Source organism: Acinetobacter vivianii, from assembly GCF_014635885.1.
Taxonomy (GTDB): domain Bacteria; phylum Pseudomonadota; class Gammaproteobacteria; order Pseudomonadales; family Moraxellaceae; genus Acinetobacter; species Acinetobacter vivianii.
This window is the reverse complement of the sequence record NZ_BMDR01000003.1, coordinates 230,259-460,944: the sequence shown is the minus strand read 5'-3', so window position 1 is coordinate 460,944 and position 230,686 is coordinate 230,259. Positions and strand designations below refer to the sequence as shown.

The 230,686-nt window shown below is 42.0% G+C and carries 205 protein-coding genes, 8 tRNA genes, 5 pseudogenes and 1 riboswitch (2 of these 219 only partly in view); of the genes and pseudogenes, 136 read left to right on the top strand and 82 right to left on the bottom strand.

The window, feature by feature from the left end; translation table 11 throughout:
- The 4 genes from pncA to IEV36_RS08720 form a co-directional block, all read left to right on the top strand.
- Positions 1-213: the 3' end of a bifunctional nicotinamidase/pyrazinamidase gene (gene pncA / locus IEV36_RS08735; RefSeq protein WP_032864000.1), read on the top strand. It extends 420 nt beyond the left edge of the window; the window shows 213 of its 633 coding nt (coding positions 421-633); its start codon lies beyond the left edge, outside the window; the stop codon is at positions 211-213.
- 91 nt (positions 214-304) lie between these two features.
- Complete coding sequence (locus IEV36_RS08730; protein WP_005260269.1) at positions 305-769, top strand: Lrp/AsnC family transcriptional regulator; 465 nt, start codon at positions 305-307, stop codon at positions 767-769.
- A 213-nt stretch (positions 770-982) separates the two neighbouring features.
- Entirely contained in the window at positions 983-1,621 is a 639-nt protein-coding gene (locus IEV36_RS08725) for a YitT family protein (protein ID WP_004776366.1), read from the top strand.
- A 475-nt stretch (positions 1,622-2,096) separates the two neighbouring features.
- Positions 2,097-3,032: a helix-turn-helix domain-containing protein gene (locus tag IEV36_RS08720; protein ID WP_005260268.1), complete on the top strand. Its 936-nt coding sequence runs from the start codon at positions 2,097-2,099 to the stop codon at positions 3,030-3,032.
- A gap of 77 nt (positions 3,033-3,109) precedes the next feature.
- Here IEV36_RS08720 and IEV36_RS08715 read toward each other — a convergent pair whose 3' ends face one another.
- From IEV36_RS08715 to IEV36_RS08675, 9 genes and pseudogenes are all read right to left on the bottom strand, one after another.
- Positions 3,110-4,450 carry an aspartate aminotransferase family protein gene (locus IEV36_RS08715; RefSeq protein ID WP_005260267.1) on the bottom strand — a complete coding sequence of 447 codons (1,341 nt, stop codon included), beginning with the start codon at positions 4,448-4,450 and terminating at the stop codon, positions 3,110-3,112.
- A gap of 822 nt (positions 4,451-5,272) precedes the next feature.
- Complete coding sequence (gene glmS / locus IEV36_RS08710; protein WP_005260266.1) at positions 5,273-7,111, bottom strand: glutamine--fructose-6-phosphate transaminase (isomerizing); 1,839 nt, start codon at positions 7,109-7,111, stop codon at positions 5,273-5,275.
- 12 nt (positions 7,112-7,123) lie between these two features.
- Positions 7,124-8,488, bottom strand: coding sequence for a bifunctional UDP-N-acetylglucosamine diphosphorylase/glucosamine-1-phosphate N-acetyltransferase GlmU (gene glmU / locus IEV36_RS08705; protein WP_005260264.1), 1,365 nt, complete (start codon positions 8,486-8,488; stop codon positions 7,124-7,126).
- Between the two features lie 20 nt (positions 8,489-8,508).
- A complete protein-coding gene (locus IEV36_RS08700; protein WP_005260262.1) occupies positions 8,509-9,030 on the bottom strand; it encodes a phosphatidylglycerophosphatase A family protein in 522 nt (173 codons plus the stop codon).
- Positions 9,008-9,925: a thiamine-phosphate kinase gene (gene thiL / locus IEV36_RS08695; RefSeq protein ID WP_005260260.1), complete on the bottom strand. Its 918-nt coding sequence runs from the start codon at positions 9,923-9,925 to the stop codon at positions 9,008-9,010. The genes IEV36_RS08700 and thiL overlap by 23 nt, the downstream gene beginning before the upstream one ends.
- 15 nt (positions 9,926-9,940) lie before the next feature.
- Positions 9,941-10,390 carry a transcription antitermination factor NusB gene (gene nusB / locus IEV36_RS08690; protein ID WP_004657014.1) on the bottom strand — a complete coding sequence of 150 codons (450 nt, stop codon included), beginning with the start codon at positions 10,388-10,390 and terminating at the stop codon, positions 9,941-9,943.
- Positions 10,391-10,393: 3 nt separating this feature from the next.
- Positions 10,394-10,864: a 6,7-dimethyl-8-ribityllumazine synthase gene (ribH, locus tag IEV36_RS08685; protein ID WP_004659764.1), complete on the bottom strand. Its 471-nt coding sequence runs from the start codon at positions 10,862-10,864 to the stop codon at positions 10,394-10,396.
- An 11-nt stretch (positions 10,865-10,875) separates the two neighbouring features.
- Entirely contained in the window at positions 10,876-11,997 is a 1,122-nt protein-coding gene (gene ribBA, locus IEV36_RS08680; protein WP_004776357.1) for a bifunctional 3,4-dihydroxy-2-butanone-4-phosphate synthase/GTP cyclohydrolase II, read from the bottom strand.
- Positions 11,998-12,228: 231 nt separating this feature from the next.
- Positions 12,229-13,540, bottom strand: a pseudogene (locus IEV36_RS08675) (hypothetical protein).
- 68 nt (positions 13,541-13,608) lie between these two features.
- Between IEV36_RS08675 and serB the strand changes: the two are divergent.
- The 3 genes from serB to IEV36_RS08660 all read left to right on the top strand — a co-directional run bounded on the left by serB (position 13,609) and on the right by IEV36_RS08660 (position 16,199).
- Positions 13,609-14,829 carry a phosphoserine phosphatase SerB gene (serB, locus tag IEV36_RS08670; RefSeq protein WP_004776353.1) on the top strand — a complete coding sequence of 407 codons (1,221 nt, stop codon included), beginning with the start codon at positions 13,609-13,611 and terminating at the stop codon, positions 14,827-14,829.
- Between the two features lie 406 nt (positions 14,830-15,235).
- Complete coding sequence (gene aciT / locus IEV36_RS08665; protein WP_004776351.1) at positions 15,236-15,571, top strand: ciprofloxacin tolerance protein AciT; 336 nt, start codon at positions 15,236-15,238, stop codon at positions 15,569-15,571.
- A 148-nt stretch (positions 15,572-15,719) separates the two neighbouring features.
- A complete protein-coding gene (locus IEV36_RS08660) occupies positions 15,720-16,199 on the top strand; it encodes a hypothetical protein (RefSeq protein WP_004776350.1) in 480 nt (159 codons plus the stop codon).
- Between the two features lie 49 nt (positions 16,200-16,248).
- Here the strand turns inward: IEV36_RS08660 and dtd are convergent, their stop codons facing one another.
- Positions 16,249-16,689 (bottom strand): D-aminoacyl-tRNA deacylase, encoded by a 441-nt coding sequence (gene dtd / locus IEV36_RS08655; protein WP_005260256.1) that lies wholly within the window; start codon positions 16,687-16,689, stop codon positions 16,249-16,251.
- Positions 16,690-16,886: 197 nt separating this feature from the next.
- Between dtd and IEV36_RS08650 the strand changes: the two genes are divergently transcribed.
- The 6 genes from IEV36_RS08650 to IEV36_RS08625 all read left to right on the top strand — a co-directional run bounded on the left by IEV36_RS08650 (position 16,887) and on the right by IEV36_RS08625 (position 23,680).
- Positions 16,887-18,410, top strand: coding sequence for a catalase (locus IEV36_RS08650; RefSeq protein ID WP_005260254.1), 1,524 nt, complete (start codon positions 16,887-16,889; stop codon positions 18,408-18,410).
- A gap of 127 nt (positions 18,411-18,537) precedes the next feature.
- Positions 18,538-19,023: an ankyrin repeat domain-containing protein gene (locus tag IEV36_RS08645; protein ID WP_005260253.1), complete on the top strand. Its 486-nt coding sequence runs from the start codon at positions 18,538-18,540 to the stop codon at positions 19,021-19,023.
- Positions 19,024-19,163: 140 nt separating this feature from the next.
- On the top strand, positions 19,164-20,372 hold the full coding sequence (pncB, locus tag IEV36_RS08640) for a nicotinate phosphoribosyltransferase (RefSeq protein WP_005260250.1): 1,209 nt from the start codon (positions 19,164-19,166) through the stop codon (positions 20,370-20,372).
- A 351-nt stretch (positions 20,373-20,723) separates the two neighbouring features.
- A complete protein-coding gene (locus tag IEV36_RS08635; protein WP_005260245.1) occupies positions 20,724-21,572 on the top strand; it encodes a sulfurtransferase in 849 nt (282 codons plus the stop codon).
- Positions 21,569-22,420, top strand: coding sequence for an archaetidylserine decarboxylase (asd, locus tag IEV36_RS08630; RefSeq protein ID WP_005260244.1), 852 nt, complete (start codon positions 21,569-21,571; stop codon positions 22,418-22,420). Before IEV36_RS08635 ends, asd begins: the two co-directional genes overlap by 4 nt.
- Positions 22,421-22,780: 360 nt before the next feature.
- Entirely contained in the window at positions 22,781-23,680 is a 900-nt protein-coding gene (locus tag IEV36_RS08625; RefSeq protein WP_005260242.1) for a LysR family transcriptional regulator, read from the top strand.
- Here the strand turns inward: IEV36_RS08625 and IEV36_RS08620 are convergent.
- Positions 23,654-24,262 carry a LysE family translocator gene (locus IEV36_RS08620; RefSeq protein WP_005260241.1) on the bottom strand — a complete coding sequence of 203 codons (609 nt, stop codon included), beginning with the start codon at positions 24,260-24,262 and terminating at the stop codon, positions 23,654-23,656. The two genes, IEV36_RS08625 and IEV36_RS08620, sit on opposite strands and share 27 nt — an antisense overlap.
- A 203-nt stretch (positions 24,263-24,465) precedes the next feature.
- On the opposite strand from IEV36_RS08620, the gene IEV36_RS08615 reads away from it, so the two are divergent.
- Entirely contained in the window at positions 24,466-25,275 is an 810-nt protein-coding gene (locus IEV36_RS08615) for a PhzF family phenazine biosynthesis protein (RefSeq protein WP_005260235.1), read from the top strand.
- Positions 25,276-25,496: 221 nt separating this feature from the next.
- On the opposite strand, the gene IEV36_RS08610 is transcribed toward IEV36_RS08615, so the two are convergent.
- Positions 25,497-26,393: a LysR family transcriptional regulator gene (locus tag IEV36_RS08610; protein WP_005260234.1), complete on the bottom strand. Its 897-nt coding sequence runs from the start codon at positions 26,391-26,393 to the stop codon at positions 25,497-25,499.
- A gap of 96 nt (positions 26,394-26,489) precedes the next feature.
- Between IEV36_RS08610 and IEV36_RS18895 the strand changes: the two genes are divergently transcribed.
- Positions 26,490-26,615, top strand: a complete 126-nt coding sequence (locus tag IEV36_RS18895) for a hypothetical protein (RefSeq protein WP_005260226.1) — start codon at positions 26,490-26,492, stop codon at positions 26,613-26,615.
- Positions 26,616-26,879: 264 nt separating this feature from the next.
- On the opposite strand, the gene IEV36_RS08605 is transcribed toward IEV36_RS18895, so the two are convergent.
- On the bottom strand, positions 26,880-27,773 hold the full coding sequence (locus IEV36_RS08605; protein ID WP_005260225.1) for a LysR family transcriptional regulator: 894 nt from the start codon (positions 27,771-27,773) through the stop codon (positions 26,880-26,882).
- Between the two features lie 94 nt (positions 27,774-27,867).
- On the opposite strand from IEV36_RS08605, the gene IEV36_RS08600 reads away from it, so the two are divergent.
- Positions 27,868-28,320: a PACE efflux transporter gene (locus IEV36_RS08600; RefSeq protein ID WP_004776331.1), complete on the top strand. Its 453-nt coding sequence runs from the start codon at positions 27,868-27,870 to the stop codon at positions 28,318-28,320.
- A gap of 65 nt (positions 28,321-28,385) precedes the next feature.
- Here the strand turns inward: IEV36_RS08600 and phoR are convergent, their stop codons facing one another.
- From phoR to IEV36_RS08585, 3 genes are all read right to left on the bottom strand, one after another.
- Positions 28,386-29,744 carry a phosphate regulon sensor histidine kinase PhoR gene (phoR, locus tag IEV36_RS08595; protein ID WP_004776329.1) on the bottom strand — a complete coding sequence of 453 codons (1,359 nt, stop codon included), beginning with the start codon at positions 29,742-29,744 and terminating at the stop codon, positions 28,386-28,388.
- Between the two features lie 9 nt (positions 29,745-29,753).
- A complete protein-coding gene (gene phoB, locus IEV36_RS08590; RefSeq protein WP_004776327.1) occupies positions 29,754-30,464 on the bottom strand; it encodes a phosphate regulon transcriptional regulator PhoB in 711 nt (236 codons plus the stop codon).
- A gap of 251 nt (positions 30,465-30,715) precedes the next feature.
- Positions 30,716-31,393 (bottom strand): TetR/AcrR family transcriptional regulator, encoded by a 678-nt coding sequence (locus tag IEV36_RS08585; protein ID WP_004776325.1) that lies wholly within the window; start codon positions 31,391-31,393, stop codon positions 30,716-30,718.
- A 313-nt stretch (positions 31,394-31,706) separates the two neighbouring features.
- Here IEV36_RS08585 and IEV36_RS08580 point away from each other — a divergent pair, with 313 nt between their 5' ends.
- Positions 31,707-32,534 carry an SDR family NAD(P)-dependent oxidoreductase gene (locus IEV36_RS08580; protein WP_004776323.1) on the top strand — a complete coding sequence of 276 codons (828 nt, stop codon included), beginning with the start codon at positions 31,707-31,709 and terminating at the stop codon, positions 32,532-32,534.
- Positions 32,535-32,868: 334 nt separating this feature from the next.
- Here IEV36_RS08580 and IEV36_RS08575 read toward each other — a convergent pair whose 3' ends face one another.
- The 5 genes from IEV36_RS08575 to IEV36_RS08555 form a co-directional block, all read right to left on the bottom strand.
- Positions 32,869-34,236, bottom strand: coding sequence for an MATE family efflux transporter (locus tag IEV36_RS08575; protein ID WP_004776321.1), 1,368 nt, complete (start codon positions 34,234-34,236; stop codon positions 32,869-32,871).
- A 100-nt stretch (positions 34,237-34,336) separates the two neighbouring features.
- Positions 34,337-35,491: a pyridoxal phosphate-dependent aminotransferase gene (locus tag IEV36_RS08570; RefSeq protein ID WP_005260224.1), complete on the bottom strand. Its 1,155-nt coding sequence runs from the start codon at positions 35,489-35,491 to the stop codon at positions 34,337-34,339.
- 245 nt (positions 35,492-35,736) lie between these two features.
- Positions 35,737-37,044, bottom strand: coding sequence for a DUF445 domain-containing protein (locus IEV36_RS08565; protein WP_005260223.1), 1,308 nt, complete (start codon positions 37,042-37,044; stop codon positions 35,737-35,739).
- Between the two features lie 17 nt (positions 37,045-37,061).
- On the bottom strand, positions 37,062-37,619 hold the full coding sequence (locus IEV36_RS08560) for a CC0125/CC1285 family lipoprotein (RefSeq protein WP_004776316.1): 558 nt from the start codon (positions 37,617-37,619) through the stop codon (positions 37,062-37,064).
- 36 nt (positions 37,620-37,655) lie between these two features.
- Positions 37,656-38,195, bottom strand: coding sequence for a DUF924 family protein (locus tag IEV36_RS08555; protein ID WP_005260222.1), 540 nt, complete (start codon positions 38,193-38,195; stop codon positions 37,656-37,658).
- Positions 38,196-38,464: 269 nt separating this feature from the next.
- Here IEV36_RS08555 and gshA point away from each other — a divergent pair, with 269 nt between their 5' ends.
- The 3 genes and pseudogenes from gshA (at position 38,465) to IEV36_RS18790 (ending at position 41,378) form a co-directional block, all read left to right on the top strand.
- Positions 38,465-40,042: a glutamate--cysteine ligase gene (gene gshA / locus IEV36_RS08550; protein WP_005260221.1), complete on the top strand. Its 1,578-nt coding sequence runs from the start codon at positions 38,465-38,467 to the stop codon at positions 40,040-40,042.
- A gap of 54 nt (positions 40,043-40,096) precedes the next feature.
- Positions 40,097-40,603, top strand: coding sequence for a disulfide bond formation protein B (locus IEV36_RS08545; RefSeq protein ID WP_005260220.1), 507 nt, complete (start codon positions 40,097-40,099; stop codon positions 40,601-40,603).
- Between the two features lie 235 nt (positions 40,604-40,838).
- A pseudogene (locus tag IEV36_RS18790) lies at positions 40,839-41,378 on the top strand (hypothetical protein).
- Between the two features lie 49 nt (positions 41,379-41,427).
- Here the strand turns inward: IEV36_RS18790 and IEV36_RS08540 are convergent.
- Positions 41,428-42,774 carry a PGAP1-like alpha/beta domain-containing protein gene (locus IEV36_RS08540; protein WP_004776311.1) on the bottom strand — a complete coding sequence of 449 codons (1,347 nt, stop codon included), beginning with the start codon at positions 42,772-42,774 and terminating at the stop codon, positions 41,428-41,430.
- Positions 42,775-43,035: 261 nt separating this feature from the next.
- On the opposite strand from IEV36_RS08540, the gene IEV36_RS08535 reads away from it, so the two are divergent.
- The 7 genes from IEV36_RS08535 (at position 43,036) to urtE (ending at position 51,385) form a co-directional block, all read left to right on the top strand.
- Complete coding sequence (locus IEV36_RS08535) at positions 43,036-43,626, top strand: YqiA/YcfP family alpha/beta fold hydrolase (protein WP_005260215.1); 591 nt, start codon at positions 43,036-43,038, stop codon at positions 43,624-43,626.
- A gap of 14 nt (positions 43,627-43,640) precedes the next feature.
- Positions 43,641-45,524, top strand: a complete 1,884-nt coding sequence (parE, locus tag IEV36_RS08530; RefSeq protein WP_004776308.1) for a DNA topoisomerase IV subunit B — start codon at positions 43,641-43,643, stop codon at positions 45,522-45,524.
- 259 nt (positions 45,525-45,783) lie between these two features.
- Positions 45,784-47,064 carry an urea ABC transporter substrate-binding protein gene (gene urtA, locus IEV36_RS08525; protein WP_005260214.1) on the top strand — a complete coding sequence of 427 codons (1,281 nt, stop codon included), beginning with the start codon at positions 45,784-45,786 and terminating at the stop codon, positions 47,062-47,064.
- Positions 47,065-47,151: 87 nt separating this feature from the next.
- A complete protein-coding gene (gene urtB / locus IEV36_RS08520; protein WP_005260213.1) occupies positions 47,152-48,774 on the top strand; it encodes an urea ABC transporter permease subunit UrtB in 1,623 nt (540 codons plus the stop codon).
- 4 nt (positions 48,775-48,778) lie between these two features.
- A complete protein-coding gene (gene urtC, locus IEV36_RS08515; protein ID WP_005260212.1) occupies positions 48,779-49,849 on the top strand; it encodes an urea ABC transporter permease subunit UrtC in 1,071 nt (356 codons plus the stop codon).
- A complete protein-coding gene (gene urtD, locus IEV36_RS08510) occupies positions 49,850-50,677 on the top strand; it encodes an urea ABC transporter ATP-binding protein UrtD (protein ID WP_005260211.1) in 828 nt (275 codons plus the stop codon).
- Positions 50,678-50,686: 9 nt separating this feature from the next.
- Complete coding sequence (urtE, locus tag IEV36_RS08505) at positions 50,687-51,385, top strand: urea ABC transporter ATP-binding subunit UrtE (protein WP_004657106.1); 699 nt, start codon at positions 50,687-50,689, stop codon at positions 51,383-51,385.
- 298 nt (positions 51,386-51,683) lie between these two features.
- On the opposite strand, the gene IEV36_RS08500 is transcribed toward urtE, so the two are convergent.
- From IEV36_RS08500 to IEV36_RS08490, 3 genes are all read right to left on the bottom strand, one after another.
- Positions 51,684-52,424, bottom strand: a complete 741-nt coding sequence (locus IEV36_RS08500) for a hypothetical protein (RefSeq protein WP_005260206.1) — start codon at positions 52,422-52,424, stop codon at positions 51,684-51,686.
- An 83-nt stretch (positions 52,425-52,507) separates the two neighbouring features.
- Positions 52,508-53,056 carry a GNAT family N-acetyltransferase gene (locus IEV36_RS08495; RefSeq protein WP_005260205.1) on the bottom strand — a complete coding sequence of 183 codons (549 nt, stop codon included), beginning with the start codon at positions 53,054-53,056 and terminating at the stop codon, positions 52,508-52,510.
- Positions 53,057-53,192: 136 nt separating this feature from the next.
- A complete protein-coding gene (locus tag IEV36_RS08490; RefSeq protein WP_005260203.1) occupies positions 53,193-53,918 on the bottom strand; it encodes an outer membrane protein OmpK in 726 nt (241 codons plus the stop codon).
- Between the two features lie 369 nt (positions 53,919-54,287).
- Between IEV36_RS08490 and IEV36_RS08485 the strand changes: the two genes are divergently transcribed.
- The 5 genes from IEV36_RS08485 (at position 54,288) to IEV36_RS08465 (ending at position 58,793) form a co-directional block, all read left to right on the top strand.
- The gene (locus tag IEV36_RS08485) at positions 54,288-54,662 is read left to right on the top strand and encodes an HPF/RaiA family ribosome-associated protein (RefSeq protein WP_004776293.1); all 375 of its coding nucleotides are present in this window, start codon (positions 54,288-54,290) and stop codon (positions 54,660-54,662) included.
- Positions 54,663-54,805: 143 nt separating this feature from the next.
- Positions 54,806-55,351, top strand: a complete 546-nt coding sequence (locus tag IEV36_RS08480) for an ankyrin repeat domain-containing protein (protein WP_004776291.1) — start codon at positions 54,806-54,808, stop codon at positions 55,349-55,351.
- Between the two features lie 31 nt (positions 55,352-55,382).
- Positions 55,383-56,150 carry a transporter gene (locus IEV36_RS08475; RefSeq protein WP_005260201.1) on the top strand — a complete coding sequence of 256 codons (768 nt, stop codon included), beginning with the start codon at positions 55,383-55,385 and terminating at the stop codon, positions 56,148-56,150.
- A 79-nt stretch (positions 56,151-56,229) separates the two neighbouring features.
- Positions 56,230-58,077: a protein-disulfide reductase DsbD gene (gene dsbD, locus IEV36_RS08470; protein ID WP_032863996.1), complete on the top strand. Its 1,848-nt coding sequence runs from the start codon at positions 56,230-56,232 to the stop codon at positions 58,075-58,077.
- A gap of 5 nt (positions 58,078-58,082) precedes the next feature.
- Positions 58,083-58,793, top strand: a complete 711-nt coding sequence (locus IEV36_RS08465; protein ID WP_005260196.1) for a glutathione S-transferase family protein — start codon at positions 58,083-58,085, stop codon at positions 58,791-58,793.
- Positions 58,794-58,832: 39 nt separating this feature from the next.
- Here IEV36_RS08465 and IEV36_RS08460 read toward each other — a convergent pair whose 3' ends face one another.
- On the bottom strand, positions 58,833-60,020 hold the full coding sequence (locus tag IEV36_RS08460; protein WP_005260194.1) for a GGDEF domain-containing protein: 1,188 nt from the start codon (positions 60,018-60,020) through the stop codon (positions 58,833-58,835).
- Positions 60,021-60,294: 274 nt separating this feature from the next.
- Positions 60,295-61,206, bottom strand: coding sequence for an alpha/beta hydrolase (locus tag IEV36_RS08455; protein ID WP_005260193.1), 912 nt, complete (start codon positions 61,204-61,206; stop codon positions 60,295-60,297).
- A gap of 204 nt (positions 61,207-61,410) precedes the next feature.
- Here IEV36_RS08455 and IEV36_RS08450 point away from each other — a divergent pair, with 204 nt between their 5' ends.
- A complete protein-coding gene (locus IEV36_RS08450) occupies positions 61,411-61,848 on the top strand; it encodes a DUF2147 domain-containing protein (protein WP_004657126.1) in 438 nt (145 codons plus the stop codon).
- Positions 61,849-61,916: 68 nt separating this feature from the next.
- Here the strand turns inward: IEV36_RS08450 and IEV36_RS08445 are convergent, their stop codons facing one another.
- Both IEV36_RS08445 and IEV36_RS08440 read right to left on the bottom strand, forming a co-directional pair.
- Positions 61,917-62,267 carry an arsenate reductase gene (locus tag IEV36_RS08445; protein ID WP_005260192.1) on the bottom strand — a complete coding sequence of 117 codons (351 nt, stop codon included), beginning with the start codon at positions 62,265-62,267 and terminating at the stop codon, positions 61,917-61,919.
- 439 nt (positions 62,268-62,706) lie between these two features.
- Entirely contained in the window at positions 62,707-63,531 is an 825-nt protein-coding gene (locus IEV36_RS08440) for an exodeoxyribonuclease III (protein WP_004776279.1), read from the bottom strand.
- Between the two features lie 41 nt (positions 63,532-63,572).
- Between IEV36_RS08440 and pyrE the strand changes: the two genes are divergently transcribed.
- The 3 genes from pyrE to IEV36_RS08425 all read left to right on the top strand — a co-directional run bounded on the left by pyrE (position 63,573) and on the right by IEV36_RS08425 (position 66,464).
- Entirely contained in the window at positions 63,573-64,223 is a 651-nt protein-coding gene (gene pyrE / locus IEV36_RS08435; RefSeq protein WP_005209496.1) for an orotate phosphoribosyltransferase, read from the top strand.
- 499 nt (positions 64,224-64,722) lie between these two features.
- On the top strand, positions 64,723-65,154 hold the full coding sequence (locus IEV36_RS08430; RefSeq protein WP_005260191.1) for a DUF2231 domain-containing protein: 432 nt from the start codon (positions 64,723-64,725) through the stop codon (positions 65,152-65,154).
- 2 nt (positions 65,155-65,156) lie between these two features.
- Complete coding sequence (locus IEV36_RS08425) at positions 65,157-66,464, top strand: PQQ-dependent sugar dehydrogenase (RefSeq protein ID WP_005260189.1); 1,308 nt, start codon at positions 65,157-65,159, stop codon at positions 66,462-66,464.
- A gap of 47 nt (positions 66,465-66,511) precedes the next feature.
- Here IEV36_RS08425 and IEV36_RS08420 read toward each other — a convergent pair whose 3' ends face one another.
- The 4 genes from IEV36_RS08420 to IEV36_RS08405 all read right to left on the bottom strand — a co-directional run bounded on the left by IEV36_RS08420 (position 66,512) and on the right by IEV36_RS08405 (position 70,561).
- A complete protein-coding gene (locus tag IEV36_RS08420) occupies positions 66,512-67,231 on the bottom strand; it encodes an SDR family oxidoreductase (RefSeq protein WP_005260187.1) in 720 nt (239 codons plus the stop codon).
- A 181-nt stretch (positions 67,232-67,412) separates the two neighbouring features.
- Positions 67,413-69,122, bottom strand: coding sequence for a tetratricopeptide repeat protein (locus IEV36_RS08415; protein ID WP_005260185.1), 1,710 nt, complete (start codon positions 69,120-69,122; stop codon positions 67,413-67,415).
- A gap of 127 nt (positions 69,123-69,249) precedes the next feature.
- Complete coding sequence (locus IEV36_RS08410) at positions 69,250-69,663, bottom strand: divergent PAP2 family protein (RefSeq protein WP_005260183.1); 414 nt, start codon at positions 69,661-69,663, stop codon at positions 69,250-69,252.
- A gap of 19 nt (positions 69,664-69,682) precedes the next feature.
- Complete coding sequence (locus IEV36_RS08405) at positions 69,683-70,561, bottom strand: decaprenyl-phosphate phosphoribosyltransferase (protein WP_005260181.1); 879 nt, start codon at positions 70,559-70,561, stop codon at positions 69,683-69,685.
- A gap of 28 nt (positions 70,562-70,589) precedes the next feature.
- On the opposite strand from IEV36_RS08405, the gene IEV36_RS08400 reads away from it, so the two are divergent.
- The 3 genes from IEV36_RS08400 to IEV36_RS08390 are packed head-to-tail and all read left to right on the top strand — an operon-like array spanning position 70,590 to position 73,061.
- On the top strand, positions 70,590-71,003 hold the full coding sequence (locus tag IEV36_RS08400; protein WP_032863994.1) for a GtrA family protein: 414 nt from the start codon (positions 70,590-70,592) through the stop codon (positions 71,001-71,003).
- Entirely contained in the window at positions 71,004-72,305 is a 1,302-nt protein-coding gene (locus IEV36_RS08395) for an FAD-binding oxidoreductase (protein WP_005260177.1), read from the top strand.
- Positions 72,306-73,061 (top strand): SDR family NAD(P)-dependent oxidoreductase, encoded by a 756-nt coding sequence (locus IEV36_RS08390; RefSeq protein WP_005260175.1) that lies wholly within the window; start codon positions 72,306-72,308, stop codon positions 73,059-73,061.
- A 57-nt stretch (positions 73,062-73,118) separates the two neighbouring features.
- Here the strand turns inward: IEV36_RS08390 and IEV36_RS08385 are convergent, their stop codons facing one another.
- Positions 73,119-73,322: a DUF3565 domain-containing protein gene (locus tag IEV36_RS08385; protein WP_005260173.1), complete on the bottom strand. Its 204-nt coding sequence runs from the start codon at positions 73,320-73,322 to the stop codon at positions 73,119-73,121.
- Positions 73,323-73,775, bottom strand: a complete 453-nt coding sequence (locus tag IEV36_RS08380; RefSeq protein ID WP_005260170.1) for a MarR family winged helix-turn-helix transcriptional regulator — start codon at positions 73,773-73,775, stop codon at positions 73,323-73,325. It abuts the gene before it with no gap.
- Positions 73,776-73,953: 178 nt separating this feature from the next.
- Here IEV36_RS08380 and IEV36_RS08375 point away from each other — a divergent pair, with 178 nt between their 5' ends.
- From IEV36_RS08375 to lpxC, 9 genes are all read left to right on the top strand, one after another.
- Complete coding sequence (locus IEV36_RS08375) at positions 73,954-74,436, top strand: glutathione peroxidase (RefSeq protein ID WP_005260168.1); 483 nt, start codon at positions 73,954-73,956, stop codon at positions 74,434-74,436.
- 215 nt (positions 74,437-74,651) lie between these two features.
- Complete coding sequence (gshB, locus tag IEV36_RS08370) at positions 74,652-75,596, top strand: glutathione synthase (RefSeq protein WP_004776256.1); 945 nt, start codon at positions 74,652-74,654, stop codon at positions 75,594-75,596.
- Between the two features lie 226 nt (positions 75,597-75,822).
- Entirely contained in the window at positions 75,823-76,920 is a 1,098-nt protein-coding gene (gene murG / locus IEV36_RS08365; protein ID WP_081401154.1) for an undecaprenyldiphospho-muramoylpentapeptide beta-N-acetylglucosaminyltransferase, read from the top strand.
- A 13-nt stretch (positions 76,921-76,933) separates the two neighbouring features.
- Positions 76,934-78,379, top strand: coding sequence for a UDP-N-acetylmuramate--L-alanine ligase (gene murC / locus IEV36_RS08360; RefSeq protein ID WP_004776254.1), 1,446 nt, complete (start codon positions 76,934-76,936; stop codon positions 78,377-78,379).
- A 47-nt stretch (positions 78,380-78,426) separates the two neighbouring features.
- Positions 78,427-79,353: a D-alanine--D-alanine ligase gene (locus IEV36_RS08355; protein WP_005260164.1), complete on the top strand. Its 927-nt coding sequence runs from the start codon at positions 78,427-78,429 to the stop codon at positions 79,351-79,353.
- 6 nt (positions 79,354-79,359) lie between these two features.
- The gene (locus IEV36_RS08350; RefSeq protein WP_005260162.1) at positions 79,360-80,217 is read left to right on the top strand and encodes a cell division protein FtsQ/DivIB; all 858 of its coding nucleotides are present in this window, start codon (positions 79,360-79,362) and stop codon (positions 80,215-80,217) included.
- Between the two features lie 61 nt (positions 80,218-80,278).
- Complete coding sequence (ftsA, locus tag IEV36_RS08345) at positions 80,279-81,541, top strand: cell division protein FtsA (protein WP_004776251.1); 1,263 nt, start codon at positions 80,279-80,281, stop codon at positions 81,539-81,541.
- Between the two features lie 164 nt (positions 81,542-81,705).
- On the top strand, positions 81,706-82,887 hold the full coding sequence (ftsZ, locus tag IEV36_RS08340) for a cell division protein FtsZ (RefSeq protein WP_005260160.1): 1,182 nt from the start codon (positions 81,706-81,708) through the stop codon (positions 82,885-82,887).
- Positions 82,888-82,998: 111 nt separating this feature from the next.
- Complete coding sequence (gene lpxC / locus IEV36_RS08335) at positions 82,999-83,901, top strand: UDP-3-O-acyl-N-acetylglucosamine deacetylase (protein WP_005260158.1); 903 nt, start codon at positions 82,999-83,001, stop codon at positions 83,899-83,901.
- A 98-nt stretch (positions 83,902-83,999) separates the two neighbouring features.
- On the opposite strand, the gene IEV36_RS08330 is transcribed toward lpxC, so the two are convergent.
- Entirely contained in the window at positions 84,000-84,440 is a 441-nt protein-coding gene (locus IEV36_RS08330; protein ID WP_004776248.1) for a DciA family protein, read from the bottom strand.
- A gap of 105 nt (positions 84,441-84,545) precedes the next feature.
- On the opposite strand from IEV36_RS08330, the gene IEV36_RS08325 reads away from it, so the two are divergent.
- The 11 genes from IEV36_RS08325 (at position 84,546) to recJ (ending at position 98,298) form a co-directional block, all read left to right on the top strand.
- A complete protein-coding gene (locus IEV36_RS08325) occupies positions 84,546-85,247 on the top strand; it encodes a M23 family metallopeptidase (protein WP_005260156.1) in 702 nt (233 codons plus the stop codon).
- A gap of 204 nt (positions 85,248-85,451) precedes the next feature.
- The gene (gene aceE, locus IEV36_RS08320) at positions 85,452-88,169 is read left to right on the top strand and encodes a pyruvate dehydrogenase (acetyl-transferring), homodimeric type (RefSeq protein ID WP_005260155.1); all 2,718 of its coding nucleotides are present in this window, start codon (positions 85,452-85,454) and stop codon (positions 88,167-88,169) included.
- 2 nt (positions 88,170-88,171) lie between these two features.
- Entirely contained in the window at positions 88,172-90,136 is a 1,965-nt protein-coding gene (locus IEV36_RS08315; protein ID WP_005260153.1) for a 2-oxo acid dehydrogenase subunit E2, read from the top strand.
- Positions 90,137-90,274: 138 nt separating this feature from the next.
- Complete coding sequence (locus IEV36_RS08310; RefSeq protein ID WP_005260152.1) at positions 90,275-90,562, top strand: hypothetical protein; 288 nt, start codon at positions 90,275-90,277, stop codon at positions 90,560-90,562.
- A gap of 34 nt (positions 90,563-90,596) precedes the next feature.
- Positions 90,597-90,738: riboswitch (yybP-ykoY riboswitch) on the top strand.
- Between the two features lie 83 nt (positions 90,739-90,821).
- Positions 90,822-91,397 carry a TMEM165/GDT1 family protein gene (locus IEV36_RS08305; protein ID WP_004776242.1) on the top strand — a complete coding sequence of 192 codons (576 nt, stop codon included), beginning with the start codon at positions 90,822-90,824 and terminating at the stop codon, positions 91,395-91,397.
- Positions 91,398-91,560: 163 nt separating this feature from the next.
- Positions 91,561-92,367 (top strand): oxygen-binding di-iron domain-containing protein, encoded by an 807-nt coding sequence (locus tag IEV36_RS08300; RefSeq protein WP_005260150.1) that lies wholly within the window; start codon positions 91,561-91,563, stop codon positions 92,365-92,367.
- Between the two features lie 127 nt (positions 92,368-92,494).
- Positions 92,495-92,860, top strand: coding sequence for a YkgJ family cysteine cluster protein (locus IEV36_RS08295; RefSeq protein WP_005260149.1), 366 nt, complete (start codon positions 92,495-92,497; stop codon positions 92,858-92,860).
- 141 nt (positions 92,861-93,001) lie between these two features.
- Positions 93,002-94,468: an IMP dehydrogenase gene (gene guaB / locus IEV36_RS08290; protein ID WP_005260148.1), complete on the top strand. Its 1,467-nt coding sequence runs from the start codon at positions 93,002-93,004 to the stop codon at positions 94,466-94,468.
- 128 nt (positions 94,469-94,596) lie between these two features.
- Positions 94,597-95,934: a phosphoglucosamine mutase gene (glmM, locus tag IEV36_RS08285; RefSeq protein ID WP_004776236.1), complete on the top strand. Its 1,338-nt coding sequence runs from the start codon at positions 94,597-94,599 to the stop codon at positions 95,932-95,934.
- Between the two features lie 12 nt (positions 95,935-95,946).
- Positions 95,947-96,597: a pyridoxamine 5'-phosphate oxidase gene (pdxH, locus tag IEV36_RS08280; protein ID WP_005260147.1), complete on the top strand. Its 651-nt coding sequence runs from the start codon at positions 95,947-95,949 to the stop codon at positions 96,595-96,597.
- Positions 96,598-98,298, top strand: a complete 1,701-nt coding sequence (gene recJ, locus IEV36_RS08275) for a single-stranded-DNA-specific exonuclease RecJ (protein ID WP_005260146.1) — start codon at positions 96,598-96,600, stop codon at positions 98,296-98,298.
- A gap of 45 nt (positions 98,299-98,343) precedes the next feature.
- On the opposite strand, the gene IEV36_RS08270 is transcribed toward recJ, so the two are convergent.
- Positions 98,344-99,201, bottom strand: a complete 858-nt coding sequence (locus tag IEV36_RS08270; RefSeq protein ID WP_004776231.1) for a putative porin — start codon at positions 99,199-99,201, stop codon at positions 98,344-98,346.
- A gap of 199 nt (positions 99,202-99,400) precedes the next feature.
- Complete coding sequence (locus IEV36_RS08265) at positions 99,401-100,213, bottom strand: putative porin (RefSeq protein ID WP_004776230.1); 813 nt, start codon at positions 100,211-100,213, stop codon at positions 99,401-99,403.
- A gap of 418 nt (positions 100,214-100,631) precedes the next feature.
- Between IEV36_RS08265 and prfB the strand changes: the two genes are divergently transcribed.
- The 5 genes from prfB (at position 100,632) to IEV36_RS08240 (ending at position 105,420) form a co-directional block, all read left to right on the top strand.
- Positions 100,632-101,727 (top strand): peptide chain release factor 2 gene (gene prfB, locus IEV36_RS08260; protein ID WP_123775406.1). Its coding sequence is split into 2 segments (ribosomal slippage): positions 100,632-100,703 and positions 100,705-101,727, totalling 1,095 coding nucleotides; the frame shifts between segments, so codons are not numbered across the junction.
- A gap of 162 nt (positions 101,728-101,889) precedes the next feature.
- Complete coding sequence (locus IEV36_RS08255; RefSeq protein ID WP_017196833.1) at positions 101,890-102,192, top strand: ArsR/SmtB family transcription factor; 303 nt, start codon at positions 101,890-101,892, stop codon at positions 102,190-102,192.
- A 26-nt stretch (positions 102,193-102,218) separates the two neighbouring features.
- Positions 102,219-103,283: an alkene reductase gene (locus IEV36_RS08250; RefSeq protein WP_005260145.1), complete on the top strand. Its 1,065-nt coding sequence runs from the start codon at positions 102,219-102,221 to the stop codon at positions 103,281-103,283.
- A 110-nt stretch (positions 103,284-103,393) separates the two neighbouring features.
- Positions 103,394-104,713 carry a 3-deoxy-D-manno-octulosonic acid transferase gene (locus tag IEV36_RS08245; RefSeq protein WP_005260144.1) on the top strand — a complete coding sequence of 440 codons (1,320 nt, stop codon included), beginning with the start codon at positions 103,394-103,396 and terminating at the stop codon, positions 104,711-104,713.
- Entirely contained in the window at positions 104,710-105,420 is a 711-nt protein-coding gene (locus tag IEV36_RS08240; RefSeq protein WP_005260143.1) for a 16S rRNA (uracil(1498)-N(3))-methyltransferase, read from the top strand. The genes IEV36_RS08245 and IEV36_RS08240 overlap by 4 nt, the downstream gene beginning before the upstream one ends.
- Here the strand turns inward: IEV36_RS08240 and IEV36_RS08235 are convergent.
- Complete coding sequence (locus tag IEV36_RS08235) at positions 105,400-106,380, bottom strand: mechanosensitive ion channel family protein (protein WP_004776220.1); 981 nt, start codon at positions 106,378-106,380, stop codon at positions 105,400-105,402. The two genes, IEV36_RS08240 and IEV36_RS08235, sit on opposite strands and share 21 nt — an antisense overlap.
- Positions 106,381-106,506: 126 nt before the next feature.
- Entirely contained in the window at positions 106,507-107,076 is a 570-nt protein-coding gene (locus IEV36_RS08230; protein ID WP_005260142.1) for a DUF805 domain-containing protein, read from the bottom strand.
- A gap of 329 nt (positions 107,077-107,405) precedes the next feature.
- Between IEV36_RS08230 and acs the strand changes: the two genes are divergently transcribed.
- Positions 107,406-109,349 carry an acetate--CoA ligase gene (gene acs / locus IEV36_RS08225; protein ID WP_005260141.1) on the top strand — a complete coding sequence of 648 codons (1,944 nt, stop codon included), beginning with the start codon at positions 107,406-107,408 and terminating at the stop codon, positions 109,347-109,349.
- 58 nt (positions 109,350-109,407) lie between these two features.
- Here acs and IEV36_RS08220 read toward each other — a convergent pair whose 3' ends face one another.
- A complete protein-coding gene (locus tag IEV36_RS08220; protein WP_005260140.1) occupies positions 109,408-109,950 on the bottom strand; it encodes a cysteine hydrolase family protein in 543 nt (180 codons plus the stop codon).
- Positions 109,951-110,054: 104 nt separating this feature from the next.
- Between IEV36_RS08220 and IEV36_RS08215 the strand changes: the two genes are divergently transcribed.
- The gene (locus IEV36_RS08215) at positions 110,055-110,468 is read left to right on the top strand and encodes an Lrp/AsnC family transcriptional regulator (protein ID WP_005260139.1); all 414 of its coding nucleotides are present in this window, start codon (positions 110,055-110,057) and stop codon (positions 110,466-110,468) included.
- Between the two features lie 79 nt (positions 110,469-110,547).
- Here the strand turns inward: IEV36_RS08215 and sfnG are convergent, their stop codons facing one another.
- Positions 110,548-111,654, bottom strand: coding sequence for a dimethylsulfone monooxygenase SfnG (gene sfnG, locus IEV36_RS08210; protein WP_005260137.1), 1,107 nt, complete (start codon positions 111,652-111,654; stop codon positions 110,548-110,550).
- Between the two features lie 26 nt (positions 111,655-111,680).
- Positions 111,681-112,421: an FMN reductase gene (gene msuE / locus IEV36_RS08205; protein ID WP_005260136.1), complete on the bottom strand. Its 741-nt coding sequence runs from the start codon at positions 112,419-112,421 to the stop codon at positions 111,681-111,683.
- Positions 112,422-112,773: 352 nt separating this feature from the next.
- Here msuE and IEV36_RS08200 point away from each other — a divergent pair, with 352 nt between their 5' ends.
- Positions 112,774-113,424, top strand: coding sequence for a response regulator (locus tag IEV36_RS08200; RefSeq protein WP_004776208.1), 651 nt, complete (start codon positions 112,774-112,776; stop codon positions 113,422-113,424).
- Positions 113,425-113,545: 121 nt separating this feature from the next.
- Here the strand turns inward: IEV36_RS08200 and omp33-36 are convergent, their stop codons facing one another.
- Complete coding sequence (omp33-36, locus tag IEV36_RS08195) at positions 113,546-114,466, bottom strand: porin Omp33-36 (protein ID WP_005260135.1); 921 nt, start codon at positions 114,464-114,466, stop codon at positions 113,546-113,548.
- Between the two features lie 732 nt (positions 114,467-115,198).
- Between omp33-36 and IEV36_RS08190 the strand changes: the two genes are divergently transcribed.
- A complete protein-coding gene (locus tag IEV36_RS08190) occupies positions 115,199-116,035 on the top strand; it encodes an OXA-294 family class D beta-lactamase OXA-295 (RefSeq protein ID WP_005260134.1) in 837 nt (278 codons plus the stop codon).
- Between the two features lie 531 nt (positions 116,036-116,566).
- Entirely contained in the window at positions 116,567-118,288 is a 1,722-nt protein-coding gene (locus IEV36_RS08185) for a GGDEF domain-containing protein (RefSeq protein WP_005260133.1), read from the top strand.
- A 70-nt stretch (positions 118,289-118,358) separates the two neighbouring features.
- Here IEV36_RS08185 and IEV36_RS08180 read toward each other — a convergent pair whose 3' ends face one another.
- Together IEV36_RS08180 and uvrA are read right to left on the bottom strand one after the other, a co-directional pair.
- Positions 118,359-119,618 (bottom strand): hypothetical protein, encoded by a 1,260-nt coding sequence (locus IEV36_RS08180; RefSeq protein ID WP_005260132.1) that lies wholly within the window; start codon positions 119,616-119,618, stop codon positions 118,359-118,361.
- A 60-nt stretch (positions 119,619-119,678) separates the two neighbouring features.
- The gene (gene uvrA, locus IEV36_RS08175; protein WP_005260131.1) at positions 119,679-122,510 is read right to left on the bottom strand and encodes an excinuclease ABC subunit UvrA; all 2,832 of its coding nucleotides are present in this window, start codon (positions 122,508-122,510) and stop codon (positions 119,679-119,681) included.
- Positions 122,511-122,754: 244 nt separating this feature from the next.
- Between uvrA and IEV36_RS08170 the strand changes: the two genes are divergently transcribed.
- From IEV36_RS08170 to IEV36_RS08160, 3 genes are all read left to right on the top strand, one after another.
- Positions 122,755-123,357: a TetR/AcrR family transcriptional regulator gene (locus tag IEV36_RS08170; protein ID WP_005260122.1), complete on the top strand. Its 603-nt coding sequence runs from the start codon at positions 122,755-122,757 to the stop codon at positions 123,355-123,357.
- Positions 123,358-123,360: 3 nt separating this feature from the next.
- The gene (locus tag IEV36_RS08165) at positions 123,361-124,338 is read left to right on the top strand and encodes a zinc-binding dehydrogenase (RefSeq protein WP_005260121.1); all 978 of its coding nucleotides are present in this window, start codon (positions 123,361-123,363) and stop codon (positions 124,336-124,338) included.
- Between the two features lie 69 nt (positions 124,339-124,407).
- Positions 124,408-124,761 carry a DUF1304 domain-containing protein gene (locus IEV36_RS08160; RefSeq protein WP_005260113.1) on the top strand — a complete coding sequence of 118 codons (354 nt, stop codon included), beginning with the start codon at positions 124,408-124,410 and terminating at the stop codon, positions 124,759-124,761.
- Positions 124,762-124,913: 152 nt separating this feature from the next.
- Here the strand turns inward: IEV36_RS08160 and tenA are convergent, their stop codons facing one another.
- Positions 124,914-125,588 carry a thiaminase II gene (gene tenA / locus IEV36_RS08155; RefSeq protein WP_005260111.1) on the bottom strand — a complete coding sequence of 225 codons (675 nt, stop codon included), beginning with the start codon at positions 125,586-125,588 and terminating at the stop codon, positions 124,914-124,916.
- A 172-nt stretch (positions 125,589-125,760) separates the two neighbouring features.
- Here tenA and IEV36_RS08150 point away from each other — a divergent pair, with 172 nt between their 5' ends.
- From IEV36_RS08150 to IEV36_RS08135, 4 genes are all read left to right on the top strand, one after another.
- Positions 125,761-126,843 (top strand): DUF475 domain-containing protein, encoded by a 1,083-nt coding sequence (locus IEV36_RS08150; protein WP_004776195.1) that lies wholly within the window; start codon positions 125,761-125,763, stop codon positions 126,841-126,843.
- 158 nt (positions 126,844-127,001) lie between these two features.
- Positions 127,002-128,363, top strand: coding sequence for an MFS transporter (locus IEV36_RS08145; RefSeq protein WP_005260109.1), 1,362 nt, complete (start codon positions 127,002-127,004; stop codon positions 128,361-128,363).
- Positions 128,364-128,414: 51 nt separating this feature from the next.
- Positions 128,415-128,990 carry a single-stranded DNA-binding protein gene (gene ssb / locus IEV36_RS08140; RefSeq protein ID WP_004776192.1) on the top strand — a complete coding sequence of 192 codons (576 nt, stop codon included), beginning with the start codon at positions 128,415-128,417 and terminating at the stop codon, positions 128,988-128,990.
- A gap of 424 nt (positions 128,991-129,414) precedes the next feature.
- Positions 129,415-130,851 carry an amino acid permease gene (locus tag IEV36_RS08135; RefSeq protein ID WP_005260108.1) on the top strand — a complete coding sequence of 479 codons (1,437 nt, stop codon included), beginning with the start codon at positions 129,415-129,417 and terminating at the stop codon, positions 130,849-130,851.
- Between the two features lie 64 nt (positions 130,852-130,915).
- Here the strand turns inward: IEV36_RS08135 and pdxR are convergent, their stop codons facing one another.
- Positions 130,916-132,415, bottom strand: coding sequence for a MocR-like pyridoxine biosynthesis transcription factor PdxR (pdxR, locus tag IEV36_RS08130; protein ID WP_005260107.1), 1,500 nt, complete (start codon positions 132,413-132,415; stop codon positions 130,916-130,918).
- Positions 132,416-132,569: 154 nt separating this feature from the next.
- Between pdxR and gabT the strand changes: the two genes are divergently transcribed.
- Both gabT and IEV36_RS08120 read left to right on the top strand, forming a co-directional pair.
- Positions 132,570-133,862 (top strand): 4-aminobutyrate--2-oxoglutarate transaminase, encoded by a 1,293-nt coding sequence (gene gabT, locus IEV36_RS08125; protein WP_005260106.1) that lies wholly within the window; start codon positions 132,570-132,572, stop codon positions 133,860-133,862.
- Complete coding sequence (locus tag IEV36_RS08120) at positions 133,859-135,307, top strand: NAD-dependent succinate-semialdehyde dehydrogenase (protein WP_005260105.1); 1,449 nt, start codon at positions 133,859-133,861, stop codon at positions 135,305-135,307. Before gabT ends, IEV36_RS08120 begins: the two co-directional genes overlap by 4 nt.
- 155 nt (positions 135,308-135,462) lie before the next feature.
- On the opposite strand, the gene IEV36_RS08115 is transcribed toward IEV36_RS08120, so the two are convergent.
- Together IEV36_RS08115 and ycaC are read right to left on the bottom strand one after the other, a co-directional pair.
- Positions 135,463-136,389: a LysR substrate-binding domain-containing protein gene (locus IEV36_RS08115; RefSeq protein WP_005260104.1), complete on the bottom strand. Its 927-nt coding sequence runs from the start codon at positions 136,387-136,389 to the stop codon at positions 135,463-135,465.
- A gap of 71 nt (positions 136,390-136,460) precedes the next feature.
- A complete protein-coding gene (gene ycaC, locus IEV36_RS08110; protein WP_004776184.1) occupies positions 136,461-137,087 on the bottom strand; it encodes an isochorismate family cysteine hydrolase YcaC in 627 nt (208 codons plus the stop codon).
- Positions 137,088-137,372: 285 nt separating this feature from the next.
- Between ycaC and IEV36_RS08105 the strand changes: the two genes are divergently transcribed.
- From IEV36_RS08105 to IEV36_RS08080, 6 genes are all read left to right on the top strand, one after another.
- Complete coding sequence (locus tag IEV36_RS08105) at positions 137,373-138,239, top strand: pirin family protein (RefSeq protein WP_005260103.1); 867 nt, start codon at positions 137,373-137,375, stop codon at positions 138,237-138,239.
- A 433-nt stretch (positions 138,240-138,672) separates the two neighbouring features.
- The gene (locus tag IEV36_RS08100; RefSeq protein ID WP_004776180.1) at positions 138,673-139,971 is read left to right on the top strand and encodes an FAD-dependent oxidoreductase; all 1,299 of its coding nucleotides are present in this window, start codon (positions 138,673-138,675) and stop codon (positions 139,969-139,971) included.
- A 1-nt stretch (position 139,972) separates the two neighbouring features.
- Positions 139,973-140,800, top strand: a complete 828-nt coding sequence (locus tag IEV36_RS08095; protein WP_005260095.1) for an SAM-dependent methyltransferase — start codon at positions 139,973-139,975, stop codon at positions 140,798-140,800.
- Between the two features lie 7 nt (positions 140,801-140,807).
- Positions 140,808-141,230: a GFA family protein gene (locus tag IEV36_RS08090; RefSeq protein WP_005260089.1), complete on the top strand. Its 423-nt coding sequence runs from the start codon at positions 140,808-140,810 to the stop codon at positions 141,228-141,230.
- Positions 141,231-142,524: 1,294 nt separating this feature from the next.
- Positions 142,525-143,613, top strand: a complete 1,089-nt coding sequence (locus IEV36_RS08085) for a hypothetical protein (protein ID WP_005260088.1) — start codon at positions 142,525-142,527, stop codon at positions 143,611-143,613.
- Between the two features lie 153 nt (positions 143,614-143,766).
- Positions 143,767-144,168, top strand: a complete 402-nt coding sequence (locus IEV36_RS08080; RefSeq protein WP_005260087.1) for a hypothetical protein — start codon at positions 143,767-143,769, stop codon at positions 144,166-144,168.
- Between the two features lie 89 nt (positions 144,169-144,257).
- Here IEV36_RS08080 and IEV36_RS08075 read toward each other — a convergent pair whose 3' ends face one another.
- The 4 genes from IEV36_RS08075 to IEV36_RS08060 all read right to left on the bottom strand — a co-directional run bounded on the left by IEV36_RS08075 (position 144,258) and on the right by IEV36_RS08060 (position 146,327).
- A complete protein-coding gene (locus IEV36_RS08075) occupies positions 144,258-144,980 on the bottom strand; it encodes an LEM-3-like GIY-YIG domain-containing protein (protein ID WP_228128995.1) in 723 nt (240 codons plus the stop codon).
- A 654-nt stretch (positions 144,981-145,634) separates the two neighbouring features.
- A tRNA-Thr gene (locus IEV36_RS08070) sits at positions 145,635-145,710 on the bottom strand.
- Positions 145,711-145,810: 100 nt separating this feature from the next.
- Positions 145,811-146,137 (bottom strand): gamma-glutamylcyclotransferase family protein, encoded by a 327-nt coding sequence (locus tag IEV36_RS08065; RefSeq protein ID WP_004776174.1) that lies wholly within the window; start codon positions 146,135-146,137, stop codon positions 145,811-145,813.
- A gap of 100 nt (positions 146,138-146,237) precedes the next feature.
- Positions 146,238-146,327, bottom strand: a tRNA-Ser gene (locus IEV36_RS08060).
- A 125-nt stretch (positions 146,328-146,452) separates the two neighbouring features.
- Here IEV36_RS08060 and IEV36_RS08055 point away from each other — a divergent pair.
- From IEV36_RS08055 to IEV36_RS08045, 3 genes are all read left to right on the top strand, one after another.
- On the top strand, positions 146,453-148,333 hold the full coding sequence (locus IEV36_RS08055; RefSeq protein WP_005260085.1) for a potassium transporter Kup: 1,881 nt from the start codon (positions 146,453-146,455) through the stop codon (positions 148,331-148,333).
- Between the two features lie 159 nt (positions 148,334-148,492).
- On the top strand, positions 148,493-149,566 hold the full coding sequence (locus IEV36_RS08050; RefSeq protein WP_032863992.1) for a DNA/RNA non-specific endonuclease: 1,074 nt from the start codon (positions 148,493-148,495) through the stop codon (positions 149,564-149,566).
- A gap of 68 nt (positions 149,567-149,634) precedes the next feature.
- Complete coding sequence (locus IEV36_RS08045) at positions 149,635-149,877, top strand: hypothetical protein (RefSeq protein WP_005260083.1); 243 nt, start codon at positions 149,635-149,637, stop codon at positions 149,875-149,877.
- 47 nt (positions 149,878-149,924) lie between these two features.
- Here the strand turns inward: IEV36_RS08045 and aqpZ are convergent, their stop codons facing one another.
- Entirely contained in the window at positions 149,925-150,614 is a 690-nt protein-coding gene (aqpZ, locus tag IEV36_RS08040; RefSeq protein ID WP_004776159.1) for an aquaporin Z, read from the bottom strand.
- 176 nt (positions 150,615-150,790) lie between these two features.
- Entirely contained in the window at positions 150,791-151,798 is a 1,008-nt protein-coding gene (locus IEV36_RS08035) for an AraC family transcriptional regulator (protein WP_005260082.1), read from the bottom strand.
- A 115-nt stretch (positions 151,799-151,913) separates the two neighbouring features.
- Here IEV36_RS08035 and IEV36_RS08030 point away from each other — a divergent pair, with 115 nt between their 5' ends.
- Complete coding sequence (locus tag IEV36_RS08030) at positions 151,914-152,558, top strand: sterol desaturase family protein (RefSeq protein WP_005260081.1); 645 nt, start codon at positions 151,914-151,916, stop codon at positions 152,556-152,558.
- A gap of 304 nt (positions 152,559-152,862) precedes the next feature.
- Here the strand turns inward: IEV36_RS08030 and hisF are convergent, their stop codons facing one another.
- The gene (hisF, locus tag IEV36_RS08025) at positions 152,863-153,621 is read right to left on the bottom strand and encodes an imidazole glycerol phosphate synthase subunit HisF (RefSeq protein WP_004776152.1); all 759 of its coding nucleotides are present in this window, start codon (positions 153,619-153,621) and stop codon (positions 152,863-152,865) included.
- A 101-nt stretch (positions 153,622-153,722) separates the two neighbouring features.
- Between hisF and IEV36_RS08020 the strand changes: the two genes are divergently transcribed.
- The 5 genes from IEV36_RS08020 to IEV36_RS08000 all read left to right on the top strand — a co-directional run bounded on the left by IEV36_RS08020 (position 153,723) and on the right by IEV36_RS08000 (position 156,582).
- Positions 153,723-154,673 (top strand): homoserine kinase, encoded by a 951-nt coding sequence (locus IEV36_RS08020; RefSeq protein ID WP_005260076.1) that lies wholly within the window; start codon positions 153,723-153,725, stop codon positions 154,671-154,673.
- 9 nt (positions 154,674-154,682) lie between these two features.
- Positions 154,683-155,300, top strand: coding sequence for a DUF1294 domain-containing protein (locus IEV36_RS08015; RefSeq protein ID WP_005260075.1), 618 nt, complete (start codon positions 154,683-154,685; stop codon positions 155,298-155,300).
- A gap of 33 nt (positions 155,301-155,333) precedes the next feature.
- Positions 155,334-155,726, top strand: coding sequence for a DUF4870 family protein (locus IEV36_RS08010; protein ID WP_004776149.1), 393 nt, complete (start codon positions 155,334-155,336; stop codon positions 155,724-155,726).
- 133 nt (positions 155,727-155,859) lie between these two features.
- Entirely contained in the window at positions 155,860-156,255 is a 396-nt protein-coding gene (locus tag IEV36_RS08005) for a DUF4870 family protein (protein WP_005260074.1), read from the top strand.
- Between the two features lie 9 nt (positions 156,256-156,264).
- Positions 156,265-156,582 carry an antibiotic biosynthesis monooxygenase family protein gene (locus IEV36_RS08000; protein ID WP_004776144.1) on the top strand — a complete coding sequence of 106 codons (318 nt, stop codon included), beginning with the start codon at positions 156,265-156,267 and terminating at the stop codon, positions 156,580-156,582.
- Between the two features lie 15 nt (positions 156,583-156,597).
- Here IEV36_RS08000 and IEV36_RS07995 read toward each other — a convergent pair whose 3' ends face one another.
- Entirely contained in the window at positions 156,598-157,431 is an 834-nt protein-coding gene (locus tag IEV36_RS07995) for a DMT family transporter (protein WP_373869381.1), read from the bottom strand.
- 158 nt (positions 157,432-157,589) lie between these two features.
- Here IEV36_RS07995 and IEV36_RS07990 point away from each other — a divergent pair, with 158 nt between their 5' ends.
- Positions 157,590-158,141, top strand: coding sequence for a helix-turn-helix domain-containing protein (locus tag IEV36_RS07990; RefSeq protein ID WP_005260072.1), 552 nt, complete (start codon positions 157,590-157,592; stop codon positions 158,139-158,141).
- A gap of 45 nt (positions 158,142-158,186) precedes the next feature.
- Here IEV36_RS07990 and hisA read toward each other — a convergent pair whose 3' ends face one another.
- The 5 genes from hisA to hisB form a co-directional block, all read right to left on the bottom strand.
- Positions 158,187-158,921: a 1-(5-phosphoribosyl)-5-[(5-phosphoribosylamino)methylideneamino]imidazole-4-carboxamide isomerase gene (hisA, locus tag IEV36_RS07985; RefSeq protein WP_004776138.1), complete on the bottom strand. Its 735-nt coding sequence runs from the start codon at positions 158,919-158,921 to the stop codon at positions 158,187-158,189.
- Positions 158,922-159,072: 151 nt separating this feature from the next.
- On the bottom strand, positions 159,073-159,744 hold the full coding sequence (locus IEV36_RS07980; RefSeq protein ID WP_005260071.1) for a 3'-5' exonuclease: 672 nt from the start codon (positions 159,742-159,744) through the stop codon (positions 159,073-159,075).
- Positions 159,745-159,831: 87 nt separating this feature from the next.
- The gene (locus IEV36_RS07975) at positions 159,832-160,377 is read right to left on the bottom strand and encodes a DUF805 domain-containing protein (RefSeq protein WP_005260070.1); all 546 of its coding nucleotides are present in this window, start codon (positions 160,375-160,377) and stop codon (positions 159,832-159,834) included.
- Between the two features lie 154 nt (positions 160,378-160,531).
- Positions 160,532-161,149, bottom strand: coding sequence for an imidazole glycerol phosphate synthase subunit HisH (hisH, locus tag IEV36_RS07970; protein ID WP_005260069.1), 618 nt, complete (start codon positions 161,147-161,149; stop codon positions 160,532-160,534).
- On the bottom strand, positions 161,149-161,742 hold the full coding sequence (hisB, locus tag IEV36_RS07965) for an imidazoleglycerol-phosphate dehydratase HisB (protein WP_005260067.1): 594 nt from the start codon (positions 161,740-161,742) through the stop codon (positions 161,149-161,151). Before hisB ends, hisH begins: the two co-directional genes overlap by 1 nt.
- 104 nt (positions 161,743-161,846) lie before the next feature.
- Here hisB and IEV36_RS07960 point away from each other — a divergent pair, with 104 nt between their 5' ends.
- The 4 genes from IEV36_RS07960 to IEV36_RS07945 all read left to right on the top strand — a co-directional run bounded on the left by IEV36_RS07960 (position 161,847) and on the right by IEV36_RS07945 (position 163,452).
- Positions 161,847-162,224 (top strand): GNAT family N-acetyltransferase, encoded by a 378-nt coding sequence (locus tag IEV36_RS07960; protein WP_004776129.1) that lies wholly within the window; start codon positions 161,847-161,849, stop codon positions 162,222-162,224.
- Positions 162,225-162,330: 106 nt separating this feature from the next.
- Positions 162,331-162,406: transfer RNA gene (locus IEV36_RS07955), tRNA-Phe, on the top strand.
- Between the two features lie 141 nt (positions 162,407-162,547).
- Positions 162,548-162,623: transfer RNA gene (locus IEV36_RS07950), tRNA-Phe, on the top strand.
- A gap of 97 nt (positions 162,624-162,720) precedes the next feature.
- Positions 162,721-163,452, top strand: a complete 732-nt coding sequence (locus tag IEV36_RS07945) for a class I SAM-dependent methyltransferase (protein ID WP_005260066.1) — start codon at positions 162,721-162,723, stop codon at positions 163,450-163,452.
- 59 nt (positions 163,453-163,511) lie between these two features.
- On the opposite strand, the gene scpC is transcribed toward IEV36_RS07945, so the two are convergent.
- Together scpC and IEV36_RS07935 are read right to left on the bottom strand one after the other, a co-directional pair.
- Positions 163,512-165,026, bottom strand: a complete 1,515-nt coding sequence (gene scpC / locus IEV36_RS07940) for a succinyl-CoA:acetate CoA-transferase ScpC (protein ID WP_005260065.1) — start codon at positions 165,024-165,026, stop codon at positions 163,512-163,514.
- A 300-nt stretch (positions 165,027-165,326) separates the two neighbouring features.
- Positions 165,327-165,511 (bottom strand): annotated as a pseudogene (locus tag IEV36_RS07935) (ATP-binding protein); the annotation flags it as partial.
- Positions 165,512-165,891: 380 nt separating this feature from the next.
- Between IEV36_RS07935 and IEV36_RS07930 the strand changes: the two are divergent.
- Positions 165,892-167,991 carry an NHL repeat-containing protein gene (locus IEV36_RS07930; protein WP_005260064.1) on the top strand — a complete coding sequence of 700 codons (2,100 nt, stop codon included), beginning with the start codon at positions 165,892-165,894 and terminating at the stop codon, positions 167,989-167,991.
- A gap of 238 nt (positions 167,992-168,229) precedes the next feature.
- Here the strand turns inward: IEV36_RS07930 and IEV36_RS07925 are convergent, their stop codons facing one another.
- A complete protein-coding gene (locus IEV36_RS07925) occupies positions 168,230-169,687 on the bottom strand; it encodes an ATP-binding protein (protein ID WP_005260063.1) in 1,458 nt (485 codons plus the stop codon).
- 17 nt (positions 169,688-169,704) lie between these two features.
- Positions 169,705-170,469 (bottom strand): osmolarity response regulator transcription factor OmpR, encoded by a 765-nt coding sequence (gene ompR / locus IEV36_RS07920; protein ID WP_004657337.1) that lies wholly within the window; start codon positions 170,467-170,469, stop codon positions 169,705-169,707.
- A 416-nt stretch (positions 170,470-170,885) separates the two neighbouring features.
- On the opposite strand from ompR, the gene IEV36_RS07915 reads away from it, so the two are divergent.
- The 5 genes from IEV36_RS07915 to IEV36_RS07895 all read left to right on the top strand — a co-directional run bounded on the left by IEV36_RS07915 (position 170,886) and on the right by IEV36_RS07895 (position 177,860).
- Positions 170,886-173,231: a Tex family protein gene (locus IEV36_RS07915; RefSeq protein WP_005260062.1), complete on the top strand. Its 2,346-nt coding sequence runs from the start codon at positions 170,886-170,888 to the stop codon at positions 173,229-173,231.
- A gap of 274 nt (positions 173,232-173,505) precedes the next feature.
- Positions 173,506-175,695 (top strand): SulP family inorganic anion transporter, encoded by a 2,190-nt coding sequence (locus tag IEV36_RS07910; protein ID WP_005260053.1) that lies wholly within the window; start codon positions 173,506-173,508, stop codon positions 175,693-175,695.
- A 229-nt stretch (positions 175,696-175,924) separates the two neighbouring features.
- On the top strand, positions 175,925-176,755 hold the full coding sequence (locus tag IEV36_RS07905) for an AraC family transcriptional regulator (protein ID WP_004776118.1): 831 nt from the start codon (positions 175,925-175,927) through the stop codon (positions 176,753-176,755).
- 77 nt (positions 176,756-176,832) lie between these two features.
- Complete coding sequence (locus IEV36_RS07900; RefSeq protein ID WP_005260051.1) at positions 176,833-177,546, top strand: AzlC family ABC transporter permease; 714 nt, start codon at positions 176,833-176,835, stop codon at positions 177,544-177,546.
- On the top strand, positions 177,543-177,860 hold the full coding sequence (locus tag IEV36_RS07895; RefSeq protein WP_005260047.1) for an AzlD domain-containing protein: 318 nt from the start codon (positions 177,543-177,545) through the stop codon (positions 177,858-177,860). The genes IEV36_RS07900 and IEV36_RS07895 overlap by 4 nt, the downstream gene beginning before the upstream one ends.
- Before the next feature lie 46 nt (positions 177,861-177,906).
- Here IEV36_RS07895 and IEV36_RS07890 read toward each other — a convergent pair whose 3' ends face one another.
- Positions 177,907-178,662: an SDR family oxidoreductase gene (locus IEV36_RS07890; RefSeq protein WP_004776112.1), complete on the bottom strand. Its 756-nt coding sequence runs from the start codon at positions 178,660-178,662 to the stop codon at positions 177,907-177,909.
- Between the two features lie 106 nt (positions 178,663-178,768).
- Between IEV36_RS07890 and IEV36_RS07885 the strand changes: the two genes are divergently transcribed.
- Complete coding sequence (locus IEV36_RS07885; protein ID WP_005260045.1) at positions 178,769-179,653, top strand: LysR family transcriptional regulator; 885 nt, start codon at positions 178,769-178,771, stop codon at positions 179,651-179,653.
- Positions 179,654-179,742: 89 nt separating this feature from the next.
- Here the strand turns inward: IEV36_RS07885 and IEV36_RS07880 are convergent, their stop codons facing one another.
- The gene (locus tag IEV36_RS07880) at positions 179,743-181,050 is read right to left on the bottom strand and encodes a CitMHS family transporter (protein WP_005260043.1); all 1,308 of its coding nucleotides are present in this window, start codon (positions 181,048-181,050) and stop codon (positions 179,743-179,745) included.
- Positions 181,051-181,454: 404 nt separating this feature from the next.
- On the opposite strand from IEV36_RS07880, the pseudogene IEV36_RS07875 reads away from it, so the two are divergent.
- Positions 181,455-182,215 (top strand): annotated as a pseudogene (locus tag IEV36_RS07875) (HD domain-containing protein).
- 70 nt (positions 182,216-182,285) lie between these two features.
- On the opposite strand, the gene IEV36_RS07870 reads toward IEV36_RS07875, so the two are convergent.
- Positions 182,286-183,578, bottom strand: a complete 1,293-nt coding sequence (locus tag IEV36_RS07870) for an MFS transporter (protein WP_005260039.1) — start codon at positions 183,576-183,578, stop codon at positions 182,286-182,288.
- A gap of 555 nt (positions 183,579-184,133) precedes the next feature.
- Here IEV36_RS07870 and IEV36_RS07865 point away from each other — a divergent pair.
- Both IEV36_RS07865 and IEV36_RS07860 read left to right on the top strand, forming a co-directional pair.
- A complete protein-coding gene (locus IEV36_RS07865; protein ID WP_032863991.1) occupies positions 184,134-185,681 on the top strand; it encodes an esterase-like activity of phytase family protein in 1,548 nt (515 codons plus the stop codon).
- A 63-nt stretch (positions 185,682-185,744) separates the two neighbouring features.
- On the top strand, positions 185,745-186,626 hold the full coding sequence (locus IEV36_RS07860; RefSeq protein ID WP_005260034.1) for a hypothetical protein: 882 nt from the start codon (positions 185,745-185,747) through the stop codon (positions 186,624-186,626).
- A 46-nt stretch (positions 186,627-186,672) separates the two neighbouring features.
- Here IEV36_RS07860 and IEV36_RS07855 read toward each other — a convergent pair whose 3' ends face one another.
- Positions 186,673-187,560, bottom strand: coding sequence for an SDR family NAD(P)-dependent oxidoreductase (locus tag IEV36_RS07855; protein ID WP_004776098.1), 888 nt, complete (start codon positions 187,558-187,560; stop codon positions 186,673-186,675).
- Positions 187,561-187,815: 255 nt separating this feature from the next.
- Complete coding sequence (locus IEV36_RS07850) at positions 187,816-189,093, bottom strand: O-acetylhomoserine aminocarboxypropyltransferase/cysteine synthase family protein (protein WP_005260031.1); 1,278 nt, start codon at positions 189,091-189,093, stop codon at positions 187,816-187,818.
- 299 nt (positions 189,094-189,392) lie between these two features.
- On the opposite strand from IEV36_RS07850, the gene ettA reads away from it, so the two are divergent.
- Together ettA and IEV36_RS07840 are read left to right on the top strand one after the other, a co-directional pair.
- Complete coding sequence (ettA, locus tag IEV36_RS07845) at positions 189,393-191,054, top strand: energy-dependent translational throttle protein EttA (protein ID WP_004776096.1); 1,662 nt, start codon at positions 189,393-189,395, stop codon at positions 191,052-191,054.
- 183 nt (positions 191,055-191,237) lie between these two features.
- On the top strand, positions 191,238-191,831 hold the full coding sequence (locus IEV36_RS07840) for a hypothetical protein (protein ID WP_005260030.1): 594 nt from the start codon (positions 191,238-191,240) through the stop codon (positions 191,829-191,831).
- A gap of 145 nt (positions 191,832-191,976) precedes the next feature.
- Here IEV36_RS07840 and IEV36_RS07835 read toward each other — a convergent pair whose 3' ends face one another.
- Positions 191,977-192,669 carry a YidX family protein gene (locus IEV36_RS07835; protein WP_005260029.1) on the bottom strand — a complete coding sequence of 231 codons (693 nt, stop codon included), beginning with the start codon at positions 192,667-192,669 and terminating at the stop codon, positions 191,977-191,979.
- A gap of 147 nt (positions 192,670-192,816) precedes the next feature.
- Between IEV36_RS07835 and IEV36_RS07830 the strand changes: the two genes are divergently transcribed.
- The 7 genes from IEV36_RS07830 to IEV36_RS07800 all read left to right on the top strand — a co-directional run bounded on the left by IEV36_RS07830 (position 192,817) and on the right by IEV36_RS07800 (position 201,260).
- Positions 192,817-193,215, top strand: coding sequence for a cation efflux protein, CzcI-like (locus IEV36_RS07830; protein ID WP_032863990.1), 399 nt, complete (start codon positions 192,817-192,819; stop codon positions 193,213-193,215).
- Positions 193,216-193,449: 234 nt separating this feature from the next.
- Complete coding sequence (locus IEV36_RS07825) at positions 193,450-193,626, top strand: hypothetical protein (RefSeq protein WP_005260025.1); 177 nt, start codon at positions 193,450-193,452, stop codon at positions 193,624-193,626.
- A gap of 181 nt (positions 193,627-193,807) precedes the next feature.
- Positions 193,808-194,206, top strand: a complete 399-nt coding sequence (locus IEV36_RS07820) for a cation efflux protein, CzcI-like (RefSeq protein ID WP_212749909.1) — start codon at positions 193,808-193,810, stop codon at positions 194,204-194,206.
- A 53-nt stretch (positions 194,207-194,259) separates the two neighbouring features.
- Positions 194,260-195,681, top strand: coding sequence for a TolC family protein (locus IEV36_RS07815; RefSeq protein ID WP_005260021.1), 1,422 nt, complete (start codon positions 194,260-194,262; stop codon positions 195,679-195,681).
- Positions 195,681-196,919 (top strand): efflux RND transporter periplasmic adaptor subunit, encoded by a 1,239-nt coding sequence (locus IEV36_RS07810; protein WP_005260019.1) that lies wholly within the window; start codon positions 195,681-195,683, stop codon positions 196,917-196,919. Before IEV36_RS07815 ends, IEV36_RS07810 begins: the two co-directional genes overlap by 1 nt.
- A complete protein-coding gene (locus tag IEV36_RS07805; RefSeq protein WP_005260017.1) occupies positions 196,909-200,076 on the top strand; it encodes an efflux RND transporter permease subunit in 3,168 nt (1,055 codons plus the stop codon). The genes IEV36_RS07810 and IEV36_RS07805 overlap by 11 nt, the downstream gene beginning before the upstream one ends.
- 245 nt (positions 200,077-200,321) lie before the next feature.
- Positions 200,322-201,260 (top strand): cation diffusion facilitator family transporter, encoded by a 939-nt coding sequence (locus IEV36_RS07800; protein WP_005260015.1) that lies wholly within the window; start codon positions 200,322-200,324, stop codon positions 201,258-201,260.
- A gap of 32 nt (positions 201,261-201,292) precedes the next feature.
- On the opposite strand, the gene IEV36_RS07795 is transcribed toward IEV36_RS07800, so the two are convergent.
- On the bottom strand, positions 201,293-201,631 hold the full coding sequence (locus IEV36_RS07795; RefSeq protein ID WP_005260013.1) for a zinc-ribbon domain-containing protein: 339 nt from the start codon (positions 201,629-201,631) through the stop codon (positions 201,293-201,295).
- Between the two features lie 218 nt (positions 201,632-201,849).
- Between IEV36_RS07795 and IEV36_RS07790 the strand changes: the two genes are divergently transcribed.
- Both IEV36_RS07790 and IEV36_RS07785 read left to right on the top strand, forming a co-directional pair.
- On the top strand, positions 201,850-203,469 hold the full coding sequence (locus tag IEV36_RS07790; protein WP_005260011.1) for a hypothetical protein: 1,620 nt from the start codon (positions 201,850-201,852) through the stop codon (positions 203,467-203,469).
- 173 nt (positions 203,470-203,642) lie between these two features.
- Entirely contained in the window at positions 203,643-204,578 is a 936-nt protein-coding gene (locus IEV36_RS07785) for a hypothetical protein (protein ID WP_005260009.1), read from the top strand.
- Positions 204,579-204,634: 56 nt separating this feature from the next.
- On the opposite strand, the gene IEV36_RS07780 is transcribed toward IEV36_RS07785, so the two are convergent.
- The 7 genes from IEV36_RS07780 to IEV36_RS07750 all read right to left on the bottom strand — a co-directional run bounded on the left by IEV36_RS07780 (position 204,635) and on the right by IEV36_RS07750 (position 208,804).
- Positions 204,635-204,710 (bottom strand) — tRNA-Glu (locus IEV36_RS07780).
- A gap of 96 nt (positions 204,711-204,806) precedes the next feature.
- Positions 204,807-204,882 (bottom strand) — tRNA-Glu (locus tag IEV36_RS07775).
- Positions 204,883-205,094: 212 nt separating this feature from the next.
- Complete coding sequence (locus IEV36_RS07770; RefSeq protein WP_005260007.1) at positions 205,095-206,501, bottom strand: amino acid permease; 1,407 nt, start codon at positions 206,499-206,501, stop codon at positions 205,095-205,097.
- A gap of 111 nt (positions 206,502-206,612) precedes the next feature.
- Positions 206,613-206,688, bottom strand: a tRNA-Glu gene (locus IEV36_RS07765).
- Between the two features lie 63 nt (positions 206,689-206,751).
- Positions 206,752-206,827 (bottom strand) — tRNA-Ala (locus tag IEV36_RS07760).
- A 58-nt stretch (positions 206,828-206,885) separates the two neighbouring features.
- Complete coding sequence (gltX, locus tag IEV36_RS07755) at positions 206,886-208,394, bottom strand: glutamate--tRNA ligase (RefSeq protein WP_005260005.1); 1,509 nt, start codon at positions 208,392-208,394, stop codon at positions 206,886-206,888.
- 104 nt (positions 208,395-208,498) lie between these two features.
- Positions 208,499-208,804, bottom strand: coding sequence for a hypothetical protein (locus IEV36_RS07750; protein WP_004776077.1), 306 nt, complete (start codon positions 208,802-208,804; stop codon positions 208,499-208,501).
- 405 nt (positions 208,805-209,209) lie between these two features.
- On the opposite strand from IEV36_RS07750, the gene IEV36_RS07745 reads away from it, so the two are divergent.
- From IEV36_RS07745 to IEV36_RS07710, 8 genes and pseudogenes are all read left to right on the top strand, one after another.
- Entirely contained in the window at positions 209,210-210,205 is a 996-nt protein-coding gene (locus IEV36_RS07745) for a sulfate ABC transporter substrate-binding protein (protein ID WP_005260003.1), read from the top strand.
- A 197-nt stretch (positions 210,206-210,402) separates the two neighbouring features.
- The gene (rsmH, locus tag IEV36_RS07740; RefSeq protein WP_005260001.1) at positions 210,403-211,323 is read left to right on the top strand and encodes a 16S rRNA (cytosine(1402)-N(4))-methyltransferase RsmH; all 921 of its coding nucleotides are present in this window, start codon (positions 210,403-210,405) and stop codon (positions 211,321-211,323) included.
- A gap of 2 nt (positions 211,324-211,325) precedes the next feature.
- On the top strand, positions 211,326-211,664 hold the full coding sequence (gene ftsL / locus IEV36_RS07735) for a cell division protein FtsL (RefSeq protein ID WP_004776072.1): 339 nt from the start codon (positions 211,326-211,328) through the stop codon (positions 211,662-211,664).
- Positions 211,665-211,674: 10 nt separating this feature from the next.
- Positions 211,675-213,508: pseudogene (ftsI, locus tag IEV36_RS07730) on the top strand (penicillin-binding protein PBP3).
- A 3-nt stretch (positions 213,509-213,511) separates the two neighbouring features.
- Complete coding sequence (locus tag IEV36_RS07725; RefSeq protein WP_005260000.1) at positions 213,512-215,011, top strand: UDP-N-acetylmuramoyl-L-alanyl-D-glutamate--2,6-diaminopimelate ligase; 1,500 nt, start codon at positions 213,512-213,514, stop codon at positions 215,009-215,011.
- 24 nt (positions 215,012-215,035) lie between these two features.
- Complete coding sequence (locus IEV36_RS07720) at positions 215,036-216,433, top strand: UDP-N-acetylmuramoyl-tripeptide--D-alanyl-D-alanine ligase (RefSeq protein WP_005259998.1); 1,398 nt, start codon at positions 215,036-215,038, stop codon at positions 216,431-216,433.
- A complete protein-coding gene (mraY, locus tag IEV36_RS07715) occupies positions 216,434-217,552 on the top strand; it encodes a phospho-N-acetylmuramoyl-pentapeptide-transferase (RefSeq protein WP_004776067.1) in 1,119 nt (372 codons plus the stop codon).
- Positions 217,553-217,612: 60 nt separating this feature from the next.
- Entirely contained in the window at positions 217,613-218,431 is an 819-nt protein-coding gene (locus IEV36_RS07710; RefSeq protein ID WP_005259995.1) for a methyltransferase, read from the top strand.
- 15 nt (positions 218,432-218,446) lie between these two features.
- Here IEV36_RS07710 and ponA read toward each other — a convergent pair whose 3' ends face one another.
- On the bottom strand, positions 218,447-221,038 hold the full coding sequence (gene ponA / locus IEV36_RS07705; RefSeq protein ID WP_081402420.1) for a penicillin-binding protein PBP1a: 2,592 nt from the start codon (positions 221,036-221,038) through the stop codon (positions 218,447-218,449).
- A gap of 163 nt (positions 221,039-221,201) precedes the next feature.
- On the opposite strand from ponA, the gene IEV36_RS07700 reads away from it, so the two are divergent.
- From IEV36_RS07700 to gltB, 9 genes are all read left to right on the top strand, one after another.
- On the top strand, positions 221,202-222,260 hold the full coding sequence (locus IEV36_RS07700; protein WP_004776062.1) for a pilus assembly protein PilM: 1,059 nt from the start codon (positions 221,202-221,204) through the stop codon (positions 222,258-222,260).
- Positions 222,260-222,916 (top strand): PilN domain-containing protein, encoded by a 657-nt coding sequence (locus tag IEV36_RS07695; protein WP_004776060.1) that lies wholly within the window; start codon positions 222,260-222,262, stop codon positions 222,914-222,916. The genes IEV36_RS07700 and IEV36_RS07695 overlap by 1 nt, the downstream gene beginning before the upstream one ends.
- A complete protein-coding gene (locus IEV36_RS07690) occupies positions 222,913-223,632 on the top strand; it encodes a type IV pilus inner membrane component PilO (protein ID WP_004776059.1) in 720 nt (239 codons plus the stop codon). Before IEV36_RS07695 ends, IEV36_RS07690 begins: the two co-directional genes overlap by 4 nt.
- Before the next feature lie 3 nt (positions 223,633-223,635).
- A complete protein-coding gene (locus IEV36_RS07685; RefSeq protein WP_004776058.1) occupies positions 223,636-224,163 on the top strand; it encodes a pilus assembly protein PilP in 528 nt (175 codons plus the stop codon).
- A 61-nt stretch (positions 224,164-224,224) separates the two neighbouring features.
- Positions 224,225-226,360 carry a type IV pilus secretin PilQ gene (locus IEV36_RS07680; RefSeq protein ID WP_171068057.1) on the top strand — a complete coding sequence of 712 codons (2,136 nt, stop codon included), beginning with the start codon at positions 224,225-224,227 and terminating at the stop codon, positions 226,358-226,360.
- A 10-nt stretch (positions 226,361-226,370) separates the two neighbouring features.
- On the top strand, positions 226,371-226,940 hold the full coding sequence (gene aroK / locus IEV36_RS07675) for a shikimate kinase AroK (protein ID WP_104021896.1): 570 nt from the start codon (positions 226,371-226,373) through the stop codon (positions 226,938-226,940).
- Between the two features lie 19 nt (positions 226,941-226,959).
- Complete coding sequence (gene aroB, locus IEV36_RS07670; protein WP_005259989.1) at positions 226,960-228,042, top strand: 3-dehydroquinate synthase; 1,083 nt, start codon at positions 226,960-226,962, stop codon at positions 228,040-228,042.
- 19 nt (positions 228,043-228,061) lie between these two features.
- Entirely contained in the window at positions 228,062-228,919 is an 858-nt protein-coding gene (locus IEV36_RS07665) for a hypothetical protein (RefSeq protein ID WP_005259986.1), read from the top strand.
- Between the two features lie 461 nt (positions 228,920-229,380).
- Positions 229,381-230,686 carry the 5' portion of a glutamate synthase large subunit gene (gene gltB, locus IEV36_RS07660; protein ID WP_171067998.1) on the top strand. 3,173 nt of this gene lie beyond the right edge of the window, so only the first 1,306 of its 4,479 coding nucleotides appear in the window; its start codon is at positions 229,381-229,383; its stop codon lies beyond the right edge, outside the window.

Below are 230,686 nucleotides of genomic sequence, written 5' to 3'. Positions count from 1 at the left end.
GAACATCAAATTGATACGGTTTATATCGTGGGGATAGCCACAGATTTTTGTGTGGCATGGACTGCCTTAGATGCGGCACAAATGGGATTTCAAACCTATGTCATCGAAGATGCGTGCAAGGCAATTGATTTAAATGGGTCATTGCAAAGTGCATGGCAAAGTATGCAGGCAGAGGGTATTCAATGCATTCAGTCGAGTGCAATTTTGCCATAAGCTTGAGCTGCCTGAGCGAAAGGCGTTAAACTTTGAAAACTGATGAATCCACATCAGTCAAACCGTGACTTAAGGCAAAATTGAGCGTTTTATGACAGTCGAACTTGATGATTTTGATCAGAAAATTATCCATCATTTACAAATGAATGGACGTTTGGCCAATCAGGAACTCGCTGAATTGGTGGGTTTGTCGACTTCCCAATGTTCACGCCGTCGAGTGAATCTCGAACAGAAAAAGATTATCACCGGCTATTATGCACAAATTGCGTTGAGGGCTGATCCTGCGCCGATCATGGGCATTATTGAAGTGAAATTACAGAATTATCATGATGCCACGCATGATCGTTTTGTTGAGTTCCTTCTCAATGAACCAGCGGTTAAGGATATTCACAAACTGACGGGGAGCTATGATTTTGCCTTGAAAGTTGCGGTTAAAAATCTTGATGAAATGGTCAAGTTGATTGGTATCCTTTCTTCCCAGACTTTTGGAGTTAGCAACCTGAATACCTCGATTGTTTTGGAAAAACTCAAAGAAAATGGAATCGCGATTAAATAAAAATAGCTGATTTTTAATGAAAGATGGATCAGAAAGCTATGACTGACTGAAAATGAGCTGTTTATATTAAATGGCTTATTTTGAATATAAATTGCATTTATGGCAAAAATATAAGAATAAATTGCGTATTTACAATAAAAATGATCAAATATGCCGCCTTTTATTTGGAAGGCATCTCTCCCTTCTGCTGTTCTGTGATTGAGTTTTACCCTTATGAATACCGAGCAAAATGTATCTCTGGTCAGTCCAGTCGTGCCTATAATTGACCAACATTCCAAAGTTGAAGATGCATTGGCGCTGTTGACGGGTACATTTATCCTTTCTTTTGCCATGACCTTATTGCAGCAAGCTGGCATTATGACTGGAGGAACAGCAGGTCTGTCTTTACTCCTCCACTATATTACCGACATTAAATTTGGTGTTTTATTCTTCTTCATCAATATTCCATTCTATTATTTTGCCTATAAAAAAATGGGCATGGCCTTGGTGGTTAAAACCTTTATTGCGGTTGCTTTACTGGCAGGTTTTTCTGCAATCATTCCCCAGTTTTTTCATCTTTCTGACGTCAATCCGATTTATGCAGCCATTTTTGCCAATGTCTTGATGGGTGTCAGTTTCCTGATTTTATTTAGACACCGTTCAAGTCTAGGCGGGATCAATTTGCTTGCATTGTATTTACAGGAACGCTTCGATATCCCGGCAGGTAAAGTGCAGTTGGGCATTGATATGGCAATCTTGCTCACGTCATTGCTGTTTGTAGACTGGAAGTTGATTCTGGTTTCAATTATGGGTGTCATTATTTTAAATTCGATTATTCTGCTGAATCATAAAACCACACGCTATATTGCGTAAATCTGTTCTGTTTTATTCTTAACATTTGAAAAATAAAAATAATTAAGGGCGTGCTGTAGTTATTTATTTGAAAATCGTGTTGCTGTAAATTATAAGAAATTTATAGCAATACAATTTATTTCTTATATAGAAAGTATTTTAAATACAAAGCTTTAGAACAATTATTTTTTATTAATTAGACAAAAGAAACTTAAATTATACAATAATGATGAAATATAGATTTTGAACGAATTTTGTGCATGTGTTAAATTTTAGCCAAGAGATGAAAGCTTTAATTATATAAAATTAATATTAGATAAAAACATCTCTATTTCTTGTGCAAATATATGATTTTTATAATTTCCTCTCTTTTTTATATAAATTTAAAAAATTTCTTTTGGATGAAAGGAACAGGGCAAGGTAGAGAATAAGAGTTTATTTCATTGGGGCGGTATTTTTTTGCTATCAAGGACTATTTGCAAAAAAGGAAATTGCAATGAAAGAAAATTTGGAATTTGGATATGTATCTCATAATGGTCATATAGATCCTTATTATCATACAAAATTGATAGAAGATTGGGAGTTTTCTTATCACCAAGTATCTTCTGGAAAGTTCATTGGTAATCTAAGTAAGATCTGGCTTGGTGATATAGAAATTTATGAGGAAAAGCTATCAACTGCAGTATTTCAAGAAGGATGCTGTCAGCAAGGGGTTTTATGTATAGGTATATTTCGAAATTTTCAATCTCCAGCGATTTGTCTAGGACATACAGTAGAAAATTCAGATATTATTAGTATTAGACCCAATCAAGAGATTTTGATAAAAACACCTGAAGAATCAAAGTTCTATGCGTTGCAAATGCCACTGCAATCATTGGTCGGGGATGATATTGAACAATTAGAAGACATGATGAGTTTAAGCAGAAATGCTGAACTAAATAATAAAATTTATAATAAAATTAGGTTCTTATTTAACGCATTTGAAAATATTTTTTTAAATGAGGTAGCTAAAAAAGATATTATTTCAGATTTTACTGATATTGGTTGTGAATATATAAATTCCATTAGGAATGACAAGCTCGAACATAAGAAAGCTAAGAATAAAGCAGAACGGGTCATTAAAGAAATTCTATATTATTTACAAAGTAATAGCGATCTGCCAATTACAGTTGAAGACTTTTGTAAGGTTACCAATACATCTAGAAGAACCTTGCAAAATTATTTTGAAATTATTATAGGGTGTAGCCCATCTTTATTTCTAAAATACTGGAAGCTAAATTGTGCAAGAAAAATGCTATTAGCCAATGAAGAAAAAACGACGGTTAGTCAGGTTGCCTCATATTGGGGATTTTGGCATTTTTCTCAATTTGCACAAGATTATAAGGGATTATTTGGAGAATTACCCTCAACAACATTAGAGCTTTCGAGGTGACTTGGGCTATAAATAACAACATCCATTATTTTATTAAATAAGATAATAATGGATGTCTATTATTTTATAACTTGGCTTCATTCATGCATTTTTTGGATAATTGCTTTAGTGGTTTCGATATATCCACTGATATCTTCATCGGTCATGGGTAATGTAAGACCAATTTGTCCACGATGCACAGGAAAGTAGCCTTGCGTTGCCATTTCCAATGCATAAGTATTCATAGAATCTTCATCAATTTTATGCCAATAGTCACGATGAGTTTTGATTTCTTGGCCAATTTCTTTGGTAAATGCATACCCTAGCATTGAAAATGCACCATAAACAATAAAAGGATAATTAGATGCTTTCGCCCAGTGATTGAGTTCATCCTTGATTCTTTTTGCCATACGATTCAAATGCTCGTAAGCTTCATCATTCATGACTCGTAAACAAGCGCTACCGGCTGCACATGAAAGTGGATGTCCATGATGTGTGCCTGAAATAAGCACTTGATTTTCTTCTAGAACACGGAAGATTTCGCGACGACCACCTACAGCACCAATAGGAAGCCCACCTCCAATCATTTTACCCATTACAGTAAGATCTGGATGGACCTGATAGATACTCTGTAGTCCTCCTTTAGCTGCACGTAAGGTCATGGTTTCATCAATGATTAAAAGGATACCAAGCTCCTGAGTAAGCTTTCGAATACGAGCAACAAATTCCTTATCAAGCTCAACGACTCCTCCTGCGCCTGACTGCAATTCCATAATGACACAAGCTACATCATCTGCATGATTACGAAGAATACTTTCGCATGCTTGATAATCATTTTGTACTAATACAATGACATTATCGCTTTTGTAGGTTGGGATCCCTGCTGAATCTGGTAATGGCTTTGGATGGAAGTCTGGACCTGGAAAACTAGCAGGTGTTGGATGTGCAGAAATTGCTAAATCGTCACAGAATCCATGATAACCCCCTTCGAATTTGGCTATTTTATTTTTTCCTGTGTATCCTCGGGCGATACGGATCGCACTCAAACATGCCTCGCTAGCGGAACAGAAGAATTTAACCTTCTCAATAGAATCAATTCGTTGGCATAGGAGTTGGGCAAGCTCTAACTCGTAATTTACAGGATTACCAAATGAGAATCCCTTTTTCAGGACTTCCTGAATAGCTTTGAGAATTTCAGGGTGATTGTGACCAGTGACATTGGTCGAAAAGTTATTATTCAGATCGAGTAGTTTTTTACCTTCAATTGTATAAACATATTGGCCTTCACCTCGCTCAGCGAAAATTGCATGCGGGCCATAGGCAAACGTTCTACGACTAAAACCACCTGGGATTTGATCATTCCCTTTAGATGTTTCTTCCTTGGAAAGATTGAAAGTTTCAGAGAATTTTCTTAAAGATTCAGCGTAATCAAGTTTCATATTTTAATCCTGATATTAAAAAGAAAATCGTTATTTTTTAAATAACTATAGATTTAGATTCGCTAAAATAGATAGTACAGAGGTTGGGTTGTTCACGATGAGTGAAGAGCTGTTCAGAAAATTAGGCACGACTGGGCTAAAAAGCCGGTTACTTTTGTGGCTTAATTTTTTGTATAAAGACCATCCCTATCTATAGTGCATCTAAGAGGAAATAAAATTTATTTCCCTATCGATTTGTGTTTAAAAAAGCCATAAGGTTCTCCATTTCCTATTCGTAGGCTTTGTCAGTGTTAGATTTTCATAAGTACGGGTTGAGCTAAATATGCTTTCTGCGTTTTCTAATTAACTGATTTATATATAATTAAATCAGTTTAAAGCTTGAGCTTATCTATTAAAGTATTTATAACGAAGTGCAAAAATTCTGACTATCAATATCTGGAAAATTTGAAGTTTTAATGTTGACGAATGTAATAAAAAATATCTAAGGCAAAGATGATTTATGAGAGGGGTAGATTTTATTCTTCCCTATATTGTTCTCACTAGAGATACTGAGAGCACACATAGATTGGATTTTAGCCCTATTCATCTTTTGGCAAAGATTGTTTTAGCGTGTTATAGATCGCTGAATTAATTGGTATATTCTACGTTTTATGAAATTCAAAATTTGAATCTTATTAATGATTTACTTTGGATTATTTGATGATCTTTATCTTAACTTGATTACGCTATTCTGTGATTCAGTTATAAAAAAGCCCAGCATACTTTTTATTTAATATGTCTGGGCTATTTTTGATTATTAACTGTGTAGAGTTAATAATTTTATTATTCTACCGTTACACTCTTAGCGAGGTTACGTGGCTGATCGACATCAGTTCCACGTAATACAGCGACATGGTAAGACAATAATTGTACTGGTACGCTGTAAACGATTGGCGCTAGCCATTCATTGACTGCTGGAATATGTACGACGTGTTGACGGTCTTTACCGTGAATACCACTGTTCTCATCCGCGAAAACAAATAATTCACCACCCCGTGCTTGTACTTCTTCCATGTTCGATTTCAGTTTATCGAGCATTTCATCATGCGGTGCCAAGATAACTACAGGCATTTCGTTGTCAACTAAAGCAAGGGGACCATGCTTTAATTCACCCGCGGCATAACCTTCAGCATGAATATATGAAATTTCTTTCAGTTTCAATGCGCCTTCAAGTGCGATTGGGAAATGTGTTCCACGACCCAAGAACAGACAGTGATTCTTTTCCACGAACAGCGCAGACAAGCGAAGAATTTCAGTATCACCTTGCAAGGTATCTAAAATGACTTTCGGGCAGTGCCATAAAGCAGTAGCAATTTCATTCAGCTGGGCATCAGAAAGGCGTTGTTTCACCTGACCAATTTTCAGGATTAACAACATCAATGCCGCAAGCTGAGTGGTAAAGGCTTTGGTTGATGCCACACCAATTTCAGGGCCAGCCAGCGTCAGTAAATGGTGATCTGTTTCACGCACCATTGATGAGGTTGCGACATTACAAATCGTCATTGTCGTGATGTCAATGTTGTTGGCTTTGGCACGTTTTTGAGTTTCACGTAACGCAGCTAAGGTATCCGCAGTTTCACCTGATTGAGAAATACAGATATACAGCGTATTGGCAACGATAACAGGTGTGCGATAGCGGAATTCACTTGCGATTTCAACCTGACAAGGCACGCCAATCAATTGCTCGAACCAGTATTTGGCAATCATACCCGCATGGTAGCTGGTACCACAGGCAATGATTTGAATTTGCTGGATTTTACTGAAATCGGCATCGGCATGATTTAAGAAATCTTCGCGTAAGCTATTGCCATTCAATGCTTGAGAAATAGTTTGCTGAATCGCTTCAGGTTGCTCATAAATTTCTTTGAGCATGAAGTGCTTATATTCGCCTTTAGAAGCATTACTAACCGTTGCATCTAATTCTTTGACTGGGCGTTCAACCGCTTCACCATTTGCAAAAACTTCAATGCTATTACGGGTTAAGCGTGCAATATCGCCTTCTTCTAAATAAACAAAGCGATTGGTCACAGGCAACAAAGCCAACTGGTCTGAACTGATAAAGTTCTCACCAATACCCACACCAATGACCAGTGGAGAGCCTTCACGCACGGTAATCAGCTCATCTGGATGTGCTGTATGTACAATACCGAGTGCATAAGCCCCTTTTAGGCGAGGTGTAATCTTTTGTACCGCTTCCAGCAGACTATCAGTTTGTTTTAGTGCTTCATTAACGAGATGCGCAACAACTTCTGTATCTGTTTGAGAGGTGAAGACATAACCTAAAGCTTGTAATTCATCTTTAAGTTCTTGGTAGTTCTCAATAATACCGTTATGTACAACTGCTACATTGCCAGAAACGTGTGGATGCGCATTGTTTTCAGTCGGTTTACCGTGTGTTGCCCAACGGGTATGTGCAATACCCACATTACCTGTTAAATGCTGTTCTGCTACGGCTTCAGCTAGATTAGCCACTTTACCTACGCGACGTTCACGCAGGATTTGCTGTTTATTGAGCAAGGCTAAACCTGCAGAGTCATAGCCACGATATTCCAGACGTTTTAGACCTTCGATCAGAATCTCGGTTACACAACGTTCAGCAACGCCACCAACAATACCACACATAATTTTATCCTCTTATTTTTTCAGTTTTTGGGGACGTTGATAATCCGCTTTTTCAAACTGCTTTGCTCGTTCCACAGCCAAACTACGCTCAGCCACATCTCGTGTTAAGGTAGATCCCGCACCTGTGGTCGCACCCTGACCGATTTTGATTGGTGCAACCAATGAGTTATTGGTTCCAATAAATACATTGTCTTCAATAATGGTACGGTGTTTGTTGGCACCATCATAGTTACAGGTAATGGTGCCTGCACCAATGTTACAGCCTGCACCGATATCCGCATCACCTAGATAAGTGAAGTGGTTGGCTTTAGAACCAAGACCAATATTTGAATTCTTTACTTCAACAAAGTTGCCGATATGCACGTCATTGGCAAGATTAGCGCCTGGGCGTAAACGCGCGAATGGCCCAATCTGGGTATTTTCTCCAACTACCGCGTTTTCAAAAATACTATAGGCCTTAACCTTGGTACCTGCCGCAATACGGGTATTCTTTAAGATACAGCCAGCGCCGAGGTGGACGTTATCGCCAAGTTCGCAGTCACCTTCAATGATGACATTGACATCGATTTGTACATCTTGACCGCACTTGAGACTGCCGCGCAAATCAAAACGATTTGGGTCAATCAGATGAACACCTTGTTGCATTAACTCTTTGGCTTGCTGTTGCTGGAATTGGCGCTCTAAGGTCGCTAGTTGCAGACGGTCGTTGACACCTTCAACTTCGAATTCTAGCTCAGGCTGAATAGACGCAATTTCTAAGCCATCTTCAACTGCCATTGCCACAATATCAGTCAGGTAATATTCACCCTGAACGTTATTATTAGAGAGCTTTGGTAACCATTGATGCAATTTAGCATTGCTGACGCAATAAATACCTGTATTAATTTCCTGAATCTGGCGCTGTTCTTCATTGGCATCTTTATGTTCAACAATGGCCTGAATTTTGCCAGCTTGACGAACGATACGACCATAACCTGTTGGATTTTCAACATTCAGGGTGATCATACCGATACCAGATTGACTCGAAGCTTCTAATAATTGTTCAAGCGTACTTTGACGAACGAGTGGCACATCACCATAGAGAATTAAGGAAATACCATCTTGCGGTAGTACTGGTAAAGTCATTTGAACCGCATGACCTGTGCCTAACTGTTCAGCCTGCTCGACCCATTCAATTTGCTCGGCAGCAAAGCTTTGTTTAACCAACTCACCGCCATGCCCATAAATGGTAATAATATTTTGCGCATTCAGTTTTTTTGCCGTCTGGATCACATGGCCCAGCAGTGGACGACCTGCCAATGGTTGTAATACTTTTGGTAGTTGTGAACGCATTCGCGTTCCTTTCCCTGCTGCAAGAATAATAACAGTTGTTGACATAACTAACTCTAATTTATGGCTTAAGTCAAAATATAAAAATGAATAATAAGAATACAGAGTGCTGCCCAAAGTCCCGCAATGATATCGTCGAGCATGATTCCAAAGCCGCCAGAAACTTTCTGATCTGCCCAGCTGATCGGGAATGGTTTCCAGACATCAAATATACGGAATAATACGAATCCAACAATGACCCATAACCAGTTCACTTGTTGCAAATAAAGCAAAGGGAGCAGGCTAATGGATTGTCCTGCAAACTCGTCCCACACAATACGTCCATCGTCGTGGACATTGATTACTTTTGCTGTATGGCCACAGATATAAATGCCAATCAATGACATTAAAATGACCACAACGATGCTAGCAGACAGACCGAGATATACCCATAGTGGCATAAACAGGAGTGCAAAGGCCGAACCAAATGTACCCGGTGCTTTAGGTGCTAAACCAGAACCGAAACCGACACCGCAAAAAACGATGAAACGGTCAAACCAAGACATTTGGTTAAAGTGAATGGGAGGTTTATGCAAAGTGTTGGTATCCATGAACATGTAACGGGCATGTTTCGCCCATATACTCAAATAACAATCCAGTTTGTTGGGTAATTTCGCCAATTATTGTAATCGGAACATCTAATTGTTGTCGCGACAGTTCCTTAAAGTTTTGCGGTGATATTGTAAAGCATAATTCGTAATCATCACCGCCTGCAAGTGCATAATGCCAAGCCTGTTGCAGATCGAGTTGTTTTAGTGATGGATCTAACGGAAGTTGATCAAGCTGTAATTTTGCACCGACATTGGATGCTTTCAGAATATGACCCAAATCCTGAGCCAAGCCATCTGACACATCAATCATGCTGGATGCCAACCCTTTCAGCTGTTGGCCGAGTTGACAGCGTGGCGTTGGGTAGTCCAGACGTTGTTGCAGGGCATGACCAAGATGCTGCAATCCAAAGGCTGCATCTCCAACTTGCCCACTGACACAAATATAATCACCAACCTGAGCGCCTGCACGAGTAATGGCCTGACCTTGTTCAATCCAGCCCAACGCAGTCACACTGATGGTGAGTTGACTACTTTGAGTTGTATCGCCACCGATCAGGCTCACACCAAATTGATCGCAGCAATCGAAAAGCCCCTGACTAAATCCAGCCAGCCAGTCGTGATCAACGGTCGGTAAGCTCAGTGCCAGTAAAATACTGTGGGGTTTTGCACCCATTGCAGCCAGATCAGATAAATTGACAGCGACACTTTTCCAGCCAATAGCATGGGGAGCCGTATCTAGGGGGAAATGTCGACCAGCAACCAGTGTATCTGCACAGATCACCAATTGTTGTGAAGGAGGGGGGGTGACAATGGCTGAGTCATCACCGATGCCTAAACTTACATCTGCATTGGATGTACGCTTAAAGTAGCGCTCAATAATGGAAAACTCAGCCATACAACATCAAGCCTATTATTTTGCTTGTTGTTTTTCAGCTTCACGAAGTTTTGATGAAAGACGGTCTAATACACCATTGATGTATTTATGGCTGTCTGCACCACCAAAGTGTTTCGCTAACTCAATTGCTTCATCAAGTACAACACGATACGGAACTTCGAGGTGATCTCGTAGTTCATAAGCGCCTAAACGCAAAGTTGCAAGCTCTACACCATCAAGGGCATTTAGCTCACGGTCAAGTACCGGGATGAGTAACTCATCTAAGGCTTCATGTTGAGCAACCACTTGAGTGAGCAATTCATGGTAATAGTTAAGGTCAACTTTGTGCATCGCATTTTCAACACGCGTACGTGCTTCAATTTCATGTACAGGGTTATGACTCATTTGCCATTCATAAATCCCTTGTACAGCAAAACGACGTGCTTTGCGTTTCGCTGCATAAGCGGCCTGAAGTGTTTGCGACATGCTTTAAATTGCCTTTAATAAGTTAACCATTTCGATTGCAGTCAATGCAGCTTCGCTACCTTTATTTCCTGCTTTCGTACCAGAACGTTCAATTGCTTGTTCAATGCTGTCTGTCGTCAAGACACCATTGATCACTGGCATTGTGCTTTCAAGTGCAACCACACCTAAACCTTTCGCACATTCGCCTGCAACAAAATCAAAATGTGGTGTGCTACCACGAATCACTGCACCTAATGCAATGATGGCATCAAATTTATTTGAAGCCGCTAATTTTTTCGCAACGATTGGCAGTTCCCATGCACCTGGCGCATGAATAACCGTAATCGCATCTTCTGAAACGCCATGACGTTTTAAAGTGTCGATTGCGCCTTCAAGTAAATGTTCAACCACGAAGCTGTTGAAACGACCCACTAAGATCGCATAACGACCTTCGCTTGCGAGATGTAATAAACCTTCAATACGGCGAATTGCCATAGCAACCTCGATTATTTTGCTGTGATTTGATCGGCAGTGATGTATTCCACTACCTCTAAATTAAATCCTGAAAGGGCATTGAAACGAAGTGGAGAACTCAACAACTTCATTTTCTCAACACCCAAGTCACGTAAAATCTGTGCACCGACACCAATGGTCTGATATTGGTGAGAAAGCGCGGCATTTGATTTCAGCGGTTTTGGCTGATTCAAACTATTTAAAGCTGGGCCTAAATCTTCTAAATGATTTTGACCAATCCAGACCAGTACACCACGATCACTTGCAGCAATAGTCTTCATTGCAAGATCAAGATTCCATGCTGGTGAACCGTCTGCTTTATTCAGCTTTAACAAGTCACGAATTGGACTAAAACCATGTACACGAACTGTCGTAACACCCTGTTTCGGTTCACCTTTGACCAAGGCAACATGAATATCAGGATTACCAATTTCACGGTATTTATACAGCTCAAAAGTACCATATTCAGTTTCAATGGTCTCTTGAGACAAACGTTCAACGGTTTGCTCGTTGGTCATGCGGTAATGGATCAGATCCGCAATGGTCCCAATTTTTAAGCCATGCTTTTCTGCAAAGACTTCCAGATCAGGGCGACGTGCCATAGTACCGTCATCATTGATGATTTCACAAATCACTGATGCAGGTTCAAGGCCAGCCAAACGGGTTAAATCACAACCTGCTTCAGTATGACCCGCGCGGTGTAATACACCACCCGGTTGTGCCATCAATGGGAAAATATGCCCTGGCTGTACAATATCGCTTGGCTTGGCATGTGCAGCAACCGCAGTACGAATGGTATGTGCACGTTCAGCTGCTGAAATACCTGTGCTAATGCCTTCTGCTGCTTCAATTGAAAGCGTGAAGTTGGTCGCGTGCTGTGCGCCGTTCTGATCAACCATTAATGGCAGGTTGAGTTGCTTACAACGTTCACGGCTTAAAGTCAGGCAGACCAAACCACGTGCATGGGTAATCATGAAGTTAATATCTTCAGGGCGAACATGCGTTGCAGCGATGACTAAGTCACCTTCATTCTCACGATCTTCATCATCCATCAGGATGACCATTTTGCCTGCACGAATATCTGCGACAAGCTCTTCAACACGACTCAGCGGCATTCGCTTTCACCTTTGATGTTGCCTTTTAAGGCTCTAGTATTCGATAAATCTGGCATAGTTTACCGCATTTTAAAAAATTTCGCCTGTGCTTCTTGATCAATTCAAATATGTCATCTGCAAAAGCAGATAATGGCTTGATCTGGGGCTGCTGTTGTGAACTTTCTAGGCTCATTTTGTGAGGCGTTTGAGCAGGGAAAAAAATAAGGCTTTGTTATGAAACAAAGCCTTATTTTAAGATGCGGCGCTTGAATCAGGACTCAGTGGCTGCTTTCGCTTTTTTGCCCATCAAGATTTCAGTACGCAGTGTTTGTGCTACAGTTGCACAGGCTTCATTCATGCCATTAATCATGAACGCATGGCGAGTCATGATATTGCTTGGATTCGGCATCGCCACCAATTCATAATTATTTTGAATGGTCTTAAGCTGATCATGATTGAGGTGTAAAGCCGCTTCTTTGGCATGTAGATGCTGAGTCAAGCGTTTCGCTGCTTCAACTGCATCCAGTTGCATGGCATCGACCGCGCCAGCAACCGCACCACGAGTTTGCAAGGCAAAGCGTTTATCTTCACGGTAACGTTTATACAATACATCAGACAATAACTGGAACACGGCACCGACCATCATCAGGCATTCTAGCGCTTGTGGCTGTTCCGTGTTGGTGGTCAAAGTTGCACCTTCGCTATCAAATTCTTGGGTGACATGAATCTTAGCGGCATCAATTTCATAATGCTTGGCACAGAGGTCGATACTTTTATCCAAGAATAACTGGCAAAGTTTAAAATATGGCACCGAAACAGACTGATTGACACTATTCAGAAGTTGCTTCGGATCATAGAACTGAATGTTCAAAGCCAATGCCTGATCATCCAGTTGAACCGCTTCTGCTGGACGCTTCTCGATACGCGCCTTGCTCTGCGCTTTGGCCTGTTGTTGAGCCTGAGCAACCAGTGTCACCGTATTTTGTTTTTCGAGTGCCAATGCCTGAGTTAAACGTTGAATTTCATGCTTAAGGTGATTCTCTTGGTTAATACGAGCCAGATATTCACTGCGTGTTGGACGGGCAATGGCACGATACGCCAGCCAGATCAAGGCATGAATAAATAACGAGACTAAAATCGCTAACCATTGGGTACGTAAGATTTCACCGATACTTGGCTGGATGAGAGTAATTTCAACCGTTCCAACTTTCTTCTCATTTTGCAATGCATCACGAACAAACACTTCACCTTGGCGAGTTTTCGACATACCACTGGTGGCAAGGACTTGCTTATTGGCATCCAGGATACGAATCGAAGCAACACTTGGATTGGTGGCATAACGATTCGCCACCAGAGCCAATGAAACGGTGTTGGCAGGTTCCAGCTCGGAAAGCGTATCTGCCACTAACTGACTTGTCATCAGTTGACCTTGGCTGGCGCGGTTTTCATTGAGTTGATGTGTCGTTGCAATCACCAATAAAAAGGTATGCAATGCAAAACTTACGATCAGTAGGCTAGCAAATAGCCCTTGGCGAGGCGCATTCAAGTTAAACTTCCAAGGCAAATAGATTTAGGTTCGGTTATGTTATGATTCTTACATACAATAGTTGTCGCTCAACCACGAGTCAATTCATGCGAGAAATCATTCTTATATCCTTTCTAGGACCAGATCAACCGAATCAGTTTACTCGATTAATGCAGGTACTATCCGTACATTCTTTGCAAATACTTGATGTAGGTCAGGCCGTTATCCACAATCAACTCACCCTCGGGATCGTTGTTGCATCGGATAATGAGACTGCTACTGCATTGGCAATGAAAGAGATTCTGATTTTAGCACATGATATTGGCCTAACAGTGCGATTTAAACCAATCTCCAACGCAGAATATGATCAATGGGTGAGTGAAGGTGGCCGAACACGCTATATCGTGACGGCACTTGCTCCAGAACTCACGGCTGCGCATTTGCAAGCGGTCACAAAAATTGTGTCGAGTCAGGGTTTTAATATCGAAACCGTCACGCGCTTATCTGGCCGTTTAGAGCTGGATACAGAGAGTCCTTTCCCGCGTCGGGCTTGCGTCCAATTTGGATTGAGTGGGCAGATGCTAGATGCGCAAGCTATGCGTGCAGCTTGCCTGAGCTTGTCAGGTGAGTTGAATATTGATGTTGCTGTACAAGAAGACAATGCGTATCGCCGCAATCGCCGTCTGGTGTGCTTCGATATGGATTCAACCCTCATCGAGCAAGAAGTAATTGATGAGCTGGCTTTAGAAGCTGGTGTTGGTGCGCAAGTCGCTGAAATTACAGAGCGTGCCATGCTCGGGGAGTTGGATTTTCAGCAAAGTTTCCGTGCCCGTGTCGCTTTATTAAAAGGTCTGGACGCATCAGTTTTACCTAAAATTGCAGAACGTCTGACGGTAACTGAAGGGGCAGAGCGTCTGATTTCGACACTGAAAGCACTAGGTTATAAGACCGCAATTCTATCAGGTGGTTTCCAGTACTTTGCTGAGTACTTGCAAGCAAAACTGGGGATTGATGAGGTGCATGCCAATATTCTCGATGTTGAAAATGGCATCGTGACAGGTGAAGTGAAAGGTGCGATTGTCGATGGCGCGCGCAAGGCCGAATTACTTCGTCAACTGGCAGAGAAAATGGGGATTTCCTTAGAACAGGCGATGGCAGTTGGAGATGGTGCTAACGATTTACCAATGCTCTCGATTGCGGGGCTCGGTGTCGCATTCCGTGCCAAGCCTTTGGTTCGCCAAAATGCCAATCAAGCAATTTCCAGTGTGGGTTTAGATGGTGTTTTGTACTTGTTAGGTATGCATGATAAAGACTTGAATCGCGCTTAACACAGCGATTTTCGGGTTCAAATAAGGCCGCTTTTGAAGCGGCTTTATTCATTTTTAAGTCGTCACGATTCCGTCATATTTATGTCTAAATGTATAGAAAAACAACGATAAAAAATTTCTGAAAAAAGTTTTTTTAAGGTCTAAAACATCGATAGTTTTTTGTAATGACACGCCGCAATTGATGCTATATGGAGATTCGGGACTTTTGTAATTTTAAAAAATGTAATTACAAAAGCATATTGCGACAGCTTATGTCGTAAGGTTAATTTCAGGCTCTTTTTTTCTAAAAAAAACACTCCATAATGCATAAAGACGTTAATGCAACACCAAGTACTGTTTGAGATTACAGAACAATATAGAGGTCTGGACACAATTGCAGACCATCCTTTTTAAGACGGAGGTTTCTATGGAAGCAGCGAATTTCACCATGTTGGTTGGATTTGGCTTAATCGCTGTCGCAATTATTGCTGTTTTCTTTTCTCCTTATCGTCGTTGGTTAGGTTTTATGTTGGCAGGTATGCTCTGCTGGGGACTGTTAGAAGTGGTACGCTTTGGTGCGCAAACCATATTCGAGATGTCAGTCGCCTATAGCTATCTCACCGCATTGAGCTTCGCGATGATTACGGTTACATTTATTTTGTTACGTGAAGATAAACAAGCACAAAAACAACTGGCAAATCGTCAGTATATTGAACATACACCTGTTTATAAGGATGATCAGCAACAATGTTCTAGCAGATAAATTATAATAATTTTAACAACATCAAAGGCATGCTCAGCATGCCTTTTTTGCACTAACTTTCTGCAACAAAGCTTTTTCCGACTTTTCTACAATTGTGCTAGGATACAGTTGTCTTAATTTTCATCATAATACTGTAGGCATAAATGTCATGAAGCTTTCTTCTTTACCTGTGGTTAAGTTACCTATCGTTGATGTAAGCACTGATCCACTTGATCTATTAGTGGCAGGTTTGGCGTTACGTATGAAGCAATTGGCACGCACTAGCCCGAAGTTTATTGAATTGGTTCATGACCGTGAGTTCCGTATTCAGATTGGTACGGATTTAGGTTTTGCGCGTCAAATTATTGTGAACCGCGGCAAAATTGATACAGTGGCAGGTAACCCGGAACAAGCTGATTTTATTTTGCAATTTGCTTCAAGTGAGCAAGGCGTAAAAACCTTACTGAAAGGCGATCCAACTGCATTTATGACAGGGATGCAGGACGGCAGCATTAAAATGGAAGGGGACTTTAGCTTATTGGTGTGGTTTAACCAAGCTGCAAAACTGATTCCACCTAAAGTACCAAAACCAGTAAAAGAAAAAATCCGTCAGGCACGTGCATTTATTAAAGAAAAAACAGGCAAATAAAAATGTCATAAAAAAACTCCCAAATCGGGAGTTTTTTTATGTGCTCGAATTATTCAACGTCCAGATTAAAGGTCACTGGCCCATCATTAATTAAATGAACTTTCATATCTGCTGCAAAAATTCCTGTTTGCACATTATTGAATTGTTGGCGGGCATATTCCACTAGCTGTTCATAAAGTGCTTTGGCTTCGATTGGCGGCATCGCTGGACCAAAGTCTGGGCGTAAGCCTTTTTGCGTTTGGGCCATTAAGGTAAATTGAGAGACCAATAAAATCCCGCCATTTGCTTGGCTGACATTCCAGCCCATTTTGCCTTGCTCATCATCAAAAATTCGGTATTTCAGAATTTTATCAATCAGCTTCTGGCCTTTCTCTAAAGTATCTTCTTTACCCAGACCTAAAAATACCAGTAAGCCGTGTTGAATCTCACCTGTAGTCTCGCCCTCAACCACCACTTTCGCTTCGAGGACGCGTTGAATTAGTGCGCGCATAAGAATTAAAGATTAAATGTTTATTCAGTTGCGCAGTCTAGCAGATTTAGTGACCCTACAGCGGGGTGCAAAATAGAGCCTCCTAATGCTTGATCTTATTTTTCGATTTGTTTTATTAAAATTATCTTTTTTATCTATTGTTAAAATCTTTGTATAGTCCCCGTGCAGGAAAGGTATTTGATTTTGGATTTAACAGTATGTTTAAACGAACGTTTTTATTCACAATAATGGCAGCAACGTTAGGCACCGCGTATGCAGCACCTTTAACAAAAGACAATGGTGCGCCTGTCGGTGACAACCAGAACTCAACCACAGCTGGCGCAAATGGTGCAACCTTGTTGCAAGATGTGCAGCTGATTCAAAAATTACAGCGTTTTGGCCGTGAGCGTATTCCTGAGCGTGTGGTCCATGCACGGGGTACAGGCGTATACGGTGATTTCGTCGCAACAAAAGATTTGTCTGATTTAACCGTCGCTTCTATGTTTAAAGCAGGTACGACCACACCTGTGTTTGTTCGTTTTTCTACGGTGATTCATCCGAAAGGTTCACCAGAAACTGCGCGTGATCCACATGGCTTTGCCGTGAAGTTTTATACCCAGCAAGGGAACTGGGATCTGGTCGGTAATAACTTGCCGGTATTTTTTATCCGAGACGCGATCAAGTTTCCTGACTTTGTACATGCGATGAAGCCTGATCCTGTGACCAATGTTCAGGATCCTAACCGCATTTTTGATTTCTTAAAAAGCCAGCCGTGGTCGATCAATATGTTGACCTATGTCTATTCAAACTTGGGCACACCTGAAAGCTACCGTACGCTGGATGGCTTTGGCGTGCATGCATTCAAGTTATACAACGACAAGGGTGAGTATAAGTACGTCAAATTTAACTGGCGTTCTAAGCAAGGGGTAAAAGGGCTGAATCTGGATCAGGTACGAGAAGTACAGGGCCGTGACTGGAACCACTTGACCAATGATATGTATAAAAATGTCTATGCAGGAAACTATCCGAAATGGGACTTATACATTCAGGTGCTTGATCCAAAAGACCTAGATAAATTTGATTTCAATCCATTAGATGCAACCAAAATCTGGCCGAATGAGCTGGTACCTGAAATGAAAGTCGGGACTTTGACGCTAAATCGTATGCCGAAGAATTTCTTCCAGGAAACAGAACAGTCGGCATTTGCGCCTGGCAATTTAATTCCGGGTATTGAGCCATCGGAAGACCGTTTATTACAAGGCCGTATTTTCTCTTATTCAGATACACAGTTGTATCGTTTGGGCGCCAATCACCAGCAAATTCCAGTGAACCGTCCGCGTGTCGCAGTGAACAACAATAATCAGGAAGGCTTCATGAATATGGGACAAACGGAGTCTCATGTGAATTATGAACCAAGTACGATTGAGCCGAAGCCATCAACTGAGATTGCGCGTGCAGTAGCAACGCCGTTGCAAGGTAGCGTCATGCAACAGGCGATTCAGAAACAGCAGCCATTTAAACAGGCTGGTGATGTATATCGCAGTTATTCAGCATTGGAAAAGAATGACCTGATTCGTAACCTTGCGGCTGATTTAGGCCAAGTTAAAGATGTAGAAACCAAAAGCATTATGGTGTCTTACTTCTATAAGGCCGATGCCGATTATGGAACGCGTTTGGCCAAAGCTGTGGGCGTAAATCTTAAAAATGTACAGAGTAAAGCAGCTCAGTTGAAAGACGAATAAACGCTTTGTTGATGTGGTAACAGGTGCCTGAATGTTACCCCCAGAAAGTCCTGTAACCTCAATAGCCTTTCCTGCACCTAGGGCGAGTGTTACAGGCACTCCTTGTTCAGATTTTTGAGGAATGCTCATGATCCATTTACGTTCGCTCTTGTTTGCTGCGTGTTTACTTTGCAGCAATGTGGGGACTTCTGTCTATGCCGCAGTGCCATCTTCACAGGACAATGGTTCAGCAGAAGTCATTGAGCTGTTTTTCTCTGCGGCTAAAGTGGGAAATATTGAAGTCCTGCAAGAGTATTTAAAGCATGGTTTTCCGATTGATATTCAGGATCAATCTGGCTATAGCGCTTTAATGATGGCAAGTTATTACGGTCAGAAAGATGCCGTCAAACTGTTGCTGCAACAAGGTGCCAATCGTTGTCTCCGAGACAAACGAGGGCATACCGCACTGATGGGTGCAATCGTGAAAGCCGAGTGGAGTATTGCCAAGCAGTTGCGTCAGGTGGATTGTGATGTCAATGCTGCCAAAACAGGTCAACTCACGGCAGAACAATTTGCGTTACAATTTGGTCAGCAACAACGTTTAAAAGAAATCCAGCCGTTACAAGAAAAATAGTATCTGGTTTAGCTAACACATTGAATTTAAAAAGCTGCCAATGGTTTATTTTCGTGAAAAATCATCCATTGCAATCGACAGACTCATTTCTGTGCAAAAGTGTGCTTTAATGCTTGAACGAGAATAGATCCTAGTCAGTCATGTCTACACCAATTATTCAATCTTTACTTGATACCGACTTATATAAATTCACCATGTTGCAGGTGGTGTTACATCAGTTTCCACAAACGCATAGTGTGTATCTATTCCGTTGTCGAAATCTCGAAGATACGGTTTATCCGCTCGTTGAAATTCTGGATGACTTGAATCAGCAGCTCGACTGGCTATGTGAATTGCGCTTTGCTGAAGATGAGCTTCAATATCTGCGCTCGTTACGCTTTATTAAAAGTGATTTTGTTGATTATCTGGAACTCTTTCAGTTAAAACGTCGTTTTATTCAAGCCAGTATTGATGAAGCGGGGCGTCTCGATATTCGTATTGAAGGGCCAATGGTTCAGGCCATGATGTTTGAGATCTTTGTCCTTGCGATTGTCAATGAACTATATTTCCGCCGTATCCGTAGTGATGAGGTTCTGGCAGAAGGTGAACGTCGTTTACAGCAAAAACTGGTGCAACTGCAACATTACGCACAAGAACAACAAGATCATGAACCTCCATTTTTAGTGTCTGACTTTGGGACACGCCGTCGCTATAGCTTTGAATGGCAAAAACATGTAGTGCAAGCATTTCATACTGCGGCACCAAAGGTATTTCGTGGTACCAGTAATGTGCTGTTGGCGAAACAATTAGGGATTAGCCCGATTGGAACCATGGCACATGAGTTCTTACAGGCTTTTCAGGCGCTTGATGTACGTTTGCGTAATTTCCAGAAAGCGGCTTTAGAAGCTTGGGTACAAGAATATCGGGGTGACCTTGGGATTGCCTTGACTGATGTAGTCGGCATGGATGCATTCTTACGCGATTTTGATTTGTATTTTGCCAAGCTGTTTGATGGTTTACGTCATGACAGTGGTGATCCGTATGAGTGGGGCGATAAGGCGGCTGAGCATTATCGTAAGCTCAAGATTGATACCAAAACCAAGATGTTGACCTTTAGTGATGGGCTGAATCTGGAAAAAGCATGGTTATTGCATCAATATTTTAAAGACCGTTTTCAGGTGAGCTTTGGTATTGGCACCAATTTGACCAATGATATGGGGCAGAAGCCTTTGAATATTGTGTTGAAGCTGGTGGAGTGTAATCGTCAGTCGGTGGCGAAGATTTCGGATAGCCCAGGAAAAACGATGACTGATAATGATACGTTCTTGGCGTATTTGCGTCAGGTGTTTGAGATTGAGGACGTTGAGTAGAGGCATTGAGGTGTCTTACCTAATTATCATCAATTTTCAGGATAGACCTTCGGTGAGTTACTTTGGTTTTGCCCAAAGTAACCAAAGGCATTTGTTGAACTGACGGCACATCCTTGATGCCGCAGTTCAACGGGCGGCATCCATGCCGCCTTAGCACCATTAAATTTTTTCACAGTAAAGTAATATAGCCTAACTTCCGCGATGATCAGCAAATTCTTAATTTTTGACTCATCCTAGTTTAGCTTTATGCTATATCTCCTTTTCTGCTAAATGAATGCAAAAAATCAGACAAAGATAAAAAGTCGGCTATGCTAAAATTACGCATAAGGCGGATGACAAAACAGCATAACAATGACTGATGTAGATTTTAAACTTGATTTACTGATTGAACCTGAACAACTCGTGCCCTATTTAGGACACGAACGAATTCGTATTGTCGATTTAAGCCGGACATCGGTTTATGAACAACTGCATATTCCCCATGCGATTCATTTACAACCGAAATATCTGGTTGCACAACAAGAACAAGCCAATGGCGTGTTACCTGATTTAGAAGGTTTACAAGCTTTAATTGAGAAGCTAAATATTTCACCGCAACATCATGTGGTGGTGTATGACGATGAAGGTGGTGCTTGGGCTGGGCGATTAATCTGGAATTTACATTGTCTGGGTTTTCATCATACCAGTCTGATTAATGGCGGGATTCATGGCTGGTTGGGCGCTGCATTGCCGACGACGGCTGAAGTCGATCCAGTGAAACCTGTTGTGGATCTGTTGCAGATTGATTTAGACACCGTTCAGCAATATCGGGTTGAATATCAGGAATTGTTAAAGCAAGTCGAAGAACAGAATATTCAACTGTGGGACTGTCGCAGTAATGATGAATATACAGGCCTACGTTTAGCTGCGCGACGCGGCGGTCACATCCCAAATGCGTTACATTTTGAGTGGAGTACTGCCCTTAATCGTGAAAATCATCTAAAATTACACCCGCTTGAACGCACACAACAACGTTTAGAACAATTAGGCTTTAATTTACAACAACCTGTGGTGGTGTACTGTCAGTCTCACCATCGTTCGGGCTTGGCGTATATTCTGGCAAGATTGCTGAACTGGCAAGTTAAAGCCTATGATGGTGCGTGGAGCGAATGGGGCAATCGCCTCGATAGTCCTATTATTTCAGGAGAGTCACCGTTGTGAGTTTTGCAGCAGATTTAAAAAAACAATTATTTATCAAAGCACAAAATCTTGTGCCGCAACATCAACTCAGCCGTGTGATTGGCAAGGTTGCCGCAAGTGAAAATCTCTTGGTAAAAACTGCTGTTATTCAGGCGTTTAAAGCAAAATACGGGATTGACATGAGTATTGCTGAACAAAGCAATGCGCAACATTATAAATCTTTTAATGAATTTTTTACCCGTGCACTCAAAGAAGGTATACGCGGTATTGATGAACAAGCGGATAGTATTGTTTGTCCTGCCGATGGTGCAATTTCACAGCTTGGTAAAATTGAAGCGGGTGATATTTTTCAGGCCAAAGGCCAAAGTTTTTCAGTGGAAAAATTGATTGGTGATCCGCAGTTGGCGAAGCCTTTCCACGAAGGACAATTTGCTACGGTTTATTTGTCACCTAAAGACTATCACCGTGTGCATATGCCTTTGGCGGGTACATTGACCGAAACTTTATATATTCCAGGTGAATTATTCTCGGTCAACCAAGTGACTGCTGAGAATGTACCGGGCTTGTTTGCGCGTAATGAGCGTATGGTGTGTTTATTTGATACTGAACTCGGTCGTATGGCGGTGGTTCTAGTTGGTGCAATGATTGTGGCTGGTATTGAAACTGTTGCTACAGGCAAAGTAAAACCTTCTGGCAAAGTTGAATTGCAGCATCATCAAATGAAATTGGATAAAGGCGCGGAATTAGGTCGCTTCTATCTTGGCTCAACCGCTGTGGTTTTATTTGAAAAAGATAAAATGGTATGGGAAGAGCAATTTAAAGCCAATTCGACAGTGGTGATGGGTGAGCGTTTAGGTCATTCGGTTTAATTTAGATGTGATTTTTAAAAAAAGCTCCAAAATTGGGGCTTTTTATTTATAGACGAAATCTTATATATTTGTTTAGCTCAAAATATTTTTAGATAATTTAAGATAAAGGTAGATAATAATGAAATTTTTAATACCACAATTTTCTTTTTTTGAATTTATCGGGATTTTAACTTTTGGAACAATAGTCAGTAATTACTTTTTAGATCGACCACTGATCAATATAACTATTTTTATGATTTATTGTGTTTTTGCTGGGGCATTATCAAGTTTAAATTTTTATCTACGTTATAAAAGCAATGTGGTAATTTCCGATTAACTTCGATCCTTGTTTATGAATTTCTCTTTTATAGATCAAAAAATATGATTGAAGATATAAGATATTTAATTATTTTTGCGAAAATTGCTGAGTTTGGATCAATTTCTAAAGGCGCCAAAGCCTTAGGATTATCTGTTGCGACTGTGAGTTTACATCTAACAAAACTAGAAAAAAATTTAGAGTGTGCTTTATTTTATAGAAATACAAGGAAAATGACCTTAACACATGATGGTCAGAAGCTTCTAGATACGGCTCAGGCCATGTTAGTAACATATGAATCAGGAATTTTAGATTTTAAGCAACGTTCTATTATTAAAAAAACACAGCTTCATATCTCGATTCCTGCAGTCTTTATTCATGGAGAGTTTATGCAATGTATCACGGCATTCTGTGATCAATATAAAGATCTTACTTTACATATCACCTGCAATGATAGCCGGACAGATCTTATTGCTGATAATGTTGATATTGCTTTTCGAATTGGTGAATTACCGGATAGCTCATTTAAAGCGAAATATCTATTTCCTTTAGCTCGCAGTATTGTTGCAAGCCCTGATTTTTTAAAACGATATCCAAGTATTAATCATCCTAAAGATTTGATGAATATGAAGTGGATAGGGTTGAGCATGAGAAAAAATAATAGAATTTTAAGGAATGTAGATACTCAAGAAGAAATAGCAATTTCATATCAGCCCAATATTTACGTAAATAATGTTGAGGCTTCCTATCAATTGGTAAAATTGAATGCAGGATTGGCTGCACCACCTGATTACTTGACTCAGTCAGACATTGACCAACAGAAAGTTGTACAAGTTTTACCAGCGTGGAAGCTTGAACCTTTAAGTGTCTATGCGGTTTGGCCCGCCAATATTCCGATGAATGGAATTGCCCATGCTTTAATTGAAAAAATATATGAATCATTTAATCCAAAATATCTTAAGTAACATATGAATTGCAAAAAGGATGAGAGATCCACCCATTAAAAAATTTAAAGTTTTGATATTGGAGGTGTTAGTGAATATTTTTGATAATTTGTGGCCAGAAATTCCCCACAAAATTAAAGAAATATAGCAAATAACGAAATAAATAAGAATAAATAGAATGAGGGGGAAATAACTGATTGGTGAGGAAAATAAAGATATACCAGAAAGGCACGCAATCCAGGCTTTAGGATTGAGCCACTGTAATAGAAATCCATCTGTAAAACTGGCAACAGAGATATTTTTTACAACTTCAATCTCTGGTTTAGAAAACATAATTTTCTGACCAATATAAAAAATAAATAAAGCACCTGTACATTCTAGTATTTTGAAAAAAATAGGATGATGACTAATCGTTTGACTAAAACCAAAGCCTAAAATTATCAATAGTAAGGTAAAGCCGAGCGTTGCGCCTGAGATAAAGGGGAGCGTTTTCTTAAAACCGTGAATTAAGCTGGTTGAAAGAATTGTAATATTAATTGGCCCAGGTGAAATGGACATACTTAACGAAAAGATAAACATACTGACAAGAATCGAAAATTGCATTTTAGCTTTCTTTTTAATCAAATCTTGAACGGAGATGATACAGCGATGAGAAAATAAGATTAGCCAGTTTTTATCTAAAGCAGATTTTGATTTTTTATAGCTTTAAATCCAAAAATCTTAAATGAGCAATTTTTGCATATCAAAAAATACGTTATTACTCGTAATAAAGAGTATCTTATTGGAAAAATTTATAGTTGTTTAGAATGAAAATTTATCAAGTTGATGCATTTAGTGATCAGTTGTTTAAAGGAAATCCTGCTGCGGTTGTTCTTTTGGAAGAGTGGCTGGATGAATGTTTAATGCAGAATATAGCATTAGAAAATAATTTATCTGAGACCAGTTTTGCTAGGAAAATTGATGATCAAAACTATGAAATTAAATGGTTTTCACCGATACAAGAAGTGCAGTTTTGTGGTTATGGCACTTTAGCAACCAGTTTTATTATTTTTAAAAATCAACCTGAAATTGAATCGTTGGTATTTCATGTGGCGAACTTGGGTGAGTTTTTCATCACTCGTGGTGCAAATGGCAGGATCAAAATGAACTTTCCTGTACAGATCCCAAGTCGAATGGAACAGATTCCTCAAGCATTAAAAGAGAGCTTGTCCCAAGACATTGCCGAGGTATATATCAATCCACAGGCTTATATCGTGATCTATCAAAATACAGAGGCTGTTTTAAATGAATACCCTAATTTTGATTTAATCAAAACTCTGGGTGGGCGACGTGTTGCAATTACTGCTTTAAATGATGCCACAGAGGGAAAAATGAGTGGGTTTGATATCGTTTCCCGTTATTTCACGCCTTCTATGGGAATAGATGAGGATCCTGTAACAGGTTCGTTGCATACCTCGTTAATACCACTTTGGCAGTCGCGACTTAAAAAGGAAGATATTATTGCCTATCAAGCATCAAAACGAGGTGGAGTACTGTATTGCAAGTTACTTGAGAATGACCGCATAGAGATCGCGGGAGAGTGTCACTTATATCTAGAAGGTGAAATTTTCATTTAATGAATAACATAAAAACCATGTAAGCTTTTGCTTACATCCACTAACGGCAATGTCCCATTTTCAACCTAAACCAAATTACCTAATATGAACTCATCAGGAACAGGAAGTTCCAAAACATAAAACAAGAATGATAAGTTTGAGCATCAGGACGTGAGGTACGACAGGAGTTGCACCTAGTAACGAAATACGAAAAAGCCCGACAGGATGTCGGGCTTTTTTATTTATTGTGAACTGTAATAAGCATGGACCGCATCAGCACAGCTATTCACGATCAGATCATTGTCCTTTCTCCAAATCAGTTTTACCTCACTCAACGTATTTTCATCTTGAATTGGGATAAGCCTGACATTACTTGGCAGGATCACTTTAAATTCTTCAGGCACGATACAAATTCCAAAGCCATTAGCAACCAGCTCAAGTTGAGATCTTTTTCTTGAATAGATTCTGCTTCGTTTTGGCGTAAATCCATTGACCAGACATAAATTGGCAGCCAGATAACTTAAGCCCCCACGCGCTTTATGGGGCACAGAAACAAAATCTAATGACGCTAATTCCCGTATCGAAATCCGTTCTTTTTCACCTAAAAATGGATCTGCAATATGGGCAGCGACATACAATGGTGCGGTATATAAACTGATGGCATTCACGTCATTCAGGTTGTGGTAAATCGGTGGGCGGATAAAACCCAGATCAATTGTGCCATTCAATAAATATTCGAGTTGTAACTCGGATGATAAGGTATTCATCTCAATATCAATGTTATGGGTATCACAGAGCTGCTTGAAGATTTCGAGTTTGTTTTGATCAAGTACAATACTGCTGGAATGGGCAATCTTAATAATCCGACCTTCACCCCGACTAATACTTTGGGCGCTAACAATTGAACTTTTTAAATGATCAATATTAGTTTTTAAACTTTTATACAGTGCTTCTCCCGCAGTGGTCAGTTTAATTTTTTTCTCGGACCGATCAAAAATTTCAAAGCCTAGTTCTTCTTCTAAATTTTTAATTTGCCTGCTTAGGGCGGATTGGGCAATAAACAGCTTTTCTGAGGCGGCAATAAAACCGCCCGTTTCTACAATCGTGATTAGGTAATTAAATTGTTTTAATGTCCACATATCTCAAAATTAGATCAGTGCTGGTTTTTTCTATATTAGATGAGATGGGAAAAATCTTATACCTTTTTCATAGATGCTTGAATGAGGTAGCAAATAATGGGAATGAAAAAGCAGATTTTGACCTTAGTTGCCTTTGTGATGATTTGTCTATTGGCGCAGAGTTATGACAGCTATATGGGGGTGCAGGTGATATCGCAGCAGGCTGATTTGGCAGGAGATTAGAGAAGTGCTCGCATTATCTTTTATATTATGTCTAATTGGAAAAATGAGATGAGAGCATGCTGATGTACGTTTTTGCTTACACTGATTAGAGGAAATGTCCCATTTTCAACCTAGGTTGAATTGCCTAATATGAACACATCAGGAACAGGAAGTTCCAGAACATAAAACAAAAATGATAAGTTCAGGCATCAGGATGTGAGGTATGACAGGAGTTGTATCTAATGAAAGGAATACGAAAAAGCCCGACAGGATGTCGGGCTTTTTTTATTCAATATTGATTTCTTTTGTCCAGAGTTCGATGAGCATCTGAGTTGTTTGACTTAAAGGTTTGTGGCTCGGCCAGATTGCATGAATCGGCATATCCAGTCGATTTGTGGTGTCACGAAATTCGAGTCGAATCAAACTGCCTTTCGCAAAATGCTCTTGCACGATCGAGAGCGGAAAATTTCCCCATCCGAAGCCTTGTTCCACCATATTAATCGCCATAAATAAACTATCGGTATACCAGCAGGAATCAGAAACCAGAACGCGACTATCTGGAAGGGGATAGTGTTTGCTTGCCACAATAATCTGTCTGAGTTCAGAGAGCATGGTGAGTTCATTTTTATTATTGTCCTTGAGCTGTTGTGCCTCTTTCGGGGAAACCGCCGCGACAAATTTTTCAGTTCCGAGCAGTCGGAATCGTTCATTCAGGTCGAGTTCAGATGAGCTATAGGCAATATAAAGATCAATTTCATTTTGATGTAAACGTGCTTTTAATTCTTGTTGTGGCGCACTGACCATTTCAATATCCAGAAGTGGATAACGCTGCATCAGACGCTCAATACCAGCCAAGAGCAGCTTCTGGTTGATGTCCGCAGCGATCCCAATCGCAATACGGGTTTCCAGTCCTGTTGAAAGTTCAGTTAAATGCATTTCCAGCTGGCGCAATTTAGTCACAATCAATCGGGCATGGGGTTCGATGGACAGAGCAATTTCAGTGGGAGCAAGATGGTTTTTACTGCGTTCAAATAATTTTAAATTTAATTCTGCCTCTAAATTGGCAATCGCCATACTGACTGCGGAAGGAACCCGATTGAGCGCTCGGGCAGCCGCCGAAAAATTACCACGATCAATAATTTCAAGAATCAGTTCAAGTTGTTCACTGGTCAATTTCATTTTAATTCACTTGTCAGCTGTACTGATAACGATTGACTTTTTTTATCAAAATTAAAGCGTAAAATCCACTCATTATTTATTTCAAGGTGTTGTAATGCAAGGAACCAAGAGAAGAGTCACATACGTCTTTTTCTATGAAGTTTTTAGCTTTTTTATCTGTGCAATGGTGCTGGCAGTACTTTCAGGTACGACCATTAGCCATACAGGGCCTTTGTCGATTTTAATTGCAGTCATTGCTGTAACCGTGAACTTTTTTTATAACTACGTGTTTGAGATGTGGGAAAAAACTCAAACATCGAAAAAGCGTACTGTGTTGAGACGTGTTGCGCATGCGATTGGATTCCAGATTGTGCTGGTTATGATTTTGATTCCATTGATCGCATGGTGGATGCAAATCAGTTTAGTCAAAGCATTCTTGCTGGACTTCAGTTTGATGGTGCTGATCCCATGTTATACCTTTGTTTATAATTACTTTTTTGACCATATCTTCGGCTTGCCAAGTCATTTGGTCGAGTCGACAGAGCTTAATGCGAAAGCAAGTAGTTGATTGGAATGATCCAGAATTTAAAAAGCCGATCGAGAAGGATCGGCTTTTTTATTGAAGTTAAACTTTTACAGCATTCGATAAAGACGTTCTTTGGGGAAGATCGCAGTAAAGGTTGAGCCTTCATTTTCTTTAGAGGTGATTTCTAGATGTGCGCCATGTTGCATGAGTACATGTTTTACAATGGCAAGTCCTAAACCTGTACCACCAGTTTGACGGCTACGCGCGCTATCGACACGATAGAAGCGTTCAGTCAAGCGTGGTAAATGTTTTGGATCAATCCCGATGCCGTTGTCCTGTACCGTAAAGGAGGCATGGTCACCTGCTTCATGCCAACCAATGGTAATGATGCCACCAGGCGGCGTATATTTAATTGCATTGGTAATTAAATTACTGAAAGCACTGGCAATTTCAATATCCGAGCCAATCAGGTCACAATGGCTATCAATATCCAGATTTAAAGTATGACCATAATCAAGATTGTAAGCACGCGCATCATCAAAAATCTGGTTCATCAGATTTGCCATATCAATAATCTGATTTTTTGCGACTTTCTTATTATTTTCTAAATTCGATAACAACAATAAATCATTGACCAAGGCATTCATACGTTTGGTTTGGGACTGCATTTGCGTAAAAGCACGTTTCCAGCGTGGCGTAATGTCATCTTGATCGGTAAAGGTTTCGATATAACCACTGAGTACAGTCAGCGGCGTACGCAATTCATGTGAAATATTATCGACAAAGTCTTTACGCATTTGTTCCAGATTATGGACGCGCGTGGTGTCATGTGCGACCAATAAACGACTTTCTCCCCCAAAACGGGTGAGTTTGACGTGCACATAACGCTCTTCTTCCATCTGCGCTTGCAGACGAATCCCATCAGGGGATTGATCCGGGTTGTTAAAATATTCAATGAAACTTGGCTGACGTAAAATCGACAATAAGTTACGTCCGCGGTCGAGAGGACTAATACCCAATAACTTTTCGGCTGCGGGGTTCCACCATTCGATTTGATGTTGGTCATCAATCAGAACCACGGCTTCTGCCAGAGCAACCAGAGAAGACTGGGCACGGTCAATGAGACCGACCATTTCCGCTTGAACGATGCGTTCCTGACGTTGTGCACGATAAACATTGAACAGTAATGCACCCCAGATCCCGTTTAAGTTGGGCGGGACATCATAGGGGCGGTTTGAAATCCATTCATTGACCAGATAAAGCGAGCGGAGCTGCAGGGCGAAAAACACCACAAAAGCAATAAAAATACAGCTCCAAAAGTATCCAACCCCAAATCCAATTAAGCTTGCAATCAATAAGAAAAAAAGTAACAGTCTTAAATCTTGTTTTGCAAACGTCCATAAACTGCTGTAGCGAAAACGCTGGTGTTCACGTGCCAGTTCAGGGACGGGATAAGGTTCATACATAAAAGATTTTTAACCTACTGCTAAATCAGCTCGTGTCGAGAAGCGATAACCTGTGCCACGAACCGTTTGGACAAAGCGGTCGACACCAAAAGGCTCTAACACTTTGCGTAAACGACGGATGTGCACGTCAATGGTACGGTCTTCGATATAGACATTGCCACCCCACACCTGATCAAGTAACTGGGCGCGCGTATAAGCACGTTCAGGGTGAGTCATAAAGAAGGCCAATAAACGATATTCTGTTGGACCCATATCTAAAATACTATTGCCAAAGCTAACACGCTGACTGACAGGATCCAGCAATAAGCCATTGGCATCAATCACTTTTTCACCGCTCAGTGCGTTGGCACGACGTAATACCGCCTTGATACGGGAAACCAGTTCACGTGTCGAGAAGGGTTTGGTCATGTAATCATCTGCACCTGCGTCAAGACCTTGAACTTTATGGTCTTCTTCACCGCGTGCAGTGAGCATGATTACAGGAATTTCAGACAGGTTCTCGTCGCGTTTAAGGCGACGGCATAAGTCTACACCACTCACACCACCTGGTAACATCCAGTCCAGCAAGATAAGTGCAGGACGCTGATCAACAATAATCTGATGCGCTTGTTTGGCGTCCTCTGCTTGTAAACATTGGAAGCCTGCCATATCCAAAGAGGTATGGATCATTTCGCGGATCGGTAACTCATCATCGACAATTAAAATATAGTCATCTTTCACAGCGCAATACCCTTAAATTCCGTAACGGTTTAACCGTTTTGTTGTTATGACAGGCTTATTACAAAGATTAATTATGACAATATCATTGCAAAAGAGGGAATAAAGTCGAATTTAGCAATAAATTGTGACAATTGTGGGGCAGCGCAATGACCAAATGATGACAGCTTACCTAGCCATAAAGCAAATAAATTCATTGAGTTAATCAATTTGTCATGGAACTACTTTTCATGTCACAAAACTGTAAAACGATTTTAATTTTTTTGAGATGTTGTTTCGATAAAGGACAAAAAGACAGCACAACAAGCTGAAAGCACATCTGCAAGCGGCTGTTTAAAGCCTTCTGAGACCCATCGAATAATAATATGGGTCACATAACCATTTAAGCCTGTTGCCATTAAAGACACTTCTTCAGTGCTTTGTGGCGCATTGGGCATGGTAATCATCACAAAGCCTTGAATAATACGATCAAACTGGGTCAAGGTTTCCTGAATCGTGGCTTGATTATGCAGGTCCTGAACCAGCATGGCATCGATATAAATAATCCGTGCCATACGCGGATCATCTTTAATCGCATTCAGGAGTGCTGATAAACCTGCATTTACCATGTTTTTAGGTTCAGGCGCTGCCATGAGTACAGCCTGAGTCAGACAGGTTTGCATTTTTTCGATCATTTTCAGAAACACAGTCTGGAACAGATCTTCACTTTTCTTAAATGATTCATAAAAGTAGCGTTCAGTCAGCTTGGCTTCATTGCAGACATCTTTAACGGTCACCGAGAAAAAGCCATGTGTACCGTAAGTCGCAATACCCGCTTCAATCAGTTTTTCACGACGTGCTTCTTTGCGTTCAGTTAAAGAGAGACCCTTGAATTGTCGCTCTTTCACTGCTGTCTTTTTTTTCTTGTCTGTCGCTTGCTCTTGAGTTGCCATTGAAAAACCGTTCCCTAAAATTCTCTAAATCGTCTATCTCGTGCTTTTTTACATAGCTACTATGTGCTGTTGATCTAGCATAACTAAATTTTGAAAATATGCATTGTCTCTTTTAAACATCTTCGATCAAGAATGTAAATAGGCCTATTATGACATGTTAGGTGTCGGTTATTGCCATTTGTCTTAAAGCTTGAGTGTACTATATTGACAACCTGTATTGTCAAAATTATATTGGTTACAGGTTAAACAGCACATGACAACGCATGATTGGGGCGAATATTGTGCATATCATTCGCAACACAAAGGATAGGCAATGAAAAATTTTAAAAATAAAGTCGCAGCGATCACGGGTGCTGGTTCTGGGATTGGACAACAACTGGCGATCTTGTTAGCGAAACAAGGCTGTCATTTATCGTTAAGTGATATCAATGAAAAAGGTTTGGCACAAACCGTTGAATTATTGAAGCAATACCCTGTAACAGTGACGACGAAAGTACTTGATGTGTCAAACCGTGATGCGGTGAAACAGTGGGCGCAAGAGACGGTACAGGATCATGGTTCGGTTAATATGATCTTCAATAACGCAGGTGTAGCACTTGGCTCAACCGTGGAAGGTGCAAGCTATGAAGATTTGGAGTGGATCGTAGGCATCAACTTCTGGGGCGTGGTGTATGGCACCAAAGAATTCCTGCCATTTATCAAACAAACTAAAGATGGTCATATCATCAATATTTCAAGTATCTTTGGTTTAACCTCGCAGCCAACTCAATCTGCATATAACGCAACCAAATTTGCAGTACGTGGTTTCACTGAATCATTACGTCAGGAGTTGGATATTGAGAAGGGCGGTGTCAGCTCTCTCTGTGTACACCCAGGCGGGATTCGTACCAATATTGCCAAAGCAGCGAAAATGAATGACAGCTTGAAGAGTTTGGGGATGGATCCGAGCAAATCAATCAAGCAATTTGATAAGTTCCTGCGTACGCCACCAGAAGAAGCTGCACGTCAAATTCTAAATGCAGTGCAGAAGGATAAACGCCGTCTGCTAATTGGTACAGATGCGCGTATTGTGGATTCTTTCCAGCGTTTATTCCCAACGGGTTATCAACGTATTGCCGCCTTTGCAACCAAGATGATGTAAGTCATTACAGCATAAAAAAGCCATTCTCTGTGAATGGCTTTTTTATTTGTGTCAGAACAAGCAGATATTAAACAATCTGAGTTCGGTTTGACTACCCTCTAAGCTATTGAAAATAATTAGCTTGGTGGAATCTTACCATGTTCTCACCCAATTTTAGGATCAGCCTGCGGCTCGCCCTACTTTTGTTTTGGCAAAAGTAGGCAAAACCATGGCCATCTACAAAACCTGTTCTATTCGTGGATTTATTAAAATATATCGCAAAAACATTACCTTGTTTACACCAAGCAGGTTGTAGATGACGTTTCCAAGTACCATATTCAGCCTCGAACTCAGGTTAAATAAGGACTTTGATTTTTGATTTCTTCCAGAAGAATTGATAATAAAAACCTTGGAAGATGCACAGACTCACGAAGGACAGCGCATAGGCAATCCAGATACCCGTTAAGCCCCACAATGAACTAAACCAATAGGCACACGGTACTTCGATCAGGATAATGGTAAAAATATTGATCAGCATCGGGATATTGACTGTACCGCTGGCACGCATGATCGAGGCAAAAATTGCACTGGCACCAAAAAATAAAATTGACCACAACACAATAAAGAGCAGTTGTTGTCCCAATACAATTACGCTGTGATCGGTAATAAACAGCGCCATTAAATATTTTGAGAATAAATAGGCCAGAACAATCAATGTTCCCGTAAACAAGAAATTCATACCCAAAGCGGTACGGGTCACTTTGGCCAATAAATCAGGTTTACCTGCACCAATCGCTTGAGCCGCAAAAATCGAGGCAGCAATTGAAATCGACAAGGCTGGAAATTGAATATAGTTCAGCACCTGATTCACGGCACCATAGGCAGCGGTGGCGTGCGCGCCGTAATGGTTAATGAGACCAATAATCACCAGTCCCGCCAGTGACGTCGTGACCATCTGAATGCCTGTTGGAATGCCAAGTTTTAGAATTAATTTACTGAGCTCGGCATCGTGGCGGATATGTTGCAACAATTGGCGATCTATCTTTAATGGATGATTTTTATGGTTCAGATAAACGGCTAAAAAAATCAGCACAAAGGCATAGCCCATAATGGTCGCAATCGCAGGCGCGACAATTCCCAATGCAGGGAAACCAAAATAACCTTTCAGTAAAACTGGCGTTACGGCTAGACCAATTAGGCTGGTCAGACTTAAGGCAATCAGAGGCGTGACGCTATCACCGACACCGCGAAGAATCGAGGTATAAATAATATAAACAAACAACAGCGGACTACCGACCAGCATCCATTGCACATAAGGCAAGGAGAGGTGCATTACCTTTGGATCTGTACCCAATAATTCCAGAATATGCTTGGCAAATACTAGACCGAGCACCGCGATAATGCATCCGCCAATCATGGTCATAAATAAGGTCGAACCTATTACACAGCGGACTTTTTCAAGGTTTTGTGCGCCCCAGGCTTGTCCCACCAGTACGGTTGTCCCAGCAGAAATACCAATCACGAAGGCAAGCAAAAAGAACAGGATCGGAAAGAACACGGAAACAGCCGCAATCGCATCTACGCCCATCATCTGACCGACAAAGATGGTATTAATCGTTCCCGACAGGTTTTGTAAAATATTGGTGGCAATCAAAGGCACCAGAAACACAAAAAATGTTTTCCAGAGATTCGGTTGCATCACCAGAGGTTGACGTGGAGTCATTCAGTTTCCTTCACCCTTCATCCTGAAGCGTATCTATTTTTTTCAACATACCATCATAAGCGATGCTGGGAACTTTATCGTTCGGTTTATTTTTTGTTGATCAACACTGTAGGAGGATTTCACCTGCACGTTGTAGTGTCTGATCAGTCTTGGCGAAACAGAATCGTATCAAGCGCAGTGATTCTGGTGCTTGTCGGTAAAATACTGAAATGGGAATCGCCACGATTTTGTGTTGCTCCGCAAGGAACTGGCACATCTCAACATCATTTAGATCTGGACGAATGTTGCTGTAATCCAGATTCTGGAAATAGGTGCCTTGGGAAGGCAGGAATTGAAAGCGTGAGTCTTGAATGTGTGTATTAAACAGATCGCGTTTTGCCTGATAAAAATGAGGTAGCGCTTGAATATGTTCAGGGTGCTGTTGCATGTAATGGGCAAGGGCTAACTGGCAAGGGGTATTGCCACAGAAATTGGCAAACTGATAGATCTGGCGGAACAGACGCATCAGCTGCGGAGAGGCAACACAATAACCGGTTTTCCAGCCTGTGACATGGTAGGTTTTACCGAAAGAACCAATCACAAAACTGCGTTCGCGTAATTCAGGAAATTGCAGTGCGCTAAAGTGCTTTTGTCCATCAAATACCAGATGTTCATAGACTTCATCTGATAGCACCACAATATTTTTATCTTGAATTAGTTCAATCAGTTGTCGCCAGTCTTGTTCTGACCAGATTGCACCCGTTGGGTTATGCGGCGTATTCACAATAATCATGCGGGTTTTCGCATTGATACTGTCTTTGACTTTTTGCCAATCCACCTGAAAAGATGGTGCTTCCAAGTTGATATGAATGGATTTTCCACCAGCCAGTTGAACTGCTGGGGCGTAGCTGTCATAGCTGGGATCAAAAATGATCACTTCATCTTCTGCATGAATGCAGGCTTGAATGGTGCAAAAGATCGCGATGGTTGCGCCTGACGTGATGGTGATTTCAGTGGCAGGATTAAGTTGTATTTGATCGCGTTGTAAAAATTGTGTGGCGAGTTGTTCTCGTAAAGCCAGCACACCATCACCTGGTGGATATTGGTTATGGCCTGAGAGCGTCGCTTGGCTAAGCGCTTCAAGTAATGCCGGTGGAGCTGGGAAATCGGGAAAGCCTTGTGACAGGTTGAGGGCATTGAGGCGATGTGCGAGTTCAGTCATTACGCTAAAGATGGTAACGCCTTGGCTTGGGAGTTTTGACTGAAGTTGCAACATCGGATGTCCTTTTTAATATCTAATTTCTTTTTTACGATGACTCTGCACAGCCTCATATGCTGTGAGAAATTATATGTAATTTGCATAGGCATGTTTTACTTTTCAAGGATGAAAAGTAACAAAAATCCTTTGTAGTGCTGACGGCCCATCCTTGAGGCCGCAACACTACGGGCGGCATCCATGCCGCCGTCACGATAGTTGATCCCAACTTAAATTGAGCTAGAGAACTTTACGATTTGATTTATTTACAAAACATTTTCCACAATAGCACGTATAATACCGAGTGCTAAACCGATAAAAGCCCCGACAATCACGCCGTTAACACGGATCATATGCAAATCACCGCCAACCTCGCTTTCGATTTTGGCAATCATTTCACGTGAATCCCACTCATGGATGCGTTCACTGATATAGCGAATGATCTTGTCGCTGTATTGCTCACTGAAATTGGTCGCCAAGCCAACCATTTTTTCATTTAACACATGACGTACTTTTTCATTTTGAATCAGGCTTTCACCTAGTTGCTGTATCGCCGCCTGTAAGTTAGTCGCAATCCCTGAATCTTCCTGCATTAAATCGGTCTTGATCGCATCACATAGAATCGCGACCGCACCACTAATAAAGTTCAATACTTGCGGGCTATCCAGCAATGCATCTTTGCCACGGTTTAAACGTTGGCTGGCTTCGCTTTCGGTATCTGCCAGTTCCAGCATCAGATTATGTGTGGTTGTTTCAATATCCTGACGCCACGGATGATCAGGATTGGCCAGCATCGACTCAACTTTTTCAATCAGCGAGTCAATGGTACGTTGCTGGACATCAATCCCGATCCAGCTAGCGCCTTTGGCTAGTTTCCAGACACCAAGCTCTTGAAACAGTTTACGTGATAAATCGCGTGCTTCTTCAGGATGAGATACCATCCACTCATGTGCCAGATCCAGTCCGCGTTGTAATACATCCTGATGGAAATCATTTTCCAGCACTGCACGAAGCATTTCACTGGCCAGCTTATTGACCTTGGTGCTTCTGACCCATTGCACACTGTTATTCTGGACAAAGTGTGCAATTTGATCTTGGCTAACAAATTCAAAAATTCTTGGCACAGTATGCTGAATCATCTGCACTACATGCTGATTATTCTTTGGATTGGCTAACCATTGTCCAACGGCCAAACTGATATCGGCATTTTGTAAACTGCGTTCGACAATTTGCGGCGACAGGAAGTTTTCCTGCACAAAACGTCCCATCGACTCGGCAATACGGGCTTTGTTACGCGGGATAATTTCAGTGTGGTCACGCAATAGTTTGGGTAGAGGCATTCTGCCAAAGGGATTACGGAACAAGACCGTGACCGCATACCAATCGGCTAAGCCACCTACCACGCCTGCTTCTGCGCCTAGCATAAAGATATGGATGAGCCATTTATATTCAGGGAGAAAATGCGCCGCAACCATTAAAGCAATCCATGACACCACGGCAATAATCAGGGCCATGGTGGCGAAGTATTTACTTCTTTGTAGGCTAGGTACGTGGATTTCTTCGACTGAACTCATTGAGCCATCCTTTTAACTTACTTTTTATTTTGAGGTGGTGCAGGCGGCTGCAACACTTCTCCAGTTGGACTCAAACCGTATTTTGGCCCCAAAGATTGCAAAATCAGTTGCGCATCAAAGGCATCTGGCGATTGCTGCTGAGTCTTGAAACACTCGATAGTATACGACACTTGAATTGGATCAATATTGACCACTTGTGGGGTATCGTAGAATGGATCAGGCCAAAAGGCTGGGTGACGACGATAGTAACCATAAGGATAATACGATGGTGTCGGATAAATCACAGCCTGACGTGGTGCTTTATGACGGGCATTACTTGGGTCATCCACCACACTAAAATAACGGAAACCATTTTTAACGGTGGTTTGCGCTGCCTTGAGCAAGGTGATTTCCTCTGCTGTACCATAACTCAAATTGTTATCCGCCTGAAAACCGACACGGTAAGTTTTGTTATTTAACGGATAAGCGGTGAATTGACCGAGCTGGTCAAATGTTCTGGGTTTGGAAGGAACCGTTGCACATCCTGCAAATGTCAGTGCGACAAGGAGCGGTGTGCATATTAATAAAGATTTCATATGCTTTTCCTATGTTCAGTGTCGAGGGAGATCGACTTAAAAGCTACTATTCGGTTGTGTTAAAAATTCCAGTTCTTCTGGTGTCGAGTCGCGCCCTAAAATTTTATTTCGATGCGGATAACGTCCAAAGCGATCAATAATCACTTTATGCTTTTTCTCGAAATTTAAATTAATTTCATTGCCTAAGCGCTGGAATAATTTTAATGCAAATTCGTGGATGTGTTTGGATTCGCTATGCATAAAGGGCATATATAAAAATGAGCGCTGATCAGGACTGAGTTGAGCATCTAATTGTAGGCTAATCGCTTCTTGTGACAGTGCCAAGGCCAGACTGTCGTAAGCAAAGGCCTGTGCCTGATCTCGATATAAGTTTCGGGAGAACTGGTCAAGTACAATAATTTCAGCTAAACGGCCTTCAGGGGTTTTGCGCCATGACCAAAGTTCCGCCTGAGCTGCCTGACGATGAATCTCTTGAAATGACTCGCGAATTTTTGCATCAAAATCATCGCTTTTGGCGAACCACAGTGAACGATGATCAGGGTCAAACCAAAAATTCAGAATGTCTTGCGCTTGCATGGGCGAGTCTCCTCTAGAAGATTTATTTTTTAATAAAATCACAATTTCAGCGTGTCTTATGTAACAAGATTGTGATAAAAATTGCCAAACTAAACAGGGATTTCTGTCAAAAGCATTTATGAAATGTTAACAGAGCCTAGATGACTAGATCATAATTGTCGTTATAATTGGCTGAGTCGAAGGGATTGGCATTGTCATGATGTCTGTATGGTCGACGAAGTCGCTACCTTTTATGTGGTCGGCTGATCTTGAATAAGCGAGCCTATAATATGAATCAACCCAGCACACTTACTTCCTCTGTGATACCAACTTGGGTAGATGCATCGCTATTAAAAGGGATGTTACGCGGGATTGAGCGTGAAAGTTTACGTATGCAAAGTAATGGATTTTTATCACAAAAAAATCATCCAGAAGCTTTGGGTTCGGCACTGACACATCCACATATCACCACCGATTATTCAGAAGCCTTGATGGAGTTTATTACCACTCCTCAAACGACGATTGCTGCAGCTTTAAATGAGTTAAGTGATATTCATAGTGTCGTGCATCAGCAACTGGAAGAAGGCGAACGACTGTGGCCTTTATCCATGCCTTGTATGCTGGACGATAACGAAGAAAATATTAAACTGGCTCAATATGGTTCTTCCAATATCGGTCGTTTTAAAACGCTTTACCGCCGTGGTTTGGGGGTACGTTATGGTCGCCGTATGCAGACCATTTCAGGGGTTCACTATAATTTATCTTTTCCAGACCAGTTATTTATTGCCTTACAGCAGCATGAGCAAGATGAACAATTAAAACAGCTCAGTCTGCAAGATTATCGTAGTCATCGCTATTTTGGCTTGATCCGGAATTTTATCCGCTTAATTCCTCTGGTCATGTATATGTTAGGCGCGAGTCCATCGGTATGTCGCTGTTTCCTGACAGGTCGTGAACATCATTTGCAGCCTTTGGTAAAAGGAACTTTATATTTACCAGAAGCGACCGCCTTGCGGATGGGACGCTTGGGTTATCAGAACTCGGCACAGAAAGAACTGGGTATTCACTACAATGACCTGCATGATTATCTGGATGGATTACAAAAAGCCGTGCATACCCCTTATCCTGCATTTACCGATTTAGGTTTAAATGATGAGCAGGGTGAGCCAATTCAGATCAATGATCATGTGCTCCAGATTGAAAATGAATACTATAGTCTGGTTCGTCCAAAACAGGTGCCTCAAGCAGGTGAAACACCATCTCAGGCATTGAAAAACCGTGGTGTTGGATATGTAGAATTGCGTGCAGTCGATGTGAACCCATATAGCGCGATTGGTATTGACGAGATTTCGGCTGGTTTTCTGGAAAGTCTCGCGCTCTATTGTTTATTGAATGACAGTCCAGATCTATTTGCGGAAGAGCAGGAACAGATTGATCGTAATCAACTTGAAGTGGTCAATCGTGGTCGTGCAGGAGATGCACAGATTGAAGAAGGCTCAAACTCGATTGCGTTAAAAGACTGGGCACAACGTCATTTAAATGCAATTCAAGGTTGCGCGATTTTATTAGATCAAATGGAAGATACGCATCTTTATCAGGATGCGATCCAGATTATGCAGCAGCGTTTGGACCATGTTGAAGAAACACTTTCAGCCCATGTGATTGCAGATACCTTACAACATGGTGGAACCTGGAACTTTGGTAGTGTGATGGCGCAGCAACACGTCGATCACTATGACCAGCATCCACTGAGTGAAGAAACCAAACAATACTTTGCGCAATTAGCGCAAACTTCATTGCAAAAACAGGCGCAACTTGAACAAGATAACGACATGAGTTTTGAACAATATCTTGCACAATATCGCTAGGGCCTGTTGAACGAGCAACAGGTCAACAGACCCTAATATTTTAGAGGATTTCCCATGCGTTGGAATTACCGCTTAGTGAGTGCGTTGTTGGTACTGACGAGCATCATTGGTATCTCATTTGCGTTGTATTTAGAACATGTGCAAGGTTTGGATCCTTGCCCGCTTTGCATTTTCCAGCGCCTTGGCTTGATTGGAATGGGATTAATTGCACTGGTTGCATTTATTCATAACCCTGTTTCAAGTGGATTCAAACGTTTTTATGCGTTCTTGGCGACCTTATCGATTGGCTGGTCGGTTGGCGTGGCGGCACGTCATGTCTGGTTGCAAAGTTTACCGCCAGATAAAGTGCCAAGCTGTGGTCCGGGTCTGGATTATCTAGTTGATGCCTTACCAATGAAAACTGTACTGCAAGAAGTACTTTCGGGTTCGGGCGAATGTGCGGTGGTGGACTGGACTTTCTTGGGACAATCACTACCAGTGTGGTCTTTATTATATTTCAGCTTGATTTTATTGATCTGCTTATGGCAGCTATTTAGAAATTATAGTGTGGTTAAAAAATAACAGACAACTATTTAGTTTCCCTAAAACCCGAAATATAGGATTTATATTTCGGGTTTTTTTAAAATTTAATTAAACTAGTATTATTGTAGAGAGAGCTATAGAATTTAGGGGGTTTATCTAAATGAGTTTTATTTTGGCAATAATTCTTGGATGAAATTTTTGACGTGATTATAAGGTATAATAATCTTTATATAATTTGAAAGCAGGATTTATGGATTTTAAGGAAATATGAGTCATGAAAATTAAAAAGATAATTATGGGATTAAGTTTATTATTAACCACAGGTTATGTATATGCAGAAAGAATGGCATAGTGCAAGAAATATTGGAATGAAGTTGCTGTACAAGTAAAAGTTTTAGAAGATACGGAATGTCCTGATATCTAGGAAGATAGTTTTAATAAAGATAATAAAAAATTAGTAAAAGAACTTGGTTTTAACTTAAAAGATAAAAACTGGATGTCTACAGGAACATGTAATCATATTTTATATAAAAATAAGAATTATTATATTTACTGGTCTTGTCTGAAGCATAATCGGACAGATCTTATTATGATTTATAATGATAGTAATTCATTCGTATACTCCAGAGAAATAGATCGTACAAAGCTTAAAAAAGAAGGCTTTAGAATAGAAGATTCAGTGGATGTGAATTTATCTTGTGCAAAGTCAGGAAGTGATCGCAATATTGTATCTGTGCTTAATGGATATTTATTTCAAGAAACATCAATTCGGAATATTTTTAAATATAGAGTTTACGATCAATTCAAAGAGTAAAATATTTCATTAATAGATAAGCCCAGCTAGAAAGCTGAGCTTTTATCTTTTAGGTCTCAACAATCCCTTCTAAGTCATCAAAGGTATAATTGTTTGGTACATTGATCATATGTGTCTGTACTCCAGCTTCCACTTTTTCTCTCGCATCAGGATATAACCAACGCGTAATCTGCTCGGCTACACTGGAGTGATACTGAATTTCAAAATGGTTCAGTCCGTAGAAAACAGCTTTATGCGTATCGGGTAGCTTGAGTTGAAAACGAGGATTTGGATGCTCGCCCAAAGCACTTTTGACACTGACCAGATAATCACCAATCACAGAGAGTGCTTTATTACGAAGCTTCTCAAACTCTAAAGTTCCTGCAATCAGGAAAGTATTGATATGCGAAGGTAATGGTGCGGGCTTACGATTGTCATCTGCAAAACCAATACGTGCATCATTATGTTCCCAATCATCATCACGAACGCTACCGTGGCGCAGATCTAGAATCCCGTTACTGCGTACATTGACCAACTGACCAATCAGGCTGATAAATGGAAATGCACCAAGTTTATCCTGCAATACAAAGCCAAAACGTTCCAGTACTGCACCATGATGTGGCGAGCCGATACAGACGAGGTTCTCGACCATATGTACCCATTGATATAGATTCTGCTTGCCATAAAACAGGGCACTGCGAGAAACCAGTCCACCCATACTATGTCCAATCAGGTCGATACTGGTAATACGTGGATTACGCTGGACCAGATCTTCGAGCGTGTTGGCAAAACTACGGCCATTGGCAGAAATTCGGCGCCCTGTGTTGTAGTTCAGATACAACATGGTGTTGTTGTCACGTTGAGCCAGCAGACGTTCCCCAATCCCGCCATAACGATGGTTAGACCAAGTTAGATGGTTCATACATAAACCATGTGTCAGGATCACGACACGGCCCGTCAGTTCTCCTTGCTGCAAAGACCCATAGTGGTCGTAAAGCACCATCGGCAATGCCATTGGATTATGTTGCTTTAAAAAGAAATCACCAAAAATGCCGTTCAATGCACCTACTGCAAAATGTAATGTCGGTGTCAGCGGTTTGTCATGCAGAATAGGGAATTTGGCGATAATGCGGCGTAAATTAGGGGCAAGAAAATGGCTGCCGTATTTTTGTAGGGCCACATAGGAAAACTGGTAGAACTTTTGCAGTTGCGGGTGTTTTTGTAAATTCTTGGCTTTTTGTGCACTTAAACCGAGCGTTGTCCGTAATACCTCAGTTTGTACCAGTTGCACCAATTCGTGCACCCCGCTTAAGCTGGTACTGACGAGCTGGGCCAAACCCTCCAGAACATCTGCCTGACTCGGGGGCGTACGATCCCACTTGCAGTAGGTTTCATGCAGAGGTGTTAAACTTGGCATATTGATTTCCCCATCCTTGATATATACCGAAGGTTTGAAGTGATTCACGTTATACTATTTAGATAAACTACAACAAACGCTTACATCTTAAATCTTTCATAAGTAGTTTTTTTAGAATACTGATGAACGGAGTGCAGTATCGTTTTTTATGTCCGACAATATTGAGCTTATCTGTATTTAATATTGTTATTTGCATAACGATTAAGCAAAATAATGTGATTTATTTCACTGTAAGTCAAGCCGCTGTCTCTTTTGGTGCATATGCAAATTATTTATTTACATGGTTTTCGAAGTAGCCCGATGTCGATAAAAGGGCAATTATTGCAACAATATTGTGCAGGACTCGATCATGTTCAGGTGCATTTACCTGATTTAAATCGGACACCTGATCAGGTACTTGCACAGCTTTCTCAGCTTATCGAAAGTTTACCACGTGATAAAGTGGTTTTGGTGGGAAGCAGTCTTGGTGGCTTTTATACGACATACCTTGTCGCAAAGTATGGCTGTCCTGCTGTACTGATTAATCCTGCTATGCAACCATGGCAATTATTTCAAGATTTATTCGGCATTGAACAAATCCCGCTCAAAGTCACTGAATCTTGGACACTTGATACAGATCAATTGCAGCAATTACAATCGATTGCTGACACGAAGTTAAAGCATGCTGATAAAATTCTCGTGCTTTTGCAACAAGGCGATGAAGTCTTGGATTATCGTCAGGCTCAACGCTATTATAGTGCAGTTCATCCATCCTCATTGATTTTAACTGACGCTGGTGGTAATCATGCAATGGATGATTTTGAAGAAAAATTACCTTTAGTACTCGAATTTTTATCGGCAGCCCTCCAATAAGGAAGTCAGACCAAGTGACACAATACACGGCACAATCCCTTGAAGTTCTTTCTGGTTTAGATCCTGTTCGTCGTCGACCAGGCATGTATACCGATACCTCGCGTCCAAACCATTTGGCGCAAGAGGTGATTGATAATGCAGTCGATGAAGCACTTGCAGGCCATGCCAACCAGATTTGTGTGACCGTATATGAAGATGGTTCGTTGTCAGTTGAAGATAATGGACGCGGAATGCCAGTCGATATCCATCCTGAATATGGGCAAAGCGGTATCGAAATTATTCTGACCAAGTTACATGCTGGTGGTAAATTCAGTACCGACAACTATCAGTTCTCAGGTGGTTTGCATGGGGTCGGGATTTCGGTGGTCAATGCCTTATCGACCCGTGTTGAAGTTGCTGTCCAACGCCAAGGCAATCTCTATCAAATGGCCTTTGAACAAGGTGAGCCAGTTGCGCCATTAGCCGTTTTGGAAGGCAAGGTGGCAAAGCGTGCGACAGGGACAACCGTTCGTTTCTGGCCTGAAACAAAATATTTTGATAGTCCTAAATTTGCGCTGAAAGCCCTCAAACATAATTTAAAAGCCAAAGCTGTATTAGCGGCAGGTTTAAAAATTATTTATGACGATAAAATTAATAAAGAAAAAATTGAATGGCAGTTTGAAAATGGTCTGGTCGACTATTTAATGGATGAACTGCAAGATCGCGAAATTTTACCTGATCCTGCTTTTGTGAGTAGTGGGCAAGCGGATCGTGCAGCCTGTGAATTTGCGATTTGCTGGAACGTGGAAGGTGGTGAACAGATTCAGGAAAGTTATGTGAACCTGATTCCAACCGCACAAGGCGGAACGCATGTGAATGGCTTGCGTTCAGGTGTAACTGAAGCACTGCGTGAATTCTGTGAATTACGCAATTTATTGCCGCGTAATATGAAACTGTCTGCGGAAGATGTCTGGGATGGCGTAAATTTCATTTTATCGTTGAAATTTCAGGAACCGCAATTCTCAGGACAAACCAAGGAACGTCTATCCAGCCGTGAAGCATCAAATATTGTGCTGAATATTGCCAAAGATGCATTTGCTTTATGGTTAAACCAGCATGCTGAGATTGCGACGCAACTGGCTGAAATGGCGATTGCCAAAGCGGGACGTCGTCTCAAAGCGGCGAAAAAAGTAGAACGTAAGAAGATTGTCGCAGGCCCAGCCCTACCTGGGAAATTAGCCGATTGTGTCGGTTTAACCCGTGAAGACAGTGAACTGTTTATTGTGGAAGGAGACTCTGCGGGTGGCAGTGCCAAGCAGGCACGCGACAAGAATTTCCAAGCGATTATGCCGATTCGCGGAAAAATCCTGAATACGTGGGAAGTATCTTCGGACGAAGTCTTGGCTTCGCAAGAGGTACATGACATTGCCATTGCGATTGGTGTTGATCCGGGCAGTGATGATTTGTCTGAATTGCGCTATGGCAAAATTTGTATCCTTGCCGATGCGGACTCGGATGGTTTGCATATTGCGACTTTATTGTGCGCATTGTTCGTAAAACATTTCCCGACACTGGTTGAGGAAGGTCATCTATTTGTCGCGATGCCACCGCTGTATCGTATTGATATTGGCAAAGATGTGTATTACGCCTTGGACGATGACGAACTCGACTCGATTTTGAAAAAGGTGAAGGGCAATAAAAACCCACAAATTACCCGATTCAAAGGTTTGGGTGAGATGAATGCCAGTCAGTTACGTGAAACGACCATGGACCCGAATACCCGTCGTTTGGTGCAACTGGATCTGGATGATGCGCATTTAACGGCTGGATTGCTGGATAAATTACTTGCGAAAAAGCGTTCAGCTGACCGTAAACACTGGTTAGAACAAAAAGGTAATTTAGCGGATATTAGCGTCTAAATTCCCGAAAAAATCTATAGATTAAAGCCAAGCCAATGCTTGGCTTTTTCTTTGCTTAAAGTATGTGGATTTGGCTTGAACAAATTTGCATCATTTTAGGTCAGGAGGTATTTTTTGTATGCAATGTTGTATACAAGATCAAAAAAATCATCAGTGAAATTTATTAAAACAGAATAAAAACATATGCTTGCCGTGTTGGCATAAAAATTGAATAACCCCACCCAGTAGAAATCACAATATTTAGGTGTGGAGAATAAAGATGCAGAATAAATTAATGTCGATGTCTGTACTGATGGCAGCCATGATGGGGATTGGTCTGGTTGGATGTTCAAAACCGGCCGAAAAAACAGAACAAACCAAAACGGAAGCTAAAACAGCGCCCGCAACAAGTGGTGACACCATTAAAGTCGGCATTCTGCATTCGCTTTCAGGCACGATGGCGATTTCTGAAACTTCGCTAAAAGACACGGCCTTGATGACCATCAATGAAATTAATGCCAATGGTGGAGTGCTAGGTAAAAAATTAGAACCTGTGATTGTCGATCCAGCCTCAGATTGGCCACTGTTTGCTGAAAAAGCCCGTCAGCTGATTACTCAAGATAAAGTCGCGGTTATTTTTGGCTGCTGGACATCAGTTTCGCGTAAATCTGTGCTCCCTGTGGTCGAAGAACTGAATGGCTTATTGTTCTATCCGGTGCAATATGAAGGCCAAGAGCAATCAAAAAACATTTTCTATACGGGGGCTGCTCCAAACCAACAAGCGATTCCTGCGGTTGAATATTTGATGGGAGAAGAAGGTGGTAAAGCTGAGCGCTTCGTATTGCTTGGCACCGATTATGTGTATCCACGCACTACCAATAAAATTCTGCGTGCCTTCTTAAAATCTAAAGGCGTCGCTGATGCTGACATCATGGAAGAATATACGCCATTTGGTCACAGTAATTATCAAACCATTGTTTCCAATATTAAAAAATTCTCTGCTGGTAAAAAGACTGCGGTGATCTCGACCATCAATGGTGATTCTAACGTGCCGTTCTATCGTGAATTGGGTAACCAAGGCATTAAGGCATCCGATATTCCAGTGATGGCTTTCTCGGTAGGAGAGGAAGAATTACGTGGCATCGACACCAAACCATTGGTGGGTCATTTAGCCGCATGGAACTATTTCATGTCGGTCAAGAATCCTAAAAATACCGAGTTTGTGAATAAATTCAAACAATATGCGGTCGAATACAAACTGCCAAATGCTGACAAAGTGGTGACCAATGATCCAATGGAAGCGACTTATGTGGGCATCAATATGTGGAAGCAGGCGGTTGAAAAAGCAGGGTCTACTGAGGTGGATAAAGTTCGTGATGCCATGGCAGGTCAAACCTTTGCTGCACCATCAGGCTATACCCTCAAAATGGATGAAAGCAATCACCATTTGCATAAGCCTGTGATGATTGGACAAATCCGTGGTGATGGTCAGTTCGATGTAGTCTACAAAACACCGCAAACCATCAAGGCGGAGCCTTGGAGTCCGTATATCCCTAAATAATTTTTCAAGCCTGTTGTCTTGGCAGCAGGCCTTTTTATTCTGTTTTTTTGCTTGATCTATTTAAACCGTAACAATAAGGGGAGTTCTATGGCGAAGCATTATGTTTTGGCACTGCTCTGCATCATGGCACAACTGATATTTAGTCCAGCATGGGCAGAGGCCACATCCACAGCAACCGTGACGTCTACAGCTTCTCAAGATGCCATTCAAACTTTCGTAAAAGCTGATTTTGCCACACGTCGTGCCATGCTCAATCAATGGCCTGCCAGTATTGAACAATTGGATCAATTGGTGGCGTATATCGATGACAATGAGCTGTATACCGATAGTGCGGGCAATACCTATTTGCTGAAAAATGATGACAAATTATTCAGCTACCCTGCACAGCAAGCACTGGAGCAATGGCCTGCGGATTTATCCCAAGTGACTTTGGTCAATACTTTACGTAAGGCACTGAATTTTGGGCAAGCCAAAGCTAAACTCAGCTCCAATGATGCATCACAGCGATTAGCCGCGGTTGATATTTTAGAAAATAATTTGGCCGAGTTAGATTTGGCGACCGTGAAACAACTCTACGTCAATGAAAAAAATGATCAGGTCAAAGCCCGTTTAGCGCAACTTAAGGCGCGTCTGGATTTTAATAGTCCTGATGAGTTTACCAAGCTTGAAGCCGTGAAGATCTTGGCTGATTCAAATCGTCCAGATGTATTCGCGCTTATCACCCAGACTTTAGAGCAACCGCAACAGAATCCAGCTTTAAAGGCAGCTTTGCTGGATGCACAAAATAAAATTAAAACCCGTTTGCAAATCAGTGAGTGGTCGGGGCATGTATTTTCAGGTTTAAGTACCGCCAGCATTTTATTGCTTGCTGCGCTGGGACTCGCGATTACTTATGGCCTACTTGGTGTGATTAATATGGCGCATGGCGAACTCATCATGATTGGCGCCTATACCACTTATGTGATCCAGAGCTTTTTTAAAACCCATTTTGCTGGACTGGTGGATTGGTATCTCATCGCTGCGATTCCTGCGGCTTTTCTAGTGAGTGCCTTGATTGGGATGTTGATTGAGCGCACCGTTATTCGTCCGTTGTATGGTCGTCAATTGGAAACCTTACTTGCCACTTTTGGGGTGAGTCTAATTCTGATGCAATTGGTACGCATGGTCTTTGGTGCACAGAATGTCGAAGTCTCTAATGTGAGCTGGTTGAGTGGCGGGATTGCGGTTACGCCAAGCCTGATGCTGCCATATAACCGTATTGCCATTATTGCGTTTACCGTTGCTGTGCTATTACTGCTGGTGTTCTTACTGAATAAAACCCGCTTTGGTTTATTTGTTCGTGCGGTCACACAAAACCGTCAAATGGCGCGTGCTGTTGGCATTCGATCTGCACGGATTGACATGATGGCTTTTGGCCTCGGTTCTGGCTTGGCAGGGTTAGCCGGTTGTGCCTTGGCACAGGTCGGTAATGTTGGGCCTGATCTCGGTCAAAACTACATTATTGATGCCTTCCTTGTTGTTGTGGTCGGTGGTGTCGGGCAAGTGTGGGGTGCAGTACTTGCAGCACTCGGACTGGGTATTAGTGGAACAGTGCTAGAAATTGGTTTAGGTGCGGTTTTAGCAAAAATTATTCTCTTGGTTCTTGTGATTTTGTTTATCCAAAAGCGTCCACAAGGTTTGTTTGCCATCAAAGGCCGTTTTGTGGAGTAAGCCAATGAAAATCACTTCTATGTTCGCAGATAAGCCGTATAGCGCCGTGGCGATTGCAATCTGTTTCGGCGTACTGTTGCTGTTGCCGTGGTTGCATTTGCTGTCTCCTGACTCTGCATTTTACTTGTCCGCTTATTGGATTACCTTAATAGGCAAAATCATGTGTCTGGCTTTGGTCGCCTTGGCGCTGGATCTGGTGTGGGGCTATGCAGGGATTCTGAGTTTAGGTCATGGTTTGTATTTTGCCTTGGGTGGTTATGCCTTTGGTATGTATCTGATGCGCCAATCCGCAGGCGAAGGGCTGCCTGACTTCATGCGCTTCCTGAGCTGGACGGAATTGCCGTGGTATTGGGTTGGGACGGAGCATTTTGCTTGGGCTTTGGCCTTGGTAGTGCTAATCCCAGGTTTGATCGCATTTATTTTTGGATTTTTTGCCTTTCGCTCCAAAATCAAAGGCGTGTATTTTTCCATCATTACCCAAGCCATGACTTTTGCCGCAGCGTTATTGTTCTTCCGTAATGAAACAGGCTTTGGGGGGAATAATGGCTTTACTGGTTTCAAGACCATTCTCGGTTTTGACATCACCTCTGCATCAATGCGTGCCACGCTGTGTTTTGTTACTGCACTGGTATTAATGCTGTGTTTTATCGGTCTACGTCAACTGATGAATCGTCCTTATGGTCGAGTATTGGGAGCCATTCGCGACAGTGAAAATCGTTTGCAATATCTGGGTTACCGCACGCTGTGGTACAAGCTGTCGGCATGGGTCTTGTCTGCGGTGATTGCGGGTATTGCTGGCGCGCTGTATGTGCCGCAGGCAGGCATCATTAATCCGAGTGAAATGAATCCCGTCAACTCGATTGAAATGGCGGTATGGGTGGCTGCGGGTGGACGTGGCACTTTGATCGGGCCAATTCTTGGAGCAGGTCTAATTAATGCCGTGAAAACTTATTTCACTGTGGCTGCACCAGAAGCATGGTTATTGATCTTGGGAGCACTCTTCATTGTGGTGACTTTATTCCTGCCGAAAGGTGTGATTGGCCTATTTGACCGTTTTAAAAAGGAGCGCGACTAAATGAGTGATGTATTAATTGACGCTGCTCAACATGGCGGTCAACTCGGTGAAGGGTATGGACGTACCAAACCACAAGGGGCTGACTTTAGTCATGGCATTGCCTTATATCTGGAAAAAGTCAGCGTTTGGTTCGACTCATTTCGGGCCTTGAATGATCTGTCGCTTTATATTGCCGAGGGTGAGTTACGCTGCATTATCGGGCCGAATGGCGCAGGAAAAACCACTTTGATGGACGTGATTACCGGTAAAACTCCCCCAAGCACAGGTACGGCATTTTTTGGGCAAAACTATGATCTAGCCAAAATGAGTACCGAGCAAATTGCCGAAGCAGGTATCGGTCGCAAATTCCAAAAACCAACGGTATTTGAAAATTTTAGCGTGATGGAGAATCTGCTACTGGCCGCACCAAGAGATAAACGAGTGAAAAAAAGCTTATTTTCTCGTTTAGATTCAGAAGCGCAGTTGGCTTTGGATGAAACATTGGAACAAATTCGTTTAAAGGAATATGTACAGAAGCCAGCAGGTTTGCTGTCGCATGGACAAAAGCAGTGGTTGGAAATTGGCATGTTGTTAATGCAACGACCAAAGCTGATTTTGCTGGATGAGCCTGTTGCTGGCATGACCGATGCTGAAACCGAGCGCACTGCTGAACTCTGCCTTGAACTGAAAAAAAATCATACCCTTGTGGTGGTTGAGCATGACATGAGTTTTATTGACACCATCAGTGAAAAAGTCACGGTATTGGCCCAAGGTGCGATCTTGGCAGAAGGCACATTGGCGGAAGTTCAGGCCAATGAAGATGTGATTGAAAAATATTTAGGGCGTTAGGAGAGACACATGCTGGAAGTGAAACAAATTAATCAGTTTTATGGTGGCAGTCATATTCTACGAGATGTGTCTTTTAACGCGCCTGTCGGTGAATGTAGTGTGGTATTGGGCCGTAATGGGGTGGGCAAAACCACTTTACTCAAATGTCTGATGGGCATTCTGCCGATTAAATCAGGGCAAATTTTGTTAGATGGCAAAGATATTGCCAAAATGTCTCCTGAGCAACGTGTGCGTGCTGGTTTGGCCTACGTACCGCAAGGTCGCGATATCTTTTCGACCTTGACCGTAGAGGAAAATATTTTAATCGGGATGGCGAAATTTTCGGGTGCCAAGACCCGTAAAGTGCCAAGCCATTTATATGAAATTTTTCCTGTATTAGATGAAATGAAGCATCGCCGTGGCGGTGATTTATCTGGTGGTCAACAACAGCAGCTTGCCATTGCCCGAGCCTTGGCATCAGAACCGAGTGTATTGATTTTGGATGAACCCACCGAAGGCATTCAGCCTTCGATTATTAAAGATATTGGTCGGGTGATTCGTAAACTGGCTGATCAGGGCGAGATGGCAATTATTTTGGTGGAGCAGTTTTATGACTTTGCTGAAGAGTTGGCAGATGCGTATACGGTGATGGCGCGTGGGCAGGTGATTGCACAAGGGCGGGGTGAGGATATGCCTGAGAAGGGGATTCGGGAGTTGGTGGCGATTTAATATCCATCTCTACATATCTCATTTTACTATTTAGAAAAGTAGATATTAAAAAATGAATATTTTTATGGAGTCATACCAAGAAGTCTTCTAATGTCTAAATAAGCCTTCGGCTGGAGTTACTTTGGTTTCGCCCAAAGTAACCAAAGGCATTGTCATTCACAAAACCTGTTCAATTCTTGGATTTTTTCTATTGTTTCGCAGAAACAATATCTTTCAAAGATCATGCAGGTTGTGAATGACGTTTCCGAGTCTCATACTTTTTCTTAAATTTTTTGTTGAGTTTTGGTGTAAAGATCACTCATTTGTTTTCCACTTTATAGAACGTTCCGCCTGCATAGACATTGTGTCCAAAGCCACATGAGGACTCACCATTGTTTTGTTCAACTTCAATTTTTTGTCCAAGTTTTGCATCATTGGCAAATTGAAGCTTAATTAGACAGTCTTCATTGCGATAGCTGGCCTGCGTTGACTTGATTGGCATGCTGGTTTCAAATTGTCCCATATTGGGGCCATAGATCAGGCCGCGCAGTCCAAAGTAATAACCATCAAAAGCAATCGCATATTTATTTTGTTTTTTGCTGACCTTGATGTAGTCCCATTGCCCAAAGCCATTGGCGCGAACATAAGTGCCTTGTAAATCAGAAGTTACTTTGGGCTTCGGGAGTTGTTTTAAGTTGTATTGGCTGGTTTTCGAGTCTTTATCACGTAAAAACCAGACTCTGGCCCATTGCGGCTTACCGAGTTTGGCATAACTTAACCCCACATTATTATTGGCGATTTCAATGTCTCGATCACTGACCTGAATCCCGCTTTCATCGGCATTGGCCTGACAGAAATGTGCCCATGCGGCTTGGTCTTCAAATTGTTTGGCTGCTTTGAGATATTGTTTTTGATCGTAAAACTTTTTACCTGCTTGCGCATATTGTTTTATTTTGGCGCAGCCCTGTTGCAATTCTTGCTCGAAGGAAAGTTCTGCAAAGCTGGCACTTGAAACAAGTACGATTGTGAGGCATAGGCCGAGTTGGGATGTTTTAATCATTGTGGCTATTTTTGAAATAAAGTATATCTTTCATTTTAAATTAAAAATTGCTGTTAGAAACGTATTACAAAAGTGATGTTTTATTAGGCTTCTGTGAGTTGCAGTTGCATCCAGACAAGATTACGCCATTGCCCAAACTTTTGTCCCACGTGTGGCATATAGCCTGTTTGAATGAAGCCCAGTTGTTCATGCAATACGATAGAGCCTTTGTTTTCACTATCAATGGCAGCGACCATAATATGCATGTTTTGCTGTTTGGCGAGATGAATGAGTTGTTGCATAAGGGCTTTGCCAAGACCTTGGCGTGCATAGTTTGGATCAATAAAAACAGAATGCTCGATACTTTGACGGTAACCACTGATAGTACGAAACGCTGCGTAATAGGCATAACCAGCAACTTGATGGGTATTCAGGTCTTCCACCACGATCATTGGAAAGTGTTGCTGTTGCATGCCTTGAAAGCGTTGCTGATATTCCGCCAAAGAAACGGCCTGATCATTCCAGTTGGCTGTTCCATTGAGAATTTCAGCATTGTAAATCGCAAGAATCGCGCCTAGATCATCGACTGTCGCAAAGCGAATCTGGAAATGGGGGGCGAGCGTATAAGGTGCAAGTGGAAGATTTACGGGCATGGGCACAGGTCATCAAATCAGGCAAAAACAAAAGATGAGGCGTTGATAAAACGGCAGATCATTTCAGCTTTATATTCGATGATACCAACAAAAACAGCAAGGAATTCCTTGCTGTTTTTTTCACATCTTTAAAAGCTTAGAAGTGATATTTGATCAAAGCGCTGACGTTGTTTTCGTCACGGTTTTTCATACCGAACTTGTTATTCCAAACTGAATGCTCAACACCTAAATAAAGGCGTGTATCTGGTGAAATGTGTTTACCGACATTCCATTTGTACTGTGTCGTCCAGTTCAGTTCACTTGCGTGATCTTTTTCACCTGTCGACCAGTCAAGGAAACCATCTACGAGGAAATCTTCATTTGATACTTTAAATGGCAATGCATAGGCAATTGTCATTTGATAGTCATCAGATGTATTTTCATTGTTGGCACGGTAGAAGTTCACATTTGCATATTGGAAATATGGAACTGCGAGATCAAAACCTACGCCGTATAAGAAGTTGTCAAAACTAGAAAAGTCATCATTGTTGCTTTCCCATGTTGTTGAGATCAACACATCTTTAATTGGACCAAAAGCAAGTTTTTGACCAGAAATCTCGCCTAAGCTAAAACGAGGAGAGAGTTCGAAATAGGTAACTTTATGATCTTCGTTGCCACGCATACGATCCATAAAGAAAAACACATCGGCATATTTAACTTTTGCCGCATATTCAACTGTTAAAGTTGTTTGTTTTTCATCAACAACTTCGTAGTTTTCCCCATACAAACCAGTCAGGCTAAAGTCCTGCCAGATTGGCTTTGCCTGAGCGAAAGCTGCTGTAGATACCAATAAACATGCTGCTGTAACTTGCTTCAATTGCATTTAAAAATCTCCCCCCAAAAAGGCGTGTAAAGCATACAAGGTATTAAGCAAAAATAAAGCCAAATTTGACCAAAGGTACAAAATAATTGTAGAGGTCGGGCCAAAAATAAAGTCGTGTAAAGTTAAAGTAGTTTTTGTTTAAGTTTTAATAAAAATGTCAAAAATCAGCTTGCATATTTCTAACGAAAGACAGATATTGGAACTATAGAAGATCTTCTTACATACTGAAAATCAACAGATGCTAAGCGAGGAGACCACAAGCATTTACATAATCAAAATATACAACTGCACTGAATGATCGCATGCTCAAAGTGTGCTGAATAAGAAAGTTTTGTAGCACCGTCTCACAGAAAAGAGAGGAAGATATTTATGAATATTGAAATCCGTACAGATAAAAACATTCAAGGTAGTGAACGTTTAATTAGTTATGTTCGTGCAGAACTTACACAGGAATTCCAACGTTATAGCGAGCGTATTACGCACTTTTCGGTTCATATTAGTGATGAAAATGGGGATAAAACGGGCGATCACGACAAACGTTGTATGATTGAGGCTCGTCCAGCAGGAATGAAACCTGTTGCAGTGACACATAAAGCGACAAATATTGATAACTCGATTCATGGTGCGATTGATAAGTTAAAACGCAGTCTGGAGCATCTCTATGAGAAAAAAGATCATCACCGTGGTGGTTTACCAGAATATGTCGATGCAGATGAAGATGTCAAAGTAGATGACGAAGCGTAAAGATAAACGCATAAAAAAAGCCTCATTTGGGGCTTTTTTTATGCCTGTATCAAATTTATACATGATTTTTTAGATGGTTTTATAAAATCCTGTCAGGATATTCGGCATAATACATTCATTAAAAAATATTGTGAGAATTGGTCATGTTAAATAAGCAACAGCAGGCCTTGGTGCAAGCCATACAACAACTCGATTTAGACCAAGTGCAATCTTTACTTGCTGAAGGACTCGACCCGAATTTTATTGATCCTGAACAAGGGCCGCCTGTGTCAGTGATTTGTGATGGTTTATTCACATGGTGGGAAGCAATTTGTGAAGCGTATGAAGCAGGCCAACCATTAAGCGAAGAAGAAAAGCAACAATCGCTTCAAGTTTATTTAGATATTTTAGATGCCCTGATTCAGGCCAAAGCCAATTTGCACTTATGGGATGCTGAAGAATTTTATGGCCCGCTTTGGGATGCAGCAAGTTCGGCTTGTGTACCTGTGGTACAACGTTTACTCGAAGAAAAAGTAGATCCCAATACCCGTGATGAAGAAGGTTTAACCGTTTTATCTTCAATTAGCCAATTATTCTTTGATTGTGAATTTGATGAAATTGACTGGTCAGAATCATTGCCAGAAGAACGTGCAACACTGGAATTATTACGTCAGCATGGCGCAAAGATGTCAAAAGAGCTAGGCGCATAAGCCCAGCCGATACAAGAGAAAGAGGAATATGATGAAAACTTTTCAAACTTTAAGCGTGATTGCCGTATCGATTATGGCAAGCAGCGCTTTTGCGGCTGATTTTTCTTTTGACCGTCCTGGAGCGGGCATGGGCACAGGTATTACACCTGTTGGAAAATTGGCATGGGAACAAAGCTTACCGAGCGTCAGTTACCAAGAAGGTAATGTCGATGGAGTAAAAGATAAAACCCTGACCTTAAATGGCGATATGTTATTGCGTACAGGTCTGGCAGATGGCCTTGAATTGCAATTGGGTTGGCAAGGTCCAGTCTGGCAGCAATACAAGCGTGCTGGCATGAAAAAAGAAACCAATGGTTTAGGTGATGTCAGCATTGGTCTGAAAAAAGCGATTGATTTAAAAGATGACCGCTTATCAATGGCTTTGTTAGCAGAAGCAATCATTGCGACAGGTAACGATGAGTTCACCAACCATGATGATATCTATAGCTTAACCTCGGCAGTTGCTTATGAATTTAGCGACCTGATTGGTACCTCAATTACCATGCGTTATGAAGCGCAAAACAGCGATTGGGCAGTTACAGCTGTACCAACCATTGATTATAAGATCGCGGGTAAATTATCTGGCTTCTCTGAATTTATTTACCGTAAAGCAGAAAGTCAGGATTATGAATATGGCCTCGGCACAGGTCTGGTTTATGCCTTGAATAATCGCACACAGCTGGACGCTAGCATTGGGGTGGATCTCAATGGCAATCAGAAAAGCTATAACGGTGGCTTCGGCGTATCGGTTTTATTCTAATAATAATGCTCCTGAATTCTCTTAAATTCACTTCTACATAAGTGGGAGAGAGATTCGGGAGAAAAATAGTGAGATGAGAATGAAAATGTCTGTTCGAGATGGAGAAGGTTTTGCATTGATGCGTTATTTTCTTGGGACGTTATTGTTGTTATGTGGGTCATTGACCTATGCCCAAGAGAATTCATCGGCACCTTTACTCAGTCCTGAACAGGCATTTGCATTTACGGTTGAATCGACGCAAGCGAATCAGGCACGTTTGCATTGGTCGATTCAGCCCAATTACTATTTATATCAACATAAATTTGAAGTACAGCAGGGCAATCAGCCTGTTACGTTAAATTTGCCCAAAGCAGTTGAGCAATATGATGAAAACTATGGCCATAGTCAGGTTTATTATCAACAAGCTGAATTCAGTATTCCTACTCAAGCATCACAACATTATCGTGTGACGTGGCAGGGTTGTGCCAAAGACCGAATTTGCTATCCACCCCAAAATATTGAATTTCAGACTGACGCCGATGGTTTGGTGAGTGCTCAAAATGTCAGTTCTAATACCCAAAAAAGCTTTCTGGACGTGGCACGTTCATCTAGCGCATTCAATACTCAACAACCCGCAAGTGATGAAGTACAGGCTGAAGTAGCCGCAGCATCTCCCTCACAAGACAATTCAGGTGTAATGGCTCAAGACCAGAAATGGTCAAGTGCACTGGAGCAACATTCGCTGGCTTATAGCATCCTGTTATTCTTAGGTTTAGGGATTTTATTGGCTTTTACGCCGTGTTCATTACCGATGTTACCGATCCTGACCTCGTTGATCGTACGTGACAACAAAGGTGTTAAAGCATGGTCAATTGCGCTGACCTTTGTGGTCAGTATGGCACTGGTCTATGCGGTACTGGGTTTGATTGCTTCCGCAGCAGGTTTGAATTTTCAGCGCTGGTTACAGCAACCCGCCACATTGATTGCATTTAGCTTATTGTTTGTGGTGTTTGCCCTCAATCTGTTTGGCCTATTCGAACTGAAATTGCCGCAGCGTTGGGTCAATCGACTGGATCAGATGCAATCCAATCAAAAAGGCGGCACGCTGGTGGGCGCCAGTGTAATGGGCATGATTTCAGCGCTGTTGGTAGGGCCATGCATGACTGCACCTCTGGCTGGGGTTTTGCTATTTATTTCGCAAACACAGAGTCAATGGCAAGGTGCATTATTACTCTTTACGCTTGGCTTTGGTATGGGTATACCTTTGCTTTTGGCAAGTGTATTGGGCGCTAAAGCCTTACCGAAAGCTGGCGACTGGATGAATCAGATCAAGGTGATTTTTGCCTTCTTAATGCTGGCCTTGAGTCTTTATTTTATTCGTTCTTTATTGCCAGAATTAGTGATTCAAATCCTGAGTTTAATTCTCGGTCTGGCATTTATTATCTATGCGGTTTATCGTCTGTTTGGGCAGAAATCCAAGTTGCGATGGCTGTATGCGATATTGCTGATTTTGGTCATTCCCGCATTGGCTTTTAATCAATACCAGCATATTCAAAGTCTCAGCTCGGTTCAGGCAGATAAACTTGCTGAATGGCATGTGGCACAAACTGCGGATGAGTTTCAGCATATTCTCGCTAATGCACCCAAAGATCGCGGTATCGTGATTGACGTCTATGCGGATTGGTGTGTCGCTTGTCAGCCAATTGAGCATCGTATTTTAAAAGATGCCGAAGTCCAGCAGGCATTATCGGGTTATTACCTGATTAAACTGGACTTAAGCCACTATGATGCATCGCATCAGGCACTTTTAGCGCAGTGGGATATCTTGGGACCACCGACCTATTTATTCCTCGATCAGCAACAACAAGAAATTCGCTCGCTACGCTTAACTGGTGCGTTCCAGAAAGCTGAGCTATTACAACAACTCGCCTTATTTAAAGGAAAATAATAAATATGTATCAGCTCTTGATTGGCAATAAAAATTATTCGACCTGGTCAATGCGTCCATGGATCTTATTGAAACAGGCTGGTATTCCATTTCAGGAACAGTTGATTCAGTTTGATAGCTTTGAAGCAGATAGCCAGTTTAAAACAGAAATTCTAAAGCTTAATCCAACCGGGAAAGTGCCTGCACTGGTGGATGGTGATCTGGTGGATGGTGATCTGGTGGTTTGGGATACGCTGGCTATTTGTGAATATCTGGCAGAACAACACCCTGAACATGCCTTATGGCCGCAAGATAAAACCTTACGTGCCAGAGCGCGTTGTATCAGTGCCGAGATGCACAGTAGCTTTCAGGGATTACGCAATCTTTGTCCGATGAATGTCGAAGCTGAGCTAACGCATATTGGCAAGCAGTTATGGGCAGAGCATGCTCAATTACGTGCTGATGTTGCCCGAATTGATCAGATCTGGTCAGAACGTCCAGATGATGACAGTTTTTTGTGTGGCGAATTCAGTATTGCTGATGCATTTTACGCACCTGTGGTGATGCGTTTTGACTGTTATAAATTACCCATCTCGGCTTCTAGCCAAAGCTATATGCAGAAAATATTGGCTTTGCCTTCAGTACAACAGTGGATTGCTGAAGCCAGGCAAGAACAGAAGTTTGTGCTTTTTGATGAGCCTTATCGCCAACATCGGGAAGAATTTTTAAAAGGCTGATTGAGACTCAAGTGAAGGCAAATCACTGCCTTCACTTTGCTAATGGGTGATCAGATCGGTAAAGATTTTGACCTGATTGCGTCCCGCTGCTTTTACAGCATACAGGGCCTGATCCGCCTGACTGATAATCAGATGTGGCTCATCGGCACTGAGTGAGCTGCTAATTCCAAAGCTGGCACTGATACTGAATTCTTGCTTATGTTCGGTGATAAAACGCAATTGTGATACGGCTTGCCGGCAGCGCTCGGCAACCTTTTGTGCTTGAGCTGTATTGGTATTGGGCAGCAATAAAATAAACTCCTCCCCACCAAAGCGCCCAATAATATCCTGCTCTCTGAGATGGGTTGCCAGACATTGGGCGACTTGAATCAGTACCTGATCTCCCATGCTATGTCCGAAGTGATCATTAATATTTTTAAAATGATCTAAGTCGAGCAGCACAATTGAATATTGCTGATCAGGCTGCTGATGTAATCTTTCTAAGTAACTCCCAATACTGCGCCGGTTCAAGACATTGGTCAGAGGATCGAGACGACTTAAAATCTGGATGGTCATTTCACGAGTACGCCATTGGGTCAGTAAGATTTCAAATAGAAATAAACAGGCCAGCAAGATGGGAACCAGAAAAAACATCATGCTGCCTACCCAAAATGGATGCATGGCGACTTGATTCAGATGTTGCATGTTAAATAATGGCGCGTAGGTGAGTATCCCGACCATGCTCAGGTAATTACAAAAGAACAAGGCCAGCGTGGCAGGAATGAGAGCGCAATACACCATACGGCGGTCGAAAAGCACCAGACCGACACCAACGACACTGACATAGCCCACCATGGTAGCGGGACTAAAGCTGCCGACCAGATAGCTGTTATGGCACAGCATCGCGGTAAAGACCTGCACACTGAGGATCGGGAGAACTTCCTGTGCCCAGTGTTGTTCCCTGAACAGATGGCAGGGAATAATCAACAGGATCAAAACCACCAGCATAATCAGGCTGGTCCATAATTGTGAACGGACCAGCTTGAGATGTACCCATTCTGAATAAACAGGATTCATGAGTACGAAAATGTCCCAACTGATCCAGAACAGGTTCATTAATGCAGCAAGTATCAGTAATAAAATGCTTTTTTTAAGCATGGTCCAATTGACGACAATATGATGTTCCCAAGAAAGCCGAAAGCCCCATCTTTTCGCGTCAGTTGACCTATTAAAATGAATCTTCACCATTGGCATGCATCCTTTTATGCAATGAGATTCCTAGGAACTGTATATCCGTCATCAAAATACGGAGGAACGATTATTCAAATAACAATAGCATCTTTAGAATGAGAAAAAAGTCTGCATCTGGAGGATTTAGTGCAAATCAGGACGGGAAAAATATTTTGAAAAATAAGCTGTTATCAGAATATTCAATGATTTTTATTTGATGATGACCAAACTGAATGAAGAGTGACAATGGCCAGCCTAAGCTGACCATTTTTTACACATATTTTGATGATGCTTAGTCGCGATCTAAGGCATGTGCGAATTCAGCAATATCTGCTAAGGCTTGTTTAGCCTCAGGGAACCAGGCATTAAACATCTGGAAGTTATGCCACATGCCTGTATAGAGTTTAAAGTTCACCTCTACATCGGCTTTTTCAGCTTTTTCTCTAAAGCGCTTTGAATCATCCAGCAAAATCTCTTTAGAACCGACTTGTACCAAAGTCGGTGGTAAGCCTGTCAGATCATCAAATAACGGTGAAACGCGAGGATCATCTGTCTGAATACCATCTGTTAAATAATGGTTGATACCAGCCTGCAACGCTTCAATGGACAGCAATGCATCATGTTTCTGGTTGAAGCGTAACGATTCACTGGTTAAGGTTAAATCCAGATAAGGAGACATCAAAATCAGGCCGCTTGGCATCAGTTCAGGTTGTTGTTTCAGGCGTAAGCACAATGCTAAGGCAAGGTTCGCGCCACAAGAGTCACCTGAGATAATGATATCTTTGGGTTTAATACCTTGAACTAGCAATGCTTGATAGACATCAAAAATCGCATCAATGGCTTCAGGAAAAGGATGTTCGGGTGCGAGTGGGTAATCAACATGAATCACCTGCATTTGCGTACGTGCCGCAATATCGGTCATCAATGCACGATGGGTATTGAGACTACCCAAGAAAAAAGCACCGCCGTGGATATGTAAAATCAATTGTGTTGCCGAAGCTTGAGCTTTAATTTCCTCACCACGGATACCCGCTAAGCGTAATGGTCGAATTTGTACTGTTGGATTTTGTGGAAATATGCGACAGAGTTGATCCAGTAACGGCCGTAAAGCATTGGGCGCCAAATTAAATTGGCTCGGTGTCCGAATCGTCGCTTTAAGTAAAGATTCAGTAAAATAATATTTCCAAACAGTAGCAAATTTCATAATTTTTCCATATTGTTAGATGGGTATACCGATAAGAAAATTCTTGAATATAAGTGGCGCCTAGACATCATGATAAAAACTGAAAAATTGTGCGCTATGTCACTCTTACGCAGGTTATACCAAATAGTCATAATCAAGAATTGCAATATTGATTGAACTTCTCAATACTTTCAGTTTGAAAGACCCCTTAAGGATATTACAAAAATGAAGAAAATTGCTCTAGCATTTGGATTGCTCGGTTTAACAACTTTTGCCAATGCAGCGGATGCGCTGAATGGCAGTGTTTGGCAAACCATCGATGATGAAACAAAACAGCCGAAGGCGATTGTGAAGTTTACTGAGCAAAAGGATGGAACCCTCACCGCGTCTATTCAAAAATATTTAGTAGCAGGTCAGGAAAATGCATGCTCTAAATGTGAAGGAACTTATCACAACAAACCACTTAAAGGCGTGACCATTGTACATGGCCTTAAAAATGTAGGTGGTGTGAATTACGATGGCGGTTCAATTATCGATCCTAAGAACGGTAAAACCTACAAATTAAAAGCTGAAATTATCGAAGGTGGTAAAAAGCTGAAATTACGTGGTTATATTGGCGTTGCAGCTTTAGGTCGTAACCAGACCTGGATTCGTACCAACTAAGCTCAAGATAAACATAAAAAAACCGAGCCTGATGACTCGGTTTTTTTGTATCTGCTATTTATTTAGATTTAAGCAGATAGATCTTGATAAGTTGCTTCATTAAAGCCAATCACAAATCCTTTTGGCGTTTGCAATACAGGACGTTTAATCAGACTTGGCTGAGCAATCAGTGTTTCAATCAGGTTTTGCTCATTGCTGGTTGCATGCGCTTGCTCATCAGCAGTCAATTTACGCCATGTTGTGCCTTTTTTATTCAGGACTTTATCTGCACCCATCTCTTTTAGCCAGATTGCTAGCGTTGCAGCATCAATACCTTGTTTCTTGTAATCATGGAACTCATAATCAATTCCTTTTGCCTGTAATGCATCAAAGGCTTTTTTCATCGAATTACAATTTTTAATACCATAAATTTTAAACATGTGAAAAAACCATAGAAAGAATGAAAAATATGGATCAAAGCCTAACGTAAAAAGCAGGTGATGTGCCAGTTGAAATTTTTTATTAAGTTAATCGGTAGAGGGTTTTAAGAGGTAATGAAATGATCAAAACGATCAAGCTTTTTGAGCAAAAGTGCTAACGACAAGATGAAGAGAAAATATCTAATATCTAGAAAAGAGAAAACCCGCATTTAATCTTCCTGATTATGCGGGTCTCATTTCAACGTCCAATGTCTCATCCATGCAAATAAACTTGAATCAAGTTTATTTTATCTTCCTACGGCGTCCTATCCCTTTTTGGTCATCCTGACCGCTTCCCTGTGCCGTGAAGCTATAATGCCGTTCTAGCTGGTAAATAAAAATACACAAAAGCGACAAGTTCTGTAAGCTAAAGAAGCGGGCAAAGTGAACAAGTGTTCACTTATTCGTGTATTTTGTAGTCAATAATGACGGGTGCATGGTCGCTAAACCATTGTTCTTTATAGACCCATGCATTCGCAGTACGCGCTTTCCAGTCTGGAGAGCATGAATGATAGTCGATACGCCACCCGACATTTTTCGCACGCGCCTGACCACGATTTGACCACCATGAGTACAACTCTGCTTCAGGTCGCACCTCACGGAAGGTGTCTACATAGCCCAACTCATCATACATATGATCGAGCCAAGCACGTTCATGTGGCAATACGCCAGATGACTTCTGGTTACCTGACCAGTTTTTAATATCGATGCGTTTGTGCACGATATTATAATCCCCACACACGATGATTGATTTATTCTCGTCACGCCATTGTTTTAGTATTTGTGCGTACTCTTGTAAGAACACATCTTTGCGTGCTTGTGCTTCATCACCGCTTGATCCTGATGGCAAGTATAACGAGGCAATATGAACGGTTTGTGACAGGCCTAAATCAAATTCAGCCGAAATAAAACGGCCTTGAGTATCTGCCAGTTCAAAGCCTAAGCCGTTGGTGACGGAGACGAAAGGAAGGCGGCTATAAATTGCTGTGCCCGCATAACCTGCACGCTCCGCAGGGAATAAGTGGGTGTACCATCCTTCAGGCTTAAATTTATCCGTCCATTGCTCATGCGTAATGCGACTTTCCTGCATACACACCACATCTGCACCTGACTGTTCTAACCATTCGAGTAGGCCTTTGGTGACAGAAGCACGCAGGCCATTTACGTTAATTGAAACGACTCGAAGAATTTTTACATCACTTGGATAGCTATCCTTTGGTATCATACGTCTGTTTAACCTCAATTAAAGAATTTGGAGCACCTTATATGACAACGCCTGTGTCATTTCATCCGCAAGCTTTTATCGAACTCGCATTATCACGTGGTGTGCTTAAATTTGGTGAGTTTACCTTAAAATCAGGCCGTGTCAGTCCTTATTTCTTTAACGCGGGTTTACTCAACGATGGTGAAGCACTGTCTTTGCTGGCACAAGGCTATGCCGATAAACTGGTACAGTGTGACAATGTTGGTGTGATTTTTGGTCCAGCATACAAAGGAATCCCTTTTGTGGCTGCTACAGCAGTGGCTTTGTCTCAAGTGCATGGCAAAAGTGTACCGTGGGGCTTTAACCGTAAAGAAGCCAAAGATCATGGTGAAGGCGGTGTGTTGGTTGGTGCATCAGTTGCAGGTCAGAAAGTCTGGATCATTGATGATGTGATCACGGCAGGAACTGCAATTCGCGAAGTGGTGACCATTTTGAAAAATGCAGGTGCTGAAATTGCAGGTGTCTTGGTGGCTCTAGATCGCCAAGAACGTGGTCAAGGTGAACTTTCTGCGATTCAGGAAGTGCAAAAAGAACTCGAAATCCCAGTGCATGCCTTAATTACCATGAAAGATTTGATGGATTATCTGGATGCCAAAGGTGAGAAAGACGCTTTAGCCAATATGCAGGCTTATCGCGAAAAATATGGCATCTAAGTTTTAGATGTAAAAAAGGAAGCTGAGGCTTCCTTTTTTATTATGAAATATTTCACATATGCGTGGTCAATCAGAAAAAATGAAAGTTTTGACCGAAGGCGACTATTTAATCTTACAAAATAGTCTCTTTTATTTAACATAATGAGAGAGTTTACAATTTATTACTCGGTAATCGTATAAGAACAAAACACCTTCAGCTGTAACGCTAAATAAAAACAAAATTACGAAAGCATAAAAAACTCAGAATTTATTTTTATTTTGAAACCTATTGTTAAGTAAGAAACTCAAAAATGTCTATTTTCGCCATAGAGATGGAAGCAGTTTTATTTATTTCCCAAAAGTTTTTTGAGAATCAATATTTGATGAATTTTGACAGCTATTTCATAGAATACTTATAGTGGATGAAAATTATACAGACTGGTGTTTCAGTAAATTATAAGCGCATTTTACTTAAATCATTATTGAGCACCTATAAATAATCTAAAAGGAAGAAGTTTGAATGAAAAAAAACAATCCAAGATCTGGTGTCCTATATTCTATTTATATGTTATTGAATCCATTACCTTTTGGTTTCTTTGTTGCAGGTTGGATTTTTGATATTTTTTATAATAAAACTGCTGAGGTCTTATGGGCAAAGGCAGCCGCATGGTGTATTACGTTTGGATTGCTATTTTGTATTATTCCACGTTTTATCAATTTATTTTATGTTTGGTTTCGGCCAGTGATAGAGCAAAGGAGGCTAGATGTCGTTGGGTTCTGGCTCTATGGTTTTGCCATCATTGCAGCGACATTTAATGCCTTTATACATAGCCGTGATGCTTTTGCCATCGTTCCAGCAAATATTATTCTATCAACGCTGACGGTCCTTCTTATTGCTCTGCATTATCTATATCAATCCACTCATACACAAAATAAGCTGATTGGAGAATAAATATGAAAATATCAAATACATTTTTCTTTTCAGCTTTAGTTAGCGTTGGATTATTCGGCTGTTCTGGTGGGAAACCGCTTGATCCTCAAACACAATATGGCCCAGACCCACAATTACCTGAAGCCCAGAATTTCCTTGTTCCCCCGATGAAAGTACCGAATGGAGTAGGTTGGAAAGCTCAGCAAACACCTACGGTTGCTGCGGATTTAAAAATTGAAAAGATCGCAGATCAGCTCGAGCACCCGCGTCAACTATACACCTTGCCAAATGGGGATATTCTCGTTGTGGAATCTAATAGTCCTGGAGAGGCGCCACTGACCTCACCGAAACAGGCGATTGCTGGTATTGTTAAAAAATCATCAGGAAAAGGCGGTAAAGGGGGAAATCGCATCACTTTACTTAGGCTGGAAGCAGATGGTCATTGGAAGAAGTATAAATTCTTGGAAAACTTACATTCTCCTTTTGGTGTGCAATTAATTGGTAATCACCTATATGTGGCAAATACCAATAATATTATGAAATACAACTACGAGGAGAATGCGACCAAGATTACCGACCAAGGTGTTGAATTGTCTGATTTGCCAGATACGGTGAATCATCATTGGACGAAAGCTTTATTGGCGAGTAAAGATGGGCAAAAATTATATGTGGGTGTGGGTTCAAACAGTAATATTACCGAAAATGGATTGGCGATCGAATATCGCCGTGCAACTGTTCTAGAGGTTGATGTTGCCACCGGGGCGAGTCGTATTTTTGCCAGCGGAATTCGAAATCCAACAGGATTGCAATGGGAGCCAGAAACTGGAAAGTTATGGACCATTGTCAATGAGCGTGATGAAATTGGTGCTAGCTTGGTGCCTGATTATTTAACCTCGGTGCAGGAAAAAGGGTTTTATGGCTGGCCGTATAGCTATTTCGGTCAGCATGTCGATGAACGTGTTCAGCCTCAACGACCAGATCTGGTTGCCAAAGCGATTAAACCTGATTATGCATTAAGTTCTCATGTTGCACCTTTAGGCTTATGGTTTGCTTCAAATACCACTCAGCTGTCTGATCGGTTTAAAAATGGTGCATTTGTGAGTAATCATGGCAGTTGGAATAGAGACCCTCTCAATGGCTATAACGTCATCTTTATTCCATTTAAAGATGGTAAACCAAATGGCATGCCTGTCACTGTAGTCAATGGTTTCTATTCCAAAGATGAAAAATCTTTATATGGTGCACCAGTCGGCCTCACTGAAGATAAAACCGGTGCTTTGTTGATTGCAGATGATGTCGGAAATACGATATGGCGCGTTTATTCGCCTTGATGAAACAGTTGTAGTTTCTATTCCGAGACTCAAGTTGTTCTAAGAGTTTAGATATTTTTATCCAGCATGGCAGGCATGAGTATCTCTTTGATGCAAGCTGCTTTGCTGGTTGAAATAATAAAATGAATCGCCTGAATTACATCTGATAATGGAATCAGAGAATATTTAGTTTCTTCTAAAATGGCTTGAGTCGATTTGTCGATCTCGTATTCACTGGCAAGGTAGCCTAAGTTCAGTACGCTGACGCCAATTAAGTGTTCACGTAAGATTTCTCGAAGGGATTGTGCAATGCCTCTTAGGGCAAATTTGGTAGCGGAGAAAACAAGTTCTTTACCATTATGATTATCAACACCCCAAGTCGAACCAATCAGAATAATTTTAGCGTTGTCAGAGTGTTTAAGATTTTCAATGAGAGACTGAATCGATTGGATACAGGTAGTAATATTAATGTTAATGATTTGGTGGATTTCAGCAGCAGAAACATTTTCAAAATTATAGTCTTTGCTAAAAGCTTGTTGCTCCCAAATGCCTACGTTGTAAATCAGCACATCAATTTTTTGTTGTCCAATTACTGTCTTTACATCAATTACAGCTTGTTTAGGATTGGATAGGTCAGTACAAATCCAGCTTAAATTTGGAGTTTCTTGTGGTTGGGTACGAGATACACCATATATAGTATCTGTGGGCTTTGGTACAGCTTGAACAATGGCTTTGCCTAGACCTTTACTGACGCCGTATATGAGAAACGTTTTATTTGAGTTATCCATCCATCTACTCGTATTCTTTAGATCAAAATGCAACTATAAAAGCTCAAGTTGGCTTGAGGTCAAGCTTCAAATATGTGAAAGGTTTTTTGTTTTAAGATGACAAGCTTGAGAGTGAAATAAAAAAGCCGTTCCTGTACACTGGGCTTGGGAACGGCTTACTATTAGGTTTAAGGGCTTAATGTTATTTCAGCTTAAGTGCTTCCAATGAAATTTCTGCTGGTAAATTTCCTTTATCTTTTTGTTCGGTTAATATTCTTAAAGCGATTTTTTTATTTCTAACAAAGCCATTGTTTCCATGCAAGTAATTGATAGCCAACATGAATTTGGCTAAATCATTTCCATGGTTAGAAGCTTGTATTAATAAATTATTTGCCTTCTTAATATTTTTCTCGATACACATCCCGTTTCTATACATAATAGATAAGTTATATAATGCATGCTTATTTTGATTTTGGGCAGACATCTCAAACATCTTTAATGCAGAACAATAGTTTCTAGATGTATGTATTCCATGAAAATAGAAATAGCCAAGAGTATTTTGCGCTTCTGTACTTCCTTTTTTTGAAGCTTCGATATAGTAATTAATAACCAATATGTTGAGTTTATCTTGTTTGATTTCTTCTTGACTTAAAAAGAAAAGTTGTGTGATTGAATTGACATCTCCAATACTTAATCTAATATTGGATAAAGGTAACGGATCATTTAACTTAATAAGTAAATCCTGATCCCATTTCTCTCTTTTTTCCCAAGGATGGTTTATTTCGTAAAAGTTTGTAAAAGTACTTCCTATTCCTAGAGGTCCTAATAATAATGAAACTAAGGAATAGGAATATATAAGTTTTTTGAAATTTATAAAATTTGATGCAATTAAATTCCTGTCAATATTATTCATTATTGCTAATGACATAAATATTACGGAAAGGTTGAAGAAGAATAATGCAATCCATCTAATATAATCAAATGCTATTAAAGTTAGAGCTAAGGGAGATGCTGAAAAGAACAACATTAAAAGGAAAGTTGTTTTGTCTGTGCTTTTTTTAATAAATAAAAGAATAGGAGAGCAAAATAGAAATGTAAAAAATATTTTTAAATATGCTTTGGTTTCAAAGAAAGTCTGATAGTTTGTTACAAAATTTTCTTTTAATGTTAGTAGCGATGTACTTACCGCATAAGGTTGAAAGTGGTCATAATACATGAAACTTTCAATAATTGAGTTAACCTGGAAAGTAGACATTTTCCCAAAAATAACTACTGCAACCAATAATATAAAAGACTCTGCACCAATTAGTAAAATATGACTTATTTTTCTATATTTTTGATAATATATAAATGCCAAAGTGGGAACGAAAAATATTAGCATTGCTTCATGTGTTAATGCCATTATTGGGAGTGTTAATAATATAAATGTTAGAACAATAGATTTTCTTACATTTTTTAATATAAGTAGAACTGAAATTAATAAAATAATTTGACCAATGTGATCAAAGCGAGATAGTTCTCTTACCCATTGGGAGGTTAAGAAAGATAAACTAAAAACACATAATGAAAAAATTATAATATATTCATTTTTAAGATCTAATTTCTTGAAGAAACTATATGTAATTCGGGTAAAAAGATAGAATAAGACCAATAATAAGAGAATTGATGCTATACGAACATGTTTATAAGTTGGATCTATTCCTAAAATACTTAGTAATTCACCGGGTAAGGCTCTTCTTACAAAACCATAGTCATAGCTAAATACCCACTGGGAGTATAAATAGTCATGTAGTCTTATTGTGAAATCAAAAGAATAGATATTGCTATGGATAAATAAGATTATAATGAGAGTGAATAGGGAATATAAAATAAACTTAATATATCCCTCATTACCTTTAATGAACATGTTCATAGATATACTACTAGAAATTAATTTTGAAATAACTATTAATTAACCGATATTAGGTTAATAAAACAAAAAAATAAATTGGTGACTAAATTAACATTTAGAGTTATGTAGTCACGAATTAATATTTTATTTATAACGTACTCGCTAAATAAGCAACCAGACAACCTACCAGTACACCAGCTAAGATCTCAATCTTTGTGTGTCCCATACGTTCTCTTAGCTGTTTATATTCAGGTGTATCTTTAGCCAGATGGTTAATCACTACCGCATGTTTACCAATAGCTTGTCTTAAACTATTTGCATCTAATAACACAATAAATGATAGGGTAAGTGCAACACCAAAAGCAGGGGTATCAATACCTTCTTTTATAGCAATAAGCGCGGTCATACTACTGACAATGGCACTATGATTACTTGGTAATCCACCATAGCCAATTAAGCCAAAAGCCAGTTTCCTGGCTTTAATTGAATTAATAAGAAACTTTAGACAGCCCGCAACTAGCCAAGCTAGAAATGGGGTAATAAGGTAAATATAAGACTTCACGTAATAATCCAAAATAAAACTAAGCTGGCAATAATGTCCAGATACAACATGCGACCCATAAGACAACGGTTAATAATATTTGCCAGTCCTGAGCAATCACATCAGTTGGAGATTCTCCACCTTTTAGTGTTTCAACAATAAACCAGTAACGGAACAATCCAAACATCACAAATGGGATGGTGATAATGAGCTGTGGCTGCACTTCCATCGTATACAGGCTATAAAAAATAATTGCTGTAACGGCAGACATACCTGCAAAGCGGTCAATCAGACTAACTGAATAGTGTTCAAGTACCCCACGTCCTTGAGAGCCACTTTGTATCAGTTCCTGACGACGTTTAATTGACGCGAGATAAAGTGAAATACTTAATGTTGTAATAAACATCCAGTGAGAGACTGGCACTGCAAGAGCTACAGCACCTGCATATACACGTAACACAAAACCAAAGGCCACGATGAAAATTTCAATCACAGGCTCATGTTTCAGTTTAAAGGTATAGGCCCAGTTCAGCAGTAAATATACTGCGATCACGTAGATGACTTTAGGTGCGATTAACCAGGAAAATCCTAAAGCGATATAAATCAGAGTTAATAGTATAATTGCACTCTGAGGACTCACTTGACCTGAAGCTAAGGGGCGTTTTAGAGACTTTTCAGGATGTGCTCGATCTTTTTCTATGTCCTTTAAATCATTCACGATATAGACTGCGGAAGCAGCCAGACAAAATAAAAAAGCGGCAAATAATACAGAATAAATAGATCCTAAGTTTAGGAATTCACCTGCAAAGATTAAAGGTGCAAAAACAAAGGTATTTTTGAGCCACTGTTTTGGCCTAATTAGTTTAATCAGTCCTGGGATTTCTGCTAGAAATGACCGATTTTCTGCTATATCATACATTTTTTTTTCAGCGCTATATTAAATATAAATGATGGACTCGATTAAGCTCGCGCTGCTTTATACAGCGTTTGCTATAGTTGCTACGTTTTGCAATATTATAGCACAAGATATTTCTAGTTATATTTATGTTGGAAATTTTTATATTTTTATATCAATCGTTATTGGCACGGGTGTTGGCCTAGTTGTTAAATACATTTTGGATAAGAAATATATTTTTAAATATAAAACACAGAATACCAAACATGATGGAAAAGTCTTTATTCTTTATACCATCATGGGCCTTTTTACGACAATTATTTTCTGGGGTTTCGAGTTTGGATTTCATATCGTTTTTGAAACCAAAGAAATGCGTTACCTAGGTGGAATAATCGGTCTAATGATTGGCTATATTTGCAAATATTACTTAGATAAACGTTTTGTGTTTCGTAAGGTTGAGGCATAAATGAAAAACGTACAGGCCTGGGGTAGGCTTTCTAATACTGAACATCACGCTATTCCTTTAATAACGCCTTCACAAGCCTCTAGACAAATACAGCATGGCAGCTTTCCAGGCATTGCCCATGGCATGGGGCGTAGCTATGGTGATGTCGCATTAAATGGCAATGGTACTCTATGGTTGACCACAGCCATGAATCATCTGATGTCTTTTGATTTAAATACCGGGATTTTACACTGTGAAGCAGGTGCGACCTTACAAGATATTCACCGGACATTGATCCCGCAAGGCTGGATGTTGCCTGTAACGCCAGGCACGCAAATGATTACCGTCGGTGGTGCGATTGCAAATGATGTGCATGGTAAAAACCATCATGCTTTTGGCTCTTTTGGTGACCATGTTCTGCAAATAAAACTTGTACGAACTGATGGTGAAATTATTGAGTGTTCAAAGACTGAAAGAGCAGATTGGTTTTATGCAACTTTAGGTGGAATTGGCCTAACAGGTATAATTTTAGAGGCGAAAATACAATTACGTCCGGTTCAAAGTTCGTGGATTGATGCAGAAACTATTCCTTATCACAATTTAGATGAATTTTTTTCACTCTCTGATTCATCTGAACCAGACTGGGAATACACGGTATCCTGGATTGATTGTATGAATGGTGCGAATGCCAAAGGACTTTTTTCGCGGGGAAATCTGGCGAGTATGTCTACGCAAGCAGAACCTGAAATTAACGATAAAACATTTCCAATTACGCCTCCTATTTCATTGGTGAACAAACTCAGTTTACCTCTCTTTAACTTTGCTTATTTTCATGGCAACTCGTTAAAAAGCCAGTCACAAAAAGTACATTACGAGCCATTCTTTTATCCATTAGATGCCATGCACGAATGGAATAAAATGTATGGGCCAAAAGGTTTTTACCAATATCAAAGTGTTGTTCCGAAAGAGATCGGTAAAGAAGTTACCCAAGAGATGTTGAATGCGATTAAAAAGTCGGGCGAGGGCTCGTTTTTAGCCGTATTAAAAACATTTGGTGATCGTGAGTCTGGCGGATTGCTGAGCTTTCCAAAATCTGGTGTTACTTTGGCGTTGGATTTCCCTAATCGTGGTGAAAAAACGTTAAAACTGTTAAATGAATTGGATCATATTGTCGAGCAAGCACAAGGCCGTCTTTATTTAGCCAAAGATGCTCGTATGCCAAGATCACTATTTGAAGCGGGCTATCCGCGCTTAAATGAATTTTTAAAATATCGGGATCCCGGCATCAGCTCGGAAATGTCTCGTCGTCTATTAGGGGCTTAAATGTCAAATCAACCAAAAATCTTAATTGTAGGTGGGACGTCTGCTATTGCTGAGCACTGCGCCAGACTTTGGCTTAAACAGCAGCCTTGTGAAATTATTTTATTGGGTCGTGATCAAGAAAAATTACAGCGTGTTGTGAATGATCTTAAGGTGCGTACGCCGCAGGCCAATATCCAATTCCAGACTGTTGATTTTGTAAATGCTACAGCGATTCAGGATTGTATTAATACCATTAATCAACAGGGGAAAATCGATATTGCGCTGATTGCTCACGGTAATTTACCTGATCAAGAGCAATGTCAAAATGATTTACTCAAATGCCAACAGGCAATCGAAGTTAATGCACTTTCACCTGTGTTATTTACAGAAAGTATTGCGAAACATATGATTGAGCATAATCATGGTAAATTGGCTGTGATTGGCTCAGTAGCGGGTGACCGTGGACGTAAATCAAATTATGTATATGGTGCATCCAAAGCATTGATTGATAAATACCTGCAAGGATTACAACACCGCTTAGCTTTAATCGGTTCTTCTGTTACAGCAACTTTAATTAAGCCGGGTCCGACAGCAACACCGATGACGGCTGGAATGTCTGGCAAAGGAAAGCTTGCCTCACCTGAGCAAGTTGCTAGTGATATTGTGCAAGGAATTGATAAAGCTAAATTGACAGTGTATACACCAGGTAAATGGGCAATCATTATGATGATTATCCGTAATTTACCTTTCTTCTTATTTAGAAAAATGGATATCTAAACTAGAAAGATAATTAAAAAGCTCAATCATATATTGGGCTTTTTTAATTATCTTGGTTTAAAAGCACTCACCATTTATCTCCTCACACTTCTTACATTCCAACATTACACCTAATTTCTCATGGCGTCCTTGTTCAGTTAACACCCAAGGACGATTTTGCCACGGTGAATCATGACGGACATGCTGACCATGCCCACAGGCGAGATCAGCAACATAATGTCCTTCTTCATCGAGATGAAAATCCACAATCGCTTGCTGCATTTAACTTTCCATAGACTCGAGTTTCGATTGTTCCAAACCCTTTAAAAAACGATGGCATAAGTTATGAATCGCCAGCAGATCATTCTGCTCCATGCCTAAAGCGCAGGCGAGTTTAAACGGAATTGCGATAATCTCATCTTTTGATGCCAGCGCTTTTTCTTGTAAAACCACTTTTTTCATTCGCTCGTCTTCTTTGACTGCGACACGTTTTAAAAACTGTTTTTCTTCTAGTTTTTTAATAATGGGTGTCAGCGTTCCTGAGTCAAAAAAAGTCTTTTGTCCAATTTCTGACAACATCACATTGTCCCGCTCATATAACGCCAGCAACACAATAAATTGCGGATAGGTCAGATCGTATTCCTGAAGCAACGGACGATACTGGCGAATCATGGCATTGGTCGCGGAATACATGGCAAAACACACTTGGTTATCCAAAAATGAAACTTCAGCCATGATGTTTTTTGCTCGACTTGATTGTTGAACATTCAGTATAAATTGGATTGTTTGGAAAGTACATTGCGCATAATTAACTTGTACACAATATAATTGTGTGCAATATTAAATAAGCAAGCTGAATGATTAAGCAATATATTTCGAGTAATTCCACCATTGGATAGATGAGAGAACACCTATGAGCAAAATTTATGATTTTCAGGCTGAACTGTTAGAAGGCGAACAAAAGAACCTTGCGGACTACCAAGGTAAAGTATTATTAGTCGTGAATACGGCGAGCCAATGTGGTCTCACGCCACAATTTGAAGGTTTGGAAAAGTTATATCAGGACTATCAACAACAAGGACTGGTGATTTTGGGTTTCCCGTGTAACCAGTTTGCCAATCAAGATCCATCCAGTAACGAAGAAATCGGCAGCTTCTGTCAGCGTAATTATGGCGTGTCATTTCCAATGTTTGCCAAGATTGATGTGAATGGCCCAACAGCACATCCCTTGTATCAATATTTAACTTCTGAAGCCAAGGGGATTCTGGGGAGTGAAAGTATTAAATGGAATTTCACCAAATTCCTGATTAATCAAAATGGTGAGGTAGTAAAACGCTACTCGCCGATCACCAAACCTGAAAAAATTGCCAAAGATATTCAAAAACTTTTGGCTTAAGTTGAATTTAAAATTTGATGTTTTACAAATTACTGGCGATCGATTCATTTGCCAGTAATTTTTATCCATAAGAAAATCGTCTATTTAAATAAATTGAATCTAGTGATTTGAATAAATTAGAATTTTTTAGATTTAATAATTACATAACTTGTTTAAACATCATCAGTAAACTTCGTTATACTTTTTGCCAAGATTAAAAATACGAGCGTCAGATTATGCGTGTACTTGTAGTGATGGACCCGATTGAAACTGTGAATCTTAAAAAGGATTCAACCATGGCAATGTTATGGGCGGCCAGCCGTCGCGGACATGAATTGGGTTATGCATTACAGCACGATTTATATATCGACCAAGGTAAGGCTTTTGGTCTGATCTCTCCTTTAAAAGTATTCGAAGATTACAATCATTATTACGAGTTAGGTGAGAAGCGCAAAGAGTCGTTAGCGGATTACGATGTGGTATTAATGCGTAAAGATCCGCCGTTTGACATGAACTTTGTCTATACCACCTATATTCTGGAACAGGCTGAGCGTGAAGGGGCGTGGATTATCAATAAGCCGCAATCGCTACGTGACTGCAATGAAAAGCTATTTGCTACCCAGTTCCCAGAGCTACAAGTCCCAACTTTAGTGACCTCACAACAAAGCCTGATTCGTGAATTTATCAAAGAACATGGCGATGTGATTGTGAAACCACTTGATGGAATGGGCGGCATGGGCATTTTCCGTTTGTATCAAGATGGGGTAAACATCGGTTCGACTCTGGAAATGCTCACAGAAATGGGTACACGTCCGATCATGGCACAACGTTATATTCCTGAAATTGTAGAAGGCGATAAGCGTATCTTGATGGTCAATGGTGAACCGATTCCATATTGTCTGGCACGTATTCCACAAAATGGTGAAGTGCGCGGTAATCTGGCGGCAGGTGGTTTAGGGCAGGCTCGTCCACTGACTGAAAATGATAAACTGATTGCAGCAAAAGTTGGCCCATTCTTACGTGAAAAAGGTTTGGTTTTCGTTGGTCTGGATGTGATCGGGAATTATGTGACTGAAATTAATGTGACCAGCCCAACCTGTATCCGCGAGATTGATGCACAATTCGGTACCTCGATTGCAGATGATTTATTTGCAGTGCTGGAAGCTGGGCTTAAAAATTAAATAATTCTTATTTTTTGACCAAATTGCCCGTTTGTATTTACTCGAATTTTGGATGCAAATGGGCTTTTAGATATCGGCAGTCTCTAGTTTTTAACAAAGAATCGAAAAAAGCTCAGCTTTCTGTTGTAAACAAGTGAAATTCGCTTTTCGTGAATGAAGCTTTAGGATTAAAATAACGCTCGAAAACAATAGACGATAACCTTTTTTTGAGTTGAAGAATTAAACCGTGACCAATTCACCACAGAACAAACCCAAACATGTCATGATGATGGCCGCTGGTACAGGTGGACATGTTTTTCCTGCGCTTGCTGTTGCCAAACAACTGCAACAAGAGGGCTGTCAGGTCTCTTGGTTGGCGACCCCGACGGGAATGGAAAACCGGTTACTCAAAGATCAAAATATTCCAATTTATCAGATTGATATTCAAGGTGTACGTGGCAATGGTCTGCTACGTAAGCTCAGTGCACCATTTAAAATTTTAAAAGCAACCTTAAGCGCAATGCGCTATATGAAACAGCTAAAAATTGATGCTGTCGCTGGTTTCGGCGGTTATGTTGCAGGGCCAGGTGGTTTGGCTGCACGTTTGCTGGGTATTCCTGTGTTGATCCATGAACAGAATGCGATTGCAGGTTTTACCAATACCCAACTGGCACGTATCGCGAAAACCGTATGTCAGGCTTTTCCAGATACTTTCCCAAGTAGTGATAAAGTGGTGACCACAGGAAATCCTGTGCGTGCTGAAATCACTGCGATTTTGAATCCATCATGGCGTTACCAAACCCGTGAACAGGAACAATTGCCACTGAATATTTTAATTGTGGGCGGTTCATTAGGGGCGCAAGCGTTAAATGAGCGTTTGCCAGAAGCATTAAAGAAAGTCAGTGTACCGCTGAATGTATTTCATCAATGTGGTCAAAATAAGCAAGATGCGACGCGTGCACTTTATCAAGGTGCATCTGAGCAATTAAATATTCAGGTTGAGCCATTTATTCATGATATGGCCAAAGCGTATAGTGAAGCTGATTTAATTATTTGCCGTGCTGGCGCGTTGACTGTGACTGAAGTTGCAACAGCGGGTCTGGCCGCGGTTTTTGTTCCTTTACCTATTGCGGTGGATGACCACCAGACTGCAAATGCTAAGTTTTTGGCAAATGCAGGTGCTGCAAAAATTTGCCAACAAGCAGAAATGACACCTGCTGTTTTAGATGAGTTATTTGCCAGTTTGCTCAATCGCCAGCTACTCTCTGAAATGGCAATTAAAGCACGTCAACAAGCACAACCGAATGCGACGCAGCATGTGGTTGATCTAATTAAAAAATTGTAATTCGAGTTTATCTATGTCTCCTACAAATCCAAACCAAGCCAAAAAGCTGATTAAAGTGCCAGAAATGCGCCGTATTAAAAATATCCACTTTGTTGGTATTGGCGGTGCGGGGATGTGTGGTATTGCTGAAGTATTGAGTAACCAAGGTTATAAGATTTCAGGTTCAGATATTAAAGCGTCGAAAACGACAGCTCAACTCGAAGCCAATGGCATTAAGGTGTTTATCGGCCACTCGGCAGACAATATTAAAAATGCCAATGTATTGGTGGTATCGACGGCGATTGATCCTGAAAATCCAGAGATTAAAGCTGCAATTGAACAACGTACGCCGATTGTGCGTCGCGCGGAAATGTTAGGTGAGTTGATGCGTTACCGTCATGGTATCGCGGTTGCGGGAACACATGGTAAAACGACAACCACAAGTTTATTAACCACCATGTTGGCAGAAGAAAACCTTGATCCAACTTATGTGATCGGTGGTTTGCTGAATAGCACTGGGGTCAATGCTGCGTTGGGTGAAAGCCGTTTTATCGTGGCAGAAGCGGATGAGTCGGATGCTTCATTCCTGTATTTACAGCCGATGGCCGCCATTGTGACCAATATCGATGCAGATCACATGGATACTTATGAAGGCAGCTTCGATAAGTTAAAAGATACGTTTATCCAGTTCTTGCATAACCTGCCATTCTACGGCTTAGCAGTTGTCTGTGGTGATGACGCCAATATTCGTGAGATTTTACCGCGTGTAGGCCGTCCAGTATTAACTTACGGTTTCGATGAAGGCAATGATATCCGTGCAGTTGATGTGGCTCAGGAAGGCATGCGTTCGCACTTTACGGTATTGCGTAAAGATCGTGAGCCATTACGTGTCACTATTAACCAGCCTGGCTTGCATAATGTCCTAAATGCGCTTGCTGCGATTGGTGTTGCAACTGATGAAGGTGTGTCTGATGGTGCGATTTGTCGTGCCTTAGAAGGCTTTAGCGGTGTTGGTCGTCGCTTCCAGGTTCAAGGTGAATATGAAGTTGGCGAGGGCATGGTGAAATTGGTAGACGACTATGGTCATCATCCAAAAGAAGTTGAAGCGACCATTAAGGCAGCACGTGCCAGCCATCCAGATCGTCGTTTGGTGATGTTGTTCCAGCCGCACCGTTTTAGCCGTACCCGTGACTGTTTTGATGACTTTGTGGATGTGTTATCACAAGTCGATCAATTGTTATTGTTAGAGGTTTATCCAGCAGGCGAAAAACCAATTGTGGGCGCTGACAGCCGTGCCTTGGCGCGTAGTATTCGTCTGCGTGGTCAAGTGGAACCGATTCTGGTTGATCCAGTGGAAGGGAATTTACCAAGCGTTTTACAAAAAGTGTTACAAGCTAATGACCTGTTATTAACACAAGGCGCGGGTAACGTGGGTGCAATTTCGGTAGAATTGGCTCAGCATCGTTTGTATGCCCAATAATTTTGTTTTTTGAATATTAAAAGTTTTACAGTTTTAAGGATATAAACGTGTCAAATGCTGCGAAATTCGGCAAAGTTGCTGTGTTATTTGGTGGGAAATCGGCTGAGCGTGCGGTGTCATTGGACAGCGGTCAGGCCGTTTTAGATGCATTGTTGCGTTCGGGTGTGCAGGCAGAAGCATTTGATCCGCAAGATCGTAGTGTGACTGAGCTGGTGGGTTACGATCGTGCTTTTATCGTATTGCATGGTCGTGGCGGTGAAGATGGCCAAATTCAGGGTGTACTGGAATGGTTGAATATTCCATATACCGGTACTGGCGTGCAAGGTTCTGCAATTGGTATGGACAAAGTCAAAACCAAGCAAATCTGGCAAGGCAGTGATTTGCCGACTGCGCCTTACCGCATTATCACCAAAGACACCGATCTTGATCCGGTGATTGCTGAATTGGGTCTACCTGTCATTATCAAACCTGTACATGAAGGCTCAAGTGTTGGCATGAGTAAGGTTGAGAAAGCAGAAGACTTTGCTGCGGCTATTGAAAAAGCGACCCAACATGATGCTGTGGTTATGGCTGAAAAATGGATTACAGGTCGTGAATTCACGATTTCATTCCTGAATGGTCAGCCTTTGCCCGTGATTCGTTTACAACCACCAGCAGATGTTGCTTTTTATGACTATGAAGCAAAATACCAACGTAATGATGTCGAATATGGTATCCCTTGTGGTCTAACTGAAGCGGAAGAGAAGAGCTTACAAGCATTGTGCTTACGTGCTTTTCAGGCCGTGGGTGCAGAAGGTTGGGGCCGTATTGATGCGATGCAGGACGAACAGGGTAATTTCTGGTTATTGGAAGTTAATACCGTTCCAGGCATGACCAGCCACTCTCTCGTACCAAAAGCAGCGCAAGCCGTTGGTTATAATTTTGATCAGCTCTGTGTTGCGATTTTAGAGCAAACTTTAGCAAAGTCGGCTTAATTATTTATGGCTCAACTTCCTGCATCTATGCGTCGCAAAACGCGACCAGCCATTAGCTCGATTCACGAGAAACCGCCTACGCCTAAACAAAAGATGGTGAATGCGGGGGGCTGGGCATTACTTGTTATTGCATTCGCTGTACTGGCATTAGGTCTGTTTGGCTTATATAAAGTCATGACGGATGCCAAAGTTGCAGAGTTGCAGGTGGTGGGAACCAATTCTGAAGTTGAAAATCAGCAATTAGTTAAATACCTAAATCCTGTCATTAAAGATAATTATTTCACTTCGGATTTAGAGCAGATTCGGGATCAGGCGTTAAAAGTATCTTGGGTTGATCGTGTAGTGGTATCACGGGCTTGGCCAAATGCAATTCGGGTGCGGGTGATGCCGCGTCATGCGATTGCACGTTGGGGAACAGGGCGTTTGCTTAGTGATAATGGTGAAGTGTTTAGTGAGGCTCTTCCTCAAGCACATCCAAATTTGCCACTGTTACATGGGCCAGCCAGCCAATCCAAAATGATGATGCGTCGCTATAATGAAATTAACCAATTATTTCATCCAGCGAATTTAAGATTAAAAGAACTGTATTTAACTGAGCGTATGACCTGGTTTATGCAGTTTGATTCAGGTTTGCGAATTATCGTGGATCAGGATCAAACCATGAACAAGCTCCAGCGCTTAAGCCATTTGGCACAAACAGATCTAAAACCTGTATGGTCGAAAATCACGGCAATTGACCTGCGTTACCGGAATGGTTTGGCCATTCAATGGAAAAATGCAGCTCCGCCAAAGATTGTCAACGGTCAGTTAGTTGTAACGATTGATGACACAAGCCTTGCAGGGGCAATTCAGGCAAAGCCATAATACGTGGCTTAAAATAAAGGGCAGTGGTCCTAAACAACACTAAAGATATGGTATTGAAGTAATGAGTGAAGCTGTTCCCTCAGTTGTTGCGATTGATATTGGGACTCATAAAGTCTCAGTTTTGATTGGTAAGGTCCATGCACCGGATAAGATACAGGTCATTGGCATGGCAACTGCTCGCAACCGAGGCATGGTTAAAGGCAAGATTGTCAGCTTGGACAAGGTCATTGCTGCGATTAAAAATGCAGTATCCGAAGCAGAGGATATGGCAGAGTGCCGTATTCATAGCGCATGGGTGTCTATCCCGAGTACTGAATTACAAAGTTTTTATGCATCAGGTCGTACCCCTGTAGCCAACCACGATCATATTATTACGACAAATGAAGTGGTGCGCGCATTAGAGTTGGCCAAAGCCAGCCATTTATCACCTGATTATTATCTTGCCAGTGCTGTTCCATTGGGCTTTGAGCTGGGTGATTCGGCTGAATGGGTGCAAAATCCTGTGAATATGTCTGCACATAGCATGACAGGTCATTATCAGTTGATGATGATGCCAATTAGCACCATGCAAAACCTTGATCGTGCCATGAAAGGGGCGAATATCGGGGTGGAGAAAATGGTGGTGTCTTGCTTGGCAACGGCTGAAGCAAGTTTGCTAAAAGACGAAAAAGAATATGGTGTATGTCTGGTTGATATCGGTGCAGGCATTACCAATATTGCAGTGTATCTGGATGGTCGATTGGCTTTAGCACGTACCTTGCCACGTGGTGGTGAGAATGTCACTCGTGATATTGCAGCTGTTTTACAAACCACGACTGAAGAAGCTGAACGCATCAAGATTTTACATGGCTGCGTCGATCTTAGTGTAGTAAAACCAGATCATATGATTCAGGTGCAAGGCATTGATGGCACACAAACCATCAGTCGTATTGAACTTGCAGAAATCATCATTGCGCGTTATGAAGAAATCTTTAGCTTAATTCGTGAAGAACTGGAGCATAGTGGCGCGATTCATGGTTTATATCATGGTGTGGTACTGACTGGCGATGCGTGTCAAATTGAAGGTATGGTGAATTTGGCGCGTCGTACTTTAGGCGTATCTGCGCATCTGGGCAATCCTCCATTGCAAGTGTATGCGGATGATCAGCACTTACCAGCATTGCGTCGTTCAATGTACGCTACTGCGGCAGGTCTGTTGATGTTTAGCCAGAGTGATTTGCAAGATACGGTTGAAGAACCAGAAGAGGCCAGCGATCGTAGTTTTGTTGATCGGGTTGCCAATGGTTGGAATGCATTAAATAGCAAATTAAAGGCCATCTTTTAAGTTGTAGTTATTTTTGGGAAAATTTGTTAGGAAGTTGTTCTAAATCACCCACTGTACTTGACAATCTGGTGATTATTGAACAGCATCCTAAACATCAGTTGTTTAAAAATCAGGGCAGTAACGGGCTGAAGTAACTGCCATTAATATTAGGAAATCTAAAGGTCATGGCCTCATTTGAATTTATAGAAGATGAACTAGACAATGGCAACGGTCAAGCCCGTTTCACAGTATTTGGTGTGGGTGGTGGTGGCGGTAATGCCGTTCAACACATGGCACAGTCAGATATTCAAGGTGTAAAGTTCGTTTGTGCAAATACAGATAAACAAGCACTGGACAGCATGAACGCGCCATTCAAAATTCAATTGGGTGAACAAAGTACGCGTGGTTTAGGCGCTGGTGCGAATCCAGAAGTGGGTCAAATCGCAGCCGAAGAAAGCCGTGATGTGATCCGTCAGCACCTTGAAGGGACTGATATGGTCTTCGTAACCGCTGGTATGGGTGGTGGTACGGGTACAGGTGCTGCACCAGTTGTTGCTGAAGTTGCAAAAGAAATGGGTATCCTGACTGTTGGTGTGGTGACAACCCCATTCAACTTTGAAGGCCGTCGCCGTCAAAAGTCTGCTGAAAAAGGTATTGATGCCTTAGAAGCACATGTTGATTCATTGATTATTATTCCGAACCAGCGCTTACTCAGCGTATATGGCGATATCTCAATGAAAGATGCCTATAAAAAGGCAGATGATGTATTGTTGAACGCAGTTCGCAGTATTTTTGACCTTGTGGTCAATCGTGGTCACATTAACCTCGACTTCGCTGACTTGAAAACAGCGATGAGTACACGTGGTTATGCAATGATGGGTGCTGGTTTAGGCCGTGGTGAAGATCGTGCCCGTCAGGCAGCTGAGCAGGCGATCCGTAGCCCATTGCTTGATAATGTGAATATTATCAATGCGAAAGGTGTGTTGATTAACATCACTGGTGGCGATGATATTACCTTACGTGAAACCGAGATCATTACAGATGTGGTGAACCAGATTGTTGACCTTGATGAAGGTGAAATTTTCTACGGTACGGTATTCGATCCAGATGCGCGTGATGAACTTCGTGTTACGGTTATAGCGACTGGTTTAACGCGTAATGCAAGTGAAGTTGATCAGAAACGACGTACTGCAGCTTCGCATGTCAGCGCTTCTCAAGCGGCACAACAACCTGTTGATGAAGATGACGTTCCAGCGATTAGTAAACGTGCAAATGTAGACGCTCCAGCGAGTGCTACAGCAAGTTCTACGCCACGTTCATCGCCAATGAGCATCCAAGACTATCTGAAAAATCAGCAACGTAAATAATAAAATCAGTTATTTAGAGAAAGGAGGCAATTAATTGCCCCCTTTTTTATTTTTTTAAAATGGCAAAATATGCTAAGTTATATCGGTTTTTGCAAATGAAGTTGGTATGGCATGTTGAAACAACGTACTCTCAAGCGTGTGGTGAAAGCGAGCGGGATTGGTTTGCACAGTGGTCAAAAGGTGCTGATCAATTTTGTTCCACACCATATTGATGGAGGTATTGTCTTTCGCCGTATCGACTTAAATCCCCCAGTGGATATCCCAGCCAATGCCTTGCTGATCCAAGAAGCATTTATGTGTTCGAATCTGGTGCGTGACGACATTAAAGTGGGCACCATTGAACATGTCATGAGTGCGATTGCCGGATTGGGAATCGACAATCTGATTGTCGAAGTGTCTGCTTCAGAAGTTCCGATTATGGATGGTAGTGCAGGCCCGTTTATCTATCTTCTCATGCAAGGTGAGCTGGCAGAGCAGGATGCACCAAAGAAGTTCATCCGCATTTTAAAGCCAGTTGAAGCTTTGATTGATGATAAAAAAGCGATTTTCACGCCACATTCAGGTTTTCAGCTCAACTTCACCATCGATTTTGATCATCCAGCCTTTGCCAAAGAATACCAGTCAGCAACCATTGATTTTTCGACAGAAGTCTTTGTGTATGAAGTAAGTGAAGCGCGAACGTTTGGTTTCATGAAAGATCTGGATTATCTCAAAGCCAATAATCTGGCCTTGGGTGCAAGTCTGGATAATGCCATTGGTGTAGATGATACGGGTGTGGTCAATGAGGAAGGATTGCGTTTCGCCGACGAGTTTGTCCGACACAAGATTTTAGATGCCGTAGGTGATTTATATTTACTTGGACATCAGATTATTGCCAAGTTTGATGGCTATAAATCGGGGCATGCTTTGAATAATCAGTTATTACGCAATGTTCAAAATGATCCAAGCAGCTATGAAATTGTAACATTTAATAACGAGAATGATTGTCCGATTCCTTATGTTAGTGTGACATAAGTCCTTGTCTTTTATTGGCTATGTTATATTATAACAAATGAAAATGAGAATTTTGTCACAAAATATAATTATGTATTTCGATACTTAATGTATGAAGTTTACTTTTTATTGCTTGCCAAACGTAGTAGAGCTTGGCTAAGCTTAGGGTCGCTCACATATTCAGCGGCGCTACGCAATTGCTCTTGGGTCTCTGATGTAAGTGCTTTTGTTGGGGGAGAGGGTTCACGAGAGACAGCCTTTTTGTTTCTTAAGCGAACTTGGATTTTTCGTAATTCCTTGAGTCCTTCGAGCTGAGCTAACTGCGCAACATAGTTGCTTTGTAAATAGCTGAGTTGACTAATCATGGCCTGATTTTCACCAGTTATGATCAAAACGCCATGTTGATAACAAACAACTTGCCATTGCTCTGGTTGGGGCAATAACGGTTGAATAATTTTCGTAAGTTGTTTCCATTGCGTAACTTGCGTTGTCAGAAACGTTAAGTTTCCAGTTTTTATGTGTTGTCCTTTCTGTTGGAAAACGTTGTTAGGCTCAGACATAGAACTTCCTCGGAGGTAATGTGTCCATCTTAAGCGTTTGGTTCAGCTGTTATCAAGGAAGAGATGATAAAGGAACGTTTGAAGGACGGTTTCAAGAGGTTTTTTATGCATCATACGCGTCGTATTTTACTCGCATTTTCATTGGCTGCTTCAGCTGCTTCGGTTGCTTTTGCAGACTACCAGAACATTGGTCAGTCAACAGGTGATGACCGTTTAGAGCAATTATCAAAAACCTTGGCTCAAGGTTCTTATACTCATTCTGCTGATATGGATTTGCCAGCCGTTTCGAATGTATCGGTTAAATTACGTGAAAAAACCATTGAATTGAATAATGCGACGATCGAGAAAAAATACGGTCGTTCAGCGATTTCATCTCAGGATAATGCGCCTTCATTTTCTGCCAACACGGGTTATTCTTGGTTGGTAAGCCATCCTTTACAAGAAGGACGTGTGAGTTCTTCTTGGGGCAACCGTACTCTGCTCGGTTCAACACGCCATCACTCTGGTCTTGATCTTGCTGCACCATCAGGTACACCGATTTATTCAACAGGCCCTGGCGTCGTGACTAAATCAGGCTGGGGTACAGGTTATGGTCAATATGTTGAAATTGATCATGGCAATGGTTATATCACTCGCTATGCACATGCCTCACGCTTAATCGTGAATGCTGGTGACCGTGTAAGCGCAGGCGAGCATATTGCCAATGTTGGTTGTACAGGTCGTTGTACTGGCCCACATTTACATTTTGAAGTTGTGAAAGATGGTCAACGTAAAAACCCATCAACTTACCTCGCAATGTTGCCTTAATGTAATTTGTTAACAGTTGTATATAAATATTCAGAAAAATCGCCTTTATTGGCGATTTTTTATGTGTTTTGTTTCAATTCGGTCAATGACTATTTTGTCAGAAAATAATAAGGCGTTTTCCATTCAGCCAAGGCCATACCCCTTATAAAGCAAAACATGATAAAAATAGGGTCGACAAATAACTTAAGGGAAAAGGTGAATTGTATGGCGTTTTATGGCGACTCTGACGCGCAAGAAACCCAAGAATGGCAAGAAGCATTTGATTCTGTATTACAACACATGGGCACGGAACGAGCTGCTTTCTTACTAGAAAAACTCTATCAACGGGCTATTGCGAAACATGTGCCAATCCAGCGCTTAAATACACCTTACCTCAACACCATTTCAGTTGAAGAGCAACCAGCGATGCCTGGCGATCAGGATATGGAACGCCGTATCCGCGCATTGATTCGCTGGAATGCTTTGGCAATGGTATTACGTGCGAATAAAACGGGCGATGACCTCGGTGGTCACCTTGCAAGTTTCGCATCATCTGCAACATTGTATGACGTTGGTTTTAACCATTTCTTCCGCGCAAACAGCGATAACTTTGGCGGCGACATGATTTATTACCAAGGTCACTGTGCGCCTGGTATTTATGCACGCTCTTTCCTTGAAGGTCGTTTAAACGAAGAACAGTTAAGTAATTTCCGTCGTGAAGTTGGCGGTAACGGTTTACCAAGCTATCCACATCCATATTTAATGCCAGACTATTGGCAGTTCCCTACCGTATCGATGGGTCTAGGTCCAATCATGTCGATTTATCAGGCACACATTCAAAAATATTTGATGAATCGTGGCTTGATCAAAGAAGAAGATCGTAAAGTCTGGGCTTATCTGGGCGATGGTGAGATGGATGAGCCAGAAAGTACAGGTGCAATTTCACTTGCTGGTCGTGAAAAGCTTGATAACCTGATTTGGGTCGTGAACTGTAACTTACAGCGCCTAGATGGTCCTGTACGTGGTAACGGTAAAATTATTCAAGAATTAGAATCTTTATTCCGTGGTGCGGGCTGGCGTGTCATTAAAGTCGTGTGGGGCCGTCATTGGGATCCACTTCTTGCAAAAGACAGCTCAGGCGCTTTAAAAGCGGTTATGGATGAAACAGTTGATGGTGAGTACCAACGCTATCAAGTGAAAGGCGGTGCATATACACGTGAGAAATTCTTTGGCAAGTACCCAGAAGCTGCGGAACTTGTAAAAGATTTAAGCGATGAAGATATCGACAATCTTAACCGTGGTGGTCATGACCCGTACAAAGTTTTTGCTGCCTATGCAGAAGCAATGAAAGCCAAAGGTCAACCAACCGTTATTCTTGCGAAAACGGTTAAAGGTTATGGTTTATCTGAAGAAATTGAAGCGGTGAACAAAACTCACCAAATCAAAAAAATGCAGATCGACTCTTTGAAATATGTACGTGACCGTTTCAACTTGCCATTTACAGACGATAAGTTAGAAGAGCTTCCATTCTATCGCCCAAGTGAAAACTCTCCAGAAATGAAGTACATGAAGGCGCGTCGTGAGGCATTAGGTGGTTACCTACCTGCACGTCGTAAAGAGAGTGAAACTTTAGCAATTCCTGAATTATCAGTATTTGATGCTGTATTAAATGGTTCTGGTGGTAAAGAGCAATCGACGACGATGCTGATGGTACGTTTAATTGCTGCTTTACTGAAAGAAAAAGCAATTAAAGACCGCGTAGTTCCAATCGTTCCAGATGAAGCACGTACATTTGGTCTGGAGGGGATGTTCCGTCAGCTGGGTATTTATGCTGCTCACGGTCAAAAATATACCCCAGAAGACCAAGAACAGTTAATGCATTACCGTGAAGCAAGTGATGGTCACATGTTGCAAGAAGGGATTAACGAAGCGGGTGCGATGAGCGCTTGGGCTGCGTTGGCAACCAGTTATTCAACCAATAACTTGCCAATGATTCCAATGTACATGTACTACTCAATGTTCGGTTTCCAACGTATTGGCGACATTGCATGGGCTGCGGGCGATGCACAAGCACAAGGTTTCTTGTTGGGTGCAACAGCTGGCCGTACCACATTGAACGGTGAAGGTTTACAGCACCAAGATGGTCATTCACATATCTTGGCGAACACGATTCCAAACTGCGTATCTTATGATCCATGTTTTGGTTATGAATTGGCTGTGATCGTACATGACGGTTTACAACGTATGTATGTGAACCAAGAGCGTGTGTTCTACTACTTAACCGTAATGAACGAAAACTACGAGCATCCTGCAATGCCAGAAGGCGCTGAGGAAGGCATTAAACGTGGTATGTACTTGTTTGAAAAAGATGAAAAAGCAACGGTTCAATTACTTGGCTCAGGCGTCATTCTGCGTGAAGTGATCAAAGCTGCGAAAATCTTACGTGATGAATACCAGATCCACTCAAACGTTTGGAGCGTAACAAGCTTCAATGAGTTGTCACGTGACGGTATGGCATGTGAAGAATACAACCGTTTACACCCACTGACTGAAGAAGTGAAAGAGTCTTGGGTATCTAAACAGTTACGTGGTACAGAAGGTATCGTTGTTTCAGCAACAGACCATATGCGTGCGTATAGCGAACAAATCCGTGCATATCTTCCAGATGGTCGTCCATTTGTTGCATTAGGTACAGATGGTTACGGTCGTTCAGATACACGTGCAAACTTACGTAGTTTCTTTGGTGTTGATGCTGCGCATATCGTTGTTGCGACTTTGAAAAAACTCGCTGACGAAGGTGAAGTAGATGCACGTTTAGTCAAAGATGCGATTTCTAACTTTGAGTTAGATACGGATCGTCCAGTTGCATGGGCGCCACAAGCGCATCCAGAAGTTCAGGCCGTTGCTGAATACAATGAAACACAAACAGGTGAGGGGAAATAATCATGCAAATCCAAGCACCTGATATTGGCGTAGATAAAGCGCTCGTTGCAGAAATCTTGGTCAAAGTAGGCGACCATGTTGCAGTTGACGATAGCCTTCTGGTTTTAGAGTCAGATAAGGCAACGGTAGAAGTACCAAGCACTGCGGCAGGTATCGTAAAAAGTATTCTGGTTAAACAGGGTGATGAAGTCACTGAAGGCGTTGCATTGATCGAACTAGAGTCGGAGTCTGCTGCTGAAGCCCCTGCGAACGAAGCACCGAAAGCGGAAGCACCAAAAGCAGAAGCGAAACCTGTCGAAGCTGAAACAAAAGTACAACCAGCTGCCGCTCCAACAGCGACAGCAAGCCAAGTTGTGGATGTAAAAGTTCCAGATATTGGTGTAGAAAAAGCGTTGGTTGCAGAAGTATTGGTCAAAGTTGGTGATCAGATTGAACCTGAACAAAGTATTGTTGTGGTTGAATCGGACAAGGCGACTGTAGAAGTACCAAGCTCGGTTGCGGGGATTGTGGAAGCGATCCAGATTAAAGAAGGCGATAGCATCAAAGAAGGCGTGGTATTGATTCAGGTCAAGACTACGAGCGCTGCAACGTCATCTGAACCGCAAGCAGCCCCTGCTCAAACAGAAGCGCCAGTCGCAACGACTGAAGCACCAGCTGCAAGCAATACCTCAACAGGTAATGTTGAAATTGAAGTACCAGATCTAGGTGTAGAAAAAGCACTTGTTTCAGAAATTTTGGTCAATGTCGGTGATCGCGTTGAAGCTCAACAAAGCCTATGCGTGGTTGAGTCAGATAAGGCGTCTGTTGAGGTGCCAAGTTCAGTAGCAGGGATTGTGAAAGCAATCCATGTCTCTGCTAATCAAGAAGTTCGTCAAGGCGTGGCTTTGGCAACGATTGAGGTGAGTGGTCAGGCCGCTGCTCCAGCAGCACCAAAAGCTCAACCAGCCGCTGCACCTTCTGCTCAAGCAGCACCAGCAAAACCACAGGCAGCAGAGACAGCAGCACCAAGTGCGCCAGCGCAAGCTGAGAAGTTGACCAAAGAGCAAGAAGCAGAAAATGCGAAGGTTTATGCAGGCCCTGCCGTGCGTAAACTAGCACGTGAATTAGGCGTTATTCTTGGTCAGGTGAAGGCTTCAGGTGAACATGGTCGCGTAATGAAGGACGATGTTTTTGCTTATGTAAAAGCACGTCTCACGACAGCGCAGCCAGCACCTTCTGCTCAAGCAGCACCAGTGGCTTCGGGCTTACCGAAGTTGCCAGACTTTGGTGCATTTGGTGGCGGTGAAGTGAAAGCAATGACGCGTTTACAGCAAGTATCTGTACCGCAGTTGTCATTGAATAACTTTATTCCTCAAGTCACCCAGTTCGATTTGGCTGATATCACAGAGCTTGAAGCGTGGCGTGGAGAGCTTAAAGACGGCTTTAAAAAGCAGGGTCTGAGCTTAACTATTTTGGCCTTTATTGCCAAAGCAGTTGCGCACTTGCTGAAAGAAGAACCTTATTTCGCAGGCCATTTGGCTGATGATCAGAAGTCAGTATTGTTACGTAACGAAATTCATATGGGTATTGCTGTGGCGACCCCAGATGGTTTGACTGTTCCAGTGCTGCGTAATCCTGACCAGAAGTCAATTAAGCAAATCGCGACAGAACTGGCTGAACTGAGCCAGAAAGCACGTGACCGCAAATTGTCACCGAAAGATTTGCAAGGTGCCAACTTCACGATTACCAGCTTAGGTAGTATTGGTGGTACTGCATTTACGCCGTTGGTGAACTGGCCACAAGTTGCGATTCTAGGTATTTCACCTGCAACCATGCAGCCTGTATGGAATGGTAAAGACTTTGATCCGCGCTTAATGTTGCCATTGTCATTGTCTTATGACCATCGCGTCATTAATGGTGCGGATGCAGCACGCTTTACCAATAAGCTGACCAAGTTACTCAAAGACATTCGTAGCCTATTGCTCTAATCGTTTTTGAATCTAGAAAACCTCGCATCAGCGGGGTTTTCTGTTTTTAGGGTGACAAAATTGTGGCTTTATTTGTAAATACTTTTCTCTAGAATACGGTTTTATCTATAAGAAATTTCTTTGAGATCAGGAGCAAGGATGTTGATGATTTATCGGGTAATGTTGCCATTATTGCTGGTTGTTTTTGTATTGATGGGCTTATGGGTGAGTTTCTTACATTTTCCCTGGGACTGGGTCATGTACGCCGTCATGGGACTGGAAGTGCTGGTCGCGACCGTGGTGATGGCAATGGAATATCAGGCACAGCATGTCGGTGGTGCAAGTGGCTGGGGCAGTTTTGGTTTTCTCGGTCTCAGTGCCTATTTGGCATTTTTTCTGGGGCTTGTCCGTATCTTGGTTTGGAGTTACCAAAAATTTTGGGCTTAACGATTCAAAAGCATTTTATTGTTTGATAGAATGGCGTTACTTCATTGGGGAGTAGCCGCTCTTTACGCAAAGTAAAGAGGTGATGATCAACATAATTGTTCAACAGAACATGGTCATCATAGCAAAGAACCAAGAACAGCTTTTCAGCTGTGCTTTTGTTGGCAAGACCTTTGATTTACCACTCTGCATCAATCTATTTGATTTTGGCTAGCAGGAGGGGTAGGTCATCGGTATATTTTGCTAGCCAGAGCATTCAACTATGTATGAATTCCTCATCTCCACATCAATTGTTGCCCTTGCTGAAATGGGCGATAAAACTCAATTGCTTGCATTATTACTTGCTGCACGTTTCCGTAAACCCGTTCCGATTTTAATTGCGATCTTGCTTGCTACCACCATTAACCACGGTATTTCGGCTGTCTTAGGTCAATGGATTACGACCGTCCTGAGCCCTGAAATCCTGTTATGGATTCTCGCACTCGGCTTTATCGGTATGGCAATCTGGATGCTGATCCCAGATGAGTTGGGCGATGAAAGTGAGAGCATCAATAAATGGCAGAAATTCGGCGTCTTTGGTGCAACCTTCATCTTATTCTTTTTGGCTGAAATTGGTGATAAAACTCAAATTGCAACAGTGGCGCTGGCGGCACGTTTTGACAGTGTTTTCTGGGTCATGTGTGGAACAACCTTGGGTATGATGATTGCCAACGCACCTGCGGTCTTTATCGGCGATAAGCTGGCAGATAAATTACCGATCTCCCTGATTCATAAAATTGGTGCCGCAATCTTCTTGGTGGTGGGTATTTCAACTTTGGTTCAGCATTATTTCTTTTAATTTTTCCCTGCATTTATTGTTTAAAGACCCATCCAGATGTGATGGGTCTTGTTTTATAAATCATGATAAAAATCCAATATCAGATTGAAACCCGAATCAAATCCCATTATTTTATTATGGAATTAAAAATATTTCATATTTAAAGAATTTTTCTGGGGTCGCTATGAGTTTCGAACGAACAACATCACAAATATTATTTGATAATGGCACACATAAATGCATCAGTTTTACCAGTCTGGTCAAAGGGGAAGGCATTCAGGCCAATCAGTTTTTAATTATTGACCATGATCGGGCCGCAGTTTTAGATCCAGGTGGAGACTTGACCTATGTGCCTTTAACCATGGAGCTGAATCGCTATACCAAACTGAAAAATCTGGACTATGTGATGGCCTCACACCAAGATCCCGACATTATTACTTCGATGCCACGCTGGTTGGTGTATACCGATGCCAAAGTCGTGGCCTCTAAACTGTGGGCACGTTTTTTACCGCATCTGAACTCTGCCTTTATGAGTGATCGTATGAAAGGCAATTGGGAAGAGCGCCTGATTGAGTTATCGGATACGGGGCAAATCATTCCTTTGGGTGAGTCTGCCATTGTTGCTGTGCCTGCACATTTCCTGCATTCAGTTGGTAATTTTCAGTTCTATGATCCTACTGCAAAAATTTTATTTTCAGGGGATATGGGTGCTTCGATTGTTGACGATGCCAGCCTGCCAATTGCTGACTTTGATGCGCATATCAAAAAAATGAAAGGCTTTCATCAGCGCTATATGTGTTCCAATAAAGTGATTCGTTTGTGGGTCAATATGGTTCGGCAGATGGATCTGGAGATGATTGTGCCACAGCACGGGACAGCTTTTATTGGCAAAGAGATGATCAGTCAATTTCTAGACTGGATCGAAACGCTGGAATGTGGCGTAGATCTGATGAATGAATATGTTTTTAGTTTGCCGACCGAAATGAGCTAAGTTCTAAGTCAGGAGAATGACTGAAAAATACATAAATTGCTGATTCAGTACTCTTGTCGCCACCAATAAATTTTCTTAGGATATCATCGGATAAAGGATTGAATTTGATAACGAGAATCTTAAGAAAATGTTGTCTCAAATTGCGACACCCGATGCGTGTGTCAGTTGCGGTGCGTGCTGTGCAAATTATCGTGTTTCTTTCTATTGGGCCGAGGCGGAACAAATCCCTGAGCACATGGTTGAACCACTTACAGCTGTCTATTCCTGTATGAAGGGAACCAATCAGGCACAAGTTAGATGTGTGGCCTTGCAAGGCGAAGTGGGACAGCACGTAAGCTGTTCCATCTACCCATTTCGGAGTTCAAGTTGCAAGGAAGTGCAGATTGCCGATTCACATTGTAACAAAGCACGGCTGGCCCATAATCTGATTCCGCTGGTCACGATTGAGCAGCAGTCCTCTGAAAATAATGACAATTTCGATCAGGTTTGCTAACAGGATTTATTGGGTTCGGAAGCAATAAGCATCCATCAGACAGCTTTTTAAGCAATGATTGAAATTATTTTCATCATAGAAAATGAAAATCACATCGAAATTTGTTTATAATAGCTCACGGAAATTACCAGTGAGATTGTTATGCTGACCATCGTTCAAGAAGCGTTAACCTTCGATGATGTCTTATTACTTCCTGCCTACTCAACTGTTCTCCCAAAAGATGTCTCCTTAAAGACACGTTTAACTCGCGGAATTCAACTTAATATCCCTCTCGTTTCTGCTGCAATGGATACAGTGACTGAATCACGTATGGCGATTGCAATGGCGCAAAACGGTGGTATGGGTATTTTGCACAAAAACATGGATATTGCAGCACAAGCCGCTGAAGTCCGTCGTGTGAAAAAATTTGAAGCAGGTATGGTGAAAGATCCAATCACCGTGACACCTGAGACAACAGTTCGTGAACTTATCGCGATCACTCAAGCGAATAATATTAGCGGTGTGCCTGTTGTAAAAGATGGCAAAGTGGTGGGTATTGTCACAGGTCGTGATACACGCTTTGAAACCAATCTTGAACAGCCTGTAAGCAACATCATGACTGGTCAAGACCGCTTGGTGACTGTTCGTGAAGGCGAATCAAAAGAAAATATTCAAGCTTTGCTACAGAAGCATCGTATTGAAAAAGTGTTAGTGATTGGTGAAAACCATGAGCTGAAAGGCTTAATTACGGTCACTGACTTCCGTAAAGCTGAAAGCTATCCAAACAGCTGTAAAGATGATCTTGGCCGTTTACGTGTTGGCGCTGCAGTCGGTACAGGTGCTGAAACACCAAGTCGTGTAGAAGCATTAGTTGATGCGGGTGTCGATGCAATTGTGGTTGATACTGCACATGGTCACTCAGCAGGTGTAATTGAACGTGTACGTTGGGTAAAAGCGAACTATCCACAAGTTCAAGTGATTGGCGGAAACATTGCAACAGGTGATGCAGCATTGGCGTTGCTTGATGCCGGTGCAGATGCAGTTAAAGTGGGTATTGGTCCTGGTTCGATCTGTACGACACGTATTGTTGCTGGTATTGGCATGCCACAGATTTCTGCCATTGATAGCGTTGCCAATGCATTGAAAGATCAGATTCCTTTGATTGCAGATGGTGGTATCCGTTTCTCGGGTGATATGGCGAAAGCAATTGGCGCAGGTGCGAGCACGATTATGGTCGGTTCACTCTTGGCTGGAACCGAGGAAGCACCTGGCGAAGTTGAATTCTTCCAAGGCCGTTACTACAAAGCATACCGTGGTATGGGTTCATTAGGCGCGATGGCAGGGGTAACTGGTTCTGCTGACCGTTATTTCCAAGACTCTAAAGCGGGTGCTGAGAAATTAGTACCAGAAGGGATCGAAGGCCGAGTTCCATATAAAGGTCCAATGGGTAATATCGTACACCAAATGATGGGCGGTTTACGTTCATCAATGGGTTATACGGGTTCATCTGTGATTGAAGATCTTCGTCAAAATGCGAAATTTGTGAAAATTACTTCAGCAGGTATGTCTGAATCGCATGTGCATGATGTGACCATTACCAAGGAAGCGCCAAACTATCGAGTTGGTTGATTTTTGGTAATTTTGCCGATCGAAAAACCGTCAGTGTACTGACGGTTTTTTTTGTTTTGGTGTAAAGTGAACAAGATGAAGAAAGATATGGTTACAGGCCATATAAAAGATAAGAAAGTGAGTAAAACATGAGCTATTTTGGTACTGATGGAATTCGAGGCAAGTTTGGACAAATGCCAATTACCCCAGAGTTTGCATTAAAACTAGGTTTTGCTGCGGGAACAGTATTAAAAAGAAATAGTCCTAAGAGTAAGCCGATTGTTGTTTTAGGGAAAGATACACGTTTATCTGGTTATATCTTGGAAGCTGCATTACAGGCGGGTTTAAATGCGGCAGGTGTTTATGTGCATCTGTTAGGGCCTTTGCCGACACCAGCGATCGCACATTTAACGCGTGCGCTACATGCGCATGCAGGTATCGTGATCTCAGCTTCACATAACCCATATTTCGATAATGGGATTAAATTTTTCTCAAGCGAAGGGAAGAAATTACCCGATGCCATTCAGGATCAGATCAATCAGGAATTAGAGAAAGACCTGATTATTGATGACACAGCAAATCTAGGTAAAAGCGTACGTGTCAAAGATGCCAATGGTCGTTATATCGAATTTTGTAAATCGACATTCCCATACCATTTTGACCTACGTAACTTAAAAATCGTGGTGGATTGTGCAAATGGCGCTGCTTATAGCGTAGGCCCATCGGTATTCCGTGAATTAGGTGCGAAAGTTATCCCCCTGTTTAATGAGCCAGACGGTTTAAATATTAATGAAAACTGTGGTTCAACCCATCCTGAACAATTGCAAAAAGCAGTGATCGAACATCAGGCGGATCTTGGTATTGCGTTTGATGGTGATGCAGACCGTGTGGTGATGGTTGATAAAAATGGTCAATTGGTTGATGGTGACCATATCCTGTATATCCTTGCGACACAGGCAAATCACAAGCCAGCAGGCGTTGTCGGCACTGTGATGAGCAATATGGCATTGGAACTTGCCTTACAAAAGGCTGAAGTTGGCTTTGTCCGTGCCAAAGTGGGTGACCGTTATGTGTTACAGGCGTTAGAAGAAAACAACTGGGTGACAGGTGGTGAGCCTTCAGGCCATATTTTAACGCTGGATAAGAGTACTACTGGTGATGCGATCATTGCTGCGCTTCAGGTCTTAACCGTAATGGTTGAACAAGGTAAGGCTCTACATGAGCTGGTTGCAGGTTTTGAACTGTTCCCGCAAGTTTTGGTGAATGTCCGTTTACAGGATATGATTGATCCATACTCGATTCCTGCACTGGTTGCAGAATTTGAAAAAGCAGAGCAGCAACTGAAAGGCCGTGGTCGACTGTTGATTCGTAAGTCAGGTACAGAGCCTGTTATTCGTGTCATGGTGGAAGGCGATCAGCAACAAGAAGTTGAAGCACTGGCAAATCATCTGGCTGATGCGGTACGTGCTCACGCCCAAGCTGCTTAAGAGAGTCTCAGCATGAATGATGTGATTAAAGACCTGAGTGAATTACGTTTAAGTTACGAGCAAGGTGAATTACATGAAACCCAAGTGAGTAATGAGCCTCACTTGCAGTTTTTGAACTGGTTTAATCATGCCCTTGCAGCGAATTTGCATGAACCTTATGCCATGTCTTTAGCAACAGCAAATGCACAAGGCCGCCCGCATGTGCGTACGGTTTTGTTGCGTGGCGCGACAGAAGCGGGTTATGACTTTTATACCAATTATGACAGTCAGAAAGGATTGGATCTTGCTGAAAATCCTTATGCTGAATTGTTATTTTACTGGCCTAGTCTGGAACGTCAGGTACGGATTGGCGGCAAAGTCGTAAAGATTTCTGAACAGGAATCGACGGATTATTACCATAAACGTCCGCGTGATAGTCAGATCGCAGCGCATATCAGCACACCACAGAGTGGTGTGATTGAGAGTCGTGAAGTACTGCAACAACGCTTTCAAGAATTACAGAGCCAAGCCCAAGCTGAACTGGATAAACCTGAGTTTTGGGGCGGTTACCGCTTAGAAGCTGATTATTATGAGTTCTGGCAGGGGCGACCAAATCGCTTACATGATCGTTTGAGTTATGAAAAACAAAACGATCACTGGGCCCTACAACGTTTGATGCCATAAATGACGCAGATTCAAATTCAAAAAAGACCTTTAATTACACGCCCTGAACAGTTTCAGGGCGTGCCTGCTTTTATTGCTGAAATTCTGGCAAGACGGGGCGTGCAATCCGAACAAGAGCTTGAACTGAAACTGAAACACTTGTTACCTCCGGCGTTGAAAGGTTTGGAGACGGCAGTTGAGTTGATGGATCAGGCGATCGATCAACAAAAACAGATTGTGATTGTCGGGGATTATGATGCGGATGGGGCAACCAGTACTGCATTGATGGTGCTAGTTTTAAAAGAAATGGGCGCCAAAGTGGACTATCTGGTGCCTGACCGCTTTAAATACGGTTATGGACTCACCCCAGCAATTGCAGAACTGGCCCAGCAAAGTTATCAGCCTGATCTTTTGATTACCGTGGATAATGGTATTTCCAGCTATGCAGGCGTGGAAACGGCACAGGCATTGGGAATGCAGGTGATCATTACCGATCACCACTTAACCACCAAACCGACACCAACTGCTGAAGCGGTTGTGAATCCAAATCAGCTGAGTTGTGAATTTTCCAGTAAAGCACTGGCTGGGGTAGGTGTCGCCTTCTATGTGCTGGCTCGACTAGCAAGTTTACGAACTCAGCAAGGTAAAACGACCAGCAAGGTCACGCAGTATCTGGATCTAGTGGCATTGGGAACCTACGCCGATGTTGCGACACTGGACTATAATAATCGTATCCTGATTGATGCTGGATTGAAGCGGATTCAGCAACATCAATGTCGTGCGGGCATTTTAGCTTTACTGGATATTGCTGGACGTGATCCTGCCAGTCTGCGAGCACAAGATTTAGGTTTTGTTGTCGGGCCTCGCATTAATGCCGCAGGTCGCATGGAAAGCATGCGTATCGGAATCGAATGTCTGCTTGCCGCAGATATGGAAACGGCTTATCCACTTGCGCAGCAATTGAATCAATTGAATATCGAGCGCCGTCAGGTTGAAGGTGAGATGAAGCAACAGGCGATGCAAGCCTTGCAACATATTCAACTGGAGACTACGCATTTGCCTGCTGCATTGGTGATGTTTGATGAACAATGGCATCAGGGTGTGATTGGAATTGTTGCAGGGCGCTTAAAGGAACAGTTCCATCGTCCGAGTCTGGTGTTTGCACCTGATGAAGATGGTGTACATATCAAGGGCTCAGCACGTTCGATTGAAGGTATTCATATTCGCGATACCATTGAGCAGGTGGCTGAACAATATCCTCATCTGGTCAGTCATTTTGGTGGTCATGCCGCAGCAGCGGGTTTAACCCTGAAAAAAGAAAATTTTGATACCTTCAAAACCGTATTTACCCAGTCAATTGCAGAGATGGATGAAGATTTATTTCAGGCGACTTTGTGGACCGACGGTGAGTTGACCGATGCCGATCTGCATTTAGGCACGCTGGACTGGATCGAGCAACTGGGGCCATGGGGACAAAAATTTCCATTACCGCAATTTGAAGGACGTTTCAAAGTCATTGATTATCGCTGGTTGAAAGAGCTGCACCTGAAATTGAAACTGGCTGTCGGGCCGCATTCTGTGGATGCCATTGCCTTTAATGCAAAAGATCGTTTTGGATTTGATCCGATGTTGGGCTATGTCGATCTGGTTTATACGCTGGAACGTAATGTATTTAATGGCAATACCAGTCTGCAATTGCAAATCGCCCATTTAAAACAATAAAAAAATCCGCTCATTAGAGCGGATTTTTAAATTCATAGGTTGTGATTAGAAACGAGCTGTTCCATTGAGACCATATGAGTCTGCACCATCTGTCGTGGTATAACCGACACCTACAGCAAATTGCGGATTAAGGAATTTTTGCGCACGAATATTGAAAATACTGTCTGAATCTTTCAGTGTCGAATCAGCAAATGAGATACCGATGCTCAAAGTTGGATCAAGATATAAATCTGCACCTAAACGATATGTTGTTTCATCGCCAATATAGCTAAGTGCTTCAAAATTGGTGTAATAGCCGCCCACTTGCGTGACATATTTGGCACGTAAAGAAATAGCGGTATCATCCTTTTCTTCAGAAACAATGGCAGAGTTGGCAATATTCGTCATAAAGCCATATTGGGCAATTTGTATTGGATCAATACTATCTGACAGATCTGCAACACCCGCTGCAAGTAATAAACCATGAACTGGCAGAAAACCCGCTTCTAGATGATAGCCATGACCATTTTCAGAGTGAGAACCCACTCCATTAATAGTTGTTTTAACATTGGTACGGTGTAAAGCACCAGACAGATAGAATTGAGAATCCGGGATATAGAACTCACCTTGCAGACCTAAGATATTAAATTGTAGGTCACCAAAACCTTCGTCATCTTTCAGTTTGCTATAGGCATAGCCGCCGCCAATATTGGATGCTCTATCCAGAAAAGCTGCTTCTGCTAAAGGTGCATTACGGGTTTGTACGGGATTAAAATAATATTTTCCTGTAAGGACAGCGCTATTTCCTTTGCCATCGTCCATGTTGATCCGTTCATATGATCCCTTGGTTTCGGTCTGATAGGCATGGGCATTGATTGCAAAACATGCACCGATTAGTGCTGTAAGAAGACTTAATTTTTTCATTGATACTTCCCCTCGATTAAAAAGAATACAAATTTTGTTACGGGCTGTAGTGTATTCAAAAATCTGAAAGCGTCAATTCTTAAAGAGGGAATAAAAGCATAAGCAAAAGAAAAGCTGATGCTGTTAAAAAAACTGGCCCAATAAAAAACGCCCTGAATATTCAGGGCGTTTCTTGTGTGTTGCTACTGGGCTTCATGTATTAGAAGCGGTATGCACCACGAAGACCGAATGAAGTGTAGTCATTGTCAATATACGATTTATCGTTACCGAAGCCTACACGACCTTCTAAACTTACTTGTTGATTGAAGAATTTCTTCGCAGAAATACCCCATTCATTTGAGTTAACGATTGTGTCGTCATACTTAAGTTTTTGATAATCCACACCAACGCTTAACGTTTTGTCGATGAAGTAATCACCTTTTAATTTCACTTCTTTGTTGTCACCAAAAGCAGTGTAAGCTTCTAAGTTCACGTCATTTTGACCAACTTGAGTTACATATTTGGCACGAAGTGTTGGGCTAGTTTCACGGTCGCCGTCTTTTACGTCAACAGTTTTTGCACCCGCAGCAACTAATAAGCCTGGAGCTGGTAAGTAACCAACTTCACCTGAGTAATGGTTAATTTTTAATTTGTCTTCGTCAGTTGCATATTTAGAATTTGGTTTGATTTCTTCACGGCCAATATTACCGCTTAAATAGAAATCGCTGTTTGGAACAAAGTATTCAATACCTGCGCCATATTGGTTGTTTTTGAATGCATCATCTTCTTCATGAGCGTACTGTGCTTTCACGTTGCTAGCACGGTCAAGGAAAGCTGCTTCTGCAAGTGGTGCATTACGTGTTTGTACTGGATTAAAGTAATACTTACCATCTACGCTGAAACGATCATTATCACCAAAACGATCTTGGTCTTTATAGGTATAAGAACCACCGACTTCAGCTTGATAAGCATGAGCAGTGCCTGTTACTGCTAAAGCAGAGAGTAGTGCTGATGCAATTGCTAATTTTTTCATGGTTATGCCCCTTTTGAGATAATGAACCAAATGAATGTTGATTACATGTTTTGTTACAACTCCCAGTCTAATTGAAATAACAAGAGCGTCAATCGTAGGAACGTAAGTGGACTGTACGAATGTAAGTGACTTGTAAAATTGACAAAGCATATTATTGATATTTAATTATAAATTTGAATTGTTTTGAATTATTAAAACTTAGGAGAGATTGTGTTTATGGCTATTTTTAAGACAAATTTAGATGAATTGTTAAGCAATTTAAACTCAAACAAGACGAATTCAGCCAATTTTTTATGCTGAATAGCTAACTTGAAATATTATTTTTTTAAACAAATAAAGCCAAAATAAGGGTGCTGTGTCGACCAAAACAGTTATGTTAAAATAGCGGATTAAGTGAAAAAGTTGTGAGAAAACACGCGTGGAAATTAATCCGTATTTAGTCCAATTGAAAGATTTATCTGATCGTAGCCAAACACTACGGGGGTATCTTTGACTACGATCTAAAAGTTGAACGTTTAGAAGAAGTTTTAAGAGAATTAGAAGACCCTGCGATTTGGAATGATCAAAACCGTGCTCAAGCCATCGCAAAAGAAAAGGGCAGTTTAGAAAATACCATTGGTGTATTTGATCGTCTTGCAGAACAGCTAGATGATGCTAAAGCGATGCTTGATCTTGCTGTTGAAGCGGATGATGAAAGCCTGCTTGTCGATGTACAGGCTGAATTAGACAGTGCTGAACAGGCTTTAGGTAATCTTGAATTCCGCCGTATGTTTAGCAATCCAATGGACCCAAATCCTTGCTTCCTTGAAATCCAGTCAGGTTCTGGTGGTACAGAGGCACAAGATTGGGCATCGATGTTATTGCGTATGTATTTGCGCTGGATTGAACGTCACGGCTTTAAAGCGGAATTGATGGAAGTCTCTGATGGTGATGTTGCAGGGATTAAATCCGCGACCATTCGCGTAGATGGTGAGTTCGCTTATGGCTGGTTACGTACCGAAAGTGGTGTTCACCGTTTAGTACGAAAATCACCATTTGACAGTAACAATAACCGTCATACTTCATTCTCGGCCGTGTTCATTTCACCTGAGATTGATGACAATATCGAAATTGATATCAATCCTTCGGATGTCCGTACTGATACTTACCGTGCTTCGGGTGCGGGTGGTCAGCACATTAACAAAACAGACTCCGCGGTACGTTTAACTCACGCACCAACAGGTATCGTGGTGGCGTGTCAGAACCAGCGTTCTCAACATGCTAACCGTGATCACGCATGGAAACAGTTACGTGCCAAACTCTATGAATTAGAGATGAGCAAACGTAATGAAGCTGCGCAAGCGCTGGAAGACTCGAAGTCTGATATTGGTTGGGGCAGCCAGATTCGTTCTTATGTTTTAGACGATTCACGTATCAAAGACTTGCGTACCAGTGTGGAAACTTCGAATACCAAAGCAGTTTTAGATGGTGATCTCGATAAATTTATCGAAGCAAGTTTGAAGCAAGGTTTATAAGTTTTAATCCAATTAAAACGGCAATCTCGTTCAGCATCGCCCAGTTAATCGAAAAAATATGATATTAATATCGGGAAAAATAGATATTAATATTTAAAAAGTTCGATATACTGGGTTTAGATGCTGAACAAAGCTTTGCCTGTTGAGAAGCGTGGTGAGTCTATGGATATTGATGTAATAAGCAAGGCCTTAGCCAATCCATTACGTCGACAGATTTTGCAATGGTTGAAAGAGCCTGAGCAATTTTTACCGGTACAAGAATGTGGTGGCAGTTTCGAACGGGGCGTTTGTGCAGGGCACATCGAACGTTTAGGAAAGGTTGCACAGTCGACCATGTCGAATCATTTGTCTGTCTTACAGCAGGCAGGTTTGATTAATGTCGAAAAATATGGGCAATGGTCCTATTTTACCCGCAATGAAGCTTTGATTCAGCAATACATCGAACATTTAAAACAAACACTTTAAATCAAGAAGTGTAAGTTGAGGCGATCATGGCTGAACTAAATTCTGCGTTACAAGTAGGTGATTTTACAATTAAAAACCGTCTGGTTTTAGCACCTCTAACCAGAGCACGTAGTGGTGCACAACGTATTCCGAACGATTTAATGGTGGAATATTATCAACAGCGTGCCAATGCGGGCTTAATTCTTACTGAAGCGACTGTCATCAGTCCCAAAGCAGCAGGTTATGCCAATACCCCGGGCTTATGGTCACAAGAACAGGCTCAGGCATGGCACAAAATTGTAGATGCTGTGCATGCACAAGGCTCGAAAATTGTGGTTCAGTTATGGCATGTTGGACGTATTTCACATCCAGACTTACTGGATGGCGATACGCCTGTCGCACCAAGTGCGATTCAGCCTGCAGGTGAAGTGAGCCTGCTTCGACCAAAACGTCCTTTTGTAACCCCTCGTGCTTTATCGCATGAAGAAATTCAGGAAATTGTTGCGCAATATAAACATTCTGCAGAACTGGCAAAAGCGGCTGGTTTTGATGGGGTTGAATTGCATGCTGCCAATGGTTATTTGATCGATCAATTCTTGCAAAGCACCACCAATCAACGTGATGATGAATACGGTGGCCCAATTGAAAACCGTGCGCGTTTATTATTGCAAGTGGTCGATGCATTCATTGGAGTATGGGGTGCGGGTCGTGTTGGTGTACATCTTGCACCACGTGGTGATTCGCATGATATGGGTGATGAAAATCCATTGGCAACGTTTGGTTATGTGGTTGAGCAATTGGATCAACGCAATATTGGCTTTATTTTCACACGTGAATATGAAGCAGAAGACAGCTTAATGCCAAAATTACGCCCTAAATTTAAAGGCGTATGGATTGCCAATGAAAGCCTTACTGCCGAATCAGCAAAACGTATTTTGGCAACTGGACAGGCGGATGCCGTTTCATTTGGTAAACAATATATTGCAAACCCAGATTTACTGGATCGTTTGCAGCATGACTTACCATTAAATCCGCTTCAGCCACAAACATTATATGGTGCAGGTGCGGAAGGTTATACCGATTATCCTGTATTTGAAAAGTTAGAAGTTTAATCTGCTTTAAAACTTTAAAAAATGACTCATGTGATTTACCAAAATTGCATGAGTTTTTTATTTAAATTCCGCATAATGAGCGGGAATCAAATTGTGAATCATGGTCTCGGATGGCGCAGCAAAACGCAGTACAGCAAACCCCGTTCTGGTATAACTTTTTACTGACATGTATCAAGCCGTTATATCGTTGGAAAATCAAGCAGCGGGCGGAAAGTGATGCACTGTTTCAGCAAGAATGTCTTGAGCGTTTTGGCCCATTTCAGCCCGTCAAAAATAGTGGAGCTATCTGGTTTCATGCGGTATCTGTTGGCGAAACCAATGCAGCCCAGCCCTTAATTGAACATTATTTAAAATTAGGCCATCCGGTTCTGGTGACCAATACCACCAAGACAGGACAGGCACGGGCAAAGTCACTTTTTCAAAAAGCACCTTATTTAGATTTATTTCAGGCGGTATATCTGCCTGTCGATCAGAAGTCATTACTCAAACAGTTTTTTCAGCGTTATCAACCTAAAATATTGGCTTTGGTCGAAACTGAAATCTGGCCGAACCTGATTGCAGAAGCAAAAAAACAGCAAATTCCCTGCATTCTATTAAATGCCCGCCTTTCTGAAAAATCAGCCAATGGTTACGCTAAAGTTCGCCTTTTAACCCAGCCAATGTTGCAACAGTTAACGTGGTTACTGGCACAGGATGTGGCTACGCAGCAACGTTATGTCAGCTTGGGGCTTGATCAAGCCAAAAGTCAGGTGGTGGGCAATATTAAATTTGATATTACTGCGCCAGAACATTTTGTAGCGCAGGCACAGCAACTCAAACAGGAATGGCATTTGGCGGGTCGGCAGATCATCACGCTGGCCAGTACCCATGCGCCTGAAGAACTTAGTCTGCTACAAGAGTTGCAGCCACATTTAAATTCAAATCCGAATTTACTTTGTATCGTGGTGCCACGGCATCCTGAACGCTTTGATGAAGTGTATCAAGTCTGCCAAAGTTTAAATTTAAAAACTCAACGTCGTAGTCTGCAACAGCCGATTGAGGCGGATACACAAGTTTTTCTTGCTGACAGTATGGGCGAAATGTGGCTGTGGTATACCTTGAGTCAGGCCTGTTTTGTTGGTGGTTCACTCAATGAGCCAGGTGGGGGACATAATATTCTGGAGCCTATAGCACTGGATGTTGCCACCGTAATTGGCCCGCGTTACTTCAATTTCCAGAGTATTGTGGATGAATTTGTTGCTGAACAAGGTATCTTGATCGGTGATGATGTTGCGCAGGTGGTACAGCATTTATTGAGCTGCCTAGATAATTCTGCAAACACATCACAATTGGTTGAACATGCACAACAGGTCTTGCAACGTAATCAGGGTTCGTTACAAAAACATATCCAGTTACTTGATCATTACCTCGCACAAACCACTTTGCCATGAATATTGTTTTACTTGAACCCGACCACATTCTTAACAATGATGTATGGCAAATTGACAATCCACGACAACTTCAACATTTACGGCAGCATCTCGAATTAAACGTAGGTGATACCTTGAAAGTGGGGATACGCCAAGAATTGCGTTATCTCACCGAAGTGTTGGAGATTTCAGAACAGCACATTATAGTGAGACCGATTCAGGCAGATAGAGTGCCTGAAAAATTGCCTGTGCATTTGATTCTCGCCTTGCCACGGCCCAAAGTGTTGCGTCGTATCATCATGGATGCAGTGACGGTTGGCGTTGAACGAATCAGCCTGATTCATAGTTATCGGGTTGATAAAAGTTACTGGCAAACGCCATTTTTACAACAACTCGATGATTATGTGACGCTTGGTCTGGAACAGGCAGGCGATACCATTGCACCCGAGATCCAGCTTTATAAACGCTTTAAGCCCTTTGTTGAAGATGTCTTGCCGACATGGATCAATGCCGAGCGACCTGCTTATGTGGCGCATCCTTATGCGGAACAACACATGCCTTATGCGATTCAGCATGGCTGTAGCCTGATTATTGGGCCAGAAGGTGGCTTTATTCCGTATGAAATTGAGCTGCTGAAAAAAAACGGCTGCCAAGCAATGAGCATAGGCAACCGAATTTTGCGGACTGAAACAGCCGTATCAAATATTTTAGGTCGTTTGTTTGTCTGAAGAATCAGCCTGTTCAGATTGATCGCCACGATAGACTTTCACTTCCTGTACTGGATATGGAATAGAGATGCCTTTCTCATCAAATGCCGTCACCACGAGTTCCTGAATTTCACTGATTGAGGTCGAGGTTGATGTTTCTGTAGTATTGACCCACCAGCGTACCGTCAGGTTAATTGAGAAATCTGCAAGCGCCGTGACATTGACGGAGAATCCCGGCTGACTCAATACGTTTAGATTGTGATCCAGAATATCCATAATGATCTGCTTGGCCTTTTGCATATCATCCTCATAGCCAATGCCGACCACAAATTCACAACGACGACGTTGATAGGCATTATTGACCGTGACTGCGCTGGTATAGACGGTCGCATTTGGAATCACGATGCGGCGACCATCCGGAGAACGTAAAAAAGTCGCGCGGATCTGAATGTCTTCGACATTGCCTTCCATACCATTAACGACAATATCATCGCCAATACGGAACGGTTCACTGATCAGAATCAGGATGCCTGACAGCAGGTTCTGGAAAATATCCTTGAAAGCGAAACCAATCGCAACCGAACCAATTCCCAAAGCACCAATTAGCTGGCTTGGTGTAAAGCCTGGAATAGCGATCACCAATGCAATCAGGAAACCGAAGAAAATAATAAAGGTACTGCCGACGCGATTAAGCACCAGTACCAGATTCTGTCGGGTATAGCTGCGATTTTCTAAAGTCTTGCGAATAAACAGTTTAAATAATTTGGTGAGTAGCCAGAAAATAACGAAAACCGTAATCGCGATCCCGATATAGGGCAGACGCTCCCAGAAGCTATCCATGATTTTATCAATCGTGGTATAGGCATCGTGATATTTTTCAGTATGGGCGAGTACGGTCTGGGTCGTTTTTGTCCCTGCTTGATGAATCAGCTCACCCGTATCTCTCGCGACTTCAGTCAATGTTGTTTGTTCATTCGCCACAGGAAAATCTCTATTTCGCAAAGGAAGGAGTCAATGAGGGAAGCAATCATAATGAATTTCTTGCGAATACGCATGCAAAATTCATTGATACGATCTCTCTCATTATCCAGTAAGTTTTGTTGTGTTCTAGAAATATTCAGTTGTATTTTGAATCATTTGTGTTGGCATATCCCAAAGGTCTGGGCTGGCAAAATAATAAGCAAATGTGAATAGGCCAAACATCATCAGAATTGTGATGAGAATCATGATCCAAGCCAGTATCTTTTCCCAGCCACGTGAAGGACGCACATCACCATAATCATTACGATGTGGTGTACCTGGTGCAAGTAGCACATATAAGGTAAAGAAGAATTGCAGGATAGGCACCAGTAAGATCAGGCATAGCCAGCCCGTTTTATTCAGGTCATGTAAGCGACGGATCAAGAACACAATTTGACAATACAGCGCCACTAACCACAATGCAATCAGGGCAAAAAACGAGAGACCTGAAAATACTGACATGATAGCTGCATCAACATTCGCCTGATTCATGCTAAAAAATCCAGTGAATGCAAAGATGCCGATAAAAGCAGCCATACACACCAGACTCAATAATCCGTACCAGCCGATATAACTCAGACGGTTAAAACGTCCATTTGGCGATAATGGATGATCATTGAACGGTAGAGGAGATATGGGTGTTTCGGGGTTAAACATAGGTGATTCCTGTTCTTTTGTTTATTAAATCTTTTAAGCTCGATGCAATGATCAAAATAATCACTTATTTTAAAAAGAAAAAGCATAGACAAGCAGTTCAGATTTAAATTATTTTGAGTAAATTTTTGAAAATAAATTAGGGGCTGTTGACATTTCAGCCATTGTGAAATGTTAACAGCCCCTAGTCGTAACAGAATAACATTCCTACGACCAAAGCCGCATTGTTTGCGCTTGTAAATGGTGCCCATACTGCTAGAGAGAACAAAACATATCCAGAAGAATAGATGAGAGCATCTAGGATATGAGATAAAAGACCAAGGAAGTAAGCTATGAAAGACATCTACCCAGTGCCTGATAAATTCAAAGAAACGGCAAGAATCTCGGAAGCAGACTATTTCAAACGTTATCAGGAATCGATTGAGCAGCCTGAAGCATTTTGGGCAGAAGAAGCAAAAAATATTGACTGGATCAAGCCGTTTACGCAGGTGAAAAATACCAGTTTTCAACAAGATAATTTTAAAATTGAATGGTTTGCAGATGGTGAACTGAATGTCTCTGCAAACTGTTTAGACCGTCACCTTAAAGATAATCCATTAAAGCCCGCGATTATCTGGGAAGGTGATCACCCGTCACGTCATAAGATCATCTCTTTTGTCGAACTGTACGATGAAGTGTGCCGCTTTGCCAATGTTTTGAAAAAACAGGGGATCAGCAAAGGTGATCGCGTGGTGTTATATATGCCGATGGTGCCAGAAGCTGCGATTGCCATGTTGGCCTGCGCACGGATTGGTGCAGTGCATTGTGTTGTATTCGGCGGCTTCTCTCCAGACTCATTGGCCAGCCGTATTGAAGATAGCCAAGCGAAACTGGTGATTACTGCTGATGCTGGAATGCGTGGCGGTAAGTTGCTTCCATTAAAAGAAAATGTCGATGCTGCATTAGAGATTGCGGGAACAGAAAGCGTCCAGAATGTGATTGTGGTACATCGTACTGGTAACCCGATTCAGTTCAATGCACCACGTGATATCTGGTATCACTTGGCGATCATGGAAGTTGATGAGCATTGTCCTCCTGAGCCAATGAAAGCGGAAGACCCGTTATTCATTCTTTATACCTCAGGTTCAACTGGTAAACCTAAAGGTGTGTTGCATACTACAGGTGGTTATCTGGTCTACGTCAACAGTACCTTTAGAGAAATCTTTGATCTGAAAGAAGATGATGTGTACTGGTGTACCGCGGATGTGGGCTGGATTACAGGGCATAGTTATTTGCTTTATGGCCCGCTTAGCAATGCCACCACAACAGTGATGTTTGAAGGCATTCCACAATATCCGACATGGGCACGTATTGGTCATGTTATTGATAAGCACAACATTACCATTCTCTATACTGCACCAACCGCGATTCGCGCCATGATGCGCGAAGGCGATGCTTATGTGCGTGAAAGTGATCGCAGTAGCTTACGCTTACTTGGTTCTGTAGGCGAGCCGATCAACCCAGAGGCATGGAACTGGTACCACGAAGTTGTTGGTGAGGGGCGTTGTCCAATTGTCGATACATGGTGGCAAACTGAAACAGGTGGAATTCTGATTTCGCCATTACCAGGTGCTACTGCGCTCAAACCTGGTTCGGCGACACGTCCATTCTTTGGGGTACAACCCGCATTGGTGGATGGTGAAGGCAATGAACTTGAAGGTGCGACTGAAGGTAATCTAGTAATTAAAGATTCATGGCCAGGCCAGATGCGAACCATTTGGGGCGACCCAGAGCGCTTTATTGAGGCTTATTTCTCAACCTTTAAAGGCAGTTATTTTACAGGTGATGGCGCGCGTCGAGATGAAGATGGCTATTACTGGATTACAGGGCGCGTCGATGATGTATTGAACGTCTCTGGACACCGTTTGGGTACGGCTGAAATTGAGAGCGCATTAGTGGCACATGAAGCGGTTGCTGAAGCTGCTGTGGTCGGTATGCCGCATGAGATCAAAGGGCAGGGCATTTGTACCTTCGTCACCTTACAGGCCGATGTGGCAGAATCGGAAGAGCTACGTAAGGAGTTGGTGAACTGGGTGCGTAAAGTACTTGGGCCAGTGGCGACGCCTGATGCCTTACATTGGGCACCAGCCTTGCCAAAAACACGGTCAGGTAAAATTATGCGCCGTATCTTGAGAAAGATTGCTGCCAATGAACTGGATACGCTTGGTGATACTTCAACACTGGCAGAGCCAGCAGTGGTTGACCATTTGATTGCGACGGTTTATCCAAATCGATAGAAACCATTTAAATTTAAAAAGAGCGTTTAAACGAACGCTCTTTTTTTATGTGTATTACTTAATGATTTGCTAAAAAATCAGCCGTGCTTTGTACCGTGGCAAAGAAACCTAATGCCGATAAAAATGCGGTTTGGACATCCGCGGCTTTCACGGTTTTACCGTCATATTCGAGATCACGGGTTGCAGTCGCATCCGCAATCACGATGGGTTGGTAGCCGAGCTCTTTGGCAGCACGTGTTCCTGAATCAATACATACGTGCGTCATCATGCCAGTAATCACCAATTGTTCGACTTGATGCTGCTCAAGGATAGCTTTCAAATTGGTATCGACAAAGCTATTTGGGAAATGCTTTTCGACAATAATCGAGTGATTGTTTACTTTTAATTGTGGATGTAATTCAGCGCCGACGGTATTTTCCTGAAAAAAGCTGGCAGTGGCTGGGCTAATATGCTGGATATAAATAATCGGTAAATCATTCTGGATGAAATAATCTTCTAATCGGTTGGTTTGTGCCAGTGCGTGGTCTGGATTAACCAGTTCCATTTTACCATTTTTAAAATAATCGTTCTGAATATCAATAATCAGGAGAGCTTGTTTCATCGTTTTTACTTCCAGTGTTAAGTTAAAACAAGAGTAGGGGAAGCGTGAAAAATCCGCTATATTCAGATGAAAGCATTGTTGCTGGTTTTCTTTCGTAATGAAAAATGAATATTGAACTTGATCCCATCGACTTAAAAATTATTGAACTTCTCAAACAAGATTCGCGTTTAAGCCATAAAGACATTGGTCAGCGAGTGCATCGTACAGGGCAAGCAGTGGGTGCGCGTATCGCCCAACTCATGGATGCAGGCATCATTAAAAATTATACGATTGCTGTTCATTATGAACATAAGCAGTTTATTCAACTATTTATGAATGATCAGCAAGCTTTTATTGAAGTGGAACTGCTGGTGAAACAATATGAGCAGGTGGATGAGTGTTTTAAAATTCTCGGCAATGCCTGTTACATGATTGTCAGTCATTTTAATCCTGCGCAGTTAAACGAGTTTATTGAGCAGTTATCCAAATGGTGCCGTTATTCGGTCGAGACGGTGATGCGAGAAATTGCAACGGCTTAAAATAAAAGACCCCAAGCCGAGTCTTGGGGTGAGAGTATGTGCCATGTCTTTTATTTTTCTTCTTGTTTAGTTCCAAAGCTTAAGCTGATTTTTCGATCAATAGATGCTCCTGTTGTTGTTCAAGTTGACGAACCAGAGGCAAGACTTTTTCTCCAAAATATTCGACTTCTTCAATGAAATGTAGAAAGCCTGAAAGTACTAAATCAACGCCGACATTCTTCAACGCTACGATTCGTTCGGCAATTTGCTGGGGTGTACCAATCAGATTAGTCTTAAAACCATCGTTATATTGCACCAGATCATCAAAGGTCGATTTCGCCCAGTTGCCTTCACGTTCAGGCGCTGCTGCTCCTGCTTCGCGTGTCGCATCACCAAAGGCATTGACGGCTTCTACATTGGCCTGAGCAATAATTTCATTCAAGACAGCTTTGGCTTCTTCTTCGGTATCGCGGGCGATAATAAAGGCATTGACGCCAATCTTGACCTGACGATTTTCTAGCTTGGCCTTTGCCCGTACATCATCAATCTGTTTTTTGATTTCGTCCACACTGTTGCCATTGGTAAAGTACCAGTCGGATACACGAGCAGCCATATCACGTGCGGCGCGGGAACTACCACCCTGAAATACTTCGATATGAGGTTGTTGCAGTGGTTTCGGTTTAAGCGTGTAATTCTGGAACTGGTAATATTTGCCGTCAAAACTATAGTTGTCAGTGGTCCAGATGCCTTTGAGGGTACGGATAAATTCTTCTGAACGCACATAACGTTCATCATGTTCAGGCCATGGTTCGCCTATCGCATCAAATTCGCCACGGAACCAGCCACTGACCACATTAATCGCAACACGCCCTTGGGTCAGATAGTCAATGGTGGCTAGCTGTTTAGCCGCAAGTGCGGGCTTCCAAGGGCCTGGTAAAATCGCAGCAATGACTTTGAGTTTTTCAGTTTTTGCCAGTAAGGCATGGCTAAAACTCACCGATTCATGCTGGTTTTCAGCACCGTAGCCCGCCGTAAAACGGATTTGGGTCAATGCATATTCAAAGCCACTTTTTTCTGCTGCCTGTGCGAGACGAACATTGTATTCGTAGCTCCAGTCGGTACGTTGTTCAATGTTGCTTACAACGAGACCGCCACTTACATTGGGAACCCAATAGGCAAATTTAATTGCTGATGTTGTTATTGTCATCGTTGTAGCCTCCACAGAGATAGGGTTTATGCGACGTGGTTTAAATTTTTTGCAGACTTGGGATGAAGACGCGATTCGGCTGCATCCAGATTCGGTACAGCAGCGGAAGGCAAGACTTCTGCCTGTTCGATCTGTTTATTGATGCCAAGGTTTTGATTGGCTTGTTCAGTTTTGGTTTTAATTACAGCAGCACGCTGACCTTTGGCTGGCGCCCATTCCAAAATCGGTAAAGCACGTGCCACCGCAAGTGTGACGCGATCAGCCAATTGCTCACTTTTGACCGTATATTCAGGGGTGAAATCCCGATCGGTCGCATAGACACCAATCGGTAAGGTCTGGGCTTGAAAGAAGCTAAACAATGGACGTAACTGATGTTCAAGAACCAGAGCATGACGATCACTGCCCCCTGATGCAGCTAGCAAAACAGGGACATCAACCAGTGCAGTTTGTTCTACAAAATCAAAAAAATGTTTGAATAGACCAGTAAAGGAAGCACGATAAACAGGAGTACCCACAATGAGCGCATCTGCTGCTTCTACGGCTGCCAAATCATCCTGAACCCGTTGCGGAAGTTGATTACGGTAAATGGCACCGCCGAGTAAAGGGCCGATTTCGCTGAGTTTGACAAAATGCACCTTGATATCAATGGCTTCTGAGAGTTCGTCCAGAATGGCTTGCACCAGACTTTCAGTTTTTGAAGGACTATTTAAACCACCAGAAACAGCAACAATATTGAGGGGAGTAGATACCGTATTGCGATTGGACATAATAACTGCCTAAAAAAGATTATTTCGAATTGCTATTTATTTATCTACATCGGCATGGGGGCTGTAAAATAAGGAAATGCTGCAAGCTTATCTTTTTTATAGATATATCAATTAATCAGCATCAATTAAAAATAATCTGGGTTTAATCGGCTGTTTCTATTCAGGATTTTTCATCCACTTTTTAAATTGAATATGATTTAAACGAGTTATATTAATATTTGATTTATTTTGCGGGAAAAGGAAATAAATCAATGCTTGTGCTTGACCTCGGCGCTAATTGAAAATAGGCTTAGACGGATTGAATTTAAATAAACATCGTACAGTGACGTACTTACAGATAGCTTAAGCGCTTATGAATATTTTAATTGTAGACGACCACCCCCTCTTTAGACATGCCTTGATTCAAGCGGTTCGTTATAGTTTGCCTCAGGCACAGATTCAGGAGACGGCTGATGTTGATGAATTCTATGCACGCTTAGAACATGGTGCAGAACCTGATCTGGTTTTACTGGATTTAAATCTCCCTGGTGCTTCCGGTTTCTCCGCTCTGGTGTATGTCCGTGCACAATATCCTGCGATTCCGATTATTGTTGTTTCAGCACATGAAGAAGTTTCGATTATTCAACGTGCCATTGCACATGGTGCGATGGGCTATATCCCTAAATCTTCACATCCAAGTCATATTGGTGAAGCAATTAAACATGTTCTGGAAGGTGAAATCTGGTTACCACCGAATTTACCAAGCCATGCAGGTTTTGATCCAAGAGCCGCGGATGAAACTGCTTTGGCAGAACGTCTTCAATCATTGACACCACAGCAATTCCGCGTGTTAATGATGGTGGCAGAAGGTTTATTAAATAAGCAGATCGCTTATGAACTGGAAGTCTCTGAAGCGACGATTAAAGCGCATGTCACCGCAATTTTCCGTAAATTGGGCGTACAGAACCGTACTCAGGCTGTATTGGCGATCAGTGCTTTAAATATTGAAGACAAAAAGATGTAATCTGTTGAATTGAGGATCTAGGTTCCCATTTTATGAAATGACAGATAATAAAAAACCAGTTCTTTCGAACTGGTTTTTTATTATGAATTCATTATTCTATCGCTAGAACTAAAATCCAATATTAGAAACGGAACTTCGCGTTTAAGCCAACAGTTTGTGTATCTACGTTTACAGTCTCACCGTAGATATTTTCGAAGCCTTTAGCATTAGCATTTACATAGCTAGCGCCTACAGCAACAGCTGGAGTGATGAAGTAGTTAACGTTCGCGCCCCAAGCAGATTTGATTGGAGAGAAGTTGTCGCTAGCTTGGTTTTTGCTAAAGTTTGCTTCAGCATAAGAAGCACCAACGCTTAACTTAGGTGTTAAATAAAGATCAGTTTTTAAACCGTAAGCTTGGTTTTCGCCGTATGCAAGGCCAGTTTCAAAACCAATAGCCATGTTTGTACCGTCGATGTTACCAACGTATTTAGTACGTGCAGTTACAACGTCTTGTTTATCACCAATTGTTGCTGAATCAGCAACAGCGCTGAATACGCCATTTTCAACAGCTTTGTTTGCATCTAAAGCAATTTGGTCAGCAACGCGAGTATAACCTACAGCAACTAAGAAGTTAGGTAAAACCATAGCACCAAGTTCTACAGAGTAGCGGTCGCCATTGTCTTTTTCGCCTTCAGCTTTAGTTTGAGAGTGGCTATATGCAGCACTTGCGTAAGCAGGTACATAAGGAGTAGGAAGATAAACTTCACCTTTTGCACCGAAAGAGTTGTTCTTAACAGTTACTGACTCATCACCGCTTAATTTTGCATAGTTGTATGCAGCAGAAACATTAGAAGCTTGGTTTAAGAACGCCGCTTCAGCTAAAGGACCTTTAGATGCGTCTACATTTTTGAAGTAGTAAGTACCTTTAGCAGCACCAGTAAAGTCTTTGTCATTTAAGTCTTTAGCTTCGATGAATTCAGATTGACCTTGAACTTCGAATTGGTATGCATGAGCGCCGGTCATGGCTAAAACTAGAGCAGTGGCTAAACCGAGTTTTTTCATAATGATTTCCAGCTTTAAAACAAGAAAGAGTAAATTTGGAGTCATTGTATTGTAACAATTTATGAAGTCAATGTAATAAATTCTCCCTTCCGATAAGCGATCAAAATCTGACTTGTCATCGTGCAAAAAGTGAACGTTTAATTAAATTGTTGTCAACCTTTTATAAATTATATAACTAACAAATAGATAAGCTTACATTTTGTCTTTTTATAGAATGTAATCACTATGTCACAGTTGAATAGTTTGATTGGTTTGTTCGATTATTTTAATCGTTTTTTTCGTTGATAAAGGTCTTTATTTTGTCATAAAAAGACAACTAAAAGCGTGAGCTGAAATGACCTTATTTGTATTTTGTGCGATGAAGTATGCAAAAAATGGCTCCTTCTGGCCAAATTAATATAACCGAAAATACCCAATAAGTCTGATTTTTAATAACCAATTAACAAAAACGATTGGAAATTTAATTCCGATCTATTTAATCGACTTTACTTTCCGAGAAGTACTTCACATAATACTAAGCAAGAGGTATCTAATTTGCATTTTAGTATCTCATAACATTTTCTTGAGTATTTCGATGTTTTAAACATCAATGTTTTACTAGCTCGGCTTTCCCCAAGGCTGAGCTTTTTTTTGTCTGCAATTTCTATTTGTACACATAAATAATGCTACAGCACCGAGAGAAGAAACAATTTATAGTCATTATTTCTCCATGTATTATTCAATTCTTTCATTATGTCTAAAAAATTAAAATTACTCGCGCTATGTGCAACTGTAATCTCAGCTGCAACACTGGTCGGTTGTCAAAATATTCAGTCCCAAGCTCAACCTCTAGTCTTAAAGAAACAGACGCAGGATCAGATCGCAACTGCATTCGAAAATATCCAGACAACTGGTGTATTAGTCACCTATGATGGCAAAAATTTTCAAAAATATGGCAATGATCTCAGCCGTGCAGATCAGCGTTACATTCCGGCCTCAACTTTTAAAATGCTCAATGCCTTGATTGGTATACAGCACCATAAAACCTCACCTAATGAAGTGTTTAAATGGGATGGACAGAAACGGGCTTTCCGTAGCTGGGAGAAGGACTTAACGCTTGCTGAGGGAATGCAGGCTTCGGCTGTACCTGTCTATCAGGAGCTGGCGCGCCGTATCGGTCTAGAATTAATGGCAAGTGAAGTAAAGCGGGTTGGCTACGGTAATCAAAATATAGGGGCGCAAGTTGATAATTTTTGGTTAGTGGGGCCTTTGGAGATTACGCCAGTTGAGGAAGTAAAATTTGCTTATGCCTTAGCCAAACAGCAACTTCCATTTGATCCCTCAACACAGCAGCAAGTCAGAGATATGTTGTTGATCGAAAATGTTCAGGGAACCAGAATCTATGCCAAGAGTGGTTGGGGAATGGATGTAAATCCTCAAGTTGGATGGTGGACGGGTTGGATTGAACAAACGAATGGTCAAATCACAGCATTTTCGCTGAATATGGAAATGAAAAAAGCAGAACATGCGGATGCGCGTAAAGCGATTGTTTATCAAGCTTTACAACAGTTAGGTTTATTACCTCAATAAAATTCTGATAAAAAAAGACCCAGCTTTTAAGATAAAGCTGGGTTCGAAAAGGATGTTTCACATTGGGGAGAAAACATCCTTGAGGGTTTCTATGTAAAACAAAGAATCTCAGTGCTTGATGAAATTATGTTCTTTGGAAAGTAATTTGTGAAATTGATAATTTTTATTTTAAAGATAGGGTTTTTCGATTAAAAATAAACTGATATTTAAAAGTAAGTGATCATTTTGGAGTAATTAATTGAATTAAAGCAGTTTCTAGATGTGAGCTATCTTTTTGACTTTTATCATTTATATTCTAAATTTGAAACACGATCAATATGATTTAATCCAGTAAATATAAATAAAAATTATTCTCAATAAATAATATTTCTTTTCATTGTTTGCTTGGAAAACTTGAGAATCTTGCTGTTATGGCTTAATACGCACAAAAAACGCTGCATAATCGTAGTCGTGTGATTTAAAATTCAGGTAAAATTATTATCTGTTTAAAATGCAATCGAGACCTTTTTTGAAAAATAGTCAGGTGTGTTAATGGGGCAACACTTAAAAAGCTCGAAATTACGTTCTGAGCAAATTAGTCGGCGCCTATTTCTTTGCATGCTCGTTATTATTTTTTCTATTTCCTATCTTTCCATTCCTTTAATTATTAATAGTTATCAAGAATATATAAGAACCAATCAAACACTGACCGAAATTATTAGTTTGCGTAGCTTGGTCAAGACCGCAAATAAAATTTCCAAAGAGCGCGCGCCTTCAAATAAGGTGATGTCGAGTCAGCCTCAAGATCTGGCTGAAAATCGTAAGGAATTGCTGGAATATCGAAAACTTGTCGATATGCAAATTGATCGAACCATTGAAGTTTTAAAACACAATGGTTTTGAAATGATTGCCGAAGACCTAGATACAGATCTTAAGACGAAATTAGCTCAGGCACGTACTGTCGTGGACGCGTATGCGGATACTCCGAAGCATCAGCGAACATCGATCCAGTTTGATCGCGCTATTCTGTCCATGTTTGATGTTTGGGACGAAAGTCGCGAACTTTTAAAATGGCTGATGGTTCAGTCGAACAGTAAAAATAGCAAAATGTCGAACTATTTCACCTCGATCCTGATTTTGACCGATATGCGGGATCAGGCTGGTCGTGTGGCTTCAAATATTATGGCACCTGTGACATTCGATGAGAAAATTTCTGATGAGAATCGGGCGCGTTCATTACAGACTCAGCACCAAGCCATTTATCTTTGGGGGCTGATTGATACTATCCAGCCTGAACAATCAAAATCACCTGAATATGTTCGACTTTATTTACGGGTAAAAACAGAATTTCTGGATAAGGGACTGCCCATCATTTCGCAGTTACTGGATGAAAGTAAAAATAATGAAGCTTATTTTATTTCAGGGACGGAATTGACCGATCAAATGGTCGGAAAATTTACCACTGTGATGGATTTGCAGAGTTATATTCTGAACGACAGTATTGAAGTTGCAGAAGATCAAAACCGACGTGCAAAACTACAGTTTATCTTTACCCTGTGTATTTCCAGTTTATCGTTGCTGATTGCCATCTTTACCATGATTTATGCCAAGAGAAGGGTATTTGGGCCATTAATCAATGCACGAAATATGATTTTGCGTCTTTCGGGGACTTCCGATGAGCTTTCTCATATGACCAAAAACAAGGAAGAGTTTTTTTCCTTGTTTGAAGCCATCGATAAACTCAAAGGTATGTTGAAACAGCGCGATACGATGGAGTTGCAATTAAAGCAAATCGCGAATTCTGATGTACTGACAGGTGTGGCAAACCGGTTGGCATTGGAAGAATATATTGCTGCGCTGGAAGCTAAACCTGAGGGCTTATCACAAACGTGTGTGATCGCGATTGATATTGATAATTTTAAGTTTGTAAATGATCAGTACGGGCATATTGTCGGAGATCAGGTCATTACCATGATTGCAGATCAGCTTAAACGCAATGTGCGAGCTTCTGACCTGATCGTGCGTTATGGCGGTGATGAGTTTCTGATTGTTCTTGAAAATATTCAAATGGACGCTGCTAAAGCCATTGCAGAGAATATTCGTCTAGGTGTTATTCAGGAAAATATTATGATTCCGAGTTTGGCTGAGGCGATTCAGGTTTCGGTGAGTATCGGGGTTGCGATTGGGGCAAATAGTTGGTTAGCGTTGTTAGAAAAAGCAGACCAGTCGCTGTTAAAAGCGAAGGCAAAAGGAAAGAATATTGTAGAGGGTTGAAATAGAAGTTTGTAGAATTTACAAACTTCTATTAATTTTATTCACTAATGTTTGCTATGAAAGGTGTTATTTAGAACAAGATGTCGCTTAGTGCATTTTGTAAAATAAACCATTTCCCATTTGGTTCATTTCTCAGCTCAGGCAAACCAGTAGCTTGAGTGGCATAATTTAGAGATATCAAGACTTCTTTATTAAAATTCGTTCCATTTTTTATATAATGAAGATAGGTTTTAATAATAGTACTTGAGGGATTCTGATCCTTAGAATCCATAATATAAAAATCTAATACTTGAATAGTAGAATAGTCATTTACAATTTTTTTTGTTTCTTTTCCATGATGCAGACCTAGAGTATGAAATAAGATAGGAGTGATTTTACCCCATTGCTTATTTTTCCATAACTGTAAGAATTCTAATAATCTATATTCAGGGCTATTGTTCTCTAGCGTTTCAATTGTCTGTTTTTGCCAAAAAGATAAGCTTTGAATAGGGCGTTTTTGCCATGAATCAATCCTTTGGTGAAGTTTAATAGTTTCGCTATATCTTTGTAATATTTCTAAGAATGGTTCTTCTTTTTTTTGTTTTTTAATACTTTTTTCGTCTGCCCAATCTATAAGAGCAGCTAATACCCACCAGCATTTAGAAGCGACTTCTTTATTGGCAAAATTTAAGTCTCGACCATGCAAAATACCATTGCGATAGGGAATAGTGATTTTTTCACTACATGTAGTTCTACGTGATGAGTTCATGATCATTTTAAGAAATGGCAGTCCACTAGAATGTGCTGTAATACTATCAAAGAGCTCAAATTCAGCTTTTTCAGTAAAGAAGCCTATATGTTTTGAAATATCATTGGCTAGACCATCTATAAGAGCTAATAATAGAGGAATACATGCATGGTATCTCTCTTCCAAATAATCTGTTTTTAATAACGTAAGCAGATCTACTCTTAATTTAAAATGTTCACGGCTTTGACACTTTATTAATATTCGATCTATAAAAATCTCATCAATTGAATCTATTAAAATTTTTTTAGCTTCATCAATTTTGTTTTCTAAGCCGAGTTTTACAGCTTCTTCTAAAATATTTTGGTTTAAATCGTTTTGACAAATCCAACCATTCGTGGCAAAGAGTTCATTAAATTGGTCTGGTAAGTCTAAAATACTACTCATATCTTGAATTTCTAAAAAATTTTCTTTCAATGATTTAATTCTTGGATTGAGTTTATAAATAGCAGGAAGTTTATCTAATACTTTAAAACTTACTTGACCTACTTTTAGTAAGTCAACTAATGTCTTGATAGACTGATTATCTTTGATTTTTTTTGGCATAAAAATGATAAAAGGGTGAATGTATCACCCTTTTATCATGAAATTACAAGAAATTGGATTTTATTTCAACATCGGCTTTAAGAAGCGACCTGTATGTGAAATCTCAACTTGAGCCACTTGTTCAGGTGTGCCTTCGGCAATGATTTGACCACCACCAGAACCACCTTCAGGGCCTAAATCAATTACCCAGTCAGCAGTCTTGATCACATCCAGATTATGCTCAATCACAACGATGGTGTTACCCTTATTGCGTAGCTCATACAAAATGTCGAGTAACTTGGCAATATCATGGAAATGCAGACCTGTAGTCGGTTCATCCAAGATATATAAGGTTCGACCCGTATCGCGCTTTGCCAACTCACGTGCCAGTTTCACACGTTGTGCTTCACCACCTGAAAGGGTGGTCGCTGCTTGTCCTAAACGGATATAGCCAAGACCGACTTGAGTTAAAGTATCTAAACGACGATGAATTACAGGAATGGCACTAAAGAACTCCGCTGCATCTTCCACCGTCATTTCCAAGACATCAGAAATATTCTTGCCTTTATAACCGACTTCTAAAGTCTCACGGTTGTAACGCTTGCCATGACAAGCGTCACAAGGCACATACATATCAGGCAGGAAGTGCATTGCGACTTTGATCATGCCGTCGCCTTCACACGCTTCACAGCGACCGCCTTTCACGTTAAATGAGAAACGACCTGCGCTATAACCACGTGCTTTGGCTTCAGGTGTTTGTGCAAACAATTCACGAATCGGGGTGAATAAACCAGTATAAGTTGCAGGGTTTGAACGTGGGGTACGACCAATAGGACTCTGGTCAATATCAACCACTTTATCCAAATGTTGTAAACCATCAATCGAGTCAAATTTTTCAGCAGTCAGTGTTGTTGCGCCATTCAGTTGAGTCGCAGCCAAAGGCAACAAGGTACGATTGATCAGCGTTGATTTACCAGAACCAGATACCCCAGTCACACAGGTCATGATACCCAATGGAATGGTCAGATCAACGTTCTGTAAGTTGTGTCCGCTTGCACCAGAGAGTTTGATCACTTCATCAGGGCGAGGAGATTGGGTACGTTGTTTTGGTACTTCAATCTTCAATTTACCTGACAGATATTGACCTGTAAGCGAGTCGGCATGATTGGCCAATTCATCATAAGTTCCTTCCGCAATCACGGCGCCACCATGAATACCCGCACCTGGTCCGATATCAATAATATGGTCAGCAGCACGGATGGCATCTTCATCATGCTCAACTACAAGCACGGTATTGCCGAGATCACGCAAGCGAATCAGGGTTTGTAATAAGCGATCATTATCACGTTGATGTAAACCAATCGAAGGTTCATCCAGCACATACATCACGCCCATTAAACCTGCACCGATCTGAGAAGCCAGACGAATACGTTGTGCTTCACCACCTGAAAGGGTTTCGGCTGAACGTGCCAAACTGAGATAATTCAGGCCAACACTGACCAGAAAGTGTAAACGCTCACGAATCTCTTTAAAGATTTTATCGGCGATTTCACCTTTAGCACCTTCAAGATTCAGGTCTTGATAATAATTTTCCGCATCACCAATCGACATCTTGGTAATTTGTGCAATGGTTTTGTCTTTGACACGCACGTGACGAGAAATTTCATTCAAACGTGAACCGCCGCAAGCATCACATGCTGCATTCGACAGGTATTGTGCCAGATCATCACGGACATAATTCGATTCAGTTTCACGGTAGCGACGTTCCAGATGCGGCAAAATCCCTTCAAAGGCTTGCACACGACTGTGCTTACGACCACGCTCATCAATATAACTGAGGTCGATTTTCTCTTTGCCTGTGCCTTGCAGGAATTTCTTTTGCGTATCTTTATCGAGTTTATTCCAAGGCTCATCCAGATCAATACCGAAATGATCCGCGACTTTTTGCAACATGGTGTAGTAATACGGGCGCTGCCTGTCCCAACCACGAATTGCACCTTGGCTGATTGAGATTTCAGGATTTGGAATCAGTTTATCTGAACTGAAATGGCTACGCGTGCCCAAACCATCACAGACAGGGCAGGCACCGAATGGGTTGTTGAATGAAAATAGACGTGGTTCAAGTTCAGCTACGGCGCGGTCACATTCTGGACAAGAATGTTTTGCCGAAAACACGCGTTCAGGATGTTCGCCATTCATCCATGATAAAACCGCAATATCACCGCCTAGACGTAATGCGGTTTCAAACGATTCTGCAATACGGTTACCGAGATCGTCACGCACTTTAAAACGATCGACCACCACTTCAATGGTATGTTTTTTCTTTTTGTCCAGTTCAGGTGGGGTATCAATATCAATGATTTCACCATCGACACGAGCACGAACAAAACCTTGGCCTTGTAACTGTTCAAACAGTTGGGTGTATTCACCTTTACGCTCACGCACCACAGGTGCAAGCAACATCAAAGCAGTGCCTTCTTCCAGACTTTTAACGGCATCGACCATTTCTGAAATGGTTTGTGCCACCATAGGCAAATCATGTTCAGGGCAATACGGTGTACCCACGCGTGCATAAAGCAAACGCAAATAGTCGTAAATTTCAGTAATGGTACCGACGGTCGAACGTGGGTTATGACTCGTTGATTTTTGTTCAATCGCAATCGCAGGCGATAAGCCTTCAATCGAATCAACTTCTGGTTTTTCCATTTGTGACAGGAATTGGCGCGCATAAGCCGACAGTGATTCGACATAACGGCGCTGGCCTTCGGCATACAAGGTATCAAAGGCCAAGGATGATTTTCCTGAGCCAGAAAGTCCCGTAATCACCACAAACTTGTCACGTGGGATATCGAGTGACACATTTTTTAAATTATGAGTACGTGCGCCTCGAATACGGATATGACTTTGACTCATAAATACATCTCAATAAGCTGAACATGAAAACATGTATATGATAACGATTTAAAATTGTTCAAGTGGTATAAAAATATTTAAAACGACAAATTGTGACGGTTAATGAACTGGTTCACATTTGTCTTATGCAATATGCCTTGTATTTTTAGCATTCAATGTCGCAGATTACTACTGATAAACAGAGAGAGAATAAAAATACATAAATTACTAGACGACTGGTCTAATATTAATTTATAGTGTGTTTATGAAACGATCAACGAAAAGTGAAGCGACTCGACAACACATTCTTGATACCAGCTTTGAACTGGTATTACGTAAAGGTTTTGTTGGGGTCGGCTTGCAAGAAATTCTCAAGACCTGTGATGTCCCGAAAGGGTCGTTCTACCATTATTTTGCTTCTAAGGAAGCCTTTGGCTGTGCCTTACTAGAACAGTACATGGCGGACTATAAAGTTCGGGTAGAGCAACTTTGGCAACAGACTGAACCAAATGCCCATGCGCGCCTGATGGCTTTATGGCAGGCATGGATTGATGATCCTGTGTATGGCAGTTGGGCGGAGAATTGTCTGATTGTGAAATTAGGTGCAGAGGTTGCAGATTTATCTGAGGACATGCGTGAGATTCTCAATCTCGGTGTCCATCGACTGACACAGCGAGTGGCACTGTTACTGCAAGAAGGGCAACAACAAGGCTCCATTCCACTACATCTTGACCCATTTAAAACAGCGCAGGTGATGTATCAATTATGGCTGGGTGCGGCCCTGATGACCAAGTTAGCTCAAGACAAAGCGCCGCTACATTTAGCTTTAGAAACAACACAACAGCTGTTACAACCGACCAAGGAATAAACCATGCAAAGTATTATCCATCAAAGTTTTGGTGAACCTGTAGACGTATTACAGCAGGCAGAAATGCCACAGCCTGAACCGAAAGCAGGTGAAGTTCGTATTAAAACCATCATGTCTCCTATGCATAACCATGATGTCTGGACTGTGCGTGGTAGCTATGGCTATAAGCCAACACTCCCTGCCATTGGGGGGAGCGAAGCGGTGGGGATTGTTGATGCGGTAGGTGAAGGTGTTGATGAAAGTAAATTAGGCCAACGTGTTGCGGTTGCTGGTGTACATGGCAGTTGGGCAGAATATTTTATTGCACCTGCACACGGCATTATTCCCTTAAATGATGCGATTGATAATGAAACAGCAGCTCAATTGATCGGCATGCCAATCAGCGCCTTGATGCTACTGGATTTTGTGAATGTACAGCCGGGTCAATGGTTAATTCAGAACACAGCAAATGGTGCGGTTGGTAAAACCGTGGCAATGATTGCTCAAGCACGTGGGTTACAAGTTATTAATCTGGTTCGCCGTACTGATGCGATTGCAGAAATGCAGGCACTCGGCATCCAGCACGTGGTGGCGACGGATCAGGACGATTGGAAACAGCAAGTTAAAAACATCCATGCAGATCAAGCATTAATTGCAGGAGTGGATTCTATTGGTGGTAGTGCCAGTGGTGAAATGTTGAATCTACTCAGTGAAAATAGCCTATTGGTTTCATTTGGTAGCATGACAGGCGAAACCATGCAGATTTCATCGGGTGACCTGATTTTTAAACAGGCGACGGTAAAAGGTTTCTGGGCAAGCGTGGTGAGTAAAGAAATGCCAGCAGAGCGTAAAAAGGCATTATTTGTAGAACTTCTGACACTGGCAGCGCAAAAGAAATTGGTTCTACCTGTTGAAGGTGTCTTTAGCTTTGACGAAATCAAAACTGCTGCACTCAAGGCAACCCAGGGCGCTCGTCAAGGTAAAGTCTTGTTGAAGCCCTAAGTTAAATCAATACTGCCAGCCGTGAGGCTGGTTCATTCGCTATGTCGTCATTATAAAAAGGATAATCAGATGATTGGATCGTTATTGATTGGGCTCATTGCCTTATTACACGTCTATATTCTTGTGCTGGAAATGTTTTTGTGGGACAAACCTTATGGTTTAAAAGCCTTTGGCAATAGTCTGGAAAAAGCACAGCTCACCAAAGTGTTGGCACAAAATCAGGGGCTGTATAATGGTTTTCTTGCAGCAGGTTTATTCTGGTCATTACTGGCGCCTGCAAGTTATGCTATCGCGATTGCCAATTTCTTTTTGGGTTGTGTGCTGATCGCTGGAATCTATGGTGGTTTGACTGCCAGCAAGAAGATTATTTACATTCAGGCTGTGCCAGCATTGATTGCTTTAATTGTGGTGAATGTTTTTTAGTCGAGAGATATAAGTAGGCAGCTGGACGGATTTATGTTTTAATGCGCCCAGTTTGAGATGAGCCTCATACAGTATATCGGACGATACGATATACGACTAAGCCCCTTAATTGGGGCTTTTTTATGTCTAGAGAAAAGTGCAGGTGAAGGGGTTTAAGCCTGATCCAGACCTAGCCATTGACGTTGCTGATAGGCGCTATCCCAGAATAACCATTCCAGTTTTGCACCCATAGTATAGGCGGCATGCATTTTCGCTAAGGTATCCTCATCACAACGTGCAGCCACTTTATCTACAGTTGCAATCACGTTACGTACTGCGGTATTAAATTCCTCACCTGCATAGGTATCAATCCATGCCTGATACGGATTATTTTCAACAGATTGGTTGATAATGTCTTTGCCCACTTCGGCATAAATCCAGAAACATGGCAGCAAGGCAGCCAAAATAACAGGATAGCTTTCTGACCATGCTGTGGCAGTGAGGAAAGAAGTGTAATGATGGCAAGCAAGAGTAAGCGGCGTACTCTCAAACTCGGTTTTGCTCACATCAAATTCTTGCATAAAATCATTATGCAAACTGCGTTCTACAATAATGGCGATTTTTGCTGCTTCAGAAAACTGGATCACATCATCGGCTTCATAGGCTTTTGCCGCAGCCACAGCCAGTGCACGACCATAGGCTAGTAGGTAATGTGCATCTTGAATGACATAGTGACAAAAGACTTCACGATCTAATGTCCCTGCTGCAAGTTCTTGATTAAAAGGCAATGCTAATATTTTTTGATATAAGTCTTGATTACGTTGCCAAACATCTTGAGAAAACGTCATGGATTGAACCTATTAAAAAACACGATAAATAAACCTGCCAGCACTATAGCAGAGTCTGCTGAAGATAAAATTTTCTTCAAAATAAGTGCAACAATCTTTTGTCTATTTCAACTCAAACTCGCCTACAATAGACACATTTTTATAACCCGACTATTTGAATAAAAGGCTGCTCATGAAGCATTTTCGTTTCTCAATTTTCTTTACGGTCGTGTGTCTTGCACTATCGGCCTACTGGGGCTATACGCACGGGCCTGAAGCAGGCGTAGCCACCATGCTCAAAGCCTTGACGATTACTGCGATTCTGGCGGTAATGGAAGTCTCTTTATCGTTTGATAATGCGGTTGTAAATGCCTCGGTTCTACGTGGCTGGGATCATTTCTGGAAGATGATTTTCTTAACCGTTGGTATCCTGATTGCCGTATTTGGTATGCGTTTGATTTTCCCTGTAGTGATCGTTGCCGTGACGGCAGATATGGGCATGATCGAAGTTGCAAAATTGGCCTTAAATGATCCAAAAACCTATTCAGAACGTTTAATGGAGCATCATGCTGAAATTGCAGCCTTTGGTGGAACGTTCTTATTGCTGGTATTCCTGAACTTCTTCTTTGATGATGGCAAAGAAACCCATTGGTTTAAATGGTTAGAAGCAAAACTGGCGCATTTGGCTAGCGTACCTGCAATGTCGGTTTTCCTTGCATTGATCGCGATGATTATTATGGCTGCAAACGTAGAAGAATCATCTCGTTTGGCCGTGACTATGGCGGGTATCTGGGGCATCGTGGTGTATATCGGTGTACAAGTTTTGAGTCATTTGCTGGGTGGTGAACCTGAAATTGATGAAAATGGTAATGCCGTGACTCATGACTCAAATGGCGCAGCGACAGGTGTAGTGAAAGCGGGTTTTGGTGGTTTTCTTTACCTCGAAGTACTTGATGCATCATTCAGTTTTGATGGTGTGATTGGTGCCTTCGCGATTACCAGCGATGTCGTGATCATCATGCTAGGCCTTGCGATTGGTGCGATCTTTGTCCGTTCGATGACGATTTATCTGGTAGAGAAAGGCACATTGGATGCTTATATCTTCCTTGAACATGGCGCGCATTATGCGATTGGTGCTTTGGCATTTATCATGATCGCTAGCGGTACTGGCTTGCACGTACCTGAAATCGTGACTGGCTTGATCGGTGTGGCCTTTATTGTCTGGGCGGTGATTGCCTCGATACAGTACAGCAAGCGGGAACATCAGGCCTCTTAAGCTTGTTTTCAGCTTGAACAGCTATGTTAAGTAAAGGAGCGAATGTCGCTCCTTTATTTTTTCCCTGAAGAAAGATTGTGATTTTCATGATCTAACTTACAACCTTTGCAAGCGAATGGCTTATAATTCGCTGAGCCAGTTATAGTGTCTTATCAACAATGAATGCTTTAGAACGCCGTTCAACCTTTGCCTTAAGTAGCATTTTTGCCTTACGCATGTTGGGCTTGTTCATGATTATTCCTGTCTTTTCAGTGGCAGGACAATCCTATCAATATGCGACGCCAGCCTTAATTGGTCTTGCGGTCGGGGTATATGGCTTAACACAGGCAATTTTACAGATTCCATTTAGCTTACTGGCAGACCGTTTTAGTCGTAAGCCTCTGGTGGTGCTTGGACTGTTGCTGTTTGCAATCGGTGGGGCAATTGCAGGTTTATCGGACACCATTTATGGCGTGATTATTGGTCGTGCCATTGCAGGTGCAGGTGCAGTTTCAGCGGTGGTGATGGCATTACTGGCAGATGTCACACGAGAAGAACAACGTACCAAAGCCATGGCTGCTATGGGCATGAGTATTGGAATGTCTTTTGTGGTGGCTTTCAGTTTGGGGCCGTGGCTTACCAGTCTGGTTGGTATTTCTGGTCTATTCTTTGTGACCACGATTATGGGCTTGGCAGCCATAGCAATGCTATTGCTTGTACCTAAAGTCACGCGACACCATCGAAATTATCAGCAAGGTTATCTGAATCAGCTGAAACAAGTCATCCAGATGGGCGAGTTAAATCGTCTACATGTCTCTGTCTTTGCACTGCATTTATTGCTGACTGCGATGTTTATCTATGTGCCTTCACAGCTCATTGAATATGCAGGAATTCCATTGGCAAAGCATGGTTTAGTCTATTTGCCGCTCTTGGTGATCAGTCTGTTCTTTGCTTTTCCAAGCATTATCATTGCAGAAAAATATCGCAAGATGCGGGGGATTTTTCTCACTGCCATTGCAGGGATTATCGGTGGCTTACTGATCCTGATTTTTGGCTATGAATCAAAATACGTATTACTGGCTGGATTGGGTCTATTCTTTATTGCATTTAACGTGATGGAAGCATTATTGCCATCATGGTTGTCTAAGGCCGCGCCGATCCAGTCAAAAGCGACTGCGATGGGGGTGAATGCCAGTAGCCAGTTCCTCGGCGCTTTCTTTGGTGGTACCTTGGGCGGGCAACTTTTGATGATGCAGAATACTGCGCTCGGGTGGAGTGTGTTGACGGGGATTGCTATAATATGGCTGCTGATTAGTTTTGGATTGGCACAGCCAAGATATCTATCCTCAATTGTATTGCCTTTACCTCAGACGGTACAAACTGACGAATGGACTTCAAAACTTTTGGCAATTCGTGGTATTGAAGAAGTCGTGGTGATGCCTGAACAACAAGTTGCTTATATTAAAGTCGATAAACAGTGCATAGATGATGCTGGGCGACAAGATTTAACGCACTTGATTGGCAAAGAGGTAGCCATTTGATCATAACTCTTATAAAGTGAAACATATAAATATATAGGATGAAGACAGCTAATGCGTGGTGTGAATAAAGTTATTTTAGTAGGTACTTTAGGACGAGATCCAGAAACAAAAACCTTCCCGAATGGAGGTTCTCTCACTCAATTCTCGATCGCAACGAGTGAGTCGTGGATGGACAAAAGTACGGGTGAACGTAAAGAGCAAACGGAATGGCATCGTATCGTGTTGCATAACCGTTTAGGGGAAATTGCTCAACAATATCTACGTAAAGGCTCAAAAGTTTATATCGAAGGTTCATTGCGTACACGTCAATGGACAGACCAAAATGGTCAGGAACGTTATAGCACTGAAATCCGTGGCGACCAGATGCAAATGCTTGATACGCGTCAGCAAGGTGAGCAAAGCGGTGGCGATTTTAATCAACCACGCTTTAACAACAATAATAATCAAGGCGGCGGCTACCAAAACACGGGTTATAACAATAATAACAACCAGAATGGCGGCTTTAACGGCGGCAACCAAGGCAATTATGCGGGTAGCCCTCAAGCAGGGAATGGTTTTAATACACCAAAAGCAGCACCGCAACCAGCTGCAGCACCTGCGGACTTAGATGACGACTTACCGTTCTAAGCCCAAATCAGACGCTCAAAAGCGAGGATAACTTCGGTTATACCTCGCTTTTTTATTGGATAATTGCCAGCACCAGACATCCTTATAACCCGCTTCGTAGCATCCCTCTTGAGATGATTTCAATCATTTGATTCTAAAAACCAAATTAAATAGCACGCTTAAACATCCGATTTGAAAATGTGCAATGTTGATAGTAAATCCTGCAATTGGCCCTCTCTTTTATTATAAAAATGGCTCTCGTTTCTTTGCTGTCGAACCGACAAATTAAGTGTATTGGACGTATGCATACGGAAGCGTCGGTTTAGTCATATAAATATCCATGAATGGATGATGAACAAAACGACTAAATTTTTTGAGGGTATTTTTTATTTCAGAATGCACTGTTCTGAGGTGGGGATATTCTCCTTAGATTAAGGAAAATAATATGGCAGCACATCCAGACTGTTCTGAGGCCAATCGGCCGCAAGGTTTACAAAGTGGATTGAAGTCGCGCCATCTAACCATGATCTCCATTGCAGGTGTGATTGGTGGTGCCTTATTCGTTGGTTCGGGTAACGTTATTTACTCCGCGGGCCCAGCTGTTATTCTGGCTTATGCCTTAGGCGGGCTGCTGGTTCTGTTCATTATGCGCATGCTTGGTGAAATGGCAGTGCTGAATCCTGATAGTGGTTCATTCTCGACTTATGCGGATCGTGCCATCGGACGTTGGGCAGGTTTCTCAATTGGCTGGCTGTACTGGTGTTTCTGGACATTGTTGATGGGATGGGAAGCCTATGTGGCAGGGAAGATTCTGCATAGCTGGTTTCCTTTTATTCCGATCTGGGGCTACATGTTACTTGTGATTGTGTCCTTGATCTGGGTCAATCTAAAAGACGTCAAAAGCTATGGGGAATTTGAATTCTGGTTTGCCCTGATCAAGGTTGTTGCCATTATTATCTTTTTGGTGATTGGCAGTTTAGCCATTTTACATCTATGGCCGTGGGGTGAGATTGCACAGACGGCGAGTTCAGGAGGCTTATTTCAACAAGAATTTATGCCTAATGGTATCGCGCCAGTCATTACCGCTTTATTGGGTGTGATGTTTGCCTATGTCGGTGCTGAAATTGTCACGGTGGCTGCTGCGGAAGCCAAAAGTCCTGAAAAAGAAATTCGCAAAGCGTCGAATTCTGTGGTCTGGCGTATTTTATTATTCTATGTTGGATCAATGTTGATTACGGTCTGTTTGATTCCACATGACAACCCTTTATTAAAAGATCCGACGTGGGGAACGTATAGCGTTACCCTGACAGCACTTGGCATTCCTGAAGCACGTCATATTGTGAATTTCGTGGTGCTAACCTCTGTTTGTAGCTGCTTTAACTCGGCACTGTACACCTGTTCGCGTATGTTATTTTCATTGTCCAAACGTGGTGATGCACCAAAATGTCTGGCGGTGACCAATCGTCAGGGCAGTCCGTGGATTGGAGTGTTATTTTCCAGTTTGTTTGCTGTTGTTGCCGTCTATTTAACTGCTACAGAAAGTATGAATGTTTATGACGTACTGATGATGGCGACAGGCACGGTTGCTTTATATGTGTATTTGGCGATTGCTTGTTCCCAGTTGCGAATGCGTAAAAAATACGAACGTGAAGGCAAGCATATCGACTTTAAAATGTGGTTTTTCCCATGGATTACCTATGCCGTGATATTCATTATTATTGGATCACTGATAGTGATGCTGATTGAAGGGACTTATTTTAAGGAAGTGACCTATACTTCAATGCTGGCCTTAGCGATTGTATTGGTGGGGGTGCTAGTACAGAAATTGGATAAGGGGAAAGTCGGGAAAAATGCCCTGATACAGGAAAAACAATCGATCTAAACATGCATGAACGATAGTTTAAATCCATAGAGAATCTCATGATTGAGATTCTCTATTTTTTTATTTAAGACAATGTCGCCACACCTGTTTCGCGTAGACATTGTAATAACACACCAAAGGCCATCACCATGTCTTTTTCATTGACACAGGCAAAGCCCATCAACAGTCCACGCTGTGCATGAGCATGGGAGTGCATATAATATTGTGACAGTGCGCGCACCTTGACGCCACGTTCTAGGGCGGTGGCTGCAACGGCAACATCATCGCATTGGGCAGGAAGTTTGAGCACCAGATGCAAGCCTGCTGCTTCATCATATTCATGCAAAAATTCTGTCCCCAAATATCGATTAATCAGGCTGACCAAGTAATCACGTCGTTTGCCATAGAGCAAACGCATGCGACGGATATGTGCTTCATAATGGCCTTCACGAATAAATTCAGCGAGGGCTTTTTGCTCAAGCAGATGTCCACCCCGATATAATTCTGCCGCCACAATCCGTAAAGGTGAAAATAGCGGTTTAGGCACCACCACATAACCGATGCGTAATGAGGGATAAATGGTTTTACTAAAAGTGCCCATGTAAATCACAGGTGCATCATTTTCCAGACCTTGCAGGGAAGGATAAGGCTGTCCTGAGAAGCGGAATTCACTGTCATAATCATCTTCAACAATCCAGCTGTGATGCTGACGCGCGATCTGGATCAACTGTTTTCTTCTGTCTAGACTTAAATGCGAACCGAGCGGATATTGATGTGAGGGTGTCACAAAAATCAGTTTAGGTGGTTGTGCAGGCTGTTCCTCTGGAATAATTCCTTCGGCATCGACAGGCATGGGTTGAATATCCAGTCCATTGATCCTTAAGGTATTCCGCATGCCCCAATATGCAGGGTCTTCAATCCAGACACGATCCCCGATATCACTCAGCGCTCGTGAGACCAGATCAATCGCCTGATGGATGCCTTCGGTAATAATAATCTGGTCAGCATCGCAGTGGACTGAACGGGCAACACGTAAATAGTCTGCCAAGGCACTGCGCAGTTCAATACAACCACCCGCACTGCTATAAATCAGTCGGTTAATATCGGGTTCACGGCTGAGTCGAGCTTGAATACGGCTGAAAATATGATGTGGAAACTCTGTTACATCGGGCGCACCAGGGACAAAAGCCCCCCATTGATGCGGAGAGGCCGCGGCATAGCCCAATAAACTTGAACCTCGTTGTGACAACACAAACGAGGTTTGTTGCTGAGCAATCGGCGCTTGTTTTTTATTTGTCTTGGTATTTAAAAAGGCTTCGGGAAGATGTTCTGCCACCCAGGTGCCATGACCTGTACGTGCCTCAAGATAGCCTTCGGCCTGAAGTTGCTCATAGGCTGAAAGCACCGTATTACGGGAGACATGAATTTCACTGGCTAAATCACGTGAAGCGGGTAAACGCGTTTTGGGCTGGATTACACCTTCGATAATGGCCCCGCGTAAACAGCGAAATAAGCGCTGATGTAGTTTTCCTTCCATGTCCTGTTGGAGACGTTGTAATAAATGATCTCCAAGTAAACTACGCAATTGGCTCTCTCCTTCAATTTAAAAGTGGCTCTCGTCACTGGCCTTCATACGCGCGAAATTACAGGTATAGACAGTCCTTGTAAAACATCCTGAAAAAAACCGAGCTGGATGTCGGGCAACACTGTAATTGATGATGAAAATATGAGGGAATTAAATGAACGATCAACATTCTGCACTTAACACACGTAAACAGCAAGCAACACCGCGTGGTGTGGGCGTAATGTGCCAGTGGTATGCAGCAAAAGCAGAAAATGCAACAATTTGGGACAAGGATGGCAATGCGTTTATCGATTTTGCAGGTGGTATTGCGGTTCTAAATACAGGTCATCGTCATCCCAAGGTGATTGCCGCAGTGACTGAGCAACTCAGCAAGTTTACTCATACCGCTTATCAGGTGACCCCTTACGAAAGTTATGTGGCTTTGGCTGAACGGATTAATGAACGCGCACCGATTGCGGGTGCAGCCAAGTCTGCTTTCTTTACCACGGGTGCCGAAGCGGTTGAGAATGCCGTGAAAATTGCACGTTCATATACAGGCCGTCATGGCATTATTACTTTTGGTAATGGTTTCCACGGTCGTTCATTCATGACCATGGCAATGACAGGTAAAACAGCACCATACAAACGCGATTTTGGGGTGATGCCAGCAGGTGTGTTTCATGCCCGTTACCCTGTGCCAGCCAAAGGCATTAGCGTCGATGCAGCCATTGCCAGTGTTGAAGATATTTTCAGTGAAGACATTGCACCGCATGACGTGGCGGCGATTGTTCTAGAGCCAGTACAAGGTGAAGGCGGTTTCAATGTGGTGCCTGCCGAGTTTTTAAAGCGTTTACGTGCCTTATGTGACAAGCATGGTATTTTACTGGTGGCCGATGAAGTACAAACTGGTTTTGCACGTACAGGCAAACTGTTTGCCATGAATCATTTTGAAACCAAAGCCGATCTGATCACGATGGCGAAAAGCCTAGGTGGTGGTTTCCCAATTTCTGGTGTGGTTGGACGTGCCGAAGTCATGGATGCACCAAACCCAGGCGGTCTCGGTGGAACCTATGCAGGCAACCCGATTGCGGTTGCGGCAGCCCATGCCGTGATTGATGCGATTGAACAAGAAAAGCTGTGCGAACGTGCCAATGAACTGGGTGCTGAATTGGTTGCTGTACTTAAAAATATTCAGCCGGAATCGGGTGATGTGGTTACCGATATTCGTGCACTCGGATCGATGGTGGCGGTTGAGCTGGAAACAGCTGAGCAAGCAAAAGCTGTACAAAACTATGCAATGGAAAACGGTTTGTTACTCCTAACTTGCGGTAAATACGGTAACGTTATTCGTTTCCTATATCCATTAACGATTCCCGCTGAACAATTCCGTCAAGGTCTAGAAATCTTGAAACAAGGTTTTGTCGCATTGAATACAAATCGCGTAACAGCAATGGAGCAACCTGCATGATTCAAAACAATTTGCAGTATCTTTTAAAACACCCAGATATTGCATTTAATCAGCCTGCATCAAGTGATTATATTGAAGTTAATGATGCAGCAACTGGCGATACCTTGGCTTGGGTCAAAACCTATGACCGTGCGGCTGTGGACGCTGCGATTCAGCGTTCTGCTCAAGCACAGGCGGCATGGAAAAAGCAAACTGCGCTGTTCCGTGCGGATGTGTTGTTGGCGTGGTACAACCTGATGCTCGAGCATAAAGAAAATCTGGCGCAGATTTTAACGGCTGAACAAGGTAAACCACTGGCAGAAGCACGTGGTGAAATTACCTATGCAGCCTCCTTTATTCGCTGGTTTGCCGAGCAGGCACGCCGTATTGATGGTGAAGTGTTAACCTCAACCCAGCCCCATCAGCGCTTACTTGTGATTAAACAAGCGATTGGGGTAACGGCTGCAATTACGCCGTGGAATTTCCCAGCCGCGATGATTACCCGTAAGGCAGCACCTGCGATTGCTGCGGGCTGTACCATGCTGGTCAAACCTGCGGAACAGACGCCATTAACCGCGTATGCACTTGAAGTATTGGCTTTACAGGCAGGCTTACCTGCTGATGTGCTGATCAATATCAGTGGTGATGCAGTTGAGGTCGGCAAGACCTTATGTGAAAGCGATATTGTCCGTAAGCTCAGTTTTACAGGCTCAACGCAAGTGGGTCGTATCTTGATGCAACAATGTGCGCCAAGCATTAAAAAGCTCTCGCTTGAATTAGGTGGTAATGCACCTGTACTGGTGTTTGATGATGCCAATCTTGAACAGGCGGTGCAGGGCATTATGGCCAGCAAATACCGCAATAGCGGACAAACTTGCGTGTGTGCTAACCGTATTTATGTACAAGATGGCATTTACGATGCGTTGGCGGAACGTTTAGTTGAAGCCGTATCCAAACTGAAAGTTGGAGATGGGCGTCAGGATGGTTCAACCCAAGGGCCATTGATTGATGAAGATGCGATTGCTAAAGTCCAGTCTCATATTGCCGATGCGACTTCGAAAGGGGCGACGGTACGGATTGGTGGACAGCGTTCAGCTTTGGGTGGAACATTCTTTGAACCGACCGTGTTGACGGGCGTCACCCAAGACATGAAGGTGTCGAAAGAAGAAACCTTTGGTCCACTTGCTCCTTTATTCCGTTTTAAAACCGAAGATGAAGCGGTGGCAATGGCGAACGATACCGAGTTTGGTTTAGCGGCTTATCTATTTACCCAAAGTACAGCTCGTCAATGGCGAGTGGGTGAAGAACTGGAATATGGCATGGTTGGCATCAACACTGGAGCTATTTCAAATGAAGTTGCGCCATTTGGTGGTGTTAAACAGTCTGGCTTAGGCCGTGAAGGTTCAAAATTCGGCATAGAAGAATATGTCGAAATGAAATATCTCTGTGTAGATTTATCCGAATAAGACATAAAAAATTTTATGTCCTACACGGCAAAAGTTTGATAAAAAGCCAGTCATGCCCATTCATGACTGGCTTTTTTCGTATTTCATTATCATCTACATTTTAATTTGCTGGGACAGGGGCCGTGAAGAATCAAAAATATTTTGTTCCGATCGACTTATAAAGAATAGCCACTGTCAGTTTTTGCCAATTCACGTAGACCCGACATTAAGCTTTCAATCAGTTTTTCCACCACGAGACGTTGGCCCTTACGCGAGGCGTAGACCAATTGAACCGTACCACGATTGGATTTCCATTCTGGCAGTAAATGAATCAGTTTGCCTTTTTCAATGTCGGCTTGTACGGTCAGATAGGGCAGATCCGCGATTCCAAGCCCATCACTGACCACATAATAGACACCTGCCAGATCGTTACTTTTAACCCGCGGTTGATATGGCACATCCACCGTTTCATCACTGTCAACATGACATAAGTGCCAGTAATATTGATGCTTTTGGATGCCTAAGGCTACACTCGGATAATATTGTAAGTCTGAGTAATGCTCAATTGTATGACCTTGGAGTAACTCGGGCGCTGCCACTAAACAATGCTCAGTCCGGATCACATCGCGAACGATGAGGCTAGAATCCTGATTGGGTTCAAAACTGGTGCGAATCGCGATATCAATATCATCATGAAGAATATCAACACGACGGCTGGTCAGCTCTAAAGAAATCTCGACTTTAGGGTAGGTTTTGAGAAACTGATTCAGTAATTTCCGGATTTGAAAATGCATCATCAATTGAGGGCAACTGATCTTGACCAGTCCTTGTGGTTCATTTTTTTGTTTGAGCAAGATATTTTCAGCACATTCAACTTGTGCAATCACTTTGCAACATTCTTCATAAAATTCCTGTCCCAGCTCGGTCACTTTAAAGTGGCGCGTCGTTCGCTGGATCAGGCTGACATTAAATTTATTTTCCAGCTCAATGATACGACGGCTCAGCTTGGACTTACTGATATTTTCAGCTTCGCTGGCAGCACTAAAGCCGCCATGTTTGACCACCAGATAAAAATAATGAAAGTCGTCAAATGAGTTGATCAAGGCCAGTACGTTCCAATCAATATGAAAAGATTAGAATAGCATCAACTATTCTAATCTGATGTAGTGAAGCTTTATTTTTGAGCTGTATTCTGAGCGTAGCTGTTCATTAAATTACGATAGTCTGGAATATGATTAGAGAACAAGGCACCTAAACCTTCAATATCATTACGCCAGTCACGATGTAGTTCGCAGGCCATACCAAACCATGTCATCAGTTGCGCACCTGCCTGCGACATGCGGTCCCACGCGGCATCGCGGGTGAGTGCATTGAATGTTCCTGAAGCATCTGTAATCACAAAGACCTCAAAGCCTTCAGCCAAGGCCGAAAGAGCAGGGAAAGCGACACAAACCTCAGTGACAACGCCTGCGATAATCAACTGTTTTTTACCTGTGGCTTTGATCGCTTTGACAAAGTCTTCATTGTCCCATGCATTGATTTGTCCAGGGCGAGCAATATAAGGTGCATCTGGGAACATTTCTTTGAGTTCAGGCACCAACGGGCCATTAGGACCATTTTCAAAACTGGTGGTTAAAATGGTAGGTAAATTAAAATACTTTGCAGCATCTGCCAGCGCCAGTACATTATTTTTAAATTTATCTGGATCGATGTCCCGAACCAATGAAAGTAGGCCAGTTTGGTGATCCACTAACAGTACCGCAGCATTGTCTTTGTCTAAGCGAATATAGTCTTTAGTCATGGTTGTATCCTCAGATTGTTGTAAAAGTAGAATAAAAAGATCAGCTCTTTTTGTGATGTGCTGAAATAATCCTAGTCAAATTTTGCCAGTCGAAAAAGTTCAAAAAATGAGATAAACCATATCAAAAATAGGATGATTATTTTGATTGTGAACTGATATCTATTTTTATAAGAAAATTGTCCTATATATAGAATAATGTGTTGCGAATCCGATGCTATAAGCAGCGATTGTTGAGGCGTAAAATGAATCTCAACAGCAGTGTTTTTACACTATAGGAGAAACCAAATGAAGAAAATTCTTGGTGTGTATCAGAACAAACACATGCACTGGGTTGGTGATGGTTTCCCAGTATATAACCTGTTCTCATATGACCGTTTAGGCCAAAGCCTCAGTCCATTTTTGTTATTGGATTATGCTGCGCCTTATCGCTTTGACCCAACCACGGCCAAGCATGGTGTAGGTTCACATCCACATCGTGGTTTTGAAACGGTCACTATCGCTTATCAAGGTGAAGTGACTCATAAAGACTCAAGCGGCGGTGGTGGAACCATCAAAGCTGGAGATGTGCAATGGATGACCGCAGGTGGCGGGATTCTGCATCAGGAATTTCATTCACCTGAATTTGCACATCAAGGTGGCCTATTTGAAATGGTACAGCTTTGGGTCAATTTGCCTGCACATTCAAAAATGACACCCGCAAAGTATCAGGCAATTGAAGCTGATCAAATCCAGCACATTGCATTGGATGATGCAGGCAGTGAAATGCGTGTGATCGCTGGTCAATATCAGGATATTGAAGGGGCTGCGACGACCTTTAGCCCAGTCAATGTTTGGGATGGTACGCTGGTGAAAGATCAGGAACATAGCTTTTATGTGACTGAAGGGCATACCACCTTACTGGTTCTGCTCTCTGGTCAGTTGACTTTAAATGGTAATCAAAGCATTGAAGCGCCAAGTTTGGTGGTACTCAGTCGAGAGGAAATTGACTTCAGTCTCAAGGCTGAACAAGACAGTAAATTCTTGATCCTGACTGGCCAGCCACTGAATGAACCGATTGAAGGGTATGGACCTTTTGTCATGAATAGCCAAGCGGAAATTGTAGAAGCCGTTCGTGATTTTAATAGTGGTAAATTTGGTCAAATGGAAGCTTGATTGCTTAATTAAATCAATGTGTTATATAAGAAGGCCGATCACGCTTTGAAGCGTGATCGGCCTTCGTTGTAAGGGTCCTCTATTGATTTTTTTAATTTATTGTCACTTATAGTTATTCAGCTTATTATGTGACTTCGTTCTCGTTCTTATACAAAAAGAATAGCGCTAAATTTGAGCGTTGCAAAGCCCCTAAAGCACTGAAAATGAAAAAATAAAGAATGTTCTGTATATTTTTGTGGCCTAAAAGGTAATATTTTGAATCTTTTCATTGGGTTAAGTTAAAAAGTAGAATTGTGATAAAATGTAACAATAAATGAACAATAAAATTCAACAAAACACGGGCTGAAATGCTGAATCTGGTATTTTTTAATACCGTGTTTAGGCGAACTATCAGTCATAATCAAGAAAAATCATCAACTGATGGGACATAATTTTGGATATTGCAATTATCGGCAGTGGAATGGCAGGACTTGCCTCAGCCAGAATCCTACATGATGCAGGACATAAAGTAACGATATTCGAAGCCCTCGCAGGTCGAGGCATGGATAGTCATAGTATTGACTTTGATGGTGGCATCATTGATGCACCTTTGCGTGTCATGAATCCAAAGCTGTGGCAAAACACGCTCAGTCTGGCCAGTTATTTAGGGATTGAAACTTTCCCTGTACGCACATTTATGGCTTGCAGTTGGCTGTTTGAAGATAGAACAGATACCTGGCTGACGACTTCACGTAGCCGGATTGGTAATTTCCCGATTATTAATAACCGCAAAGGCATTCAGCAATATGGCTGGCGTCTGGTTAAGGGCATGTTGCAACTTAAAACTGCCGTGCATCAATTCTTTAAATCAGACAATCAGGACATCACTTTAGCCGAATTCATGAATCAATATCATATTGAGGAAGTGTTCTGGCATGGTACGGTCATGCCTGTGCTATATACGATTTGTACCTGCCATCCAAAGACCATTGGTGAATGGCCTGCGAAACCGTTATTGGAATTTATTCGTCAATTGACCGAAGGCGAAGCCCTATTGCGTATGAAAGGCGGTACTCCAGCGCTGGTGAGTCGCCTGATTGATGGTATTGAAATCCATAGCGGTTCTCCTGTGAAGAAAGTGGAAGAACAGGGCGATAAAGTACTGGTTGAAAATGATCAGGGTGAGCATCAGTTATTTGATCGTGTGGTCATTGCTACTCCAACGCCAGCGATTGAAGGATTCCTGAAACAGCCGCAGTTTGCTGAAGATATTGCCTTACTGAAAAAATTCCGTTTTGAAGAAGGTGATCTGGTGATTCATACCGATCCGATCGTGATGCCGCAACGTCGTAAGGACTGGGCTGTACTCAGCTATATGATGGATCGTAAATTTACCCGTCAACAGTTTACCGTGTGGATTAACTCGATTGAGCCAAGCTTGGTGGGTAAAAATGCGGTGTTCCAGACTTGGTGTCCAGTGATTGATATTGATCCGAAAAAAATTATTTCCAAGGTGAAATTGACCCGTGCCGTGGTGGATTCAGAAACAGTTGCATTGAACAAGCAAATTCAGCAACGTCATTTAGACCAGAATCGTAAAGTCTTTTATTGTGGTTCATGGTCATGTGATGGTTTGCCAATTTTAGAATCAGCGGTGACCTCAGCGATGCACATTTCTGAAATTTTGGGTGCGCCGTTACCATTTGTTGGGCTAAAACCAAAAGTGAAGGTCGCACCAGAACTCGGTTATTAATATGACCTCCCTCAAGCAGGCACTGATTGAAAAAGTCATCGGGCATAAATATGCCATTGATGCACAGCATCTCGGAGATGACTCAGCGCTTGCTTGGAGCAATTTAGGATATTGGCAAGGACAGCATCATGACTATCCGCTGGCTTGCCAAAGTCTGGCTGATCAGATCGCTACTTCCCTACAACTCAAATCAACAGATCGTGTTTTAGATCTTGGCTGTGGACAAGGTGCAAGCCTATTGCACTGGCGCCAGCATTATCAAATTCAGCAACTCAGCGCGGTTGAACTTCAGCCTCATTGTGTCAAACACATTCAAGAATACTTACCTGAAATTCAAATTCATTGTGAAAATTTTTTGAATTTAAAAGCCCTGCAACTTTTAAATTCATTTGATGCCGTGCTGTGTATAGATGCGGCTTACCACAGCGATTTGAATTCATTTCTTAATTCAGTTTCCCCAGTTTTAAATTCAAAAGGCCGAATCGCTTTTCATACACTGATGTGGTCAGAGAATTGGCAGAATTGCACTTATCTACAAAAACAGAAATATCATTACTTATTAAAAAGTGCAGATGTGAATTGGCAAAATTTAATGGGCCAGCAGCAGCTTGAACAGACTTTAGAACAATATGGTTTTGATGCGATAGAAATTCAGGATTTTTCTGAACCAGTATTGAATGGTTTTGCTGAATATATTGCGTCGCGAAAAGCTGAAAAGCACAGTTTTAATTTTGCCCAGTTTAAAATCGAAATGACTGCCAAGTTGTGCCGAAAACTCTACCAAGATGGATGGGTGCGTTATATTCAAGTCAGTGCAGTAAAAAAGTGAGAAGAATATGCCAAATCAATATAAAGGTTCATGTCTCTGTGGTGCAGTGAGCTATCAGGCAGAGGTTGCGCCGCGTTATCGTTTTAATTGTCATTGTCGTGACTGTCAGAAGGCCACTGGTAGTGCCTATGCCCCGATTGCCTTCTTTCATCAATCTGAATTGAAAATTGAAGGTGAACTCAAATATTTTGAATCTTTTGGGTTATCGGGTAAGCCGATCCGCCGTGCTTTTTGTCCGAACTGTGGTTCGCAAATGTTTGGTTTGCCAGAACTGGTACCTGAGATGATTTCAATACGTGCAGGAACACTGGATGATCCAAATTTGTATCAACCGCAAGCAGAATGTTTTGTGAGTCATGCAAATGAATGGGATCTGTTAAATCCGAATATTTCGCATTTTGAGAAAATGATGGGGAAGAAAAGAGAATAAAGAGAGAAATGGTGCCGGCACACGGATTCGAACTGTGGACCTACTAATTACAAGTACGAAAAAATACCTATGTATTTGTAAATAAAAACAATGGATTGGGCTTATGGATTGATAAGAAATTCAATAGAATCAATGAGACCGTGATATTCTTGCTAAGGTATTGAAAGTTAAGAGAGTAGATGAATAGGGACCAAAACTTCCTGAAAAATGATGAATGCTAAGTTTAAGAAAAATAACAAGCATACTGATTGATAGACCATCACTAGACCACATCTTTTAGGGTATACAATTAATGGACCGTAACCAGAAAATTGAAGAAAACTAGTACTTTTCATGAAGTACCGCAGTGGACCTTCAGTAGAATAGAGTGCTTCAGAAATGAATGAGACAGTACCGTGTCTTGCTGGGCGTGACTGTTTGACATAGGAATATTCTGATCACGACTATACCAGTGGATAAAGGTGCAGAAACCTAACAAAAAAATTCAACAAACAGAAAAAGCTTAAATTTTCCCCAACAGTCCTACATCATCTTTTTGCTACAGCTAACAGCGCTGCTTGTGCACTGCCAAAATAGCCTAGCAAGTTGCTTAGATGTAGGAAAAAGGTTAGTGCTATTAAGTTAAATAATCTGACATATACCGTAGTCAAAATCAGTCAACAGCTTCCATTAGAAAAAATATTGTATAACGTAAATTACATCTCTAAATAAATTGAACGACAAAATGTGTCGCTTGTGTCTGATTTTAGCTATTACCACAACATATAGTATTTGCTATAATTGTGAGGAGTTGAATTTTCATACCAGAATAAAAAGAATTTCAGATACCCTTTGGAAAACTATATAAATTGCGTTGTGTGCATTATTTTGGGGTGTTTTGGTACTTTCTGGTGTGTTTTGATGTTTACCTATAAAAATCGCATAGAACGCAATACAGTGTAAATAGTGACTTATTATGTTTGACTTAATTTGAAGAGTTATATATCATTAAAAAATGTAAGGTTTATCTTTTAAAAGACGAGAAAAAGCCGTAACTATAAAAGTTACAGCTTATTAAGCAGCTTAGATTAACCAAGCAAAAGTAAGTTTGGTGGATAAAAGTAGTCAACAGGTAAAGCAAAATTGCCGTTTTGCTAACCGACTTCTTAAATCTGGGTTACTATTTTACATGTGTTCGTTTTTTTGCACAATAAAAAAAGTGTAACTGACGTTCAATGGAGCTTTAGTTTTCCAATTTGTGAAGTGATTACATCCACTGTTTTTCAGAATCTGTCTAACATTGGAGTTCTATTTCATGACAGAAATTCTTTCAGAAGATGAGTTGAATGCTTTAAGAAAAGATATCATTTTTAAAATTAAAGAGTTAAAGCGAAGAGGAGCACTGTGCGGCAGTATAAATGCTCTTTTTCAACAAATAGGGTTTGATAATTCAAATACTTATAAATATTTAATTTTAAAAATTGAGAACTTAGATTCGGGTGATGTGCAAAAGCAATTGCAGGCGGCTCTAACAGTCGTAAATCAAGAGCTATTGAAACATGTTAAATTTCATAACAAAAGAGTTTATTTCTATACTCTTTCTACTTCAAAGTTAGAGCAATTATTTAATTTATTAAAAAATAATACCGACTTATACGAGGAGGGTGAAAAAGAATACATAGATTATAGTCTATATAAGGGTGATAAACCAGAAAAAGGCTTAATCATTGATAATGATGATTTTAAAATAATTTATTTAAAATCTCAAAGAAACCGACAAGAGTCACAAAGAATAGATGACAAGATTCCTAGAGTTATGGATGATGAGGATGAAGTAATTATAAGGCTTACAAAAGTTGTTCAATATCCAATGAATGCATTTGATTTTGTGGCTTTTGACTTCAAAAATGAGAGCTTAATTTTAGGCGCAGATTTAACATCTATTTTTCCAAATGCAGAAACAGAAAAAGCTATGGGGACAACGTTGACCACTCTACGTAAATTATGTGGGATGGCCGAAATTCCTTCGAAGGATCTTCGTAATTGTATCGAAAACTTTGAAAAAGAAGAGCTTGGGGATGTCCTAGATCATGCTTTTATTACAGCTGATGGTGGTTATAATCATGCAGGAAAGAGCCTTACTAAAGGGCAAGATGTGCGGAAAGATGGCTTTCATCAAGATGGAATTAAAGGTAAAGATGCTGATTATTATGGGATTGTCAAAGCTTATGATCCTATAAACGGGGAAAAAGACGAAAAAGTAATTATTACTATTCGTTTAACATATAAAGAATACAAGAGTGAAAACGAGTTACCGATTCGTTTTGCTGTACTTAATGGCATAAGAACTTTGAATGGGCTTAAGTATGCTATCAATAAAGTACTAGAGCATAATCATAACTAGGTGTGATTATTTTTTCTCTGTCAAAGGTGGAGTAGGTAACTCATAACTACACCACCTTTAAGATGCTAAAGACTATTCCAGTTTGGTAATAAAATACAAATAAATAAGTTTAATCTCATATCAAATATTTATTTTGATCAATTGGAAGCTAATATGACGTATCAAGATATCTTAAATATTTTAAGAAAAGGTGATTCTTTTGACTGGTTGTACTTCGATAATTTAGGAATATATACGTATAAAAATGATGTCAATTTAAGAATTGTCCGTAGTCGTGATGAACGAAATACACCATTTAATGAACCATGGGCTGTAGGTCATCCAGACCGAAATGCGACAAGAGTCTTTTTTACAGTCTATTACGGTCAATCTCCTGTATATGACAAAATGTTAGTTGATGTTGATGGGTATCGCGCGACTTTACCTCTTCCTGATTTGACTACAATGCAAGTGCCATTCTTTGAGTATCAGTTTGCATCAATAATCAATGGTAGTCATGGTAATCGATTAGATGAATATTTAAGAAGATCTGGTTTAACTATCAGAGAAGAATAGGCTTTCTGGTAAATATAAGAAAAGTCACGGTCATCTTAATATAGATGACCTGACGTAAGTACTAGTTAATTGTGATATTAAATTAAGACTTAGTAAGTATATTTGATAGGAGAAATATCCCCTTTTTTTCTTTCATAATCTTTCGGAATTTTTTTGCCTATATATAGAGCTTTGATATCATCAGGAGCTTCATCAGCTATAAAACCAAATCTATTAAAATCACTTTCTTGAATTACATGCATTGGAAAACTCTCAGCAGTAGCTTTCAACCAAATAGCATTGATATAAGCACCACGAATAATCCCCTGAGAAACAGCAAGAATAACCTCTGCTTTTTCAGCTCTATCTTTATTTACTCGCCATGCAAATCTAACTGCATCATATATTGAGTTATTCTTAATTCCTTTATTAATTGATATTAATAAAACTTTATGTTCGAAAATAGCCTCAATCGCTGCATATTTTTGATTGATTTCATAAACATGCATGACTCCATTTTCACTGTTTCCCGAGCCATTTTGGATATTAGCTAGCCCTAAATAGGCGTCAATTAGGGCTCCCTCAACCTCAAATGCTGTTTTTTCATCTAAAGCATGTCGGTGAATGACGTGAAGGACTTCTAGCCCTGAAGCTTTGATTTCTCTAATACGTTGAATTTTATCCGATATAGCATTGCTATCTTGAGATATTTGCTCATCATAGATATGGCTAAAGATACGGTTTCCTTTACCCTTACCAATATAAAATGTTTGCCCATCTCTGGGATCAATTAGACGATAAACATAATATTGCAAATGTTCTATGACGCCCAATCGAAAAGACTCTCTACTCATTTTATTTAAATATATGATTTATAAAACATATATCTAATTTTTGCTAAAACTGAAAGTATTGTCAATGGGAGCCATTTGATATAGATAATTGAAAAAAGCAAAATACAACCTCACCAGTAGATAAAGCCGAAGAAAACAAACAAAAAACTCAATAAACAGAAAAGCCTCAAATATTCCCCCTTAATCCTACATCATCTTTTTTTCTACAGCTAACAGCGCTGCCAGTGAGTACCACTATTGTCCAGAAGGGTGAATGCATAGCATAGTTTTACGGATATTTTTATATAAATAAAAAATTATAATATATTTCATTGCCTTATAGGGTTTTTAAAAACAGGAAATGTAAATAACTTTGGAAATTTTCCTAAGCCTTAAGTTTTCCATGCGTGTTGCTCTGTGCAGCGATAGCAACTCTGAAAAGTTGGCGTATCGACATCACAATTAGCATGGAAAGCCAAAGAGCTGGAAACGGTATGGGGAACATGTTGGGTAGAGTGGAGAAGGTCCAGTGACTTATTTGGACCATCAGGCTATCGACCAAATGGATCACAAAATAGTCCGTTGAGTCAGAACTGAACCAAACTTACAGACAACAAAAAACCCCATAAATCAAATATTCATGAGGTTTAATGATGGTGCCGGCACACGGATTCGAACTGTGGACCTACTGATTACAAGTCAGTTGCTCTACCAACTGAGCTATGCCGGCAACGTGGCGAGAATTCTACAGAATCTGCTTAAAAAAACAAGCGAAAAAATGAGCAAACGGAGAAAATTCATCAGTGCGTCGAATTTTCGCCAGTTTCCTGTTAATTATTCAGCGCATAAACAAAGGAATCAACGATTTCACCCGTGCTTAAATGCGCTTTGACAGGCACACGTTGATAGCCTGCACCTTCGAACTCATCTAATGCTTGCCAGTGTTGTTCTAGATTGTCTGAGAAGAATACAAAACCAGATACCTTGTTGTCACTTTGATCGAGCACAATGCCTGGAAAGCCTAGTTCTGCACCCCAGCCTTGTTGTTTGAGCGTACCAAATACATGTGCGTCTGCCCATGTGCCACCAATATTTTCCATAATATGGGCATTGGGACGGTTCGGTCCTAAAGTGCCGTAAACGAATAAACTGAGCATAGTGAAAGCGAGGAAAGTAAAAGAAATAGATTAGCAAATGTAAGAAAAAATAGGTTTGATAATAAAGTTGTTATTATTGATTTTTTAAATTAAAAAATTCTGGCGGTGAGAGAGGGATTCGAACCCTCGATACGCGCAAACGTATACACACTTTCCAGGCGTGCTCCTTCAGCCACTCGGACACCTCACCAAGGTGTGCGATAGTAACCAAAAAAATGCGGGCTGCCAAGTTGTAGTCGAACAGATTTGCAGAAAAACTTTTTAGCTAGTGATAAGATTGCGCCATATAACGTTCTAGTTTGAAGACGACATAATATGCAAAGTACTGCAAAAAAAGCCGCATTGCCCGCGATGACGCTGGCAGCATTAGGGGTGGTATTTGGAGACATTGGGACCAGTCCGCTCTATGCAATACGGCAATGCTTTGTCACGGGACATGTTGATATCAGTGAAGGATCGATTCTTGGTATTCTTTCCCTGATCTTCTGGTGTATGAACCTGACCATCAGCTTTAAATATGTGTCGATGATCATGCGTGCAGACAACAATGGCGAAGGCGGGATTATGTCTTTGCTGGCATTGAACCTGCGCTCTAACGTATTCAGCAACAAGAATAAAATATTTCTGATCGCACTTGGCTTTATCGGGGCTTCACTATTCTTTGGTGACGGGATTATCACGCCAGCCATTTCGGTACTATCGGCGATTGAAGGCCTGAGTCTGGTCACGCCTGCTTTAGATCGTTGGTTAGTCCCGATTGCGCTCGGTATCTTAACGGCTTTGTTTTTGGTGCAAAGACATGGTACCGCCACCATGGGGAAATTCTTTGGGCCGATTACCTTACTATGGTTCGCTTCAATTGGTCTCATTGGACTGTGGAGCATCATTCAGACGCCGTATGTATTGATGATGGTCAATCCTTATTGGGCACTGCATTTTGTATATGATCAGCCGACAGTTGCCTTTATTACCATGGGTGCTGTGATCCTGACCATGACCGGTGGTGAAGCGCTCTATGCCGACATGGGGCATTTTGGACGTATGCCGATTAAATTGGCTTGGTTCATCGTAGTATTGCCTTGCTTATTGCTGAATTATGCAGGACAAGGCGCTTTGCTGTTACGTGATGCCAAGGCGATTGAAAACCCGTTTTATTTACTGGTACCTGACTGGGCGTTATTCCCGATGATCGGACTGGCAACAGCCGCAGCGGTGATTGCCTCTCAAGCGGTGATTACGGGCGTATTCTCAATGGCCAATCAGGCGATGCAGTTACGTTATTTGCCGCGTCTCACTGTGCACCACACCTCTGATGTAGAGCAAGGGCAGATCTATTTGCCGTTCATTAACTGGGTGCTATTTATTTCGGTGGTGATCCTGATTCTACTGTTTGAAAGCAGTGCCGAGTTGGCAAGTGCCTATGGTGTCGCTGTGACCATGACTATGCTCTGCGGTACCATTTTGATCTCGACACTGGCCTATGGTGTATGGCGCTGGCCTCTGTGGAAAGTGGCTTTATTTGCAGGTCCTTTCCTGATTATTGACCTGATTTTTGTGGGTTCAACCTCATTAAAAATTTTATCAGGTGGCTGGGTGCCAATCCTGATTGGTGTGGTGGTGTATACCATTCTAATGACCTGGAAACGGGGCCGTGAAATTGTTTACAACCGCATGGAAACCAATGCTTTACCGATTGAATTATTTATTAAAAGTATTGGTATGAGCAAGGAAACACAATATGTGCCAGGTGAAGCGATTTTTCTGACGGGTACTCCAAATATTGTGCCGCATGCGATGTTACATAACATCAAGCACAACAAGGTGCTGCATGAGCGTAATGTGATGGTGACGGTGTATACGCAGGATATTCCGTATGTGGCTGAAGCCGACCGCTTAAAAGTAGAAAAGCTGGATGAGCATTTTTATCGTATCTATGTGTATTATGGCTTCAAGGATCAGCCGAATATTCCAGTTGCACTGGAACAGGCCTATAAACAGCTGGGTTTTGAATTCGATATGATGCAAATGAGTTTCTTCATTTCACGAGATCGTATTGTGCATACCGTGGGAGACGGCATGTCACCTTGGCGTGAAAAGCTGTTTATCTCGATGCAGCGTAATACTAGTCCAGTGAGTGACTTCTATCAGATTCCGACCAACCGAGTGGTGGAGTTGGGAAGTCAGATCGAAATTTAAGTTTAAATTGATAAAAAAGGCACGCTAAAGTGCCTTTTTTATTGTCTGTTGAGCAAGTGTACAGATTTGCGACATAAAATGTCGTTCTCGGCTGAAACTCAATATACAGCAAGGCTTTGAGTTGTTAAGCTTCGCGTTCATATTGATTTTGATGTAGTTATGGCGAAGAAACCAACCAGAAAGGGTAAAACACCATTTGCTTTTTTGAGCCAGAATGTTGGAAAGATTATGCTGGCTGCGGTCGCGACGGGAAGTTTTGCGATTGCGTTTGGCAATGAAAAAATTTCTAAATTGATCCCGTTTCAGTCGAGTAATGGTGCCTGTTTAAAACAGTTCTATCGAGATGTCCCGCCTTTATTGAGCAAAGACAGTCTAAAAAAAGACAGTTATGCGTTGTGTTTTAATGATTTCAATGTGATGTATTCGGGAATTTCGAAAACGCCTTTATGGTCAGCCGAATACCTCACGCCTGAACGTTTAAGCATCAAAATCAAACGTGAAGACAATTTCCACGAAGAAACCCGTGTGCAACTGGCTCATCGTGCTTTGCTGTCGGATTATCGTGGTTCAGGTTATGACCGTGGGCATATGGCGCCGAACGGGGATATGAATAATACCGCAGCGCAATATGACAGTTTCTCCTTAGCCAATATGGTGCCTCAAGCACCTAAGAATAATCAGGAAGTATGGCGTAAATTGGAAGAAGCTGTGCGTTCGATGGTGACCAAACAGCATAAAGATGCCTATGTGCTGACAGGCCCTATATTTGAAGGCAAGCGTCTGAAAACTATCGGTAAAGGGGTAATTGTCCCGACGGCCGTGTATAAAGCAGTGTATTTACCCAAGCAGGGGATTATTGGTGCATATTATGCCCCGAACAATAATTCGCTACAGGTCAAAGTGGTAAGTGTCTGCTATCTGGAAGAAAAACTAGGGATTAATTTATTTCCACAATTGACCGAACAACAGAAACGTAATGTCTATCAGCTTCCATTGTCTGCACAACAAGTGAAGCCAAATAAAGACATTAGTTATTCGCATTGGGATGGGCAAAGTCAATGTGCGGAAGAAGCCAAGACCGATGCCATTCAGGCTCAACAACGTCAATTTAGTTCACAATCCAGTGAGGCGACGGGCAGTAAATTCCCGCAAATTGATGAAGAGACCAAACAGGTGATGATTAATCAGCTCATTAATGCACTGGTGCAGTATTTCTTACAAATGTTGCGATAAGAAACGCTTGCAAAGTCATTGTGCTTGGCCCATGTTGTTTTATATACAACAATAATGAGGGGGAAAAGATGTTTAAGCCTTTTGAAAATGGAGATGAGTCTTCAGCAATCTATGATCTGACCCTAGAAAATCAGGTCGATTGCGTGAGCTTATATGGCAATCTGCAAATTACCAAAGATCAGGCAGGTTTAAAAACTGCAAAGGCATTACAAAGCTTTATCAATGATGTGGTGGCGGCTTTGGAGAAACAGGAGTTGCCTGAGCAAATTGAACGCCAACTAGAACAGGAAATTGAAAACCCATTTTTATAAATAAAAAAACAGCCGATAAAGGCTGTTTTTTTATGGCGTGTTGGAACTTAGTTTTTCTCGCTGCCCACGACCTTGTAGATCACTGCACCGATAATCGCACCGATAATTGGTGCAACCCAGAACAACCAGAGTTGGCTAAGCGCAGCAGTTTCAGCAAATAAAGCAACCGCTGTACTACGTGCAGGGTTAACTGATGTGTTGGTCACAGGAATACTGATCAAGTGGATTAACGTAAGCGCCAAACCAATCGCGATTGGTGCAAAACCAGCAGGCGCACGACGATCTGTTGCACCCATAATCACGATCAGGAAGAACGCCGTAAGGACTACTTCAATCAGGAATGCAGATGCGACAGAGAAATGGTTTGGAGAAAGTTCGCCATAACCGTTGGTTGCGAAGCCACCTGTACCAGCAAAACCTGCCTGACCTTGTACGATAATGTACAGAACGAACGCGGCAAGCGCACCACCAATGACTTGAGAGATGATATAAGGCACGAGGTCTTTGGCATCAAAACGTCCACCTACCCATAAGCCAACGCTGACCGCAGGGTTAAAGTGACCACCTGAAATATGGCCAAAAGCATAAGCACCTGTTAAAACAGTTAAACCAAAAGCAAGCGCAACACCTAGAAAGCCGATCCCAAGTTCTGGAAATGCTGCTGCAAGGACAGCACTACCACAACCACCAAAAACAAGCCAAAAAGTTCCAAGAAATTCTGCTAAATATTTGTTCATTGTTATCACCAAACATGTTTTTAAAAAATAAAAAAGCAAGCATCCAAAAATTTATTATGGATATGTGTCAACCTAGTGAAAAAATGTGAACTATTTCACAAAGGTATATAGGCTCTTGTATAAAACGTGCAAGCAAAAGGGTCAGTTGTGAAACCGTTAGTTCATGGGTAATTTTATTAAGAATTGTAAATAGTGTTGTTGTTCCGCCACTGTTGCGGGGTTTGTCCTGTCCAGATTTTAAAAGCACGCTGAAAAGCGCTTTGTTCGGAATAACACAGCAGTAGCGCAATTTCCTGCAAACTGAGGTGCGGATCTTTTAAATATTCGGTTGCCAGCATAAAACGGACTTGCTGCACCCGTTCCTGAAAAGTGGTGCGCTGTTGTTGTAAATGGCGTTGTAATTGACGTACCGAAAGTCCTAGTTTTTCTGCGATAAAATCAAGCTGATATTGGTTTTTTTGCAGCCCTGTCAAAATGGCATGCTGTAAACGCTGATCCAGTTGTGTGGAGTTTGGTAGCTTGTCCAACAAGGCTTGGGCTTGCTGTAGCAGTAATTGCTGCAAGGTATGATCACCCGTACGTAACGGCTTAAATGCTTCGCTGACAGGAATCAGGAGTTGTGTTTTAGGCTGGTCAAAGCGGACTTTGCAGTGAAAATACTGTTCATAAATACTGATATTTTTAGGTGCTGGATTGACGAAATGTACTTCATGTAAATGAATGCTGTCTCCAGACATAAACAGTTTCAGAAATTGCACCATCAACGCAATGGCAATTTCATCGGTCAACTGGGTTGGATGAGGTTCAGGCGCTTCCCAGCGAATCGAACCATAGGGAAGTCCTAACTCGACCAGCAATGGGCTGCCATCATAAATCAGGCGATGGAAATCATGATAACGCGCCAAAGCTTCACCTAGATTTTCACAGGACAAGGCCAAATAGGCAATAATACCCAAGTGTTTAGGTTGCACATAAGCCGCAATATCCAGTCCTAGACCCGCTTTGGGATGTAGGCGGTTAAGATCTTCCAGCAGGTCGCGCCAGATCACATAATCAAAACGTTCCAGATTTTGAACTTTTTGTAATTGTTCAGGAATTAAAATATTTTCTGCTTCGCAATAGGCTTTTAATAAATGCCCCAAACCACCAAAAACAGAGCCTGTATAGTTTTTGAGTTGCGACATCCTGTGCGCCTCTTATTCTGTCGTGTTTTGTCAATATAAATATATCGTATCGTCAATACTTCGCCTACAAAAATTTATATCTTTAATAAAAATAAGGAAACATTTGGAGAAAACCATGATTAAGGGTTTTATTGCAGGCTTGGCTGTAGCCAATGCATTTGAATGGTTTGCACATAAATACATTTTGCATGGTGTACATCGTCCCGGTCAGCCACGTTACAGCCCTGTGCCAAAAAGCATGGAATCACATTGGGCACATCATCGTGAAGTGCGTAAGCAACAATTTTCAGATGATTGTTATGTAGAAGGTGTCGATCACTGGCGGACACGTAATGAAATCATGTCATTGGCTGTGGTGGCTGGAGTGGCGAGTATTGCGTTTTATCCCATTTCAAAGGGAATGTCTCTGGCAGCGCTTTATAGTGCAGGCAACTATTATTATGTCCATCGTCGTGCCCACTTGGAACCTGATTGGGCCAAACGAACAATTCCTTGGCACTATGATCATCACATGAACTCAAATCAGGATGCCAACTGGTGCGTCACCCGACCGTGGTTTGATTATGTGATGGGAACCCGTGTAGTTTCTTCAGCAGATTTAAAAGAAGCCAATCCATTAGGTCTGCCATTACCAGCAGCGTTGTCTAAAACGCTCACTCAAGCGATTGAATCAGTCTTTCCTGCCAAGTGGGTGGAGCACAAGCCAAAACTGGTCACAGCAGTGCAAGCAGAAAATGAACAAAATGATGCGGTCGCTTAGCGTTGAGAAACAAAGAGAAAGTGTGGTTTTTATCGGCAATGCATGACGAAGGAAAAAGGCTTTCGTCGTGAATTGTCAATAAAACTGGTTTTTAATGTCAATATTTCTGCGCATTTAATCGCTAATTTAGCTCAAGCATGATATTTGACTGTATTTTGCTCAAAATGGATATGTTTCTGTTACCTTCTAGCGTTGTATAACGCAGTTTCTTGCCTTGCTCAGCAAGGTATTTTTTTGTCTATAAAAATACTTTGAATAAAAAAACCTCTCAAGTGAGAGGTTCATTTGTTCTATCAATTATGAATCAGAGACGCATCTCAATGCCTTGTGCTGCAAGGAATTGTTTGGCTTCTGGAATGGTATGCTGACCAAAGTGGAAAATAGAGGCAGCAAGTACAGCATCGGCACCGCCTTTTAAGATGCCGTCAGCCAAATGTTGTAAATTCCCTACGCCGCCTGAGGCGATGGTTGGAATATTGACACGATCATTGATCTGACGCATTAATGCAATGTCATAGCCTGCTTTGGTTCCATCGGCATCCATACTGGTAATCAGTAATTCGCCTGCACCAAAGTCTGCCATTTTTACCGCCCACTCAATTGCATCGATGCCTGTCGGTTTACGACCACCGTGAGTGAAAATTTCCCATTTATTTTCGCCAGTTTTTTTGGCATCAATCGCAACCACGATACATTGTGCGCCAAAGCGTTGCGATGCTTCCTGTACAAACTCAGGAGTAAATACTGCTGCCGAGTTAATACTGACTTTATCGGCACCTGCATTGAGCAATAAACGGATATCTTCAACTTTACGGACACCACCACCCACAGTTAAAGGAACGAAAACGCTTTCTGCCATTCGTTCAACTGTACGGTATGTGGTGTCGCGTCCATGATGGGTAGCAGTAATATCTAAAAAGGTAATTTCATCGGCGCCTTGTTCGTTGTAACGACGGGCAACTTCAACAGGGTCACCTGCGTCACGAATATCAAGGAATTGAACGCCTTTGACGACTCGACCATTATCAACATCTAAGCAAGGGATAATACGTTTTGCGAGCATAAAATTTTCCAAAAAATCGCCAATAAAGAAAGGGGTGCTACACCTTCATGGAGGGAACAGGTATTCTATCAAACTTCACAGCTATTTTTTGCAGGTTTTCCATGTCGGTTTATACCCCGTTGAGTTTAGAAGAAGTTCAAGCCTTTGCCGAACCTTATGGTTTAGCAGTGATTGATCTGATTCCAATCCAAGGCGGTATTCAAAACACCAATTACTTTTTGGTGGATCAATCACAGAAACAATATGTTTTGACGGTTTTTGAAGAGTTAGATGCTGAAGGGGCAGGCGAACTGGTGCCTGTACTGGATTGTTTGGGGCAAGCGGGTGTGCCAGTGGCAGTGCCGTTAAAGCATAGTGGTCAGGCAATTCATAGCATTGCCGATAAGCCTGCACAAATTGCACCGCGTTTGATGGGCGAGCATCCTGAAGATGCCAGTATTATCCAAATTCAGGCGATTGCACAGGCGCAGGCAAAATTGCATTTGGCTTTGCAGGACTTTCCTTTAGAACGGGATTTTAATCGTAATCATCAATACTGGTCAGAGGTCGCAGCACAGCTTAAACCACAAATGAATGTGGAAGATCAGACTTTATTGGCACAGGTTTTTCAGCAGTTTGCGCAGATCACGCAACAGCATCCAGATCGTCCTACCGGTTTTATTCATTCAGATTTATTCAGAGACAATACTTTATTTGAAGGCGACCAGTTGCAAGGTATCCTTGATTTTTATGAATTGAATCAGGATGAATGGTTATTTGATATTGCGATTAGTATCAATGACTTCTGTACCGCTTATCCGCAAGCCCATCTTGATCAAGCCAAGGCAGATGCCTTTTTGAATGCTTATCAGACCATTCGGACGCTGACTGAGGATGAATTGGCTTGTTTAAACATTTTCTTGGCGATGGCGGCTTGTCGTTTCTGGAGTATGCGTTTGCAGGTTGCCCAGAAAAACGCCGAGCATGGGCGTACTGGCGATGATATTTTGCAAAAAAATCCGCTGGAAATGCGCATGATGTTGCAAGACCGTCTACAACGAATCACAGCTTAGGAAAGTATCATGCGAGATCAAGGTCGATTAGTTGAATGGTTTGATGATAAAGGCTATGGCTTTATTCAGCCCAATGACCCACAAAAACAACGTGTTTTTATTCATATTAAAGACTTTGCTCGTACGGGGCCACGTCCACTTGTTGGCTGTGCGCTGGAATATGTGGTGATTCTGGATGAGCGCGGTCGCTATCGCGCTCAGCAGGCGGTGTACTTAAAAGCCTCGCAAGTGTTTGAGCATAAAGCCAAACCTGCAAAACCAACAGCCTCTAAACCTTGGTCAGCGATGCAGATTGCGATCGTGATTTATATCGTCTTTATGGTGGTCGCAAGCTTTAGCAAATTGTTGCCGCCATATACCTTGTTATTTGTCAGTTTGATGAATGTCTTGAGTTATTGGCTTTATGCACAAGACAAAGAGGCAGCCCAATTGGGCAACCGCCGTATTCCCGAACAGACCTTGCATATTGTGGACTCTTTGGGTGGATGGTGCGCAGGTTGGCTTGCTCAGCAAAAACTGAGACATAAAACACAAAAACAACCGTTTCGTAAGATTTATTTCTGTACCATAGTCTTCCATATATTGTTGATATGTTGGTTAATTTCTCCGCTCAATGTGTTTTACTAATTGAGGGAGTTTGACGCTGGAGATAAATAAAAAATGAATTATTCCGTTGATCAAGATCCAAATCGTACTTTGACTTTGGTGCTGTATGTGCTTTATATCATTGCGATTTTTTCTGGTGGTTTATTGGCGATTATTGCCTTGATTATTAACTATGTAAAACGTAGTGATGTACAAGGTTCGATTTTTGAAAGCCACTTTACTTGGCAAATCCGTACCTTCTGGTGGTATTTGGCTTGGAATATTATTGCCTTTATTCCGTTCTCGTTCCTGTTTTTAACGGGAGATAATGGTACTGCCTTTGCGGGTGTGGCTATTTCTGCAACAACATTTGCTTTTGCAGTCATTTTTGGCGCATGGGTATGGATTGTCTATCGTGCGATTCGCGGTTTGATTGCCTTAAATGACAATAAACCGATGTACCAGTAAGTTATAAGCATCCGAAGGCTGATGAGTTGGTTTTAATCAGCCTTCTTTTTTATAAAAATGATTAAGTTGTAAATTATATTTTTATCACTTTGATTGAATTGAAAAACGAAGAAAAATTTAAAAGAGGGTTTTAATGGATCATGTTGTTGATCAAAAGGCATATCGCGGTCTGACCTATGTTTTATATATCTTTTATCTTATTTCAAGCTTCACGGGCGGCTTACTCGCCATCATTGCTTTAATGCTGAACTATATCAAACGTAAAGAGGTTAAAGGAACGCTACTCGATAGCCATTTTACTTGGCAAATCCGTACCTTTTGGTGGTGCTGCCTGTGGAATCTATTGACCCTAGCTGTACTTGCACTGGCACTATTTCATCAGGAACTCGGTATTCCATTTTCTGATGATCATGCATCTTTGATATTTTTTATTGGATTGGCATTTTTATTTGCTGCATGGGCGTGGGCGGTGTATCGGAGCCTTCATGGCTTATTTTGTTTATATGACAATAAACCGATGTATGCCTGAGGTTGGCCTATGATTATTGAACATGTTTATTTGAATATTAAAGCTGAACAGAGCGACGCGTTTGAAGCGGCTTTTCATCAGGCCAAATCGATTATTTATCCGATGGATGGGCTAAATGCAGTTCAACTGATTAAGCATACCGCAGGCGATGGTCGTTATATTTTAATGATCTTTTGGGACAGTATTGAGCATCATACTGAAGGATTTAGGAAGTCGGCAGCGTATCAGGAGTGGAAAGCGCTATTGCATCCCTTTTATGATCCGATGCCTACGGTCGAGTATTACCAGCCATGCATGCTGCTGAAAAAGAAAGAACCACAGAATTAATTGAAAGAGAGCGAGTTAGCTCTCTTTTTCCTTTTCAAAGAACTTAAATTTTAATTCGCTGACCAAGACCCCCAATACCACCAGTAAACCACCGAATAACGCGAGCAAGGGTAAGCGTTCTCCTGCAATGCGTCCAATCACACCTGCCCAGACGGGTTCGCCTGCATAAATAATGGCAGCGCGTGCAGGATCAACCATGCGTTGTGCCCAGTTCATGACAAACTGGATTAAAGCGCTGGCGAGTCCCAATGCGACAGCAATGATGACCAGCCCCCAAGAAAAGGGTGGAATGCTATGTTCACCGACCAATGGCATACTGGCAAAGGACAAGAGAGACGCGACCATCAGTTGCACAACAGTGACTCGTCTCAGATTGACCTTTCCTGCAAAATAACCAATCAGGATAATCTCGAGTGCAATCACGAAGGCACAGGACAGCGTCAGCATTTGTCCGTAATTTAAATCAATGCTGGAAAAACCATTGCCTGTTAAAAAGACCAAACCCGTAAATGCCAAGGCTGTACCGACCCACGTCATGAGTGAAGGTCGTTTCTGAAAAATGGCCCACATCAGGATGGGAACCAAAGGCACATATAGCGCCGTTAAAAATGCCGACTCACTACTTAAGATGGTTTGTAGACCAATGGTTTGCGTGCCATAACCAATTGCAATCATCAGACCGATGGCTGCACCCGCCAGTATTTCCTTAAAGGTTAAACCTCGCATCGACTTTATAGAGATCAGGAAAATAGCCAAAGCGGCGACTGCAAAACGGCAGCCCACAAAAAACATCGGGGTACTAAAGTTCAGTGCGTATTGCACGGCTAAAAAAGTACCGCCCCAAATCATGGTAATAAAAATCAGGGCAAATTGTGCGGCTTTAGGAGACTGGGATAAGGAGGCCAAAACAACGATCCTAAGAAAAGTGCAATATAATGCACATATTGCATTAGTTGGTCGATGTGTGCAATATATTGCGCAAGTTTTATTTTTTATCATTGTGGTTTATGAATCCATCCGATACTGTCCTGACCCACGTAGGAAAAAATATTCGCCATTTTCGGGATCAGGGCCATTTAAGCCAACAGGAACTGGCAGATCGGGCAGGGGTCAGTCGCCGTACCATTGCGGCCTTGGAAACAGGTCAGGTCAATATTAGCCTGGCGAAACTGGATGCAATTGCGGCAGTACTGGGAATTGATTTCAAGCGTATCGTCAGTGCACCTGAACTGGGTGAATCGGAAATCGTAAATACCTTGGCTTGGCAAGGAGAGCATCCGACCAGTCATGCCACACTGTTAGCCTCAGTTCCAGCGTATACACAAGTTGAGTTGTGGACGTGGTCATTGGCTGTTGGTGAGATTTATCATGCGGAAGCGGATCAAAAGGGCTGGCGGGAACTCATTTATGTGCTCGAAGGCGAGTTAAGTCTGGAATTTGAACAGGAAACACGAGTTGTTCAGGCAGGCGACTCTATTCTATTTGAAAGTTCGATTCGTTATTGTTATGCCAATCGGGGTACACAGCCATTAAAATTCATTCGTAATGTGCTGTATTAAATCAAAAGAAGTTATCTGGGCAGATAACTTCTTTTTTATGCAAAATTAAAGACGGTTGTCTTCATCGAGCAATAATTGTGCTTCACGAAGGTTTAAGGTGCCTTCGTAAATTGCGCGGCCTGTGATCGCACCTAAAATACCTTTTTGGCCTTTTAAGTTGCGTACATCATCAAGGTTGGTCACACCGCCAGATGCAATCACGGGTAAGCCAGAATAGTCTGCCAGATTGACAGTCTGCTCAACGTTAACACCTTGCATCATGCCATCACGGGCAATATCGGTATACACAATGCTGGATACGCCTGCATCTGCAAAACGTTTCGCAAGATCAGTCGCCTTGACGTCAGTAATATTGGCCCAACCATCAGTTGCTACCATACCATTCATGGCATCAATACCGACAATAATACGACCTGCAAAACGCTTACATGCTTCTTCTACAAACTCAGGCTCTTTAACTGCCTTAGTTCCGATAATGACAAAAGAAACACCAGCTTCTAAATAATGCTCGATGGTTTCAAGTGAACGGATACCGCCACCGATCTGGATTGGTAGTTCTGGCTGTGCACGTACAATCGCTTCGACCACAGGCTTATGAATCGGCGTGCCGGCAAAAGCACCATTTAAATCGACTAAATGTAAACGACGTGCGCCTTCATCCACCCAATGTTGTGCAGTTGCCACAGGGTCATCAGAGAAAACAGTATCGTCTTCCATACGTCCTTGTTTTAAACGGACACATTTACCATCTTTCAGGTCAATTGCTGGGATGATTAGCATACACCGCTCCTTGCGTCATCATAGAGTTTAAATTATTAGGGGCTTGTTGAACGTCCCTCTATGATTGCGACAAAGAAGGCAATTTAGCCTACAACGCAATGCATTTCTGAATGTTCAGCGTGCCCTATATTAGCAAAGTATTGATCAATCTCTAAGCCTTGTCTGTTGATCCTTCAAGTATTTTCATGATTTGTTGTTGTAATTGTGGTGTGAATCGGTGTTGCTGGTAAAGCTGTTCAAATACCAGCAGTGCTGCATAAGCGTCCGCTGCGGCATAACTGATTTGTTGAGGACTAAGACGTTTCACTGCCCAATTTGAGGTACTGATCTTTTTACTTTTGGCAAAATAACGCTGGAATAGTAGGGCAATCGCGGTTTGTACACCGACTTGGCTCCGATAACCAAAACTTGCGAAGCTTTTGGAAAGTTCAATCAATGACGTGGGCTGGATATCTTTGCCACGGAAAATATGTGCGTCATTCTTGAGTCCAAAACCGACTTTGAGTTGCTGTTCATTTTCCAAAATGGGTTTTAAAAATGACAAAATTTCGGCACTGACTTGGAAAAGAAAAACGCTATCGTAAGTTGCAAGCTGGATGAGATGAGGCCCTGTCGATTTTTCTCCAACTTTAAAGGTCGGTTTCGACTCACTGTCAAAACCGAAGACTTGGATGGAACTGAGTTGATCTTGCAGGGCCAAGCATTGTTCAAGCGTTTGAATGACAATAATTTTGTCTGAAGCAAGGTTTTCAAAGGCAGGGAGGGCACGTATTTGTTCTTTACTTAAAGGCGCTACTGCGTGTTGAGATGTATCCATCTGCATTAAAACTCAAGTCATTTCTCTGAGCTTAAAGGGTTTTATTGAAATAAAAAAGCCAAGTCGAAACTTGGCTTAGCAAACATGACGTATTTATTTAGCTTGATTTATCTGTTGCTCAATCTGAGCTTGCTGGCTTCTTTGTACGTAGTCTTGATAAGCAGGAATAGCAATTGCTGCCAAAATACCAAAAATAAATGCAAGAGGGATGATAATGATATAAATCCAGCCCAAGACCTTTTCCCAATCGGAAGTTATTCGTGCCAAACCAAAGTTATTTTCGCCTTCTGTTCCTTTAGCACAAAATAGATAAATCATAAGAAATAAATTTGCTATAGGCACAAGCATCAGCAGGGATAACCAGCCACTTTGATTTCGATCATGTAAACGACGGATCGTAAATACAAAAGATAGATAGATAAACCCAATATATATAATTCCTAATACGATGATGAAGAAAATTGAAAAGTTTGGTTCTTGAGAACTACTTTCTGTAAATAGACCAGTGGAGAGGGCTAGTACGAAGAAAATAATAAAGAAAATGATACTACTTAAAAATGTCCAAGCTGCATAGGAAAGTCGACCAAAGCGACCTTTAGCACTTAGAGGGTGATCCACGGTTTGGGTTGATGAATTCATTGTTATTCCTATTTAAGTGTTTTTATGGGATTGTAAAACTTAAAAAATGTATTATGCATTAGAATATTAAAGAAATTTTTTAAATTAATGCTTAAATTATTTTATATATAACAGACCAAGTCATAACAAAGGACTTGATCTGTATGAGTGAAGCTTAAATTTTCCATTCCACAAAGTTCTTTAACAACTGTAAACCAGCGGTATGACTTTTCTCTGGGTGGAATTGTGTTGCGAACAAATTGTCTTTATGAATCGCCGTACAGAAGTTCACGCCATAATCACAGGTTGCTGCCGTGACTGCTGCATCTTTTGGCTCAACATAATAACTATGCACAAAGTAGAAACGCACATCTTGTTCAATGTTGTTCCACATTGGATGCTCTGGATCAAGCTGATGTACCTGATTCCAGCCCATGTGTGGCACTTTTAAATTTGGAATTTCAGGGAAATGTTTAACCACACCATCGAAAATGCCGAGCGCATCAACACCACCATTTTCTTCCGAGCTTTGTAGTAGCGCTTGCATACCCACGCAAATCGCAAGCACAGGTTTATTGAAGGCTGCCTGACGCACCACTTCATCAATCCCTGCTTCACGCATACCTTGCATGCAGTCACGCATTGCGCCTACACCCGGAAACACAATCTTATCAGCTTTGGCAATCAGTTTAGGATCATTGGTCACGTCCACTGTTGCACCGACATGCTCTAGCGCTTTCGCGGCAGAGTGCAGGTTGCCCATGCCATAATCAAGTAAAGCAATACGTGTCATTACAAGCTACCTTTGGTTGAAGCAATGGTATTTTCAGCACGTGGATCAACCTCACAGGCCATACGTAATGCACGTGCCAACGCTTTAAATACACTTTCAATCTGGTGGTGGCTATTTTTGCCTTTCAGGTTATCAACATGCAGCGTCATTAGTGCATGATTGACAAAGCCCTGGAAAAATTCCGAGAATAAATCGACATCAAAGCTACCAATGCGCGCACGTGTAAATGGAATATCCATAAATAAGCCAGGGCGACCAGACAGATCAACCACCACACGAGATAGTGCTTCGTCTAAAGGTGCATAAAAATGCCCATAACGACGTAAGCCTTTTTTATCACCTAAAGCTTGTGCAAAGGCTTGTCCCAGTGTGATTCCGCAGTCTTCAACGGTATGATGGTCATCGATTTCCAGATCACCATCGCAATGAATGTCGATATCAAATAGACCATGACGCTTGATTTGATCAATCATATGGTCTAAAAATGGAACTCCAGTGTTGAGTGTGCCTTGACCAGTACCATCGAGATTGAGACGAACTCGAATTTTTGTTTCGTTGGTATTTCTTACCACTTCACTGATACGTTGCGTCATGGACACGTTCCTCAAAAAACGTCAAAAATGATTGAATTAAAAACCAATAGTTTCGCTGTGACGAAAAAGTGACAGCATCATAGTTTGCTCAGGAGGGTTAATCAATGCCTATTACCGTACATGCTTACAGTTCTCTGGAAGATTCAGGAATTCGTACTCAGCTAGAGCGACTTTACGATACCAGCCCAGAGTTTGGTGACGGGCAAGATGCAATGGAACAACTTGAACAAAATCTACAGCAATATACCACAGTTTACACTGCTGAATTTAACACCAAAATTATAGGTGCAATTTGGGCGACAGGACAAGGTGAAAGCCGTGTTCTGGAATATATTGTGGTTCATCCAGCCAATCGTGGTCGTGGTGTTGCAGAACGTCTGGTTGAAGAGGTTTGCCGCATGGAAGAAGCGCAGGGCGTGCAACAGTTTGAACCAGGTTGCGGGGCGATCCATCGTTGCCTGTCGCATCTCGGTAAAATCTAAAAAGCTGCCTTAAAATTATGCTTTGTAGCAAAATTAAGCGCTTAAACGAAAAATCCACAAATTTGCTTGACGGGCTTAGACAAACATTGTTTAATACGCCCACTTTGGCGTGATAGCTCAGTAGGTAGAGCAACGGATTGAAAATCCGTGTGTCCCCAGTTCGATCCTGGGTCTCGCCACCATAAATTTGTATTTTCAATCCCTGATCCCATCAGGGATTTTTTTTATCTCAAAAAATGATTGCGTGAAAAATGGGCAATCAAATCAAAAGCTCATGATAATTATTGACTATTGGGCTGAGATACGGCTTAATACACCCCATTGGCGTGATAGCTCAGTAGGTAGAGCAACGGATTGAAAATCCGTGTGTCCCCAGTTCGATCCTGGGTCTCGCCACCATATTCAAAAAGCCTCAAACGAAAGTTTGGGGCTTTTTTTATTGCTTCAATATTTTGCTATATTGAGGTTAAGTAGAAGAATTGAAGAATAACATCGCATGAAAGATCTGTTTTCGGCGCAAAGTGAACTTTATCAACAGGCGCGACCAACTTATCCACAATCGCTCATAGATAGCTTAATTAAGCAGCTTAAAGGTTTTGATTGCGCATGGGACTGTGGTGCAGGTTCAGGACAATTAACGCGGCTGATTGCGCTGTATTTTCAACAGGTGATCGCAACTGATTTAAGCCAGAACCAGCTCGATCAGGCGCCGGCTTTGAGTAATGTCAGCTATTTACAGCAAGCTGCGGAGCAGTGCACTTTTCCAGATCATCATTTTGACTTGATTACCGTTGCGCAGGCGATTCACTGGTTTGACTTTGAAAAATTCTACGCACAAGTGAAGCGCACGCTCAAACCAGATGGTGTGATTGCAGTGATTGGTTATGGCTTGTTAGCGCTTGATGACGCGCTTTTGAATGATCGGATACGACAACTTTATTCTCAGACCTTACACGGCTTCTGGGATGCAGAGCGGCGCTATATTGATGAGCATTATCAAACGATTCCATTTCCTTTTGAGGAACTTCCAATGCCACAGTTTCAGATTGAACTATGTTGGACAGGACAGCAGTTGTGGGATTATCTCAATACTTGGTCTGCGATAAAACATTACCAAGATCAAATGCGAGTCAGTGCTTTAGCAGATTTACAGGATATCCTGCTGATCCAGCAGCCGATGCAGGTCACTTTTCCTATTCTGCTGAGAGTGGGGCGGCAAAGCATTTAAAAGACTGATAATAAAAAAGCATGCCGAAGCATGCTTTTTGATGAAGAACCATGGAGATATTAAGCTGATTTAGCAATATCTACAGGTGCTAACATATGACCTGTCTCTTCAAAGTTGGCATGCCAAGACAATGCTTCACGCAGAATATGTGGCGTATGGCCGCCACGTTCGCAAGCACGGTCAAAGTAATCGTTGAGTGCACCTTGGTAAAGTGGGTGTACACAGTTGTCGATAATCACACGCGCACGTTCACGTGGTGCCAAGCCGCGTAAATCAGCCAAACCAACTTCTGTTACCAAAATATCCACATCATGTTCATTGTGATCGACATGGCTGACCATTGGCACGATCGATGAAATATCGCCACCTTTGGCAATGGATTTGGTTACAAAGATTGCAAGGTGAGCATTACGGGCAAAGTCACCTGAACCGCCGATACCATTCATCATTTTGGTACCGCAGACATGCGTTGAGTTCACGTTACCGTAAATATCAAACTCAAGCGCAGTGTTAATCCCGATAATCCCTAAGCGACGTACGATTTCAGGATGGTTGGAAATTTCTTGTGGACGTAACACCAGTTTGTCTTTGTATTTTTCAAGATTGCCAAAAACACGTTCGCCACATTGTGCTGATAACGTAATTGAGCTGCCTGAAGCGAACTTCATTTTACCTGCATCAATCAATTCAAAGGTACAGTCTTGTAGTACTTCTGAATACATTACCAGATCTTCAAAGTTTGAATCTTTAAGACCGGTTAAAACGGCATTGGCAATTGAACCAATCCCTGCCTGTAATGGACCTAAGTTCTTCGCTAAACGGCCTTCAGCCACTTCTTTTTCAAAGAATTTAATTAAGTGATTCGCAATACCTTGAGTTTCAGCATCAGGTGGCGTCACAGTTGATGGAGAATCCGCCGTATCATTTAATACGATACCGACGATTTTCGCTGGATCGATTGGAATTGCAGTTGAGCCAATACGGTCATCCACTTTCGTTAATGGCAGTGGGGTACGTGTTGGACGGTAAGTCGGGATATAAATATCGTGCAGACCTTCGAAGTTTTCACTGAGAGATGTATTGATTTCAACAATTACTTTTTCTGCAAAAATCGCAAAGCTCGCAGAGTTCCCTACAGAAGTGGTTGGAACAATATGACCTTCTTCGGTAATCGCAACCGCTTCAATCACCGCAACATCAGGACGTTTCAATTGCTGGTTACGCATTTGCTCAACGGTTTCAGATAAATGCTGGTCAATAAACATCACTTCGCCGTTGTTGATGGCACGACGTAAAGTATTGTCGACCTGAAATGGCATACGACGAGCAAGTACACCTGCTTCTGTCAATTGCTTGTCTAAGTCATTGCCGAGGCTTGCACCAGTAATTAACGTGATTTTTAACGGATTTTTCTTGGCTTGTTCAACCAGTGCCTGAGGAACAGCTTTTGCCTCACCTGCACGGGTAAAACCGCTCATACCTACCGTCATATCATTTTTAATAAAGCTGGCAGCCTGTTCTGCACTCATCACTTTGTCGTGTAGAGCTGCAAGGCGAATACGACTTAAAGACATCATCCATTCTCAATTTTGCTTTTCATTGGGTATGGATTTTAGCGCTAAAACATGAAAAGTGAATTGAAATAAGGCTAAGGTCTAATACAGCTGCATACGCTTTATGCACTTATGTTTCAGCCTGATTTTTAGATGCGGGATAGTTGCTTGAATTTAGAAGAAAAAAGATAAAGGTGGGTTGAATAAATCAAGTTTTAACAACTGTATCGAATGGGTAGAAAGTCGCCAATTTTGTGGTGATTAAATAGGCGACTTTAGTCTAAATCAACAGAATTTATGCGATTGATTCAGCATTTGGGTTTAGAAATGTCCTGTAAGAGTCTGCTTGATCTTATCAATGGCATTATTCGGTGATTCGGTGATTCGGTTGCTGGTGCAGCCGTTGGAATAGGGAGAGAAATCACCACTTCCAAGCCGCCTTGTTCACGATTGCGAATATTGATCTGGCCTTGATGGATGTCGACAATACGTTTCACAATCTGTAGGTTTGATTTTTTAGGATGTTTTAGTTGTGAGATAAGCGGTTTCTATTTAAAAAATCTTTTAAAATTAAAAATTAGTTTTTTATAGATATTTAAATTAAGCTTAATATTTTATTTATTTTCTAAATACACCCAGAGATAGGTAATTTTTTAACTGAATTAATAATTAATGGATTACCTTTTTTTGAACAAGTGCGAAACTATATAAGGCTATTCTTTTAATTTTCTTATTAATAAACTGGCTTAATATGAGTTATATTAACTAATCTTTTTGCAGCAAGAATTAGCTTTATGTTAGGTTGAGCTAATATGCAAGAATAAAGAAACTTATCTGTAATATTTTAATGAAAGCAGAAATGTAAATAGTTTTAGGGGTTATTAAAATGAGTAAAAAACATATTTATCCATCGATTCCAGTTGTCTTATTATCAATAATGTTAACAGCATGTGGGGGCGGCTCGGGGAGTAATTCATCGACACCGACACCGACACCGACACCGACACCAACACCAACACCGACACCAACACCAACACCAACACCAACACCGACACCGACACCAACACCGACACCGACACCAACACTTGTGGCTGCATCTGCATTTTCAGTGTTGGCGGGTAATACAGGGGGGGAAGGTTTTGTTGATGGTAAAGGCGTTGATGCAAGATTTAGTCGAGCACAGAGTATTGCAAGTGATCGACATGGTAACTTTTATGTGGCTGATACTTCTAATCACACTATTCGAAAAATTAGCCCTGCAGGAATTGTTACAACCATAGCAGGTCTAGCTATGGTAAAGGGTAGTACTGATGGAGCTGGTACTACTGCCCGATTTAATGCTCCAACAGCAATTGCTGTTGATAGTAGTGATAACGTATATGTATCTGATACTGGTAACTATACTATTCGAAAAATTAGCCCTACAGGTAATGTCACTACTTTAGCTGGTGCCGTGGGAAAATCTAGTTATGCTGATGGTCAAGGTTCAATGGCCAGATTTGTATATGTCGGTGGGATTGCTGCAGGGAAGAATGGTAACGTTTTTGTAGCCGACTCATTCAGTAGAACCATTCGTAAAATTAGTCCTACGGGTGTTGTTACTACGATAGCAGGATCAGGAACGGTAGAGGAGGGTAATATCAATGGTAATGGTACTAACGCTAGATTTCGTTTACCTGTAGGAATTGCTATTGATAATAATGATAATATTTTCGTATGTGATAGTGGTAGCTATACTATTCGTAAAATTAGTCCTAAAGCTGATGTTACCACTATTCTTGGTGGTTTTGATTGTGACGGAATATCAGTTGATTTACAGGATAATATCTATGCGACAAAATCAATAAGAAATATTATCAAAAAACTTAGTCCTACAGGCGTGGTCAGCATTCTAGCAGGAAAGGATGCAGAGTGGGGGAGTGTCGATGGTAAAGGCAATGCTGCTAGATTTCATTCCCCTCATGGAATTTCTGTCGGTATAGATGGTAATGTTTATGTAGCCGATAGCCTAAATAGCACCATTCGCAAAATTAACTCAGTAGGCGTTGTTAGCACCTTTGCAGGCACAGCGAGTAAAGTGGGTAATACTGATGGAACAGGTTCTGCAGCATTGTTTGATAATCCGGAAGGAATTACCGTTGATGAACATAACAATGCATATGTAACTGATATGTTTAATGACAATATTAGAAAGATTAGCTCCACAGGTGTGGTTACTACTTTAGCTGGGTTGCGCATTCCAGGTGAATCTACTGTAAATGATGGCATAGGGATTAAAGCAGGCTTTAGTTGGCCTTCGGCAATTACTATTGATAACAGTGGATATACTTATGTGGCAGATACTGCCAATCATACTATACGTAAAATTAGTCCATCAGCAGTAGTCACTACTTTAGCTGGATTAGCTGGGGAAAGTGGTGATGTTGATGGGAATGGAGCAACTGCACGATTCCTTCTACCATCTGGAATTACAATTGATAGAAACAAAAATATTTATGTAGCTGATACAAGAAATTCTATTATTAGAAAAATCAGTCCATCTGGCACTGTTACTACTCTTGCAGGTTTGGCTGGAGTAAAGGGAAGTGCTGATGGTAAAGGGGATATTGCACGGTTTTATTTACCTACGGGAATTACAGTTGATAGTAGTGGAAATCTATATGTAGTTGATCAAAAAAGTACGGTACGTAAAATTACCCCTTCAGGTCTGGTGAGTACTTTACCGATAGAAGGCGGTGGAGTAAATTTCAATCTTCGCAAAATAGTATTAGATGCGAACGGTAATTTTTATATTATTAACCCGATAGAATCAACTATACTCATGGCTCGTCAAGTTTGTGATGCAACAACCTCAGGTTGTAAACTTCAAGTGCTTAAATATGCTGTTATGTATAATGCAAAAGATTTGGCAATTTCATCGAATGGTCTTATGTACATTACTGCTCTTAATGCGGTTCTAACCACCGCACTAACAAATTGGCGGTAGAAAAAATAAGAAACTGTTCAGAACATTAATTTATTTTACTTATAGCCTCTTATTTTTATAAACATGGAAACTAAGAGGCTGTAAAAATAGTAAGATTTGAATTTTTAAGCCAGATTAATGTGTTTCAATATTTGATTTAAAGTTGATTATATATGTATTTTCGGTGAGATAAATAAGAGGAATGGCTAACTGGATAGAATTTTGTATTCCTTAATTTAGCTCAATTGGGCATTTGCAATCAAAAATGCCCCGTAAGGGTCTGCTTGATCTTATCAATGGCATTATTCGGTGATTCGGTTGCTGGTGCAGCCGTTGGAATAGGGAGAGAAATCACCACTTCCAAGCCACCTTGTTCACGATTGCGAATATTGATCTGGCCTTGATGGATGTCGACAATACGTTTCACAATTGCCAGTCCAAGTCCGCTACCTTGAATGGTGCGCGCAGAATTACCGCGTACAAAAGGCTGCATCAGTTCTTCGACCTGATCAGGTGGAATACCTTCACCATGATCGGCGACGGTAATCAGGATATGATCATCGACATGACTGGCAGACAGTTCAATCGGTTCTGCACCATAGCGTTTGGCATTATTGATCAGATTGGCAATGAGGCGTTTCAGCGACAAACTACGGGCAGCAATGATCGGAAGCTCTTGTGCTTCAAAACGAATATCTAGTGGTTTAAATTGCACCACCAGTTCTTGCAACAGGCTATTCAGATTTGTCTCTGTGAGCTCTTCATCGGAACCATCACGCATATAGGAAATGAACTGATTCAGAATCGCGTCCATATCATCCACGTCGTAGATCAGACCTTCACGGAAAAATTCATCAGGTAGCATTTCAGCGGTTAAGCGAATACGTGTTAATGGTGTGCGTAAATCATGCGAAATACCCGCCAGCATGATTTGACGATCACGCTCGGTTTGCTCCAGCGTATACACCATATGGTTAAAGGCTTGATTGACCTGACGGATTTCGAGTGGGCCATGATTGGTATCGAGGTAGGGGGCTTTCCCTGTTTTACTATAATTATTCGCGGTATTTTGCAGTCGACGTAAAGGTCGATTCATTTGGCGAACCAGAATTAAAATAATGATAGAGGATACAATCGGGACACCAAATAACCAGCCAGCAATCAGCTCAACACTATAGTTGGTATAGGTTTTTAAAGGCTCTCTGACCCAGTTACCATTCATTTCAGGTGTTTGAATCCAGATCCGTGGAATGGGTTTAAATTTAAAATAAACAGTAACGTCTTTAACGCCCAGCTCTTTCGCCAGTTTTTCTTCAATCTGGTTGGTAAACAGTTCTGCTAGGAATTTATCTTCAACTTTGGGAAATTCTTTAGGATCAGTTACATATTCAATGCCGATACGATTTTTTAACCATGTATCGACATCCACTTCGCTATCACGATGCAAAATACGGATATCTGGATTGTTGACCAGTTCCAGCTCAATCGCAAGATAGCGGGCATGTTGCTGCAATTCAGGAAGATAAAGCGTTCGCCAAAAGAACCACAAGGACATAAACAGGCTAAAAAACACCATGAACAAGACCAGAATGGTGGTGCGCATGGCAGCAGAACGCGGTTTAATTTTATCTAAAAAACGTTCCCATTTGGTTCGGGGCCTTTCGGAATAAGCCGCGAACTCGGTAAATTCTTGTGGATCAATTGGTTCAAGTTTCAACGTTTAATTTCCTGAACTTACTCTGCGCCATCTGGAACAAAAACGTAACCCACACCCCAAACGGTCTGGATGTAACGTGCGCGGGCAGGGTTATCTTCAATTAAACGACGTAAACGCGAAACTTGGACATCGATTGAACGCTCCATTGCACCCCATTCACGGCCACGCGCCAGATTCATCAATTTGTCGCGTGTTAACGGCTCACGAGGGTGTTGAACGAGGGCTTTCAATACCGCAAACTCACCTGTAGTTAACGTCACTACCTGACCTTCACGGGTCAAGGTACGTGTAGACAGGTCGAGTGACCAAGGGCCAAAGCTAACTACTTCAACTTGCTGACTTGGTGCACCAGGTACTTCACGCACTTGGCGACGTAGTACCGCACGGATACGGGCAAGTAACTCATTTGGGTTAAACGGTTTTGGCAGGTAATCGTCTGCACCCGCTTCAAGACCTGCAATACGGTCAGAATCGCTACCGCGTGCGGTAAGCATAATAATTGGCGTGTCAATATTAGACTGACGTAAGCGACGACAAATACTTAAACCATCTTCTACAGGGAGCATAAAATCAAGCACGATTAGAGAGAATAGTTCACGTTGTAGTAAACGATCCATCTGTGTCGCATCATGAGCAGTTTTTACGACGAAACCTTTATCTTCGAGGAAACGTTGTAAAAGCGTACGCAAGCGCACATCGTCATCAACCACTAAAATGCGTTCGACCCGGTCTGTCTCATGGTGTACGGTTTCCGTCGATTCAGCAGGTACAACTAAACTCATGATTGTGCTCCTTTATCGTTTATTGTCATCGTCTTTATGCAATGCGAGTGTGAAATATCTATAGACCTTCGAGTATACGATTCATTGCACAGTTTTGGCTATGTTATAAAGCAACAAATATTGCCAATAAAATCAAGAGATAGATACCAAATATATACAGGCAAAATCATGACAATCAACCTATTTTTCAATATTTAGGCAGAAAAAACAGCTTGTTTTGGAAACATTCGGCGATTTGCATAAAAGATAAGAGGGCAGATTTTATGAAAAACCCTGAGCATAATGACCAAATAAAGCGCTATGTTTAAAATTTATACACAGCGAAAACACAATATTCAAAAAAACAATGGTGGATTTTATAGCCATGAACTTTATAATCATTGCTTTTAGACTTAACCCTTGTGGAATCAATCACGATGACTGACTTAGTTCAGCAGTTGGCAAATGAACTTGCCGTACGTCCAAACCAAGTAGAAGCTGCTATTCGTTTAATTGATGAAGGTGCTAGCGTTCCTTTTATTGCACGTTACCGTAAAGAAGTCACGCAAGGCTTAGACGATACGCAATTACGTCAACTCGATACACGTTTAACTTATTTACGTGATTTATACGAGCGTCGTGAGAAGGTAATTCAATCTTTACAAGAACAAGATAAATTAAGCGATGATTTATTAGCACGTGTAAATGCGGCTGAAACGAAAAATGCATTAGAAGAAATTTATGCACCTTATCGTCCAAAACGCACCAGCAAATCATTTAAAGCAAAAGAAGCTGGTTTAGGGCCAATTGCTGAAAAAATTCTTGCAGATCAAATTGATCCTGCTGAAGCTTTGGCTGGTTTTAGTCATGAAGACTATCCAGATACTGAAAGTCAGCTAGATGCAATCCAGCATATCCTGATTGACGACTGGGCACAAAATATTGCCTTAACCACTGAATTAAAACAAACTTTTGCTAAAACTGCAGTATTGAAAAGTGCAGTCGCTTCTGATGAGAAAAAAGAAGTGGGCAAGAAATTCCGTGATTATTTTGAATTTTCAGAAAATCTCAATAAAGTGCCTTCACATCGTTTATTGGCGATGTTACGTGGCCGTCAGGAAAATGTACTGGGCTTGAAAGTGGATGGTGAAGATGATGCACCATTGGCACGTATTGAGACAGAATATAATCTTGAGCAGCTTCAACCACAAAGCCGTCAGGATTATTTAAAGCAAACCGCTAAATTATTCTGGTTGGGTAAAATCCGTCCGCAAATTGAACATTCATTATTAACAGATAAGCGTTTAGCTGCTGAAGCTGAAGCGATGGATGTCTTTGCTGAAAACTTACGTCATTTATTGCTTTCTGCACCTGCAGGCAGCCGCACGACTTTAGGTGTGGATCCTGGTATCCGTACTGGCGTGAAACTTGCTGTCGTGAGTGATGCAGGGGATGTACTGGCGCATAGTACGATTTACCCATTTGCACCAAAAGAAGATAAAGAAGGTTCGCTTGCAGAACTTGCGCGTTTATGCCGAGAGTTCCACGTGGAACTTATTGCAATTGGTAACGGAACTGCAAGTCGTGAAACCGAAGCTTTGGTTGCAGAAATGATGGCGGCCAATGCTGATTTGAAATTGACGCGTATTACCGTAAGTGAAGCGGGTGCATCAGTTTATTCTGCAAGTGAGCTGGCTTCACAAGAACTTCCAGAACTTGATGTGTCGATTCGTGGTGCAGTTTCAATTGCACGCCGTTTGCAAGATCCATTGGCTGAACTCGTTAAAATTGATCCAAAATCAATTGGTGTAGGTCAATATCAACATGACGTGAATCAGACTGGTTTGGCAAAAACACTGGATGCAGTGGTTGAAGACTGTGTGAACGCTGTTGGTGTAGATGTGAATACGGCTTCGCCTGCAATTCTTGCTTATATTGCAGGTCTGAATAAATCGATTGCTCAGCAAATCGTGGAATACCGTAAAGAAAACGGTCGATTTGATAACCGTCAGGCATTGAAAAAAGTACCACGTTTAGGCGAACGTACTTTTGAACAATCAGCAGGTTTCTTACGTGTTCAAAATGGTTCAGAGCCATTGGATGCATCTGCTGTTCACCCTGAAAGTTATGGCTTGGTGGAAAAAATTGTTGCGGCAAAAGCAACTACGGTAAAAGATATTATTGGTAACACTGAAATCATTCGCCAAGTGAAGGCAGATGAGTTTGTCGATGACAAATTTGGTTTGCCGACTATTCAGGACGTTTTAGCTGAATTGGAAAAACCAGGCCGTGACCCACGTCCAGAGTTCCGTACTGCGAAGTTCCGTGAAGACATTACTGAGGTTGCTCAACTGACTGAAGGCATGCAGCTTGAAGGTGTGGTAACCAATGTGACCAACTTCGGTGCCTTTGTTGATGTGGGTGTACACCAAGATGGTTTAGTCCATATCTCTGAACTTGCTAATGAATTTGTATCTGATCCACATAAAGTGGTCAAACCAGGTCAAATCGTACAAGTACGTGTGATGCAGGTTGACGTAGAACGTAATCGTGTCAACTTAAGTATGCGTGCAGAAGGTTCTGCGCCAGCGAAAGCAGCGCGTCCACAACGTGCTCCGCAAGAGCGTACTGAGCGTAAGCCACAGGGTCAACGTCCACCACGCAAAGAAGGTGACTTTAAGCGCCCACAACATAACAAGCCGAAATCTGATAAACCTCAAGAGCAAAAAATTGGTGGTTTAGGTGCATTGTTATTACAAGCTGGGATTAAAGGTTCTAAATAAATTTATAGCTTCTAAAAAAACCTCCTTCGGGAGGTTTTTTTATTGCTGTGATTCATTTAATGCACTGTAGATTTAAAGCCTGTTGAAATCTAAGATGAGGCGAATCTTAAGATCAACAAAAATAGGTTTAAATCGATAAATAAATATACAACGTTATAACGTAACCAAACTTTAAAACTTGCACTTTGTCGGACAATATCATGCAAGCCTTAAAGTAGGGAAAACACTTTCAGGCAGTAAAAATTAATTATTTTTTATTATAAATGGTTGCCTCATGACAAGTTTAACACTGAAAAATAGATTCCATTTAAATGACCTCCTCTCCGGCGTTGTCGTTTTTCTCGTGGCCTTGCCTTTATGTCTAGGTATTGCTTTAGCCTCGGGAGCGCCCATTATTTCAGGCATTATTGCTGGAATTGTTGGCGGCATTATTGTTGGGCTGCTGAGTGGCTCTCACATCAGCGTTTCGGGCCCGGCAGCAGGACTGACTGCGGTCATTCTGGTACAACTGGATCAATTAGGCGGCAATTATGCCGCTTTTTTATTGTGTATCGTCTTTGCTGGGATTTTACAGATTTTATTTGGGCTCTTTAAATTGGGCTTCTTTGCGAATTTTATTCCCAATAATGTGATCTTGGGATTACTGGCTGCAATTGGCGCAATTCTGATAGTGACTCAATTGCCTTATTTATTCGGTTTATCCAACTTTTCTTGGGATATGTTGTGGACCAGTACACCGAGTGCCTTGGTTCAGCATTTTGATCTGGGCGCTGCCTTAATTGGCCTGCTGAGCTTATTTCTGATTTTGGCTTGGGATAGCAGTCCATTGAAAAAACTGGCTCTACCATCTGCCTTGATAGCCGTTGTACTGGCTGCGGGTTTAAATTTTATTTTAATTCATATTGGTTCGCCGTGGGCGGTACAAACCGATAACCTGATCCAATTGCCTAATATCTTAGAGGCGCCTCAAGAGGTGCTGGTTTTCCCTGACTTTGCTTATCTGGCCGAGCCATTGATTTACACTGGTGCGGTCACGTTGGCTATCGTAGCTTCATTAGAAACATTATTGAATCTGGAAGCAGCCGATAAACTGGATTCACAAAAAAGATCGTCTCCCCCCAATCGTGAGTTGTGGGCACAAGGGGCGGGCAATATTGTGTCGGGTTTGATTGGTGGAATGCCTGTGACATCAGTAATTGTACGCAGCTCGGTCAATGCCAATACAGGTGCACGCAGTAAATGTTCTACCATCATTCATGGGATACTTTTGTTATTGGCAGTCTTGTTCTTTGTGCCATTGATGAACATGATTCCACTATCTGCGCTGGCTGCTATTTTGATTTTGACGGGTTTTAAGCTTACTCATCCAAAATTATTTAAGCAGTTATATCAGAAAGGCTGGAAACAGTTCTTACCTTTTATTATTACGCTGGTTGCAATTTTACTGACAGATTTGTTGACTGGTATCGTAATCGGTTTGCTGACCAGTAGCGGCTTCATTCTCTATGGTAATTTTAATAAAGGCGTACGGGTTTATAAAGAAAAGCATTTGCATGGCATCGTGACCCGTATTGAATTGCCTTCACAAGTGACCTTTTTGAACCGTTCTGCATTGATTTCAGCCTTGGAACATGTGCATAAACATCAACAGTTAATTATTGATGCAACCCAGTGTGATTCGATTGATCCTGATATTTATCAAGTGATTCAGGACTATCAGAATGAAACTGCCAGTAAACGTCAGATCGATCTCAAGCTCATCGGATTTAAGCAACATTATCAGGATGTCGATGAAGCAGCATTGGATATTTATATCAGTACCCGAGAACTGCAACGTAAATTAAGCCCGCAAGAAGTCATTACATTACTCAAAGAGGGAAATGAACGTTTTGTGAAAAATGAACGTCTGCAACGGGATATTTATCGCCAGATCCGAGTGACTGCGGATGAAGGACAGCACCCGATTGCAGCGGTACTGGGCTGTATGGACTCGCGTGCCCCGACCGAGATGATTTTCGATGTCGGGATTGGTGATTTATTCAGTTTAAGAATTGCTGGGAATATTGCTGGGCAAAAAGTACTGGGTTCGCTTGAGTTTGCCTGTCAGGCCAAAGGTTCAAAGGTGATTCTGGTTTTGGGCCATACCGATTGTGGTGCTGTCACCAGTGCCTGCCAATTACGTTTGCAGCATAAACAGGTGGCCGATGTCCCAGAGATGCCGCATATCCAGTATGTATTGGGGCCACTGATGCATTCGGTCGACAGTGTCTATGACATCATGCAGCCACGTGATTTGAGTAAGGCCTTTATCAATCAGGTAACGGCAATGAATGTCCACTACAATATTCAATACATCATTACCCATAGTCCAGTATTGAGAGAGATGCTGGAGCGAGGTGAGATTGCAATTGTCGGGGCAATTTATGATGTTAAAACAGGGCATGTCGAGTTTCTGGATAGTTGATCTTTAAAGCCAAAAAAAGCGCCTATTCTGAGGCGCTTTTTTTATTTGCGCTGTGATAGATCTATTTTTTGTCTCTTGAATTGGAATTTTATCGAGTGAAAAGGAGAATAAAGTCTTACGTAGTTCTATCTTAGGCGTAGAATAGCTCGAATAAACAGCAATTTTATTCTATAAATTTCATTCAATCGCGCTAACCTGACATGATGCAAAAAATTCAAAGGAGGTCGTGATGTCGCGTAGACCTCGGGAACAAGTTGATTACTTACACCTAGAAGAACTGGGTGGTCTGGAAATGCTGAAAGCAAGTTACTATCAGCAGGAGTTTTCACGACATGTTCATGAAGGATTTTGTATTGGTGTGATTGAAGAGGGCGCACAACGCTTTTATCGTACAGGCGGTAATCATGTAGCACCACAGGGCGATATTATTCTGGTCAATGCCGATGAAGTGCATACTGGATCTTCAGCTGTAGATACGGGTTGGCGTTATCGTGCGATTTATCCAACGCCTGAAGTGTTTAATGAACTTACTCGAGATCTGACCACTGTTCATGGTACTGCGCCGTGGTTTCGTGAAGCTGTCCTGCATGATGAAGGTTTGGCTCAACAATTCCGCATATTATTTGATTTACTGGAACAGCCGAATAATACCTTATTAAAACAGACCTTATTCTTGTCTACGATTGCATGGCTGGTGTCCAAATACAGTCAGGTCAAACCGCATGTGACCGACTTGAGCAATGCCAAACAACGAATCCTCAATATTAAAGAACTGATGGCAAGTATGCCTGAGCAAGAGTTTTCTTTGGCTGAGCTGGCAGAAATGGCCAATCTCAGCCAGTGGCATTTCTTGAGACAATTTAAAAAGCATGTCGGATTGTCACCGCATGCATGGTTGGTACAGGCGCGTTTGCAGAAGTCGCAAAGATTGTTAAGACAAGGACTAAATCTATCTGAAGTTTCACAGCAATGTGGTTTCTCTGATCAAAGTCATTTTAGTCGTCATTTCCGTCAGACCTTTGGTATTACCCCCGGCGGTTATATTGCCTATCTCAAATAAAACAGCAATTTTATACAATTCTCCTGAATCAAGTTTTGGCATAGTCACATTGTCTTTGATCAACGATTGTGATTTTGATGTTAACTGACAGCGTAACTGATGACACACCCATGACCGTAACGCGGGCATTTTTAAATGGCGTCGTCAAAATATTGCCGTTATGTTTTGCCGTGTTACCGTGGGGTTTACTTGCAGGTTCTATGGCAATTCAGGCTGGGCTAACCACCTTACAGGCGGTGGGGATGTCGGCGCTGGTCTTTGCTGGTGCAGCGCAATTAATGACTTTAGGTTTGGTGATGGCAGGGACACCTGCTTTAACGATCATCATCTCTGTCTTTTTAATCACGACCCAGCATTATCTATATGCACTCTATCTCCGTGAAGATATTTCCAGACAGCCTTTAAAGCATCGTTTAATGTTGGGCTTTTTACTGACCGATGAACTCTTTGCAGTCAGCATTAAAAAACAGCAGCACTATATTTATTACTTGCTGGGTGCAGGCAGTTGTTTTTATCTATGCTGGGTCTTGTTCAGCCTGTGCGGTGTATTGTTGGCAGCTTCGGTGCCCAATCTGGATCAATATCATTTAGATTTCTCTATTGTTGCCACCTTTATTGCCATCGTGATTCCATTTATTAAGAACCTGAATACGCTGGTCGGTGTGTTGGTGTCCGTGATTCTGACCGTCGTTTTCTTGAGTCTGGGCATTAAAAGTGCAGCGATCTTGGCTGGTGTGATTGGCATGTTGACCGCAACCTGCTTACAGAATCTGCGGGAGCGTACGGCATGAGTTGGTTTCTTCTGATTATTCTGGCAATCGTCGTATTCATGAATCGTTATATTCTGCTGGAGCCGAATATTCCATTACGTTTACCGAAATGGTTCCAACAGTCTTTACAGTATTCTGCGCCGTGTTTATTGACTGCGATTGCAACGCCGATTGTGTTTATGGATGAGCATGGCGCTTTTCGTAGCACCTTACTCAATCCCTATTTTCTGGCGACACTGCTTACCATTGGAATTGCCTACAAGGTGAAGCATACCTTGCTGACAATTATCTTGAGTCTGGCCTGTTTTTACGGGTTGGTATTTTGGTTGCATTAAACGCTTGGGCTGTTAAATAAAATGCCCAAGCGTTTCATTTCTGGAGTTAGCGAGTGGTATAACCGCCATTTGCGAAAATGGTTTGGCCTGTAATCCACCAGCCATCTGTCACCAGAAAGCGAACTAGAGGTTCAATATCTTCAATTTGGGTCAGTCCACCTAAGGCTGATGCAGACTTATGATAAGCCACGGCTTCTGGTGCTTCCTGACCATAGAAAAATGGCGTATCCATTGGGCCAGGTGCAACCGCAGTCACCGAAATGCCACGCTCGCCAAACTCTTTCGATGCAGCTCGGGTGTAGTGTTCTACTGGTGCTTTTAAGCCTTCATAAGTTGAATAAAGGCCCGTATAGGCAGCAAGTAAACTGGTCACAATAGTACAGATTTTTCCGTGCGGATTGAGATGACGACCTGCGGATTGAATGAAGAAATAAGCAATTTTATTGTTAATATCATTCATCCCGTCAAACTCTTGTTCCGTGGTGTCCAGATATGCTTTTTTCAGGACACGCCCAACGGTATTGATGGCAATATCAACGCCACCAAATTCTGCTTTGGCTTTGACAAAGAGTGCTTCAATATTCTGGATATCGGATAAATCTGCTTGCACCAAAATTGCTTTTGCCCCGAACGCTTGCACGGCCTTTAAGGTTTCTTCTGCATCCGCTTGCGTTGCCGCACTATTATAATGAATGAGTAAGTTTGCACCTTGTTCAGCAAATTTACGTGAAATTAAGCCACCTAAGTTTTTGGCACCGCCCGTAATCAATACGGTTTTTCCTTTTAGAGCATGCTTTGACATTGATTTATCCTCGTCTTGTCTTGTATGAAAATTATGCTAATTGAATTTTTTTATTTGAAATAGTTGTTAGGATTGAACTGATTGTGCAACAAAGTTGAATAATAAAATGGATAAGATTGACCGCTTAAAAATCTTTTGTTTAGTGGCAGAGAAGCAATCTTTTGCACAGGCTGCATTGCAACTGGGGTTGCCACGTTCTAATGTGACCTACGCAATACAAGCACTTGAAAAAGAATATGAAGTGCTATTGTTCTATCGCACTACGCGCAAAGTATCTTTAACGCATGAGGGGAGTCTGTTTTATGAGGAAGCGATGCGTCTGGTGACGCAATTAAAAGAGCTCAATCGGTTTAAAACTCATGTGCGTAGTGCAGAAGGCAAGATCAGTATTGGCTTACCCAAACGGTTGGCGACACAGGTATTGATTCCTCACGTACTACATTTTTATCAGCGTTATCCCAAAGTCAAAGTGTTGGTCAATAGCAGTGATGATTTTTCCAATCTGATTGAGCAGCAACTCGATTGTGTGGTGCGGGTTGGGCCGGTGCAGGATGAATATCTACTGATTCGACCCATCACACAGACCCACATCTGGACGCTAGCGGCACCGAATTATCTATCCGAATTTGGTGAGCCGAAGAGCTTTGAGGAACTCCAGCAGCATTACGCTGTGGACTATCATGTAGCGAAACATTATCGGGAATGGAGTGAATTGGTATTTCGGGATCAGCGAATAAAAATGCCATATCGTTTATTGATTGAAAATACCGAAGCCTATATTCAGGCAGGCTTAGCAGGGATTGGTATTATCCAGATTCCCGAATTTGATGCTGCACCATATGTACAACAAGGACGATTACAGCGCTTATTTATCGAAGTCCCAAGTTTGCAATTACCAGTGAATATTTTGTTGACGGATCGTCAGTATCGCCCTAAATATTTTCAGGATTTTATTGAATGGCTGGATGAATTATTAAAAAGTCAGCTTTAGGCAATCACCTCAACTTTTATCTGAATAAATCTCAAATATTCAGGCAATAAAAAAGCATACCGAAGTATGCTTTTTTATTTTGGCAAGGATTAATAGAGGCCGAATAAGAACCCAACGCCTAAGATAAAGAAGCTAAATAGCCAGATCCAGCCAAATGAATAGCGTAAGTGGCGTCCCATATCTGTACCTGCAAGACCCATCGCAAGCCATGTTGCTGGTGAGAATGGACTAACAAACGTTCCTGCGTTATTGCCAATTGCCATGGCATAAACCACTGAATCAGCAGTTACACCAGCCGTTGCCGTCACTTCTTGAACAATTGGCAAGAGGGCAAAGTAGTAAGCATCGGTGCTGGTAAACAGGTCCATTGGAACACCCAATATACCGACCAGAATATGTAAGCTACCGACCCAAGTACTTGGTAAAATATGAATCAGATCCAGTGCGATGGACTTCAACATGCCTGATTCTGAGAGAATTCCCAAGAAAGCACCTGCAGCAAAAATGATTGCAACCATGCTTAATGCCTGAGGCGCATGACGGCTAATCACCGCCATTTGTTCTCTTGGTTTCGGGAAGTTCACCAGTAATACCAGTGATAATGCAATCATAAAGACATAGGGCGCTGAGAACAGACCAAAAGCCAGACAGATCACTGCAACAACAACCAAGCCGATGTTAAACCAGAATTTCTTAGGTTTTACTTCTTCTTGTACATCTTCAGCCATGTCAGCTGCCATGCAGTCTTGCTCAAAAGGTGTGGTCCCTAACGCTTGCGCTGCCAGAATACGTTTCTTTTCACGTAAACCCATCAATACCGCAAAGCCCATCATACCGACGACCCCGATGACCTGAACAGGAATCAGGCTACGCCAGAGTTCAGCGGCTTCAATACCCGTCACCGCAGAAGCACGGCCTAGCGGGCCACCCCACGGCACCATATTCATGACCCCCATACTGCCAGCCATCAAAAGAAGCATCAGATAAGGACTCATACCCAGTTTGCGGTAGAGCGGAAGTAAAGCGGGAATAATAATGAGAAAAGTTGCTGCGCCAGAACCATCCAGATGGACAACGGCAGCAATCAGGGTGGTCATCACCGCAACAATCACCACATTGCCGCGGGTCATGCGTACCATGTTCCGGATCATTGGATCAAAGACATGTAACTCTTTTAAAATACTGAAAAACAAAATGGCAAATAAAAACATAGTGGCCACTTTGCTGACTTTTAATAGCCCTGCTTCAAAGAAACCAGAAATCTCGCTAATAGAAAAACCAGCAATTAAAGCCCCAATAAGTGGAACAATCGACATTGCGACGATCGGGCTGGTTTTGCCAGACATGAGTAACGCGACAATCGTTACAATAATTAGAATACCTATCAGCGTAAGCATTATTTACTCCCTTAAGCCGTAACCTCTTGCCATAAAAAAAGTGTTAAAAGTACACCAAAAATAAAAAATAAAGCGCCGTCCATTATGCATAAAATCTTAAAATAAGCTTAAATTTAAGAAGAAAAACTACACGAAAAGGTGGATAAATGAACAATTTGTTTAATTTATTGCAAAAATGGACTTAAATTGATTCGCAAAAATATCTGAAAAGTGGATAAGTTATCAGCATTTTCTTATTCGTATAATCAGGAGATATAGTCGAGTTCTTTGTGATGAAGTTGAGGATTATTTTTTTAATAACGACCTATTTTTTTAGAACATCTGAATCAAAGCAAGTTAAAGATTTTGACATTATGAATTCTTTGCTTTAAAATTAGAGTAATTACTCTAATTTGAGAAATGCAATGCAAATTGGCCGACAAATATGGATGACACGGACTTCAGGTGATTTAGCTTTAAGAGACCGTTTGGCGTTACTCAGTCATAGCTTATTCCTGTTATTCAACAAACAATTAAAAGCTATGCCTTAGCACATCATGACAAGGTGGATAAACAGCATGAGCTGAGTATCGCGGATCTCACATTACCTGATAGCGCAGATGTGCTACATGCCTTAGACCAAATGCAATCTTGTAGTACTGAGGCCTTACAGAATCATTGTCTTCGAACATGGTGCTATGCCAGTGCCTTTGCCAAAATACACCAACACCCATGTGATCATGAACTGTTAGCTGTCTCCTGCCTGTTACATGATCTGGGGATGACGGCACAACATGATCGGCATCATGCGGATTGTCGTTGTTTTGCTGGACAAGGTGCTTATGCTGCAAAAGACTGGTCAATTCAACAAGGTTGGGAAGAGGAGCGCGCTGATCAGCTTTTTGATGTGATCAGTATGCATATGAATCCATATGTCGGTCTTGAGGAAGGTGTTGAGGCTCATTTATTACAACAAGCTGCTAGTTGTGATGTGATTGGAAGCCGTGGCTTTGAGTTTTCAAAACAGTTTAGACAGCGATTGCAGCAAAAATATCCTCGTCTCGATTTTAATCGGATCATGATTGAATTTACGCAACAAGAAGCACATAAACGGCCTCAATCTCGTACTGCAATGATTGTACAGAGCGGTTTTAAACAGTTGGTGAATTTAAATCCTTACGTGTAATAAGCCAAAATAAAAAAACCACTCTTGCTTAAACAAAAGTGGTTTTTTCAGTATTTCGACTCGAATTTATTTAGTGGTCATGTTCCAGATATTCTGGTTTCTTCGGTAATGCCCAACTACAGAAGAAGCAGATTGTCAGCATGATAATCACATAAATAAAGAAGATATTTTCAATGCCTGCATCTTTAAAGAGTAATGCAACCGAAGGTGCTGAACCACCAAACAAGGCATTACCCACTGCATAAGAGAAGCCAACGCCTAAGGCACGAACATGTGGAGGGAACATTTCTGCTTTCACCAAACCACTGATCGAGGTGTAGAAGCTGAGCAGCATCATCAAGAAAATCAGCAATAAGGTAATAATGACAGGCGAATCAACAAAGCTTCGCATACCTGTCACCATCACTGGATAGATAAAGATTGCGCTGAGTAAACTGAAAGCCAGCATGGAAGCACGACGGCCAATTCGGTCTGAAAGCATACCAAACAAAGGTTGCGCCAACATGAAGACAAACAGAGCCGTGGTCATAATGAAACCAACGGTTTTGCCATCCATACCAATGTTGGTCAGATAAGTTTTAGAATAAACAGTAACAACATAGAAGGTTAATGAACCCGCAGAGGTATAACCCACTACCAGCAGGAAGGTTTTCCAGTGCTGTTTAAGTAAGGCAACTAAACTACCTGATTCCTCACGTTCCGCATCTTCATGCGATAAGGTTTCTTCTAAACGACTACGCGCCAGTAAAGACAAGATCGCAGCAATACCACCAATCACGAATGGGATACGCCAGCCGCCATCATTCAATTGCTGTTCAGTCATAAAGCCAAGCAAGATAACCCCGAGTAAGCTTGCGAGTAACTGACCGCCTGAGAGTGTGACGTATTGAAACGAAGCAAAGAAACCACGTTGTCCTTTTAACCCCAGCTCACTCATGTAGGTGGCTACCGCACCATATTCACCACCGACAGAAAGACCCTGCAATAAGCGAACCATCAGGAGCAAGAAGGGTGCCCACATACCGACTTGATCATACGTTGGTAATGCTGCAAAGAGGAATGAACTCAACGCCATCAGGCAGATAGAAATCACCATGGACTGTTTACGACCGCTACGGTCAGCGATACGTCCAAATAACCAGCTACCAATTGGACGCATAAAGAAGCTAGCAGCAAATACACCCCAGACATAAATCGCTTTCGTGGTTGGCTCCATATCTGGCGCAGTTAATGCATGCGTAAAATAAGCAGCAAAGACGGCATAAATATAGAAATCAAACCATTCAACCAAGTTCCCTGATGCCGCACCGACAATACCTTTGATGCGACTTCTTTTTTCTTCCTTGCTATATACCTGACTCATATACGTTCCTTTTCAACCAAGCAAGATTCTGTAACTGAATCTTTACAGAATGTTATATACCGCTAAAGAAGCATGAAAATGACACTATTTTGTATGCTTTTTATGAATACATTTTTATATACAGAGAATATGCGTGATTTTGAGCTAAATCATTGACAGATATAGGATGTCAGAATGGTCAATGTATAGGTTTTAATCTTTTAAAAAGCAAATAATTGAGTGCTACACAGGGATAATATTTTTAGGACTCTCATTTAATTTATGTAAATGGAATGTAAAAGAACTATTTTGGTGCATGGCATTGCACTATTTCTTTGAAATTAATTGAATGGCTATGTGGAGGCTGAATTTTGGTCAATACATTAAAAATGGATATCCTCTAATTAGGTTATAAACAGGCCGAATCGTTAGGGCTGGTGATTAAATCAGCGAAGCTGTGGATAAGTTTTAGTTTATACACACGCTTAATCGTTCTTTTTATTGGGTGTTTTTTCATCAGTCTGTCATTTTTGCTTTTTAGCATAAAGCCACCTTTGATAATGATATTGAAAAACAATGAAAAAAACATCGTTAACTTTGATGCTTTTGACATCGCTAACACTAATAACAGCTTGTTTTGATGGAGATAATGGACAAGATGGCTTGAATAGCTTGGTCAAGCAAAGTCCATTGGCCTTGGGCAATGATGATTGCTGGAGTGGGGGAACCCGTTTTGAAAGTGGGTTAGATAAAAATCGAAATGGCCAATTAGATGCTGATGAAGTGCAGCAAAGTTCGGTACAGTGTGGCCCCAATTTATTTGCACAAGGCCGTGTTCTGCCTTATCAGATACTAGGTCAATATAAGGCTAATGGTACGACCATTGATAGTCCATTTTCCATTCGTCAAGGTGGCTTTGGCTCAGATGTAGCTGCACATCCAAGTAACAAAAAGCAGTTCTATGCCTTGACAGATCGTGGGCCAAATGCAGATTACGATGATGGTGTACATGGGGTAGGCAAGATTTTCCCACTTCCAGATTATGTGCCTAAAATCGGCCTGTTCGAGGTACAGGACGATGCTTCAGTGAAGTTGGTGAAAACCATTTTATTGAAAGATCGTAATGGTAAAAATATTAGTGGCTTACCGAATACTGCGGCACTTGGTGGAACAGGTGAAACACCATATGACATCAATGGCCGTGTGATTACGGTAAACCCAGACAAATCTTATGATCCTGTTAGCAATCCGATCAGGTTAGATGATTATGGTCTGGATAGTGAAGGGCTTGCCGCTTTAAAAGATGGTACATTCTGGGTCAGTGATGAATATGGTCCACATATCGTGCATTATGATGCCAATGGCAAGGAAATCGGACGGATTAATCCATTTCCGAACGATACGCGCAATGTGTTTACTTTACCGCAAGAATTTAGCTATCGCCGTGCCAACCGAGGCATGGAAGGTTTAACCATTACCCCAGATCAGAAAACTTTGGTGGGTATCATGCAGTCCACAATGGACTTGCCAACCAAAGCTGTAAATAAATCGACACTGACACGTATCGTGACCATTAATCTGGAAACAGGAAAAGTTGGACAATATCTGTATCGTCAAGAGATCGAGGCCAACTCGAACTCTGCGATTGTGGCGATCAATGAACATGAATTTTTAGTGCTTGAGCGAGATGGCGCATTCTTAAAGGATGAACCAAATATCATGAAGCACGTTTATCGTATTGATTTACGTAATGCAACTAATCTGGAAAGCATCACTGCCCAAGGCGATATTCAGCAAGACCCGAAACTTGGTTTAACCATTGCAGGCAAAACGCTGGAACAATATGTTTTGGCACAAGGTTGGGACAAACTTCAGGCTTTAAATATCCAGCCTGTAAGCAAAACACTGGTGCTGGATATGGCAAAACGGGTGAGCTATGCACATGACAAAATGGAAGGTTTATGGCTGATTGACCAGCACCATTTAGGTGTTGTGAATGATGATGACATGGGATTATGGAAAAACAGTAAAGGTCTGGAAGCAAAATACCTCGATCAGGCACGAACACGAATTGATGCATCCACTTTATATGTCATCGATAAGCTGAATCTTTTTAACCCATAACTTGCAGCCCCAAGATGCAACGCTTTGGGGCTTTTTTATCGTATTTTTGCAGGTCATAACAACATGAAACATAAACAAAAAATGCTTGGTATTTTGGTTGTCACGATGATTTTGCCTTGTATTACCCATGCAGTGCCTAAAGTTACAAGTCGTGAATACAAATTATTATTAGATCCAAATAACTTTAATTATGGAACGGAAGCAAGTGATGTAAATCGCTATTTTACTCAGGCAAAAACGGTGATCGAAAACAAGATTAGCCGTACAGTGACAGGCACTATGGGGCTGGATGCGCAGCGTGAAATCCGGTTTTATGATACACAGGGAAGTTGTCCTTTGAATAGTATGGGGTATAGCCTGAGAGAGCGGATTGAAAATGGTGCCAAAGAAGTCACATTGAAATACCGCGGCTATGATCATTATATTACTGACTTTGAAGATCTGAGCAGTAGTGTGGCAGGTGCAAAAACCAAGTTTGAAGATGATATTACCCGTAAGGATAATCTTGGCTTTTTAGTGGCTGCAAGTAAGTCGACAACTGTTTCAACCACACGGACGTTGAATGACTTTGAAGATATGAATACCTTATTTACAGGTTTTAAAAATAATTATAGTTTTAGTAATACTCAGGCCTTACAGGTGGTGAGTGGTCTAACCATTTATGAACGTAAGTATGCGGGTCCGAGTATTGATTTGGGAGAGTTCGATGCGGATATTGAACTCAGCTTATGGTATACGCAGATGCCTTATAGTGGATTAAAGCCTGCTATGGCAGAAGTTTCATTTAAGTATGCAGATGCCAATGGCAATTACACCAAAAAAGTCGTGTCGCGTGCAGCTTTAAGTTTTGCTGCTTTAAAGACACTGACACAATTTAATGCATCGAGTTCAACTGCGACAAAAACACAATTTGTCTATGATTATCAGTCAGGTTTCTGCCAATAACACATAAAAAAACCTCCCTATCAGGGAGGTCTTTTATTTGACGAGATTACCAGTGTTCACCTGGGAACAAGCGGGCATAAGCACGTTGAACCAGATTGAGTTTTTCTTGTTTGCCGACAGAAGCGGTAGAGCTCGGGAACAGGTTATAGCCAATCGACATAAGAATATTGTTGACATCTGGTGCAATCGCATAAGTAATCGAAGCAAGGCGACCTAAGTTGGTTGCGATTTTCTTCGGACGTTTTACGATGGCATAAGCAATCAGGTCAGCAGCTTCTTCTGGTGAAAGCGTAGGCACATATTTATAAATCTTGGTTGGCGCAATCATTGGTGTGCGTACCAAAGGCATATAAATAGAGGTAATTGCAATTTTATGTGAATGCACTTCAGCAGATAAACAACGGCTAAATGCATCCAAAGCTGCTTTTGATGCAACATAGGCCGAGAAGCGAGTGGCATTGGCAAGCACACCAATCGAGCTGATATTAATGATCTGACCATCTTTGCGTTGCATCATATGTGGCAAGATATTGAGAACCAGACGAACTGCACCGAAGTAATTTAACTGCATGGTACGTTCGAAGTCATGGAAACGATCAACCGATTCATGCACAGCACGACGGATTGAACGGCCAGCATTATTTACAAGAATATCAATATGATCGACCGCAGCCAAAATTTCTTTTGAAACTGCATCAATTGATTCCATCTCATTGAGATCACATGGAAAAACAGAGGCTTTCCCACCTTCAGCTTCGATTTCTGCTTTTACCTCATCTAACTTCTCCTTGGTGCGAGCGAGCAATAAGACGTGGGCACCTGCTTGCGCAAGATATTTTGAAACCGTTAAACCAATACCACTTGATGCACCAGTGACAATGATTGTTTTACCGTCGACTTTTTGCTGAAAAAGTTTTTTGAGTTTTGCATTCATGTAAGTATCCTACATTCATCACGAATAATGCTGTTGTGTGCAATGCTGTCCTATATCGCTTAACACTGCAATTTATTTTGGTCTAATATTAACCGATCTTTTTGGTTTGTCTAGTGTAAATATCTGAAAAATAATAGATTTTTTAGAGTAAAAACTCTAAAACAAAGTCTTGTATTAGTTGAAAAAGCAATCATATTTTTAAAGTTTTGCACAAAAAATAAGCCCCTGTTCTGGGGCTTGTTGATTTCATTAAAATTAAACTTGGGCAAGGGCCTGTTCAAGATCTGCAATCAGGTCATCAACATGCTCGATTCCGATTGATAAACGGACTAAATCTTCACTGACACCTGCTGATTTTAGCTCCTCTGCATTGAGCTGGCGGTGGGTTGTGGTTGCAGGGTGACAAGCCAGACTTTTGGCATCACCGATATTGACCAAACGGGTAAATAACTGCAATGCATCAATAAAGCGAGTACCGCCTTGTAAGCCATCTTGTACCCCAAAAGAGAGGATGGCAGAAGGTTTACCTTTCACATACTTTTGCGCCAAATGATGCTGTGGATGATCTTTTAGACCCGCATAATTCACCCATTTTACTTTTGGATGTTGTTTTAGATATTCAGCAACTTTTATGGCATTTTCAGTATGACGTTCCATACGCAGATTCAGCGTTTCCAGTCCTTGCAGGATCAGGAACACACTGAGCGGACTGATTGCAGCCCCTGTATTGCGTAACGGCACCACACGGGCACGAGCGATAAAGGCGGCTTCACCTAAGGCTTCGACATAATTGACGCCGTGATAGCTTGGATCAGGCGTATTCAAAGCCTTAAAGCGCTCAGGATATTTGCCCCAAGGGAATTTGCCACTATCGACAATCACGCCTCCGATGCTGTTGCCATGTCCGCCGATATATTTGGTTAGGGAATGAATCACGATATCAGCACCGAACTCGAAGGGCTTTAATAACGCAGGGGTGGCCACCGTATTATCGACAATCACAGGCACGCCGTATTCATGTGCAATCTTGGCAAGGGCTTCAAGGTCGATAATATTGCCGAGTGGATTACCAATCGACTCAACAAAGACCAGTTTGGTTTTGTCGTCAATAATCTGGCGTAAGGCCTCTGGATTTTGATAATCGAAGAAACGCACCTCAATGCCTTGTTTTGGTAAGGTATGTGCAAATAGATTGTAGGTTCCACCATATAAGGTTGAGACCGATGCAATATTGTCACCTGCTTCGGCAATGGTTTGGATCGCGTAGGTAATAGCAGCCATGCCTGAGGCTAAAGCCAAAGCGCCAATGCCACCTTCCAGTGCTGCAATGCGTTGTTCGAGCACGGCAGTGGTTGGGTTCATAATGCGGGTATAGATATTGCCCTGAACTTTTAAGTCAAATAGATCTGCACCATGTTGTGTATTATCAAAGGCATAAGAGGTCGTTTGATAAATCGGCACAGCCACAGCTTTGGTGGTGGCTTCTGGTGAATATCCCGCATGAATGGCTAAAGTTTCATCTTTATAGGTCATGATTACATCATCTGCGTGAGTTAAATAATCATCGAGTCTAGCCTATATTTTATCCAGAATGGTGCATAAATTTTGCGCTCTATAGTGTTTTTAGTGATATAGCACGGTTGATCTGAAGCAGATGAATTTTTTATCCACTGTAAATCATTCAAGCCTGTAATGTCTTGAAAAAGAAAATCCTTTGTTGAAGCCAAACAAATGCCAACTTAACTTCAAGTCAATGGGGTTTCAGCGTATAATATGCCAGATATTTTTTCGCTTATTTGCGATGTACTGGTTTTTCAATTGAGGAGTCCTGCGTGGCCCAATATATTTATACGATGAACCGAGTGTCTAAAATGGTTCCGCCGAAGCGCGAAATCTTAAAAGACATCTCTTTATCATTTTTCCCAGGCGCAAAGATTGGTGTGCTTGGTTTGAACGGTGCAGGTAAGTCAACCCTTCTCCGTATTATGGCTGGCGTAGATAAAGATTTCTCAGGTGAAGCTCGTGCACAACCAGGAATCAAAATCGGTTATTTAGAACAAGAGCCACCACTTGATCCAACTAAAGACGTTCGTGGTAACGTTGAAGATGGTGTACGTGAAGCACTTGACGCTTTAGAACGTCTTGATCAGGTTTTTGCTGAATATGCTGAACCAGATGCTGATTTTGATGCGCTTGCGAAAGAGCAAGAAAAATTAGAATCAATCATCCATGCATGGGATGCGCACAACCTCAATAACCAGCTTGAAATTGCTGCTGATGCATTGAACCTTCCAGCGTGGGATGCCGATGTATCATTGCTTTCAGGTGGTGAGCGTCGTCGTGTTGCATTGTGCCGTTTATTGCTTTCTAAGCCAGACATGTTGCTTCTAGACGAACCGACGAACCATTTGGATGCTGAATCAGTATCTTGGTTAGAACGTTTCTTGAAAGATTTCCCTGGCACAATCGTTGCGATTACGCATGACCGTTATTTCTTGGATAACGTGGCTGAGTGGATTCTTGAACTTGACCGTGGACATGGTATTCCTTACCAAGGTAACTATTCTTCTTGGTTGGAACAAAAGAATGCCCGACTAGAGCAGGAACAGAAACAAGAAGAATCTTTTGCTAAAGCATTGAAAAAAGAACTTGAATGGGTTCGTTCAAATGCCAAAGGCCAGCAAAAGAAAAACAAAGCGCGTATGGAACGTTTTGAAGAGCTTAACTCTAAAGAATTCCAACAACGTAATGAAACATCTGAAATCTACATTCCACCTGGCCCACGTTTGGGTAACAAAGTTGTGGAAGTCGAAGGGATCAGTAAATCATTCGATGGTCGCTTACTCTATGAAAACCTAACTTTCACTGTACCTCCTACAGCGATCGTGGGTATCGTTGGTCCAAACGGTGCGGGTAAAACCACTTTATTCCGTATGATGACTGGCGAACAGCAACCGGATACGGGTACTGTGACTTTAGGTGAGTCAGTTAAAGTGGCTTACGTAGGTCAGATTCGTGACACCTTGGATAACAACAAAACGGTTTGGGAAGAAGTTTCTGGCGGTTTAGATATCCTGAAAATTGGTGATTATGAAATCGCATCACGTGCTTATATCGGTCGCTTTAACTTTAAAGGTCAAGATCAGCAAAAACGTGTAGGTGAATTGTCAGGTGGTGAGCGTAACCGTTTACAACTTGCGAAGATCTTGCAGATGGGCGCAAACGTGATCTTACTGGATGAGCCATCGAACGATTTGGATATCGAAACTTTACGTGCACTTGAGGATGCAATTCTTGTATTCCCAGGTACAGTCATGGTGGTATCGCATGACCGTTGGTTCCTTGACCGTATTGCAACACACATCTTGTCGTTTGAGAACGAACAGCCAGAATTCTACACAGGTAACTATGCAGAATACGAAGCTTACCGTCAGTCACGTTTAGGTGATGATGCATCTCAAAAACGTACAAAATACAAAAAAATTACGGGTTAATCTTCCGTGAATAAAAAACCAGCCTGAGGGCTGGTTTTTTTATTTTATAGGTCATCAAAAATATTAAGTAATAAGGACCTAAAATTCCCTAAAGTCATTGAATTTATACTTATATTTTTAATTTATTAAGATTAATATTAAGGCTCAATTTATTAAAAGGTAAATATACCTTTCTGGAAAATTATGAAAAAAATTAAACTTTATTCTATTGCCTTAGGGGTAGCTGTTGCGACGCAACTTACTGGATGTCTTTCAGTAAAATCTTATGTTGATCCAGCTTATAAGTCTGTTACCTATTCGGATATTAAAAGACCCGCTCAACCTATTCCTGTAGTTTTAACGACTGAATTTCAGAGAAATGGAGTGGTTATTCCAAAAGCAGGTAAAGAATTACAATCGGCAGTCGAGCGCAGTTTAAGAGCAACGGGTGTATTTTCTCCAATAGCTCAATCTAATGGCGATAAGCAGGCAAAATTACATTTAACCGCGAATAATGTGGCTGATTTGGGTGAGGCAGCAGGCAAAGGCGTTTTAACAGGTTTGACTTTTGGTGCTGTTGGTAATGCAATTGCTGATAAATATGAGTTTAAATTTAACTATATTGATGCGCAAGGCAAAGAAACATCTCAACGTTACCCTCATATGATTTTAACAACAGTTGGAAATAAAAAAGCTCCTGTTGAAAACGTACAACCAATGTCGATCAATGAAGCATTCAATAAAGTTGTTGATGATGTTGTAATACGTTTTTCTTATGATCTACAAAAACAGCAGTAAATATTTAGGCTGAATAAATAAGCCATTTGGAATTATATTCTGCCACCTAATATTTAGATAAAAACCAGCCTTCAGGCTGGTTTTTTTATATTCGTTAAAAGTTGGGTAGATCGGCAGGGTATATAAAAAAGCCAATACTCGACGTTTAATTATTAAATTCACCACGTAAGTCAGACCACATCAATGATGGAACAACGGTAATCACATCGAAAGTCATGGCAAATGGATACAGCACCATGCGGGTCGCCTTTTTGACAGGATGCTTTTTGGTAATTTTATTTTCCTGTTGCAGAATAATTGGATAAGGTTGCGCCAGTGTCTTCTCAACCTTTTTAGCTTCTTGCGTTTGATAGAGTTGGCCTTTGAAGAAAATATTGATATATGGATAAGGCGCTGTCTGTTGATTGTGAATAATATTAAAATTTTGTCTAAAGCCTAGAGACTTTAATAAATCTTTTTGCGCGTCATTTAAATCTACCATACGCGTGTTATAACGAATTTGTAATACGCCATGAAAATGACTCGGATCACCCATTGTCAGTACCAGTGGGGAAGGACTGGTCAGACTCCGTTGATCTGCAGGAATCGCATGTAGTAATTTGGACAGCTCAGCGCTACCATCGGTCATTAAATAATTGAAATCCTGACCAATAAAAACAATACCTTGTTCTTGCTGATTCTGAACAGCCTGACCTAAAGCAAGGATTTGATCTTTTGCTAAAGTGATAGTCTCGGTTCGTGTGGTTTCATTGGGAAGTGCCTGTGAAAGCAATGTTGTGGCACAAGCACTCAAGTTTAAACAGGCGACAGCAATCAGGGCAGAAAATAATTTATGCATTATGGAAACTCAAATCAGAAATTCATTTTTCTTAAGAAAAAACTTTTTTAAATCAGTCTTAAATTGACCGAACATTGTTTTGTAATTTTATTACATTGGCATCGCTTGCTATAGTGCCTTTGTGCAATTTACTGTAATGGTGCGCTGTTGCAACGTTCGATCGTTTTTATGACCCTCTTGCTAAGCTTGTTCATGTTCCAAGGTTTCTGGAATGTGGCGGCAGCATTTTGCGCGCATGAAAATTCGGGCCAGTATAGTGAACTCAACCATTTTGGGCATCATGCTCCTGAAAAGAATCATGGTTCTGCAACGCATTCATCTTCTGCTGTGCAGGATAATGCAAATGTTGCCTCATCTTTAAATTTGCAAGATCATCATGATCATTTACCATCTTGTTCTTATATGGTGGTGATGCAAACCCAGCAATCTTGGAATGTCCCTGTTTTGCGGTCGCATGAGATCGAACACAATTATGACTGGTCTAACGCTTACCAGTCGCCGCACTTATCCAGATTAAATCCGCCTCCGATATTTACCTCGCTATAGGTGAGGTAGCCCAAAATAACTCACTAGAAATATATCTATTTCAATGGGTTGTTTGTCCTTAATGAAACGCTTAAAAGATTCGAACGTGTATTGATCACCAGTGCATTCTTGAGATTTTTAGCATTTCTAAGTTGTTTCTGAATCAAGCGTTTATTGAAGATGAATTCACCCTCACTCTATTTCTAAATGATGGAAATGGAGCATGAATCCACAGATTTAAATAAGGTGAATGTTATGTCTTTTAAATTAAATACAGCAGTATGTGCTTTGGTTTTATTAGTTTCAGCAAGCTGGGCCAATGCAGATGGTGGTTTGATTTTTCTGGAAAAGAATCTACAGGCTCAGCAACAAGCCAAAGCCAAGCTAGAAAATCATATTGAGCATAAGCAGTGTAAACAGACGTGTAAGTAATTTATTTAAATGGGAATGGAAGCGGCTGAATAAGTTTGGTCGTTTCCTGCTTTTAAGCTGTGATCGCATTATGATTTCGCCTTAAGCTGGGATTTTGTAGCTAAATCAGAACATGTAATTTTATTACATCTGCTTTACTTGCTATAGTTCATCCGAGCAATTTTTGTCTAAAGAGTAAACTTTGCGTCGTTCTACTATTTTCATCACCGTCTTGCTGAGTTTGTTCATGTTTCAGGGTTTCTGGAATGTGGCGGCAGCTTTTTGTGCGCATGAAAAATCGGGCGAGTACAGTTCATTCAATCATTTTGGGCATCATGTCCCAGAAAAGTCTCAAGTTTCTGATCAGCATGCCGTTATTGTCGATCAAGATGCTTCTGATTTGCCGATGCCTTTAAGTTTGCAGGATCATCATGATCATTTGCCTTCCTGTTTTCATGTGGTGGTGACGGAAGCCCAGCAACAACTGGATGAACCGATTTTACGGATGCATCAGGCAGAACAAAAATATTACTGGTCTAACTCGTATCAGTCTCCACATCTCTCTGGATTAAATCCCCCCCCTGTATTGACCCCGCTATAGGTGGGGTAGCCGAAAAATAGCCCACCGCAACCTTAATATTTGCGGGGCTTTATATGTCTTTAAATTTAAATCAGCGTATCTATGCATTTCAAAAAAATGCATCAGACAATCATGCGCATTCATCCTCATTTAAATGGTCAGCGTTAGCATTTGCACTAACAGCTGTGCTTTTTAGCCAGTCTGCAACCGCAGCGTCTTTGCTTGATGTCAATCATGCTTCGACCCCAGCGACACAGCGGAATGTGAACTTTGAACAAGTCTTGCAAGATGTGAAACAGCATCAGGCAGGTATTGGTGTCTGGCAAACCCAGCAAAGCATCGCCGAGGCCAATGTTAAACAAGCACGTTTATGGACAAATCCCAGTATTTCGATTCAGCAAACCGATTTTCGCTCAGGGAAAGATAAGGAACTGGAATTTGGTCTTTCACAAAAGCTCGATGTTTTTGGCGAACGTCGCGCAGCGGTAAAACTCGCTGATGTGCAAGCCTCTCAAGTTGGTCTGAATCAAGAGCTATACGATGCTCAACTCGAATTAGCGGTGAAATATCTGTGGTCACAAGTCGTGGTTCTTGAGCTAGAGCATGACGTTGTTCGGGCACAGCTAAAAACCAGTCAGGCGACTTTGGATGCGACACGTTTAAGACTTCAGGCGGGGAGTATTGCACAGGTCGATTTAGACCGTACCTTGATGGCACATATTGAAAATCAACGGTTATTTCAGCAAACCGAACTGGCGCTGGCGACAGCAAAGCGTCAACTGGCAAATCTATGGGGCAGTACGGACAATCGTTTCTCTGCTCAGGCAAGCAATGTCTGGCCGCAACAAAAAGATTTGCAAGCTTATGTGCAGAACAATTTATTTGAGCGAGCGATTCAGCTCGATATTGTGCGACAAAAAGCCAATATTGATTATTTAAAAGTTTCTAACCGACCAAATCCGACGGTCAATTTAGGCATGGTGCAAAGCAAAAGTGCGGAAACCAATTCAACGGATAACAAGTTTAGAGTCGGCATTGATATCCCATTGAATATTTTCAATCGCCAGCAATATTCATTGCGCATTGCCAACGCCAAACAGGATTTGCTGGTCAAGCAGCAACAGTTTTATAAGCAACAAAACCTAAATGCCATTCAGACCTTAAGTGCAGAGTTAGCTGGCTTGAAACAACAGTTTGATCTGGTGAATCAGCGACAAATTCCATTGTCTGAAACGGTGCAGGAAAAAATGCTGCTCGGTTTCAAAGTGGGTAAATATGCCATTACCGATGTGCAGCAAGCCACCATGCAACTGCAAGAGCAACGCCTGAATAAAGTGCAGTTACTTAAAAGTGCATGGCAGAAACAGATCGAGGCAGAGAGTCTGGCACTGGGTATAGAACCTGGTGTGGTGAGTTCAAGCGATGCCTTAAATCAGATCAATCAAAACCTTTGGAAAGAGACCAGTAACCTTCCCGCTGTTGTAGGAGCAGAATAATGTCGACGAATCAATCTAAGAAACAGTGGTTTTGGGTCATCCTTGTCATGGTGGGCGGTTTGGTACTCAGTGCACTGCTATTTTTCTCTGGAAAAAATAAAACAGGAGAGGATGCAGCAGCTTCAAAGGAGCATGAGCATGCCGAAGCCGAAGAGGGGCATACTGAGGGGGAAGCAGGACATGGTGATGAAAGTGAGGAAGGTAGCTTAAATCTGACGCCAAAACAGATGACTGAATATGGCGTAAAACTGGCTCAGGTGGATGTCGGAGAAGTAGGGCAGCAATATGCATATCCTGCGAAACTGGTGCCGAATACCGATCAACAAGCCCATGTTTCTGCAACTTTTGCCGGACGAGTAGAAAGTGTCAATGCTGCACTCGGCGAACAAGTAAAGAAAGGACAGGTTCTCGCGACCTTGTTTATTCCGGAACTGGTGGATCAACAAGCCAATTTAAGTATTGCTCAGGAAGCCTTAACGCTTGCCCAGCAAGATTATCAGCGTGAAAAGCAACTTTGGGAACAAGGGGTGTCTGCGCGTCAGGATTATCAGCGCGCTTATAATGCTTATCGTCAGGCTCAGATTCAGGTACAAGCGGCACGTAGTCGTTTATCTGCTTTGGGGGCATCGAGTGGCAGTCAGGGGCGTTATGTATTGACTGCACCTTTAAGCGGGATCGTTAGTCTAAAAGATATTGTGGTGGGTGAGCAGATTACGCCAGATAAGCAATTGTTCGTGATTGACCAGCTTGATCAGCTCTGGATTGAATTTATTTTACCAAGCGTCAATAACATCAACATACAGCCAGACCAGCAGATCGAATTTAAGTCACTACAAACCAGCAATACGTTTAAAGCACAAATTCAAACCTTAACCACAGCGGCAGATACCCAAACGGGACGTTTACAGGTGCGTGCCAAAGTCCTCACTCCTGCCAAAGAACTACGACCGAACTTAATGGTTAATGTTCTTTTGGATGGCACAGAGAAGAAACCAGTCCTGCGTGTTGCTAAAGCCGCGATTCAGCAGATCGAAGGCAAAACAACTGTTTTTGTAGCCAAGCAGGAAAAAGATAAATTGCATTTCAGCCCAACCCCTGTACAACTGGGCAATTACTCAAGTGATGGGCAATGGGTCGAAATTCAATCAGGCCTGACTGAAAAACAGCAATATGTCAGTCAAGGCAGTTTCCTTTTGAAATCTGAGATGGAGAAGGGAGAGGCCGAGCATGGACACTAAAGATAATTTAGGACTTCCACCTGCGGAAGGCCTATTCGACCGTATTATTCAATTTTCCATTCGCAATGCGATTTGGATGATGCTGTTTGTGGTGGCATGGATTGGCGTCGGGATTTATAGCTATCAGAAACTTTCCATTGATGCCGTTCCTGATATTACCAATGTGCAGGTACAAATCAATAGTCAGGCTGGTGGATTTACTGCGCCCGAAGTTGAGCAACGGATTACCTATCCGATTGAAAATGCCATGTCTGGGATTCCAAATCTGGAGCAAACCCGTTCGATTTCCCGTTATGGTTTATCCCAAGTTACGGTGATTTTTAAAGACGGCACGGATATTTACTGGGCACGTCAGTTGATCAATCAACGCTTGCAAGAGGCCAAAAGTGCCTTGCCTGACGATATTGATCCGCAAATGTCACCGATCTCCACAGGTTTAGGCGAGATTTATCAATGGGTGGTCAAGGCCGAACCAAATGCCAAAAAGGCTGATGGTACGCCGTATCAAGCGATGGATTTACGTGAAATTCAGGACTGGATTATTCGTCCTCAATTACAACGCGTTGCGGGTGTGGCGGAAATCAATAGTATTGGCGGTTATAACAAAACCTATGTAGTTTCTCCTGATCTGAAACGTTTGCAACAACTGCAAATTCCCTTAACTGATTTGCAAACGGTGTTGTCTGAAAATAACGAAAACCGTGGTGCAGGCTTTATTGAAGAAAATGGGCAGCAGCTTACTGTTCGTATTCCTGGGATGTTGAAGACCGTTCAGGATATTGAAAATGTCACGGTCAGTACCAAAAATGGTTTGCCGATTCGTGTGGCCGATGTTGCAACGGTTTCGATTGGGCATGATCTTCGAACAGGTGGCGCGACCTATAACGGTGAAGAAACGGTACTCGGGATCGCGATGATGATGATGGGCGAGAACAGTAAATCCATCGCTCAGGCATTAGATCTCAAGATGCAGGAAATCAAACGGTCATTGCCTGAGGGGGTAGTGATCGAAACGGTATATAACCGTAGCCATCTGGTTGATAAAGCCATTAAGACGGTTGCTAAAAACCTGATTGAAGGCGCAATTCTGGTCATTGTGATTCTGTTTGTGTTCCTTGGCAATTTCCGAGCTGCATTGATTACCGCCTGTATTATTCCGTTGTCGATGCTGTTTACCCTAACAGGTATGGCAGAGCAGAAAATTAGTGCCAACCTGATGAGTTTGGGGGCACTGGATTTCGGAATTATTGTCGATGGTGCGGTGGTGATTGTCGAAAACTGTATTCGACGCTTGGCTGAAGCACAGCACCACAAAGGCCGATTGCTCACACGTTCTGAGCGTTTTACCGAGGTGTTCTTGGCAGCGAAGCAGGCGAGACGTCCGCTGATCTTTGGACAAATCATCATTATGGTGGTGTATTTGCCCATCTTCGCCCTCGCTGGTGTAGAGGCGAAAATGTTCCATCCAATGGCGATGACGGTGGTATTGGCATTGATTGGAGCCATTATTTTATCGGTAACTTTTGTTCCTGCGGCAGTGGCTTTATTTGTCACTGGCGAAGTGAAAGAGAAAGAAAGTCGGTGGATGTCTGCACTGAAACGTCATTATGAGGCCTTGCTGGATAAAGCCTATGCTTTCCGTTATGTCGTGGTCGCTGGTGCAGTAAGCATTTTGATCCTCACGGCTGCGATAGGTTCTCGTGTAGGAAGTGAATTTGCACCACAACTCAGTGAAGGTGACTTTGCCTTACAGTTAATGCGTGCGCCGAGTACAGGCATTGAGGAATCGCTCAAGATTCAGGAAAGTGTTGAGAAGCAACTCCTTGCAGAGTTCCCTGAAATTAAAGCGATCTTTGCACGTACAGGTACTGCGGAAGTGGCAACAGATGTCATGCCGCCGAATATTTCTGATGCAGTGGTGCTGTTAAAGCCCCGTGATCAATGGCCTGACAAGTCGGAAAGCATTGATGAACTGCGCACCCGAATGTTGGCTTATGTGGAAAAAATCCCAGGCAACAATAGTGAATTTTCTCAACCGATTGAACTTCGTTTCAATGAGCTGATCTCAGGTGTGCGTAGTGATATCGGGGTGAAAGTTTTTGGCGATGATATGCAGGTATTAAACCAAGAAGCAGAAAAAGTGGCTCAAACGCTCAGAACGATTACAGGAGCGAGTGAAGTCAAAGTCGAACAGACTGATGGCTTACCGCTACTCAATGTCGATATTGATCATGCACTTGCTGCGCAATATGGTCTATCGGTTAAATCCATTCAGGATCTAGTCGCCGCGAGTATTGGTGGACAAAGTGTTGGGCAGATTTTACAGGGTGACCGTCGTTTCGATTTTGTGGTGCGTTTAGATGATGTAATGCGTACGCCGCAGCAGTTAGCCATGTTGCCGATTCAGCTCCCGAATGGTGGTCTGATCAAGCTGCAAGATGTAGCGAAAGTTGAAAATATCTTGGGTCTGGCACAGTTGAGCCGTGAAAATGGTAAACGCCGTGTTGTGGTAACCACCAACGTTCGAGACCGTGATTTGGGTTCATTCGTCGGTGAGATGCAGCAGAAACTGGCACAGCAAAAATTACCAAGCGGTTATTGGCTCGGCTATGGTGGTCAGTTTGAAAATCTGGCTTCTGCCAAAGCCAGAATGCAAATCGTTGTGCCACTCGCATTGCTGATGATCTTCATCTTGCTAATGGCGGTCTTTAATAATTTTAAAGAGAGCTTATTGGTGTTTAGTGGTGTGCCATTTGCCTTGTCTGGCGGCTTGGTTGCGCTGTGGCTACGCGATATTCCATTGTCGATGTCCGCAGGCGTAGGCTTTATTGCCTTATCAGGTGTCGCGGTACTGAACGGTTTGGTGATGCTGAGTTTTATCAAGGAGTTGAGAGAACAATTTGATATTCATTATGCTACATGGCATGGCGCCGTATTACGCTTGCGTCCTGTATTAATGACGGCCTGTGTGGCGTCGCTGGGCTTTATTCCCATGGCGATTGCTACGGGTACGGGTGCGGAAGTACAGCGTCCATTGGCGACGGTGGTGATTGGCGGGATTATTTCATCCACCTTATTGACCTTGCTGATCTTGCCAGTGGTGTATCGCTGGATGAATGAGAAGTCTTCTGAGCACTCATCAGACATTTATAAGTGAGAGGTCTTGGATTAACTTTTGAAGAATCAAAAGTAACAGAAATCCTTTGTTGGTCTGACGGTACTTCAGTGATGCCGCAGATCAACAGGCGGCATTCATGCCGCCACCACGATCGTAAATGTAGGTTAGAGATTGGATAGAGAAAGATTTTAGGACAATTCGTTGCACTTCATTCTTCATATTTATCGATGATTTGAGATAGTGTAGAAAGAAACTTGAACTTAAAAAATTATAAGGAGTCCAACATGAGTGGACATCAAGGGCATGACCATAGTCATGCAGTCGTCACCGAAGGCAATGCCAAAAAACTCACGATTGCATTGGTGCTGACCACAACATTTTTGATTGTCGAATTTGTTGCAGGTTTAATCACACAAAGTTTGGCCCTGCTATCTGACGCAGCGCATATGTTTACCGATGCAGCAGCACTGGCCATTGCATTGGCAGCGATCCAGATCGCCAAACGCCCAGCAGACAATAAGCGGACCTTTGGTTATCAACGCTTTGAAATTCTGGCGGCACTGTTTAATGCTTCCATGCTGTTTTTTGTGGCGATGTATATTCTTTATGAAGCCTATCAGCGCTTTACCCAACCCCCTGAAATCCAGAGTCTGGGTATGTTGATTGTGGCTTCAATCGGTCTGGTGATTAACCTGATTTCGATGAAGATTTTAATGTCGAGTGCTTCTGAAAGCCTGAATATGAAAGGTGCCTATTTAGAAGTGTTGAGTGATGCTTTGGGTTCGGTCGGCGTCATTATTGGTGCAGTGATTATTTATTTCACCAACTGGTATTGGGTCGATACCATTATTGCTGTTGCGATTGGTTTCTGGGTCTTGCCAAGAACGTGGATCTTACTCAAACAGAGTATCAATATCCTGTTAGAAGGTGTACCAGAGGAAGTCGATGTCGAGAAACTACGTAATGATTTGCTGGCACTGGAAGGGGTGGAAAGTATTCACCAGTTAAAAGTCTGGGCGATTACCTCAAAGAATATTCATCTGACCGTACATTTGTTTGCACCGAATGCAGATCGTAATCAGCTATATCGTACTGCAACCGAGATGCTATCGCATGAACATGGTATTGCCGAGGTGACACTCCAAATCGAAGATGATGCAGAAATGAATTGCGAACATACGCATCAACATGCTGAGGAACATGGTCATTCACATCAGCATTAGGCTGATGTGAATATTAATGCTGTGACGCGCTATTAATTCTGCCATTCATGGTTGCAGTCACGGCATTTCCAATGCTTTTGCGCTTGCATAAAGGCTTGCATCGAAATTTTGAAATCTGGCAGATCACGCCAGAATAAAACCCCTGCAATCACACAAACTGCAAAAACCACAACCGTTGCGATTTGGAGGGTTTGTCCAGCACCATTACCGAAAATCCACATCCCAATGCTGATCAGCACCAAAAACAATAAGATAAAAATCGCAGGCACTAAAAGCACCAGACTTTTTGGCACATTCGGGCGCGGGCTGTTGGCACCCTGACTCGCAGGCATAATTTTCACGCTTTGGCATTTAGGGCAACGGTATTGCATAGAGGGTTCCTATTCTGTTTTGTCCATTTTAGCGAAATTTATGTAAAAGCAAAAATGCTGAGCGATTCAAATACATAACTTTACTTATTTGTGGTGCTGAGCCTTCGTGATGAGGATTGGGAATATTGGACTACAGCTCGTCTAAAGCTAGTCGCAAAAGCTTCGACAGTCATGTTAATTTGCTGGATGAGTTGGCTGAATAATGCGAAAGGATACGCATGTTACCCACCAAAATTTTAAAGTTACGCTTGTCCCGAATCCAGAAGGGAGCACAGCATCTTTCTACACAAGATAAGTTGATGCTGGTGACATCGGAAAGCCCAGATCTGAGCGCCAATTTTTTATTGCGGCTTTTTAAAATATCTTTGCCCAAACAATGGAAATTTCATCATGAAAATGATGAAGACATCCTCTATGCCTCACAGTTGATTCAGCTCATTGAAGACGAGTTTATTGCGGCTTATAGCGCTCACGCACGCAAATATGGCTGGTATGAGCAATGCTTGATGTATCAGCTGAATTTTGTCGTCCCACAACCAACCCAACAGCAAATCAATACTTATTTACGTCAGCTGGATCAATGTCTGGATCAGCCGCCGAAAATTGAGCTATTAAACTATTTTCAGCAGCATTATCCGTGCGCACCGCATGCCAATGCGCTTGCGAAGGCTTATGCAGGTGCAGGGCAATATACGCAGGCGATTGAGTATTTTGAATGGGCCGCAGCACAATCATCTCAATTTAATGAAGTGGCTTTTTATGCGTATATTCAATGTTTACTCAAGCGTAATCAGCCCGAATATCAATCTCAGGTCAGCGATATCGAATATGCGATTGATCTGTTGGTGCGATATCAGAAACCGATTGATCAAAAAGCATATCGTAACATCTTACAGCAGGCAGTCAGCCTACTCTTACCTGAATCCATTCTACAAACGCGGGCGACAGCAACCACTATGGTGGCTGATGTTGGGCGCAGCTTAAATGCTTTGGGAAAAACATTAAATGGCATATGGGGTGGGCGGGAATATCATCTACCTTTTAGTCGGGAGGTGATCGCCAGCGCACCACAGCTTTTAAGCGAACACAGCGTGTTGGCGGGTTTGGCTCAGGCGAAGACGATGCAGAATGCTTTACAACATTCTTTGGAAAAATCGTCTCATCTTATAGTTAGGCCGGACCCTTCATTACTCCAGTCCCTATGGCAAGGGATGCAACAGGAACCCACAATTCTGGAATTATTGGTAGAGCCTGCTCAATATGATCAATTGATAGAGAGGCTTCAGCAGAGCACACCGCAACGTAAGTATGAAACAAGTTCTGAACATATTCAGCTGATTCTGCAACACGGTTTGATGGCGTATTTAGGTGAAGTGCGTTTGGATAAACAGCATCCAGAACACGATGCATTATATGTCCAACGCGAACGTGTGGTGACTGAGATGACTGCTTTTGCAGATTGGTTTTATACGGAAATTCTATCGCCTTATCTTCAACAACAGAACCACCTGTTTAAACAGATCCATGCTTTATGTCTGCAATTAGATGAAACCGCATTAAGTAGTGGATTATTTGCATTACAGTTTGAGGTGCAGCAGCGAGTACAGGATCTTGCGAGCTGGATGCTGCCCAAATTGGAAAAGGGCAATACTTTTGAGCACATGCAGGTGGCTTGGGTGGCATTGCGAGAATTACCGAATTTTGAGCTGGCATCTGCCCAACAAAAAGTGCAACAGATTGAGCTGGCATTGGAACAGTATAAGCGTATTCGTTTAAGTCAAACTCAAATACTACAACCTGTTCAAGCCGCAGCGCCAATGAACCCAGAGGATGACTAAATCCATTTGGTCAGGAGATAAATCAGTGGCCGAAATAAATGAAATTGTGCAACAAAAATACGCAAATTGTCTTGTAGGGCATGATAATCTACAGAAAAACGTCGAATAAGTTCAGAAAGCAGATCGTTGCTCATAAGAAATGAGCCAGTAAGAAAGGGAAGAGGGAGAACATCTTGAATCGACAAGATGATAAAAAGGCGATGTTTGATATTATGCCAGCAGATACAGAGGTATCTGGTGTGAAACCATCATTATCACGTCGACTTATCAATAAGACCTTGCAACACGCACAAGATGCCGTTGAATTTGCCAGTGACACCTCACGCAATATCGCAGGTGTGGCGGATGCTGCTTTAGATGCGCTGGATCAGGTGACGCATCATACCAAGCGTGGTGTGGAAGGGATGCGCAATACGGTTCGAGATATGGTCTCAGAAACCAGTGAGGCTGCACGTCAGGTGGCTTTGGCGATGGCAAGAGCCTCATTGGGCAAAAGTAGTCTTACCTTATACTTGCCAGAAATGCTGCTGAATAACCAGATTCGCAAGCGCATGGATCGCTCAGAGATTGATGATATTAAAATTGAATGCGGCAATGACCGTTTTCATATTGAACTTGATGGACATTACCATCGGTTTTTATATCGGCTTTCACTCGAATTTAATGTCTTGGAATGCCGCATCGGACAAGAAAAATATTTACGCTTACGTCAGGTCGATGAACATCTTGATTTGCAGATCCGTCATGGTGGGACGCTCACCAACTGGGCGGCACGTCGTGTGGGCAATGCCAGTTTTGAACTGATTAATTCTTTACCGATTCCTTTTCTGATTAATCATCTGATTCGTGATGTCCCCGGGATTCAGAAAGAAGGTCATCGCCTGTGGTATATCGATCTGGAAGAGGCTGGCTTTATCGATTTCATTAATAACCGTTCGTGGATGGTCGATAAACTATTAAGTCTGACTGATTTTAGTATTTTGCCGGGTTTGAATATTTTGCAAGAAAGTCGTGAACTGGTACAGCAACTGGTTGATCAGTTTGAGATTCGCGGTTTACGCGTGCAATCGGGTCGTTTGGAAGTACAGGTCGGCATTGGCACAGATTAAGAAAGCAAAAGTAGAAAAGAAAAAAGCCACTGTCAATGCAGTGGCTTTTTAGAATTTGGCGTCCCTACGGGGATTCGAACCCCGGTTACCGCCGTGAAAGGGCGATGTCCTAGGCCTCTAGACGATAGGGACTTATCGGAGGAGATTTACTTACAGAATATGAAACATATCTCTTGTAAGCCTAAATTCTCAGCAAGATGATTTATCTTTGCCTTTCCTCGAATTTAGTGGCGTCCCTACGGGGATTCGAACCCCGGTTACCGCCGTGAAAGGGCGATGTCCTAGGCCTCTAGACGATAGGGACGTTTCAGAGGTGGGCGTATATTAGGTTGAATTGGGTGGGGTGTCAAACACTTTTCTCAAGAAAAATTAAAAAAACCAAACAAGTGTTTAAAAATAAAACATATCGAGGAATAAATAATCAAAAATAAGCAGTTAAGCTCAAAAATATGAAAAATAGAGTTTTTCCTTAGACATAGAAAATGCAGCCTGAGCTGCATTTTCTATGAGATCTGATTATTTGCGATTACGATAGAAAATGTAATGGCTCAAATAACATGCTGCAATAAACAGCAAACAACCAATAAAGCCTGCTTGCATCTCAGGGTCGGCTGCCATACTTAGCCCTGTAATGAAACAGAAGATAAAACCCAGGATCGGAACAATCGGGTAAAGCGGCGCAGCAAATTTTAAGTCTTTTGCGGTATGTCCTGCCTTGTACCATTGGCGTCTAAAGTTAAATTGACTCCAGCAGATACTCATCCACACAATCACCATAGTGAATGCAGCAACCCCGAGTAAATTCTTGAAGATTGTCTCAGGCGCAAAGTGTTCTGATAATAAACCTGGAATTGCACCAAACATGGTGACAACCAGTGCAATGATTGGCGTACCACTCTTTGACAATCGAGAGAAAACACTTGGCAACTGGCGCTGATCGGATAAAGACCACATCATGCGTGATGCAGCATACAGACCCGAGTTGGCAGCAGAAAGAAGCGCTGTGATAATTACAAAGCGGATAATGTCATCAGCATAAGGAATACCAATATAATTAAACACCGTAACGAACGGACTGCTACTCACACCTTCACCACCTAAGCCAGCAACCTGGAAAGGAAGAAGTGCGCTGATTACAATGATGGTACCCACAAAGAAAATCAATAAACGCCAGATGGCTGCATTGATTGCTTTTGGCACATTTTCAGCAGGATCCTTGGTTTCACCGGCAGCAACACCAATTAACTCTGTGCCTGAGAAGGCAAAGTTAACGATCAGCATGGTGGTGAAAATTGGAATTAAACCTTGCGGGAACCAGCCATGTGCAGTCAGGTTGTGGAATAGTGGGGCTGATTCATAGCCATGAAATGGAATCAGACCAAAAATTGCCAACAAACCGAGGATAATAAAGGCAATAACCGTGACCACTTTGACCAAGGCGAGCCAGAACTCGGACTCGGCAAACATACGGGTTGAGGTTAAATTTAGCCCCAAGATCGTGACGGCAAAAATAATGGTCCAGATCCACATGGAAATATGTGGAAACCATTCCTGCATCAGTAGGGCAGCAGCGGTAAATTCTGTACCTAAAGTTGCTGTCCATGTGAGCCAGTAAACCCACGAAACCATGTAACCTGTGCCTGGACCAATATATTTTTGAGCGTATGCACCAAAAGATCCAGCAACAGGCATATGTACTGCAAGTTCACCTAAACAGAGCATGACCATATAGGCAATCAGACCGCCTAGGATATAGGCAATAATTGCACCCACAGGTCCAGTTTGAGCGATAACTTCACCAGAACCTAAAAACAAGCCTGTACCAATCGCGCCACCTAAAGAAAGCATGACTAAATGGCGAGTGCTCATGGCACGCTTTAGCGTTTTTGGTTCTGAATTCGCATTTGAGTTGGAAGATTGCATACGACAATTTGTCCAAGCATAGAGAAGCGGCTATTTTATGTAAAATTCGAAAATGTGCAATCTGCTTGAGGCAAGATTGTGAGAAAAATATAATTATTAGAGTATAGAATATGGCGTCCCTACGGGGATTCGAACCCCGGTTACCGCCGTGAAAGGGCGATGTCCTAGGCCTCTAGACGATAGGGACAGATGAGGCAACACACGGATGACTTGAGCATAACTCTTGCTTTCGTTTCGTATTTCGAAACGATGGTGGAGCCAAGCAGGATCGAACTGCTGACCTCTACAATGCCATTGTAGCGCTCTACCAACTGAGCTATGACCCCAGAATGTGTGAGCGCAATATTAGGGGGAATGCGCCCACACGTCAATCATTAAACTGAATTAAGTCTCACTATTTGCATCATTTTTCGGCAATTTTAGTGATTCATTTAACTTTTCCCAAGCTTTCAGTTCTTTCTTGCTCGGTGCGCCCACAATTTCAAGTGCGTGACGTAAACGGGCAAAGGTCAAATCAGGGCCAAGTGTAACCATAGCTTGCATCACAGGCGTTGAACTGGTTGAACCGGCAATGGCGATAAAGAATGCAGGCATGAAGTCACGTAGTTTAACTTCCATCTGATTGGCAAGATCCATCAGTGTCTGGCTGACCGTGTCATTATTCCAAGTGAATTGGCTTTCTAAACGCCAGATCGCAAACTGTAGGCTTTGACGAACCTGTTCTTCCGTCAGTTTTTTGCTTTCGAACTGTTCTTTGCTGATTTGTGGCATATGGTTGAAATAGAAACCTGCCCAGTTCACTGCTTCAGAGAGTAGGTTGATACGCGGCTGAATGGCAGCTGCAATATCTTCAAGTGTTTGACGGTCGCTCTTCCATGTCAATAAACGGTCTAAAAGTTGTCCTGGTGTCAGGCCTTTAATCCACTGACCATTCAGCCAGTTAAGTTTTTCAACATCAAAGATTGGACCACCAAGAGAAACACGTTGCACGTCAAAATTCTCAATCATGTCCTGTAATGTAAAGATTTCGCGCTCATCCGGCATTGACCAGCCCATACGACCTAAATAGTTCAACAAGGCTTCTGGCAATACACCGATGTCACGATAGTAGTTGATTGAGGTTGGATTTTTACGTTTAGACAGTTTTGATTTATCTGGATTACGCAACAATGGCATATGGCACAGTGTTGGCATGTCCCAACCAAAATATTGGTAAAGCAACTGATGCTTAGGCGCAGACGGTAACCATTCTTCACCACGTAAGACATGAGTGATTTCCATTAAATGGTCATCTACCACGTTCGCAAGGTGATACGTTGGTAAGCCATCTGTTTTTAATAGCACTTGCATGTCGACTTGTGCCCATGGAATTTCGACTTCACCACGGAGTAAATCATTGATTTTGCAAATACCTTCTTCAGGTACTTTCATACGGATGACATGAGGTTCACCCGCAGCAAGACGGCGTTGCACTTCTTCTTCTGATAATTTTAAACCGCGACCGTCATATTTAGGTGTTTCGCCACGTGCCTGTTGTTCTGCACGCATTTGATCTAATTCTTCTGCTGTTGCGAAACAATAAAATGCATGGCCTTTTTCTACCAGCTCAAGCGCATATTGCTTATAAATTCCCATACGTTCTGACTGGCGGTAAGGTGCATGCGGGCCACCCACATCTGGGCCTTCAGACCAGTTCAGACCCAACCAGCGCAAAGAATCCAGAATCATTTTTTCAGATTCTGGTGTTGAGCGAAGTTGGTCCGTATCTTCAATACGTAAAATAAATTCGCCACCATGCTGCTTGGCAAAACATAGATTAAATAATGCGATATAAGCGGTACCTACATGTGGAAAACCTGTAGGAGAAGGGGCAATACGGGTACGGACTTTCATAAATTATCGGAGATTAAATTAAAATTGAAACTATTATAACGAAAAAGCCTAGTCACAACATGACTAGGCTTCATTTAAACATGTGAGGGGCACATATTTAAAAATTATGAGGTATGTGGCTGGAATATGGTTTGAACGAAACGTGAAAAACGCTCATGTTGACTGGCGAAAAAAGTCTGCGTTGGTGTAGTACGAATCGTATTTAACATTTTTAATTCGTCATCAGTTGAAGGCAGCATCGTTGTATTACGTTTTTGCTGATCAAGTGCTTTGACGATCAAGCTTGAAGATGATTTATCAAGCGTTTTTATGTTATTGCTTTCTTTAATTGCTGCTGCATGTCCAGCTTGAACAGAACATAGCAAAAATAAGCTTATATATGCTGTTTTCTTCAATTTTAATGTTGGCATCGCTAACATTCCCCTCTTGAATTTGAGTCTACAAGACTAACCAAACTACTATAGTATTGCTTTAATAATACGATTTAAACATAAATCTTAATAAAAAAGTAGAACTACGTCACACTTTTTACAAAAATATTAAAATTTGACACATCCTTATCTACATTTATAGCAATATGGCTACTTTGTATACAAGCGCAATTTAGCAAGCAAATGTGTAGAAAAAGTGGAGAATGATAATTTTTCTCATTTTAAAGGACAAGTCCTCATCCGCCTACTTTTAATCCAGTCAGTGGGTTTTGAACTTAGCTTAAAAACTGCAAAGTAATAAATTTATTGATATAACCGACTGATTGTAAATTATTTTTAAATAAATATAGTGGTTACAAATGGGGTGGACTGGATAAACAATAAATGAAAACAGTGATTGCAGCGGCATTGTTGGCCTTGGGTTTAAATGGGGTGGCACAAGCCGCAACGACTTTTTTAAACGTGTCTTATGATCCTACACGTGAATTTTATCAAGAATATAATCAGGCCTTTGGTCAATACTGGAAACAAAGAACAGGTCAGGAGGTTGATTTTAAACAGTCTCATGGCGGTTCAGGTAAACAAGCCCGCTCAGTCATTGATGGCTTGCAAGCCGATGTGGTGACTTTAGCACTGGCAAATGACATTGATGAAATTGCCAATGCTGGTTTAATCCGTAAAGACTGGCAAAAACAGTTTAAAGATAATTCTGCGCCTTATACTTCAACCGTAGTTTTCCTGGTACGTAAAGGTAATCCTAAAAATATTCGTGACTGGAATGATTTAACCAAAGATGGGGTAGAGATCATTACACCAAATCCGAAAACAGGTGGTGCGCCTCGCTGGATCTATTTGTCTGCTTGGGGCTATGCCTTGAAACAGCCGGGCGGTAATGATACCAAAGCACGGGAATTGGTGAAAAAACTTTATCAAAATGTCAAAGTTCTGGATTCAGGTGCGCGCGGTTCTCTCACGACATTTGCTGAGCGTGGGATTGGCGACGTGTTATTGTCTTGGGAAAATGAAGCTTTATTGGCAACACAAGGTTTAGGCAAAGATAAATTTGAAATCGTTTATCCTTCAATTTCCATTCTGGCAGAGCCTTCTGTAGCTATCGTGGATAAAACGGTAGATAAGAATGGCAACCGTCAATTGGCGCGAGGGTATTTAAATTTCCTTTACTCACCTTTAGGGCAGGAGTTGGCGGCAAAACATTATTTCCGTCCTCGTAATCCTCAGGTTGCGGCAAAATACGTAAAACAATTTCCAAAGATTAAATTATTCAATATAAATGATGTATTTGGTGGTTGGGCAAAAGCGCAAAAAACACATTTTGTAAATGGTGCGATTTTTGATCAGATTTATGCAGAAAAACCATAAATTTAATCTTCATTCAGATCAACATAAAAGATTGAAAAGCAAATACTGAAGGTGTTTGCTTTTTTATTGCATGAAAAATGACAAGAAAACGGTTTTATCTATGAAAAGTTAAGAATTCTCTACAAAAAGTCGTTTGGTGCTGGCGTAAAACAAGGTGATAATGTGCAGTTACATTTTCAGCTGTTGATCCAATTCTTATGTCGCATATTTCTGTCTTACTTCATGAAACCGTTGATGGCGTATTGGCAGGCCGCGATACTGGTATTTTTGTCGATGCGACCTTTGGTCGTGGGGGACATACCAAGCTTTTATTGTCAAAACTTGATCAAAATGCACGTGTTTATGCTTTTGATAAAGATCCTCAAGCTCTTGAAGTTGCAGCACAATTAGAACAAGAAGATCCGCGTTTTAAAATTATTCATGCCAGCTTCGCAGATATTCAGGCTGAACTCGCTCATATTGGTATTACCGAAGTCGACGGCATTATGGCTGACTTGGGGGTGTCATCACCGCAGCTTGACCAAGCCGAACGTGGTTTCAGTTTTATGCAAAACGGCCCACTGGATATGCGTATGGACAATTCGCAAGGCCCAACCGCTGCAGAATGGCTGCTGGATATCGAAGAAGAAAAACTCGCAAACATTATTTACCAATATGGTGAAGAACGTTATAGCCGCCGCATTGCCAAAGCCATTAAACTGGCAGGCGAAATGACAACAACAGCTCAACTGGCAGAAGTGGTTAAAACAGCACATCCAAAATGGGAAAAGCATAAGCATCCGGCAACGCGGACTTTTCAGGCCATTCGTATTGCAATTAACAAAGAACTCGACGATATCGAGACATTCTTGCCGCAAGCGGTTGCCTTGTTAAAACCAACCGCACAACTGGCCGTGATTAGCTTTCATTCGCTAGAAGACCGTTTAATCAAACAATTTATTCAAAAAGAATCGAGTTTGGCTGAAGATTCTGGTTGGGGCATGCCTCAAGCACAGGTTGATACTCGACGTTTAAAGAAAGTTTCTCGTACTCGTGCGAGTGAAGCAGAAGTAAAAGCAAATCCTCGTTCGCGTAGTGCGTGGCTACGTGTGGCTGAGCGTTTAGAGCAAAAAGGCTGAGAATGAACAACAAGAATGATGACGACGTTTTACCAAGCAGCAAAAAGGGACTGAAAAAAGTTGTTGTTTACGCTGTGCTCGTTGCATTGATATTTACCAGTGCAATGATGGTGGTGTTTCAAGTCTTTGAATATCGTCATGATTATCGTGACTTGAGCGCTTATATGCGTGAAAGAGATGATCTGAATGCAGAGTGGGGGCGTTTGCTGATTGAGCAACAAACCTTTGGTGCGACTGCCCAGATTGGTTCTCGGGCAGTGACACAACTCCGTATGTTCTCACCACCCGCTACGCAAACTGTAGTGATTTCTTTACCTATGACTTCAAAGCAAGATAAATAAGGCATGCTGTATGGCAGATAAGAGAAGCAAACCAATACGAAAAAAACAGCAGTCGATTTCTGAAAGACCAACACTTGCTTTGGACATGTGGCGATTTTATTTGCTTTGGGGCACGGTACTACTTTGCTTTGTCGTGTTGGTTGCACGTGCATTCTATGTTCAAGTGGTCAATAAAGACTTTTTACAAAATAAAGCCAATGCCAATATTTTGCGTACCGAACGTCTTGAGGCGATGCGTGGGGTGATCAGTGACCGCCACGGTGTGCCTTTGGCGATTAGTACCCCGATCATGAAAATCGTGATCGACCCACGAGATTATTGGGAAACCAAACAGCAGTTTGATGAAATTACTGCTGAACTAAAAAAAGACCCGAATAACCGTAAATTAAAGCGTCAATTGCCAGATAAAAACCTGAATCTGGACGAACTGGCAGATGTTGTTGGTGTTGATCGTGCCGATTTAAAGAAACAAATGCAGGCACGCCCACGTTCACGTTATCTGGTTTTACAAAAAGAAATTCCACCACAGCAAGCTGACCTGATTATTAAGCGTAACTTTCAGGGTGTTTATGCCGAAAAAAGTTATAAGCGTTACTATCCTCAACCTCAACCGAATGCACAGATTATTGGTTTGACCAATAGTGAAGGGGTGGGGATTGAAGGTCTGGAAATGCAGTTGAATAAACAGCTTTCTGGTGTCGATGGTGAGCAAAAAATCATTCGTGATAAAAAAGGGAATCGTCTTAAAGTTTCTGAAGTCATTAAAGAAGTTGAGTCTGGCGAAAATATCACGCTCAGTATCGACTCGCGTTTGCAATACATCATGTATCGCGAGCTTACGGCAGCTGGTGTTGCCAACAATGCACGTTCAGCAACAGCGATTGCGGTCGATGTTAAAACCGGTGAAATTCTGGCGATGACCAGTTGGCCATCTTATAACCCGAATGACAAAAATGGTCTCAACAACAAAGATGCAATGCGTAACCGCGGTGCGATTGATATGTTTGAGCCGGGTTCGACCATGAAACCGTTTACGGTGGCAGCGGCTTTGGAAAGTGGCAAATACACACCAAATACCATCGTCAATACTTCACCGGGTTCAATGCGTTTAGGCTGGCATACGATTCGTGATACGCATAACTATGGTGCTTTGACTGTATCTGGCGTCATTATTAAATCGTCAAACGTGGGTTCAGCCAAGATCGCGTTATCCCTACCTAAAGATACAGTACCTTCTTTCTTTAGACGCGCAGGTTTTGGACATCGTTCAGCCGTTAAATTCCCTGGTGAAAGTGCGGGTCTGCTCTATTCAGGTAGCAAGTTAAATCCATCGCAGTTGGGAACTATGGCCTACGGTTATGGTCTGAATGCAACCATTTTACAGGTGGCACAAGGCTATGCCATGTTGGCGAATCATGGTGTACAAATGCCATTGAGCTTGCGCAAACTGGACAAAGCGCCAGAAGGAACACAAGTTCTCGAACCGAAAATTGCTGATCAAGTACTTACCATGCTTGAGCAAGTGACCATGCCGGGCGGTACTGCGAAACAGGCGGTGATTCCGGGTTATCGCGTGGGCGGTAAAACAGGGACAGCACATAAATTACGTGCAGACCGTAAAGGCTACTCGAACAGTGAATATCGTGCTCTGTTTGCGGGTGTTGCGCCAATCAGTGATCCACGTCTGGCGATGATTGTTGTGGTTGAAAACCCGCAAGGTCGTTATTACGGTGGTCTGGTTGCTGCCCCAGTATTCGCTCGGATGATGCAGGAGTCGTTGCGTCTCCTCAATGTGCCTTTAGATAAGCCACTTGATACTTCTATAAAATCCAATCCGTAGGTAGATTATGTCGATTAGTTTTCAACAGATACATCCGATCAGCATAGATGCGGCTTGGTATAGTCAACCTTTTCAGGGCTTTTCTCTGGATAGCCGTAAGGTTGATAAGGGACAGATTTTTATTGCCTTGAGCAGTTATAGCCAACCAGAAAAAACACGCCAGTTTGCCCAGAATGCTTTAGATGCAGGTGCATTGGCAGTGATTAGTGAAATAGCTTTAGGCCTTGCTAATGAATGGGTTTGTCCTGATGTTCGCTATCAAATGGGCGAATGGCAAAAGCAGTATTTGCAGGCAGTTGATCCTGTGCAGCCCTTGCGTGGTATTGCGGTGACGGGAACCAATGGCAAAACCACGATTTCTCGTCTGATTGCAGAATTGATTAGCTCGCAAGGCAAAGGCTGTGCGGTCATGGGAACCACAGGCAACGGGATCTTACCTAACTTGACGCCATCAACGCACACCACTTTAGATGCGTTGCAGTTGCAACATGCGCTGCATGACTATGCCAAACAAGGCGCGAGTTTTGTTGCACTGGAAGCCAGTTCGCATGGTTTGGAACAAGGCCGTCTCAATGGCTGTGATCTTGAAATTGCGGTGTATAGCAATTTAAGCCGTGACCATCTGGATTATCACGGTACGCTAGAAGCCTATGCTGAAGCAAAAGCGTTGCTGTTCAAATTTACGACCTTAAAAGCTGTCGTTATTAATCTGGATGATGCACATGCACCGCTTATGTTGGATGCAGCAAAAGCCAATCCATCGCAACCTAAAATCCTCACCTATTCTTTGACGCAAACCTCTGCTGATTATCATATTGCTGATTTGCAATATCGTTTAAGTGGTGCGAGTTTTACGCTGATGAGCCCAACGGGTGCTTATTCGGTACAAAGCCCATTGCTGGGACATTTTAATGTCGAAAACTTATTGGCGAGTTTGATTGCAGCTGAATATGCAGGTTTTGCGCTAGCAGATCTAGTGCAATTTGTGCCGCAACTGAAAGGTGCGCCGGGTCGTATGCAGGTAATTCAGGATGCTGAGCGTCTATTTGTGGTGGATTATGCACACACACCGGATGCCTTGATTCAGGTACTGACCACATTGAAACGTCATGTCACTGGACAATTGTGGGCGGTATTTGGTTGTGGTGGAGATCGTGACCGTGGCAAGCGTCCACTCATGACTCAGGCCGCGCTTGACCATGCCAATCCGGTCATGCTGACTTCGGATAATCCGAGAACTGAAAATCCTGAACAGATTTTTGCTGACATGAAGCAGGGCATTGATTTTACTGCCCATGTGATGCATGAAATCCATGATCGTCGTGAAGCGATTAAGTTTGCTGTAGCGCAAGCCCAAGCGGGAGATATTGTGGTGATTGCGGGTAAAGGGCATGAAAATTATCAGGAAATCGATGGCGTGCGTCATTGGTTTGATGACGTGGTTGAAGTGCAATCTGCAATTGCTGCCCAGCCACATTCGGTACATTCTGCTTATCCTGCGCAATAGGGTGAAAAAAGGTAAATAAAAACGATGCATACCTCAACGACCAGTACTGTTCCATTAGAACTGTGGACAGCAGAACAATTACAACTCGCCACCCAAGGGGAGTGGCATCAGCAAAATGTTCCGCAGGGTGAAATTAAACGTATTTTGACTGACTCACGTCACGCTGAGGCGGGCGATGCATTTCTCGCTTTAAAAGGTGAACGTTTTGATGCGCATAGTTTTGTAGCACAAGTGGCTGCACAAGGTTGTCAGATTGCCATCGTAGAGCATCCTGTTGATGCTGATATTGCACAGCTCGTCGTAAAAGATACACGCTTGGCATTAGGACATCTTGGAGCCTATCGCCGTCAGCAAAACCAACAGTTGAAAGTCATTGCCTTGACGGGTAGCAGTGGTAAAACCACCACCAAAGAAATGCTGGGCAGTATTTTATCTCGTTTAGCACCAACCCTGATCACGCGTGGCAACCTGAATAATGATTTGGGCGTGCCGATGATGTTGCTGGAACTGCGTCAGGAACATCAATATGCCGTGATGGAGCTGGGTGCCAGTCATCAAGGTGAAATTGATTATACCTCGAATCTGGTACAGCCACATGTGGCAGGCATTTTGAATATTGGTACAGCGCACTTGGGTGAATTTGGTGGTCGCGAGGGCATTTGCCGCGCTAAATCAGAAATCTATGCACATATTTTGCCGCAAGGTACCGCAATTGTTCCTGCACAAGATGATTATGCAGCTACTATTCGTGAAAATGCACAGGCACACCCGATTCTGAGTTTTGGTGGAGGCGGCGATGTCTTTGCGACCGATATTCAACTTCATCCTCAATCGGCACAATTTAATTTGCATACGCCACAAGGTGTTCGTGCAGTGAACTTGCCATTTGCAGGGGCGCATAATGTACAGAATGCCGCAGCAGCGACCGCATTTGCTTTAGCGCTTGGTATTGCGCTTGATGATATTGTGCAAGGCTTAGAGCAAGCACAAGGTGCCAAAGGTCGTCTGAACTTTATTCAGCAGCAGAATCATCTGTTTATTGATGATACCTATAATGCCAACCCGACTTCCATGCGTGCAGCAGCACAGGTGCTCTTGCAGCAGCAGGGCTTAAAAGTCATGGTGATGGGCGATATTGGTGAGCTGGGTGATAGTAGCTGGCAAGAGCATCATGATCTCGGTCGAGACTTGGCATCGTTACCGTTAGATCATCTGGTTGTCGTCGGTGAATTCGCTGAAGCAGCGCAACAAGGTTCATCTCATTCAGAAAAGTTACATGCCTTTGCAACACAGGCAGAAGCATTACCGTTTTTAATTAATTTAGTCCAAACACATCAACCCCAGTCAATGAGTTTCCTGTTTAAAGGGTCTCGTTATACCCATATGGAAACGTTGATGGCTGACTTGATGGAGAAAATTTAAATGTTGTTATGGTTATTTGAACAATTGGCGGACTATAACAGTTCGTTTCAGGTTGTTCGTTATTTAACGTTGCGCTCTTTGTTGAGCTTGCTGACTGCCTTGACGATCGGACTGGTATTAGGCCCAGTCATGATTCGTAAATTACAGGCATTAAAATATGGTCAGGCGGTGAGCTCTTTTGCGCCAGAAAACCATGCCAAAAAAATGGGTACCCCAACCATGGGCGGGATCCTCATTTTACTCTCTATCGGGATCAGTACGTTATTGTGGGCTGATTTATCCAATCCCTATGTCTGGATCGTACTTGGCGTGATGGTGGTCTTTGGTGCGGTAGGTTGGGCTGATGATTGGATTAAAGTTCGTTATAAAGACAATGCAGGCTTGCCAGCACGCAAGAAGTTTTTCTGGACTTCGGTAGCGTCTCTAGGAGCAGGTATTGCCTTATATGTGATTGCAAAACAGCAGGATAGCGCAGTACATACAGCGAATATGCTGGACTTGCTGATTCCTTTCTTTAAGAATCTCTCGATTCCATTATCAGCGGTTCCACTAGGCTTGGCGTTTATTGTCTTTACTTATCTGGTGATTAACGGCGCATCGAATGCGGTGAATCTGACGGATGGTCTCGATGGTTTGGCGATCATGCCAATCGTAATGGTCGCAGCAGGTTTAGGTGTATTTGCTTATTTATCGGGTGATATCCGTTTCGCTGAATATTTGCATATTCCTTATGTAAAATATACCTCTGAGCTGGTAGTCATCTGTTCGGCAATGGTCGGTGCTGGTTTGGCCTTCCTCTGGTACAATGCGCATCCAGCTCAAGTCTTTATGGGCGATGTCGGTGCATTGGCACTCGGTGCGATGCTCGGTACCATTGCGGTGATGGTTCGTCAGGAAATCGTATTTGCGATTATGGGCGGTGTCTTTGTGATGGAAGCCATTTCTGTGTTCTTACAGATCGGTTCATTGCGTATGCGTAACAAGCGTGTGTTCTTGATGGCGCCTCTGCATCACCATTATGAAAAACAAGGCTGGAAAGAAACACAGGTTGTGATTCGTTTCTGGATTATCACGATTTTCCTCGTCGTGTTAGGCTTAATGACCTTAAAATTACGTTAAACCAAGATTCAAGAAAGAAGCTGGTATTGACCAGCTTTTTTTTATGTTTGGAGAAAATAGATGAGTTTGTTGATGTGTCCTGTTTGTCGCCAATCATTGAATTTGGTTGAAAATTCCTGGCGTTGTGAAAAAGGGCATCACTATGATGTAGCGAAACAGGGCTATGTCAATTTACATGTGGTGCAGCATAAACATAGCAAGTCACCTGGAGACACGCCTGAGTCGGTACTGGCACGTCGTGAGTTTCTGCAAGCAGGTTTTTATCAACCTTTGCAGCAGGCTGTGGTTGAGATTCTGCAACAGCTTAAACCTCAAGCTGTGCTGGATATTGGTTGTGGTGAAGGTTATTACACCAGTGCAATGCAGGCGCATACTCAACAGTGTATCGGAGTGGATATTGCCAAAACTGCGGTGCAAAGAGCAGCTAAGTTGAATTCAAAAGTGACTTGGGTGGTAGGAACAGGAGCGACTTTGCCTGTTCAGGATCATTCAATTGACCTTTGCACCAGTCTGTTTAGTCCAATTCCCCAAGATGAAATCATGCGAGTGCTACAAGAAGATGGCTATCTGATTGTGGTCACGCCTGCACCACGTCATTTATACGATTTGCGTGAAGCCTTGTTTGAGCAGGTGAACTTGCATGAGCCACAGAAGTTTGTGGAGCAGTTAGATGCACAGTTTGAGCTAAAACAGGAGCAGGTGGTTGAGAGCATCATGTCACTGGATCAGCAGGCTTTGAAAAATCTGATCGCCATGACGCCGTATGCTTATAAGGCCAATCCTGAGCGACGCAAATTGCTAGAGCAGTCATCACAATTTGCAGCGACCGCCTCCTTCCAGATTTATCTGTTCCAGAAAAAAAAGAAGCCATCAATTTGATGGCTTCTTTTTTGGTTACTGAATCTGATTAATCAGATTTTCAATTCCGTCACGCTCTTTTTGAGGTGCTGGATTATTCCCCATTGCTGGTGGCTGCTTTTTGGCAGGAACAATCGGACGTTCCTCAACTGAGGTTGGTGGCGTTGTTCCTGGCAAGTCAGAAAAGTCGTTTTGAGTTGATCGTGTTGGTACAGGCGGAGCTGGGCGATAAAGTGGACGAGCCAGTGGTGGCGAAGCACGATATTCTTTTTTGTCTTCACTTTGCTGGATCTGTAATTTATCACGCGAAATTGGATCTTTCGCCTCTTTATCTAGACGTACCCATGCCGATGGCGTGTCTTTTAATGATTGACCCATGAAGTTGGTCCAGATCGGAAGGGCTGCAACACCACCGTATTCACGACGACCTAGCGTACGCGGTTGGTCAAAGCCAACCCAAGCCACAGCAACCAACTTGCCATTGAAGCCCGCGAACCATGCATCTTTCGCATCGTTGGTTGTTCCTGTTTTACCACCCAAATCATCACGGCCGATTTTCATCGCAGCACGTCCGGTACCGTGTTGAATTACATCACGTAAGATGTTGGCCATGTCATAAGCTGAGCTTGATTTCAGGATGCGTTGTGCCTGACGATAGTCACCATTTGGCTTGCTTGCTTTTTGAGTATCAGCAGCAGTCATTGGTATTTCAGATGTTGCATTTGTATCATCCAAAGTCGCATTGGTGATTTCTTTGACTTCATCTTTTTTGCTTGCATCAGCCGTTTGTTGTTTTGCATCGTTCTTTGCAGTGGCAATACAAGGAATACATGCATACTCAGGCTTTGCTTCATAAATGACTTTGCCATACGCATCTTCAATACGTGTAATAAAGTGCGGCTGGATACGGTAACCGCCATTGGCAAATGTTGCATAACCTGTTGCCATTTGAATCGGTAACACCTGCGGCGTACCTAAGGCAATGGTGTAGTTACGCGGAATCTGGTCATCTTGTAAACCAAAATCCATAAACAGTTGGCGGGTACGTTCGATCCCGACGTTTTGTAATAAACGAACAGAAACCGAGTTTCGTGACAAGTAAAGAGCACGACGTAATGGAATCATACCAAGATAGCGGCCATCCGCGTTTCTTGGTGACCATTTCCCAATGGTAATAGGGCTATCGTTAACCATGCTATATGGCGTCATACCACGCTCTAAAGCCAGCGCATACACGAATGGTTTAATGGTAGAACCAGGTTGTCTCCAACCTTGTAAAGCACGGTTAAATTTTGATTGATAGAAGTTATAGCCACCGACAACCGCTTCAATTGCACCGTCATTTGGATTAATGGCAATTAACTGACCTTGTACCTTTGGTACTTGAGTCAAAGCCCATACCGTTTTGCCTTCATTTGGACGCAAACGCACAATATCTTTGACTTTGACAATCTGTGAAGCATTCGATGGTGCGCCACCCACGCTATTGGCGTTGCGATATGGACGTACCCAAGACATGCCTGACCAGTTTACTGTTACGGTTGAACCATCTTGCATTAAGGCTTCAAAAGAATTGTTATTCACTTTGGTGACTTGAGCAGGGTAGGTGTTCGCATAGGCCATGAACTGTTTTAAAGGTTTATCATGTGCTTCTGGACCGCGCCAGCCATGACGACGGTCATATGCTTCCAGTCCATTTTGAATCGCTTGTTCTGCATAACGCTGACGGTTGCTATCAACGGTGGTGTAAACCTTATAACCCGAATCAATCGCCTGTTCGCCAAAATGCTCAACTAATTCGGAACGGACCATTTCTCCGACATAGGGAAAAACGTTACTCACCGAGCGATCAACCATATTCAGATTAATCGGCTCGGCAACCGCTTGCTGGTATTGATTCTGGTTGATATAACCCAGCTGCAGCATACGTCCCAAAATCCAGTTACGACGCTCAAGCGCACGATCTGGGTTAACTACAGGGTTATATTTTGATGGTGCTTTCGGTAGGCCTGCAATCATTGCCATTTGTGCGGTGGTTAGCTCATTCAGGTTTTTGTTGTAATAGATACGAGCAGCCGCAGCGATACCGTAGGCATTTTTACCCAAGAAAATTTTATTGACATACGCCGTCAAAATTTCCTGTTTTGTTAAATTCTGTTCGATTTTTCGTGCAAGAAAAACCTCAGTCAGTTTACGTCTTAGTGTTCGGTCTGGACTTAAATAATAGTTCTTCGCAACCTGCATGGTAATGGTTGAGCCCCCAGTCTGGACATCAGAACCAGTAACAGATTCAGTCAAAGCTCGCCCTAAGCCTTTAAAACTGATGCCGTTATGCTCAAAAAATGAGGAGTCTTCTGCTGCAAGGAAACCATGAATAAAGGTCGGAGGAATCTGTTCATACTTAACAGGAATTGATAATTTCCCGCCATATTCCGCAATCAACTTATTATCTGCCGTATAGACTTGCAATGGTTTTAATAAAGGCGCTTTTTTTAATGAGCTCATATCTGGCAATGATGGCGCGAGATAGAGATACATGCCATAAAATCCCATTGGAAGTGAGACTAAGATAATAATAACGATCAAAAAAAATGGGCGAACAATACCAGAACTGGATAGCTTTTTCATAATAAGTAAGTTTTAATAAGAGCGAATGGCAAACTAATTGTGGTCAGTATATCCTTTAGACATGCGGATTGTTAGATGAGTTATTGTATCCGTATCAATTAAAGACCAAAACAAAATTAGTATGTTGAATTTTTGGGGATAAAAAAATAAATAGGAAAGTACTGTGCTCAGGTTATATCGTAAACCAAATAAGGGGTTAGTGGGTGTCGATATTAGTTCGACAACTGTTAAATTATTGGAGCTCTCTGTAAAGAACGGTAGATATTGGGTTGAAAGTTATGCGGTGATGCCATTACCTGAAAATAGTGTAGTGGAAAAAAGCATTCTGAACCCAGAGGCGGTGGGTGATGCGCTTGAGAGAGTCGTCAACCTTGCGAATCCTCACACCACCAATGTTGCATTTGCAGTGCCTACTTCTATGGTCATTAACAAGATTATAGAAATGGATGCTGACATGTCGGATGAAGAACGTGAAGTTCAGATCCGTATGGACGCTGAGCAATACATTCCGTTCCCGTTAGATGAAGTGAGTCTGGATTTTGAAGTTTTACCTGACCGTTTGGCCAATGCAAACCGGGTAAACGTACTGCTCGTGGCGACACGAACAGAAAATGTAGACACACGTGTCGAAGTGCTTGAACTGGCTGGCCTCACCGCAAAAATCGCTGAAGTTGAAAGTTACGCAATGGAGCGTGCTTTTAGTGTCTTTGCTGATACCTTGCCAATGGGTGCCAATACGGTCGGTATTCTGGATATTGGTCACACTATGACCACGCTTTCTGTGATGCAGAAAGGCAAAATTATTTATACCCGTGAGCAAGTGTTTGGCGGTCGTCAACTGACTCAAGATGTACAAAGCCGTTATGGCTTGTCTTTTGAGGAAGCGGGTCGTGCCAAAAAAGAAAGAACACTGCCAGATGATTATGATACCGAGGTGCTTGAGCCTTTCCTTGATGCAGTCGTTCAGCAAGCTGCACGTTCACTCCAGTTCTTCTTTTCATCTTCTCAGTTCAATGAGATTGATCATATTTTACTTGCTGGCGGGAATGCCAATATTCCTGGTCTGGCGAAATTATTACAACAAAAGCTCGGTTACCGAGTGACCATTGCCAATCCATTTTTACAAATGGGTTTTTCTCCCCAAATTGATATTAAAAAAATTGAAAATGATGCTTCCTCTTTAATGGTGGCATGTGGTTTGGCAATGAGGAGTTTTGATTAATGGCAAAGATTAACTTACTCCCTTGGCGTGATGAGCTAAGAGAACAAAGAAAGAAACAGTTTGTCGCTTTTTGTGTTGGGGTTGCTGCATTAGGGGTTGCATCGGTGTTTTCAGGCTGGATGTATTTTGACCATAAACTGAGTGATCAGGAACAGGCCAATCAGCTGATTGTGAGTACCAATCAGAATCTGGATACACAACTGAAAGCTCTGGATGGTTTGCAAGAACGCCGTAATGCCATTATTGAGCGTATGAAGCTGATTCAGGGTTTACAAGGGCAACGTCCAGTTACGGTACGTCTGGTGGATGAACTGGTTCGCGTCACACCACCGACCATGTACTTGACCAAGTTTACCCGTACAGGTGATAAATTCACCATCGAAGGTAAAGCAGAAAGCCCGAATACCGTGGCTGAACTGTTGCGTAATCTTGAGGCTTCGCCGTGGTATCGCAATGCCTTTATGAACTCATTCCTTGCAGTAGATGAAGATAAAAACAAAGATAAAGCAGCAAGCTCGCTGGTTCCTCGGGTTGAGGAAAACTATGGAAGTTTTATTGTCACTGTAGATTTGGGTGAGATTGGTACAACTGTTGAGGCTGCACCAACAACAGAACAGGCAGCATCAGGGACAGTAGCAGTGGGGACCGCGAAATGAACCAAGATGAATTGAATCAAGACACCGTTGCTGTCAAGAAAAAGAAAATGACGGTCGAGCAGTTCTTCCAGCAATTTAATACGCTGGACATGAACAATTACGGCAGTTGGCCTTTATCTGTCAAAATCACGTGCTGGATCTTCGTATTTTTAGCTGTGATTGCGCTGGGTTATTTTGTGGTGATTAAATCTCAGCTCGAAGCGATTGAGAATGCTCAGGCGCAGGAACAAAGCTTACTCAATGAATTTAGAGAAAAAGATTCCAAACTGCGTAACTTGCAACAATACCAAGCGCAGTTGCAAGAAATGGAAGCGAATTTTAATCAACAATTAGAACAGCTACCAAAAGAAACAGAGATTCCGAGTCTGGTTGAAGACATCAACTTGACGGGTGTCAACTCTGGCCTGAAATTTAAAAACATCCGTCTGGAAAATGAAGTCAAACAAGAGTTCTTTATTGAGCAGCCAATCAGTATCGATGCGACAGGCGATTACCATGCGTTTGGTGCTTTCGTGACAGGTATTGCAGCCTTGCCTCGTATTGTGACTTTGCATGACTTTACGGTTGAAGCAAAAGAAGATACCCAGAAAAAATCTGATATTCCTGTGGTGAATTATACTGTGAAAGCCAAGACCTACCGTTATGTAGGCGCGGATGATCAGGCCAATGCCGCTGCGGCAGCGACAAATAATCCACCTGCTGCAGGAGGAAAGTAAGCCATGAATAATTATAAATTACTACTTAGCTTGTTGCTTGGATTGGGGTTGGTTGGATGTGATTCGCGTATTGATGCAGTCAACCAGAAGATGGCTGAAATCCGAAATCAGCCGCCTTTACCGATTGAACCTGCACCTGTATTTACACCTGTACCGTTATTTAACTATTCGGCACATCAGCTGAAAAGCCCATTTATGCCAAGTTCTTTAGCTGCCGAGTTAAAGATTATGGCAGGCAAACGTGTGTATCCGAACTTTAATCGTCAGCCACAACCTCTAGAGAGCTATGCGCTGGAATCATTAAATATGAAGGGTAGTATGCGTGGCAGAAGCAGCGAGACGATTGCTTTGATTCAAACACCTGATGGGCAAATCGAGCGCGTACAAGTGGGTAGTTATTTGGGGATGAATCAGGGGCGCATCATTAAAATTAGCCCGACTCAGATAGATTTGGTGGAAATCGTACCTGATGGACGAGAAGGTTACGTAGAAAGACCTCGAACACTCGTTCTCATTGGGCCAGCACCATAAGATTAAGGGAATAACAATGAAAAAACAGTTTAAAGATTCTTTATTTGGGGAAGCGAAGACCATGAATCATGCATTCCGTCAATTTTCTATGGCTGCGATTACGCTTGCGGTGATGCAGGTTGCATCAGCACAAGTCAGCATGACCAATATTGTACCCATGAATTTGGCTGAACAAGGTACAGAAATCCGCGTCATGTTTAATGGTTTGCCACCGCAACCACAAGCTTATCAGCTTGAACAGCCTGCTCGCTTGATTCTGGATTTTGATAAAGCACAACAAACCTTAAAACAAACTTCTATTCCAGTTTCAACCAATGAAGCAAGTTCTGTTGAAGTTGCGGCAGATGACCAGCGTTCTCGTGTGATTGTGAATTTGAAAGATGCTGGTGCATTTACGACACGTGTGGAAGGCAATACGTTTGTACTGAAAATTAATTCAGCCAAGCCTGCGGCAATGGCGGCTCCAGTCGCTGCTGTGCGTCAGGCGCAACAAGGTATTTCCAATATTGGTTTCCAGCGTGGCAATCAGGGCGAAGGGCTGGTAGTCATTGATTTATTAGGCAATAACACACCAGTAGATGTGCAACAGCAAGGCAGTAAAATTGTTGTGCGTACCATGGGGAATAAAATCCCGACGCATTTGGCTCGTCGTTTAAATACCAATGACTTCGCAACGCCTGTCGCAAGTATTGATGCCTATAACGACAAGGGCAATGGTGTAATCACCATTCAGTCTGCGGGTAGCTATGAATATATGGCTTATCAGGCAGAAAATAAACTGACCATCAGCTTAAAGCGTCCTGAAGATAAATCACCGACCAAGGCCAAGACCCAAACCTATACCGGGAATAAAATTTCTTTAGACTTCCAGGATATTGAAGTACGCCGTGTATTGCAGTTACTTGCAGACTTTACCGGTATCAATATGGTGGCCGCAGATACGGTGCAAGGTAATATCACCTTACGTCTTAAAGATGTGCCGTGGGATCAGGCTTTGGATATTGTCTTGAAAACCAAGAATCTGGACAAGCGTCGTAATGGTAATGTGATCTGGATTGCACCAGTTTCAGAACTGATTAAGGCTGAGGAAGAAGAAGCTAAAGCGCAGGCACAAAGCGTGAAACTGGCGCCTCTACAAACTGAATATATTACGTTAAGCTATGCAAAAGCAGCGGATATTGAAAAGCTGATTACCCAAGGGAAGAATGCGAACACCAACAATGGTAATTCTTCAAATTCAATCAGCAATGATAATTTAGCGGGTGGTTTGTTAAGTCCTCGCGGAACCATTTCGATTGACCCGCGTACCAATACTTTGATCGTGAATGATACTTCTCAGAAAATTGACCAGATCCGTAAGATGGTTGATCTGTTGGACGTATCGGTTAAACAGGTCATGATTGAAGCGCGTATTGTCAGTGCCAGCACCGATTTTACCAAAGAGATGGGGGTGAAATGGGGAATCTTGTCTCAAGGTATTACCAACAATAATGACCTATTAGTGGGTGGTAGTGATACAACTTTATGGGATTTAAGAAAGCCTGAAAAAGATAGCGATACGGGCGGCTGGAAATATGAAATTGAACGTCCAGATAACCTGAATGTCGACTTGGGTGCAGTTACACCTGGGGCAAGCCGTATTGCTTTTGGTTTAATTAGCCTGTCAGACTTTATGCTGGATTTAGAACTTTCAGCGGTACAGGCCGATGGTTATGGCGAAGTGATTTCAACACCGAAAGTCATGACTGCCGACAAGCAAGCTGCAAAAATTGAATCAGGTAAGAAAATTCCTTATACCTCATCAACCGGTGGTGGTGCGAATGCCGTGCCTAAAACAGAGTTTATTGATGCGACCTTAAGTCTGGATGTGACACCGAGCATTACTCCTGACGGTAAAGTCATGATGAAGCTGAACATTACCAAAGACTCGCAAAGTACGCCGACTCCAACAGGACAGCTCACCATTAATAAAAACCAGATTGATACCAATGTACTGGTGGATAATGGTGAAACCGTAGTGCTTGGTGGTATTTTTGAGCAGGAAAATATCAGCTCTCAAGTGAAAGTACCATTCTTGGGTGACTTACCTTATGTCGGACGCTTATTCCGTCGTGACTTGAAAACAGACAATAAACGTGAGCTACTTATTTTTATTACGCCGAGAATTGTTAATGACACTTTAACCAGAAATCATTAATATATTTTCAATAATCGCAATTCATATAGGTGGCGCGTTGCCAAGCAAAGCGTTTGAAACCCTACCAAATATTTATTTGGTAGGGCCAATGGGGGCAGGAAAAACAACAGTTGGCCGGCATTTAGCAGAATTGCTAGGCCGTGATTTTATTGATAGCGATCATGAAATCGAACGTAAAACAGGTGCCACAATTCCATGGATTTTTGAAAAAGAAGGGGAAGTCGGATTTCGGTTGCGCGAAACCAATGTATTGAATGACTTAACCTCTCGTCCATTATTGGTATTGGCTACAGGCGGTGGCGCAGTCACCCAAGTGAAAAACCGAGAATTTCTGAAACAGCGTGGAATTGTTGTTTATCTTTATACTCCTGTAGAGTTACAACTACAGCGAACCTATCGCGATAAAAATCGCCCTTTATTACAAGTCGAAAATCCAGAGCAAAAACTACGTGACTTATTGGCACTGCGCGATCCTTTATATCGTGAGGTTGCACACTATGTCATTGAAACAAATCAAGGTGCTGCACGGGATTTAGCACAACGTATCTTGCACGTCATTTTATCTAAACAAGTTAAGTAATCGCTGGTTGGTTGTCATTATGCAAACGTTACATGTTGAGTTGGGTGATCGTCGTTATCCAATATTTATTGGTAGTCATTTAGATCCAAAAGAATTGCTTGAGCCTTATTTACATGGTCGACAAGTCATGCTGGTGTCTAACTCAACGGTTGCGCCTTTATATTTACAACATTATATGGATGCCTTGACCCAGCTTGATAAACAAGTTGCTCAATGCATTTTGCCAGATGGTGAGAAATATAAAGACCTTCAGCATTTGAATCTTATTTTCGATGCTTTGCTTGAAGCAGGTTTTAATCGTGATTGTACCGTACTGGCTTTGGGTGGTGGTGTCATCGGCGATATGGCAGGTTTTGCCTCAGCGTGTTTCCAGCGTGGCGTCTATTTTGTTCAGGTGCCAACCACCTTGTTGTCACAGGTTGACTCAAGCGTAGGTGGCAAAACGGGTATTAACCATCCGTTGGGCAAGAATATGCTGGGTGCTTTCCAGCAGCCACAAGTAGTGCTGGCGGATATGGCTCAGCTAGAGACTTTGCCAGATCGTGAACTGTCTGCGGGCCTGTCAGAAGTGATTAAATATGCCTTATTGGGTGATGTTGATTTTCTGGTCTGGTTAGAACAGAACATGGATGCTTTGGTTGCACGTGATGCAAACTTATTGGCAGAAGCGGTGTATCGCTCATGCGCACATAAAGCCCGTATTGTTGCAAACGATGAAAAAGAGCAGGGCGAGCGCGCCTTACTTAATCTTGGGCATACCTTTGGACACGCGATTGAATCTTATCTGGGTTACGGCACATGGTTGCATGGTGAAGCTGTAGCTACGGGTATGGTGATGGCAGCAGATTTGTCGCACCGTTTAGGCTGGATTTCAGCCGAAGATGTGCAACGTACAAAAAATATCATTCAACGCGCCAATTTACCGATATCATGTCCAAAAATTCCATTAGATGAATTCTTGGCTTATATGTCGCATGATAAAAAAGTCTTAAATGGGCAGTTACGTCTGGTTTTATTGAAAACATTAGGTCAGGCGGTGATTACCAAAGACTTTGACGTTGAGTTAATGAAACAATCTATTCTTGCAAATCAATCTGCATAATTAATTATTTGGGTAAAGCATGGCTGTGTCACGATCAATTTGGCAAAATATTCAACAATATAGCTGGCTCGTTTTTGCGTTGGCTTGTTTAATTGCTGCATTGATATTCTGGGGCGTTACGGATACTAAAGCACTGGTCAAAGAGCAACAGCCGACTGAAACGGAAACACAGGTTCAGATTCAACCTGAAAAGGTGGCCGCGACTGCACATCTGGGTGCACTTTCGGATGAAGTAAAGCCATTAGATACCACGACACGTGTTGTTGTCTCTAATGATCATGCGCCTGAATTCCGTGGAACCAAATATGTTAAGGATAATCAACGCCAGTGGACGATGGAAATTTTCCGCAGTTCGGATGAGGCAATTATTAAAAATTTCTTGTTAAATCGAGCTGATCGCAAGAAGTTTGTTTATTTCCGTCTGAGTGGTGAAGATCAGGTTGAGCAATATGTGCTTACTTATGGTGCTTTTTCAAATGCAGAAGAAGCCACCCGTCAATTTGCCCAGCTCAATCTGGCACTTCCTGAGTCGATAAAGCCGAAAGCACAACAGCTGACAACATATGCTGAGTTTGTGAATGATTTGGGATCTGATGAAATGAAATCGGCGACCAATCAGCTTTATGCAGTACAGTTAAGACCTGCAGCGCTCCCTAGAGTGGATGAAACCTTGTTAATGAATCGAGCACCAGCAACGAGCAATCGGGCGGCAGATTCATCAACAACCGTTAAAACGACTGTGACTCAACGTGATGCACAAGGTAATGTCGTTAACGTTAAACAAAGCCAATCGGCCCCTCCAGCACCGACAAATGCTGAAAAAATAAAAGAAAATTCAGATTCTTCTAAACGAGAAGTAAGCGATCCATTTAATTGATGTTGCACTAAAATTGTGCAGAAGTGATTCTTTTTATAGCAACATGATTTTTTTTGGTGCGTTTTATAACTAGGGGCAAGTTCTTTGCCCCTTATAATTTAAAGTTATTTTAATTTTTTTAATGATTTAGTAAATCCTATTTTACATGGCATGTTTTTTGCATTCTTGTGGTGCTAATTTGTCTGCTCATTGCGCCTTTTGGTACTAAATGATTCATTAGTTTAGTGAAATGGAAAGTTTTTGTGCTTTACAAACTTTTTTGAGGGTGTAATAACTGAAAACACTTTAGATGGCGAAATGCACTGCGTCTTTAAAAAGAAAGGCGTATATTGCAAATCCGCCAGTAAAAATGTTTTCGCGAAGCATTGAACTTTAAATGAGTTGATCGGCAATATCGCAGAAAATGAATTGAATGTTTGTTGCTCGAAAGAGCCATGTTGAAAGAAGGGTACGCTATGCACATGCCATCGCCTAATACTGTAGCTCCCGCTCAAGGTTTATATCAGCCTGACGAGTTTAAGGATAACTGTGGTTTTGGTCTGATTGCCCACATGAAGGGTGAATCAAGCCATCATCTGGTCGAAACTGCGATTCACAGTTTAAGTTGCATGACGCACCGTGGTGGTATTGCCGCGGATGGTAAAACAGGAGATGGGTGCGGATTGTTATTGGCGATGCCGAAACAATTTTTCCGTGACGAAGCTCAGAAACTGGGAACCAACCTGACTGAGATTTTTGCTGCTGGTACGGTATTTTTAAATATTGATCCTGCTTTAGCGCAAAATGCGAAAAACATTTTAAATAAGGAAATCGAAGCTGCAGGCCTGACCGTTGCAGCATGGCGTGTCATTCCAACCAATAACGATGCCTTAGGTGAGATTGCACTTCAATCTTTACCTGCATTTGAACAGATTCTCGTGAACTGCCCAATGGGCTTAACCGAAGTTGAGTTTAACCGTAAGCTCTTCTTGGCTCGTCGTCGTGCAGAACAAAAATTACAAAATGATCCATTATTCTATGTGACTACATTAGCGACTACAGTGATCAGCTATAAAGGTCTCATGATGCCAGCAGCGATTGCTGACTTCTATACCGACTTGGGTGACGAGCGCTTAAAATCACATATCGTGGTGTTCCACCAACGTTTCTCGACCAATACCTTGCCACGTTGGCCATTGGCACAACCGTTCCGTTACCTTGCACATAATGGTGAGATTAATACCATTACGGCGAACCGTAACTGGGCATTGGCACGTACACCAAAATTTGAAAATGCATTACTTCCAGGTCTGACTGAGTTAAATCCGATCGTAAACCGTACAGGTTCGGATTCATCAAGCCTAGATAACATGCTTGAAATTCTTGTTGGCGGAGGCATGGATCTGTTCCGTGCACTCCGTATGCTCGTTCCACCAGCATGGCAAAACGTTGAAACTCTGGATGCTGACTTACGTGCCTTCTATGAATTCAACTCGAAACATATGGAAGCATGGGATGGCCCAGCAGGTCTGGTGATTCAGGATGGTCGTCATGCGATCTGTATGCTTGACCGTAATGGTTTACGTCCAGCGCGTTGGGTAATCACAAAAAATGATTACATCACACTTGCTTCTGAAATCGGCGTATGGGGTTATGAGCCAGAAGATGTCGTGTCTAAAGGTCGTGTTGGCCCTGGTCAAATCCTCGTAGTCGATACTTTAACTGGCAAAGTGCTTGATACTAAAGATGTCAGCAATCACCTGAAAAACATGCGTCCATACCGTGAAT

Bases quoted from the DNA above. Each gene is read 5' to 3' on its own strand.
- IEV36_RS08050 (WP_032863992.1), top strand. From the start codon at position 148,493: ATGGCGAAGAAACCAACCAGAAAGGGTAAAACACCATTTGCTTTTTTG.
- IEV36_RS07945 (WP_005260066.1), top strand. From the start codon at position 162,721: ATGAAAGATCTGTTTTCGGCGCAAAGTGAACTTTATCAACAGGCGCGA.
- ribBA (WP_004776357.1), bottom strand. From the start codon at position 11,997: ATGCCGCTGAGTCGTGTTGAAGAGCTTGTCGCAGATATTCGTGCAGGC.
- IEV36_RS08035 (WP_005260082.1), bottom strand. From the start codon at position 151,798: ATGTCGCAACTCAAAAACTATACAGGCTCTGTTTTTGGTGGTTTGGGG.
- IEV36_RS08625 (WP_005260242.1), top strand. From the start codon at position 22,781: ATGATTGAAGATATAAGATATTTAATTATTTTTGCGAAAATTGCTGAG.
- IEV36_RS08455 (WP_005260193.1), bottom strand. From the start codon at position 61,206: ATGAAATTTGCTACTGTTTGGAAATATTATTTTACTGAATCTTTACTT.
- IEV36_RS08390 (WP_005260175.1), top strand. From the start codon at position 72,306: ATGTCAAATCAACCAAAAATCTTAATTGTAGGTGGGACGTCTGCTATT.
- IEV36_RS07995 (WP_373869381.1), bottom strand. From the start codon at position 157,431: ATGATTTGGGGCGGTACTTTTTTAGCCGTGCAATACGCACTGAACTTT.
- aqpZ (WP_004776159.1), bottom strand. From the start codon at position 150,614: ATGAACAAATATTTAGCAGAATTTCTTGGAACTTTTTGGCTTGTTTTT.
- IEV36_RS08700 (WP_005260262.1), bottom strand. From the start codon at position 9,030: ATGGATACCAACACTTTGCATAAACCTCCCATTCACTTTAACCAAATG.
- IEV36_RS07795 (WP_005260013.1), bottom strand. From the start codon at position 201,631: ATGCAATACCGTTGCCCTAAATGCCAAAGCGTGAAAATTATGCCTGCG.
- IEV36_RS08380 (WP_005260170.1), bottom strand. From the start codon at position 73,775: ATGGCTGAAGTTTCATTTTTGGATAACCAAGTGTGTTTTGCCATGTAT.
- glmS (WP_005260266.1), bottom strand. From the start codon at position 7,111: ATGTGTGGTATTGTTGGTGGCGTTGCTGAACGTTGTGTAACCGAGATT.
- IEV36_RS07800 (WP_005260015.1), top strand. From the start codon at position 200,322: ATGAGTGGACATCAAGGGCATGACCATAGTCATGCAGTCGTCACCGAA.
- lpxC (WP_005260158.1), top strand. From the start codon at position 82,999: ATGTTGAAACAACGTACTCTCAAGCGTGTGGTGAAAGCGAGCGGGATT.
- ftsA (WP_004776251.1), top strand. From the start codon at position 80,279: ATGAGTGAAGCTGTTCCCTCAGTTGTTGCGATTGATATTGGGACTCAT.
- acs (WP_005260141.1), top strand. From the start codon at position 107,406: ATGAAAGACATCTACCCAGTGCCTGATAAATTCAAAGAAACGGCAAGA.
- IEV36_RS08465 (WP_005260196.1), top strand. From the start codon at position 58,083: ATGTATCAGCTCTTGATTGGCAATAAAAATTATTCGACCTGGTCAATG.
- IEV36_RS08005 (WP_005260074.1), top strand. From the start codon at position 155,860: ATGGATCATGTTGTTGATCAAAAGGCATATCGCGGTCTGACCTATGTT.
- msuE (WP_005260136.1), bottom strand. From the start codon at position 112,421: ATGTCCAATCGCAATACGGTATCTACTCCCCTCAATATTGTTGCTGTT.
- urtC (WP_005260212.1), top strand. From the start codon at position 48,779: ATGAAAATCACTTCTATGTTCGCAGATAAGCCGTATAGCGCCGTGGCG.
- IEV36_RS07690 (WP_004776059.1), top strand. From the start codon at position 222,913: ATGAACCAAGATGAATTGAATCAAGACACCGTTGCTGTCAAGAAAAAG.
- IEV36_RS07720 (WP_005259998.1), top strand. From the start codon at position 215,036: ATGCATACCTCAACGACCAGTACTGTTCCATTAGAACTGTGGACAGCA.
- IEV36_RS08610 (WP_005260234.1), bottom strand. From the start codon at position 26,393: ATGTGGACATTAAAACAATTTAATTACCTAATCACGATTGTAGAAACG.
- IEV36_RS08450 (WP_004657126.1), top strand. From the start codon at position 61,411: ATGAAGAAAATTGCTCTAGCATTTGGATTGCTCGGTTTAACAACTTTT.
- ssb (WP_004776192.1), top strand. From the start codon at position 128,415: ATGCGTGGTGTGAATAAAGTTATTTTAGTAGGTACTTTAGGACGAGAT.
- IEV36_RS08445 (WP_005260192.1), bottom strand. From the start codon at position 62,267: ATGTTTAAAATTTATGGTATTAAAAATTGTAATTCGATGAAAAAAGCC.
- IEV36_RS08190 (WP_005260134.1), top strand. From the start codon at position 115,199: ATGTCTAAAAAATTAAAATTACTCGCGCTATGTGCAACTGTAATCTCA.
- IEV36_RS08120 (WP_005260105.1), top strand. From the start codon at position 133,859: ATGATTCAAAACAATTTGCAGTATCTTTTAAAACACCCAGATATTGCA.
- guaB (WP_005260148.1), top strand. From the start codon at position 93,002: ATGCTGACCATCGTTCAAGAAGCGTTAACCTTCGATGATGTCTTATTA.
- pyrE (WP_005209496.1), top strand. From the start codon at position 63,573: ATGACAACGCCTGTGTCATTTCATCCGCAAGCTTTTATCGAACTCGCA.
- IEV36_RS08250 (WP_005260145.1), top strand. From the start codon at position 102,219: ATGGCTGAACTAAATTCTGCGTTACAAGTAGGTGATTTTACAATTAAA.
- IEV36_RS08185 (WP_005260133.1), top strand. From the start codon at position 116,567: ATGGGGCAACACTTAAAAAGCTCGAAATTACGTTCTGAGCAAATTAGT.
- rsmH (WP_005260001.1), top strand. From the start codon at position 210,403: ATGTCGCATATTTCTGTCTTACTTCATGAAACCGTTGATGGCGTATTG.
- IEV36_RS07725 (WP_005260000.1), top strand. From the start codon at position 213,512: ATGTCGATTAGTTTTCAACAGATACATCCGATCAGCATAGATGCGGCT.
- IEV36_RS08200 (WP_004776208.1), top strand. From the start codon at position 112,774: ATGAATATTTTAATTGTAGACGACCACCCCCTCTTTAGACATGCCTTG.
- IEV36_RS08095 (WP_005260095.1), top strand. From the start codon at position 139,973: ATGACCTCCCTCAAGCAGGCACTGATTGAAAAAGTCATCGGGCATAAA.
- IEV36_RS08500 (WP_005260206.1), bottom strand. From the start codon at position 52,424: ATGATTAAAACATCCCAACTCGGCCTATGCCTCACAATCGTACTTGTT.
- IEV36_RS07980 (WP_005260071.1), bottom strand. From the start codon at position 159,744: ATGCAGATGGATACATCTCAACACGCAGTAGCGCCTTTAAGTAAAGAA.
- serB (WP_004776353.1), top strand. From the start codon at position 13,609: ATGCGAGAAATCATTCTTATATCCTTTCTAGGACCAGATCAACCGAAT.
- ponA (WP_081402420.1), bottom strand. From the start codon at position 221,038: ATGAAAAAGCTATCCAGTTCTGGTATTGTTCGCCCATTTTTTTTGATC.
- IEV36_RS08715 (WP_005260267.1), bottom strand. From the start codon at position 4,450: ATGAAACTTGATTACGCTGAATCTTTAAGAAAATTCTCTGAAACTTTC.
- IEV36_RS08545 (WP_005260220.1), top strand. From the start codon at position 40,097: ATGCGTTGGAATTACCGCTTAGTGAGTGCGTTGTTGGTACTGACGAGC.
- IEV36_RS08090 (WP_005260089.1), top strand. From the start codon at position 140,808: ATGCCAAATCAATATAAAGGTTCATGTCTCTGTGGTGCAGTGAGCTAT.
- IEV36_RS08300 (WP_005260150.1), top strand. From the start codon at position 91,561: ATGAGTTTCGAACGAACAACATCACAAATATTATTTGATAATGGCACA.
- IEV36_RS08245 (WP_005260144.1), top strand. From the start codon at position 103,394: ATGGCGCAGCAAAACGCAGTACAGCAAACCCCGTTCTGGTATAACTTT.
- IEV36_RS08405 (WP_005260181.1), bottom strand. From the start codon at position 70,561: ATGTATGATATAGCAGAAAATCGGTCATTTCTAGCAGAAATCCCAGGA.
- ribH (WP_004659764.1), bottom strand. From the start codon at position 10,864: ATGGCAATTCGCCGTATTGAAGGTTTATTACATCTCGCAAGCGAAGGT.
- IEV36_RS07710 (WP_005259995.1), top strand. From the start codon at position 217,613: ATGAGTTTGTTGATGTGTCCTGTTTGTCGCCAATCATTGAATTTGGTT.
- IEV36_RS07960 (WP_004776129.1), top strand. From the start codon at position 161,847: ATGCCTATTACCGTACATGCTTACAGTTCTCTGGAAGATTCAGGAATT.
- ftsZ (WP_005260160.1), top strand. From the start codon at position 81,706: ATGGCCTCATTTGAATTTATAGAAGATGAACTAGACAATGGCAACGGT.
- urtA (WP_005260214.1), top strand. From the start codon at position 45,784: ATGCAGAATAAATTAATGTCGATGTCTGTACTGATGGCAGCCATGATG.
- IEV36_RS08615 (WP_005260235.1), top strand. From the start codon at position 24,466: ATGAAAATTTATCAAGTTGATGCATTTAGTGATCAGTTGTTTAAAGGA.
- IEV36_RS08565 (WP_005260223.1), bottom strand. From the start codon at position 37,044: ATGAGTTCAGTCGAAGAAATCCACGTACCTAGCCTACAAAGAAGTAAA.
- ompR (WP_004657337.1), bottom strand. From the start codon at position 170,469: ATGAGTTTAGTTGTACCTGCTGAATCGACGGAAACCGTACACCATGAG.
- tenA (WP_005260111.1), bottom strand. From the start codon at position 125,588: ATGACGTTTTCTCAAGATGTTTGGCAACGTAATCAAGACTTATATCAA.
- dsbD (WP_032863996.1), top strand. From the start codon at position 56,230: ATGAAAATGTCTGTTCGAGATGGAGAAGGTTTTGCATTGATGCGTTAT.
- IEV36_RS08180 (WP_005260132.1), bottom strand. From the start codon at position 119,618: ATGCCAAAAAAAATCAAAGATAATCAGTCTATCAAGACATTAGTTGAC.
- IEV36_RS07680 (WP_171068057.1), top strand. From the start codon at position 224,225: ATGAATCATGCATTCCGTCAATTTTCTATGGCTGCGATTACGCTTGCG.
- IEV36_RS07850 (WP_005260031.1), bottom strand. From the start codon at position 189,093: ATGACCTATAAAGATGAAACTTTAGCCATTCATGCGGGATATTCACCA.
- dtd (WP_005260256.1), bottom strand. From the start codon at position 16,689: ATGCGCGCACTAATTCAACGCGTCCTCGAAGCGAAAGTGGTGGTTGAG.
- IEV36_RS07900 (WP_005260051.1), top strand. From the start codon at position 176,833: ATGTTAACTGACAGCGTAACTGATGACACACCCATGACCGTAACGCGG.
- IEV36_RS07790 (WP_005260011.1), top strand. From the start codon at position 201,850: ATGTTACCCACCAAAATTTTAAAGTTACGCTTGTCCCGAATCCAGAAG.
- IEV36_RS07805 (WP_005260017.1), top strand. From the start codon at position 196,909: ATGGACACTAAAGATAATTTAGGACTTCCACCTGCGGAAGGCCTATTC.
- IEV36_RS08440 (WP_004776279.1), bottom strand. From the start codon at position 63,531: ATGATACCAAAGGATAGCTATCCAAGTGATGTAAAAATTCTTCGAGTC.
- IEV36_RS07665 (WP_005259986.1), top strand. From the start codon at position 228,062: ATGGCTGTGTCACGATCAATTTGGCAAAATATTCAACAATATAGCTGG.
- IEV36_RS08420 (WP_005260187.1), bottom strand. From the start codon at position 67,231: ATGGATAACTCAAATAAAACGTTTCTCATATACGGCGTCAGTAAAGGT.
- IEV36_RS07695 (WP_004776060.1), top strand. From the start codon at position 222,260: ATGGCAAAGATTAACTTACTCCCTTGGCGTGATGAGCTAAGAGAACAA.
- IEV36_RS08490 (WP_005260203.1), bottom strand. From the start codon at position 53,918: ATGCAATTGAAGCAAGTTACAGCAGCATGTTTATTGGTATCTACAGCA.
- IEV36_RS08045 (WP_005260083.1), top strand. From the start codon at position 149,635: ATGTTTAAGCCTTTTGAAAATGGAGATGAGTCTTCAGCAATCTATGAT.
- IEV36_RS08375 (WP_005260168.1), top strand. From the start codon at position 73,954: ATGAGCAAAATTTATGATTTTCAGGCTGAACTGTTAGAAGGCGAACAA.
- IEV36_RS07750 (WP_004776077.1), bottom strand. From the start codon at position 208,804: ATGCCAACATTAAAATTGAAGAAAACAGCATATATAAGCTTATTTTTG.
- IEV36_RS08270 (WP_004776231.1), bottom strand. From the start codon at position 99,201: ATGAAAAAATTAAGTCTTCTTACAGCACTAATCGGTGCATGTTTTGCA.
- hisA (WP_004776138.1), bottom strand. From the start codon at position 158,921: ATGCTAATCATCCCAGCAATTGACCTGAAAGATGGTAAATGTGTCCGT.
- IEV36_RS08295 (WP_005260149.1), top strand. From the start codon at position 92,495: ATGTTGTCTCAAATTGCGACACCCGATGCGTGTGTCAGTTGCGGTGCG.
- IEV36_RS08080 (WP_005260087.1), top strand. From the start codon at position 143,767: ATGACGTATCAAGATATCTTAAATATTTTAAGAAAAGGTGATTCTTTT.
- IEV36_RS08220 (WP_005260140.1), bottom strand. From the start codon at position 109,950: ATGAAACAAGCTCTCCTGATTATTGATATTCAGAACGATTATTTTAAA.
- IEV36_RS08265 (WP_004776230.1), bottom strand. From the start codon at position 100,213: ATGAAAAAATTAGCAATTGCATCAGCACTACTCTCTGCTTTAGCAGTA.
- IEV36_RS07840 (WP_005260030.1), top strand. From the start codon at position 191,238: ATGAAAAAAATTAAACTTTATTCTATTGCCTTAGGGGTAGCTGTTGCG.
- IEV36_RS08085 (WP_005260088.1), top strand. From the start codon at position 142,525: ATGACAGAAATTCTTTCAGAAGATGAGTTGAATGCTTTAAGAAAAGAT.
- ycaC (WP_004776184.1), bottom strand. From the start codon at position 137,087: ATGACTAAAGACTATATTCGCTTAGACAAAGACAATGCTGCGGTACTG.
- nusB (WP_004657014.1), bottom strand. From the start codon at position 10,390: ATGTCGCAAACACTTCAGGCCGCTTATGCAGCGAAACGCAAAGCACGT.
- IEV36_RS08010 (WP_004776149.1), top strand. From the start codon at position 155,334: ATGAATTATTCCGTTGATCAAGATCCAAATCGTACTTTGACTTTGGTG.
- IEV36_RS07815 (WP_005260021.1), top strand. From the start codon at position 194,260: ATGTCTTTAAATTTAAATCAGCGTATCTATGCATTTCAAAAAAATGCA.
- IEV36_RS08650 (WP_005260254.1), top strand. From the start codon at position 16,887: ATGTTTAAACGAACGTTTTTATTCACAATAATGGCAGCAACGTTAGGC.
- IEV36_RS07915 (WP_005260062.1), top strand. From the start codon at position 170,886: ATGACTGACTTAGTTCAGCAGTTGGCAAATGAACTTGCCGTACGTCCA.
- IEV36_RS07860 (WP_005260034.1), top strand. From the start codon at position 185,745: ATGAAACATAAACAAAAAATGCTTGGTATTTTGGTTGTCACGATGATT.
- ftsL (WP_004776072.1), top strand. From the start codon at position 211,326: ATGAACAACAAGAATGATGACGACGTTTTACCAAGCAGCAAAAAGGGA.
- pncB (WP_005260250.1), top strand. From the start codon at position 19,164: ATGTCTACACCAATTATTCAATCTTTACTTGATACCGACTTATATAAA.
- IEV36_RS08575 (WP_004776321.1), bottom strand. From the start codon at position 34,236: ATGACTCCACGTCAACCTCTGGTGATGCAACCGAATCTCTGGAAAACA.
- IEV36_RS08150 (WP_004776195.1), top strand. From the start codon at position 125,761: ATGAAGCATTTTCGTTTCTCAATTTTCTTTACGGTCGTGTGTCTTGCA.
- IEV36_RS07810 (WP_005260019.1), top strand. From the start codon at position 195,681: ATGTCGACGAATCAATCTAAGAAACAGTGGTTTTGGGTCATCCTTGTC.
- IEV36_RS08020 (WP_005260076.1), top strand. From the start codon at position 153,723: ATGTCGGTTTATACCCCGTTGAGTTTAGAAGAAGTTCAAGCCTTTGCC.
- IEV36_RS07855 (WP_004776098.1), bottom strand. From the start codon at position 187,560: ATGAATGCAAAACTCAAAAAACTTTTTCAGCAAAAAGTCGACGGTAAA.
- IEV36_RS08105 (WP_005260103.1), top strand. From the start codon at position 137,373: ATGAAGAAAATTCTTGGTGTGTATCAGAACAAACACATGCACTGGGTT.
- IEV36_RS07770 (WP_005260007.1), bottom strand. From the start codon at position 206,501: ATGCAATCTTCCAACTCAAATGCGAATTCAGAACCAAAAACGCTAAAG.
- thiL (WP_005260260.1), bottom strand. From the start codon at position 9,925: ATGGCTGAGTTTTCCATTATTGAGCGCTACTTTAAGCGTACATCCAAT.
- IEV36_RS07905 (WP_004776118.1), top strand. From the start codon at position 175,925: ATGTCGCGTAGACCTCGGGAACAAGTTGATTACTTACACCTAGAAGAA.
- IEV36_RS08725 (WP_004776366.1), top strand. From the start codon at position 983: ATGAATACCGAGCAAAATGTATCTCTGGTCAGTCCAGTCGTGCCTATA.
- IEV36_RS07835 (WP_005260029.1), bottom strand. From the start codon at position 192,669: ATGCATAAATTATTTTCTGCCCTGATTGCTGTCGCCTGTTTAAACTTG.
- IEV36_RS08560 (WP_004776316.1), bottom strand. From the start codon at position 37,619: ATGAAATCTTTATTAATATGCACACCGCTCCTTGTCGCACTGACATTT.
- IEV36_RS07745 (WP_005260003.1), top strand. From the start codon at position 209,210: ATGAAAACAGTGATTGCAGCGGCATTGTTGGCCTTGGGTTTAAATGGG.
- gabT (WP_005260106.1), top strand. From the start codon at position 132,570: ATGAACGATCAACATTCTGCACTTAACACACGTAAACAGCAAGCAACA.
- IEV36_RS07880 (WP_005260043.1), bottom strand. From the start codon at position 181,050: ATGCTTACGCTGATAGGTATTCTAATTATTGTAACGATTGTCGCGTTA.
- IEV36_RS08255 (WP_017196833.1), top strand. From the start codon at position 101,890: ATGGATATTGATGTAATAAGCAAGGCCTTAGCCAATCCATTACGTCGA.
- IEV36_RS08425 (WP_005260189.1), top strand. From the start codon at position 65,157: ATGAAAATATCAAATACATTTTTCTTTTCAGCTTTAGTTAGCGTTGGA.
- mraY (WP_004776067.1), top strand. From the start codon at position 216,434: ATGTTGTTATGGTTATTTGAACAATTGGCGGACTATAACAGTTCGTTT.
- IEV36_RS08660 (WP_004776350.1), top strand. From the start codon at position 15,720: ATGAAGCTTTCTTCTTTACCTGTGGTTAAGTTACCTATCGTTGATGTA.
- sfnG (WP_005260137.1), bottom strand. From the start codon at position 111,654: ATGACAATAACAACATCAGCAATTAAATTTGCCTATTGGGTTCCCAAT.
- IEV36_RS07825 (WP_005260025.1), top strand. From the start codon at position 193,450: ATGTCTTTTAAATTAAATACAGCAGTATGTGCTTTGGTTTTATTAGTT.
- urtE (WP_004657106.1), top strand. From the start codon at position 50,687: ATGCTGGAAGTGAAACAAATTAATCAGTTTTATGGTGGCAGTCATATT.
- gshB (WP_004776256.1), top strand. From the start codon at position 74,652: ATGCGTGTACTTGTAGTGATGGACCCGATTGAAACTGTGAATCTTAAA.
- IEV36_RS08330 (WP_004776248.1), bottom strand. From the start codon at position 84,440: ATGTCTGAGCCTAACAACGTTTTCCAACAGAAAGGACAACACATAAAA.
- IEV36_RS08415 (WP_005260185.1), bottom strand. From the start codon at position 69,122: ATGAACATGTTCATTAAAGGTAATGAGGGATATATTAAGTTTATTTTA.
- IEV36_RS08620 (WP_005260241.1), bottom strand. From the start codon at position 24,262: ATGCAATTTTCGATTCTTGTCAGTATGTTTATCTTTTCGTTAAGTATG.
- IEV36_RS08065 (WP_004776174.1), bottom strand. From the start codon at position 146,137: ATGCTCAGTTTATTCGTTTACGGCACTTTAGGACCGAACCGTCCCAAT.
- IEV36_RS08165 (WP_005260121.1), top strand. From the start codon at position 123,361: ATGCAAAGTATTATCCATCAAAGTTTTGGTGAACCTGTAGACGTATTA.
- scpC (WP_005260065.1), bottom strand. From the start codon at position 165,026: ATGTCTTTAAGTCGTATTCGCCTTGCAGCTCTACACGACAAAGTGATG.
- IEV36_RS08215 (WP_005260139.1), top strand. From the start codon at position 110,055: ATGAATATTGAACTTGATCCCATCGACTTAAAAATTATTGAACTTCTC.
- IEV36_RS08240 (WP_005260143.1), top strand. From the start codon at position 104,710: ATGAATATTGTTTTACTTGAACCCGACCACATTCTTAACAATGATGTA.
- IEV36_RS08600 (WP_004776331.1), top strand. From the start codon at position 27,868: ATGCAAGGAACCAAGAGAAGAGTCACATACGTCTTTTTCTATGAAGTT.
- IEV36_RS08325 (WP_005260156.1), top strand. From the start codon at position 84,546: ATGCATCATACGCGTCGTATTTTACTCGCATTTTCATTGGCTGCTTCA.
- IEV36_RS08535 (WP_005260215.1), top strand. From the start codon at position 43,036: ATGCAAATTATTTATTTACATGGTTTTCGAAGTAGCCCGATGTCGATA.
- IEV36_RS08485 (WP_004776293.1), top strand. From the start codon at position 54,288: ATGAATATTGAAATCCGTACAGATAAAAACATTCAAGGTAGTGAACGT.
- IEV36_RS08305 (WP_004776242.1), top strand. From the start codon at position 90,822: ATGTATGAATTCCTCATCTCCACATCAATTGTTGCCCTTGCTGAAATG.
- IEV36_RS08495 (WP_005260205.1), bottom strand. From the start codon at position 53,056: ATGCCCGTAAATCTTCCACTTGCACCTTATACGCTCGCCCCCCATTTC.
- hisH (WP_005260069.1), bottom strand. From the start codon at position 161,149: ATGACACGTATTGCTTTACTTGATTATGGCATGGGCAACCTGCACTCT.
- IEV36_RS08350 (WP_005260162.1), top strand. From the start codon at position 79,360: ATGGCTCAACTTCCTGCATCTATGCGTCGCAAAACGCGACCAGCCATT.
- uvrA (WP_005260131.1), bottom strand. From the start codon at position 122,510: ATGAGTCAAAGTCATATCCGTATTCGAGGCGCACGTACTCATAATTTA.
- omp33-36 (WP_005260135.1), bottom strand. From the start codon at position 114,466: ATGAAAAAACTCGGTTTAGCCACTGCTCTAGTTTTAGCCATGACCGGC.
- IEV36_RS08605 (WP_005260225.1), bottom strand. From the start codon at position 27,773: ATGAAATTGACCAGTGAACAACTTGAACTGATTCTTGAAATTATTGAT.
- IEV36_RS08570 (WP_005260224.1), bottom strand. From the start codon at position 35,491: ATGTTGCAACTTCAGTCAAAACTCCCAAGCCAAGGCGTTACCATCTTT.
- hisF (WP_004776152.1), bottom strand. From the start codon at position 153,621: ATGCTCGCAAAACGTATTATCCCTTGCTTAGATGTTGATAATGGTCGA.
- IEV36_RS08430 (WP_005260191.1), top strand. From the start codon at position 64,723: ATGAAAAAAAACAATCCAAGATCTGGTGTCCTATATTCTATTTATATG.
- IEV36_RS08310 (WP_005260152.1), top strand. From the start codon at position 90,275: ATGTTGATGATTTATCGGGTAATGTTGCCATTATTGCTGGTTGTTTTT.
- IEV36_RS07895 (WP_005260047.1), top strand. From the start codon at position 177,543: ATGAGTTGGTTTCTTCTGATTATTCTGGCAATCGTCGTATTCATGAAT.
- IEV36_RS08315 (WP_005260153.1), top strand. From the start codon at position 88,172: ATGCAAATCCAAGCACCTGATATTGGCGTAGATAAAGCGCTCGTTGCA.
- IEV36_RS08580 (WP_004776323.1), top strand. From the start codon at position 31,707: ATGAAAAATTTTAAAAATAAAGTCGCAGCGATCACGGGTGCTGGTTCT.
- glmM (WP_004776236.1), top strand. From the start codon at position 94,597: ATGAGCTATTTTGGTACTGATGGAATTCGAGGCAAGTTTGGACAAATG.
- pdxH (WP_005260147.1), top strand. From the start codon at position 95,947: ATGAATGATGTGATTAAAGACCTGAGTGAATTACGTTTAAGTTACGAG.
- IEV36_RS08170 (WP_005260122.1), top strand. From the start codon at position 122,755: ATGAAACGATCAACGAAAAGTGAAGCGACTCGACAACACATTCTTGAT.
- IEV36_RS07685 (WP_004776058.1), top strand. From the start codon at position 223,636: ATGAATAATTATAAATTACTACTTAGCTTGTTGCTTGGATTGGGGTTG.
- urtB (WP_005260213.1), top strand. From the start codon at position 47,152: ATGGCGAAGCATTATGTTTTGGCACTGCTCTGCATCATGGCACAACTG.
- gltX (WP_005260005.1), bottom strand. From the start codon at position 208,394: ATGAAAGTCCGTACCCGTATTGCCCCTTCTCCTACAGGTTTTCCACAT.
- IEV36_RS07990 (WP_005260072.1), top strand. From the start codon at position 157,590: ATGAATCCATCCGATACTGTCCTGACCCACGTAGGAAAAAATATTCGC.
- IEV36_RS08540 (WP_004776311.1), bottom strand. From the start codon at position 42,774: ATGCCAAGTTTAACACCTCTGCATGAAACCTACTGCAAGTGGGATCGT.
- IEV36_RS18895 (WP_005260226.1), top strand. From the start codon at position 26,490: ATGGGAATGAAAAAGCAGATTTTGACCTTAGTTGCCTTTGTGATGATT.
- IEV36_RS08475 (WP_005260201.1), top strand. From the start codon at position 55,383: ATGAAAACTTTTCAAACTTTAAGCGTGATTGCCGTATCGATTATGGCA.
- IEV36_RS08585 (WP_004776325.1), bottom strand. From the start codon at position 31,393: ATGGCAACTCAAGAGCAAGCGACAGACAAGAAAAAAAAGACAGCAGTG.
- IEV36_RS08015 (WP_005260075.1), top strand. From the start codon at position 154,683: ATGCGAGATCAAGGTCGATTAGTTGAATGGTTTGATGATAAAGGCTAT.
- IEV36_RS08480 (WP_004776291.1), top strand. From the start codon at position 54,806: ATGTTAAATAAGCAACAGCAGGCCTTGGTGCAAGCCATACAACAACTC.
- IEV36_RS08160 (WP_005260113.1), top strand. From the start codon at position 124,408: ATGATTGGATCGTTATTGATTGGGCTCATTGCCTTATTACACGTCTAT.
- phoR (WP_004776329.1), bottom strand. From the start codon at position 29,744: ATGTATGAACCTTATCCCGTCCCTGAACTGGCACGTGAACACCAGCGT.
- murC (WP_004776254.1), top strand. From the start codon at position 76,934: ATGTCTCCTACAAATCCAAACCAAGCCAAAAAGCTGATTAAAGTGCCA.
- IEV36_RS07885 (WP_005260045.1), top strand. From the start codon at position 178,769: ATGGATAAGATTGACCGCTTAAAAATCTTTTGTTTAGTGGCAGAGAAG.
- gshA (WP_005260221.1), top strand. From the start codon at position 38,465: ATGAATCAACCCAGCACACTTACTTCCTCTGTGATACCAACTTGGGTA.
- IEV36_RS07890 (WP_004776112.1), bottom strand. From the start codon at position 178,662: ATGTCAAAGCATGCTCTAAAAGGAAAAACCGTATTGATTACGGGCGGT.
- IEV36_RS08555 (WP_005260222.1), bottom strand. From the start codon at position 38,195: ATGCAAGCGCAAGACATTCTGAATTTTTGGTTTGACCCTGATCATCGT.
- aceE (WP_005260155.1), top strand. From the start codon at position 85,452: ATGGCGTTTTATGGCGACTCTGACGCGCAAGAAACCCAAGAATGGCAA.
- IEV36_RS07930 (WP_005260064.1), top strand. From the start codon at position 165,892: ATGAGTAAAAAACATATTTATCCATCGATTCCAGTTGTCTTATTATCA.
- IEV36_RS08395 (WP_005260177.1), top strand. From the start codon at position 71,004: ATGAAAAACGTACAGGCCTGGGGTAGGCTTTCTAATACTGAACATCAC.
- IEV36_RS08635 (WP_005260245.1), top strand. From the start codon at position 20,724: ATGACTGATGTAGATTTTAAACTTGATTTACTGATTGAACCTGAACAA.
- IEV36_RS08720 (WP_005260268.1), top strand. From the start codon at position 2,097: ATGAAAGAAAATTTGGAATTTGGATATGTATCTCATAATGGTCATATA.
- recJ (WP_005260146.1), top strand. From the start codon at position 96,598: ATGACGCAGATTCAAATTCAAAAAAGACCTTTAATTACACGCCCTGAA.
- IEV36_RS08385 (WP_005260173.1), bottom strand. From the start codon at position 73,322: ATGCAGCAAGCGATTGTGGATTTTCATCTCGATGAAGAAGGACATTAT.
- IEV36_RS08135 (WP_005260108.1), top strand. From the start codon at position 129,415: ATGGCAGCACATCCAGACTGTTCTGAGGCCAATCGGCCGCAAGGTTTA.
- aciT (WP_004776351.1), top strand. From the start codon at position 15,236: ATGGAAGCAGCGAATTTCACCATGTTGGTTGGATTTGGCTTAATCGCT.
- IEV36_RS08730 (WP_005260269.1), top strand. From the start codon at position 305: ATGACAGTCGAACTTGATGATTTTGATCAGAAAATTATCCATCATTTA.
- IEV36_RS07975 (WP_005260070.1), bottom strand. From the start codon at position 160,377: ATGAATTCATCAACCCAAACCGTGGATCACCCTCTAAGTGCTAAAGGT.
- hisB (WP_005260067.1), bottom strand. From the start codon at position 161,742: ATGACGCAACGTATCAGTGAAGTGGTAAGAAATACCAACGAAACAAAA.
- IEV36_RS07865 (WP_032863991.1), top strand. From the start codon at position 184,134: ATGAAAAAAACATCGTTAACTTTGATGCTTTTGACATCGCTAACACTA.
- IEV36_RS08400 (WP_032863994.1), top strand. From the start codon at position 70,590: ATGATGGACTCGATTAAGCTCGCGCTGCTTTATACAGCGTTTGCTATA.
- urtD (WP_005260211.1), top strand. From the start codon at position 49,850: ATGAGTGATGTATTAATTGACGCTGCTCAACATGGCGGTCAACTCGGT.
- IEV36_RS07870 (WP_005260039.1), bottom strand. From the start codon at position 183,578: ATGAGTCAGGTATATAGCAAGGAAGAAAAAAGAAGTCGCATCAAAGGT.
- IEV36_RS08030 (WP_005260081.1), top strand. From the start codon at position 151,914: ATGATTAAGGGTTTTATTGCAGGCTTGGCTGTAGCCAATGCATTTGAA.
- IEV36_RS08145 (WP_005260109.1), top strand. From the start codon at position 127,002: ATGAATGCTTTAGAACGCCGTTCAACCTTTGCCTTAAGTAGCATTTTT.
- aroB (WP_005259989.1), top strand. From the start codon at position 226,960: ATGCAAACGTTACATGTTGAGTTGGGTGATCGTCGTTATCCAATATTT.
- IEV36_RS07910 (WP_005260053.1), top strand. From the start codon at position 173,506: ATGACAAGTTTAACACTGAAAAATAGATTCCATTTAAATGACCTCCTC.
- glmU (WP_005260264.1), bottom strand. From the start codon at position 8,488: ATGTCAACAACTGTTATTATTCTTGCAGCAGGGAAAGGAACGCGAATG.
- IEV36_RS08645 (WP_005260253.1), top strand. From the start codon at position 18,538: ATGATCCATTTACGTTCGCTCTTGTTTGCTGCGTGTTTACTTTGCAGC.
- IEV36_RS08000 (WP_004776144.1), top strand. From the start codon at position 156,265: ATGATTATTGAACATGTTTATTTGAATATTAAAGCTGAACAGAGCGAC.
- IEV36_RS08460 (WP_005260194.1), bottom strand. From the start codon at position 60,020: ATGGTGAAGATTCATTTTAATAGGTCAACTGACGCGAAAAGATGGGGC.
- IEV36_RS08055 (WP_005260085.1), top strand. From the start codon at position 146,453: ATGCAAAGTACTGCAAAAAAAGCCGCATTGCCCGCGATGACGCTGGCA.
- IEV36_RS08230 (WP_005260142.1), bottom strand. From the start codon at position 107,076: ATGTTTAACCCCGAAACACCCATATCTCCTCTACCGTTCAATGATCAT.